The 230,686-nt window shown below is 71.0% G+C and carries 141 protein-coding genes, 2 tRNA genes and 9 pseudogenes (2 of these 152 running past the window's edge); 47 read left to right on the top strand and 105 right to left on the bottom strand.

Going from position 1 to position 230,686, the window contains the following annotated elements; all coding sequences use genetic code 11:
- Together KKZ08_RS34915 and KKZ08_RS34910 are read left to right on the top strand one after the other, a co-directional pair.
- Positions 1–595, top strand: partial view of a LacI family DNA-binding transcriptional regulator gene (locus tag KKZ08_RS34915; protein ID WP_223778234.1) — the 3' portion only. Its footprint begins 503 nt before the window's first position; only the last 595 of its 1,098 coding nucleotides appear in the window; its start codon lies off the left edge, out of view; the stop codon is at positions 593–595.
- A gap of 170 nt (positions 596–765) precedes the next feature.
- On the top strand, positions 766–1,665 hold the full coding sequence (locus tag KKZ08_RS34910; protein ID WP_223778233.1) for a hypothetical protein: 900 nt from the start codon (positions 766–768) through the stop codon (positions 1,663–1,665).
- Between the two features lie 23 nt (positions 1,666–1,688).
- On the opposite strand, the gene KKZ08_RS34905 is transcribed toward KKZ08_RS34910, so the two are convergent.
- Entirely contained in the window at positions 1,689–2,402 is a 714-nt protein-coding gene (locus tag KKZ08_RS34905; protein WP_223778232.1) for a hypothetical protein, read from the bottom strand.
- Entirely contained in the window at positions 2,392–4,521 is a 2,130-nt protein-coding gene (locus tag KKZ08_RS34900) for a serine protease (protein WP_223778231.1), read from the bottom strand. Before KKZ08_RS34900 ends, KKZ08_RS34905 begins: the two co-directional genes overlap by 11 nt.
- Before the next feature lie 285 nt (positions 4,522–4,806).
- Here KKZ08_RS34900 and KKZ08_RS34895 point away from each other — a divergent pair, with 285 nt between their 5' ends.
- Both KKZ08_RS34895 and KKZ08_RS34890 read left to right on the top strand, forming a co-directional pair.
- On the top strand, positions 4,807–6,990 hold the full coding sequence (locus KKZ08_RS34895) for an endonuclease (RefSeq protein WP_223778230.1): 2,184 nt from the start codon (positions 4,807–4,809) through the stop codon (positions 6,988–6,990).
- Positions 6,991–7,130: 140 nt separating this feature from the next.
- Positions 7,131–7,997: a leishmanolysin-related zinc metalloendopeptidase gene (locus tag KKZ08_RS34890; protein WP_223778229.1), complete on the top strand. Its 867-nt coding sequence runs from the start codon at positions 7,131–7,133 to the stop codon at positions 7,995–7,997.
- 262 nt (positions 7,998–8,259) lie between these two features.
- On the opposite strand, the gene KKZ08_RS34885 is transcribed toward KKZ08_RS34890, so the two are convergent.
- A complete protein-coding gene (locus KKZ08_RS34885) occupies positions 8,260–8,751 on the bottom strand; it encodes a hypothetical protein (RefSeq protein WP_223778228.1) in 492 nt (163 codons plus the stop codon).
- A gap of 420 nt (positions 8,752–9,171) precedes the next feature.
- Between KKZ08_RS34885 and KKZ08_RS34880 the strand changes: the two genes are divergently transcribed.
- The 5 genes and pseudogenes from KKZ08_RS34880 to KKZ08_RS34860 form a co-directional block, all read left to right on the top strand.
- A complete protein-coding gene (locus KKZ08_RS34880) occupies positions 9,172–9,906 on the top strand; it encodes a trypsin-like serine protease (RefSeq protein WP_223778227.1) in 735 nt (244 codons plus the stop codon).
- Between the two features lie 327 nt (positions 9,907–10,233).
- Positions 10,234–10,559: pseudogene (locus tag KKZ08_RS34875) on the top strand (transposase); the annotation flags it as partial.
- A 313-nt stretch (positions 10,560–10,872) separates the two neighbouring features.
- On the top strand, positions 10,873–12,375 hold the full coding sequence (locus KKZ08_RS34870) for a GAF domain-containing SpoIIE family protein phosphatase (RefSeq protein ID WP_223778226.1): 1,503 nt from the start codon (positions 10,873–10,875) through the stop codon (positions 12,373–12,375).
- Positions 12,376–12,380: 5 nt separating this feature from the next.
- Complete coding sequence (locus KKZ08_RS34865) at positions 12,381–12,746, top strand: STAS domain-containing protein (protein WP_223778225.1); 366 nt, start codon at positions 12,381–12,383, stop codon at positions 12,744–12,746.
- Between the two features lie 168 nt (positions 12,747–12,914).
- Positions 12,915–13,019: pseudogene (locus KKZ08_RS34860) on the top strand (IS5/IS1182 family transposase); the annotation flags it as partial.
- A gap of 64 nt (positions 13,020–13,083) precedes the next feature.
- Here KKZ08_RS34860 and KKZ08_RS34855 read toward each other — a convergent pair.
- The 5 genes and pseudogenes from KKZ08_RS34855 to KKZ08_RS34835 form a co-directional block, all read right to left on the bottom strand.
- Entirely contained in the window at positions 13,084–13,611 is a 528-nt protein-coding gene (locus KKZ08_RS34855) for a ferredoxin (RefSeq protein ID WP_223778224.1), read from the bottom strand.
- A gap of 43 nt (positions 13,612–13,654) precedes the next feature.
- Positions 13,655–14,164, bottom strand: coding sequence for an EF-hand domain-containing protein (locus KKZ08_RS34850; protein ID WP_223778223.1), 510 nt, complete (start codon positions 14,162–14,164; stop codon positions 13,655–13,657).
- 42 nt (positions 14,165–14,206) lie between these two features.
- The gene (locus KKZ08_RS34845) at positions 14,207–14,695 is read right to left on the bottom strand and encodes a hypothetical protein (RefSeq protein WP_223779390.1); all 489 of its coding nucleotides are present in this window, start codon (positions 14,693–14,695) and stop codon (positions 14,207–14,209) included.
- Positions 14,696–14,846: 151 nt separating this feature from the next.
- A pseudogene (locus KKZ08_RS34840) lies at positions 14,847–15,077 on the bottom strand (transposase); the annotation flags it as partial.
- Between the two features lie 854 nt (positions 15,078–15,931).
- A tRNA-Pro gene (locus KKZ08_RS34835) sits at positions 15,932–16,005 on the bottom strand.
- Between the two features lie 107 nt (positions 16,006–16,112).
- Between KKZ08_RS34835 and KKZ08_RS34830 the strand changes: the two are divergent.
- Together KKZ08_RS34830 and KKZ08_RS34825 are read left to right on the top strand one after the other, a co-directional pair.
- A pseudogene (locus KKZ08_RS34830) lies at positions 16,113–16,645 on the top strand (DUF309 domain-containing protein).
- 567 nt (positions 16,646–17,212) lie between these two features.
- Complete coding sequence (locus KKZ08_RS34825; RefSeq protein WP_223778222.1) at positions 17,213–19,279, top strand: MDR family MFS transporter; 2,067 nt, start codon at positions 17,213–17,215, stop codon at positions 19,277–19,279.
- 54 nt (positions 19,280–19,333) lie between these two features.
- Here the strand turns inward: KKZ08_RS34825 and KKZ08_RS34820 are convergent, their stop codons facing one another.
- The 3 genes from KKZ08_RS34820 to KKZ08_RS34810 all read right to left on the bottom strand — a co-directional run bounded on the left by KKZ08_RS34820 (position 19,334) and on the right by KKZ08_RS34810 (position 22,816).
- Positions 19,334–20,848: a long-chain fatty acid--CoA ligase gene (locus tag KKZ08_RS34820; protein ID WP_223778221.1), complete on the bottom strand. Its 1,515-nt coding sequence runs from the start codon at positions 20,846–20,848 to the stop codon at positions 19,334–19,336.
- Between the two features lie 80 nt (positions 20,849–20,928).
- Positions 20,929–22,116, bottom strand: coding sequence for a thiolase family protein (locus KKZ08_RS34815; RefSeq protein WP_223778220.1), 1,188 nt, complete (start codon positions 22,114–22,116; stop codon positions 20,929–20,931).
- A gap of 151 nt (positions 22,117–22,267) precedes the next feature.
- Positions 22,268–22,816, bottom strand: coding sequence for a MarR family transcriptional regulator (locus KKZ08_RS34810; RefSeq protein WP_223778219.1), 549 nt, complete (start codon positions 22,814–22,816; stop codon positions 22,268–22,270).
- 180 nt (positions 22,817–22,996) lie between these two features.
- Here KKZ08_RS34810 and KKZ08_RS34805 point away from each other — a divergent pair, with 180 nt between their 5' ends.
- Both KKZ08_RS34805 and KKZ08_RS34800 read left to right on the top strand, forming a co-directional pair.
- Complete coding sequence (locus tag KKZ08_RS34805; protein WP_223778218.1) at positions 22,997–24,064, top strand: hypothetical protein; 1,068 nt, start codon at positions 22,997–22,999, stop codon at positions 24,062–24,064.
- A 2-nt stretch (positions 24,065–24,066) separates the two neighbouring features.
- Positions 24,067–25,185: a hypothetical protein gene (locus KKZ08_RS34800; RefSeq protein ID WP_223778217.1), complete on the top strand. Its 1,119-nt coding sequence runs from the start codon at positions 24,067–24,069 to the stop codon at positions 25,183–25,185.
- A 13-nt stretch (positions 25,186–25,198) separates the two neighbouring features.
- On the opposite strand, the gene KKZ08_RS34795 is transcribed toward KKZ08_RS34800, so the two are convergent.
- The 4 genes from KKZ08_RS34795 to KKZ08_RS34780 all read right to left on the bottom strand — a co-directional run bounded on the left by KKZ08_RS34795 (position 25,199) and on the right by KKZ08_RS34780 (position 29,928).
- Positions 25,199–25,606 carry a peptidase inhibitor family I36 protein gene (locus KKZ08_RS34795; RefSeq protein WP_223779318.1) on the bottom strand — a complete coding sequence of 136 codons (408 nt, stop codon included), beginning with the start codon at positions 25,604–25,606 and terminating at the stop codon, positions 25,199–25,201.
- Between the two features lie 169 nt (positions 25,607–25,775).
- Entirely contained in the window at positions 25,776–27,017 is a 1,242-nt protein-coding gene (locus KKZ08_RS34790; RefSeq protein WP_223778216.1) for an FAD-dependent oxidoreductase, read from the bottom strand.
- A complete protein-coding gene (locus KKZ08_RS34785) occupies positions 27,014–28,468 on the bottom strand; it encodes an FAD-dependent oxidoreductase (RefSeq protein ID WP_223778215.1) in 1,455 nt (484 codons plus the stop codon). Before KKZ08_RS34785 ends, KKZ08_RS34790 begins: the two co-directional genes overlap by 4 nt.
- Entirely contained in the window at positions 28,465–29,928 is a 1,464-nt protein-coding gene (locus KKZ08_RS34780) for an FGGY family carbohydrate kinase (protein ID WP_223778214.1), read from the bottom strand. The genes KKZ08_RS34785 and KKZ08_RS34780 overlap by 4 nt, the downstream gene beginning before the upstream one ends.
- 270 nt (positions 29,929–30,198) lie before the next feature.
- Between KKZ08_RS34780 and KKZ08_RS34775 the strand changes: the two genes are divergently transcribed.
- Both KKZ08_RS34775 and KKZ08_RS34770 read left to right on the top strand, forming a co-directional pair.
- Positions 30,199–31,185 carry a hypothetical protein gene (locus tag KKZ08_RS34775; RefSeq protein ID WP_223778213.1) on the top strand — a complete coding sequence of 329 codons (987 nt, stop codon included), beginning with the start codon at positions 30,199–30,201 and terminating at the stop codon, positions 31,183–31,185.
- 91 nt (positions 31,186–31,276) lie between these two features.
- Positions 31,277–32,803: an amino acid permease gene (locus tag KKZ08_RS34770; RefSeq protein ID WP_223778212.1), complete on the top strand. Its 1,527-nt coding sequence runs from the start codon at positions 31,277–31,279 to the stop codon at positions 32,801–32,803.
- Between the two features lie 162 nt (positions 32,804–32,965).
- Here KKZ08_RS34770 and KKZ08_RS34765 read toward each other — a convergent pair whose 3' ends face one another.
- The 10 genes from KKZ08_RS34765 to KKZ08_RS34720 all read right to left on the bottom strand — a co-directional run bounded on the left by KKZ08_RS34765 (position 32,966) and on the right by KKZ08_RS34720 (position 41,928).
- On the bottom strand, positions 32,966–33,523 hold the full coding sequence (locus KKZ08_RS34765; RefSeq protein ID WP_223778211.1) for a GNAT family protein: 558 nt from the start codon (positions 33,521–33,523) through the stop codon (positions 32,966–32,968).
- A 34-nt stretch (positions 33,524–33,557) separates the two neighbouring features.
- Positions 33,558–34,292 (bottom strand): SDR family oxidoreductase, encoded by a 735-nt coding sequence (locus KKZ08_RS34760; RefSeq protein ID WP_223778210.1) that lies wholly within the window; start codon positions 34,290–34,292, stop codon positions 33,558–33,560.
- Between the two features lie 655 nt (positions 34,293–34,947).
- On the bottom strand, positions 34,948–36,306 hold the full coding sequence (locus KKZ08_RS34755; RefSeq protein ID WP_223778209.1) for a radical SAM protein: 1,359 nt from the start codon (positions 36,304–36,306) through the stop codon (positions 34,948–34,950).
- A gap of 157 nt (positions 36,307–36,463) precedes the next feature.
- Positions 36,464–37,513 carry an aldo/keto reductase gene (locus KKZ08_RS34750; protein ID WP_223778208.1) on the bottom strand — a complete coding sequence of 350 codons (1,050 nt, stop codon included), beginning with the start codon at positions 37,511–37,513 and terminating at the stop codon, positions 36,464–36,466.
- 121 nt (positions 37,514–37,634) lie between these two features.
- Positions 37,635–38,108, bottom strand: a complete 474-nt coding sequence (locus KKZ08_RS34745; protein ID WP_223778207.1) for a hypothetical protein — start codon at positions 38,106–38,108, stop codon at positions 37,635–37,637.
- Positions 38,109–38,159: 51 nt separating this feature from the next.
- Positions 38,160–38,996 carry a carbohydrate ABC transporter permease gene (locus KKZ08_RS34740; RefSeq protein WP_223778206.1) on the bottom strand — a complete coding sequence of 279 codons (837 nt, stop codon included), beginning with the start codon at positions 38,994–38,996 and terminating at the stop codon, positions 38,160–38,162.
- Entirely contained in the window at positions 38,989–39,924 is a 936-nt protein-coding gene (locus tag KKZ08_RS34735) for a sugar ABC transporter permease (RefSeq protein ID WP_223778205.1), read from the bottom strand. The genes KKZ08_RS34740 and KKZ08_RS34735 overlap by 8 nt, the downstream gene beginning before the upstream one ends.
- Positions 39,921–41,177: a sugar ABC transporter substrate-binding protein gene (locus tag KKZ08_RS34730; RefSeq protein ID WP_223778204.1), complete on the bottom strand. Its 1,257-nt coding sequence runs from the start codon at positions 41,175–41,177 to the stop codon at positions 39,921–39,923. Before KKZ08_RS34730 ends, KKZ08_RS34735 begins: the two co-directional genes overlap by 4 nt.
- Positions 41,178–41,252: 75 nt before the next feature.
- Entirely contained in the window at positions 41,253–41,444 is a 192-nt protein-coding gene (locus tag KKZ08_RS34725) for a hypothetical protein (protein ID WP_223778203.1), read from the bottom strand.
- Positions 41,445–41,616: 172 nt separating this feature from the next.
- Entirely contained in the window at positions 41,617–41,928 is a 312-nt protein-coding gene (locus tag KKZ08_RS34720; protein ID WP_223778202.1) for a hypothetical protein, read from the bottom strand.
- Between the two features lie 230 nt (positions 41,929–42,158).
- Here KKZ08_RS34720 and KKZ08_RS34715 point away from each other — a divergent pair, with 230 nt between their 5' ends.
- Positions 42,159–42,512, top strand: coding sequence for a hypothetical protein (locus KKZ08_RS34715; protein WP_223778201.1), 354 nt, complete (start codon positions 42,159–42,161; stop codon positions 42,510–42,512).
- Between the two features lie 89 nt (positions 42,513–42,601).
- On the opposite strand, the gene KKZ08_RS34710 is transcribed toward KKZ08_RS34715, so the two are convergent.
- From KKZ08_RS34710 to KKZ08_RS34675, 8 genes are all read right to left on the bottom strand, one after another.
- The gene (locus KKZ08_RS34710) at positions 42,602–43,876 is read right to left on the bottom strand and encodes a cytochrome P450 (RefSeq protein WP_223778200.1); all 1,275 of its coding nucleotides are present in this window, start codon (positions 43,874–43,876) and stop codon (positions 42,602–42,604) included.
- Positions 43,877–43,933: 57 nt separating this feature from the next.
- Positions 43,934–46,429, bottom strand: coding sequence for a lantibiotic dehydratase C-terminal domain-containing protein (locus tag KKZ08_RS34705; RefSeq protein ID WP_223778199.1), 2,496 nt, complete (start codon positions 46,427–46,429; stop codon positions 43,934–43,936).
- Positions 46,426–47,313, bottom strand: coding sequence for a lantibiotic dehydratase C-terminal domain-containing protein (locus tag KKZ08_RS34700; protein ID WP_223778198.1), 888 nt, complete (start codon positions 47,311–47,313; stop codon positions 46,426–46,428). The genes KKZ08_RS34705 and KKZ08_RS34700 overlap by 4 nt, the downstream gene beginning before the upstream one ends.
- Complete coding sequence (locus KKZ08_RS34695; RefSeq protein ID WP_223778197.1) at positions 47,306–49,843, bottom strand: lantibiotic dehydratase; 2,538 nt, start codon at positions 49,841–49,843, stop codon at positions 47,306–47,308. The genes KKZ08_RS34700 and KKZ08_RS34695 overlap by 8 nt, the downstream gene beginning before the upstream one ends.
- Before the next feature lie 29 nt (positions 49,844–49,872).
- Positions 49,873–51,339, bottom strand: a complete 1,467-nt coding sequence (locus tag KKZ08_RS34690) for a nitroreductase family protein (protein WP_223778196.1) — start codon at positions 51,337–51,339, stop codon at positions 49,873–49,875.
- A gap of 95 nt (positions 51,340–51,434) precedes the next feature.
- Entirely contained in the window at positions 51,435–53,291 is a 1,857-nt protein-coding gene (locus KKZ08_RS34685) for a TOMM precursor leader peptide-binding protein (RefSeq protein ID WP_223778195.1), read from the bottom strand.
- Positions 53,288–55,339, bottom strand: coding sequence for a hypothetical protein (locus KKZ08_RS34680; protein ID WP_223778194.1), 2,052 nt, complete (start codon positions 55,337–55,339; stop codon positions 53,288–53,290). The genes KKZ08_RS34685 and KKZ08_RS34680 overlap by 4 nt, the downstream gene beginning before the upstream one ends.
- A gap of 89 nt (positions 55,340–55,428) precedes the next feature.
- Positions 55,429–55,614 (bottom strand): thiomuracin/GE37468 family thiazolyl RiPP peptide, encoded by a 186-nt coding sequence (locus tag KKZ08_RS34675; RefSeq protein ID WP_223778193.1) that lies wholly within the window; start codon positions 55,612–55,614, stop codon positions 55,429–55,431.
- Between the two features lie 420 nt (positions 55,615–56,034).
- On the opposite strand from KKZ08_RS34675, the gene KKZ08_RS34670 reads away from it, so the two are divergent.
- Positions 56,035–56,670: a response regulator transcription factor gene (locus tag KKZ08_RS34670; RefSeq protein WP_223778192.1), complete on the top strand. Its 636-nt coding sequence runs from the start codon at positions 56,035–56,037 to the stop codon at positions 56,668–56,670.
- Positions 56,657–57,994, top strand: a complete 1,338-nt coding sequence (locus KKZ08_RS34665; RefSeq protein WP_223778191.1) for an iron-containing alcohol dehydrogenase — start codon at positions 56,657–56,659, stop codon at positions 57,992–57,994. The genes KKZ08_RS34670 and KKZ08_RS34665 overlap by 14 nt, the downstream gene beginning before the upstream one ends.
- Positions 57,995–58,004: 10 nt before the next feature.
- Here the strand turns inward: KKZ08_RS34665 and KKZ08_RS34660 are convergent, their stop codons facing one another.
- The 3 genes from KKZ08_RS34660 to KKZ08_RS34650 are packed head-to-tail and all read right to left on the bottom strand — an operon-like array spanning position 58,005 to position 60,385.
- The gene (locus tag KKZ08_RS34660) at positions 58,005–58,763 is read right to left on the bottom strand and encodes an ABC transporter permease (protein ID WP_223778190.1); all 759 of its coding nucleotides are present in this window, start codon (positions 58,761–58,763) and stop codon (positions 58,005–58,007) included.
- A gap of 45 nt (positions 58,764–58,808) precedes the next feature.
- The gene (locus KKZ08_RS34655) at positions 58,809–59,795 is read right to left on the bottom strand and encodes an ATP-binding cassette domain-containing protein (RefSeq protein WP_223778189.1); all 987 of its coding nucleotides are present in this window, start codon (positions 59,793–59,795) and stop codon (positions 58,809–58,811) included.
- Positions 59,796–59,824: 29 nt separating this feature from the next.
- Positions 59,825–60,385 carry an EXLDI protein gene (locus KKZ08_RS34650; protein WP_223778188.1) on the bottom strand — a complete coding sequence of 187 codons (561 nt, stop codon included), beginning with the start codon at positions 60,383–60,385 and terminating at the stop codon, positions 59,825–59,827.
- Between the two features lie 187 nt (positions 60,386–60,572).
- On the opposite strand from KKZ08_RS34650, the gene KKZ08_RS34645 reads away from it, so the two are divergent.
- Entirely contained in the window at positions 60,573–61,637 is a 1,065-nt protein-coding gene (locus KKZ08_RS34645; RefSeq protein ID WP_223778187.1) for an acetylserotonin O-methyltransferase, read from the top strand.
- 167 nt (positions 61,638–61,804) lie between these two features.
- On the opposite strand, the gene KKZ08_RS34640 is transcribed toward KKZ08_RS34645, so the two are convergent.
- Positions 61,805–62,938, bottom strand: a complete 1,134-nt coding sequence (locus KKZ08_RS34640) for an amidinotransferase (RefSeq protein ID WP_223779317.1) — start codon at positions 62,936–62,938, stop codon at positions 61,805–61,807.
- A gap of 357 nt (positions 62,939–63,295) precedes the next feature.
- Here KKZ08_RS34640 and KKZ08_RS34635 point away from each other — a divergent pair, with 357 nt between their 5' ends.
- The 5 genes from KKZ08_RS34635 (at position 63,296) to KKZ08_RS34615 (ending at position 68,631) form a co-directional block, all read left to right on the top strand.
- Entirely contained in the window at positions 63,296–64,387 is a 1,092-nt protein-coding gene (locus tag KKZ08_RS34635) for a mechanosensitive ion channel family protein (RefSeq protein WP_223778186.1), read from the top strand.
- Positions 64,388–64,436: 49 nt separating this feature from the next.
- Positions 64,437–65,363 carry a cation diffusion facilitator family transporter gene (locus tag KKZ08_RS34630; protein ID WP_223778185.1) on the top strand — a complete coding sequence of 309 codons (927 nt, stop codon included), beginning with the start codon at positions 64,437–64,439 and terminating at the stop codon, positions 65,361–65,363.
- 208 nt (positions 65,364–65,571) lie between these two features.
- The gene (locus tag KKZ08_RS34625) at positions 65,572–66,225 is read left to right on the top strand and encodes a YceI family protein (protein WP_223778184.1); all 654 of its coding nucleotides are present in this window, start codon (positions 65,572–65,574) and stop codon (positions 66,223–66,225) included.
- Positions 66,226–66,352: 127 nt separating this feature from the next.
- A complete protein-coding gene (locus tag KKZ08_RS34620) occupies positions 66,353–67,675 on the top strand; it encodes a hypothetical protein (protein ID WP_223778183.1) in 1,323 nt (440 codons plus the stop codon).
- Positions 67,672–68,631, top strand: coding sequence for a hypothetical protein (locus KKZ08_RS34615; RefSeq protein WP_223779389.1), 960 nt, complete (start codon positions 67,672–67,674; stop codon positions 68,629–68,631). Before KKZ08_RS34620 ends, KKZ08_RS34615 begins: the two co-directional genes overlap by 4 nt.
- Before the next feature lie 22 nt (positions 68,632–68,653).
- Here the strand turns inward: KKZ08_RS34615 and KKZ08_RS34610 are convergent, their stop codons facing one another.
- Together KKZ08_RS34610 and KKZ08_RS34605 are read right to left on the bottom strand one after the other, a co-directional pair.
- A complete protein-coding gene (locus KKZ08_RS34610; RefSeq protein WP_223778182.1) occupies positions 68,654–71,947 on the bottom strand; it encodes a S8 family peptidase in 3,294 nt (1,097 codons plus the stop codon).
- A gap of 190 nt (positions 71,948–72,137) precedes the next feature.
- Positions 72,138–72,320 (bottom strand): annotated as a pseudogene (locus tag KKZ08_RS34605) (DUF6191 domain-containing protein); the annotation flags it as partial.
- A 493-nt stretch (positions 72,321–72,813) separates the two neighbouring features.
- Here KKZ08_RS34605 and KKZ08_RS34600 point away from each other — a divergent pair.
- Positions 72,814–73,179: a hypothetical protein gene (locus KKZ08_RS34600; RefSeq protein ID WP_223778181.1), complete on the top strand. Its 366-nt coding sequence runs from the start codon at positions 72,814–72,816 to the stop codon at positions 73,177–73,179.
- 5 nt (positions 73,180–73,184) lie between these two features.
- Here KKZ08_RS34600 and KKZ08_RS34595 read toward each other — a convergent pair whose 3' ends face one another.
- Both KKZ08_RS34595 and KKZ08_RS34590 read right to left on the bottom strand, forming a co-directional pair.
- On the bottom strand, positions 73,185–73,559 hold the full coding sequence (locus tag KKZ08_RS34595; RefSeq protein WP_223778180.1) for a VOC family protein: 375 nt from the start codon (positions 73,557–73,559) through the stop codon (positions 73,185–73,187).
- Positions 73,560–73,648: 89 nt separating this feature from the next.
- Positions 73,649–74,101 carry an Lrp/AsnC family transcriptional regulator gene (locus KKZ08_RS34590; protein ID WP_223778179.1) on the bottom strand — a complete coding sequence of 151 codons (453 nt, stop codon included), beginning with the start codon at positions 74,099–74,101 and terminating at the stop codon, positions 73,649–73,651.
- Positions 74,102–74,211: 110 nt separating this feature from the next.
- Here KKZ08_RS34590 and KKZ08_RS34585 point away from each other — a divergent pair, with 110 nt between their 5' ends.
- Positions 74,212–74,829, top strand: coding sequence for a LysE family translocator (locus tag KKZ08_RS34585; protein WP_223778178.1), 618 nt, complete (start codon positions 74,212–74,214; stop codon positions 74,827–74,829).
- A gap of 59 nt (positions 74,830–74,888) precedes the next feature.
- On the opposite strand, the gene KKZ08_RS34580 is transcribed toward KKZ08_RS34585, so the two are convergent.
- From KKZ08_RS34580 to KKZ08_RS34565, 4 genes are read right to left on the bottom strand one after another with little or no spacing between them, the layout of a single operon-like run.
- Positions 74,889–75,926, bottom strand: a complete 1,038-nt coding sequence (locus KKZ08_RS34580) for an SPFH domain-containing protein (protein WP_223778177.1) — start codon at positions 75,924–75,926, stop codon at positions 74,889–74,891.
- 4 nt (positions 75,927–75,930) lie between these two features.
- The gene (locus KKZ08_RS34575) at positions 75,931–76,362 is read right to left on the bottom strand and encodes an NfeD family protein (protein ID WP_223778176.1); all 432 of its coding nucleotides are present in this window, start codon (positions 76,360–76,362) and stop codon (positions 75,931–75,933) included.
- Positions 76,363–76,408: 46 nt separating this feature from the next.
- Positions 76,409–77,509: a HAMP domain-containing sensor histidine kinase gene (locus KKZ08_RS34570; RefSeq protein ID WP_223778175.1), complete on the bottom strand. Its 1,101-nt coding sequence runs from the start codon at positions 77,507–77,509 to the stop codon at positions 76,409–76,411.
- Positions 77,502–78,197 carry a response regulator transcription factor gene (locus KKZ08_RS34565; protein ID WP_223778174.1) on the bottom strand — a complete coding sequence of 232 codons (696 nt, stop codon included), beginning with the start codon at positions 78,195–78,197 and terminating at the stop codon, positions 77,502–77,504. Before KKZ08_RS34565 ends, KKZ08_RS34570 begins: the two co-directional genes overlap by 8 nt.
- Positions 78,198–78,283: 86 nt before the next feature.
- Between KKZ08_RS34565 and KKZ08_RS34560 the strand changes: the two genes are divergently transcribed.
- From KKZ08_RS34560 to KKZ08_RS34550, 3 genes are all read left to right on the top strand, one after another.
- Positions 78,284–78,937, top strand: a complete 654-nt coding sequence (locus tag KKZ08_RS34560; protein WP_223778173.1) for a M15 family metallopeptidase — start codon at positions 78,284–78,286, stop codon at positions 78,935–78,937.
- Between the two features lie 23 nt (positions 78,938–78,960).
- A complete protein-coding gene (locus tag KKZ08_RS34555; RefSeq protein ID WP_223779316.1) occupies positions 78,961–80,037 on the top strand; it encodes an endonuclease/exonuclease/phosphatase family protein in 1,077 nt (358 codons plus the stop codon).
- Between the two features lie 133 nt (positions 80,038–80,170).
- A complete protein-coding gene (locus tag KKZ08_RS34550) occupies positions 80,171–80,536 on the top strand; it encodes a hypothetical protein (protein WP_223778172.1) in 366 nt (121 codons plus the stop codon).
- A 182-nt stretch (positions 80,537–80,718) separates the two neighbouring features.
- On the opposite strand, the gene KKZ08_RS34545 is transcribed toward KKZ08_RS34550, so the two are convergent.
- Positions 80,719–81,054, bottom strand: a complete 336-nt coding sequence (locus tag KKZ08_RS34545) for a MerR family transcriptional regulator (RefSeq protein WP_223778171.1) — start codon at positions 81,052–81,054, stop codon at positions 80,719–80,721.
- A 480-nt stretch (positions 81,055–81,534) separates the two neighbouring features.
- Here KKZ08_RS34545 and KKZ08_RS34540 point away from each other — a divergent pair, with 480 nt between their 5' ends.
- Positions 81,535–81,948: an ATP-binding protein gene (locus KKZ08_RS34540; RefSeq protein WP_223778170.1), complete on the top strand. Its 414-nt coding sequence runs from the start codon at positions 81,535–81,537 to the stop codon at positions 81,946–81,948.
- A gap of 70 nt (positions 81,949–82,018) precedes the next feature.
- On the opposite strand, the gene KKZ08_RS34535 is transcribed toward KKZ08_RS34540, so the two are convergent.
- The 4 genes from KKZ08_RS34535 to KKZ08_RS34520 all read right to left on the bottom strand — a co-directional run bounded on the left by KKZ08_RS34535 (position 82,019) and on the right by KKZ08_RS34520 (position 85,029).
- Positions 82,019–83,233: a prephenate dehydrogenase gene (locus tag KKZ08_RS34535; RefSeq protein WP_263303381.1), complete on the bottom strand. Its 1,215-nt coding sequence runs from the start codon at positions 83,231–83,233 to the stop codon at positions 82,019–82,021.
- Between the two features lie 22 nt (positions 83,234–83,255).
- A complete protein-coding gene (locus tag KKZ08_RS34530) occupies positions 83,256–84,290 on the bottom strand; it encodes a transcriptional regulator (protein ID WP_223778168.1) in 1,035 nt (344 codons plus the stop codon).
- Positions 84,291–84,333: 43 nt separating this feature from the next.
- Positions 84,334–84,546, bottom strand: a complete 213-nt coding sequence (locus KKZ08_RS34525) for a hypothetical protein (RefSeq protein ID WP_223778167.1) — start codon at positions 84,544–84,546, stop codon at positions 84,334–84,336.
- Positions 84,547–84,726: 180 nt separating this feature from the next.
- Positions 84,727–85,029 carry a hypothetical protein gene (locus KKZ08_RS34520; protein WP_223778166.1) on the bottom strand — a complete coding sequence of 101 codons (303 nt, stop codon included), beginning with the start codon at positions 85,027–85,029 and terminating at the stop codon, positions 84,727–84,729.
- A 322-nt stretch (positions 85,030–85,351) separates the two neighbouring features.
- Between KKZ08_RS34520 and KKZ08_RS34515 the strand changes: the two genes are divergently transcribed.
- Positions 85,352–86,350: a LuxR C-terminal-related transcriptional regulator gene (locus tag KKZ08_RS34515; RefSeq protein ID WP_223778165.1), complete on the top strand. Its 999-nt coding sequence runs from the start codon at positions 85,352–85,354 to the stop codon at positions 86,348–86,350.
- Between the two features lie 438 nt (positions 86,351–86,788).
- Positions 86,789–87,823: a threonine/serine dehydratase gene (locus KKZ08_RS34510; protein WP_223778164.1), complete on the top strand. Its 1,035-nt coding sequence runs from the start codon at positions 86,789–86,791 to the stop codon at positions 87,821–87,823.
- A gap of 82 nt (positions 87,824–87,905) precedes the next feature.
- Here KKZ08_RS34510 and KKZ08_RS34505 read toward each other — a convergent pair whose 3' ends face one another.
- The 13 genes and pseudogenes from KKZ08_RS34505 to KKZ08_RS34450 all read right to left on the bottom strand — a co-directional run bounded on the left by KKZ08_RS34505 (position 87,906) and on the right by KKZ08_RS34450 (position 169,600).
- Positions 87,906–88,118, bottom strand: coding sequence for an MbtH family protein (locus tag KKZ08_RS34505; protein ID WP_276573915.1), 213 nt, complete (start codon positions 88,116–88,118; stop codon positions 87,906–87,908).
- Between the two features lie 368 nt (positions 88,119–88,486).
- Positions 88,487–90,367: an ABC transporter ATP-binding protein gene (locus KKZ08_RS34500; protein WP_223778162.1), complete on the bottom strand. Its 1,881-nt coding sequence runs from the start codon at positions 90,365–90,367 to the stop codon at positions 88,487–88,489.
- Between the two features lie 478 nt (positions 90,368–90,845).
- Complete coding sequence (locus tag KKZ08_RS34495; RefSeq protein WP_223778161.1) at positions 90,846–91,208, bottom strand: hypothetical protein; 363 nt, start codon at positions 91,206–91,208, stop codon at positions 90,846–90,848.
- Between the two features lie 196 nt (positions 91,209–91,404).
- Positions 91,405–108,270, bottom strand: coding sequence for a non-ribosomal peptide synthetase (locus tag KKZ08_RS34490; protein WP_223778160.1), 16,866 nt, complete (start codon positions 108,268–108,270; stop codon positions 91,405–91,407).
- The gene (locus KKZ08_RS34485; protein ID WP_223778159.1) at positions 108,270–117,905 is read right to left on the bottom strand and encodes a non-ribosomal peptide synthetase; all 9,636 of its coding nucleotides are present in this window, start codon (positions 117,903–117,905) and stop codon (positions 108,270–108,272) included. The genes KKZ08_RS34490 and KKZ08_RS34485 overlap by 1 nt, the downstream gene beginning before the upstream one ends.
- Entirely contained in the window at positions 117,905–121,063 is a 3,159-nt protein-coding gene (locus tag KKZ08_RS34480; RefSeq protein WP_263303380.1) for an amino acid adenylation domain-containing protein, read from the bottom strand. Before KKZ08_RS34480 ends, KKZ08_RS34485 begins: the two co-directional genes overlap by 1 nt.
- Positions 121,008–128,405 carry an amino acid adenylation domain-containing protein gene (locus KKZ08_RS34475; protein ID WP_346657905.1) on the bottom strand — a complete coding sequence of 2,466 codons (7,398 nt, stop codon included), beginning with the start codon at positions 128,403–128,405 and terminating at the stop codon, positions 121,008–121,010. Before KKZ08_RS34475 ends, KKZ08_RS34480 begins: the two co-directional genes overlap by 56 nt.
- A 17-nt stretch (positions 128,406–128,422) precedes the next feature.
- Complete coding sequence (locus tag KKZ08_RS38780; protein WP_263303379.1) at positions 128,423–134,572, bottom strand: non-ribosomal peptide synthetase; 6,150 nt, start codon at positions 134,570–134,572, stop codon at positions 128,423–128,425.
- A gap of 214 nt (positions 134,573–134,786) precedes the next feature.
- Positions 134,787–137,201: a condensation domain-containing protein gene (locus KKZ08_RS38775; protein ID WP_263303378.1), complete on the bottom strand. Its 2,415-nt coding sequence runs from the start codon at positions 137,199–137,201 to the stop codon at positions 134,787–134,789.
- A 389-nt stretch (positions 137,202–137,590) separates the two neighbouring features.
- Positions 137,591–148,096, bottom strand: a complete 10,506-nt coding sequence (locus KKZ08_RS34465) for a non-ribosomal peptide synthetase (protein ID WP_263303377.1) — start codon at positions 148,094–148,096, stop codon at positions 137,591–137,593.
- 17 nt (positions 148,097–148,113) lie between these two features.
- Positions 148,114–150,315: pseudogene (locus tag KKZ08_RS34460) on the bottom strand (condensation domain-containing protein); the annotation flags it as partial.
- Positions 150,201–156,695, bottom strand: a complete 6,495-nt coding sequence (locus tag KKZ08_RS34455; RefSeq protein ID WP_223778158.1) for a non-ribosomal peptide synthetase — start codon at positions 156,693–156,695, stop codon at positions 150,201–150,203. The pseudogene KKZ08_RS34460 and the gene KKZ08_RS34455, both read right to left, overlap by 115 nt.
- A complete protein-coding gene (locus KKZ08_RS34450; RefSeq protein WP_223778157.1) occupies positions 156,695–169,600 on the bottom strand; it encodes a non-ribosomal peptide synthetase in 12,906 nt (4,301 codons plus the stop codon). The genes KKZ08_RS34455 and KKZ08_RS34450 overlap by 1 nt, the downstream gene beginning before the upstream one ends.
- A 388-nt stretch (positions 169,601–169,988) precedes the next feature.
- Between KKZ08_RS34450 and KKZ08_RS34445 the strand changes: the two genes are divergently transcribed.
- Entirely contained in the window at positions 169,989–171,149 is a 1,161-nt protein-coding gene (locus KKZ08_RS34445; protein WP_223778156.1) for a cytochrome P450, read from the top strand.
- Between the two features lie 64 nt (positions 171,150–171,213).
- On the opposite strand, the gene KKZ08_RS34440 is transcribed toward KKZ08_RS34445, so the two are convergent.
- Genes KKZ08_RS34440 through KKZ08_RS34420 form a run of 5 tightly spaced genes read right to left on the bottom strand, consistent with a single transcriptional unit; the run spans position 171,214 to position 176,278 of the window.
- On the bottom strand, positions 171,214–172,170 hold the full coding sequence (locus tag KKZ08_RS34440; RefSeq protein WP_223778155.1) for a TauD/TfdA family dioxygenase: 957 nt from the start codon (positions 172,168–172,170) through the stop codon (positions 171,214–171,216).
- Positions 172,167–173,870: a GH3 auxin-responsive promoter family protein gene (locus KKZ08_RS34435; protein ID WP_223778154.1), complete on the bottom strand. Its 1,704-nt coding sequence runs from the start codon at positions 173,868–173,870 to the stop codon at positions 172,167–172,169. The genes KKZ08_RS34440 and KKZ08_RS34435 overlap by 4 nt, the downstream gene beginning before the upstream one ends.
- Positions 173,871–173,872: 2 nt before the next feature.
- Positions 173,873–174,487 (bottom strand): hypothetical protein, encoded by a 615-nt coding sequence (locus KKZ08_RS34430; protein ID WP_223778153.1) that lies wholly within the window; start codon positions 174,485–174,487, stop codon positions 173,873–173,875.
- Entirely contained in the window at positions 174,477–175,154 is a 678-nt protein-coding gene (locus tag KKZ08_RS34425) for a DUF6182 family protein (protein ID WP_223778152.1), read from the bottom strand. The genes KKZ08_RS34430 and KKZ08_RS34425 overlap by 11 nt, the downstream gene beginning before the upstream one ends.
- Positions 175,151–176,278, bottom strand: a complete 1,128-nt coding sequence (locus tag KKZ08_RS34420; RefSeq protein ID WP_223778151.1) for a hypothetical protein — start codon at positions 176,276–176,278, stop codon at positions 175,151–175,153. The genes KKZ08_RS34425 and KKZ08_RS34420 overlap by 4 nt, the downstream gene beginning before the upstream one ends.
- A gap of 414 nt (positions 176,279–176,692) precedes the next feature.
- Here KKZ08_RS34420 and KKZ08_RS34415 point away from each other — a divergent pair, with 414 nt between their 5' ends.
- Both KKZ08_RS34415 and KKZ08_RS34410 read left to right on the top strand, forming a co-directional pair.
- On the top strand, positions 176,693–177,493 hold the full coding sequence (locus KKZ08_RS34415; protein WP_223778150.1) for an alpha/beta fold hydrolase: 801 nt from the start codon (positions 176,693–176,695) through the stop codon (positions 177,491–177,493).
- Between the two features lie 26 nt (positions 177,494–177,519).
- On the top strand, positions 177,520–178,164 hold the full coding sequence (locus KKZ08_RS34410; protein ID WP_223778149.1) for a GNAT family N-acetyltransferase: 645 nt from the start codon (positions 177,520–177,522) through the stop codon (positions 178,162–178,164).
- Positions 178,165–178,223: 59 nt separating this feature from the next.
- Here KKZ08_RS34410 and KKZ08_RS34405 read toward each other — a convergent pair whose 3' ends face one another.
- The 6 genes from KKZ08_RS34405 to KKZ08_RS34380 all read right to left on the bottom strand — a co-directional run bounded on the left by KKZ08_RS34405 (position 178,224) and on the right by KKZ08_RS34380 (position 186,235).
- Positions 178,224–180,674 carry an aminotransferase class I/II-fold pyridoxal phosphate-dependent enzyme gene (locus KKZ08_RS34405; protein ID WP_223778148.1) on the bottom strand — a complete coding sequence of 817 codons (2,451 nt, stop codon included), beginning with the start codon at positions 180,672–180,674 and terminating at the stop codon, positions 178,224–178,226.
- The gene (hppD, locus tag KKZ08_RS34400; protein WP_223778147.1) at positions 180,671–181,690 is read right to left on the bottom strand and encodes a 4-hydroxyphenylpyruvate dioxygenase; all 1,020 of its coding nucleotides are present in this window, start codon (positions 181,688–181,690) and stop codon (positions 180,671–180,673) included. Before hppD ends, KKZ08_RS34405 begins: the two co-directional genes overlap by 4 nt.
- 99 nt (positions 181,691–181,789) lie before the next feature.
- A complete protein-coding gene (locus KKZ08_RS34395; RefSeq protein WP_223778146.1) occupies positions 181,790–183,373 on the bottom strand; it encodes an MBL fold metallo-hydrolase in 1,584 nt (527 codons plus the stop codon).
- A 306-nt stretch (positions 183,374–183,679) separates the two neighbouring features.
- Positions 183,680–184,129, bottom strand: a complete 450-nt coding sequence (locus KKZ08_RS34390) for a YbaK/EbsC family protein (RefSeq protein ID WP_223779312.1) — start codon at positions 184,127–184,129, stop codon at positions 183,680–183,682.
- Positions 184,130–184,469: 340 nt separating this feature from the next.
- Positions 184,470–185,327 (bottom strand): ABC transporter permease, encoded by an 858-nt coding sequence (locus KKZ08_RS34385; RefSeq protein ID WP_223778145.1) that lies wholly within the window; start codon positions 185,325–185,327, stop codon positions 184,470–184,472.
- The gene (locus KKZ08_RS34380) at positions 185,324–186,235 is read right to left on the bottom strand and encodes an ABC transporter ATP-binding protein (protein WP_223778144.1); all 912 of its coding nucleotides are present in this window, start codon (positions 186,233–186,235) and stop codon (positions 185,324–185,326) included. The genes KKZ08_RS34385 and KKZ08_RS34380 overlap by 4 nt, the downstream gene beginning before the upstream one ends.
- 134 nt (positions 186,236–186,369) lie before the next feature.
- Here KKZ08_RS34380 and KKZ08_RS34375 point away from each other — a divergent pair, with 134 nt between their 5' ends.
- Positions 186,370–187,608 (top strand): sensor histidine kinase, encoded by a 1,239-nt coding sequence (locus tag KKZ08_RS34375; protein ID WP_223778143.1) that lies wholly within the window; start codon positions 186,370–186,372, stop codon positions 187,606–187,608.
- Positions 187,605–188,264, top strand: a complete 660-nt coding sequence (locus KKZ08_RS34370) for a response regulator transcription factor (protein ID WP_223778142.1) — start codon at positions 187,605–187,607, stop codon at positions 188,262–188,264. Before KKZ08_RS34375 ends, KKZ08_RS34370 begins: the two co-directional genes overlap by 4 nt.
- Before the next feature lie 107 nt (positions 188,265–188,371).
- On the opposite strand, the gene KKZ08_RS34365 is transcribed toward KKZ08_RS34370, so the two are convergent.
- Positions 188,372–188,445, bottom strand: a tRNA-Pro gene (locus tag KKZ08_RS34365).
- A 138-nt stretch (positions 188,446–188,583) separates the two neighbouring features.
- On the opposite strand from KKZ08_RS34365, the gene KKZ08_RS34360 reads away from it, so the two are divergent.
- Both KKZ08_RS34360 and KKZ08_RS34355 read left to right on the top strand, forming a co-directional pair.
- Positions 188,584–189,306 (top strand): transketolase, encoded by a 723-nt coding sequence (locus tag KKZ08_RS34360; RefSeq protein WP_223778141.1) that lies wholly within the window; start codon positions 188,584–188,586, stop codon positions 189,304–189,306.
- Positions 189,307–189,376: 70 nt separating this feature from the next.
- Positions 189,377–190,300 (top strand): transketolase C-terminal domain-containing protein, encoded by a 924-nt coding sequence (locus KKZ08_RS34355; protein ID WP_223778140.1) that lies wholly within the window; start codon positions 189,377–189,379, stop codon positions 190,298–190,300.
- Between the two features lie 15 nt (positions 190,301–190,315).
- On the opposite strand, the gene KKZ08_RS34350 is transcribed toward KKZ08_RS34355, so the two are convergent.
- Positions 190,316–190,696 carry an MmcQ/YjbR family DNA-binding protein gene (locus KKZ08_RS34350; protein WP_223778139.1) on the bottom strand — a complete coding sequence of 127 codons (381 nt, stop codon included), beginning with the start codon at positions 190,694–190,696 and terminating at the stop codon, positions 190,316–190,318.
- A gap of 51 nt (positions 190,697–190,747) precedes the next feature.
- On the bottom strand, positions 190,748–191,728 hold the full coding sequence (locus KKZ08_RS34345) for an alpha/beta hydrolase (RefSeq protein WP_223778138.1): 981 nt from the start codon (positions 191,726–191,728) through the stop codon (positions 190,748–190,750).
- A 174-nt stretch (positions 191,729–191,902) separates the two neighbouring features.
- Between KKZ08_RS34345 and KKZ08_RS34340 the strand changes: the two are divergent.
- A pseudogene (locus KKZ08_RS34340) lies at positions 191,903–192,199 on the top strand (sugar phosphate isomerase/epimerase); the annotation flags it as partial.
- Between the two features lie 76 nt (positions 192,200–192,275).
- Here the strand turns inward: KKZ08_RS34340 and KKZ08_RS34335 are convergent.
- The 3 genes from KKZ08_RS34335 to KKZ08_RS34325 all read right to left on the bottom strand — a co-directional run bounded on the left by KKZ08_RS34335 (position 192,276) and on the right by KKZ08_RS34325 (position 194,578).
- On the bottom strand, positions 192,276–192,758 hold the full coding sequence (locus KKZ08_RS34335) for a GNAT family N-acetyltransferase (protein WP_223779311.1): 483 nt from the start codon (positions 192,756–192,758) through the stop codon (positions 192,276–192,278).
- Positions 192,759–192,817: 59 nt separating this feature from the next.
- Positions 192,818–193,381: an XRE family transcriptional regulator gene (locus KKZ08_RS34330; protein WP_223778137.1), complete on the bottom strand. Its 564-nt coding sequence runs from the start codon at positions 193,379–193,381 to the stop codon at positions 192,818–192,820.
- A 294-nt stretch (positions 193,382–193,675) separates the two neighbouring features.
- Entirely contained in the window at positions 193,676–194,578 is a 903-nt protein-coding gene (locus KKZ08_RS34325) for a LysR family transcriptional regulator (protein WP_223778136.1), read from the bottom strand.
- Between the two features lie 291 nt (positions 194,579–194,869).
- On the opposite strand from KKZ08_RS34325, the gene KKZ08_RS34320 reads away from it, so the two are divergent.
- Entirely contained in the window at positions 194,870–195,736 is an 867-nt protein-coding gene (locus KKZ08_RS34320) for an aminoglycoside phosphotransferase family protein (protein ID WP_223779310.1), read from the top strand.
- Here KKZ08_RS34320 and KKZ08_RS34315 read toward each other — a convergent pair.
- Complete coding sequence (locus tag KKZ08_RS34315) at positions 195,714–196,121, bottom strand: luciferase family protein (RefSeq protein ID WP_223778135.1); 408 nt, start codon at positions 196,119–196,121, stop codon at positions 195,714–195,716. The genes KKZ08_RS34320 and KKZ08_RS34315 overlap by 23 nt on opposite strands.
- Before the next feature lie 94 nt (positions 196,122–196,215).
- Here KKZ08_RS34315 and KKZ08_RS34310 point away from each other — a divergent pair, with 94 nt between their 5' ends.
- Positions 196,216–196,581: a helix-turn-helix domain-containing protein gene (locus KKZ08_RS34310; protein ID WP_223778134.1), complete on the top strand. Its 366-nt coding sequence runs from the start codon at positions 196,216–196,218 to the stop codon at positions 196,579–196,581.
- Between the two features lie 53 nt (positions 196,582–196,634).
- Here KKZ08_RS34310 and KKZ08_RS34305 read toward each other — a convergent pair whose 3' ends face one another.
- Together KKZ08_RS34305 and tdh are read right to left on the bottom strand one after the other, a co-directional pair.
- Positions 196,635–197,840: a glycine C-acetyltransferase gene (locus KKZ08_RS34305; RefSeq protein WP_223778133.1), complete on the bottom strand. Its 1,206-nt coding sequence runs from the start codon at positions 197,838–197,840 to the stop codon at positions 196,635–196,637.
- Positions 197,841–197,927: 87 nt separating this feature from the next.
- Complete coding sequence (tdh, locus tag KKZ08_RS34300) at positions 197,928–198,956, bottom strand: L-threonine 3-dehydrogenase (protein ID WP_223779309.1); 1,029 nt, start codon at positions 198,954–198,956, stop codon at positions 197,928–197,930.
- Positions 198,957–199,355: 399 nt separating this feature from the next.
- Between tdh and KKZ08_RS34295 the strand changes: the two genes are divergently transcribed.
- Both KKZ08_RS34295 and KKZ08_RS34290 read left to right on the top strand, forming a co-directional pair.
- Positions 199,356–201,827 carry a polysaccharide lyase 8 family protein gene (locus KKZ08_RS34295; protein ID WP_223778132.1) on the top strand — a complete coding sequence of 824 codons (2,472 nt, stop codon included), beginning with the start codon at positions 199,356–199,358 and terminating at the stop codon, positions 201,825–201,827.
- A gap of 132 nt (positions 201,828–201,959) precedes the next feature.
- Complete coding sequence (locus tag KKZ08_RS34290; RefSeq protein ID WP_223778131.1) at positions 201,960–203,858, top strand: DUF2264 domain-containing protein; 1,899 nt, start codon at positions 201,960–201,962, stop codon at positions 203,856–203,858.
- Positions 203,859–203,875: 17 nt separating this feature from the next.
- Here the strand turns inward: KKZ08_RS34290 and KKZ08_RS34285 are convergent, their stop codons facing one another.
- The 7 genes and pseudogenes from KKZ08_RS34285 to KKZ08_RS34255 all read right to left on the bottom strand — a co-directional run bounded on the left by KKZ08_RS34285 (position 203,876) and on the right by KKZ08_RS34255 (position 210,292).
- On the bottom strand, positions 203,876–204,436 hold the full coding sequence (locus KKZ08_RS34285; protein ID WP_223778130.1) for a GAF domain-containing protein: 561 nt from the start codon (positions 204,434–204,436) through the stop codon (positions 203,876–203,878).
- Positions 204,433–205,026 (bottom strand): ATP/GTP-binding protein, encoded by a 594-nt coding sequence (locus KKZ08_RS34280; protein ID WP_223778129.1) that lies wholly within the window; start codon positions 205,024–205,026, stop codon positions 204,433–204,435. The genes KKZ08_RS34285 and KKZ08_RS34280 overlap by 4 nt, the downstream gene beginning before the upstream one ends.
- Positions 205,004–205,375, bottom strand: coding sequence for a DUF742 domain-containing protein (locus KKZ08_RS34275; protein ID WP_223778128.1), 372 nt, complete (start codon positions 205,373–205,375; stop codon positions 205,004–205,006). Before KKZ08_RS34275 ends, KKZ08_RS34280 begins: the two co-directional genes overlap by 23 nt.
- A gap of 2 nt (positions 205,376–205,377) precedes the next feature.
- The gene (locus KKZ08_RS34270; RefSeq protein WP_223778127.1) at positions 205,378–205,812 is read right to left on the bottom strand and encodes a roadblock/LC7 domain-containing protein; all 435 of its coding nucleotides are present in this window, start codon (positions 205,810–205,812) and stop codon (positions 205,378–205,380) included.
- Positions 205,813–205,895: 83 nt separating this feature from the next.
- A pseudogene (locus KKZ08_RS34265) lies at positions 205,896–207,782 on the bottom strand (ATP-binding protein).
- A 403-nt stretch (positions 207,783–208,185) separates the two neighbouring features.
- Complete coding sequence (locus KKZ08_RS34260; protein WP_223778126.1) at positions 208,186–209,445, bottom strand: hypothetical protein; 1,260 nt, start codon at positions 209,443–209,445, stop codon at positions 208,186–208,188.
- Position 209,446: 1 nt separating this feature from the next.
- Complete coding sequence (locus KKZ08_RS34255; RefSeq protein ID WP_223778125.1) at positions 209,447–210,292, bottom strand: alpha/beta hydrolase; 846 nt, start codon at positions 210,290–210,292, stop codon at positions 209,447–209,449.
- A 255-nt stretch (positions 210,293–210,547) separates the two neighbouring features.
- Between KKZ08_RS34255 and KKZ08_RS34250 the strand changes: the two genes are divergently transcribed.
- On the top strand, positions 210,548–212,341 hold the full coding sequence (locus KKZ08_RS34250) for an AMP-binding protein (RefSeq protein WP_263303376.1): 1,794 nt from the start codon (positions 210,548–210,550) through the stop codon (positions 212,339–212,341).
- A gap of 198 nt (positions 212,342–212,539) precedes the next feature.
- On the opposite strand, the gene KKZ08_RS34245 is transcribed toward KKZ08_RS34250, so the two are convergent.
- Positions 212,540–213,742: an MBL fold metallo-hydrolase gene (locus KKZ08_RS34245; protein WP_223778124.1), complete on the bottom strand. Its 1,203-nt coding sequence runs from the start codon at positions 213,740–213,742 to the stop codon at positions 212,540–212,542.
- A 142-nt stretch (positions 213,743–213,884) separates the two neighbouring features.
- Between KKZ08_RS34245 and KKZ08_RS34240 the strand changes: the two genes are divergently transcribed.
- Entirely contained in the window at positions 213,885–214,499 is a 615-nt protein-coding gene (locus tag KKZ08_RS34240; protein WP_276573914.1) for a TetR/AcrR family transcriptional regulator, read from the top strand.
- A gap of 95 nt (positions 214,500–214,594) precedes the next feature.
- Here KKZ08_RS34240 and KKZ08_RS34235 read toward each other — a convergent pair whose 3' ends face one another.
- On the bottom strand, positions 214,595–215,401 hold the full coding sequence (locus KKZ08_RS34235) for an SGNH/GDSL hydrolase family protein (RefSeq protein ID WP_223778123.1): 807 nt from the start codon (positions 215,399–215,401) through the stop codon (positions 214,595–214,597).
- Positions 215,402–215,534: 133 nt separating this feature from the next.
- A complete protein-coding gene (locus KKZ08_RS34230) occupies positions 215,535–217,634 on the bottom strand; it encodes an alpha-galactosidase (protein WP_223778122.1) in 2,100 nt (699 codons plus the stop codon).
- Positions 217,635–217,815: 181 nt separating this feature from the next.
- On the opposite strand from KKZ08_RS34230, the gene KKZ08_RS34225 reads away from it, so the two are divergent.
- Complete coding sequence (locus KKZ08_RS34225; RefSeq protein ID WP_223778121.1) at positions 217,816–218,631, top strand: tyrosine-protein phosphatase; 816 nt, start codon at positions 217,816–217,818, stop codon at positions 218,629–218,631.
- A gap of 16 nt (positions 218,632–218,647) precedes the next feature.
- On the opposite strand, the gene KKZ08_RS34220 is transcribed toward KKZ08_RS34225, so the two are convergent.
- The 12 genes and pseudogenes from KKZ08_RS34220 to hpnC form a co-directional block, all read right to left on the bottom strand.
- Positions 218,648–218,764: a DUF6126 family protein gene (locus KKZ08_RS34220; RefSeq protein ID WP_223779306.1), complete on the bottom strand. Its 117-nt coding sequence runs from the start codon at positions 218,762–218,764 to the stop codon at positions 218,648–218,650.
- Positions 218,765–218,817: 53 nt separating this feature from the next.
- Positions 218,818–219,444: an XRE family transcriptional regulator gene (locus tag KKZ08_RS34215; RefSeq protein WP_223778120.1), complete on the bottom strand. Its 627-nt coding sequence runs from the start codon at positions 219,442–219,444 to the stop codon at positions 218,818–218,820.
- Positions 219,445–219,527: 83 nt separating this feature from the next.
- A complete protein-coding gene (locus KKZ08_RS34210; RefSeq protein ID WP_223778119.1) occupies positions 219,528–220,913 on the bottom strand; it encodes an aspartate aminotransferase family protein in 1,386 nt (461 codons plus the stop codon).
- A complete protein-coding gene (gene dxs / locus KKZ08_RS34205) occupies positions 220,910–222,829 on the bottom strand; it encodes a 1-deoxy-D-xylulose-5-phosphate synthase (RefSeq protein WP_223778118.1) in 1,920 nt (639 codons plus the stop codon). The genes KKZ08_RS34210 and dxs overlap by 4 nt, the downstream gene beginning before the upstream one ends.
- Before the next feature lie 25 nt (positions 222,830–222,854).
- A pseudogene (locus KKZ08_RS34200) lies at positions 222,855–223,043 on the bottom strand (flavodoxin-dependent (E)-4-hydroxy-3-methylbut-2-enyl-diphosphate synthase); the annotation flags it as partial.
- 53 nt (positions 223,044–223,096) lie between these two features.
- Entirely contained in the window at positions 223,097–224,119 is a 1,023-nt protein-coding gene (gene hpnH / locus KKZ08_RS34195) for an adenosyl-hopene transferase HpnH (RefSeq protein ID WP_223778117.1), read from the bottom strand.
- A gap of 5 nt (positions 224,120–224,124) precedes the next feature.
- Complete coding sequence (locus KKZ08_RS34190; RefSeq protein WP_223778116.1) at positions 224,125–224,778, bottom strand: 1-hydroxy-2-methyl-2-butenyl 4-diphosphate reductase; 654 nt, start codon at positions 224,776–224,778, stop codon at positions 224,125–224,127.
- Positions 224,778–226,790 (bottom strand): squalene--hopene cyclase, encoded by a 2,013-nt coding sequence (gene shc, locus KKZ08_RS34185; protein ID WP_223778115.1) that lies wholly within the window; start codon positions 226,788–226,790, stop codon positions 224,778–224,780. Before shc ends, KKZ08_RS34190 begins: the two co-directional genes overlap by 1 nt.
- Positions 226,791–226,891: 101 nt before the next feature.
- Positions 226,892–227,950: a polyprenyl synthetase family protein gene (locus KKZ08_RS34180; RefSeq protein WP_223779305.1), complete on the bottom strand. Its 1,059-nt coding sequence runs from the start codon at positions 227,948–227,950 to the stop codon at positions 226,892–226,894.
- A gap of 86 nt (positions 227,951–228,036) precedes the next feature.
- Positions 228,037–229,446, bottom strand: a complete 1,410-nt coding sequence (gene hpnE / locus KKZ08_RS34175; RefSeq protein ID WP_223779304.1) for a hydroxysqualene dehydroxylase HpnE — start codon at positions 229,444–229,446, stop codon at positions 228,037–228,039.
- A 124-nt stretch (positions 229,447–229,570) separates the two neighbouring features.
- A complete protein-coding gene (gene hpnD / locus KKZ08_RS34170; protein WP_223778114.1) occupies positions 229,571–230,521 on the bottom strand; it encodes a presqualene diphosphate synthase HpnD in 951 nt (316 codons plus the stop codon).
- On the bottom strand, positions 230,518–230,686 hold the 3' end of the coding sequence (hpnC, locus tag KKZ08_RS34165; protein ID WP_223778113.1) for a squalene synthase HpnC. It continues 731 nt past the right edge of the window; 169 of the gene's 900 nt are visible here — the last part of the coding sequence; its start codon lies off the right edge, out of view; the stop codon is at positions 230,518–230,520. Before hpnC ends, hpnD begins: the two co-directional genes overlap by 4 nt.

The following is a 230,686-nucleotide window of genomic DNA, read 5'->3' as shown; positions in this document are numbered from 1 at the left end:
CGTCGTCATCGACAACAGGGACGTGGCACGTGAAGCCGTCGAGACGCTCATCGCCGCCGGACACCGCCGCATCGGCTTCGTCTGGGGGCCACCGGTGGCGCAGGCACCGGCCACCCGGCGCGCGCTGCTCGCCGCGGCGGCCCGCAACGTATGGACGGACGGGGAGCGACTGCGCGGCTACCTCGACGCGCTGGACGACGCGGGTATCCCCTTCGACCCGGAGCTGGTGATGGTGGGGCCCAAGACCGAGGAGCACGCGACCGAGGAGGTCGGTCGCATGCTCGCCCTGCCCCACCGCGCCACCGCGCTGTTCTGCACGGAGACCGACGCGATGACGGGGGCGCTGCGGGCCATGCGGGCACGGAAGTTGTCCTATCCCGGCGACCTGTCGCTGATCGGCTTCGACGACAGCGCGTGGGCGGCGGTCATGGACCCGCCCCTGACGATGATCGAACAGCCGGTGCGCCGACTCGGCGCGAAGGCGGCCGAAGTCCTGCTCGACTCGCTCGAAGGAGCGGAACCCCGCCGCGAGACGCACACGCTCCAGGCCCGCCTCGTCGTACGCTCCTCCGTCGCCCCGCCGCCCGCGCGCTGAATCTCCGGCGGATGGGTGTGGGCGACCCCGCTCCGGCAGATGCGCGGGGACGGCTGCTGCGAGTGGCTGCGTACGCAGCGTGTCGTGGGCCGTTCAGCGTGGAGGCTGGCGTTAGGTGACGTTAGCTCGCGTGAGCTTCCCGGCGGCCCAAGGAGTGGGAGGACAAGACGGTGGCACTGGACGCGGAGGAGAAGTCGTTCCTCGAGAAGGCCGCCTATGTGGTGACCCCCGGCTCGGTCGTCATCGGGCTGCTGTACTACATCGGGAACACATACCGCAGCGCCTACTACTCCTACTTCGGCATCTCCACCCGTGACCTCCAGCTCACCATGCAGGACTACCTGCTCGACAGCCCCACCGCGCTGTTCCTGCCCTTGTGGATCGCGCTCGTCCTCGGGCTCATCGGGGTCGTCCTGTTCCGCCGGGTGGAGCGGTGGCTGTCGCACCAGGCGACCCTGCGGCAGCGGCTGATCGGGTCCCGGGTGGTCGCCGGCCTGGGTGCCGTGCTGCTGCTGGTCAGCTTTCCCGTCCTGCTGGAGCCGACGTGGTGGCAGCGCGGAGTGCTGCGGGGCCTGCCCCGCAGCTGGCTGCGCGAGCTGATGCCGCCGATGGTGGTGGCCGTAGGGGCGCTGCTGCTGCTGTTCGCGATGTATCTGCGGCGTGGTCCCGAGCGCCGCAGGGACCGCTTCTGGAGCATCACGGAGGGGCTGCTGCTGGCCGCGGTCGCGATGATCCTGTTCTTCGACATGTCGCGCTACGCGTACGGGGCGGGTATGTCCCGCGCGGAAGACGACGCCGAGCACGGCTACCGGGGAAGCACGCCCGTACTCGTCCACTCGCGGACGCCGCTCCACCCCGCCACCGCCGGGCCCAAGCTGGTCAGCTGCGAGGACCGCGGGCCGAAGTTCCGGCCGTACCAGTACAACTGCCGGGGCTTCCGCATCCTCGCGAAGTCGGAGACCCGGTACTTCCTGGTGCCGCGGAGGCGGCCGCCCGACGGTGACATCACCTACATCCTGCGCGATGACGCCAACGTCCGTGTGGAGGTGCTCGGCAAGGAACGGGGCTGATCCGCGACCCGTACCAAGGCCGTCTACGACGTACCGGGAGAGCCCGGCAGCCTCGCCTCGGGCCCGACGGTGGGCACCGTGGGCACGTCCGTCGGCTCCGTCGGCACGTCCGTCGGCTCCGTCGGCACATCGGTCGGCTCGGTCGGCACGTCCGTCGGCTCGGTGGGCACATCCGTGGGCTCGGTCGGCACGTCCGTCGGCTCTGTCGGCACATCCGTGGGTGTGAGCGACTCGGCGGGCGTGGTCTCCGTGTCGCCGTTCTCCACCTCGCCGGTCCGCATCGCCGAGGTGACCGATCCCAGGTCGGTGGTGACCGTCAGGTGTCTGGGGGGTTCCTTCGTCCCGTCCGTCCCGTCCTCGTCCGCCGGCTTGACCACCCGGAACGTGCAGCTCTCCCCCGCGGGCACCGTCTCGCCGGAGCACTTGTCGTCGGACACCTCGACGCCGGACACCGCGACATCCTTCACCTTCATCGGTTTGTCCGTCGTGTTGCGGACCTCGACGTCCACCGCCGCGGGCTTTCCGACGGCGGCGCTCGGGAAGTCGATGTCCTCTCCCTTCTCGTCGCCGGTCCCCGGGAAGAGGGTGGAGGTGCCCACCGCCTCGATGTCGTCGAGCCTCGTGGTGTCGGACGACGTCCCCCCGCCGCCTCCCCCGCATCCGACCGCCGTACTCAACGCCGCGAGCACCACGGCCGTACTCAGCAGGGTCTTCCTGAACTCCGGCCTAGCAGACACGATCTCCTCCTCCCGCACGCCCGGCCGTGGCTTCGGGCCGGGCGTGGCCGCCGAGTGCGCCGCCGATCTCCGCCGCCACGTCGGCGTGCGTGAGGTACTCCTCGATGTCATGGGCGCAGTCGGAGCAATTGGTGACGGCCAGCTGGGTGAGCCTGCCCCAGCCGGTTTCCGCGAGCGGGCATCCGATCGCGACCGCGTCGGTGGGACACCAGACGTTGACCCAGTGGCGTACGCGTTCGGGGCGGCGCGGGCCGGCGGTGAGGAGCCGCGTGCTGACGGCGTCCATGCCGAGAGGGCCGGCCGCGGTGACGAGCAGCGTCACGTCGAGCCCGTCCGGGAGCCGCGTGACGAGGTCCATGCCGACGACGGTGCCCAGGCTGTGGGTGACGAGGACCAGTTCCCCGCTGGCCGGCAGCGTCGTGAGGACGCACTCCAGGACCGCCTCGCGGACGTCCCGGTCGCCGAGGTAGCGGTCCACGTCCCGGAAGACGGCGGCGATGGTCCACTCGTCGACGGCGGACCTGGCCGCCAGCCAGCGCAGGGGCCGACGCAAGGTGCCGACCAGCCGCTCGTCGATCCCCTCGGTGGCGGCGGGTCCGTGCCGAGGCATGCCCGCCCGACGCGCCGCCTCGTCGAGCAGCTGTTCGTAGGAGCCCGTGGGCGACTCGGCGGCGAACCTCTCGGCCGCCTCCTCGGCGGTCAGGCCCCCGAGGTCGACCGCGCCGCCGGCGCTCTCCGCGTACCCCATGAGGGCGGCGAGCCGTTCGCCGTAGTAGGGGAACCACACATCGCCGGGGTTGACGGTGGCCATGCCGGCACGGGTGAGTCCATGGTTGAGGCCTGCCGTCCAACTGCGCCGCAGTGCCTCCGGGCCCTTGCCGTGCTGCCGCCTGCCGTGCAGGAAGACCAGGTGCCGCTCCGTGCCGTCGACCGAGCCGATGTTCCGTCCGCGCCTCCCGGTGGCGCCGGTCGGAGCCGTACCGACCGGTGCCACCGCCTTCGGGGCGGCGGTCTCGGGCAGCCCCGTCCCTTGGGGGGTCGGTGGGGGTGGCGCGGTCACGGCCTGGTCGGCGGGCACGCTCTGCGTCAGGCCGGAGTCCGGGCCCAACTCCGTGAGCAGGGCGTGCTGTCGGGGGTCGAGCCGCAGGCCCGCGAGGTGCTTCAGGATGGCGCTGATACGGACGCCCTCGTTCGCGATCCAGTCGATGGCGTCGTCGCCGTCGCCACGCTGCCAGGGCCGGCCGTCCTTGCGCAGCACACGTCCCTGTTCGTCCTTGTTCGGCACACCGCTGTGGTGCAGGGCCACCACTTCCCACTGGTCGTTGAAGACCGGGGAGCCCGAATTCCCGGGTTCGGTGTCCGTCTTGTAGTGCAGGAAGTCGTCGAGGCGGAGCAGCAGCGCGTTGTCGCGCAGGGCGATCTCCTTGAGGCGGCCGTTGGGGTGCCCGATGATGTTGACGCGTTCGCCGATCACGAGTTTGCCGAGCTGGACGCTGAGCCGGTTCAGGCCGAAGATCTCCCCCGCGAGGCGGCCGTCTCCGGCCGGGGCGACCGCCACCAGCGCGAAGTCCAGGCGTTCGTCCGCGGTGAAGAAGGCGCCGGGGTCGAGTTCCATCCGGGCCACGGTGTCCGGGGCGTTGTCGATGGAGACCTGGGCGTTGAACTCCGCGAAGCAACGGCGGGTGAACTCGGCGTTCGGCAGCACATGGTGATTGGTCATCAGCAGGCGGGGCGAAACCATGAAGCCGGTGCCGTGCGGGAGTTCGCGGCCGTTGCGGCGGAGCGTGATCCGGGCGACGGTGTTTCCGGCGCGCACACCTCGCGGCAGGAAGCTCCAGGCCTGGAGTTCGTTCGACAGGTTGATGATGCGCTCGTTGGCCTCGGGCAGGTCCAGGGCCTCGGCGTGGATGCTCGACACCACGGCGGAGGGCGACAGCCCGCCCCGGTCGAGGATCCGCTCGGCCCGGGCCGCGAGCGCGCCCGGGGCATCCGGGAACCGCACACCTTCCGCCAGCTTCTCCTCGATCTCCTCCCGTTCCGCGGTCGTTTCCCGGTAGCGCTGTGCTGCCTCGGCGGCCTGCCGATGCATCTCCGCACGCGCCGCTTCCGTAGCGAGCATGACGCCTCACCTAGATGGCCGTTCCCGTGGTCCTCGCCCCGCTTCCCAGTACTCGTCCAGGCGGGCCGGTGCGCAAGGCGGGCGGGTGCAACCGGGGACGCCGCGGGGTGGTCACCGCGCCGTTGACGCCGTCCACCCGGGGACGCCGCCGCACCGCCACCGCGGGTCACCGCCACTGGGTCATCCGGGTGACGGCCCCCGACGCGCGAGATGGCGTCGTCCGTGCCCATGCTGGTGGGAGGGGGCAAGGAAGCCGCGCACGGCACGCGGCCGGGAGGAGGACCAGTGACCCCCACCTCGCACGTCCCCGGGACCAGCCTTCTTCAGCAGGTCGAGCGAGCCGAGACGCGGTATGAGGCGCGTGCCGCGGCCCGGGAGCGGACCCGCCATGTACTCGACAGCCAAGGCGTCTTGCACGCCGATACGCCCGACCGCGTCGGCAAGCGCCTGGCCCGGCTCGGCGCGGACTGGTCACAGGCCACCGCGCTGGAGCAGACCCCCGCCGAGACCGGCACCGGCCGCAGCCTGCCCGGACTGTCCCCGGATCACTTCAGCGCCTCCCTGCTGGGACTGGAACGGCTCATGGGGCGCAACGACCTGATCGACGTCGGCTTCCTTGAGGCCGGTCACCTTGCGTCACGGCCCGTGGGCCGGGTGTCGGTCCGGGGCCCCGGGGCGCACTACGGCACGGGCTTCCTGATATCCCCGTCCCTGCTGCTGACCAATAACCACGTCCTTGCCGACCGCCACGAGGCAGGCCGTGGTGTGATCGAGTTCAACTATCAGGCGGGTATCGGGGGCCGGCCGCTGGAGCCGGTGGTCTTCGACCTGGAACCGGGCCGGTTCTTCGTCACCGACCAGGATTTGGACTTCACCGTGGTCGCGGTGGCCGAGCGGAGTCGGAGCGGCGCGGGCCTCGACGGATTCTCCTGGCTGCGGCTGAGCGAGACCCAGGGCCAGGTGATCCTCGGCGAGATGGTCAACATCATCCAGCACCCCAACGGCGAGCCCAAACAGCTGGCGCTGCGCGAGAACCAGTTGGTGGACCTGCTGGACGACTTCGTGCACTACGCCACGGACACCGCGCCGGGCTCCTCCGGATCGCCGGTCTTCAACGACCAGTGGGACGTCGTCGCCCTGCACCACGCCGGTGTCCCGCTCAAGGACGCGGACGGCCGCTATCTGTCGGTGGACGGCACCGTGTGGCAGCCGCACCACGGCGAGGACCGCCTGGCCTGGAAGGCGAATGAAGGCGTTCGCATCAGCCGGGTGCTCCAGGCGGTGCGGCAGGCCCCCTTGTCCGGCGCCGCCGCCGAGCTGCGGGCGAACCTCTTCGAGGCGACGGCACCGAGCCTCACACCTCCCGGTGGCCCGCAGCGCCTCATCGACGGCGGCCCCGGGGGGACGCCGACGGCCGCCTCCGACGCGGGCTTCGGGGCCTACCCTGAGCCGGGCACCGGCACCGGCACGCTGCGGCTGACGGTGCCGCTGCACATCACCGTGGGCGTCACGGCCCGGGGGCAGGCCCCGGCCACGTCCGTCACTGCGGCGGTCGACGGCGACCTTGGTCTCCGTACGCAGCCGGCGCCCCTACCGTCGGTGAACGGGCACGTCTCGCCCGCCGAGGCAGATCTGCGGGCCGCGCTCGCAGGCCTTGAGGCCGGCCGGGCCCGCCCGTACTACGAGCCGGAAGCCGACCGCGCGGCGCGGGAGACGTACTACGCGGGGCTCGACGGTGCCCAGTTGGGCCGGCAGCTGACCGCCCTCCTGGAGCGCACGCACGAGCGTCAGCCCGCCTACAAGCCGATGCGGCTGCTGTACCCGTGGGTGGACCTGCACCCCGACGAGCAACTGCGCAGCATCTACTCCGGCCGGACCTTCGCCCCCGAGGAGTTCATCCGAGCCGACGCGGCCATGGAGGCCGCCCGGATCCAGCGCCTCCAGGAGATGGCCCTGCGCGAATCCGCCCTCGGCCCGGAGGCGATCGAGGCGGAGATCGACGCCCTGGAGGCGTCCCTCGCGTTCAACTGCGAGCACGTGGTGCCGCAGTCCTGGTTCAGCAAACGCGAACCGATGCGCGGCGACCTGCATCATCTGTTCGCCTGCGAGACCAACTGCAACAGCTTCCGCAGCAACATCCCGTACTTCGACTTCACCGACGTCGAGGAGGTCGTACGCACCGACTGCGGGCGCCGGGAGGCCCAGGGCTTCGAGCCGTCCGCGGGCAAGGGCGCCGTCGCCCGAGCGACGCTGTACTTCCTGCTGCGATACCCCGGGCAGGTAGGAGACGCGGCGCGCGAGCTTCGGCCCGAGCGCCTCGACATGCTGCTGACCTGGCACGAGGCGGAGCCCGTCGGCGCGTACGAACGACACCGCAACTTCGCCGTCGCCGAGATCCAGGGCAACCGCAATCCGTTCATAGACCACCCCGAGTGGGGACGGGAGATCGACTTCAGTCACTCCTGGTAGCTCAGATGACTCCTGGTAGCGCGGATGGCGGCTGTGGCAAACCGGTGCGGCCGGGTGCGTGGCACCGACGAGCGCCCTGCCCCCTTCCGGCCTAGGCTGATGGCAAGGGTGATCCTCATCGGGCGAGACGAGGGACAGCCATGACGGGCAAAGTCGCTGCCACCACCTTCGAGACGTACCGGTCGGTAGCCAATTTCGAGCGGGCCAGGGAAATCGCCCACACCACATCACCGTTCACCATCGAGGTCCGCTTCCTCGGCGGGCTGACCCGGAACCAGCAGGACGCCTTCGCCACGGCCGCCGATCGCTGGACCCGCGTCATCATCGGGGATCTGGACACCGCCCTTGTCGGCGACGACATCATCGACGACCTGCTGATCGAGGCAGAGGGAGTCACCATCGACGGCCGACACGGGATTCTGGGCATGGCCGGCCCCACCGACTTCCGTGACGGTTCCGCCCGGTTCGGCGCGTTCCTCCCGGCGAAGGGGGTGATGAGGTTCGACTCCGCCGACCTCGCCGCGATGGAGGCGGAGAACACCCTCGTCGACGTCATCACGCACGAGATGGGTCACGTCGTCGGCGTCGGCACGCTATGGACGCACTTCGACCTCCTCGTCGGCGCCGGAACCCAGAACCCGAACTTCGAAGGGCCGCGCGCCGAGGCCGAGTTCGCCGCGCTGATGGGCGAACAGGGCTCCGCGCCGGTGCCGGTCGCCAACTTCGGCGGTCCCGGCACCCAGGACAGCCACTGGCGGGAGGCGGTGTTCGCGCACGAACTCATGTCGCCCTTCATCTCCGAAGCCGACAACCCGCTGAGCCGGATGACGGCGGCGAGCCTCGGCGATATGGGCTACCAGGTCGACCTGGACGGCGCCGAACCGTACGCCCTCCCCAACCTGCTCGACCTGGCCAGGGAAGGCGCCCTGGTCCCGCACACGGCGCCGATAGGCGAAGGCATGATGCTGCCGGCCGTCCCCACCCGGCTGCCTGCCTCCACCCCCTGACACCTGCGTTGGCACCACCGTGGCACCCTCCTTCCAGGGCCTTGTCGCCGCGCGGGCGAACCTCCCGGACGGCAGCCAGAGGAATGTGGGTGAGGGGCCGAGGATCGACGCCCACGCAGTACGCCGAGGCCCTTTCGGGCGTAGCCGGTTCCCGCTCGGTGCGGTCGCGCGCCTTCTCGCACGCCGACGGCCCACACCGCCGTTGACGACCCCTTCACCTTCCGCAGCATGGCGAGCCGACGGACGCGGCGTGAGCGCGAACCTAGCGCGTCGGCCGCACTAGTCCGCGGAACGGGCGGAACCACAGGTCGGCACCGCCGGGTTCCTCCTCGAATCCGGCGAGCACGAGGAGCTGCCGTCCGTCCTCACCTACGTAGAAGTACTCCGCCGCCTCTGCCGAAGACGCCGGGACGGCGGGAGCACGCTCGGTCAACTCATCGGCGAGCGATCGGGCCGCCACGGCGTCCTCGGTCTCGTACCAGGTCGCGGTGAAATAGCGGGTGGCTCCATCACGCCGGTCCGCGAAGCGGTAGGGCCCGTAACGGCCTGGCGGGTCGGCCGAGTACAGCGCCTGGACGGCACTGCCGAGAGCCTGCTGGTTGCGAGGGTCGGCGGCGAAGGCCAAGTGCGCCTCCGAACTCGCCCATTGGGCGAAGTTGAGGATGGTCCGGCCGTCGGACCCTGCCAGACAGTGCCGCGCAAGGTACGCGGCCGGCAGCCGGGCCTCCTCCCAGGCGTCCATGACGCCGGACATGACCTTCTGCTGTTGTACGGGCCCCTCTGTGTGCCATAGGGACGCCAGTATGAGGCCCGCGTCCGGACGGTCAGGTTCAGGCAGTGCGACCGGCCGAAGGCCGGAAACGATGGCGGTCATGGCACCAGCCTTCGACCTCAACTGCGGTTGAGGTCAAGTCCGCGACCTGACGCTTATCCCTCAACTCACCCCGCCCTATGTGCACTTGCATCCGTGCTGCTCCCGTATGTCCCGTATGCCCCTCCCGCTCCGGCCCGCCCGACGAAGCCTTGCCACACGCTGCACATGTCGGCCGACCCGGCGAACTGCCGGGCCCCGCACGGTGACGACCAACAGTTACGTGCCCACGTGGAACGGTTTTGCTCGGCGGGGTCTCTCACTACCTGTACGGCTGTCCCCCACTGAGAGAAGTTGTTCCGCATGGTTCGTCGCTTTCGCGTACTGCTGTTGACCGCCCTGATGCTGGTCGCGGGCTCGATGATGTCGTCCGCTCCGGCCTTCGCCGTCATCGGCGGCTCAAAGAGCACTTACGGCCCTTGGGCGGTACGGATGCTCGTCGACGGCAAACCGGCGTGCACCGGGACCGCGGTCGCCCGCCAGTGGATCCTCACCGCCTCACACTGCTTCTACGAGCAGGCGCTGCCGGTCGCCGACAAGAGGATTTCCTTCCGGGTCGGCAATCTCGACATGCGCAGGGGCACCAAGGTCCTCCCCATACCGGGCAAGCGCGTGGGCAGTGCCCGCGCCGACATGATGCTCGTCAAGGTCCCGCCGATGAACGTCCCCACGGCTCGCCTGTCCACGGCAGGCGTCCGCACCGGTCAGGCCGTGCGCCAGTACGGGTGGGGCGCCACCTGCACCAGCGACGAGAGCGCCTGCCAGTCCCCCGTCCTCAAGCAGTCCGACCTGAAGGTCGTACGGCCCAATGACCCCCTGTGCGCGGGCCACACGGCACCGGGCGGCCCGGACTTCTGCCTGAAGAAGGTGAAGGGCATTCCCGCCGGGGGCGACTCCGGGGGCCCGGTCATGACGGTGGGCCCGCGCGGCACCGAAACCCTCATCGGCGTCTTCAACGGCTCCGACCGGGAGAAGAGCGCCGAGGCCGGCGAGGTCTCCCAGCAGCTCTCCTGGATCCGCTCGGTCATTCGCCGATAGGGCGCGCGCAGCACACGGCGGCGCGTCGTCGAGGCCGGCAGCAAAGGTCTTGGCGGGCGCGCCGACCGGTGGCACCCGCCCACGTCATGGAAACGGCCCCTTGAGCTGCGACTCTTTCGAGTCGGGACGACAGGACTTGAACCTGCGGCCCCTTGACCCCCAGAAGTGGGGGCCACCGGCGTTCTCTGCATAAATCATAGATTTAACGGACGGACAGCGTGCGCATCATGGACGGTGCCCTCACCGCCTACGCCCGCCAGCGCGACCACCTCACTCCCGACACCCCCGCACCGGGTACGGTCCGAGGCCCGCACCACCGACCTGCTCTCCCTGGCGGCGGCCCGCAGTGGGCGGACCACGAAGATCCATCTCGCCTGCGACGGCCGGGGTCTGCCCCTGGCCGTCGTCGTCACGCCCGGCGCCGTCAACGACTCCACCGTCTTCGACGCCGTCCTGGACTTCGCGAGGCCGGCGGGGACCGGCGCCGGGGCGCCCCCGCCGCAGACCCGACGCGGTCATCGCGGACAAGGCGTACTCCTCCCGAGCGATCCGCCAGGTCCTGCGCAGGCGAGGCACCCGAGCGGTGATCCCGGAGCCGGGCGGACCAGAAGGCCAACCGCCTGCGGCGAGGGCAGGCCGGCGGCAGGCCCCCGGGATTGCGGCCCTGGCCAGCCACCGCGTGCCGCCCGAGCACGAAGACGTCACTGCGTTTGTCCGATCGCCCGTCGGCCGACGGCGGACCCCCTTGGACGCATGGCTCGCCCCCCGGCGTACACGGTCTGCGTTGAGCGGTGCGGATCGGGTGCCGTCCGCCCCGAGGTCGTGCCGCGCCGACGTCCGACGCCTTCCCCACGCGTGACCTGGCCACCGCTCCCAGGCTGTATTGGCGATCGTGCAGGTGTTCCGTTTACGCTTCCGCGGTCCGTGTCGTGCGCCCGCCGGCCCGGGAGGAAAGGTGGAAGGCCGATGCCCCAGCAGGTTTCGGTGCCCGAGGATGATGCCGGGCAGGAGGCGCGGCCGCGGCCGTGGGTGGTGCCCGATGTGGGTGTCGAGGCCGGGCGTATAGCAGCCGTACGCCGCTACGACATCCTCGACACTCCACCGGACGGGGCGTTCGACCGGGTCGCGGCGATGGCCGCCCGTCTCTTCGACGTTCCGGTGGCGACGGTGACGATCGTGGACACCGACCGGATCTGGTTCAAGGCCACCCACGGCCTTGAGGGCGTGGCGGAGATCGGCAGGGATCCCGGCCTGTGCGGCTCGGCGGTCCTGCGGGATGACGCGCTGGTGATTCCCGACACCCTCCTGGACGACGCGGCCAGCGGCAACCCTCTGGTCACGGGGCCGATGGGGGTGCGCTTCTATGCAGCCGCCCCGATCACCACCAGCGAGGGACACCGTCTCGGCACGGTCAACATCTTGGACACCAAGCCGCGGTCGATCACCGAGGATGACATCGCCACTCTGGCAGATCTCGCGGCGATCGTGATGGACGAGCTGGAGCTGCGCCTGGCCGCGCTGGAAGCGGTGCGCTATGAGCAGGAGCGGCGGCTGGCGGAGAGCTGGCACGCGGAGATCGAGCACGAGCGGGCCGAGGCCGAGCGCCGGGCGCGCGAGCAGGCGGAGAAGGACAAGGCCGCCATCGCCGCGTTCGCCTCGACGCTTCAGCGCACGCTGCTGCCACCGGCGCTGCCGGTGGTGCCCGGCCTGGAGCTGGCCTGCCACTACCTCACCGCGTCCGTGCACGACGTGGGCGGCGACTTCTATGACGTCTTTCCGCTGGAAGGCGGTCGGTGGGCGTTCTTCCTCGGCGATGTGTGCGGCAAGGGCGCCGAAGCCGCCGCGGTCACCTCACTGACCCGCTACACCTTGCGCGCGGCCGCGCAGATCGACCCTGACCCGACGACTGTGCTCAGTGCGCTGAACAGCGCCCTGCTGGCCGATGTGTCAGCCGGCAGCCGCTTCTGCACCGCGATCTTCGGCCTGTTCACCCCCAACGCGGAGTCGGACGGGTTCTTGGTGACGATGGCCACTGGTGGCCATCCCCCGGCCTATCACCTGCGGCCCGATGAGAGCGGCGGGGTGTGGGTCAAGGCGATACGGCCCAAGGGCGGCATGCTCATCGGAGCTTTCCCCTCCGCGCCTTTTGCACAGGTCACCTTCGGCCTCGCTCCCGGGGAGGGGCTGCTGCTCTACACCGACGGCCTGACCGAGGCGCGTACCACGAGCGGCGACATGCTGGGCGAGGAGGGCCTAACGGCCTTCCTTCACCAACGCACCACACCGGTCAGCGCAACCGGACTGGTCGAAGACACCGTCGCCCTGCTCCAGTCGCTGCCCGACGGGGCCGGTGACGATGTTGCGCTGCTCGCACTGTCCGTCCCGACCTGTGACAACCTTCCGGACCAGGCCGCGAGCGCCACCGCCCGCACCGCTGCCGCACCCGAGCCGACCGGTCAGGAGAGATAACCGACGTGACCCAGGAACTACGTCTGGACCTTGAGCGCTCCGACGGCTCGCTTGCCGTAGCCACTGTGACCGGCGAGCTGAGCCTGCACACCGCCCCCGACCTGCACACCGGCGCATCGGAGTGGATCCGGCAGGGCCACCACCATCTGATCTTGGACTTGCAACACGTGGGGTTCTGTGACTCCAGCGGCCTCAGCGCCCTCATCAGGATCTGGCACAGCGCCAAGGAGGCCGACGGAACTCTGACTCTTGCCGCTGTCCCCGATCGTCTGATGCGCATGCTCAACCTGACCGGGCTGGACTCCCTGCTGATCGTCCACCCCACCGTCCACCATGCGCTGAGCACCCACCGGCCCACCGCAGACGCCTGACGCTTGATGCCGGAAGGGAGCGCCCGCCCACTTCCGACTGGGGCGGGCAAGTCGGCACCCGGGCTCTGATCGCCGCAGTGAGCAGCCCACTCCCACTGAGGTCGCCACCGCGCGGCGACGGCCTGTGCAACCGCCACAAGCACCGTTTGGTTTCGGGTTCGGCCCGGGGGCTCAGCGGGCGGCCGTCCACCAGCGTTCGATCGCGCCGCGTACAAGCGCCGCAACGAGGCCGAGCGCATGATCAACAGGCCGAAAGGCTTCCGTGCCGTGGCCGTCGCCGCGATCCGGCTCTGGCTCTGGCTCTGGCTCTGGCTCCGCGACTGATGCGTCACCGCCGTCAGAGCTGCGGCAGTCGGTCCGCGACTGTGGGAGAGCATCGCTCCTCAAGCCAGAAGAGATAGACGCGGAGGTGCGATGCCAGCTCGCCGTCGAGGTATGCGGCGTACTTCAGGGCAGCGGCGGCCACACCTTGCCCTGCCTTCGCGTCGTCGGCCTCCCAGTCGACTCGCCGGTTCGCCAGATACTCCACGATCCGCCCTCGGTCGCGCCACCATTCCCGGACCGCTGACGGTGTCCAGTGAGTGTCGCCATCGCAGCCGTAGCCGGAGAATGCCTCTGCCTCCGCCGCATCGACCAGCTGCTGTAGCTCCTCCGGCGTCCGGGGCTGTCGGTACACGTACTCGGTGAAGTAGTCGGCCTCGTAGAGCACGAGTCCGGGCGCGTGGATACGGCCGGTGCCGCAGTTGTCGGTCTCGGCCCCATAGAACGGTCCGGGCACATTGAGCCACTTCCGATCCGACCACTGTCCGAGGAATGCCCCCCGCGCGTCGCCGAGCAGAGGCACCGGATCGAAGTAGACGTCCACGGCACAAGGTTAGCCATATCCTGAACGACTCACCGGACACGGCCTAGTACAGGGCTTCGCCCATCGGTGACCCTTCGCCCGTGACGTAGGCACGGATGGCTGCCAGGTACTCGTCGCGGCCGACACGGCCGTCCTTGTCGGTGTCCAGCGCGGCGAAGGCGGCATCGGACTTGCCGACCTGATTGCCCAGTGCTTCGCGCAGCATCGTGAACTCTGACCGGTTCAGGTGGTTGTCCTGGTCTGCGTCGGCGAGGTCGAACAGTGCGCTGAGCGCGTGCTTGCAGATGGTGTCGAACTTTTCGGCGTCCACCCAGGCCGCGTACTCGTCGAACGTCATGATGCCGTCGCCGTTGGCGTCCATGGCCGCCCAGGCCCGCTCCCCCTTGGCGTAGGCGGCAAGGACGAGCGGGTCGTCGTCGGCGCGTCCGGACGCCTTAACCGCCCGTTCGATCCGGATGAAGTAGTCCTGCCGGGAGGCGACTCCGTCTCCGTCCATGTCCAGCATGGCGAAGACGCGCGCCTTTGGGGCTTCTACGACCTGCGGGTCAGGCATAGGGACACTCTTCCTGTGCGTGGTGAGTTTCCGGCCTCGAACTCAGGCGACTGGCGCGGCCGGCGTGATGGTCATGGCGGCTGGGCCCTCGACCCTGGCGGGCGGGCCACAACGGGGCATCGGGATCGTGCTGGTGACGCCGCCACCGGCGTACTTGCCCTTCACGACGGTGCCGGTCACACGGACGTCGACCGCGCCCGGCTCGATGGCCACCTCAATGGGGATCTCGATCTCGCTGGTCGTCCCGTCAGGCCAGGTCAATGTCTCGCGAGTGGTGGCGCTCAGCTTGGTGCAGCTGCTGTTGGCCGTTCCTTCGACCACCGACTCGACCGCGGTCGGAGCAAGGAGGTCACCCCCCGAGCAGACATAACTCCGTGTTCCCTTGTAAGTCTGCGGTGTCGGCTGCTCCTTGAGCCCGTCGGACTCGATCTTGGAGGTACCGGTGCATTCCACCGGCAGCACGGGGGCCGACGTAGCGACGGCAGCCGGTCCGGACGACAGCAGGGCAGCGGCAGCACAGCCGGCGGTCATGACGCGGACGAGGAGGGGGAGGCGCACTGGGAGAGTTCTTTCTACTCGAAAGGAACGAAGCGGCACGTTCGTCGATCATGGCACCGGCGAGGTCGAGACCGGGTCCCCTCGGTTGGAGAATCACTCGGACGGTGAGCGGAGCGCAGTAGAAGCGGGCCCAGGTTCCGTCCGCCTTCCACCGAGCGAACCGCTCGTAGACCGTCTGCCACGGCCCATATCGCTCCGGCAGGTCACGCCACGGAGCACCAGTCCGCAACCGCCACAACACCCCATTGGTGACCTGCTGGTGATCCCGCCACGGCCGTCCAGGTCCATCAACACCATGCAGCAGGGGAGCTGTCCGATCCCGCGCCGCGTCTGTCAGCTCACCACGACTCGGCAAGGACACCGAGGTATGAACGACCCTATACAGCATCGAATCGCCCGTTAGGGAAACCGGTGATTGCAAGGACGATTGTTCCCCTCGTCCATTCACGTCTCTGGACTCTTACGCCGATCTGTTTGGTGTACTGCCGACGGAACAGGAGACGACGGCCTCGACCTTGCGGAGGTGGCGCACCGCCCAGCCCCTCATGGAACTCGCTTGGCGCGGACTGGAGTTGAAAACGCGGGACCCCCAACCTTTCAGGGTGGCGGGTGTGAGTCGTGCCGATGCTCGGGTACCTTCCGGTGCGCATGAACACCAACGGTGCGGTCGACCGCACCGTCCAGCCTGGTGGCCGCGTCCTACGGCGAGTTCCGAGGGTGGGGAGACGTCGTCCTCTTCGCCGCATGTACGGCGGCGCGCATCGGGGAGGTCTCCGGATGCCGTGTCGGTGACATCGACACCACCAACTGGATCTGGACCGTCCGGAGTCAGACGACCCCCGCTCCAGGGGGGCTGGTCGACAAGGGACCAAGGGCAAGCGTGCCCGTCAAGTGCCCGTCGTCGAGAGATCCGCCCACTCGTCGCGCAACGCGTCCTGTGTGCCGGCCCCGACCCGATCACGCGGCTGTTCACAGGGCCTCGCGGTTCGCAGACGCCGGCGTCCCCGTGCACGTCCTCCGTAAGATCGCCGGACACGGATCGCTCGCCGCCCACCTGAGCGTGCTGCGCGCCCCTCGGTCCCTGCCGAGCCCGATCGTGGTCACCCGCTGACGCGGTCGAGCGGCTCGGCCCCCAACTGGTCCCCAGAAACGATCAAGGGGCCGTTTCAGATTCCTCTGAAACGGCCCCTGACCTGCGACTCTTTCGAGTCGGGACGACAGGATTTGAACCTGCGACCCCTTGACCCCCAGTCAAGTGCGCTACCAAGCTGCGCCACGTCCCGGTGTGTTCTGTGCGGTGTCCCGCGTGATCACAGGTAGAACTCTACCCCACGTACGAGGGTGCTCCGTTCCCCGGTGACCACCGTCAGGCACGCGCGACAATCCACGTATGAGCACTGCACCTGGACCGTACGACAGTGGCCGTGAGCGCGATCGCGACGAGGAGGGAAGGGCCCGCAACCAGCGGCCCCGCGACGGGCTCGGGCGACCCTTGCCCTATGGCACGGACGGCGTGGCCCGGCAGCCCGAGGGCGTCGTGCGCACGCCCGAGGAGTCCGTCGCCGAGGCGCAGGTCCTGCTGGACGCGGGGCGGCCCTTCCACGCGCACGAGGTCTTCGAGGACGCGTGGAAGTCGGGCCCGCCGGCGGAGCGGGACCTGTGGAAGGGACTGGCCCAGCTGGCCGTCGGGCTGACCCACGCGGCCCGCGGCAACACCAAGGGCGGGGCGCGGCTACTGCTGCGCGGCGCGGGGGCGGTCGCGGGCTGGCGGGCGGGGCCGGACGGGCTGGAGCGGCCGTACGGGATCGATCTCACGGAGCTGGCCCGCTGGGCCGAGGCGCTGGCCGACCTGCTGGAGCGCGAGGGGCGGCGGTGGACGCGGCGGCCCGTGCGCCGCGGCTGCGCGGAGGCGCGGCCGGGTAGCGGAAGCCGGCCCGGCACGCCGCCACCTGACCGGCCCCGCCCCACAAAGCCGCGGCCGCACAGGGACACGCGGCCGAGTAGCAGGAGCCGCCCAGTACGCCGCCACCTGACCGGCTCCGCCCCGGCAAAGCCGCGGCTGCACGGGAGCGCACGGCCCAGTAGCAAGAGCCACCCAGTACACCGCCACCAAATCACCAACGCCGCCCCACAAAGCCGCGGCTGCGCGGGAGCGCACGGCCGAGTAACAGGAGCCGCCCGGCACCGCCTCCGGACCGGCTCCGCCCCGCAAAGTCGCAGCTGCGCCGGGGCGCGGCCGGGTAGCGGACGCCGGCCCGGCACGCCGCCACGCGACCGGCCCCGCCCCGCCATGGCCGCAGCCGCGCCGGAACCGCACGGCCCAGTAACAGGAACCACCCAGTACGCCGCCACCAAACCGACCCCGCCCCACAAAGCCACAGGCGCAGGGAACGCACGGCCCAGCAACAGAAGCCCCCAGTACGCCGTCACCAGACCGGCCTCGCCCCGCATGCACGGGCCCGGCCCCGGTGTGAGGGTGGGCGTGTGACGATGACCGATCAGCCGGCTCCCGCCGCGGCGCAGGCGCCGCCCGTCCTCGACCGGCGCCGCCGCAATGTCGTCTTCGTGACGATCATGCTGGGGATGCTGCTGGCCGCCCTCGACCAGACCATCGTCGGCACCGCGCTGCCGACGATCGTGTCGGATCTGGGCGGGGCGGAGCACATGTCGTGGGTGGTGACGTCGTACCTCCTCGCGGAGACCGTCGCCACCGTGCTCGTCGGCAAGTTCGGTGACCTGTTCGGGCGGAAGGTCGTCTTTCAGGTCTCGGCGGTCATCTTCATCACCGGGTCGTTCCTGTGCGGCCTGGCGACGAACATGACGCTGCTCATCGCCTGGCGGGCGATGCAGGGCATCGGCGCCGGCGGCCTGATGGTCACGTCCATGGCGCTGATCGCCGACGTCATCCCGCTGCGCGAGCGCGGCAAGTACCAGGGCGCGATCGGCGCCGTCTTCGGGGTGTCCACCGTCATCGGACCGCTGCTCGGCGGCCTCTTCACGGATCACCTGAGCTGGCGCTGGGCGTTCTACGTCAACGTACCCATCGCGATCGTCGTGGTCATCGCCGCCGCCCGGACCATTCCCGTCGTGAAGTCGGCGCTGCGGCCGGTCATCGACTATCTGGGCATCGCGCTCGTCGCGATCGGGGCGAGCGCGCTGATCCTGGCGACGAGTTGGGGCGGCAACCAGTACGCGTGGGCGTCGCCCACCATCATCGGTCTCTTCGTCGGCGGCCTTGTCGCGCTGGCGCTGTTCTGTGTCGTCGAGACGCGCGCCGCCGAGCCGATGCTGCCGATGCGGCTCTTCGCCGATCCCGTCTTCACGGTCTGTTCGATCCTCAGCTTCATCGTGGGCTTCGCGATGCTCGGCGCGCTGACGTTCCTGCCGACGTATCTCCAGTACGTCGACGGGGACTCGGCCACCGTCTCGGGCGTGCGGACGCTGCCCATGGTGATCGGGCTGCTCATCGCGTCCATCTTCAGCGGCAACGTCGTCAGCAAGACGGGCACGTATCGCATCTTCCCGATCGTCGGCGCCCTGGTGATGGCGCTGGGGCTCTATCTGCTCTCCCTCATGGGCAGCGCCACGAGCGCGTGGCTGGAGTCGGTGTACATGTTCGTGCTCGGCGCCGGTATCGGTCTGTGCATGCAGGTCCTGACGATCGCCGTGCAGAACACCGTCGCGTACGGGGACCTGGGCACCGCCACGTCGGGTGTGACCTTCTTCCGGACGCTGGGCAGTTCCTTCGGTACGGCGGTGTTCGGGACCATCTACGCCAACACCCTCGCGCCGAACCTGGCGGACGGCGTCGCGGCGGCCGCGGGCACCGGCGCCGCGGACCCGGCGACGATCGCGAAGGCGGCGCAGAGTCCGCAGGGCGTGCACGGGCTGCCGGCCCCGGCGGCGGGACCGGTCGTCGAGGCGTACGCGGACACCCTGCACACCGTCTTCCTGTGGACCGTGCCCGTGGCGCTCCTCGGGTTCCTGGTGGCACTGTTCCTCAAGCAGGTGCAGCTGCGGGACAGCGCGCGGATGGGCGCGCCCGACATGGGCGAGGGCTTCGCGCAGCCGGCCCCCGCGGACTCGGGGCATGTCCTGGAGCGCAGCGTCGCCGGGATCGTCCGCAATGTCGGGATGAACACCGCGCGCGGCATCATCCGGGACTCCGACACCCGCCTGGACATCGCGGGCGCCTGGGCGGTCATGCAGGTCTCGCTCTTCACCCGGATGGTCGGGTATGCCGGCCTCGGCCTGATCGCGGCGCGGCGCCGGCTTCCGCCCGAGGTGCTCGTGCCGGTCTTCGACCGGATGGTGGACGAGGGATATATGACCCGCACGGGCACGTATTTCTCGCTGACGCCCGCGGGGGAGCGCGAGGCGGAGGTCATCGGCGCGGCGTGGTCGGCCTGGCTGGGCGAGGAGATCGAGAAGGACCTCGGGCGGCCGTCGGACGAGAAGCTGACGGCGGCGGTGGACGTCATCGCCAAGCGGCTGCTCGCGGAGGATTTGGAGCAGGGGCTGACCCCCGAGACGGCGGGCGCGTCGGCCTCGCGTTGACCTCGCCTCGTCGCCGCGCGGTCGGGCGGCCACGCCGCTACGCGGTGAATGGCGCTACGCCGTGTACTGGGCGCGCAGTTCCCGCTTGAGGACCTTCATGCTGGGGCCGAGCGGGAGCGCGTCGGTGAACTCCACGCGGCGCGGGTACTTGTGGCGGCCGAGGTGTTCCTTCGACCACGTGATGACCGCTTCGGGGTCCTTGGCCGCGCCGGGCGCCGCGACGACGACGGCGCAGACCTCCTCGCCGTGGACGGGGTGGGCCAGGCCGATCACGGCGGCCTGCGCTATGTCGGGATGGCGCATCAGGACCTCCTCGACCTCGCGCGGGTAGACGTTGAAGCCGCCGCGGATGATGACGTCCTTCTTGCGGTCGACGATGCTCAGGAAGCCGTCGGCGTCCTTGGTGCCGAGGTCGCCGCTGCGGAACCAGCCGTCGACCAGTGCCTCGGCGGTGGCCTCGGGGCGCCCCAGGTACCCGGAGAAGACGTTGTGGCCGCGGATCACGACCTCGCCGAGCTCGCCCGTGGGCAGGAGTTCGACGCGGTCGTCGACGTCGGCGCGGGCGATCTCGACATCGACGCCCCACAGCGGGTGGCCGATGGTGCCCGCCTTGGTGCCGAAGTCGGGCTGGTTGACGCAAGCCGCCGGGGACGTCTCGGAGAGCCCGTACCCCTCGTACACGGGCGTTCCGAAGGTCTCCTCGAAGCGTTCGAGTACGGCGACGGGCAGCGAGGCGCCGCCGGAGACGCACAGGCGCAGCTTCGGCAGCTCGGGGACGGACGCGGCGGCGGCCACGAGGCCGACGAACATGGTGGGCACCCCGTGGAAGGTGTTCGCGCCTTCCGCCACCATCAGTTCGATGGCCCGCGCGGCGTCGAAGCGGGGCAGCAGGACGAGCGTCGCGCCCGCCCGCCAGGTGGAGTTCATGGAGACGGTCTGGCCGAAGGCGTGGAAGAGGGGCAGCGCGCCGAGCGCGATGTCGTCGGGGCGGACGTCGTTGGCGTCGAAGGCGTTGACGGTCGCGTTCATCACGAGGTTGAAGTGGCTGAGCACGGCGCCCTTGGGGACGCCGGTGGTGCCGCTGGTGTAGAAGACGACGGCCGGGTCGTCGGCGTCGCGGGTGGCGTACGTGGCCAGGGGCTCGGTGTCGCCGGCCAGGGCCGCAAGCTCTCCCTCGGCGCCCAGTTCCAGCATGCGTACGCCGGTGGCCTCGGCGGCGGCCCGGCCGGTCGGGGCCTGCGCGGGGTGGCACAGGAGGAGGCTCGCGCCGCTGTCCCGCAGGACGTGCTCGACCTCCTCGGCGGCGAGCAGCAGGTGGACGGGGACGACCACTCCCCCGGCGGCCAGGATGGCGTAGTAGGCCTGCGGGAACTCGGCGGTGTTCGGCGCCATCAGGGCGACGCGGTCCCCCGGCCGCACGCCGAGCTCCGCGAGAGCGGCGCCCTGGGCGCGCGCTTCGTGCCACAACTCCCTGAAAGAGAGCCGCAGTTCACCCTCGACGAGGGCGGTGCGGTCCGGGTGGCGGCGGGCGGGTTCGGCGAGGATCGCGGCGAGGGACAGCGTTGCCATGAGGGGTGGTGCTCCGTTCCGTGCGGCCTTGCGGTGGTTCGGATCTGCGGACTGCTGCTGAACTGCTGCCGGATGCCGGGTCAGGCGCGCTCGACGAGGAGCGCGCTGCCCTGGCCCACGCCCACGCACATCGTGGCGAGGCCCCGCGAGGCGCCGGTGCGGCGCATGCGGTGCAGCAGCGTGGTGAGGATCCGGGCGCCCGAGCAGCCGAGGGGGTGGCCGAGCGCGATGGCGCCGCCGGAGGGGTTGACCAGCTCCGGGTCGAAGCCGAGGGCGTCGACGCAGGCGAGCGCCTGGGCGGCGAACGCCTCGTTGAACTCCGCCTCCTGGATGTCGGCGACGCTCCAGCCGACGCGGTCGAGCGCCTTGCGGGTGGCGGGGACGGGCCCGAGGCCCATGACGTCCGGGTGCACGCCCGCCGACGCGCCGGCGGCGTACCGCCCGAGGGATTCGAGGCCCAGGTCGTTCAGGGCCTCCTCGCTGACGAGGAGCAGCCCGGCGGCGCCGTCGTTCATCGGCGACGCGTTGCCCGCGGTGACGGAACCGCCCTTGCGGAAGACCGGCTTCAGGCCGCTGAGCTTCTCGTACGAGGTGTCCTCGCGCACGCATTCGTCCGCGTCGACGACCACGCCGTCGGGACGGGTGACGGGCAGCAGTTCGTCGTCGAAGTGGCCGTCCTTGCGGGCGGCGGCGGCGCGCTGGTGGCTCCGCAGGGCGAAGGTGTCCTGGCGCTCGCGGGAGACGCCGTGGCGCTCGGCGACCTCCTCGGCGGTCTCGCCCATCGCGAGGACGCCGTGCAGGTCCTTCATCCTCGGGTTGGTCAGCCGCCAGCCGAGGCGGGTGTCGGCGGTCTCCATGCGGTGCGGCAGCGCCTCGTCCGGGCGGGGCAGGACGAAGGGGGCGCGGCTCATGGACTCGGAGCCGCCCGCGAGCACGATGTCGGCCTCGCCCGCGGCGATGGTGCGCGCGGCGGTCGTGACGGCTTCGAGTCCGGAGGCGCAGAGCCGGTTGACGGTGGCGCCGGGCACGGACTCGGGGAGGCCCGCGAGGAGGGCGGCCATGCGGGCGACGTTGCGGTTGTCCTCGCCCGCCTGGTTGGCGGCGCCCCAGTAGATGTCGTCGATCCGCGCGGGGTCCAGCTGCGGCAGGTCGGCGAGGAGTCCGCGTACGACGCCCGCGGCGAGGTCGTCGGGACGGACGGTGGAGAGGGCGCCGCGGAGCTTGCCGATGGGGGTGCGGCGGGCGGCGGCGAAGTGGACGGTGCGCACGATACGGCTCCGGATCGTTTTGCGGGTCTCGCTGCGTGGGATGAGCTCTGCTACGCGTAAATTAGCGCTGCTAGTTTTGGAGTCTATGCGGGAGGTGGGGGCTGTGGGAAGGGGGGCCGCCGCCGGACCCGCGCCCCCGCCCGCGAGCCCCCTACTCCTGGCCGCGCCCCAGTTCCGCGAGGCGGGCGAGGGCGGGGAGCGCGTCCGTGATGGCCTGGCGCTGCTCGGGGGTCAGCTGCTCGACGAGCGGCCGCAGATGGCGCGAGCGGTCGGCGCGGCGGGAGCGGCCGACCGCGCGGCCCGCTTCGGTGATGTGGACCAGGACGGCACGGCCGTCGCTCGGATCGGGGCGGCGCTCCACCAGGCCGTCCCGCTCCAGGCGTGTCACCAGCTGTGTGATGCCGGGCTGGCTGACCTGCTCGGTCTTCGTCAGGTCGGTCAGCCGCCGGGGGCTGCCGCCGAACGCGAGGGTGTCGAGCACCGACAGGGTGGTGAACGGCAGCTTCTCCAGCACGGGGAGGCGGATGTAGAAGCGGTTGAAGTTCTCGATCGCCGCGGTGAAGGCCTCGACGTCGAGATCACCGTCCGGATCGTGGGCCCGGCCGCCGTCCGGAGCGTCGGCCTTGCCGCCGTCCAAGACGTCGCCCAGGACGTCGTTGAGGTCGCCTCGCAAGGCGGTGTGCAGTTCGTTGTTCGGCATGTCGTCCACTCTAAGAATGCGTCGCTTGCTTATGTAAGCTTCTTATGTTGTTCGCCCGGCTGTCGCATCGGGGCCGGGAAAGCGCCGGATCGGCGCGGGAACACCTGATCGTTTGTGTGACATCTGTTCACGGTGGGTGAACGCCCATAAGCTGAGCGGCCTTCGCGTGATGGGGGTCCCATGAACGGTCTCCGTACGGTCATCATCTGCCTCGTGATCACGTGCGCCGCGGTGCTGTCGCCGGCCGCGGGAGTGGCACCCGCCGCGGCCGTGACGCCGGGCTGGTCGGCGCTGCCGGTGCCGGCGGCGGCCCCGCCGGTGACGGTGTCCGATCTCGCCGCCCGCGGGCCTGGCGAGGCCTGGGCCACCGGGTACGAGGACGCCGCCGATGGACCGCGGCCGATGCTGTACCGGTGGGACGGCAAGGCATGGAGCCGGGACACCACCTTCCCCGATGCCGGTGAGCCGGGCCGGCTCGGCAAGGTGCGGTTCGTCGGCGAGGAGCCGTGGATCTTCCACGACCGCGCGGGAGGAGGGGAGATCCTGCGCCGGTCGGCGGGAGAGTGGAGCGCCGTCCCGCTGCCGCGGACCCTGCGGGCGTACCAGGACTTCACGGCGGTACCGGGCGCCGCGTGGGTGGTCGGTGAGGACGAGACCGGGCCGAAGGTGTGGCACTACGACGGCTCCGACTGGACCGCGCTGCCCGCCCCGGACGGTGTGCGCTACCTGATGGGGATCACCGCGCGTACCGCCACCGACGCCTGGGCCTGGGGGAACACCGATTCCGGGACCGTCATCCTGCGCTGGGACGGCACCGCCTGGCGGGACGCGAAGGTGTCACTGCCGGCGAACAGCAACGTACACACGATTCTCGTCGAACCGTCGGGCCGGGCCACCATCGGCGGCAGCCAGTACGTCGACGGCTCGGGCCGCACCTACCTGATGACCTGGAACGGACACACCTGGCGCACCGCCCACCCCCCGCTGGGCGACACCTATACCGAGGCCATGGTGCGCGGCCCGGACGGCGCGCTGTGGCTGCCGGTGCGCAGTGACCGCGCGTTCCAGTCGAAGTACGCACGGGTGAACGGCGCCCGCACCACCTTCTCCTACGGCCCCGAGCGCACGAACGCCATCGACGTCAAGCCCCGGGCGCTGGCGCGGGCCGGCTCCGCGCTGCTGTCCTTCGGCACCGTCGAGATCTACGGCTCCAAACCGAACCTGATGAGCGAGCGGCTGGGAGGCTGACCATGGCACGCCGACTTGTCACCGCGGCCCTCGCCGCCGCCCTGACCCTCAGCACCCTCATGGCCTCGGCCGCCGCGGAGACCCGGTCGTCCTGGCAGCACGTCCCGGTTCCGGCCCAGGTACGCCCCCAGGCCGGGCTGAACGAAGCCGTGGCGTTCGGCCCGGGCCGGGCGTGGGCCGTGGGCACGGACGCCGTCGGCCGCGAGGCGCCGGGCTTCCCGCTGATGCTGCGCTGGGACGGAACGGCGTGGCAGCGCCAGAGCCTGCCCGGGGACGGCAGGCAGGGCGAGCTGCTGTCCATCGCGGCGACCTCACCGACCTCGGCCTGGACGGTCGGCCGCGATACGGACGGCGGCGCCCGCCTGCTCCGCTTCGACGGCAGCGCCTGGCACGAGACCCGGCCGCCGCGCGGTGTCGCGCTGACCAAGGTCATCGCCGGCGGCGGTGAGACCTGGCTGATCGGCTCGCGGGACGGCGCGCAGGTGTTGCTGCGCCGGGACGGACGTGACTGGCAGGACGTACCGGCGCCGCCGGGAGCCGTGTACGGCTTGCACGTCAAGGCGGCTGACGACGTGTGGGCCGCGGGCGAGACCAACTCGGGGGCGGCTGTGTCGCATTGGGACGGGCAGGCCTGGGAGCAGACGATCGTGTCCGGCTTCCCGCGGTCGGCCGTCGGCAGTGTGCTCGCGGTCTCGAAGACGGAGGTGTGGGCGGGTGGCACGTCGGGATTCGTCGGCGGGCCGGTGGGCAAGCCGATTCCGCCCCTGCTGGCCCGCTGGGACGGGCAGACGTGGAGCCGGGTGACCATGCCCACCGACTTCGGCTCGGTCAGCTCACTGACGCCCTCCGCGTCCGGCGAGCTGGCCTGGGTCTCGGTGGCCCGCTCACAGAAGCGGGCCGAGCCGGGCAGCTACCCGCCGATCGTTCCCGGGCCGGACTTCCTCGCGTGGGACGGGCAGTCGTTCACCGGGCACAGCGAACCGGCGGTGGCCGGGGAGGGCGAATCATCGACGGTGCGGCTGGCACCGGTGCCGGGGACCGGCACGGGCACGGTGTGGTCGGTCGGCCGCGCCGAGGGCCCCGGGGGTACCTTCGCGCCGCGCATCCTGCGGTTCGGGTGAGACGGCCCCCGGCTCACCTCCCCTCGCCGGGCGGTGTGCCGCAGCTCGGGCCGCCCGGCCCGTCGAACTGCACCGAGCTGAAGAAGTCCTGGTACGTGGGGAAGAAGTTGTCCTTGCCCGTCGGCCCTGCGGAGGTCACAGCCGTGCAGCCGCCGTAGTGCGCGTCGGACCAGAGATAGATGGTCGAGGGCGTGCGGTTCCAGTCGGACTTGGCCCGGTCGTTCATGCCGAGCGCGGCGAGATCGGGGGTGTTCCCCCGGAGCGTGATCATGTCGCCGGTGCCGTCCAGACCCGAGAACATGCAGTAGTAGCCGTCGGGACAGCGGTCGTACCCGTCGGCCGCGTGTGCCGTGGAGACCGGCATCGTGGCGGCAGCCCCGGCGGTCGCCGCCACGAGCAGCGCGGAGAACTTGCGCCTCATGTTCCTCACAGGCCTCATGTTCCTCACAGGGCTCACACGCCTCATATCGCTCATTGCCGCTCCTTCGGTTGCGCTCGTCCGGTCCAGGGACCGTCGACTCCCTCGCCAGCCTGAGGGTGCGCTCGGCATCCCGCGATCCCTCGAAGGAGTGAGCGCGCGGCGGCGCGCGCTACCCGCCCCCCGTGCCGAGGGCGATGCGCACGGCGCCGCCGCGCGCGTCCACCCGGCCGGCCCAGCTCCCCGGGATCCGCAGCGACCGGTTCGGGATCGCCTGGCGCCGACGTCGCGCGCGGTACAGGGTCCGGCCGTCCTGGGTGATCACCAGCGTCGGACGCGCGACGAACTCCGTGATCCGCAGCGTGAAGCCGTCACCGCTGTCGCCCGGCTCGTCCGGTGTCAGACGGTTGGGCGCGATCCAGGCCAGCGGCGCCGTGACCCGCAGCGGGACCGACGCCGAGGGCCAGTCGCCGTCGAAGAGGTAGCGCCGCACCGCGGCGGATGCGGCGGCGCCCTCCCGGGCCACCACGCGTGCCGGTTCGGCGGCGTGCAGGACGTTGCCGACCGCGAAGACGCCCCGCTCGGCGGTGCGGAAGGCACTGTCGACGGCCGGGCCGCGGGTGCCGGGGTCGAGCGGCACGCCGCTGTGTCGCGCCAATTCGTGGTCGGGCACGAAGTCGCCGGTGAAGACCACCGTGTCGCAGGCGAGGTGTGCCGTCCTACCGTCGCGGTGCCGCAGCCGGACGCCCGACAGCCGGCCGTGCCCGAGGAGTTCGGTGACGGTGGCGTCCGTGAGCAGCGGGACGCCGCGCAGCAGCCGGGCCCCGGCCGCGCGGCCACGCGGTGCCTGGTGGTGGGGGTGCTCCGTGACCAGCGCCGCGACCTCGACCCCGGCGCTCCGCAGCAGGTCCAGGGCGGCGAAGCTCACCGGTTCCGCGCCGACGACGACGGCCCGGATGCCGATCCGCTGCCGGTGGCCGTGGACCGCCCGCTGCACCTCGCCCGTGGTGAACACGCCCGCGGGCCGCGTGCCCGGCACCAGGCGTGCGCCGCGCGGCCGTTCGCGCGCGCCCGTGGCGAGGACGACGGCACGGGCGGTGATCCGCTCCAGGCCGCGCGGGCCCGTGGTGTCCAGGGTGAGGGCGTCCGGGCTGCCGGTGACGGTGACGCCGGTCCGCAGCACCGCTCCGGCGCCGACGGCCGCCGCCACGCAGCGCTCCGCGTACTGCGGCCCGGTCAGCCTGAGGCGACCGAAGCCGCCGTGCGCGCAGTACCGCGCGGCGCCGCCCGCCTGCTGGTCCCGGTCGACCACTTCGACCTCGCCCGCGCCCGCCGCGGCGAGCCCCGCGGCGGTGGCGAGTCCCGCCGGGCCCGCGCCCACGACCAGCACGTCGACGATGCGCTCACGCCTCATCCGGACACCGACCCCCCACCCCGTTCGAAGTTCCCGCCGCGTTCGAAGAGTTGCCGTACCGCGTCCCCGCAGTAGAAGCCCTGGCAGCGTCCGCCGCGCGCCCGCGTGCGGCGCCGCAGACCGTCCGGCGAGGCGGGCGGGACAGTGCTCGCGAGCGCGTCACGGATCTCGCCGTGCGTCACCCGCTCGCAGTGGCAGACCACGGTGCCGTAGGCGGGGTCGGCGGCGATGAGGTCCGCGCGCTGGTACGGGCGCGGGAAGGCCTCACCGAGGTTCGGCATGCGTACGGGAGCCAGATCACCCGGTTCGGCGAGGTCCAGGCCGGTGGTGGCGAGGAGTTCGGTGACGTGGGCGGCGATGGCCAGGGACGCGGTGAGCCCGGTCGAGCGGATGCCGCCGACCGTGACGTACCGCTGCTCTTTGTGGGCGCTGATGCGGTAGTCGTCGTGCTCGGTGGCGGCGCGCAGTCCGGCGTAGACCGCGGTGACCTCCTCGTCGAGCAGTTCGGGCAGGACGCGCCGGCCCTTCTCGCGCAGCGCGGCGATGCCCTCGGCGCTCGTCCCGGTGGCCGTCTTGTCGTCCAGGTCCTCGGCGGTGGGGCCGAGGAGGACGTTGCCGTACACGGTCGGGGCGACCAGGACGCCCTTGCCGAGCGCGGTGGGGACGGGCAGCAGGATGTGGGTCAGCAGGCCACGGGCGAACTTGTCGAAGACGATGAGCTGGCCCCGGCGCGGGGTGACGGTGAAGTCGTCGTGGCCGAGCAGGCGGTCGACGGTGTCGGCGTGCAGACCCGCGGCGTTGACGAGGTACCGGGTGCGCAGGGTGCCGCGGCTCGTCGTCAGCTCATGCCGTCCGCCGCGCCGACCCGCCTGTGACACCCGGCAGTTGAGGTGCAGGTCGACGCCCGCGCGTACCGCCTGCGTGGCGTACGCGAGGGTCGTCGTCCAGGGGCAGATGATGCTCTCCCCGGGCACGTCGAGGGCGCCGCGCGCGCCGGGGCCGAGGTGCGGCTCGCGGGCCCTGACCTCCTCGGGGCCGATGATCCGCGCCTGGTCGTAGCCGTTGCGGTCGGCCTTGTCCAACAGCCCGGGCAGGGCGGCCAGTTGCTCCTCGTCCCAGGCGACGAGGAGTGCGCCGACCGGCTCCACGGGGATGCCGGACTCGGTGGCGTACGCGGTGAGGAGCCGCTGCCCCTCGCGGACGAGGCGGGACTCCAGGGAGCCGGGCACGGCGTCGAAGCCGGTGTGCAGGATCGCGGTGTTGCCCTTGGAGGTGCCTTCGCCGACGTCGTTCGAGGCATCCACGAGGGCGACGTCCAGGCCGGGCCGGCGGGCCAGTTCGCGGGCGATGGCCGCGCCCACGACGCCGGCGCCTATCACGGTGACGTCGTACGTGGTGTCCGGCACCGTCCCGTGCCTCGTGACGCGCCCGGCGCTCTTGGCGGGGGTCATGAGGGCGTACGTTCGAGCAGTGCCGTCACGGCCGACCGGAAGCCCGCGAGGCGTTCGGCCGCCTCGTCCGCGCCGATCCGTGGTGCGTAGACGGCGGCGGGCCGCCACGCGGGGATCGCGTCGGCGAGCGGCAGGCCGGGGTCCAGGCCGACGCGGGCGACGGCGGCGGCGCCGAGCGCGGTCGCGTCCGGCACCGCGGAGACCTCGACGGGGAGTTGGAGCAGGTCGGCCTGGGTCTGCATGAGCAGGGCGGAGCGCGTGAGGCCACCGTCGACCCGCAGGCTCGTCAGGGGTTCGCCCAGGTCGGCCGCGACCGCGTCGGCGAGGGAGACGACCTGCGCGGCGATGCCCTCGCACAGGGCGCGGACCAGGTGCCCGGCGGTGGTGTCGAGGCCGAGCCCGGTCAGTGAGCCGCGCAGGTCGCCGCGCCACCAGGGGGCCGCGAGGCCGGCGAGCGCGGGGACGAAGGTGACGCCGCCCGCGTCGGGGACGGCGGAGCCCACGGGGTCGAGGTCCTCGGCGCCGGTGATCACGCCGAGATCGGTGAGCCAGCGGACGGCGGAGGCGACGGTGTAGACCTGCCCGTCGAGGCAGTAGCTGCTCTTTCCGTCGAGCCGCCAGGCGACGCAGCTGACCAGTCCCGAGTCGCCGCGGCGGGGCCGCGCGCCGGTCTGGGCGAGCAGGAACGCCCCTGTGCCGTAGGTGCACTTGGCGCTGCCCGGCTCCGTCACGTCCAGGGCGAGCAGCGCGGCCTGCTGGTCGACGAGGAGCCCGGTGAGCGGGATCTCGGGGCCGAACGTGGTGGTGGTGCCGACGTGGCCCGCCGCGTCGACGACGGCGGGCAGGCGCTCCTCGGCGAGTCCGTAGATCTCCAGGGCGCGCGGTGACCATGTGACGTCGTCGAGGTCGAGGAGCTGGGTGCGGCCCGCCGTCGCGGCGTCGGTGACGTAGGCGCCGGTGAGCCGGTGGACGAGCCAGGCGTCGCTGGTGGTGACCACGCCCCGCCGGGTGAGGTGGCGGCGTATCCACGCCATCTTGGGCGCGGCGAAGTAGGGGTCGAGCGGGAGGCCGGTGAGCTGCTGCAACTCCGCCGCGTGCGCGTCGAGTTCGTCGCAGACCGTGGCGGCGCGGCGGTCCTGCCAGACGAGGGCCCGGGTGAGCGGTTCGCCGGAGTCGGGGTCCCAGGCCAGGACCGTCTCGCCCTGGTTGGCGAGGCCGACGGCGGCGACCGGTTCGCCCGCGTCGGCCAGGGCCTGCCGGCCCGCGTCGAGGACGGAGGAGAGCAGCTCGGCGGGGTCGGCCTCCACCAGGCCGCCGGGCAGGAAGCGGGGCCGGACGGCCGCCGCGCCCGAGCCGATGACGCCGCGCTCCGGGCAGACGACGAGGGCCTTCGTCCCGGAGGTGCCCTGGTCGACGGCGAGCACGGGCCGCCGCGCCGGGGGCCGCTCATAGCTGATCACCGCGGAAGCCTGCTACAGGCGGGCGGAGGGCGTCAAGGGAACGGGACGGCCGCGAGGAGATGTCCCGAATCGGCCGCGACCCGACAAGGCGGGACATCAAATGGGCGCCCGGCGCGCCGTGTTGACAAAAGCCGGTCACAAAAGATCCAAGAAGTGCCGTGAACCGGAAAGCCCGGATCTACACTGACCGCCGAGCAACATCGACAACCCCCTCTCGGACCCGGCCAGTTCACGCTCGCCGCCTCTTCCCCCAACAGAGGACTCATGCCCATGCCGTCAGGCAGCCCCGTGTATCACCCGGCGGGCCACGACGAACCGCTGCGCGCGGTGCTCCAGGACCTCAAGGCGGGTCGCTGGGTCTCCACGCGCAATCTGCTGACCGAGACGCCCGACTGGGGGCTGTGGACGCAACGTACGCAGATACTGGCGGCCGCCGTCGCCGGCTCCGACGTGGTGCGCGCCTGGCGTGCCGAGGAGCCGCACAGCACCTCGGCCGCCGTCCTGCACACCCGGGTCCTCGTGGAGCGGGCCCTGCGCGCGCACCGGGCGGGACACCGGCGGACCAACGACCTGTGGCGCGACGCGGTCACCGCGTGCGCCGCCACGTCCGCCCTGTCGCCGGAGGACCCGGTGCCGTGGGTCTGCCTGCTCGCCCTGGCCCGTCTCGACGAGGGACAGCGGTGGGACGAGCACCGCGTCGCGCCTCCGGAGCCGATGCTCTTCCCCGGCCCCTGGCAGCTGCTGGCCGAGGCCGACAAGCGCGACCCGGGCAACCGCGAGGCGTACCACCGGATGCTCCAGTTCGTGTACGGGCGCCGCTTTGGGGGCCCGCTCACCGAGGCGTACAACTTCGTGCAGTGGGCGGCGGCCTCCGCGCCCGCCGGTTCGGCGCTGCACCTGCTGCCGCTGTACGTGCGCGTCGAGCGCTACCGCAGGGAAGCGGGCAACGAACGGGCGCTGGACCTGCACTGGATCTCGGAGGACGCGACGCGGGGCGCGCTGCGCGCCCTACATCTGTGGTTCGACCACGCGTTGCCCGCGGCGACCTCGCTCCTGGACCTCAACCACCTGGCGCACGCCCTGTGGGGCGCGCATCAATTCCACGACGCGTCACGGGTGTTCGAGGCCCTCGACCCCTTCTACACGGTCGTGCCGTGGACATACCGCACCCACTCCCCCGGCGACGCGGACGCGGCCGCCGAGGTCTTCGTCCAGGCCCGCTCCCGCTGCTTCGCCGCCTCCCGCGACACGCGCTAGTCCCGGCGGGCCGCCCCTCGCCCCCCCGTTCCCCGTTCCCCGTTCCCCGTTCCCCGTTCCCCACCATCGCTCACCCTCCGGAGGTACATCCGTGTCCCGCACCACCTGGTCGTCGAGCACCGTCCCAGCGCCACGCCAGGACGAGGAGCAGAAGCTCAGAGAGCTCGGCTACCAGCCCGTCCTGGCCCGCCGCATGGGCGGGTTCGGCAACTTCGCCATCAGCTTCTCCGTGATCTCCATCCTCTCCGGCTGCATGACGCTGTACGGCTTCGGCATGAACACCGGCGGCCCCGCCGTGATGCTCTGGGGCTGGGCCGGCGTCGGCCTCTTCGTGCTCTGCGTGGGCCTCGCGCTCGCCGAGGTCACGAGCGCGTACCCCACGTCCGGGGCGCTCTACTACATGGCCGACCGGCTCGGCGGGCGCCGCTGGGGCTGGTACACGGGCTGGCTGAACCTGCTCGGTCTGCTCGGCGCGATCGCGGGCATCGACTACGGAGCGGCGCTGTTCACCGGAGCGTTCCTGAACCTGCGGTTCGGCTTCGAGCCGACCCCGGAGAAGACCTTCCTGATCTTCCTGTGCATCCTGCTCGTGCACGCCCTGCTCAACCTGTTCAACGTCCGCCTGGTGAGTCTGCTCAACTCCATCAGCGTGTGGTGGCACCTGGCCGGTGTGGCCGTGATCGTCGGGGCCCTCGCGATCGTCCCGGACCACCACCAGTCGCCGTCGTTCGTCTTCGGCGAGTTCTTCGACGGCACCGGCTGGGACAACCCGCTCTACGTGACGGCGATCGGCCTGCTCCTCGCGCAGTACACGTTCTCCGGATACGACGCGTCCGCCCACCTGTCCGAGGAGACCTCCAACGCGTCGGTGACCGCGGCGCGCGGCATCGTGCGCGCCATCTGGGCGTCGTGGATCGCCGGTTTCGTGCTGCTCGCCGGGCTCACCTTCGCGATCCAGGACTACGCGGGCACGCTGGGCACGGATACCGGGGTGCCGCCCGCCCAGATCATGATCGACGCGGTCGGCGAGTCCGGGGCGACCGCGCTGCTGCTCATCGTCATCGTGGCGCAGCTGTTCTGCGGCAACGCCGAGACGGCCGCCGCGAGCCGGATGGTCTTCGCGTTCTCCCGCGACAACGCGCTGCCCGGCTCCGCCCTGTGGCGCAAGGTCAGCTCCCGCACGCAGGTCCCGGTGCCCGCGGTGTGGCTGTCGGTGGGCCTCGCCGCCGCGATCGCCCTGCCCTCGCTGTACTCGGCGACCGCGTACACCGCCGTGACCGCCATCAACGTCATCGGCATCACGCCCGCCTACGCCATCCCGATCTTCCTGCGGCTCCGCGCGGGCGACCGCTTCCGGCCGGGCCCGTGGAACCTGGGGCGCTGGAGCAAGCCCATCGGCTGGGTCGCGGTGGTCTGGGTGGCGTTCGTGACGGTCCTGTTCTGCCTGCCGCAGGCCTCGCCGGTGACGGTCAGTTCGATGAACTACGCGGCGATCGCGCTGGCCGTGGTGCTGATCCTCGCCACCGTGTGGTGGTTCGTGGCGCGCCGCTCGTACAGCACCCCGCAGGCGTACGGCTCGGACCGTGAGCAGGCCGAGGTCGCGGAGGGCATCGTCTGATCGCCTGACGGAGCCCAGGCGCGCGCCGCCTCCTGGCTGGCGGCGCGGCGGGATCCGGCAAGGAGCAGGCCGCACGCGACGAGGAGGATCGGCCAGGAGGTGAGCGGGGGGACCACGGCGTCGATCACGGTCAGAGCGCCGAGCGTCCAGGGGCGCGGTGGTTCAGAACGCGGGGCGCTCGTTGAGGATCTTCTGGAACAGCCGGTGGTCGCGCCAGGCCCCGTTGATGTAAAGGTACTTGGGCGCGACCCCGTACTCCTGGAAGCCGCATTTGACCAGCACGCGCTGCGAGGCGGTGTTGTGCAGCAGGGTGCCCGCCTCGACGCGGTGCAGGCCTAGCCGGGTGTCGGCGACCTCGCAGGCGTGGCGGGTGGCGGCGGAGGCCAGGCCGCGGCCGGTCTGTTCCGCGTCGGTCCAGTAGCCGAGGATCGCGCTGCGGGCCGGGCCGAGCACGATGTTCGCCAGGGCGGCGTGCCCGACGATCTCGCCGCCGTCGACGAACACCCAGTGCACGGCGCGGCCCGCAGCGGCCTCCGCCAACTGCCCCTGGATCCGCTCGGCCTGGCCCTCGGTGGTGAAGAAGGCATCGGGCCGGTCGGGGTCCCAGGGGGCGAGGTGGTCGCGGTTGCGCCGATGGGCGCGGGCCAGCGCGTGCGCGTCGTCGGGCGTGACGGGCCGCATGAGGACGCCTGCCGCGAGTGTCGCCTCTCCACCGATCATGCGAACCAGCGTACGAGAGGCGGGGCGCTGCGGGTCAGCGGCCGCCCGCCACCCGCAGGACCGTGCCCGTGGCGTACGAGGCGTCGTCCGAGAGCAGCCACGAGACGGCCGCCGCGATCTCCTCGGGCCGGCCGGAGCGTCCCATCGGGATGCCGGCGGCGAGCTTCGCGGGACGCTCGGGGTCGGCGTGGAACTCGGTCCAGATGACGCCCGGAGCCACGGCGTTGACCCGGATCCCGTCCGCGGCGACCTCCTTGGCCAGGCCGACCGTCATGGTGTCGACGGCGCCCTTGGCGGCGGCGTAGTGGACGTACTCGCCGGGCGAGCCGAGGGTCGCGGCGGCGGACGAGATGTTCACGACGGCCCCGCCGCCGTTCGCCTTCAGGTCCCGCACGGCGCGCCGGGCGCAGAGCAGGTACCCGAGCACGTTCACCTCCAGCGCCCTGCGCATCCCCTCGGCGTCGGCCTCGGCGAGGGGGCCGACGGGGCCGCTCACCCCGGCGTTGTTGACGAGCCCGGTGACCGGGCCGAGCTCCGCCGCGGCGGTGTCGAAGAGGCGGTCGACGTCCGTCTCGTCGGCGGTGTCGACCCGCACGGTGACGCAGCGCCGCCCGGCGGCGCGGACCGCCGCCGCGGCCTTCTCCGCGGCGGCCTCGTCGGAGCGGTAGCCGATCGCGACGTCATGGCCGTCCTCGGCGAGACGCACGCTGACGGCGGCGCCGATACCGCGGCTGCCGCCGGTGACGACGGTGACGGGGTGGTGCTGCACGGGGTCCTCCGGTTCTGGTGGATGGTTTGCGCGGCGAGGCCTTGCGGGGGGGGGGCCGCCGGCGGCGCGATCTTGCTACGTACGTCCGGGACGACTGCCCTGGCCTGCGCGCCGCGGTCATGCTGCGGACGCCCCGGGACGGCTGTCCCGACCACGCGCCGCGATCTTGCCACGGGCGCCCCCGGACGGCTGTCCTGGTCTCCGCGCCACGGTCATGCTGCGGGCGCCCGGGACGGCTCTCCTGGTCTGCGCTCCGCGATCTCGCCACGGACGCCCGGGACGGCTGTCCTGACCTACGCGCCACGCGTCTTGCTGCGGGCGCCCAGGGACGACTGCCTCGACCTACGCGCCACGGTCCTACCGCGAACGACCGGGACGGCTGCCCCTGACTACGCGCCGCGATCTTGCCATGGACGCCGGGACCGCTGTCCTGGCCCCCACGCCGCGATCTTGCCACGGACGCCGGGACCGCTGCCCTGACCGCTGCTTCGCGGCGATGCTTTCCCGCCCGCCCGTTGCCCGACGGCAAGCCGCGGTGCGCCACGGCCTGGGGGCGTCCGAGTTCCGGTGCGGAGTACCGGGCGGGTAGGTGGGGAGGTCCGAGCGGCGGTCAGGTCAGCCCCCGGTTGCGCAGCACCGGGGCCCGGTGGCGGGCTTACCGCCCCGTCGCGGGAACCACCGCGTCCTCCGGCGCCGCCGCCTCCGCCGGCAGGCTGTCCATGAACGAGCTGACGGAGAAGACCGCGTTGCCGGGCCCGGCCGGGCCGTAGCCGGGCGGTGAGGAGAGGCCGTTGGCCTCCATCGTCGCGCGGTAGGCCTCCAGGAGCCGCACGTGGTACTCCAGCGGAGCGCCCTGCGGGTTCGCCTTGCCGAGCGGCGTCGTGGGCTCCGGGCACCACGTCGTGAAGCGGGGCGTGATGCCGCGCGACATGAAGTACTGGAGCCCCTCCACCGTCGAGCCGATGGCCTCGTCGACCGTCTTGAAGCCGAAGGGCTCCGCCATCTCCACGCCCGCCACGAAGTTCGGGATCACATTGCGCGGGCCGAACACCTCGGCGGAGTCCAGGATGCGGCGGTGCCACTCGTCCCGTCCGACGTAGCGTTCCTTGCCGGGGCAGTACCGCTCGAAGAGGTACGGGTCCCACACCTCGTAATTGGGGTGGTAGATCCGTACGCCGTAGTCGTGGAACCGCTGCACGTCCGCCTTCGGCAGGGCCTGGGCGACGACCTTGCCGATCCAGCGGCCGGGGAAACGCTCCTCGATGGCCTTCGCGTACTGCCCGTAGAAGTCGGCCTCGTCCTTGCCGCCGATCTGCGAGGTGATCGCGCCGCCGGTGAGCGTGTACGCGGTGGAGGACTTGTTGGTGTCGTACTTGTCGATGATGGCGAGGGCCTCGAGGACCTCCTCCACCGGCTTCACGCCCGTGTAGGGGCGGCCCGCCGCCTTGTGCTGGCGCCAGTTGTGGTTGATGTCGCAGTACTGGCACTCCTCCTTGGCCCCGAAGTACTGGCAGACCCGGAAGACCGTCAGGTAGATGAGGTAGCCCCACTGGATGGTGGGCGCCACCTCCATGACGGACTTGCCGTTCTCCAGCGTGTGCCGGTAGTAGTCCGGCATCGGCGGCAGGCCGACGTCGGAGATGCGTACGCCGTCCAGGTAGAGGCCGAGCACACCGTGGTCGTCGGCGGCGACGCGGTAGGGCGAGGAGGGGTTCACGCGGACCGAGACGACGGTGCGGCGCAGCTGGTAGGGGCCGCCGGTGAGGACGATCTCCTCCGGCGGGCGACGGAGGGCGGCGGCGCCCAGCTCGGGGAGCGTGCCGTGGTCGAAGGAGAAGATGAAGTACGACTTCGGCTTGACCTCGCCGCCCTCATTGTCACTGAGCGCCGACTCGTCGAAGGCGATGCCGCCGCGCAGCAGATCCTCCTTGATCACCGCTTCCCGTGGCACGTGCGGGAACCGCTCCATGAGCGATTCGATGAGCTCGGTACGGCTCTCGCTGCGGCTTGGCATGGGCCGGGCACCTCGGATCCTGTTGGTCGGTCTGTCCCGTCCACGCTAATACGCCCCCGATCCGCTCCGGATCCGGCTCCGGTCTCAGGCCGCCTCCGCCGCAGGTCTAGGCTGCGGATGGTGCGCCCTCGCAGGCGCCGCCCCCGTCGGCGGGCGGTCAGGCGGCGGACCTCTCCCCGGCCGTGCGGCGGCGCAGCGCCGGCGTGGTCAGGGCCGGGGGCGTCCACACCCCGTCCGGCGGGTAGACGTCGGTGCCGGGCGGCACGATGGCGTCGATCCGGTCGAGCGCCGCGTCGTCCAGGGCCACGGACGCACCCTTGAGCGTGGCCCGCAGCTGCTCCATCGTGCGCGGGCCGATGATCACGGACGTGACGGCGGGGTGCGCGAGCGGGAAGGCGATCGCCAGCTCGGGAAGCGTGCAGCCCACCTCATCGGCCACGGCGACGAACTGCTCGACGGCCTCCAGCTTCGCGGCGGTGAGCGGCGCCGCCGGATCGAAGCGGCCCGGGTGCAGGGTGGGGCGCCCGCTGCTGAGATCCATGGCCCGGCCCTTGCGGTAGCGTCCGGTCAGGAAACCGGAGGCCAGCGGGCTCCAGGTCAGCGTGCCCATGCCGAGGCGCCGGGTCACCGGCAGTACATGCTTCTCCACGCCTCTGGCCAGCAGCGAATAGGGCGGCTGCTCGGTGCGGAACCGCTGGAGCCCGCGCCGGTCGGCGACGCGGTACGCCTCGACGATCTCGTCCGCGGGGAACGTGGAGCAGCCGAACGCCCTGATCTTGCCCTGGCGCACCAGGTCCGTGAGGGCGGAGAGCGTCTCCTCGATGTCGGTGGTGTGGTCCGGCCGGTGCACCTGGTACAGGTCGATCCAGTCCGTCCCCAGCCGCCGCAGGCTGTCCTCCACGGCCCGCACGATCCAACGCCGGGAATTGCCGCCCCGGTTGGGGCCCTCACCCATGGGGAAGTGGAACTTGGTCGCGAGCACGACGTCGTCGCGGCGGCCCTTCAGCGCCTTGCCGACGATGGTCTCGGACTCCCCGGCGGAGTACATGTCGGCGGTGTCGACGAAGTTGATGCCCTCGTCCAGCGCGGCGTGGACGATCCGGGCGCAGTCGTCGTGGTCGGCGTTGCCGACGTGGCCGAACATCATGGTGCCCAGGCAGTAGGGGCTGACCTCCATGCCGGTCCCGCCCAGAACGCGGTGGCGCATGCGACTCTCCTTGACCATGGCGCGGTTGGGCGCGCGTGGACCTGCTCGGACCCACCTGGGACCCACTCGGATGCCGCGACCCTACGAGGTGGAGTGCGCTCCAGGGCAAGCGCGACCGGCGTCACACCGCCCTGGCACGCGCCTGCGACACCCACCCCGCGGAGACGGCGAGCACGGCGGCGGTCAGGCCGGCCCCCACCGCGGCGGGTGTGACGTATCCCGGCACGTCGTCGGTGGCATGGCTCCGGCCGTCGCCCGTCTCGCACACGAACCGCACGGGCAGGTACTCCACCCGGTAGTCGACGGCCGCGGCGCCCCACGCCTGCGCGTCCGCTTCGGCGCAGGGGCGGACGGGCGCGGAGCCCGCCCCGCCGTCCTCCGCGTCGAGGACGGTCAACGCGACGCAGAGCAGCCCCCAGGTGTAGACGGCGGCCGCGGCCGCCCCGAAAAGGGCGGCCAGGGAGCGCAGCACGACCGGGCGGTCCCAGCCCCGGACGCCACGCGCGCCGAGCCTCCCGAAGCCGTACCCCGCGAGGCCGAACGCGGTGATCGACACGACGAGCAGCAGGACCGGCAGCAGGATCGACGCAGACATCCGCCAAGTCCAGCACACGGGCGCCAGGCGCCTTTCCTCCGGGTGTCGAAGTCAGCTCTTGGAACCGGAGAGCGCGACACTCTGGACGAAGTGCCGCTGGAGGAAGACGTAGACGAGCAGCATGGGCAGGCTCGCGATGAGCGAACCGGCCATCATCACCGGGTAGTTCGTCTCGAACTGGCCCTCCAAGGAGGTCAGTCCGGCGCTGATCGGCATCGTCGACGGGTCGGTGTTGACGACCAGGGGCCACAGCAGGTCGTTCCAGGACCACATGGCGGTGATGACGGCGAGCGCGGCGAGGGCGGGCCTGATCAGCGGCAGCATGATGGACCAGAAGATCCGGAAGGAGCCCGCGCCGTCGATGCGGGCGGCCTCCTCCAGCTCCATGGGGAGCGTGAGGAAGAACTGCCGCAGCATGAAGGTGCCGAACGCGCTGAACATGCCGGGCAGGAACAGCGCGGGGGCGGAGTTCAGCAGGCCGAGCGATTGGATGATGTCGTACTGCGGGAGCACGAGCAGGGAGCTCGGCACCATCAGGACGGAGAGGAAGAGCGCGAAGAGGACGTTGCGTCCCCGGAAGCGCATGCGGGCGAAGGCATAGGCGGCGAGGGAGCAGAAGACCAGCTGGCCGAGGGTGCGGCCGACGGTGTTGAGCACGCTGTTGGTCAGCATTTCGCGGAACGGCAGCGCGGTGAAGACCTTCTCGAAGCTCTCCCGGTTCCAGTCGTCGGGCAGGAAGGTGGGCGGCACCCGCGAGGTCTCGGCGAGTGTCTTGAGGGCGGTGAGCAGTTGCCACAGGAAAGGGAAGACCATCACGAGTGCGCCGAGCGAGAGCGCGGCGTGGGTGGCGATGGATCCGGCGCGCCCGCGTGTCCGGGTGTCAGGCATAGTGCACCCACCTCTTCTGGAACCGGAACTGAAGGTATGTCAGCGCGGCGATGAGGAGCATGAGGAGGAAGGCGAGCGCGGCCGCGGCGCCCTGCGCGTTCTCGACGAAGGCCCATTTGTAGAAGAGGCCGACGACGGATTGCGTATCGCCGATCGCGGGATTCTTCTCGCCCATCATGATGTAGATCAGGTCGAAGGTCTGCAGAGAGTTGATCATGCAGATGACGGAGGCGAAGAAGATGGTCGGGCTGAGCAGCGGAAGGGTGATCGTGAAGAACCTGCGCAGCGCTCCCGCGCCGTCCAGTTCCGCGGCTTCGTAGTAGTCCCGCGGAATTCCCTTGATGCCCGCCATGAAGATGATCAAGTAGTAGCCGGTGGTCGACCAGACCATCACCGTGCCGATGGCGAAGACGGCCGTGGACGGGTCGGAGACCCAGTAGTGCCGGTCGATGCCGAACCGGGCCAGAACCTCGTTCAGGAGCCCGAAGTCGCCGTTGTAGAGCCAGTTCCAGACCAGTCCGACGGCGACGGGCAGCGTCACGAACGGCACGAAGTACAGGGCGCGGTAGAGCGCGACGCCGCGCAGGCCGCGCCGGTTCAGGAGGGCCGCGACGACGATCGCTACCGGCAGCGCGGTGAGCCCGATGAGGCTGTAGATCAGCGTGTTGCCGAGCGCCTGCCACACGGTGACGTCCCGCACGACACGCACGTAGTTGTCGGTGCCGATGAACGTGTGGCCGCCGAAGGCGCCGAATTCGGTGAAGCTGAAGTAGAAGGTCTGGAGCAGCGGCCAGAAATAGAAGACGGCGAAGCCGAGGCCGAGCGGGGCGATGAAGAGGTAGGCGGTGCGCTGCCCACGGGACTTGACGGGCGCGGCGGCACCGCGTCCTGTCGATTTCGCGGCCGCCGTGGCGGGAAAGACACTCATGAGGCGCGCTCCTCCTTCAGGGCCCGGTCCATCTGCTCGCCCAGCGTGCGCGCGGCGCTCCCGATGCCGCCCTTTCCGCTGAACGCGGCGCCGAGTAACGGGTATTGGAGGTTCTCCCAGACCGGCGTGTTCTTGGAACTCGGGTACGGAACGGCGTACTTCTGCATCTCGATGAAGTGCTTCAGGTCGAATTCGGGCATCGACTTGAGCCAGGCGTCCTGCGTCCCCTCGTAACTGGAGATGGTGGCGCCCGCCTTCGCCTGGATCTCGGCGGCCTCGCGCCCCGCCATGAAGTGCACGAACTTCCAGGCCGCTTCCTTCCTGCGGCTCTTGGCGGAGATGACGTTCGCAAGGCCGTGGATGATGGTGGCCCTGCGGCGCCCCTTGGGCAGGACGGCGATGCCGCCGTGGTCCTTGATGGCGGGGACGGCGTACATCTGCCCGGACATCGCGGAGACGTCGTAGTTCATGGCGACCTTCTCCGACCAGTAGCGCACGCGCCCCACGGACTCGACCATCGCGCTCTGCGGCGGCGACCAGCCCCGGTCGATCATGTCGGTGAGGAAGCGCAGGCCCTCGATGGACCGCTCGTCGCCGAAGCCGGAGCGGCCGTCCCTGAGGACGTAGCCGCCCGCGGCACAGATGGCCGGGTAGATCTTGAACTGCCGGTCCATCTCGGCGGCGAAGCCGTGCACGCGCTCGCGGGGGTCGGTGAGTTCGGCCGCCGCGTCCCGGACGTCGTCCCACGTCCAGGTGGCGTCCGGGTACGTGATGCCCGCCTTGTCGAAGAGCGCCTTGTTGTACCAGAGGCCGATGGTGTCGAAGTCCTTCGGCAGGCCGTACTGCGTGCCCCGGTAGGCGTACAGCTTCACGAGCGCGTCCGGGTGGCGCTCCACGGGGGTGGCGTCGGCCTCGATGTGCCCGGAGAGCGGTTCGAGGACGCCGTTCGCCGCGTACAGCTGGAAGTTGACGGCGTTCATCCAGAAGACGTCGGGCGCGGTGCCGCCGCGCATCGACGTCTTGAGGGTGGTCCAGTAGCTCGCCCAGGGTGTGAGCTCGATGCGCACCGAGATCCGCGGATGTTTCTTCTCGAACGCCGCGATGATCTTCTCCATGCCCGGCACCTGTGCCGGGTCCCACATCCCGTACGAGAGCGTGGTGCCGCCCCCGCCGTCCGCGCCGCCGCCCCCACCGGAGCAGGCGGCGAGCAACGGGGCGGCGAGCGCCCCGCCCAGCAGAGTCCTTCTGCGCATACGTGCTTCGCCTCCCAGGAAGCCGTCGGGCGCCGGCCGGCCGCCACGGGCGCGACAGCAGGCGCCCCCGAGCCGCTACGGCGCCGTGTCCGCGAGCAGTTCCTCCTCCACGTGGTCGAGCGCCTTGCGTACGGCGCCGAGGACCACGCCCCGCTCGCCGAGCGAGCTCAGCACGATACGCGGGACGTGCGGGGTCACGGGGCGCAACCGCTCTTCGAGCCGCGGCACCGGATGGCGGCCGACGGAGGTGGCCCCGCCGGTGAGCACGATGAGTTCCGGGTCGACGGCGAGCGCGGGGGCGGCGACACGGGGGCGAGCCGGCCGGCGACGGCGGCAAACACGGCCGAACCGGCGGCATCCGTGCCCCGGGCCGGCGCGGCCACCTCGGACTCCCCCACACGCCGCGCACCCGGCCGAGGTGGGGCCTTGCACGCGGTACTCACGCCGAGCCCTCCCGCGACGGCAGCCGACGCACGCCGCCGAGGACGTGCCCGGCCTCGGCGCGGAAGTGGAAGCGTCGTGCGGGGCGGCCTGGCGGGTGATCGTCGGCGGTTCCCGTCGCCGTGGACTCGTCGGCGAGGCCCCGCCCGGTCGGTTCCTCCATGGTGGCCTCGACGGTGGACTGCGGGAGGCCGGAGCCCGCGGCGGGCTCGGCGCGGGTCCGGGGGCTGCGGCGGGACGGGGCGCGCAGGGCGACCGTGTTGTTGAGCCGCCGCAGCGCTACCAGATCGTGCCTCGCCGGATTCCGCACCAGTGCTTCACCTCGGACCCGCGCCGAAACAGTCCAGTCCGCGGACCCCATGACCTGCCGGCCCGCCGCTTCAGCAGGAATTCGCCAGGAATTCGGTAGGACACTCCCATATCCGCCCCGGCCCGGGAACCCCTTCGACGGCACCTGTCGGCGGCGGGGACGACGGCGGGGACGCGCCTCCGGGCTCCACCGCCGTCCCCGCAGGGCCTTCGGCGTGAGCCTGAAGCGCCGTGATTGCCCCGCCCGCCCCCGGACAGCTCGACTATTGCCCGTACCGCCTCCCGGACCTGCACGCCGTGGTCGGCGAGCAGCACGGTCCGCTGCACGAGGAGTCGGTACGCGCCCTGCACGCCCTGCTCTTCCGGGTCGCTCACGAGGAGCCGGAGCCGGCGGGCGTACCGGATTCGCTGCTCGGTCGTGTGCAGCAGTGCCTGGAGAAGGACCCGGCGCTGCGCCCCTTGCCGCAAAAGGTCGCCGCACGCACGGTCGCGGTCACGGCGCAGGACGCGCCCTGGCTGCCGCCGCAGCCGGAGTGGAGGCCGGAGCGGTGGCGTCCGCGCGGCCCGCGTGCTGAGAACCAGTAGTGCCCGCGGCCACCAACCAGGTCCTGAGTAAACGACCTGAGCACGACGGCGGGCGCTGACTAGTCGAGCATCACCGCAGACGAGCCGCACTACTCCGCCACGGGTGTACCGAGCACCACGGGCAGACGGCGCAGGCCGTTGAGCGTGACCACGGTGCGGCGCCGCAGCGTCTCGTCGGCGGCGATGCGCAGCCGGGGGTGACGTCGGACGAGGGTGCCCACCGCCACCTCCGTCTCCAGCCTGGCCAGGGCGGCTCCGGTGCAGCGGTGGCGGCCGCGCCCGAAGGCCACATGTCCGCCGATGTCACCGCGCTCCAGGTCGAGCCGGTCGGCATCCACGAACCTGGCCGGGTCCCTGTTGGCCGCCGCGAGCGACACCATCACCAGGCTCCCGGCCGGGATGAGCTGCCCGCCCACCTCGACGTCCTGCGCGGCGAAGCGCCACACCCCCATCCGTGCCGAACCGTCGAACCGCAAGAACTCTTCGACGGCCGACGACAGCCGGGCCGGGTCCTCGCGCACCGCCGCCAGCACCTCGGGGTGATCGAGCAGACCCTGGACCATGTTGCCGATGAACGCCCCGGTGGTGTCGAAGCCCGCTACCAGCAGGTGATAGAGGACGGTCACCACGTCCTCGGCGGAGCTGCCTTCCTGCCGCAACTGCGTGGTGACCTCACCCAGCAGGTCCTTGTGCGGATCGCGCGCGCGGTCCGCCACGTAGCCGGTCAGCAGCTCGAAGGTGCGCATGGCCGATGTGCGGAGCCCGGCGATGTCCAGGTCGTCGTCGATCGACACGGTGCGGCGTACGAAATCCAGGAAGTCCGGGCGGTCGGTCTCGGGCACGCCGACGATCTCGCACATCACACCCACGGACAGCGGCACGGTGAACCGCCCCAGCAGGTCGACCGGTTCGTCCGTGGGCAGCCGGTCCAGGAGTGCGTCCACGATCTCCTGGACGCGAGGCCGCAGCTCTTGCGTGCGCCGTGCTGTGAACGTCCCCGCGACGGTCGCGTGGTAGCGGTCGTGCTCCGGCGCATCCGCGCTCGACAGGTTCCGCCCGTATGCGGAGATCATGTCTCCTGCCGGTGAGTTCCAGTCGAGACCCTGCAAGGTCTGGGGGAAGCGCCGGGTGTCGTGGATCAGGCGGGGGTCCCCGAGCGCGGCTCGCACGTCGTCGTCGCGGGTGAGCATCCAGGCTCGCAGTCCGTTGGGCAGGGCCACCTCGGCCACCGGCCGGTGCTCGCGGAACCACGCGAGGACCGCCTGCGGAGCCTGATGGAAGGTGTCGCCGAACGGCGCGCCGGGGTCCACGGGGCAGCGCGACTCGGCGGCACGGGTTGCGGTGCTGTCGTTCGTGGGGTTCATGAGCGGCTGCCTTTCGGATACGCGTGGCGGTCGGGGTGCCTTGGAGCGGAACGAGTTTCAGAACAGGGCAATCTCGTGGTGGAGTCCCGGCGGGCGGGACCGGCCGACCAGAAGCTGAATCATCGGGTCCAGGTGTTGGTCGTCGAGGTCCAGCGCGGCGAGCAGCCGGTCCGGGTCGTAGCCGCAGTGCGCCTGGCACGCCAGGGAATCGGCCGCCGCCGACAGGTGGCAGCGCTGCACCGCCACCCCCGCCTCCATGCCCTGAATCCGCAGCCACCGGTCGCCGTAGTGCGGCAGTGCGGCCTCGTAGTCGGTCAGCAGGGTCAGTACCAGGGGGATGTGCGGGACGTCGAACACTCCGTTGTCCAAGGCGTACTGGAGAGCGGGGCGCACATCACCCGCCCGAAGGAGCCCGATCCGCCTCCCCGCGTCGGCGACGAGGTACACACCGGCATCGACCCCATCGACCTCGCCGATCACAGCGATGAACGCCGTCTGGGAGAACGGGACCCCGCCGGGCAGGTCCGACTCGTACGGTGCGCAGACGCGCTGCAACAGGCGCCCGAACTCGTCCGCGTCGAGAGCACCGGGAGCGGTCAAGCCCATCGACGTACGCCGGGCCGTCCAGGCGTCGGGGCGCCGCGGTCGCGAGGGCACCTCGGTCCAGGACCGTACACCGGCCGCCAGGCGGGGCAGCAGCGGTGGGATGACGGTCGCGGGCGGCGAGTGGTGCGAGCGCGCGGCGTCCTCCACACGGTCGCCGGTCGGCCGGATCGCGCCCCCGGAGTCCGGGTGAGGGATTCCGTTCGTGGCGGGATCCAGTGCGGCATAGCTGCGCGTCCGGGTGCCGTTCACCCCGATCCGCTCGTCAAGTGCGGCGTCGGAGAACCAGTAGCGGACCCGCAGCGGACGTTGGTCGGCCTCTGCGACGGCGAGTGCCTGGCCGACCAGGACCCCGGCGTCCATGCACTGGAGACGGTAGGCGAACTCCCCGTACTTGAAACGGGTCCGCCAGGGACTCACCGCGACGATGAGCTCCGCCTGCGGAGCGCTCGTGGGCGGCTGCTCGGTGACGGGTGGCACGGCCAGGGCATGGTGAGCGGGCTCATACCTGCCGGTCGGCACCTCGGGCATCGACTTTCCCGGCAGTACGTGCAGTTCGGCGGGGTAGCGCTGGCCCGCTGATGCGATCACACGGTGAACGGGGCCGACGAAGCGCCCGCCGCCGGAGCGCGCTCCGGCCTCCCACCGTAGCCGTGACACCCCCGCGGTCCGCTGTAGTACCGACCCCAGCCGGGCGGCCTGTGGCGTGAGGGGCACCAGGTTGCGTCCGTCCCGGTCGGGGCGCTCCGCGGGGAGCAGTGACCAGTCGACGTCCTGAGGGATGCGGCTGCCGGTGCGGTGCTCCCGTATGTAGCGCAACGCGAGCGCTCCCGGGCCGCCGGCGGCCAGATCCCGGGCTCCCGCGGTGAGATACGGCCGTTCCTCGGCGTACCGGTCGACCAGTTCCGCGACGAGGTGGCAGAGCGCGAGGCGCTGGGCGGGCAGGACGCCGAGCCGGGTCATGTGCAGATAGCCCCAGTTGATCAGGACCCGGTGCAGCCGCAGGACGGGGTCCTGGGCCGCTGCCGCGAGCCACCGGGGGTCACGCTGGAGAGAGTGGTGGAACGTGCTGCGGCGCAGCAGCTTCTCGTCCCAGGTCGTTTCGCCGTTGCGGCCGGCCAGGGGCAGGTGCAACTCGTCTGCGGCGAGGAGCGCACGGACGTCCGGCACAAGTCGCTCCACGTGGTCGAGGAACGTCCGCACTCCCGGAAGGTCCTCTTCGGTGGGCGCGTCCCGCGATGTGAGCAGTTGCTCGGCGAGCGGGTGCAGGGCAGGAGTCCAGCGTTCGGCGAACTGCGCCAGTTCGCGGCGGAGTTGATCGGGGCGAGGAGATTCCATGACGGCGCCCTCGACATGCGAGCGGTACGACATCGCCCCCAGGCGCAGTGGGCCGGGGAAGCGCATCGCGCTGTGGAGCATGAGTGTGACGGCGGCGCGGGCGCGGTCGCTGCCGTGTCCGTCCCTCGTCCGTGTCCGCCAGTGGACGAGGGTGCGCAGGGCGGCGCCGGTCGACCGGTCGTGAAAGCGGTCGAACAAGTCGACGGCTGCCGGGCCGCCGAGCTGCGCCGAGCGGTCCCGGTGCTCCACGGCCAGCAGTGAGTTGTCAGGCTGCGGCGGGAGATCGTCCACGACGCCCTCCCGCGAGTCCAGGTCGCCGGGCGGGGCACGGTGGGGCGTGGATTCCTGTGCCGCCCGAGGTGACCGCGCGAGGTGGTCGAGGCAGCGGGCCCGCAGGTGTTGCGCCACGCGGTCCGCGTGTTCCTTGTCGACAAGAAGGGCGACGCGGATGTTGGGGCCGCCCTGCCACTCCCGGAAGAAGTGCTGCGCACGGCAGTACGGTGCGGCGTCCCGCAGCACCGGGGCGACAAGCTCGGTGAGCAGCCCGTCCGGGTCCGCCCGGTGATAGAGCCGGTGGTCCTGCCACACGACGGGACCGTTCGACCGGGTCATCCGTTCTCCTTCTCCGTCAGGGCCAGCGCTGTGATGGCGGCGGCTGCCTCCTCGGGCAAGTTGAGCCCCAGGCGATTGCAGTGGGTGTGCCAGGCGTGCAGCAGCGCCCGCGCGGAGCCGTCGGCGCGTGGAACGGCCAGGCAGTACCGCGCCATCGCGGCGGCGGCACGGTCAGGACCCGGCCAGGCTGCTTTCTGTGCGAGGCGGGCACGGCGCCGTACGTCCTCAGCCTCGTCGCCCGCCAGGAGGTCGGCCCATTCCGCGAAGGCGCCCCGGAGGGGCGGGCAGTCGGCCGGGAGCGGTGCGGCCAGCAGGGAGCGCAGCGTGTCGACGGCGTGCCGGGCCCGCGTCTGCCAGCCGTGACGCAGATGCAGATGGAGCGCGACCGTGCTGGACGCGGAGAGGAAGCACAGTGTCTGCGGCTGACCGGTACACGCGGGCGCCCCTGGCATCCAGGCGCCGGTGAACTCCTCGACCCGCACCGTACGGGAGGGCAGCAGCGGTGCTGCGGGGCGGCCGGTCTCCTCGCGGCTCTGGATCCAGGCCGACGACGCGGCGTACTCGGCTTCGCCTAGGGGGCTCCGCTCCGGGTTGTCCCTGGCCCACTGCTCCGCTGCCGTACGGAGCCGCTCACCGGCCCGCTCGCGCTGTCCGGCCGTGCGGCACAGCGCCCGGAGCCGTAGGTGAGGTCCGCTTTCCCAGTAGCGCAGGAAGAACCATGCCACGGCATCGGCTTCGGCCGCGGCGTTCCGGAGGAGCCCCGCCAGATGCCCGATGTGCCGATCGAGGTCGCTGTGCGCGTGGACGTGCACGGACAACCAACTCGGCGCCGGACACGCTGAAGTGCTGTTGGTGCCGGGAGCGAAGTCAGTCACATCAGCCATGTCCGTCATTTCTGGGGGTTACCTCCCACACCACCTCAGCGAGCCAACGGCTGCCGTCGTCCGCCATGGGCGCATGCACCGCGTCCGGCAGCACTTCCTGGAAGAGGAGGCGCCGCGCGTCGCGGCGCGTCATGCGCTCGATCTGGACGATGCCCAGCGGCGAGTGCAGATCGATGGGCATGGGCTTGCGGTGCTTGTCGGCGCCGGAGCCGTTGACGGCACGGAGATATGACCAGGCGGGAATGGTGCATTGGCGACGCCAGGCGTCGATGCGCTCTGCGTAGCCCAACAGGCTCTCTCCCGTGGCGCGTCGGGGTACCTGGTCCGATTCGACGATGACCGTGCGCCGCAGCAGAACGACGCCGCCGAGATCTACTCGCGGCACCACCCTGCACCCTGCGTCCGCGAGCCGTCCCTCGGGAGCGATGACGGGCTGCACGCGATGCTCGGGCGACGGACCGAACATGCGCAGGAGCAGGCGTAGTACGGGTGGATAGTGGAAGTCGGCCATGCGCCCGCGGGGCACGACACGCAGCCGCTTGTTGTGGTGGGTGAGGATCATCCGCCCTTGTCCCAGGACGACACGGCACTCCCGTGCGTCGATGCGCTCCGAGCCGGTGGAAGGGCCATGGGAGGACATCCCTTGAGAGACCGCCAGTTCCGGCAGCGCGCCGAGCACCCGGAGGTTGACGTTGCTGTCCGCGACCGCGCCGATCTCCACGTCCACGGTGTCGTGCAGGGGCGTCGGCCGACTGTCCGGCCAGGTGCGGCGCTGCTCCGTGTCCAGGCCGATGCGGTCAAGGATCCTCTGGACGTGCGCGTCGGCCCTGCCGCAGCCGTCCTCGACGGAGTTCACGACGAACAGGGGCTGTCCCTTCTGTCGGACGGGATGGCCGTAGAAGGCGAGACGCGAGGTGAGGCTGTCGGGGCGGTCGGGGGCCTTTGGGAGGCTGTCGATCCGGAGCACCCCGTCGGTTGTCGGCGTGGACGTCAGGAGCTGCCGCAGGCCTGCCAGCCCCGGATCATCGGCGGGGGGCAGCCGGAACTCGTCGCTCCACAGTTCCCGCATGCCGGGTACGCCGCTGCCCGCGGCGCGTACCAGCTCATGGAGTGCGACGGTCAGCGGAACCGGGTGGTCGGAGCCGAACACCTCGGCCAGATGCGACTCGGCACGCTTGCGCGGCGCCGACCAGGGGTCCGCGTGTCCGATCCAGCCCGCGAGGGTGCGCAGTGAGTCGTACAGGGGCGCCCAGGTCGCCGCGTCGAGGGTGAGCTGCCCGGCCGTCAGTACGGTGTCGGCGTAGGCAGGTGCGCCATAGCGCAGGGCATGGGAGGGCCAGGACAGGCGGTGGCTGACTGTGTTGAGGGTACGGGCCAGCGCCGGGACGGCCGCGTCGGCGTCCGGACCGGTCAGGGCGTCGGCGGCGTCCGCGACCTCGGTGAGGATCGCGGCGGTGTCCTCGGAGACACCGGTGCGCCGTGCCGCCGTGCGCAGCGGGGCCGGGTCGTGGAGCGGCGTTTCGTCGGCGCTGACCAGCAGGCCCACGTCGATGAGGCGTGTGAGGGCCCGCTGGGCGCGGGCCGGGTCGGCTCCGGTCGCTTCGGAGAGGGCCTGGATCGCGTCGGCAGCGCCTCGTCCCCCGGTCGGCCAGACGGCGATCAGCTCGCGGAGCGCGGAGTCGGCGCGGATACGTCGTACGGCATCGCAGTTCGGGGTGATCGCATAGAGGGAGCCGTCGGACGCGACGGTGCTCGGATTGACCACCAGGAGGGTGTTCGGGGTGAGTTGGCGCAGGAGAGTGAGGGTGATGAAGGCGTTGAGTTCGGCGTGGTGCGCGCGCGGGCGGGGGTCGCCGTCCCAGCGGTCAACGGATTGCGGTGGGCGGGGCCGGCCCGCGAGGTGCTCGTCCAGAAGTACTCCGTGCGCCCAGGCGCTGAGGCTGCCACGTGGTGTGCTCTTGAGACAGGCGCGCACCACGAAGGCGTAAGCGCTCAGAGCCGTGTCGATGTCCGGTGCCGTTCCTCGGCGGAGGCCGGTCTCCGCCCGCTCCAGAACCGCCGCCAGCGGTGAGGCGGAGCGGCACAGTTCGAGGCCGATCGCGGGCAGGCGCGCGGTGCGCACCGCGGCGGTCATGCTGCGGTCCGCTTCGCCGTCCCATATCTGCTCAGTCGTCCGCCGTATGTGCTCGGCTTCCACCATGAGCCGGTCCCACTCCCGCACGGCCTGCTCCGCCGCGGGTGGTAGCAGGGGGACCAGCTTCTCCGCCAGGCGCCGGGCACGCGCGGCGCGTCCGTTGTGCAGCGAGCGCCGCAGATCGAGGAGCGCGCTGCGGTCGCGGCCCGGAGGGAGGGCGGCCACCGCGTCGTACAGGATGTCCGAGCAGCGTGCGGCCTGGAGCCGTACCGCGTCGGCCGCGTCCCGGCACCGACGGAGTCCGTCGGCGGCGAGGGGTGAGCGCAGCGCGTCCACCGCATCGGCGGGGAACGCGGGCACGCGCACGATATAGGTCGCGCACGAGAACGTGTCCATCGCGTCCACGGTCCTTCTCACAGCGCTCGTCACACTCCTCCCTCCAAGGCGAAGCGGTACCGCGCCGAGGGGCGGCGTTCGCTCAGTAGTACGGCGAACGGCGCGACCCAGCGGCCGGGGCCGCACACGTCACGTACGGGCCCGGTGAGCAACCCGTTGTGCACGCGCGCCACCAGACCCTCCGCGCTCGCCGCCATCAGCAGGCGCAGCGCGGCCTCCCCCGTGCGCAGATGCAGTTCGGTGTAGGCCCGCACGGCGTCGTGGCGGAGCCAGTCGTCGAGATCGGCCAGGATGAACACGGTCGCCGGCGCCAGGTGCGCGTTGGTCGACGCGACCATCTGGCACTGTCGTAGGAAGGAGTTGAGGGAGCTGCCCGGCAGGAGCTGCCGTGGCGGCGGCAGGGGTGGTTTCCCCAGATGGCGGGCGGGGTGGTCATGGCGGAACAGGCCGGGTTCCGCGCCGGATACCGCGCGCCGCGCCATGAGGAGTGTGGGCTGCGGCAGTCCGTGCCACAGGCCGGGGAAGGCGGTGGTGAGGGCGGCGGTGCACAGGCGTCGCAGAGTGTGGGCGTCGATGGGGTGGGGGGCGGGGACGAATCCCGGGTCGCCGGAGTCCCGGGCGGCGCGCAGACGTTGCCAGCGGAGTCGTGAGGGGGAAGGGAAGCAGGGCTGCGCGGGCCCGACGGCAGGCTCCGAGGGTTCGGTGCCGTCTGCCGGCGTCCGGCGGGGCGGGGCACCGGCGAACGCGCGGTGCGCCGCTGAAGAGAGGACGCCCAGCTCCGCGAGTGCCGCGCAGGGTCGCCGTACGGCAGGTGCCGGAACGTCCGGTACCGGGAAGTGTGCCTCGGTGGTCATTCCGGTCAGCTCGATGAGCGTGAACGCGCACTCGTGCTGCCCGTCGAGCGACAGCAACCGCTCGATCTCGTACGGGCAGTGATCGGGATCCGGCGTCGCCCGCAGCCCCAGCGAGCGCGCGGCCAGGAGCAGTGCGCCTGTCAGGAGTCCAGCCTCTTGGCAGACCAGTCGATAGGCGTAGTCGCCGTAGTGTGCTCCGGTCGTGCCGGGCTCGGCGGTCACCGCGCAGTGGATCCTCGTCCAGCGGCGGTGCCGGAACGGAGTCCGGCTTCGGAGGTGCTGGTGCTCGGGGTAGTAGCGGGCAACGTCCGGATCCTGTCCCTCGTCTCCTCGGCCGATGACCCAGACCGAGCAGGGGAAGACGCAGCGTGCCGACGGGGCGACGCGGTGGTGGCGCCACGAGGACTGGGGTCCGAACTCCACGCAGGTGACTCCGGCGCCGAGCGACAGCAGCGCGGCGAGCGCACGGAGATCCAGCGCTTCACCGGGCCCGGGTCCGCTCGCCCTGGCGAGCGACGGTGTCCAGTCGACCAGCGGGGTGCGCACCACCGGGGGCAGCCGCCGCACCCACTCGACGGCACCGGGCACCCTGACCCACGAGGGCGGTTCGGCGGGTAATCCGCGGGGCACCGCGGAGGGCATGCGGTCGAAGGTCAGCTCCGCGTACCGCTCGGCGGCGGACGCGTCCCCGCATCCCCCGGTCGATGACGGAGGCGCGCCTGTCGCCGGCCGGGTACTCACGGGAACGGATGCGGATGAGGGTTGAGATCGGCCCGGCTCAGCGGCACCGCGGCCAGGCCCAGGGCCAGGGGGACGCGCAGCAGCCGGTCGAGTCCGTTCAGCCGCCGTGCCCAGTGACCGAAGGTCATCGGGATGGCTCCCGGGACGAGCACCTTGGCGCAGCGGAACCCCCCGAGTCGCTGGTCGGCATTGGTCTGGTCGACGACCAGGACGTCGAGTCCGGCCGCCGTGACGCGCCGTGTCACATCGGCGAGGTCCTCGCGCAGATCGGTGTGCCGGTCGGCCGGGAGGTGCCGGTCCTCCGCCTGGGCCAGGGATATCCGCTCCCGGGGGCCGAGCAGGAACTCAAGGCGGTCGAAGGCGTCCGGCGCACAGTACAACAAGCGGTGGTCCTCCATGTGCCGTACTTTGTCCGGGTCCTCCAGCATCCCGGCGATGCGGTGGCGCTGGGAGCGGTACGCGGGCGGGAACTCCGCCGTGAAGGGCGCCAGTTCGAGCAGCGCGGAGCGGAACGCCTTGCCCAGGTCCAGATGTGCTCCGCCCGCGCACAGGGCGCGTGGCTGGCCCGCCCGCTCCCGCTCGTCCACCGCGAGTACCCACACGGCGGGGATGCCGAGGTCGTTGGTGATGTCGTAGAGCCGGATGCGGTAGCCGCTCAACCACTCGATGCGTTCCACCATCAGTGCCAGCTCGGTGTCCCGGCGCGGGTCGAGGATGACCTCGACAGGGGGGATCCGGCTGTACCACGTCAGCAGGAAGGCGTCGCGCTCGGCGATCTCGAAGACTCCGTACAGCGCAGCCTCCGGCAGTGTCGTGCCCAGCGCGCAGCCGTTGGAGATCTCGTACGCGAGGGCCGGGCGCGGCGTGGGCCGGTAGAGCGGCTCGTAGTAGGCGAGACACTCCGGTACGAGCACGGCGCGGTCCTCGCCGAGGGATCGCGCCCAGACCCAGGACAGTTCGAGGTCCTCGTCGAACTCCTGGAACGGGAAGCCCTCGGTCAGGTACTGCTCGTGATCGTGCAGCCCGAAGCGCCGGGGGACGACGGCGTCCGCGCGCAACAGGGCCCAGCTGCCGTGCGTGACCGTGCGGCGCCCGCTCGGCTGCACGCCCGCCGACCGTTCGAGCCCTTCGGTCAGCGCGGTCATCTCGGCGGCCAGGTAGCTGGTCTGCCGGCCGAAGCCGATCTCCTGGGAGGAGGTCACCCGCAGTCCGGTGGGCGCGGTGGCCGATGGGAACAGCCCGTGGGCGCTGCGCCGCAGCCTGCGGACGAGACCGGCGTTCTCGTCGACGTACAGAGCACGCAGCCGGTCCGAGGACGACAGCAGGTCGCTGCCGCGGTAGTTTCCGGGGGCTTTCTTGGGCAGGGCCACGTCGTACTCCGCCGCCGTGGGCGGCGTGTCGTCGGGCAGGTCCGAGCAGACCGGGCACAGCGGGTCCGGCAGGAAGCGCCCGGGTGTCACGGTGAGGTCGCGCAGAGCGAGTGTCAGGAAGGCCCGGTGCGGGGCAAGTTCGCGGGCGTCGAGGGACAGGCACTGCTCGACGAGGGCGTGGCTCATGGAGGGCAGGAGGGCGTGGCGGTCCGCGAAGCACACGGAGCCGTCGCGGACGCGGTCCGCGATCCGCGGGTATGCCTCGGGGCGGCAGCCCGCGCGCCTCGTGACGAAGCAGCGCAGGCAGCCCCCCTGGCCCGGTGCCAGGACGGGGCCCACCACGATGCGGCCCGGCTCCCACCACAGCGGGACGACGGTGGTGCCCGCCGCCGTCCGTGCCTCGATGCGCCGGACCTCCTGATCACTGGGCGGGCCGGCCAGCTCATGGACCAACGGGCTCATCTGTTCCTGCGACGGCGTCACCGCGGCTCCTCGCCCGGGGCGGCCGCCATGACGACCGCCGCGCAGTGTGTACGCCCGACCGCACGGGACGCCGGGTGTGGCTCCGGGAACAGGGCGAGCAACCGTGTCGTGGGCCGCAACCAGCCCCGCAGCCACTGGGCGGCGCGGGACACGGCGGTCGCCGCCGCCGGTGCCGTGGGTGCCGCGAGGTGAGAGCCGTCGAGCACGGGGGCGATCGGCGCGGGACGCAGCGGCTCCCGGAAAACGTCCTCCTGGAGTGCCCGCACCGCGTCGTACAGCGCGTCGGCACCGGCGGTAGCCGTGTCGCAGGCGCTACCGACGCCCACCAGGCCATCGCCGCAGTCGGCCCGTACGACGGCCCATCCTCCGAGGTCGCACAGAGTGCTCAGGGCCGGGCGGTATCCGGCCGCCTCCAGGATGTTGAGCAGTCGTGGTACCTCGGGCCCGTCCGCGGAACACGGCGATCCCGGGTCGAGTGCCACCCCGCGCAGCAGCCGTACGGCGAGGCGGCCGAGCGCGCACGCCACGGCCTCGTCCCGGCCCACCGCCGAGGCCAGGGCGATCGGCGTGGCGCTGTCCTGCCAGGAGGCGAGGCGGTCGGCCGCCACGGTCACAGTGGCGCCGGTGAGGAGGTCGGCAGCCTGCACGGCTTCCTGCGATGCCAGTGCCGCCCACCCCGCGCCCTCCGCTGCCGCGAGGACCGCCGCGACCCGTGCGGACAGCAGATCAGGCCCGTCCCCCTCCGCCGCGACGAGGCGCCCGGCGTCCGATGTGCTGCCTCCCTCGGCGGCCGGCAGTGCGACCGTGGCTCGGCAACGGTGCAGCGGGATCTGGGTGAGCATCCCCTCGTCCACGTCCCTGATCAGCCCGTCCCTCGCATCCACCAGACGGCTCAACTCCCTGGAGGCCAAGGCGCTCTCGCTCGCCCGGGGCGGCAGCGCGGCGGTCCACCCCGCCGGCGTCGCGGGTGCATCGGCCGCGGGATCCGTCGGGAGCAGGGCCAGCGCACGCAGGTTCACCTCGTCGCTGACCAGGGTCGCCAGATCGACGCGTACCGCGCGCTCCCTGAAGTCGTCGGCCGGTATCCCGGTGAGCTCCTTGAACGCGGCGAACGCCAGCTGAGCGGCGACGATCCGTGCGGTGGGCTCCGCGAGGAACACGCTGCGACGCTTGGCCCCGGCCACGCCCGTTCTGGCCCACAAGTCGGGTGCGCGCACACCCCGGTCCGGCTCGCACAGCGGCCCGAGCCATGCGTGGTCCTGGTGGACGGCCCCCCACAGGACTTTCTTCCCGGCCCGTCGGCTCGTGGCGTCGATGCGGTGCGCCAGGTCCGGGTCGAATGCGTCGGCGAAGTGCAGGACGATCTCGTTGGCGCCCAGCAGGCCTGCCAACTCGGATTCCGCGGCGTCGTCTCCCGCCGCACCGACGGCCGGGAGCCGTGTCGTGCGGACGGTGATGCCAGGGTCCCGCTCTCGCGCTGTCGCCAGGGCGGGCTTGAGAGCCGCTTCGAGATCGGCCGTCGACGCCGAGGTACCCGAAACAAGCGTCGTCACACGACGGTTGCCGAGCTGGATCAAGGCGCATACCAGCCCCTCCAGCACCAGCCCCGATCCCACGCACAGTACGGGAATTTCGCGGAACGCCTCGTAGCGTGCCGCGGGCGAGTCGCGGAAGTACTCGATGAAGGCCAACTCGCCCGCGTAGTCGCTCAGTTCACGGTCGGTCAGGCCGTGCGGACGGTCGTGGCCCGAGTCACGTACGAATCCCGCTTCGGCAAGGCGCCTCAGCAGCCCTCGGACCTGCTCGGCGACGGCGGGTGCCAGGCCTGATACGAGCTGGCCCACGTCCGCCGTCCCATCGAGATGGGGGGCGATCCTGTTCACCAGCTCGTACGAGGACTTGCCCCGGATGGTCAGGGACGAGGCGTTGCACAGCAGGAACGCGCCGTCTTCGTGCGGGACCCACAGGGCGTCGGTGCGTAACCGGGGTCGTGAGCTGTCTCCCCACACCGGGAGAGGCGCGGATCGCGGGGCCGTAGGACTCTGCATGCTTCCCTTTCAGACGCTGCCGTGCGAACGCCGGCCGGATCATGTCGGGAACGGCCGACCCGTGGTAACGGGTCGGCCGCGTGACTCCGTCAGGTCGAGCAGCTGCACGACGAGGTCGAGCAGCAACACGATGCGCCGACTTCGGTCAGGCCGTGGCCCATGCGCAGCGACTCAAGACCGCCCTCGGAGTCCGCAGAGAATTCGAAGCTCTCCACGTCGAGGTCACTCAGGTCCAGAGTCGAACGCTCCGGCGTGCCCGGTATGCTCTTCTCCATTTTGCCCCTCCCTTCCGCATCTTCGGTGACAGAACAGCTCGACTCTGCTGTACATGCCGAGACGCGGACATCACGCGTGAAGGGTCAACTGCCCGCCCACCGGACTAGTCCGAAGTAGTTCCCCAAGGACTAGACGGGAGGGTTGCCAGAGGCCTGGAGTGCCCTGCCTGGTACCGGAAGTTGGCAAGAAGGGCTGTCGGAGCCGGCCTTCTGTGTGGATAGTGTGGTTGGAGTGGGGCTCTACCTGGCGTCGCCGTCCGACCACGGCGATCGGGAAGAGACCTAGCCGCGTGTTGAGGGAGGCGACAAGGCGACCCGCCATCTGCCCTGGCTGTCTCACGCCTCGTTCGCCTGCCACCACCGCAACACAGCTGTGAATCGGATGGTTCGGGCAGTTGAGCACGTCAACGGGGGAGTGAAATGAGTATCGTCATCCATGGTCTGTCGCCGGTCACCAGCCTCGGCGTCATCACTGCGCTGCTGGAATCCTCGGACCTCTTCGAGTTCGAGCACTTCACTGACGTACATGATCCGGCAGAAGTGCAGGCGCTGGTGAGCAAGGGGGATGTCGACCTCGTCATCACCGATCCCACCCAGCCATCGCTGAACGCCGGGCTCGCGCTGTGCCGGGAGATCAAATGCCGCGCCGTCGCCCCTCCAGTGCTCGCGTTCTGCGAGATTGCCTCACCGCGTCATGTCCTGCTCTCCCATCTCGGGGAAATCGACAGCCTCGTTCATGCCAATGAATTGCCGGACCGATTAGCCGCAGCGGTGCAATCGACGCTGTGCGGCTCCAGGGAATGGCTGATCGGCCCGCAGGAGGAAACGTCGGTGCCCTGGGCCGATTCACACACGCTGACCTCCCGCGAACAAGAAGTGCTGTGGCTGCTGTCGGAGCGATGTACCAACGGCCAAATCGCGCACACTCTTTCGATCAGTACCAATACGGTGAAGAACCATGTGGCCTCGGTGCTTCGCAAGCTCTCCGTCAAGCAGCGCTCCGAACTCTTCGCCCAGAGTGGGTCTGCCGAGCAGCGCCACAATGCGCGCGCCTGACCCCCCTCTCGTCCCCTCCCTGCTCTGGACACCGGCTCTGCTGTGGCAGTCGGCCGGTCCGCGCCGACTGCGCGTCGGAGCGGACCGGGCTCAGGCCGAACTGGACCGGCTGGCCGCGGACGGGGCGCTCGTCGTCTACGATCCCGGCGCCTGCTCCACCTCGATACACCTGGGACGTACGGCCCTGCCGCTCCCCCTCGACGAGGGCCCGGAAGCCCCCTGGCGCGTGGCACGGGAGGTCGCCCGACGGGGTGCCCGCACCGTCGCCGTGGTCGGCGGCGGTGCGGCCATGGACACCGCGAAGCTCGCCGTCGCCCTGGCAGCGGGCAGCGAGCCGCGCTACGCCGAGGGACCGCCCTCCGGGCTCGCGCTCCTGACTCGTGCGGGCCGCCCGGCTCCCGCGCTGATCGCGTTCCCCACGACCCTTGGCACCGGCTCAGAGACGAGTGGGGTGGCGCGCATGGCCGTCGGCGGCCGGCGCTCACGGCTCGTCTGCTCGGCGACGCTGCGGCCCGAGGGTGCGGTCCTCGACCCCTGCCTGACGGACACGCTGCCCGCGCCGCTGCTGGCGGCCGGCGCGATGGAGATCCTGCTGCGTCTCATCGGCCCGCTGCTGGGCCCGCATCCGATGGGCGCCTCGTCGTCCGCATGGCTGATGGAGACCGCGGTGCTGGTACGGCGCACAGCGGATGCGCTGCTGGCGTCGGATTCGCCGACCGGGTGGGAGGTGTCAGCCGGACCGCACGGCACCCCCCGCGTACCGGACACTCTGCTCGCACCGCCGCCGTCGCAGCGCGATGCCGGGCGGTCGGCGTACGAGCGGTCCGCGTACGAGCGTAGGTCCGCGTACGAGCGCAGGGCGGGGTTGCGCCTCCGCCTCGCGGCGATCAGCGCCGCCTCGCATGGAGTGTGGCCGCGCGTCGGCGCTTCCCCGTTCGCCTTCCTCCTCTGGTACTTCGCCGACACGGCCGCCGCAGTCACCGGAACGGCCAAGAACACGGCGCTCGCCCGGCTCTTCCCCGCCTACCTGGAACGGGCCCTCGGCGCGCCCGGCCGGTGCGCTTGGGCGGACGGCGACCGCGCGCGGCAGGTGGCACGGCGTCTGTTCCCCGAAGAGGCCGCCACGGGGAACTGCCCTGCGGACTTCCGTGCGGCCGCCGCACGCCTGCTGCGGCGCTGGGGCGTCGCCTTGACCACACCGTTGGCTGCCGACCCGGTCGAACTGGGCCAGGCGGTCGTCGCCTCGTGGCCCCGCGCTCTGACCGGGCTCACACCCCAGGACGCGGCGGCGCTCTACGAGGCGGCGTCAGGTTCGACACGCTGAGCGGCCGCCCTCAGACCCGACGCAGCGAACCCACCGCCCATCGAAGCGCCAGTACGGTCAGCGCGGCGCAGGTGAGGAGGGCGACGGGGAGCGAGGCGTCGCCGTAGTCTCCCGCCATGGCAGACCGGGAGGCCACGACCACGTGGTAGAAGGGGTTGGCCTGAGCGATGTAGCGCAGCCAGTCCGGGGCCAGGGTGAGCGGCAGCACCACACCCGAGAGCAGCAGCAGGGGCAGGCTGAGGAACCCCATGGTCTGCGACATGAGGTTCTCGTCGCGCAGGACGAGCGCGACCGCGTAGGAGAACGTGGACGTCATCATGATCACCACCGCCAGCAGACCGAACGCCGCCAGTAGGCCAAGCAGTTCGGCGTCGAGTCCCATCGCGAAGGCGACCAGGATCAGGATGACGCCCTGCGTACCGATCGCCAGGACGTCCCGCAGGGCTTTGCCCAGGATGAGCGCGGCGGGACGCATGGGCGACACCACCATGCGCTCGACCACCCCGGCCTTCCACTCGGATATCAACTCGAAGCCGGTGTAGAGCGATCCGTACAGGGCCAGCATCACCAGCAGGCCGGGCGCGAACAGGTCGAAGGCTTCCGAAGGGCCGTCCGGCCCGGTGAGACCGGAGGAGGCCAGCCCCTTCACGAGAGGGCCGAAGAGAAGCAGCCACAACAGCGGCTGCATGACGCCCACCACGATGACGACGGGTGAGCGCAGCAGCCGCCGGGTCTGATAGGCGAAGACAAGTCCGGTGTCACGTAGCACGAAGGTCCCTCCCTGGGGTCCACGTCGGCACTGCGCAAGGGGAGTTCATGACGCGGCCGGGGGCTCGGCCCCCTCCGCCGCACCCGCCGTCCGCAGGGAGGAGCCGGTGTGCTGGAGGAAGACGTCGTCGAGGCCGGCCGACTCCAGGCCGATGGGGACCGCGCGGACTCCGTGAGTGTCCAGCGCGCGCACCACAGCGGGGATGGCGTCGGCGCCGTTGTCGACGTACACGCGCACGGCCCCTGAGGTCTCCCGGATCTCGCGAACGAAGGGAAGCCCCGCCAGCGCGTCCTTGACGCGGTCGGCGCCATGTTCACCGACGGCGACGGTGAGGGTGTCCCCGCCGATGCCGCGCTTGAGTTCCGCCGGGGCCCCCGAGGCGACGATGCGGCCGCGGTCGATGATGCCCACCCGGTCACAGAGGGCGTCGGCTTCTTCCAGGTAGTGCGTGGTCAGGAACACCGTGGTGCCCGCCACCCGCAGTGCGCGGATCTCCTCCCAGAGGGCCGCGCGGGCCGCCGGATCGAGGCCGAGGGTCGGCTCGTCCAGGAAGAGCACCCGGGGCCGGTGCACCAGGCCCAGCGCCAGGGCCACCCGGCGGCGCTGCCCGCCGGACAGCGTGCGCGGCAGCCGGTCGGCCAGGTCGCGCAACCTCAGTGCTTCCAGGGTCTGTTCGGCCGCGCTCCGCGCCGCGACCTGGTCCAGGCGGTGCAGCCGGGCCTGGAGGATCAGGTTGTCGAGCACGGGCATCCCCTCATCGGCGCCTCCGGTCTGCCCGACGTATCCGATCAGTCGGCGCGCCTGCCTGATCTGCCCCGGCAGTTCGCATCCCGCGACGCTGACCCGACCGGAGTCAGGTGCGAGGAGAGTTGCGAGCATGCGTACCGTCGTGGTCTTGCCCGCTCCATTGGGGCCGAGAAATCCGAAGATCTCCCCGTCCGCCACATGCAGGTCGATGCCCCGCACCGCCTCCACGGCTCTGCCCCGGCGCCGGAAGCTCCGGGTCAGCCGCTCTGCCTCGATGGCTGCCATGCCTGTCCCTCCCTGGGTGACCGAGCGCGTCAGATGTCGAGGTCTTCCACGGGCTGCTGCCGGGCGTTGGCCTCCACGACGTGTGCGAGGTCGCCGGGGAGAGCGGCCTTGAGTTCGTCGAGGTGCTCGTACACGTCGAGGGTCATCTCGGTGCTGCCCGCCGGGTCCCAACCCGGCTCGCTGTCGAACTCCGTCACGTTGTTCCAGTACTCGATCGTGTACCGGGGGTCCTGAGGGTCACCCCACGGCGCGTGATCGGCACTCGGCGCCTCGTCGAAGTGCTTGCGGTGCACGGCGAACCTGTCTTTCCTCGTGTGATAGACGGCGATCCACTCGCCACGGCGGCCCTCGGAGGCGGGCCGCTTGCCCTGCGCGATCCGCCGGGCAACGAATCGCTTGCGGCGATAGATCCCCTCGCTGCCGACGCGCACTTCGACCTCTTCGAATCCTGCCTGGTGGGCGTCCTCGATCTCGACGAAGCGCTGCAGCGCCCGGCTGATCGCGGCCGAGAGGTTTCCGCCGGTCAGTTCCTGGGCGCGCTGGAAGAGCGCGACGTCGCTCTCACCGACATAGATGGTCCTGTTGGGCACGATCGCTCTCCTCTATGTACAGGTATACGTATACGCTAGCGAGGGAGTGTCTGGGGTTCAACTCCCTTTCAAAGATCACTTTTTGGGTTCCCTCGCCCCTCTTGTCACCCCTGTCGCGGGGCCCGTAGCGTGCGTCGAAATGCCCGACTTCCCAGGGCGATTCGGGCTGCGACCGATCGGGGACCCCATGACGCAGAGCACCTCAGCCACGCCCCCAGCCGCCGAGACGGCCATGCTGAACCTCCTGTACAGCGCCCCCTTCGCGGCGCAGATGATGCGCGCCTTCGCGAAGCTGCGCATCGCCGACCACCTCACAGAAGGACCCAGGAGCGCGGCGGACCTCACCCAGGCCCTCGGAGCGCACCCAGGCGCCCTGACGTCCTTCCTCAACGCTTGTACGGCGCAGTCGTTAGTGACCCGGAGCGAGGACGGACAGTACGCGCTGACCGAGCGCGGCCGCCTCCTGCGCTCCGATTCAGGGGTGGCGGCGCACGTCCTGTACGCGGCGGGCCCCGGAGTGAACCGCGCCTACGAGCAGATGGACGAGGTGGTCCTGACCGGCCGCTCCGGTGGCGACCTCACAGGGCGCCACGTCTACGACTACTACAGCGAACACCTCGAAGAAGGCGCGGCGTTCGAGAAAGTGATGTCGGAGACCACCACGAACTGCGTCAACGCGCTCGTGGAGACACATGACTTCACCGCGTACCCGCGCATCATGGATGTCGGCGGCGGCCGTGGCACCCTCCTGAGCCGTGTACTGGAAGCGGCGCCCAAGGCGCAGGGCGTCCTGTTCGACATGCCCCATGTGATCGACATGGCCAGGTCCTCGCTGCGTGAGGAGGCAGACCCCGATGTGGTGAGTCGGATCGAGTTCACCGGCGGCAGCTTTCTGGAATCCGTCCCGCCCGGCGCCGACCTCTACATGATCAAGAGCATTCTGGTCGACTGGCCGGACAGCCAGGTCGCACGCCTCCTGGCCAACCTGCACAGCGCGATGGCCCCTGGGGGCCGACTCCTGGTCGTGGACTGGTTCGGCAGGGACGCGGCGGAGGCGGGTCGGTCCGTCGAGGGCTACGAGGCCATCGTCAGCTTCTCCGCCTGGACGCTCTGGGGCGGTCGTCTCCGCGTGCGTACGGAGTTCGAATCGCTCCTCGACGCAGCGGGGTTCACCGTCGAACTGGTCGAGACCGCCTTCGCCCCCGGCCTGTTCCCCTGGAACCTGATCGTGGCTCGCCCCAAGGAGCGCTGACGCCCCTCCTCGCTCCCACCCCGTATGCCTCCCAGCAGGTCAGCGGGCCCGACATGCAGGCCCCGCAGCAGTTCGTGAACCAGTCGCCGCGGGATCCGCTGCCGGTCCGGCAGCGGATCGCCGAGGCCGGCTACGGCGTCCGCATCCCGTTTTGGGTCTCGGCACTACTAGTCGCAGTACGTCTCCAACGTGCCCCGGCGCCGCACGTCCAGCGTCGCGCAATGGAACGCACCGCCGAACGGCGCGTAGTGCAGCAGGTCGCACGGGATCGGCTCGAACCCCCAGGATTCGAGCGCCCGCAGCATGCCGGTGTGGTGCCGCTCGGCGATCACCCGCTTCTCGTCGATCATCAGCACGTTCATGCTGAGCCACTTGCCGCACATCGACGTCATCTTGAGCAGGCGCTCGTCGATCGGGTCGGGTTCGGGGGCGACCAGGACGTCCCACGAACGCAGCACGTCGGGCAGGCGGTCGACGTCGATGTACTCGGGGTTGACCAGGACCTTGCCGGGGGCGAGCAGGACGAACGTCGTGTCGATGTGCATGGGTGTGCGGCAGCGGCTCTCGATCTCGTGGATGCGATAGCCGGGCCCGAGATGGCGGCGCAGCCAGTCGATGCCCATCTGATTGGTGACGTTGCTCCGCGTCACGAACAGATCGCGGCCCGCGCGCATGAAATCGGCCGCGTCGAATACCGGCTCGAACTCGGTGAGGATGTAGCGCATCGGCTCGCCGTCCTTAGGCGGCCGGAAATCCTTGTCATACAGCTCTTCGGTGAGCTGGGGCTTCGGGGCGGCCGTCCAGCGGGCGCCGCGGCGGAAGTAGTCCTTGAGGAGCGCCCGATAGGAGTGGGTCTCGTAATACCGGCACGGCCACGCCATCGGCGTTTCGATGATCTCGTCGCCGATGACGAGCATGCCGTCGCGAGGACAGGAATTGCAGAAGCCGCGCGAGGACCAGTCGGGGGTGGCGAAGCGCTGCTTGTAGTCCACCGCGTCCGGCCGTGTGACGGTGACGCCGAGGGACTCCAGGAGAGTGACGAACTGGTCGAGTTCCTGCTGCGCGGGCTCGATGAGCCTGCGCGGGTACTCGAAACCGGCGGCCAGTCCTTGCAGCCGCGCCGCCCAGCTCGGAATGTTGCAGGCCACCACGGGGTGGCTGGAGGGAATCGTCGCGCCGTCGAGACGCCCGACGATCACTTCCTCCAGCGGGTCCCACTCATTGTGCGAATTGACGGGCGACACGAGCGTTTCACTGCCGGTCACCTCTGCCGTAATGCCAGGCCTTTGCGCTACGCCCATGTTCACCGCTTCCGCTCGCAGAAACAACGACTCACCGAACTCAACGCTTTACCACAGGTGACGCGGCCCTCGTCGCACGCCGGGCATACGCGTCGTACGCCGGGCATACGTCGAGTACCAGCCTCCGCGGTATTCATGCCACCGCCACGGCGGCCGCCACGCGTGGCCGGATCGTGAAGATCCGGGTGGGGGTACGCGCACCCGCTGTGCACAGATGCGGCAGGATGACGTCCGCGCCCGGCCGGACCTGTGGCCCGGCGCGACCGAACTCCCGGAATCGAGCAGGTATCACAAGGTGTCGACACATCACATACGCCGCGTGCAGGCGCACTCGCCCCGTACGACAGGGGTGAACCGATGACCCGTGCGCTCACACTGCACGACTGGATGATGGCCGGGATCGCGGTGGCCGCCGGCGTCGCGGCCGGACTGCTGCTGCGCGCGCTGCTGCGCTGGCTGGGCGAGCGGGCGAGCCGCACCCGGTGGAGCGGTGACGACGTCATCGTCGACGCGCTGCGGACGCTGGTGCCGTGCGCGGCCATCACCGCCGGGCTCGCCGCCGCGGCGGGCGCGCTGCCGCTCACCCCGCGCACCGGACGCAACGTCACGATGACACTGACGGCCCTGCTGATCCTCGCGGCGACGCTGACGGCGGCCCGGATCGTCACCGGCCTCGTCAGGGCCGTGGCGCAGTCGCGCTCCGGGGTGGCGGGCTCGGCCACCATCTTCGTGAACATCACGCGGGTCGTCGTGCTCGCCATGGGATTCCTCGTCGTCCTCCAGACCCTCGGCATCTCCATCGCACCGCTGCTGACCGCGCTCGGCGTCGGCGGTCTCGCGGTCGCCCTCGCGCTGCAGGACACCCTCGCCAACCTCTTCGCCGGTGTGCACATCCTCGCGGCGAAGACCGTGCAGCCCGGTGACTACATCCAGCTGAGCAGTGGTGAGGAGGGCTACGTGGTCGACATCAACTGGCGGAACACGGTGGTCCGTTCGCTCTCCAACAACCTCGTCATCATCCCGAACGCCCAGCTGGCGAGCACCAACATGACCAACTTCAGCCGTCCCGAGCAGGAGCTGTCGATCACGGTGCAGGTCGGGGTGAGCTACGACAGCGACCTGGAGCAGGTCGAGCGGGTCACGGCCGAGGTCGTGGACGAGGTGATGAAGGAGATCACCGGTGCGGTCCCCGATCACGAGGCGGCGATCCGCTTCCACACGTTCGGGGACTCGCGGATCAGCTTCACGGTGATTCTCGGCGTCGGCGAGTTCAGCGACCAGTACCGCATCAAGCACGAGTTCATCAAGCGCCTGCACCAGCGCTACCGCGCCGAGGGCATCAGGGTGCCCGCCCCGGCCCGCACGGTCACCGTGCAGCAGGGCGAGCTGCCGCCGCCGCTCGGCATCCCGCACCAGCGGGACGTCTCCACCCCGCCGCGGGTCCACTGAGCGCGACGCCGAGTGGCGGCCCGCGGTCGGCCATGATCCACTCGCGGGCATGGGGCACGACCACGGCCCGTCCTCCGCGGCGACGGGCGGCACGCTCAGCGGGACGTACCGGAACCGGCTGCTGTGGACCATCTGCATCAGCGGCGCCATCACCGCCATCCAGGTGGTCGGCGCGCTCCTGTCCGGCAGTCTCGCGCTCCTCGCCGACGCCGCGCACAGCCTCACCGACGCGGTCGGCGTCTCCCTCGCGCTCGGCGCCATCACCCTCGCGCAGCGTGCGCCGACGCCGCGGCGCACGTTCGGCTTCTACCGGGTGGAGATCTTCTCGGCGGTCCTGAACGCGCTCTTCCTCGTCGCGGTCTTCGTCTGGGTCCTGTGGTCGGCGATCGGCCGCCTCAGCGAGCCGGTGGAGGTCAAGGGCGGCCTGATGTTCGCGGTCGCGGTCGGTGGGCTCCTCGCCAACCTCGTGGGCCTGTGGCTGCTGCGGGACGCCAAGGAGAAGAGCCTCAACCTGCGCGGCGCCTACCTGGAGGTCCTCGGGGACGCGCTCGGCTCGGTCGCCGTGATCGTGGGCGGCCTGGTCATCCTGCTGACGGGGTGGCAGGCCGCCGACCCGATCGCGTCGATCGTCATCGGCCTGCTGATCGTGCCGCGTGCGTACGGCCTCCTGCGGGACTCCGTCCACGTCCTCCTGGAGGCGACCCCGCAGGACGTCGACCTCGGGGAGGTCCGGCGCCATCTCCTGGCGGAGCCGGGCGTCGTCGCCGTGCACGACCTGCACGGCTGGACCGTGACGTCGGGCATGCCAGTGCTCACCGCCCACGTGGTGGTCACGGACGCCGCCCTCGCGGCCGGATACGGCGCACTGCTCACCCGCCTCCAGCGGTGCGTCGCCGGCCACTTCGACGTGGCGCACTCGACGCTGCAACTGGAGCCCCGGGGCCATACGGAGGAGGGCGGGGCGCTGCACCTGTGACGGCCGGCGTACCTGGGACTGCCGGCCCCGGCGGCCCGTGACCATGTGTGACTCCGCGTCAGCCAAGGGTGCATCCACCCCGTGGCGATCCTGTGCATCTTTGCGGGCAGCGCCATGGAAGCCGGACGAGACCGCCCATCTCACCGGGGAGCGCACGACGGTGGCGTGATAGCACGGGGTGATCAGAACCGAAGGAGACGACGACACCATGGGCATCTTCAGCCGTCGCCAGACCGCCACCCTCGACCCGGCGCCCGCCGGGGGCCGCGGTACGCCCTTCCCGGCGGCCGGCGATGCCGGGCTCGACCCGGCGCTTCGCGCGCTGACCGGGCAGTGGACCATCGACCGCCCGCACAGCCGCATCGGGTTCTCGGTGCGGCACGCGATGGTCACGACCGTGCGGGGCGCCTTCGGTGACTACGACAGCACGCTGTACTTCGACGGTGCGCGGCCCTCCGCGTCGCGGGCCGAGATCACCATCCGGGTCGCCAGTGTCGACACGGGCGTGGAACAGCGGGACGCGCACCTCGTGGGCCGCGACTTCTTCGACGCGAACCGCTATCCGGAGATGGTGTTCCGCAGCACCTCCACGGTCCACGAGGGCGGGGAGACCTTCCGCATGGCGGGGGATCTGACCATCCGCGACGTCACCAGGCCCGTCGAGCTGCAACTCGACTACCTCGGTTCGGTCGTGGACCCGTTCGGGTACGAGCGGGCCGGTTTCGACGGCACCACCACCATCGACCGCACCGCATGGGGCCTGGTCTACAACCAGCGCCTGGAGGCGGGCGGCACGATGGTGAGCGAGAAGGTCCGGCTGCAGTTCGACATCTCCGCCATCCGGACCACACCCCTGGCCTAGGCGCCACCCCCCGAACGGCCCGCCCCAGGAGGAACACGCCTGACGTACCGCAGCCCGTCCCGCGCGAGGGCTTCCGGGAGCCGCGCCACAGGACCATGATGGGGCTGGGCGAAACGGGGGTGTCGTCATGGCTGTTCGCTTCGGTTCGGGCGCCGTTCGGGTTCCGGCCTGGGCTTTCGCCGTCGTGGGCTTCGTCCTCGTGGTGGGACTGTTCTTCGGCGTACGAGATCTCGCGTCACCCGGGGGCGGGGCGCGGAGCGGCGGCGGTGACACCGTGAGCGGTGGCTCGGGCGCCGATGGCGGCGGTACGGGCACCACGAGCGGGAGCGACGGCTCCGGCGGGAGCGACCCGACGGGCGGCGAATGGCAGACAGGCGGCTCCGACGGAAACGGAGACGGAGACGGCGGCGGTACGGGCACCACGAGCGGGAGCGACGGCTCCGGCGGGAGCGACCCGACGGGCGGCGAATGGCAGACAGGCGGCTCCGACGGAAACGGAGACGGAGACGGCGGCGGGAACGGAAACGGGAACAGCGACAGGAACGGAAGCGGCGGTAAAGGCGGGTCCGGAAACGGCGGTGGGGACGGGGGCGGGAACGGCGGACGAGCCGGAGATCCCCCCGGCTGGCTGCCCTGGGGCCCGAAGTCGCCCAACACCGACACATTGCCGGAACCGGACAGCGTCTACGACGATCTCCAGCGGGGCGAGTGCCAGGAACCGTACGAGATCGCCGTCGACCCCGCCAAGCAGACCGGCGGCCAGGGAAGTCCGGGCGCCTGGAAGGTGATCGAAGGGCTGGCCGGGATCTGCAAGGCCGCGCGGGGCGAGCGGGACGGTCTGAGCATCGCGACGAAGGCGGCGGCCAGGCTGCGCGCCACCGGCTACCGGCCCGAGAGCGCCGCCCACCTGTGCAAGGACGGGGACGCCCTCGAGGTCCTGCAACGCTTCGTCGCCTACTACCGGCAGCACCCTTCCGAACGCGTGGCGCTGCGCCCCGCTCCGTCGGGCACCAGGGCCTGCGAGAACGAACTCGACGTCAGGGGCGGCAGTGTGGCACCGGACGAGTCGTTCTCCGTGCGCGGCACCTGGCCGGACCCGCCCGTCACCGTGGAGCTGCGCGCCGCCGAGCTGACGAGGCCGGTCGTCCTGAAGCCCATCGGCGACGAGGACGACCCGAGCAGGTGCTGCAAGGACGCCTTCGTCTCCGTCGACCTGCCGGGCAGGGACGGCTTCGACGGGCGCCGACCGACGGTGGTCGACGTCACGCTCGTGACGAGGAACGGGGCCCGGCTCGTCAAGTACGCGGCGCTCACGATCGTCTGGACCGGGGTCGGCCCGTCGTCCCCGCCCCAACCCTCGGGACCGGGCACCTCGCCGTCCGGGCGCACCACGTCTTCCGGCTCATCGCCCGGCCCCTCCACCTCCTCGTCCGGCCCGAACACCACATGAGCGGTACCCCACCCCAGCCGCCGGACCCCGACCCCGCTCCCCCGGCCCCGGCCTCGCGAGCCGACCCCGCACCGCCCCCCGAGCCGGAACCAGAACCCGCTCCCCCACCTCCGCCCGCGTCCCCCGCTCCCGCTCCCACCGACCCCCACATCGGCTGGGTGGAGATCATCGGCGCCGTCGGCTCCCTCGTCACGCTCCTGACCGCCGTCCTCTTCTACTTCGGCTGGGCGAGCACCGACGCCGAGACAAAGGCACTCGGGCTGCGTGACACCGTCTTCCACCTCTCCACCAGCGACTATCTGCTGCGGAGCGTCGGTGCCCTGTACCTTCCCGCCTGGCTCGCGGCCGGCGCAGCGCTCGGTGCGCTCGGGCTGCACCGCTGGGCGACGAACGAACCGGAACGGCTCACGCGCGCCGTGCGCGTCCTGCGCTTCGCCTGGACGGTGCCCCTCGTCCTCGTACCGCTGTATCCGCTCAGCCCTTGGCTGTTCGACCTGCTGCTGCCGCTCACCACGATCGCCGGGCTGTCGCTCAACGCCTATGCCCGCACCCGCGGCCGCCGCGACCTGCGCCTGTGGGGCCTGACGCTTTTCGTGTGCGTCCTGTCGCTGTTCTGGGCCGTGTCGGCCTACGCGCAGATCGCGGGCCGGGGCCGGGCGGAGCTGACCGAGCGGACCGTCCGCGACGACTTTCCCGCCGTCACCGTGCTCAGCGAGAAGGACCTCATGATCCGCGGCGGCGGCAGCTGCTTCCGACGTGTCACCGGGAAGGGGAGCCAGTACGCGTACGAGTACGGCGGGCTGCGGCTGTTCCACGTCTCAAAGGACCGCGTCTTCCTCGTCCCCCGCGACTGGACGCCCGGCCACGGCACCCTCTACGTGCTCAAGGAGGGCAAGGAGCAGCGCGTCGACCTGCTCAGCGGCCCCGGCCACCGGGAGCGGGAGTGCCGGGGCTAGCGCGTAGGGCTCGTATGGCACGTCACGGGGCGAGCCGGTACGCGTTTGTGATCGTCTCGGTCACGGTGTTGCCGGACGTGTCCTTCAGATGCACGCGGTACGACACGGCCTTGGCCGTCGCCGGGTGCTTCACCTTCGCCGTGCGCGCTCCCTTGGTGTCGGTCGTGACAGGGGCTGTCTTCCAGGTGCTGCCGCCGTCGTAGGAGACCTTGACCGTCAGCGTGGCGATCTTGCCGGTGCCGGCTGCCGCGCCCGCCACCTTCAACGGCACCGTCAGCGTGCTGCCCGCCGGGGCCGTGCCGTTCAGCGCCAGCTTCGGGGCGAGGCGGACGGTGGACAGCGGCAGCTCGGAGGGCTCTTCCTCGGGGGTCTCGGCCGACGTGAACGTCCAGGCCGCGGCCACCTTGGTGCTGGTAGTGGTGTCCTTCGCCGAGCGGGTGGCCTCCATGGTCAGGCGGTACGGGGCGGAGGCGGCCGGGAGTTCGGCGTACACCGCGCCCGGGCCGCCCTCCGCGAGGGTGCGGCCGCCCGACTCCAGGCGGGTGAAGCCGCCGGTCGTCACGGAGTCGCCCGCGTGGCCCGCGCCGTCGCTGAAGAGCTGGACGTACGCGTCCATGGCGTTGCCCGCGCGGCGTGCGCCCTGCCGGTCGTCGGCCTTGAGGTCGGGGCCGACGACGCCGGTGTTGAAGTTCAGCGTGTAGCGCTTGCCCGCCTTGTACGCGATCTCGTTCGCGCCGTAGTCGATGCGCGACTCCCCCGCGTCGTCGAGCTGCGCCATGGACCAGGTCCAGCGGAGGTCCTTGGTGTTGAGGTAACTCGTCCCGGAGGCCGGGAGCTTCAGCGAGGTCACCGGCACGAGGGGCGGGTTGTAGCCGCTGGTGCCGATCGGTGTGGCGGAGAGCCTGCCCTTGCGGCCCGCGGCGGAGGCGCCGACGCCGTACGTCACCTCGGCGAGCTCGGCCTTGGTGGTCGCGTGCTTCAGGCCCGAGAACCAGTTGCCGGTGCGGCTGAAGGCCAGCCGGTAGTCGACCTTGTCCGACGCCGTGCCCGAGGCCTTCCAGTGGCCGTTGTACTGCGCGTTCAGGGTGGGCGAGTCCGGGCCGAGGCCGAGAGTGCGCATGACGGTGCCGCCGCCGAAGCTCCAGCTGCTCGCGATCGCGAGGGAGGTGTCGTCGTAGCTGATGTTCGACTCCGTGAGACGCGCGCCGGCGTCCGGGGTGGTGACGGCGACCGGCTTGGCCTTGCGGGAGTCCAGCGTGAGCGTCGTCTCCGCGCCGACCTTCAGCTTCGGCTGGACGAAGACCGCGAAGCTCTTGGTCGGGCCGTAGACGGAACTCTCCAGTGCGTACGTGCCCTTGGGCACCCGCACGGTCACCGGGCCCTCACGGAAGGGGACCTCGATCTTCCGCTGCGCGCGGTCGGTGAGCGTGGTGGTGTAGTTGGACGAGTCCTTGCCGTTGACGTCGAGGTGCTTCAGCGTGAGGTCGTACGACTCGACCTCACGGTCGACGACGAGGCCGGTGCGCACCTCCTGGCCGCCCCCGGTGGCCAGCAGCGTCCCGCCGTAGATGCCGTCCGCGGTGCCGGACCTGGTGTCGGCGGTGACGGTGGTCTTGGCGGTGCCGCCCGCCGGGACGGTGAGCTTCGTGTCCTTGATGGTGAACATGCCCGCCGGGCCCGGGCGGCCCCTCGGGTCCAGGGAGCCCGCGGAGAGCGTGAGGGTGACGGGCTCGGCGCCGAGGTTGCGGTAGGTGACGGTCTTGGCGACCGGCTTGTCGTCCGTGTGCGGCCAGGCCTGCGTGCCGAAGGCGACCGTGCCGGGCTCTGGGACGACGGACGCGGTGACGGCGCGCGTCAGGTCGACGCGGCCCGCGCCCTGCTGGTGGGCGTTGAGCGTCGGGTCGGGCTCGGCGGAGCCGGTCAGCGCGGCCTTGAGCTGCGGTCCTGTCCACTTCGGGTGCTGCTGGAGGAGCAGGGCGGCGGAACCGGCCACGTGCGGGGTCGCCATCGAGGTGCCCGACATGGAGACGTAGGCGTCGTTCCCGGTGTCGTCGGGCGTCAGCGTGGAGCGCGCGGCCGTGATGTCGTCGCCGGGGGCGGTGAGGTCGGGCTTGGTGACGCCATCGGCCTGCGGGCCGCGGCTGGAGGTCTCCGCGATGTTGTCCTGCTTGTCGACGGAGCCGACGGTGAGGGCGGCGGGAGCGCTGCCGGGCGAGTTCAGCGTGCCGTGCTCGGGGCCGTCGTTGCCCGCCGCGATGACGAAGAGGGCCTTGCCGGCCAGGCGTGCGACGGCCGCCTCCATCGCGTCGGTGCCCGGTGAGTCGAGGCTGCCGAGGCTCAGGTTGACGACCTTCGCGCCGTTGTCGACCGCCCACTGCATGCCGGCGGTGATGCTGGACTCGGTGCCGGTCCCCTCGACCTCGGAGATGACCTTGCCGTCCAGGAGCTGTACGTCGGGCGCCACGCCCTTGTACTTGCCGCCCGACTTGGCCCCGGAGCCCGCGAGGGTCGAGGCGACGTGCGTGCCGTGGCCCATGCGGTCCTTGGCGTCGGGCGCGGAGTCGGTGAAGTTCTTCTCGGTGACCTCGACGTTCTTCAGGTCAGGGTGCGTCTGGTCGACTCCGGTGTCCAGGACGGCGACCTTGACGCCCTTGCCGGTGTATCCGGCCTTCCACATGGTGGGGGCGCCGATCTGCGGCACGCTCTTGTCGAGGGCGGGGCGGACCTTGGCGTCCAGCCAGACGTGCGCGACGGCCCGGGCCGTGGTGGTGCGGACGTTCGTACGGCCGCCCGTCCCGGCGGTGAGCTCCGACCAGAGGTCCCGCGCACCGGACTTGGGCGCGTCGAACGCCTCGCCGCCGATGGCGGGCAGCGCACGGCGGTCGCGGGCCAGGCCCTTGAAGGTGTCGCCTGCGCCCGGGCGGCCGTTGGCGCGGACGCCCTGCCGGTACTCGACGATCAGCGGCAGCGACGTGCGGTGGGCGTCGTCGTACTTGTCCCCGACGAGCCGCGTGACGTCGAAAAGCCGCCGGTCCAGCGTGCCCGCGTTGATCAGCGGCTGGGCGTCCTGCGGTATGACGTACGTGTGCCCGTCCTCGCGCCGCACCGTGATCGCGACGTCCTCGCGGTCCTTGCCGCGGATCAGCCGGGTGACCTGCTTGCCCGCCGCCCGGACGACCACCCGGTCACCGGTGATCAACGTGACGGTCGTCGTCTTCCCGCCCCGCGCCCCCTGACCGGCCTTGGTCTCCCCGCCGGTACGCGTCCCCGCCCTGCGGTCCGGCCCCGCGCCGGAGTCGGCCGCGGCCGCCCCCACGACCAGTGCCCCTGACACCACGGCGGCTATCGCCGCCGCCCCCACCCTCGATATGACTGCCACCCGGTTTGCCTGTCTTTTGAACGTGCTTGATGTGGTCGTCCGTAACACGCGATCTTGGCGGCGTTCGGTTCTCGGGGTCCGGAAGATGTTCTTGAGATTTTCCAGGGCGTACGACGATGAACGCCGTTCCTCGGGTCAGGTCGATGCTGGAGCGGGGCGGCGCACCGTCGCTCTCGTCGTCCCGCCGCAGCGACTCCACCCGCCGCTGCTCGAGTTCCACCGTCTTGTTGCCGTTCACGACCGCCGTGAATTCGTCGAAGGCGATGTTCGACAGGGAACGCCCCGTGCGCCTGCGCAGCCAGGGGATCATGCCCAGCCCCGTGAACCATCGCCACGCGCTCTCCATCAGGGCGAAGAAGGCCAGCAGACACGCGAAGGCCGGGAACGACATGAGCCAGATCGTCACGACCGCCTCGTGGAGCTCACGGGGCCAAGGTTTCTGCCGCTCTCGGGGCTCGTCTCGCTGCTTGCCATGGGATGACTGTTCCGGGTCCGCGGGGCGCGGGGACCAGACCGGCGCATGATGCGCTTCCCCCATGCGGCGGAGGCGCCGCCATGGAGCTCCACCGCGCGGCGGAGCACAAGTGCCGGGCCGGTCCTACACCTCGCCCCTGCCGGCCAACTCCCCCTATCATGAGTGGACTTGGGGGCGCCACAGGGGCGGTTGGTGAGCATGGAGCCCGTCCTCGCGCCCGTCGTGCTGATCGCCTTGCTCTGCTGGTCGGTCTACGCACTCTTCGTGTGGATCCGAGACGTCGCCCACCGGCGGCATCTGCCGGCGAGCCGCGAACCCGGGCGTGCACGTGGCGATGACGGACTACTTCGCCGAGCGGGGATGGAACCGGGCGGACGTCCTGCGCATCCTGGCCGAGCCGCTCGAACACAAGCTGATCAAGGTCAAGGGCTGGCGGTTCGGCGGCTGCGGCAACCGGACCAACGCGCCCGACATCCCCCACCAACGGCTGACGGAGGCCCTCCGTACGGACGCGGAATCCGCGACGCCCGACGAGGCGGTACGGGCGCGGGAGTACGCCGATGACCTGGCCGCGGCCGTCGACTCCCAGGATGCCGACAGGACGGCCCGCGTCCTCGGCAGGATCAACACCCTGCTGTCCACGGCCACGGCGGCCTTCACCCTGACCCGCGAACTGCTGCCGCCGGGCTCATAGCGGACTCAGTGGAAGCAGAGGCAGAACGGATGGCCGGCCGGGTCCGCGTAGATCCGCCAGTTGGCGCCCGGTTGAAGCTGATCCGTCCGCTCCAGCACCGTCGCGCCGAGGGCGAGCGCCCGCTGCTCCTCACCGTCGAGGTCGTCCACGTCGAAGTCCAGGTGGAGCTGTTGCGGGCGGTCCTGGCCCGGCCATTCGGGCGGTCGATAGCCGTCCACCCGCTGGCAGGCCAGCGGCGTCCCCTCGAACCCGTGCACTTCGACCCAGTCGGTGTCCCCAGGATCCGCGATCACCTTGCCGCCGAGCAGATTCGCGTAGAACTCGGCGAGCTGCACCGCATCGGCGCAGTCCAGCGCGACCGCCTGTAGCTTTCGAATCACTTCGGACAACCCCTCGCTCTTCGGCCGCTTCCGCGGCACTCCGTACGGGAGGGGTCGTACCCGCCACCCCGGCCGCCATGCGCGAGCACCTACTCGGGCAGGGGGCGGTCGTGGACGACGTTCTTCATGACGAGGGTGGACGTCAGACGCTGGACGCCCGGCAGCCGGGCGAGTTGCTGGTCGTAGAGCTGCTGGAAGGCGGCCAGGTCGGTGGTGGCGACGCGCAGGAGGTAGTCGGGTTCGCCGAACAGGCGCTGCGCCTGCAGGACATGCGGGACAGCTGCCACCGCCTCTTCGAAGGTCGAGACGGTGTCGGCGTCTTCCCAGCGCAGGGTGGCGAAGACGAGCGCCTCGAAGCTCAGGCCCACGGCGCCCGGGTCCACGATCGCGCGGTAGCCGCGGATCGCGCCCTCGCGTTCCAGGTCGCGCAGGCGGCGATGGCAGGGCGACACGCTGAGCCGCACACGGGCGGCGAGTTCGGTGACGGTGAGACGGCCGTCGAGCTGCAGCTCGGTAAGAATCTTCCGGTCCAGGGCATCCATGGAGAAGATTCTCCCTCACCACGCGCGATCATGGGGTAAATGAGGGAACACCTTCTGTCGGATCCGGCCTAACCTTCCTCGCGTACACGGCACGTGAGAGGGAACGCCCCATGGACGCAACGACACTGGCAGCCTTCGTGGCAGTGGATCTTCTGCTGGTGTTCACGCCCGGCGCGGACTGGGCCTATGCGATCTCGGCGGGCCTGCGGGACCGTTCGGTCGTCCCCGCGGTCGCGGGGCTGATCACTGGACACGCGGCGTACGCGCTCCTGGCCGTCGCGGGCCTGGCGGTGATCGTGGCGAATTCGCCGGCCGTCCTCACGACGCTCACCGTCGCCGGCGCCGGATACCTGCTGTGGCTGGGTTGGGGCGTGCTGCGACAGCCGGCCGCTCCAGCGACCGCCGGGGGGACGGTGAGCGCCTCGCGCACGCAGACCGTGCTCAGGGGCGCGAGTATCAGCGGCCTGAACCCTAAGGCGCTGCTGCTGTACTTCTCGCTGTTCCCGCAGTTCCTCGACCCTGCAACGGGCTGGCCGGTCGCCGCGCAGACCGGGCTGCTGAGCACGGTGCACCTGACCGCGTGCGCCGTCGTCTACCTCGCCGTCGGCGTGCTCGCCCGCACCGTACTGAAGACCCGGCCCTCGGCGGCCCTGGCCGTCAGCCGGGCCTCCGGCGCGATGATGATGGGCATCGGCGGGCTCCTGCTGGCGGAGAGCCTGGCCGGCTGACGGAGCGGCGGATGCCGGACGCACGGACCGCCGGGGGATCACCCACGCCGGGCCGCGCGTCAGCGAGGCGGCTCGGACGGGAGCGCGCCGGTAGCCGTGCCATCGGCCTTGGCCGCGTCGGCGACGGCCTCGGCAGCCGCTTCTGCGGCCTGCGCCGTGTCGTCGGCGGCCCGGGCGGCCATGTCGTCGGCGGGCTTCTCGCGGGTGGCCGGTGACCTGGGCAGGTCCTCCTTGAAGGCCCGGGCCACGCCCTGGAAGGCGGAGGTGATCTCGCTGGGGATCACCCAGAAGTTGTTCCCCGTACCTTGCGCGAGCTGCGGCAGGGCCTGGAGGTACTGGTAGGCGAGCAGCTTCGGGTCGGGGTCATTGCGGTGCACCGCCTGGAACACCTCGTCGATGGCCCGCGACTGGCCCTCGGCCTGGAGGATGGCGGCGGTGCGGTTGCCCTCCGCGCGCAGGACGGCGGCCTGCTTGTCGCCCTCGGCGGTGAGGATCTGCGACTGGCGCTGCCCCTCGGCCCCGAGGATCGCGGCCCGCTTGTCCCGTTCGGCCCGCATCTGCTTCTGCATCGCGTCCTTGATGGTCTGCGGCGGGTCGATGGCCTTGATCTCCACCCGGTTGACGCGCAGTCCCCACTTGCCGGTGGCTTCGTCCAGGACGCCGCGGAGCTGGCTGTTGATGGTGTCCCGCGAGGTGAGCGTCTTCTCCAGGTCCATGGAGCCGACGACGTTGCGCAAGGTGGTGACGGTCAGTTGCTCGACGGCCTGGAGGAAGTTCGCGATCTCGTAGAAGGCGGCTCGCGGGTCGGTGACCTGGAAGTACAGGACGGTGTCGATCTCGACGACCAGGTTGTCCTCGGTGATCACCGGCTGCGGCTTGAAGGAGACGACCTGCTCCCGCAGGTCGATCACCGGGTGGACGCGGTCGATGTAAGGGATGACGAGGTTGAGGCCGGGATTCAGAGTGCGGTGATAACGGCCGAGGCGCTCGACGTTGCGGGCGCGAGCCTGGGGGACGATGCGCACCGCCCTTACCACGGTGAAGAGCGCGATCAACGCGATGATCAGGCCGGCGACAAGAAACGCGGAGGCTTCCATGATCTCAGTCCCGGGGGTAGACGAACGCGGTGGTCCCGCTGATCTCTACGACGTCCACGGTCTTCCCCGGAGGGATCACCAGCGTCTCGTCGTAGGCGCGGGCGGTCCACTCCTCACCGTCGATCCGCACCCTGCCGCCCAGTCCCGACACCTCGGAGACGACGTAGGCGGCCCTGCCGACCAGGGCGTCTATGCCGAAGCGCGCCGCCTGGGGCTGGAGCACGTGCCGTACCGCGAGGGGGCGTACGAAGAGCAGGGTGATGGTGGCGACAAGGGCGAACACCAGGAGCTGGAAGGGAAGCGGGAGTCCGATCGCGGCGCCCACCGCCGTGACCAGTGCGGCGACGCTCAGCATGCCGAGCGCGGCGGTGAGGGTGAAGATCTCGGCCGCGGCCAGCACGGCCGCGACGATCAGCCAGAGCAGCCATAGATCCATTGCGTACCTCTTTCGGCCGCAAAGCGCTCGCTTACGTAATTTGCCCCTATTTTACAGGCAGCTGCACTTTTGCAGGTAGTTCCACCTTTCCAGGGAGCTCCACGGTGATGTGGAGGCCGCCGGCCGGGCGCGGGGTGAGGGTGAGGGTGCCGTCGTGTGCCTCGGTGATGGTCTTGACGATGGCCAGGCCGAGGCCGACGCCCGCGTGGTCGGTGCGTACGCGTTCGGTGCCGCGCCGGAACGGTTCGGTGAGTGTCGAGGCCAGCTCCGCGGTGACCGGCTCGCCGGTGTTCTCGACGGTGAGCACCACGGTCCTGGGGCGGGCGGCGGTCTTGACCCACACGGTGCCCTGGCCGCGGAGGTTGTGGACGATCGCGTTGTGCACGAGGTTCGTGGTCAGTTGCAGCAGGAGCGTCGGCGATCCGATCGTGGGGGTGAGCTCGCCGTCGGTCTCTATGGTGACGCCATGCTTCTCTGCGAGGGCGAGGAGCGTCTCGGTGGCCTCCTCCGCGAGCAGGGACAGATCGACGGGTTCTCGGGGGAAGGACCGCTGGTCGGCACGGCTGAGCAGGAGCAGTGCCTCGGTGAGGTCGATCGCCCGGGTGTTGACGGCGTGGAGGCGGTCGATGAGTGCGCGGGTGTCGCTGTTCGGATCGGAGCGCGCCACGTCGAGAAGGGTCTTCGAGACGGCCAGCGGGGTGCGCAGCTCGTGCGAGGCGTTGGTGGCGAATCTCCGCTGTTCGGCGACGTGTGTCTCCAGCCGGGCGAGCATCGCGTCGAAGGCGTCGGCGAGTTCGCGGAACTCGTCCTGCCGGCCGGGCAGCCGGATCCGGTGGGAGAGCGATTCGCTCGTGGCCATGCGGGTGGCTTGGGTGATGCGGGTCAGGGGCGCGAGCATGCGGCCGGCGAGAAGCCACCCTCCCAGGAGGCCGAACACCAGCAGGAATCCCAGTACGGCGGCTGCGATCGGAGCGAAGGCGCGCAGGACGGGGAGACGGTAGCGGGGCTCGAAGACGAGCCCGACGTGGGTCACACGTGTCAGGAACACCCACCCGGCCGCGAGCAGCAGGACACCGGCGAGCATGACGAACGCGGCGTAGCTGAAGGTGAGTTTGAGGCGAACGCTCAGCCCGGGCACCCTATCCACGGTCCGCTCCCGCGCGTCCGGCCCGGGGTGGGGTGTCGATGCGGTAGCCGACACCTGGCACCGTGGCGATGATCCAGGGTTCGCCGAGCCGTTTGCGCAGCGCCGAGACGGTGATGCGCACGGCGTTGGTGAACGGATCGGCGTTCTCGTCCCACGCGCGTTCCAGGAGTTCCTCGGCGCTGACGACACCGCCCTCGGCGGCGGCGAGGACTTCGAGCACGGCGAACTGCTTCCTGGTCAGTGCGACATAGCGGCCGTCCCGGTACACCTCTCTGCGGAACGGATCCACCCGCAGCCCCTCGATCTCCCGTACGGGAGGCCTGTTGTGGGCGCGTCTGCGGTCGAGTGCCCTGAGCCTCATCACGAGCTCTTGGAGTTCGAAGGGCTTCGTGAGGTAGTCGTCCGCGCCGAGTTCGAAGCCGGTCGCCTTGTCGTCGAGACGGTCGGCCGCGGTGAGCATGAGGATCGGCATGCCGCTGCCTGAGGCCACGATGCGTCGGGCGATCTCGTCGCCGGACGGTCCGGGGATGTCGCGGTCGAGGACCGCGATGTCGTAGGTGTTGACGCTCAGCAGCTCCAGAGCGGTGTCGCCGCTGCCCGCGATGTCCGCCGCGATCGCTTCCAGGCGCAGGCCGTCGCGGATGGCCTCTGCCATGTAGGGCTCGTCCTCGACGATCAGCACTCGCATGCTCCGAGGCTACGAGGCCGCGCATATCGTCTGCATATCGAAAACCGCATACGCGCGGGCAACATGGCGCCGCCTTGGCTGATGGTATGCATCGAACCCGGCCATCAGCGCGCACCACGGCCCGGCGGATCCGGTGGCTCGTGGTGGCCGGCCTGATCACCGCCGCGGCGGTGATCACAGTGGTGATCGCCGCGGCCCTCGGCCACCAGCTGCCGAAGTCCTCGTCCACCTCGGCCTCCCTGGCCGCGTCACCGCATGCGTCCCCCGGCGAGCCCCGTGGGGCACCCGACGAGGCCGACGGTGTCGTCCCCGACGGCACGACGGTCTTCGACGACTCGGTTCCGGCCGTCGCCGAGCTCGATCCGGGGCTGCTCAAGGCTCTGCGCCGGGCGGCGAAGGCCGCCGCGGGCGACGGGGTCGAGTTCTCCGTCAACAGCGGCTGGCGTTCCCCCGCGTACCAGGACCGGCTTCTTCGCGAGGCCGTGGCCAGGTACGGGTCCAAGGACGAGGCCGCCCGATGGGTGGCCACCGCGGCGACGTCTCCTCACGTGTCGGGGGACGCGGTCGACATCGGGCGCTCGCAGGCGACGGCTTGGCTGTCCCGGCACGGCGCCGACTACGGCCTGTGCCAGATCTACGAGAACGAACCCTGGCACTACGAACTGCGCTCCGAGGCGATCGGCCACGGCTGCCCGCGGATCTATGCCGACCCCACCGAGGACCCGAGGATGCAGCAGTGACCGGCGATGGGCGAGAACAGACGATGGTGCGGGTGGACACGGCGGAGACCGGCCCGCGTGAGCCGGACCGCCGGGAAACCCGCTCCGGTGCCTGGCGCGCGGGCCTACGCCGCGCGTGCGCGTCCGGCCTCCGGCCGGGGCCGTGGACGCGCGGACCGCTGCTCGCGGTACTGGCGCTGTCGCTGGGCCTGGTCATGCTGCTGCACGCGCGGATCACCGACCGGGGCGGCCTCGGCAGCCTGGCGGAGACGTTCCTGCCGTGGTTCGGCCTGTTCGTCCCGGTGCTGCTGGCCGGGGGGCTGTGGCGCCGCTCCGCCTCGGCGGTGGTCGCGCTGCTGCTGCCGGCCGTGGTGTGGCTGAGCCTTTTCGGCGGGCTGCTCGGCGACAAGTCCCGCTCGGCCGGTGACCTCACCGTGGTCGGTCACAACGTCGGCGCCGACAACCCCGACCCGGTCGGCACCGCCCGCGACCTGGCCGCCTCCGGGGCGGACGTACTGGCCCTGGAGGAGATCACCGCGCAGGCGAAGCCGCTGTACGAGAAGGCCCTGGCGAAGGCGTACCCGCACCACACGGTGCTGGGCACGGTCGGGCTCTGGAGCAAGCTGCCGCTGTCGGACACCGAGCCGGTCGACATCAGGCAGGACGTCGGGCCTCTGGCGGCCACCAAGCCGGCCGACGCCGTACTGGCGGACGTCCGGGCCCTGCGCACCACGGTGGCCACGGACCGGGGTCCGCTCGCGGTGTATGTGGCCCACCTGGGGTCCGTGCGCGTGCTTCCCGGGAGCGGCTTCGGGACGGGGACCCGGGACCGCAACGCCAAGGCGCTCGCGCAGGCGGTCGCCGCCGAGGCGAACGAGCGGGTGGTGCTGCTCGGCGACCTGAACGGCACCACGGACGACCGTGCGCTCGACGGCCTCACCTCGCGGTTGGTCTCGGTCCAGGAGGAGGCCGGGGACGGCTTCGGCTTCAGCTGGCCGGCGAAGTTCCCGGTGGCGCGGATCGACCAGATCCTGGTCCGCGGCGTGGAACCGGAGAGTTCGTGGGTGCTCCCGGCCACGGGCAGCGACCACCTGCCGGTGGCGGCCGGGATCAGCTGGTGAATATGTGCTTCGGCATGCGACGACCCCACGTCGCGCCTCGTGCTCTCCGGGTCCAGGCTGGAGAGGAGGGAGTCTTCCCAGTGTTTTCGGGTGATCCCTCCGTATTCCCTCCCTAGGTGATCGTGGAGGAGCCATGACAGCGATCAAGCGGAACGACACTCCTGTCGCCATCAAGGACGGCGAGGTGGAGTTGCGTGTCCAAGACGTCGGCGGAGACATGTCCGTCGCCTTCGTGAAGTTTCCCGCAGGCACCGACATGGGGCCGGCTCTCAAGGGCCTGGCCGGTGACCTCTGCCCGTGCCCGCACTGGGGCTATCTCTTCAAGGGACGCCTGAAGATGCGTACGCCGGACGGCGAGGAGACGTATGAAGCGGGCGAGGCCTTTTACTGGCCGCCCGGCCACGCCCCCCTGGCTCTCGAGGACTGCGAGTACATCGACTTCTCGCCGGCCAAGGAATTCGACGCGGTCGTCGAGCACATCAAGGCGCAAGGAGGATGACGGGCGGCAGCCTGCCGAGGCCGCGGTAGCTGCGTGTCGCCCGTGCTTGTGCGTGCGTCGATGCGCGGGCCTTGCGACGACCGGACAGTGCCGCGCCCTGGCGATGCGCGGTGGACGCGCCTACGGTCTGCAGCACAGAGCCGGTCACCGCCCGATCGCCGGCCACCGGCGGTGGCCGCGCCTCATGCCGAGCTGTCCTGCTGCTGGTGGTCGCGGTGCCGTTCGTTGATGCGGCGGGCCTCTTCGAGTTGGTCTTCGAGGATGATGATGCGGCACGCGGCTTCGATGGGGGTGCCCTGGTCGACGAGTTCCCGGGCCCGGGCGGCGATGCGCAGCTGGTACCGGGAGTAGCGGCGGTGACCGCCTTTGGAGCGCAGCGGGGTGATCAGGCGGTGTTCGCCCAGCGCCCGGAGGAAGGCGGGCGTGATGCCGAGCATGTCGGCGGCCCGGCCCATGGTGTACGCCGGGTAGTCGTCGTCATCGAGATGGTCGACGGGGCGGGGACTGGCAGGGTCCACGGAACCTCCTTATGGCACGCGCCGAGGGGCCCGGGCGCCGCACTGGCACCCGGGCCCCGACTGTCCGACACCACCTGCCGACTCTTCTCAGTCGGCCTTTGTTTTCGCTGCCCTTCGCCCGGGGGAAGACGAAGCGCGGCGGGGGATCGCGGATGCGTGACCGGAGACCACCTGCCTACCGGGGCCTTCGGTACCCGGGCGGGATGTTCCTTCCGCCCGGGCGATCCTGATGGCGTCTGCTCCTTATCTCTTTCGTTCAACCGTTCGTACTGCTTGCTGCATGTCTTCGACTTCTTGGCTACGGAGGAAACACTAGCCCTGACAAGTCACCATGTCTACTCCCGCCAGTATAGTTTTCCTTCGGTGCGGGGGCCTGGTAATCTACTCCCGGCTCTCGACACCCGCCTGCCTGGTTGAAGTCGAGATCAGCGGGCACAAGGCAGACCCAGCGGTCCAGCCGACCAGGTGGGTGTTCGACGCATGAGCGAGACGCAGACACACTTCGATTCCCTCACGCGCCCTGTCCTACTGGCAGCCGACAGCCCCTGCGGCATCCCGCTCGCCCGCGACGCGGCCCGCGCCTTCGCCCGGAGCCTCGATCCGGCCCCGAGCGCGAAGGCGGAGGAGACCCTCGCCCTGGTGGTCTCGGAACTCGCCACCAACGCACTGCGTCACGGCGGAGGCCGCTTCACCCTGGAGCTCCGCGCCGACGCCGACACCGTGCACGTCGCCATCAGCGACCCCGCGCCGGCCCCACCGCGCGAGCGCACCCCGGACCTCAACGGCGGTACGGGCGGCTTCGGATGGCCCATGATCCGCCGCCTCACCCGCAGCGTGGACATCACCCAAGGCCCCGGGCCGGGCAAGACCATCCACGTACGTCTCGCGCGGTAGAGGCCCTGAGGGGGGGCGGATACCGCACGCCTCGGTCACATCCTGGTCAAGCCGCCCCCGCCGATGTCGTTCAGTGGGCCATGACGGTGCTGGGGACTCTGAGACTGTTCCTGAGACGGTCGGCGGCGTCGGTGGTGACCAGGAGCTCCACCAGGCCGGTGATCTGGCCCGGAGCGTGGTCGATGAAGATGTCCTCGATGTTGACCCCCGCCGCGCCCACGTCGGTGAAGAGACGGGCCAGCTCACCGGGCTGGTCGCCGATCAGGACGGAGACGGTGGCGTAGGTCCCCTGGGGTGCGCCGCGCTTCTGGGGCAGTCGGCCGTGGCCGGCGCAGCCGCGGCTCAGCAGGCCGGTCAGTGTCGTGGCGCCGGTGGTGCGGACGGGATCGCCATCGGGGGCGGTCAGGGCGCGCAGTGCTCCGATGGCGTCGTCCAGGTCGCCGGCCAGTTCGGCCAGGATGTCGGCGACGGTACCGGCGTTGGCGGAGAGGATCTCCAGCCAGAGCTTCGGGTCACCTCCCGCGACGCGTGTGACATCCCGTACGCCCTGACCGGACAGGCCCACCTCGGCGTCGGTGGCGTGTTGCAGGCGGGCCGCCATCAGGCTGGCGACCAGGTGCGGGGTGTGGGAGACGAGGGCGACGGCCCGGTCGTGTCCGTGCGGATCCATCACCAGCGGGGTCGCGCCGCACATGTCGAGCAGGCTCCGTACCGTCCGCCAGGTCTCGGCGGAGGTCGTCGGGGTCGGTACGAGCGCCCACACGCGTCCCTCGAAGAGGTCGGCGCGGGCGGCCAGCGGGCCGGAGCGTTCCCCGCCCGCCATGGGGTGCCCGCCCAGGTAGGTGCGGGTATCGCAGCCCGCGGCTTCGATCGCGTCGAGTGCCTGGGCCTTGACGCTGGCCACGTCGGTGTAGGCGCGGGCGAGGCCCCGACTCTGGGCGTCGGCGAGGGTGGCCGCGATGTCCGCGGGCGGGACGGCGAGGACCGCCAGGTCGACGGGGCCGGGGGGCTCCTCGGCGCGGCCCGCCCCGAGTGCGGCGGCGGTCAGCGCCGCCATGGGTTCCTTGTCGCTCAGGTAGACGGTGACGCCTTTGGCCGACAGGGACAGGGCGATGGACGTGCCGATCAGACCGGCGCCAACGACGACGGCGGTGCGCAACATGGTGTGCCTCATCTGTTCATCGACAGCACGGACTCGACCGGCCGGGCGCGAAGGGATACCCGGGGAGGACAGAGGATGGGAACAGCCGCTCAGGTCTGGGCGCTCGGCGGCGGAAAGCTGCACGCCGCATCGAGGCAGGGGCCGGTCAGGTACCGTCGGGCCCGCTCGTCAGATCGTGCGCGAACATCTCCCAGATCTCGGCGTAGCCTTGGACGAGCTCGGACATCTGGGTCTTGCAGTGGGCGGGGACACTCTCGACGTACCGCTGGCGGTCGCGGGCCACCAAGGCGGCGGCGTCCAGCATCCGCAGGATGTGACGGCCCGTCTCGTTGAGCCTCATCGATGGGTCGCGGCGCAGGGTGTCGAAGATCGAGCCGAGTTCGGCTGTCGACCTGGTGTGGGCCGGGCGGTTCTGCGGCGGCCGGTAGGCCGGCTGCTGCGGGGAGTCCCCGGTGGCCGCGTGGCCGCGCTGGCGAGAGGGTACGGGGTCTTCTCCGCGCATGACCCGGCTGCGCACGTCCGCGACGGTGGCGGGCGATATGCCTGCCTGGCGGGCGATGGTGCGCAGTGAGGCGGTGGGGTTCTGCTTGACCAGCTCGCCGGCGAGCCTTCTGCCGTGTGTGGAGTCGACGGGCCGGGAGCGGCCGTCGAGCCCGATCCGGCGGTCGGGCTGCAGGAGCGTGTCGGCCGCGTTGTGGCGTATCTCGGAGACTTTACGGGCGGACAGTCCGGCGACGGCGGCGACGGCCCGGTCGGACCATTCGGGGTGTGAGGCGAAGATGCGTTCGGCGGCGGCGGTCCGGTCCTCCAGGGACAGCGGGCGGCCGTGGGAGACGTTGAGGGCTACCGCGAGGAGGTCTGCATCGGTCGTGTCGCCGTCGAAGTAGCGGACCTTGATGAAGATCTGTCCGTTGACCTGGGCGGCGCGCAGGCGGTGGACGCCGTCGACGACCCGCATGGTCGGACGGTGCACGAGGATCGGGGGGAGTTCCGATTCGGTCTCGGCGAGGGCCCGGGTGTATTCGGTGTCCAGGCCGCCCACGCGGGGGGTGTGGGTGACGTGCAGTTCGTCGAGGTGGGCGAGTTCGACGGTTGCGTCGTTGAGGCTCTTGTCCCGCAGCGCGAGCAGGTATTCGGAGCTGCTGCGGGTGCACGGTCTGTCAAGCTGTCCGGCAGTCATGGAGACACTTCCTGGTCGGCACGTCCGATGAGGGGCGGGTGTCCTACTGCCATCCGGAATCCCCCAGCTCGCCACCGGCGGCCGGGGTGGGGATCTGCCAGCCGGAGTCGATGTTGCCGTCGTCGGCCTCGCCGGTGGTCCCGGCGGGCTGCACTCTCAGCGTATCGGCGGCGGTGGCATCGGCGGCCCAGGCGGTCTGTGCGCCCAGGAGGAGCGCACAGGCGGCCACGCTGCTGAGAATGACCTGACGAATCATGAGTTTCCCTGTTCTCCTCGGGGGCTTGCTGCGATGAACATGAGTGTTCTCCGCGTCCCATGGGGAGCAGAAGAGGCTTAGGGGCGGGCAAAGCGGCCTTGGCACATTCAGTCCAGGGCGGTCGCCTTTGGAGGCGTTAATTCCGCCCTATTTGCAGGGAAGTCAGAGAGGCCGGCGAAGCTATTCGTCCATGTCGGGGCGGAGCAGCGGCACCTCGGCGGACAGCAACTCCCACCGCGCGAGGGGCGGATGGGTCACGACGGCGCGCGCCCAGGCCAGTTGAGCGGTCGCTTCCGCTTCTTCCAGGGTGGACGTCTGCACGTAGACACCGACGACGGGGCAGGGCTGGGCCTCGGCGTGGACGCTGACGTGCTCGACGCGGTCCGCGTCGGCGCCACGGCCCTGCATCAGCAGAGCCGCCGTGGCGACGGGCAGCCGTTCGCCCCCTGGGGGCGGGAGGAGGCGGAGGTGGACGAGATACACAGGAAGCACCTTCCCGGGGGAAGTGAAACATCAGGCACAAAAAGACAGGAACGGTGCTGGCACTGCCGAATCGGGTGTACCAGATGGATCGAGGACACATTTCGGTCCCTGGCCGTGCGGGTCTCCGGTTTGCGACAGAGCGGGAACCGAACGGCCGAGCGCACCACGGGAAAGCGGAATGGAAGCGCCCGGATAAATTCTGATGTTTCGAACTCGCCCCTCGGTTAGGCTGGCCAAGTACGCCCTCGAACGCATGGACACGGATTCGGCGTGCTCGGTTGCGTCTGCCAGGACGGGAGTGCCCAACGGAGATGGAAGCCAGATGCTGATCAACCTCGGACTCGACGCCGTCGCAGAGACTGTCTACCGGGGCATGCTGGCACACCCCGGCAGCTCCCTGGCCGAGTTGGGCAGCCGGCTGCACATCCTCGAGGAGGATCTACGCGGAGCGCTGGACAGGCTCAGCGAACTCGCCCTGGTGCGGGCTTCCTTGGACAACCCCAGCCAGGTGCACGCGGTCGACCCCCACCTCGGCATGGAGATCCTCCTCGCACGCCAGCAGGCCGAGCTGGCCGCACAGCAGCAACGCGTCGAAGCGAGTCGCGCGGCGGCCGCCCGGCTCATCTCCGAGTTTGCGCACGAACAGTCCTCCCATTCCAATGCGTCGGTCCGATACCTCGAGGGCGTCGATGCCATTCGGGACTACCTCGCAGCCCTGAACAGTCAAGTAGTGAAGGAATTCCTGACCTTTGCCCCCGGGGGCGCTCAGACACCGGCGAACATGCAGGCCTCGCGTCCACTCAACAGACGGTTGCTTGAGCGGGGAATCAGTATGCGCACGATATACCTGGACAGCATTCGCCGCGACCCGCCCAGTGTTGAACACGCAGAATGGCTCACATCCCACGGTGCTCATGTCCGAACAGCGCCTTCATTGCCCAACCGGATGATCATCCGCGACCGCCGGGAAGCCATCATCGCCATCGACAGCGACAACACCGAAGTGGGCGCGGTCGCCATCAGTTCACCCGGCCTGATCTCCTCCCTCTGCGCCCTGTTCGAGAGCGAGTGGCGCTCCGCCCAGCCGCTGGGCTCCGCGCCCGCGCAACAGCCGGGCGAACTGACCCCGCAGCAGGTCACGGCCCTGCATCTGCTGGCCCAGGGCGCCACGGACGAGTCCATCGCGAAGAAGCTGGGCGTCTCCCCCCGTACGGCACGGCGTATCGCCACGGGCCTGCTCACGCACCTCAACGCGCGCAGCCGCTTCCAGGCCGGCGTCCACGCCGTGCAGGAGGGCTACCTCCCTTCCTCCCCGGAATGACCCGATCGCGGCCTGACGCGGCTTCGCGTCACTTCTGTCACATATCGCCCGCTCTGCACCTGCTACGGATCCTGGCCAGACGTCGGCGCATGCGTGGCTGACGCCCGACGGCGGCGGCCACTGATCAACCCGGGCCAGGAGGGTCGGTCACCCGAAGCGGACCCGTTCCGGCCCGGGCCTGTCCGAGGCCCCCGCCGCGCCGGCGCACGGCGAACGCATTCTGTGCCTTTGGGCTTCCGTCGAATATGGACACGTGCGCGTTCCGGAATGAACGCAGTACTTTGACGGCCCGGGGCGGGCACCTGGCCCGCTATTCACCGGCGCGGACGGCGGACGTATCCGCCGCTGTACGGCGCTCTCGCGCAGCCCGGCCGACACACTGCGCTGCCCGGTGGCCATTCCGCAATGACCCGGTGACATATTCACGAGGGGACACCCATGTCCGATCACAGGAGCGGTCTCACCGTCGGCACCACTCTGCCGGGGCTCTCCCGCGCCGACGTCGACCGTGCCGAACTACGCCTGGCCCCACGGATTCTGCGCACGCCCGTCATCCGATCCGACCAGCTGGACGCCCAATGCGGCGCGCGGCTGTGGCTGAAGGCCGAGAACCTCCAGCGCGGTGGGTCCTTCAAGGTCCGCGGCGCGCTGCTCGCCGTCGAGGAGCTGGCCGCCGCCGGCAGTCGGGGTGTCGTCGCCCAGAGCACCGGCAACCACGCGATCGCGGTGGCCCTCGCGGCCCGCGCGCACGCGCTGCCCACCCTGATCGTGCTGCCGTCCGACGCGCCCCCCGCCAAGGTCGGGCGCATCCGGGAGGCCGGCGCGCGGGTGGTGTTCGCCGGGACAACGCTCGCCGAGCGCGTCGCCGCCGTCGAGGAGTTCCGGGAGCTGCACGGCTACGACGTCGTCGACCCCTACGAGAACCCGCACGTCGTCGCCGGCCAGGGAACCGCCACGGCCGAACTGCTGAAGCAGGCCGCCGCGCAGGGCGTGCGCCTGGACACCGTCGTCGTCCCCGTCGGCGGGGGCAGCGCACTCGCGGGCGCCTGCCTGGCCGCGTCCGGCCACGGGGCGGCCGTCGTCGGCGCGGAGCCGGAGGCCGTGCCCGCCTTCACCGCGGCGCTGGGCGCCGGGCCGGTGACGGTGGGCGTCGGGCCCACCATCGCCGACGGGCTGCGCCCCGACCGCATCGGCGCGCTCCCCTTCGCCCTCGCCGCCCTGGTCGCCGAGCAGGTGCTGACCATCTCCGAGGAGGCGATCGCCGACGGCATGCGGGCCGCGCTGCTGGTGGCCCGGCTGCTCGTCGAACCGGCGGCCGCGACCGCGCTGGCCGGCGCGCTCGAGTACGCGTCCGGACCGGGCCGGGGCACCGACATCGGCGTCCTGCTCTCGGGCGGGAACGTCGAGCCGGCCCTGGTCGCCGCCGTGCTCGCGGGCCCGGCAGACCTCGCCCACAGAGCCGTGGCGAGCTGAGCCCCGCGGCACCACAACGCCTCGGCCCGAAATACGGTGGTCGCCGTACTTCGGGCCGAGGCGTGTATGCCGTGATGCCGGACTACTTTCCGGCCATGGCCTCGATCAGGCTCTTGGGCCGCATGTCGGTCCAGGACTTCTCGATATAGGCGAGGCAGTCCTCTCGGCCCGCCGCGCCGTACACGGAACTCCAACCCTCGGGCACATCGACGAAGATGGGCCAGAGGGAGTGCTGCCCCTCGTCGTTGACGAGGACCAGGTAGCTGGCATTGGGGTCGTCGAACGGATTCGTCACCACACTGTCCTTTCTCAGGCGAACAACTCTGATCACGTCGGTGACCACACCAGTGGGCCGGGTGCGGCAATTCCACACGTACGCGATCCACAATTCCCATCTCGCGGAGCGCCACGGGCCCGCGGCGATCCACTATGACTCGCTTCTCATCGCTGCGACAACACCCGACGGGCTGTGCGCCGCAACGGCTCCGGCATACGGGCCACACCTGGTGGGTGAGGGTGTTCAACCGCGACCACGCGTCAGTTGAACACCCCCGGATCCTTCTTGCCGAAAGGCTCATTGCCGTGTAAATGGGCCGGCCACATTGCTCGTTCGCGGCGCCCGATGCCGCTGTGGAAACACCACGGAATTGGTTGGGCGCGGTGTCAGGCCGAGCGCTGCACACCGGTTTCCGTATCGTCTTCCTTGAACTGTGTGTGGTAGAGCGACGCGTACTGTCCCCCCTGTGCCAACAACTGCTCGTGCGTACCGCGTTCACGGATGCGGCCCGCGTCGACGACCAGGATCTGGTCGGCGTCCCGAACGGTCGAGAGGCGGTGAGCGATCACGAGAGACGTACGGCCCGCCAGCGCGCCCTTGAGGGCCCGCTGGATGGCGGCCTCCGACTCCGAGTCCAGATGGGCGGTGGCCTCGTCGAGGACCACGATCGGAGGCGACTTGAGCAGCAGCCTGCCCAGGGCGATCCGCTGCTTCTCACCACCGGAGAGCCGGTGGCCGCGGTCACCGACGACGGTGTCCAGACCGTTCGGCAGGGCCGAGATCGCGTCCCAGATCAGCGCCGCCCTGCATGCCTCGATCAACTCCTTTTCGGTCGCCTCGGGGCGCGCGTAGAGCAGATTGGCGCGGATCGTGTCGTGGAACATGTGCGTCTCCTGGCTGACCACACCGACCGTGTCGCTCAGGGACTGCAGCGTCACGTCCCGCACGTCGTGGCCACCGATCCGGACGGTGCCGGAGGTCGCCTCGTACAGCCGGGGCACGAGCTGGGTGATCGTGGTCTTTCCGGCGCCGGAGGGGCCGACCAGGGCCGTCAGCTGCCCGGACGGAGCGGTGAAGCTCAGCTCCTTGAGGATCCAGGCGTTGTCACCCCGGTCCTTCTCGCGCAGCGCCATCGGTTCCAGGGAGGCCAGCGAGACCTCCTCGGCGGTCGGGTAGCGGAACGAGACGTGGTCGAACTCCACGTCCAGACCACCACGGGCCCGGACTCCCCCGCCCCCGCTCTCGTCGATGGAGACGAGCGTATGCGCGCCGGGCTTCTCGGCGACCAGCGGCTTCAGGTCGAGGATCTCGAAGATCCGGTCGAAGCTGACGAGCACCGTGAGTACCTGGATCTGCAGTCCCGAGAGCTGGTTGATCGGCCCGTACATCCGGAACAGCAGCGTCACCATCGCGACGAGCGTGCCGATCTGGAGCGTTCCGCTGATCACCAGGTTCCCGCCGAAGCCGTAAACGATCGCCGTCGTCATCGAGGTGAGGACCGTGATCACGATGAAGAACATCCGGCCGTACACCACGTTCAGCGCGGTGATGTCACGGACGCGGCCCGCCTTCTCCTCGAAGAGCGCCGCCTCCGAGGCCGGCCGGCCGTACAGCTTGGCAAGCTCCGCTCCGGAGATGTTGAAGCGCTCGCTCATCATCGAGCCCATCTCGCCGTCGAGGTTCATCCGCTCCCGGGTCAGCCGCTGGAGCTTGCGGCCGATGATGCGGGCCGGGAAGAGGAACAGAGGCACCATCGCCAGGGCGACGAGGGTGATCTCCCACGACAGGTAGATCATCGTGCTGATGACGATGGCCAGGGTCAGGAGCGCCGAGACCGCCTGGGTCAGCAGTGAGGTGATCGCCTGCCGGGTTCCGGCGATGTCCGTGTTGAGCCTGCTGACGAGCGCTCCCGTCTGCACCCTGGAGAAGAAGGCGAGCGGTTGTCTCTGTACGTGCTCGAAGACCTCGGTCCGCAGGTCGTAGACCAGTCCCTCGCCGATCCTGCCCGAACACCGGGCCTCGATGTAGAGGACGAACGACTCCAGCAGGGCCAGCAGTACGATGCCGAAGGCCAGCATCACGACGATCTCGAACTTCTTCGGCACGATGCCGTCGTCGATCATGAACTTCAGCATCAGCGGGCTGGCAGCGGTGATCGCACCGCAGGCGATGCTCGCCAGGACCAGGACCGCCAGTTGCTTCCGGTAGCGAACTGCGTACGGGAGTATGCGCCGCAGCGTGCCCGGCTTGATCTTCTGGCGGCTCATCCTGCCTTTGTCGACATTGTTTCCAGAGGTGAGATTCGGGCCGCCTATGAGGGCCATGGAGAACACTCCTCGCTTGTGGGTGAAAGAGCCCTTTCCGTCCGATCGGAAGGCGGCGCGGCGGCCTGGAGGACAGCCGGTGCGGACGCATTGCGGTGGCGTAGGGCGCCGGTACCGGCCTCCGTGCAGAGGCGGGGGCGGCATGCGGGGCGGGAACGCCCCCGGGTGGGTGGAGCCGGGGCACCGCATGGGTACGGGCGGGGGTGCGGGTCCGCATGCGGGTTTCGCGTCCTGTGGGTGATGCGCTCGGGGCCGCCCCCGATGAGGCAGACGGCCGGCGTGGAATGCGGCTCGAAGGCCTTCGGAATCGCTGCGGTTTTCGCCATGGGCATGGGGGTCCGCCCTTTCTGTCGCCCAGGGAAGTCGGGGAAGCCCCTTGTCGGGAGACTTCACCGATCGGGTCGGCGCAAGACCCGTCCGTTCAGCCGTTGTTCTCCGGATTCCGGGTGTCGTGGGTGAGCTCCTGCGCGTAGAACGCCTTGATGCGGGAGAGGAATCCGCGCCGACTCGGCTTGGCGGCCGAGTCGGGGCGCGGGCCCGGGTCGAGGGCGTCGAGCATCGCCTTGCGCCGGATCTCGGCGACGGCGATGACGTCGACGCCCGGGTTGGTGATCGGAAGCGAGGTGGCCGCGACGGACGCCGCGGACGGCGCTTGGACGACGGCTTCGGCAGCCGGCGCCTCGGTCTGCGGGGCAGCGCCCCTCAGCGACGTGGTGGGACCGGCGCTGCCCCCTGCTCGGGGGTCGGAGGCGGAAGCGGCCGAGGAGGGCGTCACGATGGACATGAGGAATACGCTTTCTGTCGCCAGGAATGAATCAGGAATGAATGGGGGGGCGCGCGCTGAAGCGCCCAGGGGCCGAACCGAGCGGTCGCCCCGTCGTCGTGCCATGTCGTGCCTTGCCTTGCCTGCGCGGAGGGAGACCGCGCGTTCCGCGGGCGCCGGACGGTGGTGGCACCGGCCGGCACCCGCTCAGGTCGTGCTACCGCTCGGCCAGCCAGGCGGCCACCGCGGTCCACACGTCGGCCAGCGTCTCGGGATCGGCCATCTCGTAGTGGGTGCACGGGACACCGGTCTGCGTGATCTCGCCCGTGATGTAGGGCTTCCAGAGCTCCTCGGTGGCCATGCCCTCCGGCTTGCTCTGCTCGGCCACGACCAGCAGGGCGTCTCCGTCGAAGCGCCCGTGCACGTGGCCGGCCCGGATCGTGCGGTGGTTCTGCAGGATCCTGGCGAACGTCCGGTACTCCTCCTCGGTGGCCGACCCGAGGGCGCCTCCCGCCTCCCGGCGTACGACCTCGATGAGTCGGTCGACCTTGGCGTCCAGGTCGACCTCGCTCTCGTCGGCGTGGTCGACGGCACCGCCGTCCCGACGCTGCCACGGGTACTGGTCGAGGATGACCAGCGCCGAGACCTCGTCACCCGCCGCCTGCAACTGGACGGCCATCTCGTGGGCAACCGCCCCTCCGTAGGACCAGCCGAGCAGCCGGTAGGGGCCGCTGGCCTGCACCGAGCGGATCCGCTCGATGTAGTCCCTAGCCATCTCCGGTACGGAGGAGGCGAATTCGGAGGTGCCGTCCAGGCCACGGGACTGCAGACCGTACAGCGGGATCTCCGCCGGTACATGCCGTGCCATCGGCATGTAGCACCAGCTCAGGCCGCCCGCGGGGTGGATGAAGAAGAACGGCGGCTCGCTGCCCTGCTCCCGGATCGGCAGCAGCACCCCGAGCGCGTCGCGGATCGATGACAGGCTCATCCGCTTCATCAGCTCGCCGACGCTCGGAGCAGCGAACAGGTCACGCACGGCGATCGTCACGCCCCGCTCCCGCAGCGCCTCCACCAGCCTCACCGCGAGCAGCGAGTGGCCGCCGAGCGCGAAGAAGTCGTCGTCGACGCCCACGTCGGGGCGGCCGAGCACCTGCGCGAACGCCTCGCACATGTGATCCTCGAACGAGGTCACCGCCCAGTTGGCCGCCTCGTCCACCACGCCGCCCTGCGGGACGGGAAGCGCCTTGCGGTCCAACTTGCCGTTCGGCATCAGCGGCAGCCGGTCGATGGCGACCACCGCCGAAGGCACCATGTAGCCGGGCAGCCGGTCCTGGGCCAGGCCCCGCGCCTCGCGGGCGATCCGGTCCGCCGCCGACTCGGGCTCCTCCCCCTCGGCAGCCGCCCGGTTCGGCACCACGTACACCACCAGGCGCTGGTCGCCCGGGGTGTCCTCGCGGACCAGGGCGACGGCCTGGCCGACCGAGGGGTGCGACGCCAACGCGGCCTCGATCTCCCCCAGTTCGACCCGGAAGCCCCGGATCTTGACCTGGTCGTCGGAGCGCCCCACGTAGTGGAGGTCCCCGTCGGCGGTCCACCGCACCACGTCACCGGTGCGGTACATCCGCGCCCCCGGCTCCCCGAACGGGCCGGCCACGAAGCGGCCTGCCGTGAGGTCCGGGCGCCCCAGGTAGCCGCGGGCGACGCTCTTGCCACCGATGTACAGCTCACCCGCCACGCCCGGCGGAACCGGGGCGAGGGCCTCGTCGAGCACGTACACCTGTGTGTTGCCGATCGGACCGCCGATCGACATCGCGTCGGCACCCTCCCCCGCCAACTCCGCGGCGGTCGACCAGACGGTGGTCTCGGTCGGACCGTACAGGTTGGTCAGCGTGGGCGTCCTGGCGAGGAGCGTGCGGGCCAGGTCACTCGGCAGCGCCTCCGCGCCGATCATGGCGCGCACCCCCGTCCAGTCGACCGGGTCGTCGGCGTCGGCGATCAGGCCGCGCCACAGGCTCGGCGTCGCGTGGACGATATTGGCACCGGTGGTACGGATCAGGGAGCGCAGCGCCCACGGGTCGAGCACCTGCTCCTGCGAGGCGAGCACCATGGACGCCCCGTTGAGGAACGGCAGGTAGAACTCGAAGCCCGCCATGTCGCAGCCGTGGGTGCTGACCGCCATGAGCCGGTCGTCCGCGCCGAGCGCGAACCGGTCCTGCATCGCGCTCAGGAAGTTCACGATCGCGCGGTGCTCGACGATGACTCCCTTGGGACGCCCGGTGGATCCCGAGGTGTAGATGACCCACATCGGGTGCTCCGGCCGCAGCGCCGCCGTGCGCTCGCCGTCGGTCAGCGGCCCGTCCGCGAGGCCCGCGAGCACCTCGGTGACCTCCGCGCTGTCCAGCAGGATCACGGGAGCCTGCGGGCGCTGCCCGGCCTCCGCCGGGCGGGCGTCCAGCTCCTCGCTGGTGAGCACGCTCACCGCGCCGGAGTCGGCGATGACGTAGGCGATCCGGTCGGCGGGATAGGCCGGGTCGATCGGCAAGTACGCCGCACCCGACTTGATCACGCCGAGCAGGGCGACCACCAGGTCCACCGTGCGTTCGAAGACCGCAGCGACGACCGTCTCCGGACCGATGCCCCGGCCGGCGAGGTGGCGCGCGAGCCGGTTGGCCCGGGCGTCCAGCTCGGCGTAGGTCAGCTCCATGCCGCCGTGGACGAGGGCGACCGCGTCGGGCGTGCGGGCGGCCTGCGCCTCGAACAGCTCGACGACCGTCGCGTCCGGCACCTCGGCCTCGGTCGCGTTCCATTCGGTGAGCATCCGCGTCCGCTCGCCCTCGCCGAGGACGTCCACCTCGCCGAGGCGGACCCCCGGGTCGGCGGCGAGCGCCGCGAGTACCCGGCTCAGCCGCTCGGCGATCCGCTCGACCGACTCCGGGTCGAACAGGTCGGCCGCGGCGACGAGCGAGCCGCGCATGCCGGCCGGGGCGCCCTCGGCGTCGTACAGCTCGGTGACGCTGACGTCCAGGTCGAACTTCACGACCGCCTCGGCGGGGGCCCCGGCGGACCGGGCCGCGGGGGCCCCTCGCCGTGCGTCCACGCCCTCCAGGTCGAGCACGGCCTGCTCGTTGTTCTGCAGGAGCAGCATGACCTGGAACAGCGGGTGGCGGGCCATCGAACGGGCCGGGGCCAGCTCCTCGACCAGCCGCTCGAAGGGCACGTCCGGGTGGGCGAACGCGCCGAGTCCCGCTTCCCGTACGCGTTCGAGGACCTCCCTGAACGTCGGGTCCCCGGCGAGGTCGGTACGGAGGACGAACGTGTTGACGAAGTAGCCGATCAGGTCGTCGAGGGCCTCGTCCGTGCGGCCCGCGATCGCGGAGCCGATCGGGATGTCGGTGCCCGCGCCGATGCGGGAGAGCAGGACGGACAGAGCGCCGTGCAGCACCATGAACATCGTCACGCCCTCGGCTCGCGCCACCTGCGCCAGCCTGGCGTGGACGTCCGCGGGGACGTCCAGCGGCACCCGGTGGCCCCGGTGCGAAGCGATCGCCGGACGCGTCCGGTCGAACGGCAGTCCCAGCTCCTCGGGCACCCCCGCCAGCGTCCCGCGCCAGTAGGCGACCTGCTGGGAGAGCAGGCTCTCGGGATCCTGGCTGTCGCCGAGCACCTCGCGCTGCCACAGCGCGTAGTCCGCGTACTGGACCGGCAGCGGCTCCCACTGCGGCGCGCGGCCCGCTCTGCGGGCCTCGTAGGCGGTGGAAACATCGCGGGCGAGCGGCGCCCACGACCAGCCGTCGCCGGCGATGTGGTGGACCACGACGACCAGTACGTGCTCTTCGGGTCCGGCCCTGAACAGCCAGGCGCGGACGGGGGGTTCGGCGGCGAGGTCGAAGGTGTACGCCTTCGCCCCGGCGACCGCCTCGGCCAGGCCTTCCGGCTCGACATCGGCGACCGTCAGCTCCCAGTCCAGCGTGTCGCTGTCGAGGATCCGCTGGTACGGCTCGCCGTCGGCGACGCCGAAGACAGTGCGCAGCACCTCGTGGCGCGCGAGCAGGTCGCGGAGGGCCGCTCCCATCGCGTCGACGTCCACCGCTCCGGCGAGCCGGGCGGCCACCGGGATGTTGTAGGTGGGGCTCGGCCCGTCCATCTGGTTGATGATCCAGAGCCGCCGCTGTCCGTAGGAGAGCGGGAGCCGCTCGGGCCGTTCCATGGCCGTCAACGCGATCCGTGCCGCACGGGCACCCGCCAGCCGCTCCACCAGACCCGCGACGGTCGGGGACTCGAAGAGCGCCCGTATCTCGATCTCGACGCCGAGGACGGAGCGGATCCGGCTGACCAGGCGCACCGCCAGGAGCGAGTGACCGCCCAGCTCGAAGAAGTCGTCATCGACGCCGACCTCGGCAAGACCGAGGACCTCGGCGAAGGCCAGACACAGGATCTCCTCCTGCAACGTGACCGCCCGGCGCCCGCCGGAGGCCAGTGCCGACGAGTAGTCCGGCGCGGGCAGGGCCTTGCGGTCCAGCTTGCCGTTGCCGGTCAGCGGCAGCGCGTCCAGGACGACGACCGCCGACGGCACCATGTGCTCCGGCAGCCGCTGCCCCGCGAATTCTCGTAGGGCCGGCCCCAGTTGGGCCTTCTCCTGCGGCTCCAGGTCGTCGGCAACGACGTAGGCCACGAGTCGCCGGTCGCCAGGGGTGTCTTCGCGGGCGATCACGGCGGCCTGGTCGACCAGCGGGTGGCCGGTCAGGACACCCTGGACCTCGCCGGGCTCGATGCGGAAGCCACGGATCTTGACCTGGTCGTCGGCTCGGCCCAGGAACACCACCTGGCCGTCCGCCGTCCACCTGGCCCGGTCACCGGTCCGGTACATCCGCCCGCCCGGCTCGAAGGGGCTGGCCACGAACCGCTCGGCCGTCAGGCCGGCCCGGCGCACATATCCGCGCGCCAGCCCCGCACCCGCGACGTACAGTTCCCCGGCGACACCGGGCGCCACCGGCCGCAGAGAGGCGTCCAGGACGTAGAAGCGGGTGTTGGCTATCGGGGACCCCACTGGGGCGACGTGCCCGGAAACACGCTCGATGGTGAGCCGTGTGGTGGCGACACCGATCGTGGTCTCGGTCGGCCCGTAATGGTTGTGCACCTCGCGCTCACCGGCAGCGGCGAGCAGCTCCCGCAACCAGGCCGGGGAGGCGGCCTCACCACCCAGCACGAGGGACTTCCTCGGCAGGACGCCTTCCACGCCACCGGCCGTGGACAGCGCGGCCAGATGGGAAGGGACAGCCTTGAAGTGGTCGATCCGGTGCTCGGCCAGGTACGCGGACACCGCGGCAGGGTCCGTGACGGCACCCTCGTCCAGGATGTGCAGCTCACCGCCGGACGCGAGGCTGGTGAAGACCACCGTGTTGCCCAGGTCCGTCGCCTGCGCCTGGAGCAGCGCGAACCGCGCACCCTGGCCACCGAAACCGACCCGTCCGGGAACAGAGGCCACATAGTTCGCGACTCCGCCGTGCGTCACGGCCACACCCTTGGGCTGACCGGTCGAACCCGACGTATAGATCACATACGCGAGCGACCGCCCGTCAACACCCCTGCCAGGCCGCTCCGTTGAAGCCGCCGCAAGCTGCATCTCGACAAACGTGTCATCGATCGCCACCAGACGCGAACGGCCCGCCGGCAGCTCGTCCAGGATCTCCTCCGTCGTCAGCGCCAACGCCGCACGACTGTCACGCAGCATGAACGCGATCCGGTCCGTCGGCTGCACAGGATCGATCGGCAGATAAGCCGCGCCCGCCTTCCACACACCCAGGATCGCCGCGATCATGTCGGTGCCGCGCGGCAGGCACAGACCCACCACGGTCTCGGGGCCGATTCCCTGGCCGATCAGGTAATGCGCGATCCGGTTCGCCCGCGCATCCAACTCCCCGTAGGAAGTCTTCGTGCCTTCGCTGATGAGCGCGGTGGCCTCGGGGGCGCGGGTCACCTGCCGTTCGAACAGTTCGTGCACGACGGCCGCCTCATCGTGGGTGGCCGTGTCGTTCCAGCCGATCAGCACCCGGTGGCGCTCCACCTCGTCGAGCGCAGGGACGCCGCTGAGGCGGGTCTGCGGGTTGTCACCGAGCAGGTCGAGCACGCGCACCCAGGACCGGGCCATCCGCTCGGCCCACTCCGGGTCGAACAGGTCGGCGGCGACCGTGACCGAGCCGCGCAGGCCCGCCGGGGCCCCCTCGGCGTCGTACGTCTCCCCGACCATCACGTCGAGGTCGAACTTCGCCGCCCGGGTGCCGGTGGACATGCCCCCGGTCCACACGACGGGCGTCGCCAGCGCGTCGAGACCGGCGCTCACGGTGTTCTGCTTCGTCAGGACGACCTGGAAGAGCGGGTGGCGAGCCATGGAGCGAGTCGGGGCCAGCTCCTCGACGAGCCGCTCGAACGGCACGTCCTGGTGGGCGAAGCCGGACAGACCCGCTTCCCGCACCCTGGCGAGCAGTTCGGTGAAGGCCGGGTCACCCGAGAGGTCCGCCCGCAGCACCTGCGTGTTGACGAAGCAGCCGACCAGATCGTCCAGCGCCTCGTCGCCTCGGCCCGCATGCGCCGAGCCGATCGGGACGTCGGTGCCCGCACCCAGCTTCGAGAGCAGGATGGCCAGGGCGGCCTGGAGAACCATGAACATGGTCACGCCCTCGGCCCGCGCCAGCCCCGCGAGGCGTGCGTGCACTTCGGCGGGAACGTCGAGCGCGACGCTGTGCCCCAGGTGCGAGGCAACGGCCGGGCGGGACCGGTCGATGGGCAGTTCCAGCTCCTCCGGCGCCCCCTCCAACGCCTGCTTCCAGTAAGCGAGTTGCTGGGCGATGACGCTGTGGGGGTCGGTCTCGTCGCCGAGCAGCTCGCGCTGCCAGAGCGCGTAGTCGGCGTACTGGACCGGCAGCGGCTCCCACGCGGGAGCCCGGCCCTCGACACGAGCCGCGTAGGCCGCGGAGAAGTCCCGGGCCAGGGGCGCCCGCGACCAGCCGTCACTGGCGATGTGGTGGACGAGGACGACAAGGACACGCTCGCCCTCGGGGGTCTCGAAAAGGGTGGCCCGGATCGGCACCTCGACGGAGAGGTCAAAGGCGTACCGCGCGGCCCCGGTGACCGCTTCCTCCAGCTCGGCCGCGTCGACCAGGGCGAAGTTCAGTTCCCAGTCGAGCTCGTCGAGTTCGCGGACGCTCTGGTACGGCTCGCCGTCCGCGACCCCGAAAACGGTCCGCAGGACCTCATGCCGCCCGATGACGTCTCGCAGGGCCGCATTGAGAGCCTCCCTGTCGACCTCCCCGGACAGCCGCAGGGCGATCGGGCTGTTGTAGGTGGCGTTGGCGCCTTCCAACTGGCTGATGAACCAGAGGCGTTGTTGGGCGAAGGAGAGGGGGATGCGTTCCGGGCGTTCGCCGGCCGTCAGGGCGAGCCGGGCCTGACCGGCGCCGGCCAGGCCGGCGGCGAGACCGGCGACCGTGGGAGTTTCGAACAGGGCCCGCAGCGGGACCTCGACGCCCAGGACGGTACGGACCCGGCTGATCAGACGCACCGCGAGGAGGGAGTGACCGCCCAGCGCGAAGAAGTCGTCATCCACGCCGATGCTGTCCAGGCCAAGGACCTGCGCGAAGACCCCGCACAGCAGTTCCTCCTGGAGCGTGACAGGACCCCGCGCACTGGTTCCGGTCGCGTACTCCGGAGCGGGCAAGGCGTTGCGGTCCAGCTTGCCGTTCACGTTCAGCGGCAGCGCGTCCAGGACCACGACCGCCGACGGGACCATGTACGACGGCAGCCGATCACTCACGAACTCGTGCACCTCGTACGGCAGTTCACCATCCGGTGCACCGTCGACCGGGACGACGTAGGCGACCAGGCGCTTGTCCCCCGGCACATCCTCACGGGCGATGACAACCGCCTGCGTGACCTCCGGGTGCGCTGCGACCGCCGACTGGACCTCGCCCAGCTCGATCCGGAAACCACGGACCTTCACCTGCTCGTCCACACGGCCCAGGTATTCGACCTGACCGTCCTGCGACCAGCGCACCACATCACCCGTGCGATACAAACGACCACCAGCGGTCGAGAACGGGTCGGCGACGAAACGCTCACCCGTCAGCTCCGGACGACCCAGATAACCACGGGCCAGACCAGCACCCGCGATATACAACTCACCAGCAACACCCGCCGGCACCGGAGAAAGAGTCCCGTCCAGGACATAGACACGGGCGTTGGAAATAGGGCGGCCGATCGGGACGATTCCGTCTACCTGCGCGTCCGCGAACCAGGCCGTGGAATACACCGTGGCCTCGGTCGGACCGTAAATGTTCGCGACCCGCGCACCCGGAATCGCCGTACGAATACCAGCCACCGCATCCGCCGTCAGAGCCTCACCGGCCAGGACCACCATCCGGGGACGAGCCTGAATCTCACCCGAAGCCACCACTTGCGCGAACGCCGACGGCACACCACTCACCAGACTCACATCACCGATGGACGCGTCCGCATCGGCCAGAGCCAGGAGATCACCCACGACCTCGACACTGCCACCCGACACCAACGGGCCGAACAACTCGAAGACCGACACATCGAAGTTGAAGGACGTCGACGCCAGAACCCGCCGGAAATTCTCACCGCCGAACTCCGCGGCAGCCCAGCCCAGCAGCGCCGCCACCGACCGGTGCTCGACCACCACACCCTTCGGACGCCCCGTCGAACCCGACGTATAAATCACATACGCCGGATGCTCCGGCCGAACCCCCACACCCAACGGACCGCTCTCAAAACCGGCCAGATCCAGGTCATCCAGGACCACGACCGCCGCATCCGACGACGGCACCGCCCCAACCGTGTCCGTCGAAGCGAGAACCACCACCGGCCCCGCGTCACCAAGCATGTAACCGACCCGCTCAGCCGGATACCCCGCATCGATCGGCAGATACGCGCCCCCGGCTTTCAGCACCGCCAGCAGCGCCACCACCACATCGACACCACGCTCCAAACACACACCCACCAACGACTCCGCACCCACACCCTGAGCAACCAAATAGCGAGCCAACTGACTGGATCGGCGGTCCAGTTCGGCATAGGAGATCTCAACGCCCCCGGAACCCACAGCCACCGCATCCGGAGTGCGGGCCACCTGCGCCTCGAACAGCCCCGCCACCGTGGCATCGGCCGGAAGCGCGGCCGCCGAGTCGTTCCACTCGGTCAACACCCGCCGACGCTCGGTCTCGTCCAAGACCTGAACCGTGCTCAGCGGCACGTCCAAGCCGTCCGCCAGGGCGGATTCGAGGGCGGTGACCAAGTTCTGCGCGGCCGTGCGCAGGAAGATGCCCACCGTCTCGGGGTCGATCGGCGCGACTGCGTGGACGGCCAGCGAGATCCGGTCGCTGTTGTCGTCGACAGAGACCATGAGCGGGTAGTTGGTGCGCTCCTCGAAGTAGACCCTCCGGATCCCGTCCAGCCGCTCGTCTCGGACCTGGGGCGCCTCGGTCGTAGCGCCGCCGCCGTTGTGGCGGTAGTTGAACAGCGCGGTGAACAGGGGCGCGTCACCCGTCACCCCGCTGGCCTGCTGCGCCACCGTCAGCGGCGCGTGCTCGTGTTCCAGGAGTTCTGCCAGCTGACCGCGCATCGCCGACACGGCGGTGAGGACACCGAGCGCGTCGGTCCGCACGCGGACGGGAAGCGTGTTGAGGAAGGGACCCGGCACCCGGTCGGAGCCCGTGCCGGCGTTCATGCGGCCGAACAGGACAGTGCCGAAGACGACGTCCTCGCGCCCGCTGACCGCGGCCAGGACCCGGGCCCAGGCCAGGTGCAGCAGGGTCGCCGGGCTCGCGCCCAGGCGGCGGGAGACGTCGAGCAGGCGCGTGTGCAACTCGTCGGCGAAGACGATTCGTGCGCGGGTCGTGGCCGTGCCGTCGCCGTGGACGTCGACGATTCCGAAGGGGGCCGTGGGCTCGGTGACGTCGCCGAGCAGCTCGGCGAAGTACCGCTCGTGCTCACCGGTGGTCACTCCGGCGCGGGCCTGCGCGACGAAGTTCCGGAAGGGCAGCGGCTCCGCGAGGGTGCCGTCGCGTCCGGTGAGGAACGCGTTGACCTCGGCGAGCATGACCTCCAAGGCGGTGTGGTCCTGCACCATGTGATGGATCCGCACCAGCGCCAGCCACTCTTCCCCGCCGGGGACGCGGGCCGCGTGGACCCGGATCAGCGGGGCCCGGCCCAGGTCCATCGACCCGCCGCCGGCCTCGAGGAGCTGCTCCACCGGGTCGCCGCCCTCGGCGTCCAGGGTGACGAACTCGACGGGCAGTGTCACCTGCCGCCGCACCACCTGGACCGGCTCGCGCAGGCCGTCCCACACGATGGACGTGCGGTAGATGTCGTGGCGGTCGACGACGCTCTGGAGCGCCTGGGTGAAGGCGTCGAGCCGCTCGCGGGCGTCGAACTCGACGACCGTCGGCATGACGTACGTGTCCTCGCCACCGTCGGCGAGGAGGTGGTGGAAGAGCAGGCCTTCCTGGAGGGGGGCCAGCGGGTAGACGTCCGCGATGTTGGACGCGCCACCGTCGACGGTGGCGACGACCGCCGCGGTCTCGGCAGCCGTGAGGTCGACAAGCGGCAGCATCTCGGGAGTGAGGGAGGTCGCGGCGGCCGGGATCAGGTTCGCCGGGACAATCACCTGTTCGGCGCCCGCCGAGGCGGCGAGACCGGCCGGGGTCGGCGCGTCGAAGAGCGCTCTGATCGAGACGGAGACACCGCGCGTACGGAGGAGGGCGACCAGGCGGATCGCGAGGAGGGAGTGGCCACCGAGCCGGAAGAAGTCGTCGTCCACGCCGACCCCGTCGAGACCCAGCACCTCGGCGAAGGCCGCGCACAGGATCTCCTCGCGGGCGTCGGAGGGGCCACGGCCGCTACCGGCCGCGTACTCGGGGGCGGGCAGGGCCTTGCGGTCCAGCTTGCCGTTCACGTTCAGCGGCAGCGCGTCCAGGACCACGACCGCCGACGGGACCATGTACGACGGCAGCCGATCACTCACGAACTCGTGCACCTGGTACGGCAGTTCACCAGCCGACACACCGTTGACCGGGACGACGTAGGCAACCAGGCGCTTGTCCCCCGGCATGTCCTCACGGGCGACCACGACGGCCTGGGCCACCAGGGGATGCCCGGCCAGCACCGACTGGACCTCGCCCAGCTCGATCCGGAAACCACGGACCTTCACCTGCTCGTCCGCACGCCCGAGGTATTCGACCTGACCGTCCTGCGACCAGCGCACCACATCACCCGTGCGATACAAACGACCACCAGCGGTCGAGAACGGGTCGGCGACGAAACGCTCACCCGTCAGCTCCGGACGGCCCAGATAACCACGGGCCAGACCAGCACCCGCGATATACAACTCACCAGCAACACCCGCCGGCACCGGAGAAAGAGTCCCGTCCAGGACATAAACGCGGGCGTTGGAAATAGGACGGCCGATCGGGACGATTCCGTCTACCTGCGCGTCCGCGAACCAGGCCGTGGAATACACCGTGGCCTCGGTCGGACCGTAAATGTTCGCGACCCGAGCCCCCGGAATCGCCGTACGAATACCAGCCACCGCATCCGCCGTCAGAGCCTCACCGGCCAGGACCACCATCCGGGGACGAGCCTGAATCTCACCCGAAGCCACCATCTGCGCGAACGCCGACGGCACACCACTCACCAGACTCACATCACCGATGGACGCGTCCGCATCGGCCAGAGCCAGGAGATCACCCACGACCTCGACACTGCCACCCGACACCAACGGGCCGAACAACTCGAAGACCGACACATCGAAGTTGAAAGAGGTGGAGACCAGCACACGGGAGAAGTCCGCACCGCCGAACTCCGCAGCGGCCCAGCCCAGCAGCGCCGCCACCGACCGGTGCTCGACCACCACACCCTTCGGACGCCCCGTCGAACCCGACGTATAAATCACATACGCCGGATGCTCCGGCCGAACCCCCACACCCAACGGACCGCTCTCAAAACCGGCCAGATCCAGGTCATCCAGGACCACTACCTTGGCATCCGACGACGGCACCGCCCCAACCGTGTCCGTCGAAGCGAGAACCACCACCGGCCCGGCATCCGCAAGCATGTAACCGACCCGCTCAGCCGGATACCCCGCATCGATCGGCAAATAGGCACCACCCGACTTCAGCACCGCCAGCAGCGCCACCACCACATCGACACCACGCTCCAGACACACACCCACCAACGACTCCGGGCCCACACCCTGAGCGACCAAATAGCGAGCCAACTGACTGGATCGGCGGTCCAGTTCGGCATAGGAAATCTCAACGCCCCCGGAACCCACAGCCACCGCATCCGGAGTGCGGGCAGCCTGCGCCTCGAACAGCCCCGCCACCGTGGCGTCGCCCGGAAGCGCGGCTGCCGAGTCGTTCCACTCGGTCAACACCTGGCGCAGCCCCGCCTCGTCCAGGACCTGGACCGAGCTGAGCGGCACGTCATCGTCATGGTCGCCGTCCAGGGCCGATTCGAGCGCGGAGACCAGGTTCAGCGCCGCCGTGCGCACGAACTCGCCCACCATGCGCGGGTCGATCGGCGCCACCGCGTCCACGGCCAACGTGAACAGGTCACCATTGTCGTTGACCGAGACCATCAGTGGGAAGTTGGTGCGCTCCCGGGTGAAGACGGCCCGCATCCCGTCCATACCCTCGTGGCGCCGCGTGTCCGCGCGCTCCTCGGCACTGCGGCCCGGGTTGTGTCGGAAGTTGAACAGGGCGGTGAACAGCGGGGTGTCACCGACGACGCCGCTGGCACGCTGGGCCACCACGAGCGGGGCGTGCTCGTGTTCCAGGAGCTGCGCCAGCTGACCGCGCATCTCGGACACGGCGGCGCGGACCCCGGAGGAGTCCGTGCGAACGCGGACGGGCAGGGTGTTCATGTACGGGCCGGGGACCTGGTCGGCGCCCTCGCCCGCGTTCATGCGGCCGAAGAGAATGGTGCCGAAGACCACGTCCTCACGCCCGCTGACCGCCGCGAGGACCCGGGACCACGCGACGTGCATGACTGTCGCCGGGCTGGCGCCCAGACGCCGGGAGACCTCCCGGAGCCGTACGGTCAACTCCGTGTCGAACGGAACCACTTCGCGTACGGCTCCGGCGCCGTCGCCGCGCACGTCCGCGACCCCGAACGGCGCGGTGGGCTCGGTGACGTCGCCGAGCAGGTCGGCGAAGTAGCGCTCGTGCTCGGAGCGTTCGACGGCGCCGCGCGTCTGGGCGACGAAGGTGCGGAACGGCAGCGGCTGCGTAAGCTCCCGTCCACGGCCCGCGAGGATCGCCTGCACTTCGTTGAAAACGATCTCCAGGGCGGTGTGGTCGCGCACCACGTGGTGTGCCCGAAGCAGGGCCAGCCAGCGGCCGGTGCCGGGGACCCGCGCGGCGTGCAGCCGGATCAGCGGGGCCTCGCCAAGGTCCATGCGCAGGCCGCCGGCCGCGAGGAGCTGCTCCACCGGGTCGCCGCCCTCGGGGTCGAGGGTGACGTCGGTGACGGGCAGGGTGACGTCGCGCCACACCACTTGGACCGGCTCGCGCAGGCCCTCCCACACGATGGACGTGCGGTAGATGTCGTGGCGATCAACGACCTGCTGGAGCGCGTCCGTGAAGGCGTCCAGGCGGTCGCGGGCGTCGAACTCGAGCACAGTCGGCATGACGTACGCGTCGTCGCCGCCGTCGGCGAGGAGGTGGTGGAAGAGCAGGCCTTCCTGAAGAGGGGCCAACGGGTAGACGTCCGCGACATTGGACGCGCCACCGTCGACAGTGGCGACGACGGTCGCGATCTCATCACCGGTCAGATCGACCAGAGGCAGCATCTCCGGCGTGATGGCCGTGGCACCCACCGGAATCAGATTCGCCGGCACCTCGACCCGGACAGCGTCCACCGAAGCCGCGAGACCAGCCGGCGTCGGCGCCTGGAAAAACGTCCGCACGGAGACAGAAACCCCGCGCTTGTGAAGAAGAGCGACAAGCCGGATGGCAAGAAGCGACTGCCCCCCCAGCTCGAAGAAATCATCATCCACACCAACGCTCTCCACCCCCAAAACCTCGGCGAAGGCCGCACACACGATCTCCTCACGTGCGTTGGACGGACCCCGCACCCCCGCCGCCGCCTCGAACCCGGGGACGGGCAACGCCTTGCGGTCCAGCTTGCCGTTGGCAGTCAACGGCAGAGCATCAAGGACAACGACAGCCGACGGCACCATGTACTCAGGCAGACTCCCGGCCACGAACCCGGCAACCGGACAGGCCAGTTCACCGGTAGTGACCACATACGCGACAAGACGACGGTCACCAGGAATGTCCTCCCGCACGACCACGGCGGCCTGCGCGACCTGCGGATGCGCGGCCACCGCCGCCTGGACCTCACCCAGCTCGACACGGAACCCACGCACCTTCACCTGATCATCCGCACGGCCCAGAAAGACCAGCTGGCCGTCCGCCGTCCACTTCACCCGGTCACCCGAGCGGTACATCCGCTCACCACAGGCGGAGAACGGCGAGGCGACGAACCGCTCAGCGGTCAGCGCCGGACGGTTGACATACCCACGCGCCACACCCGCACCCGACACATACAACTCACCCGCCACACCAACCGGCACAGGCCGCAACGCCTCGTCCAGCACATAGACACGTGCGTTGGGCACAGGCCGGCCCACCACGACATCAGACGACGAGGAAAGCCGGGCGATCGCGGTGTCAACAGTCGCCTCGGTCGGACCGTAGAAGTTGAAACCCTCCACACCCTCCAACGACCGCAGCCGCTCCCACAGACCGGCCGGGACCGCCTCACCACCCACACCAATACGCGACGGACCCCCAGAACCCCCGAACAGACCCTCCTCCACCAGAATCTGAAGATAAGAAGGAGTGACCTCCGCGAAATCGATCCGCGACGCACGCATCCACGCCACCAGACGCCCCGCGTCCAGCCACGTCTCCCCGTCCACCACATGCAGCTCATGACCCGTGAACACAGCCGCCAGCTGATTCCACGACGCGTCGAACGACACCGAGGTCGTCAACGCGACCCGCAACACCTCACCATCCGCCGCGAACACCCACCGGCCATGACCCTCACACAAGCTCACCGCACCCCGATGAGTGACCACCACACCCTTCGGCCGACCCGTCGAACCCGACGTATAAATCACATACGCCGGAGACTCAGACCGCACCACCACACCCAGCGGACCACCGTCCAACACCGCCAACGCCGAAACCGTCTCCACGTCATCCAGCAGGACCACGGCCACGTCCGCCACGGGGAGCACATCAGCCGTCCCGGCAGAGGCGAGCACCACCGCGGGCTCGGCGTCGCCGATCATGTACGCGATCCGCTCCAGCGGGTACTCCGGGTCCACCGGCACATACGCGCCACCGGACTTGAGCACCGCAAGCAACGCGACGACCAGATCCGCCCCCCGCTCCAGACACACCCCCACCAACGACTCAGGACCCACACCCTGCGCCTGAAGATGACGGGCCAGACGGTTCGCCCGCGCGTCCAGCTCCGCATACGAGAGCGACACCTCACCCGCGACCACGGCGACCGCATCCGGCCGACGAGCCACCTGCACCGCGAACAGCTCCGGCAGCGAACCCGCCACCACCGGGACAGCGGTCTCGTTCCACTCCGCCAGGAGCCGCCGCTCCCCCTCGTCCAGAACCTCGACCGCGCTCAGCCGGGACTGCGGGTCCAGGACCAGCAGCTCGATCGCCCGCTCCCAGCGGGCCACGATGCGCTCGGCCGTCTCGACGTCGAAGAGGTCCGCGGAAGCGACGACCGAACCGCGCAGGCCCGCCGGAGCGCCGGCCTCGTCGAAGACCTCCGACACCGACGCGTCCAGGTCGAACTTGGCCGCGGACTCGCTGGTCGCCGGACCGTTGGGCGTGACGGTCCTCCTGGCTGTCGGCGCCGAGGTGTTCCGGTCGCTGGTGCCGGGCAGGTCGAGGACGGCCTCGCCGGTGTTCTGCACCTTCAGCATGACCTGGAACAGCGGATGCCGCGCCAGCGAACGCGCCGGCGCCAGCTCCTCCACGAGCTTCTCGAACGGCACCTCCTGGTGCTCGAACGCCGCCCAGTCGGCCTGCCTCACGCGCGAGAGCAGCTCGGTGAAGGTCGGGTCACCCGACACGTCCGTACGCAGGACGAGGGAGTTGATGAAGAAGCCGACGAGGTCGTCGAGAGCGACGTCCGTACGTCCGGCGACGGTCGTGCCGATGGGGATGTCGGTTCCCGCGCCGAGACGCGAGAGCACCGCCGCGAGGGCGGCCTGGAGGACCATGAAAGGGGTCACGCCCTCGGCCTTGGCCAACTCGGCGAGACGCGTGTGCACGTCGGCGGACACGGCCAGCGCCACCTTGTGCCCGCGGTGGGAGGCAACGGCAGGCCGAGGCCGGTCCGCGGGAAGCTCCAGCTCCTCCGGAACATCGGCCAGCACCTCCCGCCAGTAGGCCATCTGCGTGCACATCACGCTCTCGGGGTCCGACTCGTCACCGAGCATCTGGCGCTGCCAGAGCGTGTAGTCGGCGTACTGGACGGGCAGTGGCTCCCATTCGGGGGCCTTGCCCTCGCTGCGTGCCGCGTAGGCCGTCGAAAGGTCGCGGGCCAGCGGACGCTTCGACCAGCCGTCGCTCGCGATGTGATGCGTCACCAGGACGAGCACCTGCTCGTCGCCGCCCGTGGAGAACAGCGACGCGCGGATCGGTATCTCGGTCGAGAGGTCGAAGGCGTGTCCGAGGACGTCCGCGATCGCGCCGTCGAGGTCGGCCGGGGCGACCTCGGCCGCTGCCAACGTCCACTGAAGGCCGGCCGTCGGCAGGATGCACTGGTACGGCTCGCCGTCCGCGACCGGGTAGATCGTGCGCAGCACCTCGTGGCGGCCGATCACGTCGCGCAGGGCAGCGTCGAGCGCGGCACCATCCGTCTCGCTTGAAAGACGCAGTACGACCGGGATGTTGTAAGTGGAGCTCGGGCCCTCGGACTGGCTGAGGAACCACAACCGGCGCTGCGCGAATGACAACGGAATCATCAGGACTCCTCCTGGTTACGCATCGGCCGCAACGCCGGCCTTGCTGTCTTCTGGTGGGCAAGTTGTCGTGCGAGTGCTGCCACGGTCGAGGCAGCAAGGAGCACCCGAAGCGGGACCTCGACACCGAGTTCGGCCCGGATCCGGCTGGTCAGGCGGACGGCGAGCAGCGAGTGGCCGCCGAGTGCGAAGAAGTCGTCGTCCACGCCGACTTCGGGCAGACCCAGGAGTTCGGCGAAGGCCGCGCAGAGGATCTCCTCCTGGCGGTTGGTCGGGCCACGCCCCTTGCTGTGGGTCTGCTCGGGGGCCGGCAGGGCCTTGCGGTCGAGCTTGCCGTTGGCGGTCAGCGGGAGCGTATCGAGGACGACGACCGCCGACGGAACCATGTGCTCCGGCAGTCGCGTCGCCGCGAACTGCATTATCTGAGTAGGCAGTTCAGGCTCGGTGTCGTCGAGGTCGGTGGGGACGATGTAGGCGACGAGGCGGGTGTCCCCCGGGACGTCCTCACGGGCCACCACGGCCACCTGGGCGACCTGCGGGTGCGCCGCCACGACGGCTTGGACCTCGCCGGGTTCGATCCGGTAGCCACGGACCTTGACCTGCTCATCCGCACGGCCCAGGTATTCGAGAATCCCGTCGGTGGTCCAGCGGGCCACATCCCCCGTGCGATACATCCGCCCGCCCGGCTCGAACGGGTTCGCCGCGAAACGCTCGGCCGTCAGGCCAGGACGCCTCACATAACCACGCGCCAGCTGAACACCCGCGACATACAACTCACCCGCAACACCCGGAGCGACCGGCTGCAGGAACTCATCCAGCACATACAGACGCGTGTTGGCGATCGGCCGCCCGATCGGCACCGACTCCCCCACCACCTGACCGGCCGAAATCTCAAAGACACAGCACCCGACCACCGTCTCGGTCGGCCCGTACTCATTCACGACCACCGACCCCGGAGCCCGCGACAACCAGTCCCGAACCACACCGCCCGGCAGGGCCTCACCACCGACCACCCACGTACGAGCCGAAGAGGCGATCTGAGCGTCGTCGAGCATCTCCGTCAGGAGGGGCAGGTGGGCGGGGACTGCCTTGACCAGACCGAAGTCTCCAGGGCTTTTGAGTAGTTCGGCCAGCCCTTCAGCGCCGCCGGCCTCACTGACCACGACCGCGCTGCCGGACACCAGCGGCACCAGAACACTCGTCACCGTCAGATCGAACGCAAGGGACGAATGCAACGGAGCGCCACCGGCCGTGTCCTGCATGCGATACGTGTCCGCGGCCCACATCACATAGTTCGCCAGACCGCCATGGGTGACGCCCACCCCCTTCGGCCGGCCGGTCGAACCCGAGGTGTAGATGACATACGCGAGCGCCTGCGGCTCAACCGTCACCTCGGGCGCCTCGCCAGAAGCCGCCGCCAGCTGCATCTCCACCAGCGTGCTGTCCAACGCCACGAACCGGTTCCGCCCGGCCGGGAGATCGTCCAGGACCTCCTCGGTCGTCAACGTCAAAGCCACGCCACTGTCGGCCAGCATGAAACCGATCCGCTCAGCCGGATACCCCGGATCGATCGGCACATAAGCCGCCCCCGCCTTCCACACCGCCAGGACCGCCACCACCGCCTCGATCCCACGCGGCAGACACAACCCCACCAACGACTCGACACCGACACCCTGACCAGCCAGATAGCGGGCCAACCGATTCGCCCGCGCATCCAACTCCGCGAACGAAACCGACACACCCTCCCCGACAACAGCCACCGCCCCCGGCACCCGCGCCACCTGCCCGGCAAACAACTCCGGCACCAGCGCAGCGCCCAGGTCAGCAGCCGTGTCGTTCCACTCCTCCAGCACCCGACACCGCTCCACCTCCCCCAGCACGTCCACCGTGCTCAAGCGGGTAAGGGGGTCGGCGACCAGCGACCCGATCACCCGGACCAGACGCTCGCCCAGCCCCTCGACCGTCTCCCGGTCGAAGAGGTCGGCCGCTGCGACCACCGAGCCCCACACCCCGGCCGGGGCGCCCTGCTCGTCGAATGCCTCGGAGACCCGGACCTCCAGGTCGAACTTCGCCGTCGTCTTCGCGACCGCGACGTTCCCGGTCCGCGCACCCGGCAGGTCGAGGACGGCTTCGGCGTTGTTCTGGAGGTCCAACTGGACCTGGAACAACGGGTGCCGGGCCATCGACCGCGAAGGCGCCAACTCCTCCACCAGCCGCTCGAACGGCACCTCCTGATGCGCCAGAGCCGCCAGGCTCGCCTCTCTCACTCGACCGAGGACCTCGCGGAACTCAGGGTCACCGGAAAGGTCGGTGCGTACGACCAGTGTGTTGATGAAGAAGCCGACCAGGTCGTCCAGTGCCTCGTCCGTACGGCCCGCGTTCGCCGAACCGATCGGGATGTCCGTGCCCGCGCCAAGCTTTGAGAGAAGCGTGGCCAGAGCGGCCTGAAGGACCATGAACGTGGTCACACCTTCGACGCGCGCCACCTCCACCAGTCGGGCATGTACCGTCGCCGGCACGACCAAGGGGATTCGATGGCCAACATGCGAGGCGACAGCGGGGCGGGACCGGTCGAATGGCAGCTCCAGCTCCTCTGGAGCGCCTGCCAAGGCGTCTCGCCAGTGGGACAGTTGACGGGCGGTGAGGCTGTCGGGGTCGGTCTCGTCGCCGAGCAGTTCGCGCTGCCAGAGCGCGTAGTCGGCGTACTGGACCGGCAGCGGCTCCCACTCGGGAGCCCGGCCCTTGCTTCGTGCCGCGTAGGCCGTGGACAGGTCCCGTGCCAGTGGGGCCGTGGACCAGCCGTCGCCCGCGATGTGGTGCATCACGATCACGAGGACCTGCTCGTCGGCATCGGCCTCGAAGAGAGTGGCCTGGATCGGCACCTCGGAGGTGAGGTCGAACGCGTGGGCCACGGCCGTCGCCATGGCGTCATCCAGCTCGCCGGACGAGACGTCGGCGTACTCCAACTGCCAATCGAGGTCGGCGATCTCGATGACGTGCTGGTACGGCTCGCCGCCCTCGGTCGTCGGGAATACGGTGCGCAGGACCTCGTGACGGCCGATGACGTCCCGCAGGGCCGCATTGAGGGCCTGCCTGTGGACCTCGCCGAACAGCCGCAGGGCGAACGGGATGTTGTACGTCGAGCTCGGGCCCTCCAACTGGCTGATGAACCAGAGGCGTTGTTGGGCGAAGGAGAGGGGGATGCGTTCCGGGCGTTCACCGGCCGTCAGGGCGAGCCGGGCCTGACCGGCGCCGGCCAGGCCGGCGGCGAGACCGGCGACCGTGGGAGTTTCGAACAGGGCCCGCAGCGGGACCTCGACACCCAGGACGGTACGGACCCGGCTGATCAGACGCACCGCGAGGAGGGAGTGACCGCCCAGCGCGAAGAAGTCGTCATCCACGCCGATGCTGTCCAGGCCAAGGACCTGCGCGAAGACCCCGCACAGCAGTTCCTCCTGGAGCGTGACAGGACCCCGCGCACTGGTTCCGGTCGCGTACTCCGGAGCGGGCAAGGCGTTGCGGTCCAGCTTGCCGTTCACGTTCAGCGGCAGCACGTCCAGGACCACGACCGCCGACGGGACCATGTACGACGGCAGCCGATCACTGGCCAGGGCGGTCAGGATGCGCGGCAGCTCCTCGGCAAGCCCGTCCTCGGCCGGTACGACGTAGGAGACCAGGCGCTTGTCCCCCGGCACATCCTCACGGGCGACCACGACGGCCTGGGCCACCAGGGGATGCCCGGCCAGCACCGACTGGACCTCGCCCAGCTCGATCCGGAAACCACGGACCTTCACCTGCTCGTCCACACGGCCCAGGTATTCGACCTGACCGTCCTGCGACCAGCGCACCACATCACCCGTGCGATACAAACGACCACCAGCGGTCGAGAACGGGTCGGCGACGAAACGCTCACCCGTCAGCTCCGGACGACCCAGATAACCACGGGCCAGACCAGCACCCGCGATATACAACTCACCAGCAACACCCGCCGGCACCGGAGAAAGAGTCCCGTCCAGGACATAGACGCGGGCGTTGGAAATAGGGCGGCCGATCGGGACGATTCCGTCTACCTGCGCGTCCGCGAACCAGGCCGTGGAATACACCGTGGCCTCGGTCGGACCGTAAATGTTCGCGACCCGCGCACCCGGAATCGCCGTACGAATACCAGCCACCGCATCCGCCGTCAGAGCCTCACCGGCCAGGACCACCGTCCGGGGACGAGCCTGAATCTCACCCGAAGCCACCATCTGCGCGAACGCCGACGGCACACCACTCACCAGACTCACATCACCGATGGACGTGTCCGCATCGGCCAGAGCCAGGAGATCACCCACGACCTCGACACTGCCGCCCGACACCAACGGGCCGAACAACTCGAAGACCGACACATCGAAGTTGAAGGACGTCGACGCCAGAACCCGCCGGAAATTCTCACCGCCGAACTCCGCGGCAGCCCAGCCCAGCAGCGCCGCCACCGACCGGTGCTCGACCACCACACCCTTCGGACGCCCCGTCGAACCCGACGTATAAATCACATATGCCGGATGCTCCGGCCGAACCCCCACACCCAACGGACCGCTCTCAAAACCGGCCAGATCCAGGTCATCCAGGACCACGACCGCCGCATCCGATGACGGCACCGCCCCAACCGTGTCCGTCGAAGCGAGAACCACCACCGGCCCCGCGTCACCAAGCATGTAACCGACCCGCTCAGCCGGATACCCCGCATCGATCGGCAGATACGCGCCCCCGGCTTTCAGCACCGCCAGCAGCGCCACCACCACATCGACACCACGCTCCAAACACACACCCACCAACGACTCCGCACCCACACCCTGAGCAACCAAATAGCGAGCCAGCCGATTCGCGCGGCGGTCCAGCTCCCCGTACGAAACCTCCACACCACCCGAGACAACAGCCACCGCCTCAGGCACCCGCGCCACCTGCGCCTCGAACAGCCCCGCCACCGTGGCGTCGCCCGGAAGCGCGGCTGCCGAGTCGTTCCACTCGGTGAGCACCTGGCGCAGCCCCGCCTCGTCCAGGACCTGGACCGAGCTGAGCGGCACGTCATCGTCATGGTCGCCGTCCAGGGCCGATTCGAGCGCGGAGACCAGATTCAGCGCGGCCGTGCGCACGAACTCGCCCACCATGCGCGGGTCGATCGGCGCCACCGCGTCCACGGCGACCCAGAGGCCGTCACCGTTGTCGTCCACGGATACGAGCAGCGGGTAGTTCGTGCGCTCGTGGGAGAAGACGGTCCTGATGCCGTCGAGGCGTTCGGGGCGCGCATCTGTGGGATCGGTCTTGCCTCCCCCGCCGTTGTGGCGGTAGTTGAACAGTGCCGTGAAGAGCGGTGCACTGCCGGGCATCCCGCTGACCTGCTGCGCCACCGATAGCGGTGCGTGCTCGTGTTCCAGGAGTTCTGCCAGCTGACCGCGCATCGCGGCAACCGCCGCAAGGACTCCGAACCGGTCCGTGCGGACACGGACGGGAAGCGTGTTGAGGAAGGGACCCGGCACCCGGTCGGAGCCCGTGCCGGCGTTCATGCGGCCGAACAGGACAGTGCCGAAGACGACGTCCTCGCGCCCGCTGACCGCGGCCAGGACCCGGGCCCAGGCCAGGTGCAGCAGGGTTGCCGGGCTCGCGCCCAGGCGGCGGGAGACCTGCCGGAGCCGTACGGTCAACTCGGGCTCGAAGGCGACGACTTGGCGCACCGGGTCCGCGCCGTCACCGCGTACGTCCGTGACGCCGAAGGCGGCGGTCGGCTCGGTGACGTCACCGAGGAGGTCGGCGAAGTAGCGCTCATGCTCCGACCGGTGGGTTCCGCCGCGCACTTGGGCGACGAAGGCACGGAACGGCAGCGGCTCCGGCAGCTCTGCGCCCCGTCCGTCCAGGAAGGCCCGCACCTCCGCCATGAGCACTTCGAGTGCTGTGTGGTCGCGCACCATGTGGTGGACCCGCACCAGTGCCAGCCACTGGTTGCTCCCTGGGACGCGGGCTGTGTGGACCCGGATCAGCGGTGCCTCGCCAAGGTCCATGGTCGAGCCGCCGGCCGCGACCAGGTCTGCGATCGCGTTCGTGTGGGCGCCTTCGAGTGTGATGTCGGTGACGGGAAGGGTGGCGTGGCGCCACACCACCTGAACCGGCTCGCGCAGCCCCTCCCACACGATGGACGTACGGAAGATGTCATGACGGTCAAGGACGTTCTGCAGGGCGCCGAGGAAGGCGTCGAGCCGCTCGCGGGCGTCGAACTCGACGACCGTCGGCAGGACGTACGCATCGTCGCCACCGTCGGCGAGGAGGTGGTGGAAGAGCAGGCCTTCCTGGAGGGGGGCCAGCGGGTAGACGTCCGCGATGTTGGACGCGCCACCGTCGACGGTGGCGACGACCGCCGCGATCTCGGCAGCCGTGAGGTCGACAAGCGGCAGCATCTCGGGGGTGAGGGAGGTCGCGGCGGCCGGGATCAGGTTCGCCGGGACGGCCACCTGTTCGGCGCCCGCCGAGGCGGCGAGACCGGCCGGGGTCGGCGTCTGGAACAGCGCTCGCACGGACACCGTGACGCCGTGACCCCGCAGGGTCTCGACGAGGCGGATCGCGAGGAGCGAGTGGCCGCCGAGCCGGAAGAAGTCGTCGTCCACGCCGACCCCGTCGAGACCCAGCACCTCGGCGAAGGCCGCGCACAGGATCTCCTCGCGGGCGTCGGAGGGGCCACGGCCGCTACCGGCCGCGTACTCGGGGGCGGGCAGGGCCTTGCGGTCCAGCTTGCCGTTGCTGGTCAGCGGCAGCCCGGGCAGGACCACGACCGCCGACGGCACCATGTGGCCGGGCAGCCGCTGGGCGGCGAACTGGATGACGTTCCGTGGGAGTTCGGTGTCGACCGCGTCGGCGTCCGCCGGGACGACGTACGCGACCAGGCGCCTGTCCCCTGGGGTGTCCTCGCGGGCGACCACGGCGGCCTGGTCGACCAGCGGGTGGCCGGTCAGGACACCCTGGACCTCGCCGGGCTCGATGCGGAAGCCACGGATCTTGACCTGGTCGTCGGCACGGCCCAGGAACACCACCTGGCCGTCCGCCGTCCACTTGGCCCGGTCACCGGTCCGGTACATCCGCCCGCCCGGCTCGAAGGGGTTCGCCGTGAACCGCTCGGCCGTCAGGCTCTCGCGCCCGACGTAACCGCGCGCCAGCTGCGCACCGGAAACATACAGATCCGCGACCACCCCGACCGGGACCGGCTGCAGGTACGCGTCGAGCAAGTAAAAGCGGGTGTTGGCCACCGGGCTGCCGACCGGAACCCTCTCCCCGGCAACCATGTCGACGGTCAGACGAGTAGTCGCGACACCGATCGTCGTCTCGGTCGGCCCGTAATGGTTGTGCACCCCGCGCTCACCGGCAGCGGCGAGCAGCTCCCGCAACCAGGCCGGGGAGGCGGCCTCACCACCCAGCACGAGGGACTTCCTCGGCAGCACGCCTTCCACGCCACCGGCCGCGGACAGCGCGGCCAGATGGGAAGGGACAGCCTTGAAGTGGTCGATCCGGTGCTCGGCCAGGTACGCGGACACCGCCTGCGGGTCGGTGACCGCACCCTCGTCCAGGATGTGCAGCTCACCGCCGGACGCGAGGCTGGCGAAGACCACCGTGTTGCCCAGGTCCGTCGCCTGCGCCTGGAGCAGCGCGAACCGCGCACCCTGGCCACCGAAGCCGACCCGTCCGGGAACAGAGGCCACATAGTTCGCGACTCCGCCGTGCGTCACAGCCACACCCTTGGGCTGACCGGTCGAACCCGACGTATAGATCACATACGCGAGCGAACGCCCGTCAACACCCCGGCCAGGCCGCTCCGTTGAAGCCGCCGCAAGCTGCATCTCCACAAACGTGTCATCGATCGCCACCAGACGCGAACGGCCCGCCGGCAGCTCGTCGAAGAGGTCTGCGGTGGTGAGGACGAGTGCCGCCCGGCTGTCACGCAGCATGAACGCGATCCGGTCCGTCGGCTGCACTGGATCGATCGGCAGATAGGCCGCGCCCGCCTTCCACACACCCAGGATCGCCGCGATCATGTCGGTGCCACGCGGCAGGCACAGACCCACCACCGACTCCGCACCGACCCCCTGGCCGATCAGGTAATGCGCGATCCGGTTCGCCCGCGCCTCCAACTCCCCGTAGGGGACCTCCTTGCCCTCGGCGACGAGTGCCGCAGCATCAGGAATGCGGTCAGCCCACTGCTCGAACAGCGCCCGGACCGGACCGAGTTGCTGATCCGTCGCGGTGTCGTTCCACTCGATCAACACCCGGTGGCGTTCGACCTCGTCGAGGACCCCTATCGAGCTGAGCGCGCGGCCGGGGTCGACGGTCGCCTGGTCGAGTACCCGGGTGAAGCGTGCGACGAGGCGCTCGACGGACGCCACGTCGAACAGGTCGGCGGCCGCCGTCACCGAACCGCGCAGGCCGGCGGGGGCACCCGACGCGTCGAAGAGTTCACGGACGGAGACGTCGAGGTCGAACTTGGCGTCCCGGGAGCCGACCTCCCGGCCCTCGGCCGGGGCCTCGGGGGAGTCGACGACGGTCCGCTGGTTGTTCTGAACGGTCAGCATGACCTGGAAGAGCGGGTGCCGGGCCAGGGAGCGGGCCGGGGCCAGCTCCTCGACGAGCTTCTCGAACGGCACCTCCTGGTGCTTGAACGCCGCCAGGCCCGTACGACGCACCTGGGCGAGCAGTTCGCGGAAGGTGGGGTCGCCGGTCAGGTCGGTACGCATCACCAGCGTGTTGACGAAGAAGCCGACCAGGTCGTCCAGGGCCTCGTCCGTACGTCCCGCCACGGACGTGCCGACGGGGATGTCGATGCCCGCTCCGAGCCGGGACAACAGGGCGGCGAGAGCGGCCTGGAGGACCATGAAGGGGGTCACGCCCTCGGCGCGCGCCACCGCCGCCAGGCGGGCGTGCACCTCGGCGGGGACGCTCAGCGGGACGACATGTCCGCGGTGCGAGGCCACCGGCGGCCGGGGCCGGTCGGTGGGGAGCTCCAGCTCCTCCGGTGCGCCGGCCAGCGTCTCGCGCCAGTAGGTGATCTGGCGCGACATCATGCTGTCCGGGTCGTTCACATCGCCGAGCAGTCGGCGCTGCCAGAGCGTGTAGTCGGCGTACTGGACGGGCAGTGGCTCCCATTCAGGGGCCTTGCCTCGTACGCGCGCCTCGTAGGCGGTGGTGAGGTCCCGGGTCAGCGGGCCCTCCGACCAGCCGTCGCTCGCGATGTGGTGCATGACCACGACGAGGACAAGCTCTTCGTGACCCGCATCGAGCAGACATGCCCTGATGGGGATCTCGGCGGCGAGGTCGAACGCGTATCGCCCGGCCTCGTCGACCGCTCCATCGAGCTCCGCCGGGGCGACCTCGACGACCGCCAGCTCCCAGTCGATGTCGTCGAGCCCGAGGATCCGCTGGTACGGCTCGCCGTCCGCGACCTCGAAGACGGTACGCAGGACTTCGTGCCGCCCGATCACGTCCCTCAGGGCCGCGCCGAGCGCGTCGCGCTCCACGTCGCCCGGCAGCCGCAGCACGACGGGAACGTTGTACGTCGAACTCGGTCCCTCCAAGCGGCTGATGAACCACAGCCGTCGCTGCGCGAATGACAACGGAATCATCAGGACTCCTCCTGGTTACGCATCGGCCGCAACGCCGGCCTGGTTGACTTCACGTTCCCGAGCTGCCCGGCGAGGCCCGCCACCGTCGGCGCGTCGAACAGCGCCGCGATCTCCAACTCGGCGCCGAGCACCGTCCTGATGCGGTTGACCAGGCGGACCGCGAGCAGTGAGTGGCCTCCGAGAGCGAAGAAGTCGTCGTGGACCCCCACCTCCGGAACGCCAAGGACCTGGGCGAAGGCCTCACACAGGACCTCTTCCTCGTGGCTCTCGGGGCCCCGCCCGAAACTTGCCGCCTCGGCGTATTCCGGGGCCGGCAGGGCCTTGCGGTCGAGCTTCCCGTTGGCGGTCAGCGGCAGGGCTTCAAGCACCACCACCGCCGACGGAACCATGTACTCCGGCAGCCGCTGTGCCGCCGATTCCCGCACCGCGCGCGGTAGTCCTTCGTCGGTGTCGTCGAGGTCGGTGGGGACGATGTAGGCGACGAGGCGGGTGTCCCCCGGGACGTCCTCACGGGCCACCACGGCCACCTGGGCGACCTGCGGGTGCGCCGCCACGACGGCTTGGACCTCACCCGGCTCGATCCGGTAGCCACGGACCTTGACCTGCTCATCCGCACGGCCCAGGTATTCGAGAAGCCCGTCGGTGGTCCAGCGGGCCACATCCCCCGTGCGATACATCCGCCCGCCCGGCTCGAACGGGTTCGCCGCGAAACGCTCGGCCGTCAGACCCGGACGCCTCACATAACCACGCGCCAGCTGAACACCCGCGACATACAACTCACCCGCAACACCCGGAGCGACCGGCTGCAGGAACTCATCCAGCACATACAGACGCGTGTTGGCGATCGGCCGCCCGATGGGCACCGACTCCCCCACCACCTGACCGGCCGAGATCTCAAAGACACAGCACCCGACCACCGTCTCGGTCGGCCCGTACTCATTCACGACCACCGACCCCGGAGCCCGTGACAGCCAGTCCCGAACCACACCGCCCGGCAGGGCTTCACCACCGACCACCCACGTACGAGCCGAAGAGGCGATCTGAGCGTCATCCAGCATCTCCGTCAGGAGGGGCAGATGGGCGGGAACGGCCTTGACCAGGCCGAAACCACCAGGCTCGCGAAGCAGATCCGCCAGTCCCTCAGCGCCACCGGCCTCACTCACTACCACCGCGGACCCGGACACCAGCGGCACCAGAACACTCGTCACCGTCAGATCGAACGCAAGGGACGAATGCAACGGAGCACCACCGCCACCACTCATGCGATACGTGTCCGCGGCCCACATCACATAGTTCGCCAGACCACCATGGGTGACGCCCACCCCCTTCGGCCGGCCGGTCGAACCCGAGGTGTAGATGACATACGCGAGCCCCTCAGCCGCAACCGCCACCTCGGGCGCCTCGGCAGAAGCCGCCGCCAGCTGCATCTCCACCAGCGTGCTGTCCAACGCCACGAACCGGTTCCGCCCGGCCGGAAGATCGTCCAGAACCTCCTCGGTCGTCAACGTCAAAGCCACGCCACTGTCGGCCAGCATGAAACCGATCCGCTCAGCCGGATACCCCGGATCGATCGGCACATAAGCCGCCCCCGCCTTCCACACCGCCAGGACCGCCACCACCGCCTCGATCCCACGCGGCAGACACAACCCCACCAACGACTCGACACCGACACCCTGACCAGCCAGATAGCGGGCCAACCGATTCGCCCGCGCATCCAACTCCCCATACGTGATCCCGGAACCGTCCCAGGCGACCGCCACCACCTCCGGAGACCGCACCACCTGCGCAGCGAACAGACCCGGCACCAGCGCAGTGCCCAAGTCCACAGCCGTGTCGTTCCACTCCTCCAGCACCCGACAGCGCTCCACCTCCCCCAGCACGGAGAGCGAGCTCAACCGGATCTGCGGGTCGGCGACCAGTAGACCCAGAACTCGGACGAAGCGCTCGCGCAGTCCGATGACCGTCTCCCGGTCGAACAGGTCCGCCGCCGCGACCACCTGTCCGCGGACGCCGGCCGGCGCGCCCTGCTCGTCGTAGGTCTCGGTGAGCCGGACCTCGACATCGAACTTCGCCACAGCGCTGTCCGAAGAGGTGCCGGCGCCTTCTGCGCCGGGGAGGTCGAGGACCGCGTCTGCGTTGTTCTGGAGGTCCAACTGGACCTGGAACAACGGGTGCCGGGCCATCGACCGCGAAGGCGCCAACTCCTCCACCAGCCGCTCGAACGGCACCTCCTGATGGGCCAAGGCCGCCAGACTCGTCTCTCGCACCCGGCCCAAGACCTCGCGGAAGGTCGGGTCGCCGGACAGGTCGGTGCGTACGACCAGCGTGTTGATGAAGAAGCCGACCAGGTCGTCCAGTGCCTCGTCCGTACGGCCCGCGTTCGCCGAACCGATCGGGATGTCGGTCCCCGCACCCAGCCGCGACAGCAGCATCGCCAGTGCGGCCTGCAGAGCCATGAAGGGGGTCACGCCCTCTGTGCGGGCCATCTCCACGAGCCGTGCGTGCACCGCAGCCGGAATCTCCATCGGGACGCGGTGCCCCACGTGGGACGCGACGGCCGGACGTGACCGGTCGGCGGGCAGTACCAACTCCTCCGGAGAGTCCGCCAGCGCATCTCGCCAGTACGCCGTTTGGCGTGCGATCACGCTGTCGGGGTCGGTCTCGTCGCCGAGCAGCTCACGCTGCCAGAGCGCGTAGTCGGCGTACTGGACCGGCAGCGGCTCCCACTCGGGAGCCCGGCCCTTGCTTCGTGCCGCGTAGGCCGTGGACAGGTCCCGTGCCAGTGGGGCCGTCGACCAGCCGTCGCATGCGATGTGGTGGAGCACCACGACCAGCACCCGCTCGTCGGGCCCTGCCTCGAACAGCGTGGCCCTGATGGGCGCCTCGGCCGAGAGGTCGAAGGCGTACGCCTCCGCCTCCGCCACGGCGGCGTCGAGCCTTGCGGGCGCCACCTCGACGCCTTGCACCTTCCAGTCGATGTGCGCGAGTTCGATGACGCGCTGATACGGCTCGCCGTCCTCGGCCGTCGGGAAGACGGTGCGCAGGACCTCGTGCCGCCCGATCACGTCGCGGAAGGCGGTATCGAGCACGTCCCGGTCGGCGTCACCTGCCATCCGCAGGGCGAACGGGATGTTGTACGTCGAGCTCGGCCCCTCCAACTGCGAGATGAACCAGAGGCGTTGTTGGGCGAAGGAGAGGGGGATGCGTTCCGGGCGTTCGCCGGCCGTCAGGGCGAGCTGGCCTGGCTACGCTTACCAGGCTTACCGCGAGACCGGCGACCGTGGGAGTTTCGAACAGGGCCCGCAGCGGGACCTCGACACCCAGGACGGTACGGACCCGGCTGATCAAACGCACCGCGAGCAGGGAGTGACCGCCCAGCGCGAAGAAGTCGTCATCCACCCCCACCTCGGGAAGACCCAGCACCTGTGCGAAGACCCCGCACAGCAGCTCTTCCCGCAGGCTCGACGGCCCGCGACCGGCTGAGGTGCCCGGCGAGTAGTCGGGGGCGGGCAGGGCCTTGCGGTCCAGCTTGCCGTTCACGTTCAGCGGCAGCGCGTCCAGGACCACGACCGCCGACGGGACCATGTACGACGGCAGCCGATCACTCACGAACTCGTGCACCTGGTACGGCAGTTCACCAGCCGACACACCGTTGACCGGGACGACGTAGGCAACCAGGCGCTTGTCCCCCGGCATGTCCTCACGGGCGACCACGACGGCCTGGGCCACCAGGGGATGCCCGGCCAGCACCGACTGGACCTCGCCCAGCTCGATCCGGAAACCACGGACCTTCACCTGCTCGTCCACACGGCCCAGGTATTCGACCTGACCGTCCTGCGACCAGCGCACCACATCACCCGTGCGATACAAACGGCCGCCGTCTGACGCAAACGGGTCGGCGACGAAACGCTCACCCGTCAGCTCCGGACGACCCAGATAACCACGGGCCAGACCAGCACCCGCGATATACAACTCACCAGCAACACCCGCCGGCACCGGAGAAAGAGTCCCGTCCAGGACATAAACGCGGGCGTTGGAAATAGGGCGGCCGATCGGGACGATTCCGTCTACCTGCGCGTCCGCGAACCAGGCCGTGGAATACACCGTGGCCTCGGTCGGACCGTAAATGTTCGCGACCCGCGCACCCGGAATCGCCGTACGAATACCAGCCACCGCATCCGCCGTCAGAGCCTCACCGGCCAGGACCACCATCCGGGGACGAGCCTGAATCTCACCCGAAGCCACCATCTGCGCGAACGCCGACGGCACACCACTCACCAGACTCACATCACCGATCGCTGCCTCAGAGTCAGCCAGAGACAGCAGATCCGGCACCACCTCGACACTGCCGCCCGACACCAACGGGCCGAACAACTCGAAGACCGACACATCGAAGTTGAAAGAGGTGGAGACCAGCACACGGGAGAAGTCCGCACCGCCGAACTCCGCCACAGCCCAGCCCAGCAGCGCAGCCACCGACCGGTGCTCGACCACCACACCCTTCGGACGCCCCGTCGAACCCGACGTATAAATCACATACGCCGGATGCTCCGGCCGAACCCCCACACCCAACGGACCGCTCTCAAAACCGGCCAGATCCAGGTCATCCAGGACCACGACCGCCGCATCCGACGACGGCACCGTCCCAACCGTGTCCGTCGACGCCAAAACCACCACCGGCCCGGCATCCGCAAGCATGTAACCGACCCGCTCAGCCGGATACCCCGCATCGATCGGCAGATACGCGCCCCCGGCTTTCAGCACCGCCAGCAGCGCCACCACCACATCGACACCACGCTCCAAACACACACCCACCAACGACTCCGGGCCCACACCCTGAGCAACCAGGTAACGAGCCAGCCGATTCGCGCGGCGGTCCAGCTCCCCGTACGAAACCTCCACACCACCCGAGACAACAGCCACCGCCTCAGGCACCCGCGCCACCTGCGCCTCGAACAGCCCCGGAAGCAATCCACCCGCCACCTCGGCAGCAGTGTCGTTCCACTCGCCGATCAGCAGTCCGCGCTCGGCATCGTCCAGCACGTCCAACGTGCTCAGCCGCAGCTCCGGATCTGCCGCGAGGCGCTCCAGGACCTGCGCCCAGCGGGCCACGAGGCGTCCGGCGGTCTCCGCGTCGAACAGGTCGGCCGAGGCTACGACCGAACCGCGCAGGCCCGCCGGGGCGCCCGTCTCGGTGACGCTCTCCGCCACCGACGCGTCCAGGTCGAACTTCGCCACCGACATGCCGGCACCGACGCCCTCAGCCTGGACGCCTTGCAGGTCGAGGACCGCGTCGGCGTTGTTCTGCACCTGGAGCATCACCTGGAACAGGGGGTGCCGGGCCATGGAGCGGTTCGGGGCCAGTTCTTCGACGAGCCGCTCGAAGGGCACGTCCTGGTGCGCGAAGGCCGACAGGCTCGCTTCCCTTACGCGGCCGAGGACGTCACGGAAGGTCGGGTCACCGCTCACGTCGGTCCGCAGGACGAGGGTGTTGACGAAGAAGCCGACCAGGTCGTCCAGCGCCTCGTCAGTACGGCCCGCGTTCGCCGAACCGATCGGGATGTCGGTCCCCGCACCCAGCTTCGAGAGCAGCATCGCCAGCGCGGCCTGAAGGACCATGAACATGGTCACTCCCTCGGCCCGCGCCATTTCCGCGAGGCGGGCGTGCACCTCCGCCGGCACGGTCAGTGGGATGTCGTGCCCCCGGTGCGAGGGCACCGTCGGACGCACCCGGTCCGTCGGCAGCTGAAGCTCCTCGGGGACGCCTGCCAGCGCCTCCCGCCAGTAGGCGACCTGGCGGGTGAGCAGGCCGTCCGAATCGGGCTCCTCGCCGAGCAGCTTCCGCTGCCACAGCGCGTAGTCCGCGTACTGGACCGGCAGCGGCTTCCACTCGGGAGCCCGGCCCTCGGCCCGCGCCGCGTACGCGGCCGACAGGTCACGCGCGAGCGGGCGCTTCGACCAGCCGTCACTCGCGATGTGGTGCATTGTCACGACGAGCACCCGCTCGTCGGTCCCGGCGCTGAAGAGCCAGGCGCGGAAGGGGATGTCGACCGCGAGGTCGAAGGCGTGACCGGCCGCCGCGGTGATCGCCCCCGGCAGCTCCTCGGGCGCCACCTCGGTCAGAGGCAGGTCCCAATCGAGCGCGGCTAGGTCGATGATCCGCTGGTACGGCTCTCCGTCAGCGACCTCGAAGACGGTTCTCAGCACCTCGTGCCGCCCGATCACGTCCCGCAGGGCCGCTTCCAGCGCCTCCCGGTCCACGTCGCCGCCGAGGCGTAGGACCACCGGGACGTTGTAGGCCGCGTTCGGCCCCTCCAGCTGGCCGACGAACCACAGGCGACGCTGGGCGAACGACAGCGGGAGGCGCTCCGGGCGTTCACCGGCCGTCAGGGCGAGCCGCGCCTCCGCGGCGTCGGCCAGTCCGGCGGCGAGCCCTGCCACCGTCGGGGCGTCGAACAGTTCACGGATCTCGATCTCGACGCCGAGGACGGAGCGGATCCGGCTGACCAGGCGCACCGCCAGGAGCGAGTGACCGCCCAGCTCGAAGAAGTCGTCATCGACGCCGACCTCGGCAAGACCGAGGACCTCGGCGAAGGCCAGACACAGGATCTCCTCCTGCAACGTGACCGCCCGGCGCCCGCCGGAGGCCAGTGCCGACGAGTAGTCCGGCGCGGGCAGGGCCTTGCGGTCCAGCTTGCCGTTGCCGGTCAGCGGCAGCGCGTCCAGGACGACGACCGCCGACGGCACCATGTGCTCCGGCAGCCGCTGCCCCGCGAACTGGCGGACGGAATGCGGGAGGTCATCGTGTGACTCGTCGATGTCCGTCGGAACGACGTAGGCGACGAGCCGCCGGTCGCCAGGGTTGTCTTCACGGGCGATCGCGACCGCCTGGTCGACCAGCGGGTGCCCCGCCAGTACGCCCGCCACTTCGCCGGGCTCGATGCGGTAACCACGGATCTTCACTTGGTCGTCGGCACGGCCCAGGAACACCACCTGGCCGTCCGCCGTCCACTTGGCCCGGTCACCGGTCCGGTACATCCGCCCGCCCGGCTCGAAGGGGCTGGCCACGAACCGCTCGGCCGTCAGGCCGGCCCGGCGCACATATCCGCGCGCCAGCCCCGCACCCGCGACGTACAGTTCCCCGGCGACACCGGGCGCCACCGGCCGCAGAGAGGCGTCCAGGACGTAGAAGCGGGTGTTGGCTATCGGGGACCCCACTGGGGCGACGTGCCCGGAAACACGCTCGATGGTGAGCCGTGTGGTGGCGACACCGATCGTGGTCTCGGTCGGCCCGTAATGGTTGTGCACCTCGCGCTCACCGGCAGCGACGAGCAGCTCCCGCAACCAGGCCGGGGAGGCGGCCTCACCACCCAGGACCAGGGATTTCTTCGGCAGCACGCCTTCCACGCCACCGGCCGCGGACAGCGCGGCAAGGTGGGAAGGGACAGCCTTGAAGTGGTCGATCCGGTGCTCGGCCAGGTACGCGGACACCGCGGCAGGGTCCGTGACCGCACCCTCGTCCAGGATGTGCAGCTCACCGCCGGACGCGAGGCTCGCGAAGACCACCGTGTTGCCCAGGTCCGTCGCCTGCGCCTGGAGCAGCGCGAACCGCGCACCCACGCCACCGAAACCGACCCGCCCGGGAACAGAGGCCACATAGTTCGCGACTCCGCCGTGCGTCACAGCCACACCCTTGGGCTGACCGGTCGAACCCGACGTATAGATCACATACGCGAGCGACCGCCCGTCAACACCCCTGCCAGGACGCTCCGTTGAAGCCGCCGCAAGCTGCATCTCCACAAACGTGTCATCGATCGCCACCAGACGCGAACGGCCCGCCGGCAGCTCGTCCAGGATCTCCTCCGTCGTCAGCGCCAACGCCGCACGACTGTCACGCAGCATGAACGCGATCCGGTCCGTCGGCTGCACAGGATCGATCGGCAGATAAGCCGCGCCCGCCTTCCACACACCCAAGATCGCCGCGATCATGTCGGTGCCACGCGGCAGGCACAGACCCACCACCGACTCCGCACCCACCCCCTGGCCGATCAGGTAATGCGCGATCCGGTTCGCCCGCGCATCCAACTCCCCGTACGACGTCCCGGAGCCGTCCGAGACGATCGCCGACGCGTCGGGCGCCGCAGCCGCCCTCGCCTCGAACAACTCGTGCACCAGCTCTGCCGAAGCATCGGACGCCGTGTCGTTCCAGCCGGCCAGCACCCGGTGGCGCTCGTCATCGGCCAGCACCTCCAGGGTGCTCAGGCGGCGGCTCGGGTCCTGCGACAGGAGCCCCAGGAGTCCGGCCCACGCATCGGCGATCCTGCCTGCCCACGGGGCATCGAACAGGTCGGCGGCGACGGTGACCGAGCCGCCGAGGCCGGCCGGGACGCCGTCCGCGTCGAAGGCCTCGGCGACCATGACGTCCAGGTCGAACTTGACCGCCGTACGGCCCGAGACCGCCTCGCCGTCCTCGCCCTTCTCGGCGGCCGTCCCGGCCGCCGAGGACGTCCGTACGCCGGGCAGCTCGAGCACGGCATCGATGGTGTTCTGCAGGGTGAGGACGGTCTGGAAGAGCGGGTGCCGGGCCATCGAGCGGGCGGGCGCCAGCTCTTCCACCAGCTTCTCGAACGGCACGTCCTGGTGGGCCATCGCCGCCAGGCTCTTCTCCCGTACCCGGTCCAGGACCTCGCGGAAGGTCGGGTCGCCGGAGAGATCCGCGCGGACGACCAGGGTGTTGATGAAGAAGCCGATCAGGTCGTCCAGTGCCTCGTCCGTACGGCCCGCGTTCGCCGAGCCGATCGGGATGTCGGTCCCGGCACCCAACTTCGAGAGCAGAGCAGCCAGGGCGGCCTGGAGGACCATGAATGTGGTGACGCCTTCCGCCCGCGCCATCTCGACGATCCGCCCGTGCACCTCGGCGGGGACGCTCAGCGGAACGCTGTGGCCCAGATGGGACGCCACGGCGGGGCGGGGTCGGTCGAACGGCAGGTCGAGCTCGACCGGGGCCTCTGCCAACGCCTCACGCCAGTAGGCGACCTGGCTGGAGATGAGGCTCCCCGCGTCCCGCTCGTCGCCGAGCAGCTCACGCTGCCACAGGGCGTAGTCCGCGTACTGGACCGGCAGCGGCTCCCACTCGGGGGCCCGGCCCTCGCTGCGCGCCTCGTAGGCGACCGAGACGTCACGGGCGAGCGGGCCCATGGACCAGCCGTCACCGGCGATGTGGTGGACGACGACCACCAGCACCTGCTCGTCCGGGCCGGCGTCGAACAGCCAGGCGCGGATCGGCGCTTCGGCCGAGAGGTCGAACGCGTACTTCTCGGCCTCTTCCATCGCGGCGCCCAGACCTGCCGGGCCCACCTCGGCCACCGACAGCTCCCAGGCCAGGTCCTCCAGGTCAACGATCCGCTGGTACGGCTCGCCGTCCGCGATGTCGAAGACCGTACGCAGTACCTCGTGCCGCCCGATCACGTCACGCAGGGCCGCACCCAGCGCGTCACGATCGACACCGCCCGACAGGCGCAGGCAGACAGGGACGTTGTAGGTGGCGCTCGGGCCCTCCAGCTGGCCGATGAACCACAGGCGGCGCTGGGCGAACGAGAGCGGGATCCGCACCGGGCGCTCACCCGCCGTCAGCGCGGGGCGCGCAGGCCCGGAGCCTGCGAGGCGGCCGGCCAGGGTGGCGACGGTCGGCGCCTCGAACAGGGTCCGCAGGGGGACCTCGACCCCGAGGACCGTACGGATGCGGCTGATCAGGCGGACGGCGAGCAGGGAGTGCCCGCCGAGGGCGAAGAAGTCATGGTCGACGCCCACTTCCTCCACTCCGAGGACCTGGGCGAACACGCCGCACAGCAGCTCCTCCTGAAGCGTGGCGGGGCCTCGGCCGCCGTCTGTGGCGTGCCGGGGTGCGGGAAGCGCCCGATGATCCAGCTTCCCGTTCACGGTCAGCGGCAGCTCGTCCAGAACCACGACCGCCGAGGGAACCATGTACCCCGGAAGACGCCCTGCCACGAACTCACCCACACCCGCAGCAAGTTCGGCGCCGCCCCCGGCACCGCCATCCCCGGCACCGCCATCCGCGACGACATACGCGACCAGACGCGGATCCCCCGCGACATCCTCACGCACCACCACCGCGGCCTGCGCCACCAGCGGATGCGCCGCCACAGCCGCCCGCACCTCACCCGGCTCAATACGGAACCCACGGATCTTCACCTGCTCATCCGCACGCCCCACAAAAACCAGCTCACCCCCCACCGACCACCGCACCACATCACCCGTGCGATACAACCGCCCACCAGCCACACCAAACGGATCAGCAACAAACCGCTCAGCCGTCAACCCCGCACGCCCCACATATCCACGCGCCAACTGCACCCCACCCACATACAACTCACCAGCAACCCCCGGCGCCACCGGCCGCAAAAACTCATCCAGCACAAACATCCGCGTATTGGCCACCGGACCACCAAAAGACACCACCCCCGACCCATCCGGATCCACCTCACCCACCGCCGCGATCACCGTCGCCTCAGTCGGCCCATACGCATGCACCAACCTCCGCCCCCGCGCCCACCCCTCGCCAACGACGGATCGATCCCCTCCGAACCCACCACCAGCGACGAAACCCCCGCCAGATCCCCCAACTCCAACACCGCCAACAACGACGGCACCACACTCGCCGACACCACACCCGCCGACACCACCAACTCCCGCAACAGCCCCGGCTCACCCCGCTCCACCGCCGACGCCACCACCAACGCACCACCCCACCCCAGCGCCACACCCACATCCAGCACCGACGCATCAAAACTGAACGACGCGAACTGCAACACACGAACCCCCGGACCCACCCCCATCAACGGCCCGAACACCGACACCAGATTCGCCAACCCACCATGACCGACAGCCACACCCTTCGGCCGCCCCGTCGAACCCGACGTATAAATCACATAGGCCAAGTCGGCGCTGTGTGCGGTGCCTTCGGGCGCCCTGGCCGACGCGGACGCCAGCTCGGCCCGCAGTTCCGGACCGTCAATGACCACGACGGGCAGCTGGCCCGTCGGGAGCCCGCCGAGCAGTTCCTCCGTGGTCAGCGCGAGTGCGGCGCCGCTGTCGGCGAGCATGTACGCGATCCGGTCGGCCGGGTGCTCGGGGTCGATGGGCAGGTAGCCGGCCCCGGCCTTCCAGGTGGCCAGGATCGCCACGATCATCTCGGCGTCCCGGTCCAGGCACAGGCCGACGACCGACTCTGCACCGATGCCCCGGGCGATGAGCCGATGGGCGAGGCGGTTGGCCCGTGCGTCCAGCTCCGCGTACGTGACCTCATGGCCGCCCGCGATCACCGCGACCGCGGACGGGGTCGACACCACGTGCGCCTCGAACAGCTCAGGCACCGTGGCGGGAACGATCTGCGCGGCCGTGTCATTCCACTCGGCCAGCACCTGGTGACGCTCAGCAGCGTCCAGGACGTCGACAGCACTCAGGCGGGTCTGTGGTTCGACGACGAGAAGTTCGAGGACCCGGAGCCAGCGTTCGGCGAGGCGCGCGGCCGTCGCCGACTCGAAGAGGTCCGCCGACGCGACCACAGAGCCGCGCAGCCCGGCGGGGGCGCCCTCGGTGTCGAAAGCTTCGGCGACCTCGACAGCCAGGTCGAACTTGGCGGCGGCCTGGCCAGGGGCATCGGCCTTGACCGCACCCGGAGTCCCGGTACGCAGGCCCGGCAGGTCGACGACGGCGTCGGCGTTGTTCTCCAGGGTCACCATGACCTGGAAGAGCGGGTGCCGGGCCAGCGAACGCGTCGGCGCGAGCTCCTCCACCAACTTCTCGAACGGCACATCCTGATGCGCGAAAGCCGACAGACCCGTCTCCCGCACACGGCCCAGGACCTCCCGGAACGTCGGATCACCCGACAGATCCGTACGCAGCACCAGCGTGTTCACGAAGAAACCGACCACGTCGTCCAGCGCCACGTCCGTACGACCGGCGTTCGCCGTACCGATCGGAATGTCCGTGCCCGCGCCCAGCTTCGACAGGAGGACGGCGGAGGCGGCCTGGAGCAGCATGAACACCGTCACGCCCTCGGCCTGAGCGAGCTCCCGCAGCCGTGCGTGCACGGCGGCCGGGATCTGTACGGGAACGCGGTGTCCACGATGGGACGCGAGCGCCGGGCGGCGGTGGTCGGCCGGGAACTCCAGCTCCTCCGGCGCTCCGGCGAGTGCCGCGCGCCAGTAGGAGATCTGCTGGGCCATGACGCTGTCGGGGTCGGCCGCGTCACCGAGCAGCTCACGCTGCCACAGCGCGTAGTCCGCGTACTGGACCGGCAGCGGCTCCCACTCAGGACCCCGGCCCTCGCATCGGGCCGCGTAGGCGACCGACACGTCGCGGGCCAGCGGGCGCTTGGACCAGCCGTCGCTCGCGATGTGGTGCATGACTACGACGAGCACTTGGTCGTCGGGTGCCGCGGAGAACAGCCAGGCGCGGAAGGGGACCTCGGCGGAGAGGTCGAAGGCGGAGTCGGCCGCCGCGGCGACCGCGCCGTCCAGATCCTCCGGCGCGACCTCGACCAGCGGCAGTTCCCAGGCCAGGTCCTCGACCGGGATGACCCGCTGGTACGGCTCACCGTCCGCGGCGGGGAAGACGGTGCGCAGGACCTCGTGGCGGGCGATCACGTCGCGCAGGGCCGCGCCGAGCGCGTCGCGGTCCACGCCGCCCGACAGGCGGAGCGCCATCGGGACGTTGTAGGCCGAGCTCGGTCCGTCCAACTGGCCGACGAACCACAGACGCTGTTGCGCGAACGAGAGGGGAGTCCGCTCCGGGCGCTCCATCGGCGCCAGGGCCTTCCGCGCCGTGACGGCCCCGGTGATCCGAGCCGCTAGGCCCGCGACAGTCGGCGCCTCGAACAGCGCCGCCATCTCCAGCTCGACGCCGAGGGCGGCGCGGATGCGGCTGACCAGGCGGACGGCGAGCAGCGAGTGGCCGCCGAGGGCGAAGAAGCTCTCGTCCACGCCGACCTGGTCCAGGCCGAGGACCTGGGCGAAAGCCGCGCAGAGGATCTCTTCCTGGAGCGTGGCGGGTCCGCGCCCGGACCCTGCCGATACAGAGGCGTCCGGGGCCGGCAGGGCCTTGCGGTCGAGCTTGCCGTTGGCGGTCAGCGGCAGAGCATCGAGGACGACGACAGCCGACGGAACCATGTGCTCCGGCAGTCGCGTCGCCGCGAACTGCATTATCTGAGTAGGCAGTTCAGGCTCGGTGTCGTCGAGGTCGGTGGGGACGATGTAGGCGACGAGGCGGGTGTCCCCCGGGACGTCCTCACGGGCCACCACGGCCACCTGGGCGACCTGCGGGTGCGCCGCCACGACGGCTTGGACCTCACCCGGCTCGATCCGGTAGCCACGGACCTTGACCTGCTCATCCGCACGGCCCAGGTATTCGAGAAGCCCGTCGGTGGTCCAGCGGGCCACATCCCCCGTGCGATACATCCGCCCGCCCGGCTCGAACGGGTTCGCCGCGAAACGCTCGGCCGTCAGACCCGGACGCCTCACATAACCACGAGCCAGCTGAACACCCGCGACATACAACTCACCCGCAACACCCGGAGCGACCGGCTGCAGGAACTCATCCAGCACATACAGACGCGTGTTGGCGATCGGCCGCCCGATCGGCACCGACTCCCCCACCACCTGACCGGCCGAAATCTCAAAGACACAGCACCCGACCACCGTCTCGGTCGGCCCGTACTCATTCACGACCACCGACCCCGGAGCCCGCGACAACCAGTCCCGAACCACACCGCCCGGCAGAGCCTCACCACCGACCACCCACGTACAAGCCGAAGAGGCGACCTGAGCGTCATCCAGCATCTCCGTCAGCAACGGCAGATGCGCAGGAACCGCCTTGACCAGGCCGAAACCACCAGGCTCGCGAATCAGCTCCGCCAGTCCCTCAGCGCCACCGGCCTCACTCACTACCACCGCGGACCCGGACACCAGCGGCACCAGAACACTCGTCACCGTCAGATCGAACGCAAGGGACGAATGCAACGGAGCACCACCGCCACCACTCATGTGATACGTGTCCGCGGCCCACATCACATAGTTCGCCAGACCACCATGGGTGACGCCCACCCCCTTCGGCCGGCCGGTCGAACCCGAGGTGTAGATGACATACGCGAGCGACTGCGGCTCGACCATCACCTCGGGCGCCTCGCCAGAAGCCGCCGCCAGCTGCATCTCCACCAGCGTGCTGTCCAACGCCACGAACCGGTTCCGCCCGGCCGGAAGATCGTCCAGAACCTCCTCGGTCGTCAACGTCAAAGCCACGCCACTGTCGGCCAGCATGAAACCGATCCGCTCAGCCGGATACCCCGGATCGATCGGCACATAAGCCGCCCCCGCCTTCCACACCGCCAGGACCGCCACCACCGCCTCGATCCCACGCGGCAGACACAACCCCACCAACGACTCGACACCGACACCCTGACCAGCCAGATAGCGGGCCAACCGATTCGCCCGCGCATCCAACTCCGCGAACGAAACCGACACACCCTCCCCGACAACAGCCACCGCCCCCGGCACCCGCGCCACCTGCCCGGCAAACAACTCCGGCACCAGCGCAGCGCCCAAGTCCGCAGCCGTGTCGTTCCACTCCTCCAGCACCCGACACCGCTCCACCTCCCCCAGCACGGAGAGCGAGCTCAGGGGCACGTCCGTGCCGCCGTCCAGCGTCTTCTCCAGTGCGGAGACGAGGTTCTCGGTGGCCGTGCGCACCAGGGTGCTCACCGCCTCCGGGTCCGCTGGGGCGATCGCGTCCACCGCGAGCGCGACGGTGTCGCCGTCGTCGTTGACCGCCACTGACAGCGGGTAGTTCGTGCGGTCGTGTGTCCAGACGGTGCGGATGCCCGTGATCTCGGCGTTCCGGCTCTGGTCCGCTCGCTGGCCGGCGTTGTGCCGGTAGTTGAAGAAGGAGGTGAACACCGGCGTGTCGCCTGCGACCCCGCTGGCCCGCTGGGCCACGGCGAGGGGTGCGTGCTCGTGCTCCAGAAGGCGGGCCAGCTGGCCGCGCATGGCCTCGACGGACTCCAACGCGCCGAGCTCACCGGTGCGTACGCGGACCGGCAGCGTGTTCATGAACGGTCCTGTCACCCGGTCCGAGCCGGTTCCCGCGTTCATGCGGCCGGAGAGGACGGTGCCGAAGACCACGTCCGCGCGGCCGGAGACGGCAGCGAGCACCCGGGCCCATGCCACGTGCAGCACGGGCGCCGGGCTGACGCCGAGGCGGCGCGCGACGTCCCGCAGGCGAGCGGTGAGGGCGGGGGCGAGTTCCAGCTCGCCCCGGACGACGCCGGCGCCGTCGCCGTGCACGTCGACCATGCCGTACGGAGCGGTGGGCTCGGTGACGTCGCCGAGCAGGTCGGTGAAGTAGCGCTCGTGCTCGGACTCGTCGGCTCCGCCGCGTGCCTGGGCGACGAAGTCGCGGAACGGCAACGGCTCGGCCAGCTCGTCGCCGCGTCCCGTGAGGAACGCTCGCACCTCTTCGAGGAGGACTTCCTTCGCCGTGTGGTCCTGCACCATGTGGTGCATCCGCAGCAGGGCGAGCAGTCGCCCGCTCTCCGGTACGGCGGTGATGTGCAAGCTGATCAGCGGGGCCAGGCCGAGGTCCATCGCGGAGCCGCCGGCGGCGACCAGGTCGGCGACCGGGTCGGTGCTGTCCGCGTCGACGGTGATCTCGGTGACGGGCAGGGTGGCGTTGCGCCACACGACCTGAACCGGCTCGCGCAGGCCGTCCCACACGATGGAGGTGCGGTAGATGTCGTGGCGGTCCACCACTTGCTGGAGCGCGGCGAGAAACGTGTCGAAGCGCTCGCGCGAGTCGAACTCGACGACCGTCGGCAGCGCGTAGGCGTCGTCGCCTCCCTCGTTGAGGAGGTGGTGGAAGAGCAGGCCCTCCTGGAGGGGGGCCAGCGGGTAGACGTCGGCGACGTTCGCCGCGCCGCCGTCCACGCAGGAGACGACCACGGCGACCTCGTCGGCCGTGAGGTCGACGAGCGGCAGCATCTCGGGAGTGATGGCGGTCGCGTCGGCCGGTATCAGGTTGTCCGGCACGGCGGACCGGACCGTGCCCGTCGACAGCGCGAGGCCTGCCACGGTCGGAGTCTCGAACAGGGCCCGTACGGACACCGTGACACCGCGCTCGCGCAGCCGCTCGACGAGGCGGACAGCGAGCAGGGAGTGGCCGCCGAGGGCGAAGAAGTTGTCCTCGACGCCGACGCTGTCGAGCCCCAGGGACTCGGCAAAGGCCTCGCACAGGATCTCTTCGCGACGGTTGGCGGGGCCTCGGCCATCGCCTGTGGCGTACCGGGGTGCGGGAAGCGCCCGATGATCCAGCTTCCCGTTCACGGTCAGCGGCAGCTCGTCCAGAACCACGACCGCCGAGGGAACCATGTACCCCGGAAGACGCCCTGCCACGAACTCACCCACACCCGCAGCAAGTTCGGCGCCGCCCCCGGCACCGCCATCCCCGGCACCGCCATCCGCGACGACATACGCGACCAGACGCGGATCCCCCGCGACATCCTCACGCACCACCACCGCGGCCTGCGCCACCAGCGGATGCGCCGCCACAGCCGCCCGCACCTCACCCGGCTCAATACGGAACCCACGGATCTTCACCTGCTCATCCGCACGCCCCACAAAAACCAGCTCACCCCCCACCGACCACCGCACCACATCACCCGTGCGATACAACCGCCCACCAGCCACACCAAACGGATCAGCAACAAACCGCTCAGCCGTCAACCCCGCACGCCCCACATACCCACGCGCCAACTGCACCCCACCCACATACAACTCACCAGCAACCCCCGGCGCCACCGGCCGCAAAAACTCATCCAGCACAAACATCCGCGTATTGGCCACCGGACCACCAAAGACACCACCCCGACCCATCCGGATCCACCTCACCCACCGCCGCGATCACCGTCGCCTCAGTCGGCCCATACGCATGCACCAACCTCCGCCCCCGCGCCCACACCCTCGCCAACGACGGATCGATCCCCTCCGAACCCACCACCAGCGACGAAACCCCCGCCAGATCCCCCAACTCCAACACCGCCAACAACGACGGCACCACACTCGCCGACACCACACCCGCCGACACCACCAACTCCCGCAACAGCCCCGGCTCACCCCGCTCCACCGCCGACGCCACCACCAACGCACCACCCCACCCCAGCGCCACACCCACATCCAGCACCGACGCATCAAAACTGAACGACGCGAACTGCAACACACGAACCCCCGGACCCACCCCCATCAACGGCCCGAACACCGACACCAGATTCGCCAACCCACCATGACCGACAGCCACACCCTTCGGCCGCCCCGTCGAACCCGACGTATAAATCACATAGGCGAGGCAGTCCCGGGCTTCCGGCCGTCGCGGAGCGCTGACCGGCTGGCGTTGCAGGGCCGCTCCCGTCGCCGGATCGTCCAACCACAGCACATGATCGACGCCGAGCCGTTCGGCGACGCCGTCGGCGGCGTCGTAGCTGCTCACGACCACACGGGCACCACTGTCGGCCAGGATGTAGGAGAGCCGCTCCTCAGGGTGCTCGGGGTCCAGCGGCATGTACGCACCGCCGGCCTTCCACACGCCGAGAACCGCCGCCACCATGTCGATGCCGCGCGGCAGGCACAGGCCCACCACCGACTCGGCGTGGACACCGAGGCCGAGGAGGTGATGCGCGAGGCGGTTGGCCCGTGCGTCCAGCTCCGCGTACGTGATCTCGTGGCCGTCCGCGATCACCGCGACCGCGGACGGGGTCGACGCCACGTGCGCCTCGAACAGCTCCGGTACGAGAGCGGCGTCGACGCCGGCGTCGGTGTCGTTCCACTGGGTCAGCACCTGGTGACGCTCGGCAGCGTCCAGGACGTCGACAGCACTCAGCCTGGTCCGCGGGTCGGCGACGAGCTGGCGCAGGACGCGCGTGAGCCGCCCGGCAAGTCGGGCGGCGGAGTCGGCGTCGAACAAGTCGGCGGCGACGATCACCGAGGCGCGCAGGCCGGCGGGGGCGCCCACGGCGTCGAAGGCCTCCTCGACACCGATCTCGATGTCGAACTTGGCGACGGTCCTGGCGGCAAGCTGCTCCGACACGTCCGCCGTGGCCACGGCGGCCAGCGAACCCGTCTGCGCACCCGGCAGTCGGACCTCCGCTTGGGCGACGTTCTCGACGGTGAGCATGACCTGGAAGAGCGGGTGGCGGGCCAGCGAACGCGTCGGCGCGAGCTCCTCCACCAACTTCTCGAACGGCACATCCTGATGCGCGAAAGCCGACAGACCCGTCTCCCGCACACGGCCCAGGACCTCCCGGAACGTCGGATCACCCGACAGATCCGTACGCAGCACCAGCGTGTTCACGAAGAAACCGACCAGGTCGCTCAGCGCCACGTCGGTGCGACCGGCCACGGCGGCGCCGACCGGGATGTCCGTGCCCGCGCCCAGCTTCGACAGGGTCATCGCGAGGACGGCCTGGAAGACCATGAAGGTAGTGACGCCCTCGGCGCGCGCCAGCTCTTGCAGCTGCGCGTGCACGTCGGCCGGGACCTCGAAGGGCACGCTGTGGCCCTGGTGCGAGGCAACAAGCGGACGCGTGTGGTCGAAGGGGAGCTCCAGCTCCTCGGGCACGCCGGCCAGCGTCTCGCGCCAGTAGGCGACCTGGCGCGTCATGACGCTGTCGGGGTCGGCCGCGTCACCGAGCAGCTCGCGCTGCCACAGCGCGTAGTCCGCGTACTGGACCGGCAGCGGCTCCCACTCAGGAGCCCGGCCCTCGCACCGGGCCGCATAGGCGGCGGAGACGTCGCGGGCGAGTGGGCGCATCGAGTAGCCGTCGCCCGCGATGTGGTGAACGACCACGGCGAGCGCGTGCTCGTCCGGGCCGGCCGAAAACAGCCAGGCACGGATGGGCAGTTCAGCCGCCAGGTCGAACTCGTACCCGAACACGTCGGCGACCGCGCCGGCCAGGTCGGCCGGCGTCGCGGAGTCGGGCAGGTCCACGGTCCGCAGGTCCCAGTCGAGTTCCTCGAGACCGAGGATGCGCTGGTACGGCTCGCCGTCGTGCGTGCCGAAGGTCGTGCGCAGCACTTCGTGCCGCTCCAGGACGTCCCGCAGGGCCGCGGCCAGCGCGGCGCGGTCGACCGATCCCGAAAGACGCAGCGACACCGGGATGTTGTAGGTCGCGCTGGGGCCCTCGAGCTGCTGAATGAACCACAACCGACGCTGCGCGAAAGACAACGGAATCATCAGGAACCTTCCTGGTTTCGTCCCGGCCGCAACGTCGGCGCGGATCGGTCAAGGCTTTCCGGAGCCTTGTACACCCGAACAAGAATCAAATGGATAAAAGCCGGTGGGGGATGTCACCGGGAAGACGGGGAATTGGTTCACCGGTCCCGAGCTCCGTCCTTCTTCGGCGGATCCCGGGTTTGGCGCGACTCACTATGACCCAGGCCGTACCGACGATCAATCTGCTCACCTGCAGGCTGTTCAACCGCTCCCTCACGGCAGTTGAACGGCCCGGACCGCCCCGGGAACGCGCTTCGGCCGCCGCATCCGCATTCACGGGACACGGCGGCCGAAGCGCGCTTTCTCTTGGTTCAGTCGTTCAGCAGTAACCGCCTTGACTTATGCGCTTCCTACTCAACGCGCATTCGACGAAGAGCCGGACGGGTTGACTTTTCGGTACCGAGCTGCTGTGCGAGACCAGCCACGGTCGGCGCATTGAAGAGGGCCCTGATCTCGACGTCGATGCCGAGGGCGGCGCGGATGCGGATGACGAGTTCGGTCGCGAGCAGCGAGTGACCGCCGAGCGCGAAGAAGTCGTCGTCCACGCCGACCTTCTCCAGTCGAAGGACCTGGGCGAAGGCCTCACACAGGACCTCTTCCTCGCGGGTGGCCGGTCCGCGCCCGGACCCTGCCGATACAGAGGCGTCCGGGGCCGGCAGGGCCTCGCGGTCGAGCTTGCCGTTGGCGGTCAGCGGCAGAGCATCGAGGACGACGACAGCCGAGGGAACCATGTGCTCCGGCAGTCGCGTCGCCGCGAACTGCACTACCTGAGACGGCAGTTCAGGCTCGGTGTCGTCGAGGTCGGTGGGGACGATGTAGGCGACGAGGCGGGTGTCCCCCGGGACGTCCTCACGGGCCACCACGGCCACCTGGGCGACCTGCGGGTGCGCCGCCACGACGGCTTGGACCTCGCCGGGTTCGATCCGGTAGCCACGGACCTTGACCTGCTCATCCGCACGGCCCAGGTATTCGAGAAGCCCGTCGGTGGTCCAGCGGGCCACATCCCCGGTCCGATACATCCGCCCGCCCGGCTCGAACGGGTTCGCCGCGAAACGCTCGGCCGTCAGACCCGGACGCCTCACATAACCACGAGCCAGCTGAACACCCGCGACATACAACTCACCCGCAACACCCGGAGCGACCGGCTGCAGGAACTCATCCAGCACATACAGACGCGTGTTGGCGATCGGCCGCCCGATCGGCACCGACTCCCCCACCACCTGACCGGCCGAAATCTCAAAGACACAGCACCCGACCACCGTCTCGGTCGGCCCGTACTCATTCACGACCACCGACCCCGGAGCCCGCGACAACCAGTCCCGAACCACACCGCCCGGCAGAGCCTCACCACCGACCACCCACGTACGAGCCGAAGAGGCGACCTGAGCGTCGTCGAGCATCTCCGTCAGGAGGGGCAGATGGGCGGGAACGGCCTTGACCAGGCCGAAACCACCAGGCTCGCGAATCAGCTCCGCCAGTCCCTCAGCGCCACCGGCCTCACTGACCACGACCGCGCTGCCGGACACCAGCGGCACCAGAACACTCGTCACCGTCAGATCGAACGCAAGGGACGAATGCAACGGAGCACCACCGGCCGTGTCCTTCATGTGATACGTGTCCGCGGCCCACATCACATAGTTCGCCAGACCACCATGGGTGACGCCCACCCCCTTCGGCCGGCCGGTCGAACCCGAGGTGTAGATGACATACGCGAGCCCCTCAGCCGCAACCGCCACCTCGGGCGCCTCGCCAGAAGCCGCCGCCAGCTGCATCTCCACCAGCGTGCTGTCCAACGCCACGAACCGGTTCCGCCCGGCCGGAAGATCGTCCAGGACCTCCTCGGTCGTCAACGTCAAAGCCACGCCACTGTCGGCCAGCATGAAACCGATCCGCTCAGCCGGATACCCCGGATCGATCGGCACATAAGCCGCCCCCGCCTTCCACACCGCCAGGACCGCCACCACCGCCTCGATCCCACGCGGCAGACACAACCCCACCAACGACTCGACACCGACACCCTGACCAGCCAGATAGCGGGCCAACCGATTCGCCCGCGCATCCAACTCCGCGAACGAAACCGACACACCCTCCCCGACAACAGCCACCGCCCCCGGCACCCGCGCCACCTGCCCGGCAAACAACTCCGGCACCAGCGCAGCGCCCAGGTCAGCAGCCGTGTCGTTCCACTCCTCCAGCACCCGACACCGCTCCACCTCCCCCAGCACCTGAAGCGCACTGAGCCGGGTACGGGGTGCGGCGACCAGCAGTGCGAGCACCCGGACCAGGCGCTCGCCCAGCCCCTCGACCGTCTCCCGGTCGAAGAGGTCGGCCGCTGCCGTGACGGTCCCGCGCAGGCCGGCCGGGGCGCCGTCCTCGTCGAAGATCTCGCCGAGGCCGACCTCCAGGTCGAACTTGGCCATCGAGGTGCCGGCCGACATCCCACCGGCCCGTACACCCGGCAGGTCCAAGACGGCCTCGGCGTTGTTCTGGAGGTCCAACTGGACCTGGAACAACGGGTGCCGGGCCATCGACCGCGAAGGCGCCAACTCCTCCACCAGCCGCTCGAACGGCACCTCCTGATGCGCCAAGGCCGCCAGACTCGTCTTGCGAACCCGGCCGAGGACGTCGCGGAACGTGGGGTCGCCGGACACGTCGGTGCGCAGGACCAGGGTGTTGATGAAGAAGCCGACGAGGTCGTCCAGTGCGACGTCGGTGCGGCCCGCGTTCGCCGAACCGATCGGGATGTCGGTCCCCGCACCCAGCCGCGACAGCAGCATCGCCAGTGCGGCCTGAAGGACCATGAACGTGGTCACGCCCTCGGCGCGGGCCACCTTCACCAGTTGCGCGTGCACCTCGGCCGGAACGACGACGGGGACGGCGTGGCCCTCGTGGGACGCGACCGCCGGCCGCGTCCGGTCGACGGGGAGCATCAGTTCCTCGGGTGATCCGGCCAAAGCCTCTCGCCAATAGTCCATCTGCCGGCTCAGCAGGCTGTCCGGTTCGGATTCCTCGCCGAGCAGTTCGCGCTGCCAGAGCGCGTAGTCCGCGTACTGGACCGGCAGCGGCTCCCACGTCGGCACGCGGCCCGCGCTGCGCGCCGCGTAGGCCGTGGAGAGGTCGTCCGCCATGGGCCCCCAGGACCAGCCGTCGCCCGCGATGTGGTGGACGACGACGAGCAGCACCCGCTCGTCCTGAGAGCCTGGCTCGAACAGCCAGGCGCGGATCGGGAGGTCGGCCTCCAGGTCGAACTCGTACTCCGCGGCCTTCTTCACCGCGTCGGGCAGATCCTCCGGGGCGATCGGGGCGAGCGCGAGCTGCCAGTCCACCTCGTCGAGGGGCAGGACGCACTGGTGGGGCCGGCCGTCCGCTGTCGGGTAGACGGTGCGCAGCACCTCGTGGCGTCCGATGACGTCGTGCAGGGCGAGTCCGAGGGCTCGGGCGTCGACATCTCCGGTCATGCGCAGGGCGACCGGGATGTTGTAGGTGGCGCTCGGTCCCTCCATCTGGCGGATGAACCAGAGGCGTTGCTGGGCGAAGGAGAGCGGCACCCGCGTCGGCCGCTCCGTGGCCGTGAGCGCCGGCCGTGCCTGCCCGGCGCCGTCGAGCTCGGCGGCGAGTCCGGCGACGGTCGGGGCGTCGAACAGGACCCGGATGTCGAGGTCCACGCCGAGGACCGCCCGTACCCGGCTGGCCAGGCGCACCGCGAGGAGCGAATGGCCGCCGAGGGCGAAGAAGTCGTCGTCGACCTCGACCTTGGGCACGCCGAGGACCTGGGCGAACACCCCGCAGAGCAGTTCCTCGCGGAGGTCGGACGGGCCGCGGGCACCGTCGCGTCCGGCCGCCGCCGTGCCCGTCGAGTAGTCGGGGGCGGGCAGGGCCTCGCGGTCGAGCTTGCGGTTGACCGTCAGCGGCAGGGCGTCGAGGGCGACCACGGCGGACGGGACCATGTACTCGGGCAGGCGGTCGGCCGCGTGGGCGAGGACCGACGCCGTGGTGGACGACGACCAGGAGGAGGCGCCGTCGGCGGGCACGACGTAGGCGACGAGCCTCTTGTCGCCGGGGGTGTCCTCCCGGGCGATGACGGCAGCCTGGGCCACCAGCGGATGTCCGGTCAGGACGCCCTGGACCTCGCCCGGCTCGATACGGAAGCCGCGGATCTTGACCTGGTCGTCGGTGCGGCCGGCGAAGACGAGCTGTCCGTCAGCCGTCCACTTGGCCCGGTCGCCGGTGCGGTACATCCGTTCGCCCGGTGCGAAGGGCGAGGCGACGAAGCGTTCGGCGGTCAGTTCGGGGCGCCCCAGGTAGCCGCGGGCGAGGCCCACGCCGGAGACGTACATCTCGCCCGCGACGCCGACGGGGACGGGTGCCAGGTACTCGTCGAGGACGTACACCTCGGTGTCGAGCACGGGTCTGCCGATGGCGACCTCGGCGGATCGCGGGTCGCACCGCCACAGGGTGGCGTCGACGGTGGTCTCGGTGGGCCCGTAGGAGTTGAAGAGGCTGCGGCCGCGCGCCCAGCGGGCCATCACGTCGGGCGGGCACGCCTCGCCCGCGACGACGAGGACGGTGTCCGGGTCGACGCTGTTCTCGTCGAGGGTGGCGAGGACGGCGGGCGGCAGGGTGGCGTGGGTGACGCGCTGCTCGGTCAGGAAGGCCGGCAGGGCCTCGCCCAGGCGCTTCTCGCGCGGGACGACCACGAGGGCCGCCCCGGACAGGAGGGCCATGAGCCACTCCCAGCCGAAGGTGTCGAAGCTCGCGGAGGCGAACTGGGCGACCCGGGCGCCGGGGCCGACGCCGAGGTCGCGGACGTGGCCCGCGACCAGGCCGGCGATACCGGCGTGGGAGACGAGGACGCCCTTGGGGCGGCCGGTCGAGCCCGAGGTGTAGATGACGTACGCGGGGTGGGTCACCGCGAGGTCGACGGGCGGGGGTCCGTCCGCCTCGTCGTGGTCCGCCTCGTCGTGGTCCGCCTCGTCGACGAGCAGGGTCTCGACGGGGATCCTGTCCGCCGTGCGGGCGGAGGCGAGGACCAGGGCCGGTGCCGCGTCGCCCAGCATGTACGCGATCCGGTCGGCCGGGTATTCCGGGTCGATCGGCATGTACGCGCCCCCGGCTTTCAGGACGGCGAGCAGCGCCACCATGAGGTCGGTGCCGCGCTCCAGGCAGACCGCGACGACGGACTCGGGTGCGACGCCCCGCCTCACCAGCTGGTGCGCCAGTCGGTTCGCGCGGGCGTCCAGGTGGGCGTACGTCACCTCGGTACCGTCGGCCATGACGGCGGCGGCGTCCGGCGAGCGGGTCACGTGCGCGGCGAACAGCTGCGGCACCGTGGCGGGCGTGATGCCGGCGGCGGTGCCGTTCCACTCGACCAGGAGCCGGTGGCGCTCGCTGTCGTCGAGGACCGGGACCCCGCTGAGACGGGTGTCCGGCTCGGCGGTCAGCGCGTCGAGGACCTGGGTCAGGCAGGCGACGAGCCGCTCGGCGGTGGCGGGGTCGAACAGGTCGGCGGCGGCGGTGACGAAGCCGCGCACCCCGGCAGGACGCCCGTTGTCGTCGAAGGCCTCGCCCACGATGACGTCGAGGTCGAACTTGGCCCGCGAGGCCCCGGTGGTCAGGGCCCGTGCTCCGAGGCCGGGCAGTTCGAGCACCGCCTCGGAGGTGTTCTGCAGGGTGAGCATGACCTGGAAGAGGGCGTGGCGGGCCATGGAGCGGCTCGGCGCGAGTTCCTCGACGAGCCGCTCGAAGGGCACGTCCTGGTGGGCGAAGGCCGCCAGGCTCCGCTCCCGTACGCGTGCGAGGACCTCCCGGAACGTGGGGTCCCCGCTCAGGTCCGTGCGCAGCACGAGGGTGTTGACGAAGGATCCGATCAGGTCGTCGAGCGCTTCGTCGGTGCGGCCGGCGTTGGGCGAGCCGATCGGGATGTCGGTGCCCGCGCCCAGGCGGGACAGCAGCATGGTCAGTGCCGCTTGGAGAACCATGAACGTGGTGACGCCCTCGGCGCGGGCGATGTGCACGAGCCGGGTGTGCACGGCGGCCGGGATGTCGACCGGGACACTGTGGCCCCGGTGGGAGGCGACGGCCGGACGGATGTGGTCGAACGGCAGCTCCAGCTCCTCCGGGGCACCCGCCAACGCCTCCCGCCAGTAGGCGACCTGGAGTTCCATCATGCTCGTGGAGTCGTCGCGCTGGTCGCCGAGCAGCTCGCGCTGCCACAGCGCGTAGTCCGCGTACTGGACCGGCAGCGGCTCCCAGGCCGGCGCCCGGCCCTCGCGGCGGGCCGCGTAGGCGACCGACACGTCGCGGGCCAGGGGGCCGGTGGACCATCCGTCGGTGGCGATGTGGTGCACGACAACGACGAGGACGTGTTCCTCGGGCGTCAGCTCGAACAGCGTGGCGCTTACCGGCACTTCGGATGCGAGGTCGAAGACGTGCTCCGCCGCCGCGGCGACCGCGGCCGTCAGGTCCTTCTCGGCGACCCGTGTCACCTCCGGCGCCCACGTCAGCTCGTCGATGTCGACGACTTGCTGGTACGGCTCGCCGTCGGCGACCGGGAACAGCGTGCGGAGCACCTCGTGCCGCCCGATGACGTCTCGCAAGGCCGTGGTGAGCGCCGAGCGGTCCAGGGCGCCGGTCAGCCGCAGGCCCATCGGGATGTTGTAGGTGGAGCTGGGGCCCTCCAGCTGGCCGATGAACCACAGGCGGCGCTGGGCGAAGGAGAGCGAGGTGCGGGCCGGCCGCCGCATGGGCGTCAAGGGGGTCCGGGCCGCTCCCGCGCCGGTGAGCCGGGCGGCGAGCGCGGCGGCTGTCGGGGCCTCGAACAGCGTGCGCAGCGGCACCTCGACGCCGAGCACGGTGCGGACGCGGCTGATGAGCCGGACGGCGAGCAGGGAGTGGCCGCCGTACGCGAAGAAGTCGTCGTCGACGCCGATCGAGGGCACGCCGAGGACCTGCGCGAACACTCCGCAGAGGATTTCCTCCTGGAGGGTCGACGGGCCGCGCGCGGCGCTCGTGCCGTCGGCGTGGGCCGGGGCGGGCAGGTCCCTCCGGTCCAGCTTGCCGTTGGCCGTCAGGGGCAGCGCGTCGAGGACGACGACGGCGGCCGGGACCATGTACGCGGGCAGCCGGTCGGCCGCGAAGTCGAGGATGGCGGCGGCCGGTACGCGGGAGGCCCCTGCCGGGACGACGTACGCGACCAGGCGCTTGTCGCCGGGGGTGTCCTCGCGGACGACGACGGCGGCCCGGTCGACGCCCGGGTGGGCGACGACGACGGACTGGACCTCGCCCAGCTCGATGCGGAAGCCGCGGATCTTGACCTGCTCGTCGACGCGGCCCAGGTACCGCAGCCGCCCGTCGGGGCTCCAGCGCACCAGGTCGCCGGTGCGGTAGAGACGGTCCCCGGTGGTGGAGAACGGGTCGGCGACGAACCGTTCTCCGGTGAGGGCCGGGCGGCCCAGATAGCCGCGGGCCAGGCCGTCGCCGGCGACGTACAGCTCCCCTGCGACGCCGACCGGGACGGGCGAGAGCGAGCCGTCGAGGACGTAGGTGCGGGTGTTGCCGATGGGCGTGCCGATCGGGACGTCGGTGACGCCCGGCTCGCAGCGCCACACGGTGGCGTCGACGGTCGTCTCGGTCGGGCCGTAGGTGTTGTACATGGTCCGGCCGCGCGCCCAGCGCTCGATCAGCTCGGGCGAGGACGCCTCGCCGCCGACCTCCAGGACGACGTCCGTTCCGATCGATCCTTCTTCCAGGCCCGCCAGGACGGCGGGCGGCAGCGTCGCGTGGGTCACGGCCTGCTCGGCGAGGAACGCCGCCAGGTCCGCGCCGAGGCGGCGGTGGGCCGGCACGACCACGAGGGTGGCACCACAGGTGAGGGCCAGCGACCACTCCAGGCAGAAGATGTCGAAGCTCACCGAGGCGAACTGCGCGACCCGCGAGCCCGGACCGGCCGCGAAGCGGGTGAGGCCGGCGATCGTGTTGGCGAACCCGGCGTGGGTGAGGACGACGCCCTTGGGGCGGCCGGTCGAGCCGGAGGTGTAGATGACGTACGCGGGGTGTTCGGGCCGGATCGGTGTGCCCAGCGGACCGTCCGCCAGGCCTTCGAGGTCCGTGTCGCCCAGGACGACGAGCCGCGCGTCCGACGGGGGGACGGCCGCGACCGTGGCCGTGGTGGCGACGACCGCCACCGGTGCGGCGTCGGCGAACATGTACGCGATGCGTTCCGCCGGGTAGTCCAGATCGACGGGCAGATAGGCGCCGCCCGCCTTCAGGACGGCGAGCACCGCCGTGACCAGGTCGGCGCCGCGCTCCAGGCAGAGCGCGACGACCGACTCGGGACCGACCCCCTGGCCCGCGAGGTGGCGCGCCATCCGGTTGGCGCGCGCGTCCAGTTGGGCGTACGTCACCTCGTCTCCGTCGGCGACGAGGGCGACCGCGTCCGGCGTGCGGGCCGCATGGGCTTCGAAGAGGGCGACGGCGGTGGCGTCGGGGACCTCGGCCGCCGTGTCGTTCCAGGCGCCGAGCACCTGGCGCAGCCCGGCCTCGTCCAGGACCTGGACGGAGCTGAGCGGCACGTCCTGACCGTGGTCGAGCGCGGCTTCCAGAGCGTCCACCAGGTTGTGGGCGGCGGTGCGCATCAGGCCGCCGACCATGCGCGAGTCGATCGGGGCGACCGCGTCGACGGCCAGCTTGATGCCGTCGCCGTGGTCGTCGACGGAGAGCGCGAGGGGGAAGTTGTCGCGTTCCTCGGCGAACCGCAGCGTGATGCCCGGAAGCTCGCCGCGCGGCGCGCTGCCGTCGGACCGGTCCGTGTGGTGGCGGTAGTTGAACAGGGCGGTGAACAGCGGGGTGTCACCGGTGACGCCGCTGGCGCGCTGGGCGACGGCGAGCGGGGCGTGCTCGTGCTCGAGGAGCCGGGCGAGCTGGTCACGCATGGCGGAGACCGAGCTCAGAGCCCCGTAGGAGTCCGTGCGGACGCGGACGGGCAGGGTGTTCATGTACGGGCCGGGCACCCGGTCGGCGCCCTCGCCCGCGTTCATGCGGCCGAACAGGACCGTGCCGAACACCACGTCCGTACGGCCGGACACGGCCGCCAGGACCCGGGCCCACGCGACGTGCAGCAAGGTCGCGGGGCTGGCGCCCAGGCGCCGGGAGACCTCACGCAGGCGCCGGGTCGACTCGTCCGCGAACGGAATCACTTCGCGTACCGAGGAGCCGCCGTCGCCCCGGATCTCCGCGACGCCGAACGGGGTGGTGGGCTCGGTGACGTCGCCGAGCAGGTCGGCGAAGTAGCGCTCGTGCTCGGAACGCTCGACGGCGCCGCGCGTCTGGGCGACGAAGGTGCGGAACGGCAGCGGTTCGGGCAGCTCCCGGCCGCGCCCGGCGAGGATCGCCTGCACCTCGCCGAAGACGATCTCCAGAGCGGTGTGGTCGCGCACCACGTGGTGCGCCCGCAGCAGCCCCAGCCAACGGCCGGTGCCACCGGGTACGGCCGCGACATGCAGGCCGAGCAGCGGTGCCCGGTCCAGGGCCATCGACAGGCCGCCGGCCGCGAGCAGCCGCCGCACCGGGTCGCCGCTCTCGTCGCCCTCGGCGAGCGTGACCTCGACGACGGGCAGGATGGCGTCGCGCCACACCACTTGGACCGGCTCGCGCAGGCCCTCCCACACGATGGACGTGCGGTAGATGTCGTGCCGCTCCACCACCTGGCGCAGGGCGTCCGTGAACGCGTCGAGCCGCTCGCGCGAGTCGAACTCCAGGACCGTGGGGAGCACATAGGCGTCGTCGCCGCCGTCGGCGAGGAGGTGGTGGAAGAGCAGGCCTTCCTGAAGAGGGGCCAACGGGTAGACGTCCGTGACATTGGACGCGCCACCGTCGACAGTGGCGACGACGGTCGCGATCTCATCACCGGTCAGATCGACCAGCGGCAGCATCTCCGGCGTGATGGCCGTGGCACCCACCGGAATCAGATTCGCCGGCACCTCGACCCGGACAGCGTCCACCGAAGCCGCGAGACCAGCCGGCGTCGGCGCCTGGAAAAACGTCCGCACGGAGACAGAAACCCCGCGCTTGTGAAGAAGAGCGACAAGCCGGATGGCAAGAAGCGACTGACCCCCCAACTCGAAGAAATCATCATCCACACCAACGCTCTCCGCCCCCAAAACCTCGGCGAAGGCCGCACACACGATCTCCTCACGTGCGTTGGACGGACCCCGCACCCCCGCCGCCGCCTCGAACCCGGGGACGGGCAACGCCTTGCGGTCCAGCTTGCCGTTGGCAGTCAACGGCAGAGCATCAAGGACAACGACAGCCGACGGCACCATGTACTCAGGCAGACTCCCGGCCACGAACTCCGCCACGGGCACCGCCAGCACACCGGTAGTGACCACATACGCGACAAGGCGACGGTCACCAGGAATGTCCTCCCGCACGACCACGGCGGCCTGCGCGACCTGCGGATGCGCGGCCACCGCCGCCCGGACCTCACCCAGCTCGATACGGAACCCACGCACCTTCACCTGATCATCCGCACGACCCAGAAAGACCAGCTGGCCGTCCGCCGTCCACTTCACCCGGTCACCCGAGCGGTACATCCGCTCACCACAGGCGGAGAACGGCGAGGCGACGAACCGCTCAGCGGTCAGCGCCGGACGGTTGACATACCCACGCGCCACACCCGCACCCGACACATACAACTCACCCGCCACACCAACCGGCACAGGCCGCAACGCCTCGTCCAGCACATAGACACGTGCGTTGGGCACAGGCCGGCCCACCACGACATCAGACGACGAGGAAAGCCGGGCGATCGCGGTGTCAACAGTCGCCTCGGTCGGACCGTAGAAGTTGAAACCCTCCACACCTCCAACGACCGCAGCCGCTCCCACAGACCGGCCGGGACCGCCTCACCACCCACACCAATACGCGACGGACCCCCAGACCCCCCGAACAGACCCTCCTCCACCAGAATCTGAAGATAAGAAGGAGTGACCTCCGCGAAATCGATCCGCGACGCACGCATCCACGCCACCAGACGCCCCGCGTCCAGCCACGTCTCCCCGTCCACCACATGCAGCTCATGACCCGTGAACACAGCCGCCAGCTGATTCCACGACGCGTCGAACGACACCGAGGTCGTCAACGCGACCCGCAACACCTCACCATCCGCCGCGAACACCCACCGGCCATGACCCTCACACAAGCTCACCGCACCCCGATGAGTGACCACCACACCCTTCGGCCGACCCGTCGAACCCGACGTATAGATCACATACGCCGGAGACTCAGACCGCACCACCACACCCAGCGGACCACCGTCCAACACCGCCAACGCCGAAACCGTCTCCACGTCATCCAGCAGGACCACGGCCACGTCCGCCACGGGGAGCACATCAGCCGTCCCGGCAGAGGCGAGCACCACCGCGGGCTCGGCGTCGCCGATCATGTACGCGATCCGCTCCAGCGGGTACTCCGGGTCCACCGGCACATACGCGCCACCGGACTTGAGCACCGCAAGCAGCGCGACGACCAGATCCGCCCCCCGCTCCAGACACACCCCCACCAACGACTCAGGACCCACACCCTGCGCCTGAAGATGACGGGCCAGACGGTTCGCCCGCGCGTCCAGCTCCGCATACGAGAGCGACACCTCACCCGCGACCACGGCGACCGCGTCCGGCCGACGAGCCACCTGCACCGCGAACAGCTCCGGCAGCGAACCCGCCACCACCGGGACAGCCATGTCCTGCCACCCCGTGGAGAGCGACCGCTCACGCTCGTCCAGAACATCCAGCGCGCTCAGCGACAGCTCCGGATCCGCGGTCAACCGCTCCAGGGCCCGCACCCAGCGGGCCACGAGCCGGTCGGCGGTCTCCTCGTCGAACAGATCCGCGGCGGCCACCACCGAACCGCGCAGGCCCGCCGGGGCGCCGGTCTCGTCGAAGACCTCCGACACCGACGCGTCCAGATCGAACTTGGCGGTCGAGGCACCTGCCGGGTACCCGGCGGCGCGCACACCCGGCAGGTCGAGGACGGCCTCGCCGGTGTTCTGCACCTTCAGCATGACCTGGAACAGCGGATGCCGCGCCAGCGAACGCGTCGGCGCGAGCTCCTCCACGAGTTTCTCGAACGGCACGTCCTGGTGCGTGAACGCCGACAGACTCGTCTCGCGTACGCGGCTGAGCACGTCCCTGAAGGTCGGGTCGCCGCTCAGGTCGGTGCGTATGACGAGGGTGTTGATGAAGAAGCCGACCAGGTCGTCCAGGGCCTCGTCCGTGCGGCCGGCGTTCGCGGCGCCGATCGGGATGTCCGTGCCCGCGCCCAGCTTCGAAAGGAGCATCGCCAGCGCGGCCTGCAGGACCATGAACGGTGTCACGCCCTCGGCGCGCGCCACCTCGGCGAGGCGGGCGTGTACGTGTGCCGGGACGGCCAGGGGGATGGTGTGCCCCCGGTGCGAGGGGACGGCGGGGCGCCCGCGGTCGGTCGGCAGCTCCAACTCCTCCGGTGCGCCCTCCAGCGCGGCGCTCCAGTGGGCGACCTGCCGGGAGATCATGCTGTCGGCGTCGTGCTCCTCGCCCAGGAGGGCCCGCTGCCACAGCGCGTAGTCCGCGTACTGGACGGGCAGTGGCTCCCATGCGGGGACCTCACCCTGTCGCCGGGCCGTGTAAGCGACGGACAGGTCGCGCGCCAGCGGCTCCATCGACCAGCCGTCGCCCGCGATGTGGTGGAGGGCGAGGACGAGGACGTGCTCGTCGGTACCGGTCCCGAACAGCGTGGCCCGGAGGGGGACTTCGGCCGAGAGATCGAAGGGCCGGCCGAGGGCTTCGACGACCGCGCGGTCCAGGTCGTGCGGGGGCACGTCGACCACCGTCAGCGCCCGGTCCAGGTCGGCCGGGCCCAGGATCCGCTGGTACGGCTCCCCGTCGGCGGCCTCGAAGACGGTCCGCAGCACCTCGTGCCGCCCGATCACGTCGCGCAGGGCCGCGTCGAGCGCGTCCCGGTCGAGCGGACCCGTGAGCCGCACGGCGACCGGGATGGTGTAGGTGGCGCCGGGGCCGTCGAGCTGGCCGACGAACCACAGGCGGCGCTGAGCGTAGGAGAGCGGGACGCGCGAAGGGCGCGCGGCGGGGCGAGCGCGGTGCGCGAGGCGGTGGCGCTGCCGAGGCGGGCCGCGAGCGCGGCGGCGGTGGGCGCCTCGAAGAGGGTCCGCAGCGGCACCTCGACGCCGAGGACGGCGCGTACGCGGCTGATCAGCCGGGTGGCGAGCAGAGAGTGGCCGCCGAGGGCGAAGAAGTCGTCGTCGACGCCCACCGCGGGTACACCGAGGGTCTGGGCGAACACTCCGCACAGCAGCTCCTCGTGGAGCGTGGCGGGGCCGCGGTCCGCGTCGGCCGTGTGCACAGGTGCGGGCAGGACGGCGCGGTCGAGCTTGCCGTTGACGGACTGGGGCAGGGCGTCCAGGGCGACGACGGCGGCGGGCACCATGTGTTCGGGCAGTCGAGCGGCGAGGAACTCCCTCACGGACGCGGTGATGTCGGCGTCGGGCGCGATGGCGGACGGCACGACGTAGGCGACCAGTCGCCGGTCTCCCGGGGTGTCCTCGCGGGCGACGACCGCCACGTGGGCGACGTCGGGGTGCGCGGCGGCGGCGGTCTCGACCTCGCCGGGCTCGATGCGGTAACCGCGGATCTTGACCTGGTCGTCGGCGCGGCCCAGATACTCGACACGGCCCTCGGCATCCTGGCGCACCAGGTCGCCGGTGCGATACATCCGCCGCCCCGGGTCGAAGGGGGAGGCGACGAAGCGTTCGGCGGTCAGGTCCGCGCGTCGCACGTAGCCGCGGGCGAGGCCCGCGCCCGACACGTACAGTTCGCCGGCGACGCCCACCGGGACGGGCCTGAGCGAGGCATCGAGGACGTAGGCGCGCGTGTTGGGCAGGGGGCGGCCGATCAGCGGGCGGCCGCTCTGCTCGGTGTCGTGGTACAGGACGTGCACGGTGGCCTCGGTCGGGCCATAGAAGTTGAGGCCGAGCGTTCCTTCGGCGGCCCGCAGTCGCTGCCACAGGTCGCTGCCGACGGCGTCACCGCCGAGGAGCAGCGCGCGGGGCCGGTGCACGCGGGCACCGAGGAGGCCTTCGTCGAGGAGCTGTTCGGCCTGGACGGGGGTGACGGCCATCAGGTCGATGCGGGCGGTGTCGACGTAGCGGGCCAGGGCTGTGGTGTCGCGGCGCACGTCCTCGGGGACGATGTGCAGTTCGTGGCCCGCGACCATCCACAGGAGCGGCTCCCAGGAGGCGTCGAAGGACAGGGAGTACGTCAGGGCGACGCGCATGCGCGGTCCGGAGCGCGTGATGACGCCGGCGCGTTGGAAGGCGGCGAGGTTGGCGAGGCCCTCGTGGGGCACGGCGACGCCCTTGGGGCGGCCGGTCGAGCCCGAGGTGTAGATGACGTACGCGCAGTGGTCGGGACGGATCGCGACGCCGAGGGGGCCTTCGCCGACGCCGTCGAGGGCCGCCTCGTCCAGGACGAGCACGGGGGCGTCGCCGTCCGGCAGGGCGCCGGCCGTGGCGGCGGTGGCGAGGATGACGGCGGGGGCCGCGTCCTCGACCGTGTACGCGATGCGGTCGGCCGGGTAGCCGGGGTCGAGGGGCAGGTGGGTGCCGCCTGCCTTGAGCACGGCGAGGAGGGCGACGACCGGTTCGGCGCCGCGTTCCAGGCACACGCCGACGACGGACTCGGGTCCGACTCCCCGCTTGACGAGCAGGCGCGCCACCTGGTTGGCGCGCGCGTCGAGTTCGGCGAAGGTGAGGGAGTGGCCGTCGGCGGCGGCGGCGACGGCGACCGCGTCGGGGGTGTGCGCGGCCTGGGCCTCGAACAGTTCGGGGACGGTGGCGGGCGGCACCTCGGTGGCGGTGTCGTTCCATGCGGTGAGGAGCTGGTGGCGCCGGTCCTCGTCCAGGACGTCGATCGCGGCGAGCGGCCGGGCGGTGTCCTCGGTGAGGGCGTCGAGGAGCCGGGCGAGGGCGGTGCACAGCAGGGAGCCGACCTCGTGCGGGTCGACGGGGTCGCGCGCGTCCACGGCGAGCGTGAGCTCCTCGCCGTCGTCGTCGACGGAGACGGCGAGGGGGTAGTTCGAGCGCTCCTGGGCGAGGAGGACGCGGATGCCGTCGAGCTGCCGGCCTCCGGTGGCGCCGCGCCGGTAGTTGAACAGGGAGGTGAACAGGGGTGTGTCGCCGGTGACGTCGGCGGCCCTCTGCGCGGTGGCGAGCGGCGCGTGCTCGTGTTCGATGAGGCCGGCGAGCTGCTCGCGGAGCGCGGACAGGGCGGCGCGGGTGTCGAGTTCGCCGGTGCGCACGCGCACGGGCAGCATGTTGATGTACGGGCCGGGGGCCTGCCCGTCGCCGGTGGCGGCGCTCATGCGGCCGGACAGCACGGTGCCGAAGACCACGTCGTCGCGGCCGCTGACGGCGGCGAGGACACGCGCCCAGGCGAGGTGCAGGACGGTGGCGGGGCTCGCGCCGAGGCGGCGGGAGACGTCGCGCAGGCGTCGGGTGAGCGCGGGTGCGAAGGGGAGCCGGGCCCGGGACGACCGGGCGCCGTCGCCGCGTGTGTCCACCAGGCCGTAGGGCGCGGTGGGTTCGGTGACGTCGCCGAGCAGTTCGGTGAAGTACGTTTCGTGATCGGCGCCGTGGAGGCTCGCGCGGGACCGGGCCACGAAGTCGCGGAAGCGCGCGGGCTCGGGCAGTTCGGCGCCGCGCCCGTCGAGGAACGCCCGCACTTCGTCGAGGACGACCGCGAGGGCGGTGTGGTCCTGCACCGTGTGGTGGGCCCGGACCAGGGCGAGCCACCGGCCGCCGGCGGGGTCCGCCGCGATGCGCAGGGTGAGCAGCGGGGCCCGGGTCAGGTCCATGGGGGCGTCGCCGAGGGCGAGAAGCTGCTCGGCGGGGTCGCCGTCCTCGTCGAGGGTGATCTCGGTGACGGGCAGGGGGGCGTCGCGCCACACGACCTGGACCGGCTCGCGCAGGCCTTCCCACACGAGGGAGGTGCGCAGGATGTCGTGGCGCTCCATGACGCGGCGCAGGGCGTCGGTGAACGCCTCCAGCCGCTCGCGCGTGTCGAAGGCGAGGACGGTGGGCTGCACGTAGGCGTCCTGGCCGCCGTCGGCGAGCAAGTGGTGGAAGAGCAGGCCCTCCTGGAGGGGGGCGAGCGGGTAGATGTCGGCGATGTTCGGCGCCCCGCCGTCGACGGTCGCGGCGATCGTGGCGATCTCGGCGGTGGTCAGATCGACGAGCGGCAGCATGCCGGGGGTGATCGCGGTCGCGTCGGCGGGGATCGGGTTGGGCGGGACGGCGAGCCGGACGGCGTGCGCCGAGGCGGCGAGGCCGGCCGGGGTCGGGGTCTGGAACAGGGCGCGTACGGGTATGTCGGCGCCCAGGACGGCCCGGACCCGGCGCACGAGTTCGACGGCGAGCAGCGAGTGGCCGCCCAGGGCGAAGAAGTCGTCGTCGACGCCGACGCTCTCCAGGCCGAGGACGTGGGCGAAGACGCCGCACAGCAGCTCTTCGCGCAAGTCGGCCGGCCCGCGGCCCGCCCCGCTCGCGTAGTCGGGCGCGGGCAGGGCCTTGCGGTCGAGTTTTCCGTTGGCGGTCAGCGGCAGCGCGTCCAGCACCAGCACCGCGGACGGCACCATGTGACCCGGCAGGCTGGCGCCCACGTGAGCTCGTAGCTCCGCGGCATCGGCTTCTCCCCGCTCTCCGTTCGCGGGCGTGGTGTAGGCGACGAGCCGGGCGTCGCCCGGAGTGTCCTCGCGGACGACGACCGCGGCGCGGGCGACCCGGGCATGGCGTTCGAGAACGGCCTCGATCTCACCCGGCTCGATGCGGAAGCCGCGGATCTTGACCTGGCCGTCGGTGCGGCCCAGGCATTCCAGGGCGCCGCCGGGGCGGCTGCGGGCGACGTCGCCGGTGCGGTAGAGCCGCTCGCCGGGGACGAAGGGGGAGGCGACGAACCGTTCGGCGGTCAGGGCCGCGCGGCCCAGGTAGCCGCGGGCCAGCTGGGCGCCCGCCAGGTAGAGCTCTCCCGTGGCACCGGGGGCCACGGGTCGCAGCCGGTCGTCGAGGACGTAGGCGCGGGTGTTGGCGAAGGGCCGGCCGATGAGGACGGTACCGTCGGTGACTTCGGCGGAGGTGGCCCAGATGGTGGCTTCGGTGGGCCCGTACAGGTTCACGGCGCGGGCGCCGAGGGCATGCAGCTCGGCGGCCAGTTCCCGGGGCAGGGCCTCTCCGCCGACGAGGGCGCGCACGGAGGCGGGCCAGTCGCCGGCGTCCAGGAGCGCGCGCCACAGGGAGGGCACGGCCTGCAGGGCGGTCGCGGCGCTGGTGCGGACCAGGTCGAGGAGGGCGTGGGGGTCACGGACGGTGTCGCGGTCGGCGAGGACGACGGTGGCTCCGCTCACGAGCGGCAGGAACAGTTCCAGGGCCGCGATGTCGAAGGAGACCGTGGTGACGGCGACCAGCCTGTCCCCCGCGCCCAGCGGGACGCGCTCGGCGACCGCGTGCAGGTGGTTGACGAGGGCCTGGTGGCTGACGACGACGCCCTTGGGGCGGCCGGTCGAGCCGGAGGTGTGGATGACGTACGCGGGGTGCTGCGGCAGCAGGGTCGCCCGGCCGGGCGGGGTGGCCGTGTCGCACGGGGTGCGCCCTCCGTCGAGGACGAGGACTGTTTCGGTGTCGGGTATCACGGAGGCACAGGTGAGGTCGGTCAGCACGCAGACCGGGCGCGCGTCGGCGAGCATGTACGCGATGCGCTCCTGGGGGTACTCCGGGTCGACGGGCAGGTAGGCGCCGCCGGCCTTGAGCACGGCGAGCAGCGCGGCGACCAGGTCCGCTCCCCGCTCCATCACCACGGCGACGATCGACTCGGGGCCGACGCCCCGCTCGGCGAGCAGGTGCGCCAGCTGGTTCGCGCGGGCCGCGAGCCGGGCATACGTGTACGGGTCCTGGCCGTCGACGAGGGCGATCGCGTCGGGGGTGCGGGCCACCTGGGCCTCGAAGAGGTCCGGCAGTGTGGCGGCCGGTACCTCCGTGTCGGTGTCGTTCCACCCGTGGAGCGCCTGGTGCAGCTCGGCGTCGTCCAGGAGTCGTACGTCGCCGACGCGGGTGGCGGGGTCGTCGGCGAGGGCCTCGACGACGCGGGCGAGCCGGTCGGCGATCGCCCGTACGGAGTCGGCGTCGAACAGGTCGGCGGCCGCGATGACGGAGCCCCGCAGCCCGGCCGGGGCACCGTTCTCGTGGAACGTCTCGCCGACGCCGACCTCCAGGTCGAACTTGGCGGCGGAGTCGCCGGTGGGCACCGGTTCGGCGTGGACGCCCGGCAGTCGGAGCGCCGCGTCGCCGGTGTTCTGGAGCATCAGCATGACCTGGAACAGCGGGTGGCGGGCCAGGGAGCGGGTCGGGGCGAGCTCCTCGACCAGCTTCTCGAAGGGGACGTCCTGGTGCTCGAAGGCCGCCAGGCTCGCTTCCTGGACGCGGGCGAGGAGTTCCCGGAACGTCGGGTCGCCCGACAGGTCGGTGCGCACCACGAGGGTGCTGACGAAAAAGCCCACCAGGTCGTCGAGGGCCTCGTCGCCGCGGCCCGCGTTGACGGAGCCGATCGGGATGTCGGTGCCCGCGCCGAGTCGGGACAGGGTCACGGCGAGGGCTGCCTGGAGCACGGTGAACAGCGTGACGCCCTCGGTGAGCGCGACCTCGGCGAGGCGCGCGTGGACCGCGGCGGGCACCTCGAAGGGGATGGTGTGGCTGGCGTGGCCGAGGACGGCCGGGCGCGTCCGGTCGTACGGCAGCTCCAGTTCCTCCGGCACGTCGGCGAGCGCCTCGCGCCAGTGCGCGGTCTGCCGGGAGAACAGGCTGTCGGGGTCGCTCTCGTCGCCGAGGAGTTCGCGCTGCCACAGCGTGTAGTCCGCGTACTGCACGGCCAGCGGCTCCCAGGCCGGGGGCGTGCCCCGGGTGCGGGAGGCGTAGGCGGTGGACAGGTCGCGGGCGAGCGGGCCCATGGACCAGCCGTCGCCCGCGATGTGGTGGACGACCATGACGAGCACGTGCTCGTCGGGTGCCGTGGTGAACAGCCAGGCCTTGACGGGTATCTCGGCCGTGAGGTCGAAGGCGTACCCGACAGCGGCGGCGATCTTCCTGTCCAGGTCGGCCGGGGCGATGTCGGCGGCCGTGAGGTGCCAGGCCAGGTCGGTGGCCTTCAGGACGCGCTGGTAGGGCTCGCCCGCCGCGACTCCGTACACGGTGCGCAGGATCTCGTGGCGGCCGATGACGTCCCGCAGGGCGGCGTCGAGTGTTGCCGGGTCGACCGCGCCGGTCAGGCGCTGTGCGACGCGGATGTTGTAGGCCGCGCCCGGTCCCTCCAACTGGGAGATGAACCACAGCCGACGCTGCGCGTATGACAACGGAATCATCAGGACTCCTCCTGGTTACGCATCGGCCGCAGCGCGGGCCTAGCAGAGCTCACATTTCCAAGCTGACGTACGAGCCCGGACACCGTCCGCGCTCGGAAAAGCACCCGCAGGGACACCTCGACCCCGAGCACCGTCCGCAGACGGCTCGTGAGGCGGGCGGCGAGCAGGGAGTGCCCGCCGAGGGCGAAGAAGTCGTCGTCGACGCCCACGTCGGGCAGGCCGAGCACCTCGGCGAACGCCACGCACAAAGCTTTCTCCCGCGCGGTGGTGGGCGCCCGGCCGGTGCGCGCGGCAGGTCCCGCGGCGGGCAGGGCTCCGTGGTCCACCTTGCCGTTGGCCGTCAGCGGGAGGGCGTCGAGGACGACGAGGGAGGACGGCACCATGTACTCGGGCAGCCGCGCCTCGGCGAACCGCCGTACGTCCGGGACCAGTTCTTCCCCCACGGATGCGGCGGGCACCACGTAGCCGATCAGGCGTCTGCCGCCCGCGCCGTCCTCGCGGACGACGACGGCGGCCTGCGTGACGCCGGGGTGGGCGGCCAGGACGGCCCGGACCTCGCCCGGTTCGACGCGGAAGCCGCGGATCTTCACCTGGTCGTCGACGCGGCTGGCGAACTCCAGCCGGCCGTCGGCCGTCCAGCGCACCCGGTCGCCCGTGCGGTAGAGCCGCTCGCCCGCCCCGTCGAAGGGCGAGGCCACGAACCGCTCGGCGGTCAGAGCCGGGCGGCCCACGTAGGCGCGGGCGAGCCCGGCGCCCGCGACGTACAGCTCGCCGTCGACACCGGCCGGGACGGGGTTGAGGCCCTCGTCGAGCACGTACACCCGCGAGTTGGTGATCGGCGTGCCGATGCCGGGCCGGTCGTCGTCCTCGGCGAGCGTGTCCGACATGGTCGCGCACACGGTCGTCTCGGTCGGGCCGTACGCGTTGACGAAGCGTCGGCCGGGCGAGAAGCGGGCGACCAGTTCGCCGCCGAGCGCCTCACCGGCCGACACCAGGGTGGTGACCGGGGCGAGGTCCTCGGGTTCCAGCACGGACAGGACGGCGGGCGGCAGCGTGGCGTGGGTGACCCCGTGGCGTGCCACGAGTTCGGCGAGCCCGCCGCCCGGCAGCAGCGTCTCGGCGGGTGCCACCACCAGGCGAGCACCCGAGCACAGCGCCATGACCAGCTCCCAGGTCGCCGCGTCGAAGCCCGGCGAGGCGAACTGGAGGACCCGACTGTCGGCGCCGACCTCGAACCGCTCGATCTGTGCGGTCACCAGGCTGGCGACGCCGGTGTGGGTGACGACCACCCCCTTGGGCCGGCCTGTCGAACCCGAGGTGAAGATCATGTACGCGGGGTGGGCGGGCCGCAGCCGTGCGCTCCGCTCCTCGTCGCTGAGGACTCCCCCGTCGTACGCCTCGATCTCCGTCGCCAGCGGCGGCTCGTCGAGGACGAGGACCGGTGCCGCGGTGCCGCCCGGCACGACGGGCGCGCACAGCGCCGACGCGAGGACCGTCGTCGCACCCGACTCCTCGAGCATGAACGCGATGCGCTCCGCCGGGTACTCCGGGTCGACCGGCAGATAGGCGCCGCCCGCCTTGAGGACACCGAGCAGGGTGACGATCAGGTCGATGCCGCGCTCGCGCACCACCGCGACCACCGACTCCGGGCCGACGCCCCGGCCGGTCAGGAATCGTGCGAGCCGGTTGGCCCGCGCGTCCAGCTCCGCGTACGTCAGCTCCGCGCCGTCGGAGGCGACGGCGACGGCGTCCGGACACTGGCGGACCCGGGCGGCGAACAGCTCGGGCACTGTCACGGGTGGCACGTCGGCGGCCGTGTCGTTCCACTCGGCGAGCACCCGGTGGCGCTCGTCGTCGGCCAGCACGCCGACCGTGCTCAGCGGCGGGTCGGCCGCGCCGTCGAGGGCCTGCTCGGCGGCGCTCACCAGTTCCTCGACGGCGGTGCGTGCCAGGACGGCCACCGTCTCCGGGTCGATCGGGGCGACGGAGTCGACGATCAGCTCCAGGCCGTCGCCGTCGTCGTCGACGAGCAGGGCGAGCGGGTAGTTGGTGCGCTCGCGGGTGAACAGCAGCCGAGTGCCCGGCAGGGACGCGTTCCAGCGCTCGTCCAGGTCCTCGCCGACGCTGCGCCGGTAGTTGAGGCAGGCGGTGAACAAGGGGGCATCGCCTTCCAGTCCGGCCGCCCGCTGCGCCACGACCAGCGGCGCGTGCTCGTGTTCCAGGAGCCGGGCGAGCTGGCCGCGCATGGCGGTGATCGCCCCGAGCGCGCCGGTCCGGGCCGTGGGGACGCGTACGGGAAGGGTGTTGATGAACGGACCCGGCACCCGGTCGGCCCCGGCGCCCGCGTTCATGCGGCCGAACAGGACCGTGCCGAACACCACGTCCTGCCGGCCGCTGACCGCGGCCAGGACCCGCGCCCAGGCCACGTGCAGCACGGTCGCCGCGCTGACGCCCGCGCGCCGCGCCACCTCTCGCAGCCGCCCTGCCAGTTCGGGGCCGGCCGCGACGCGGGCCCGGGCCAGCGAGGCGCCGTCGCCGCGCACGTCCACCAGGCCGAAGGGTGCTGTGGGCTCGGTGACGTCGCCCAGCAGCTCGGCGAAGTACCGCTCGTGCTCGGCGCGGGGGACGCCGCCGCGCGCCTGGGCGACGAAGGTGCGGAACGGCAGCGGTTCGGGCAGTTGGTCGCCGCGCCCGTCGAGGAACGCGGTCACCTCGTCCAGGAGCACTTCCAGGGCGGTGCCGTCGCGGACCATGTGGTGGGCGCGGAGGAGCGCGATCCAGTGCTCGGGTTCGGTCCCCGCGGGTACGGCCGCGACGTGCAGGTCGAGCAGCGGGCCCCGGCGCAGGTCCATGCGGGCGCCACCGGCGGCGACGAGCTCGGCGACCGGGTCGGTGCCGCGCGGGTCCAGGACGACCTCCGTGACGGGCAGGGGCGCCTCGCGCCACACCACCTGCACGGGCTCGCGCAGCCCCTCCCACACATAGGAGGTCCGGTAGATGTCGTGCCGCTCCACCACGCGCCGCAGCGCGTCGGTGAAGGCGTCGAGCCGGGCCCGCGAGTCGAACTCCAGGACCGCCGGCATGACGTACGCGTCGTCGCCGCCGTCCGCGAGCAGGTGGTGGAAGAGCAGGCCTTCCTGGAGCGGGGCGAGCGGGTAGACGTCCTTGACGTTGCCCGCCCCGCCCTCGACGGAGGCCACCACGACGGCCACCTCGTCGGCGGTCAGGTCGACCAGCGGCAGCATCGCGGGCGTGATCTCGGTGGCACCGGCCGGGATCAGGTTGTCCGGGACGACGACCTGCTCCGCGCCGGCGGACGCCGCGAGGGAGGCCACGGTCGGGTGGTCGAACAGGGCACGCACGGAGACGGACACGCCGCGCCCCCGCAGTATCTCGATCAGGCGCACGGCCACCAGGGAGTGACCGCCCAGCTCGAAGAAGTCGTCATCGACGCCGACGCTCTCCAGGTCCAGGACCTCGGCGAAGGCGGCGCAGAGGATCTCCTCGCGCACGTCGGCCGGTGCCCGGCCCGCCCCCGCTGCCGCCGCGAAGTCGGGGGCGGGCAGGGCCTTGCGGTCCAGCTTGCCGTTGCCGGTCAGCGGCAGCGCGTCCAGGACGACGACCGCCGACGGCACCATGTGCTCCGGCAGCCGCTGAACCGCGAAGTGCCGGACGGACTGGGTGAGTTCGGCGCTTGCCTCGGTCCGGTCGTGCAGGACGACGTAGGCGACGAGCCGCCGGTCGCCAGGGTTGTCTTCGCGGGCGATCACGGCGGCCTGGTCGACCAGCGGGTGGCCGGTCAGGACACCCTGGACCTCGCCGGGCTCGATGCGGAAGCCACGGATCTTGACCTGGTCGTCGGCGCGACCGAGGAAGACCACCTGGCCGTCCGCCGTCCACTTGGCCCGGTCACCGGTCCGGTACATCCGCCCGCCCGGCTCGAAGGGGTTCGCCGTGAACCGCTCGGCCGTCAGGCTCTCGCGCCCGACGTAACCGCGCGCCAGCTGCGCACCGGAGACGTACAACTCGCCGACGACGCCCTGCGCGACCGGCCTGAGCCGCTCGTCCAGGACATAGAAGCGGGTGTTGACCATCGGGCTGCCGACCGGAACCCTCTCCCCGGCGACCATGTCGACGGTCAGACGCGTAGTCGCGACACCGATCGTCGTCTCGGTCGGCCCGTAATGGTTGTGCACCTCGCGCTCACCGGCAGCGGCGAGCAGCTCCCGCAGCCAGGCCGGGGAGGCGGCCTCACCACCCAGGACCAGGGATTTCTTCGGCAGGACGCCTTCCACGCCACCGGCCGTGGACAGCGCGGCCAGGTGGGAAGGGACGGCCTTGAAGTGGTCGATCCGGTGCTCGGCCAGGTACGCGGACACCGCCTGCGGGTCGGTGACCGCGCCCTCGTCCAGGATGTGCAGCTCACCGCCGGACGCGAGGCTGGTGAAGACCACCGTGTTGCCCAGGTCCGTCGCCTGCGCCTGGAGCAGCGCGAACCGCGCACCCTGGCCACCGAAACCGACCCGTCCGGGAACAGAGGCCACATAGTTCGCGACTCCGCCGTGCGTCACGGCCACACCCTTGGGTTGACCGGTCGAACCCGACGTATAGATCACATACGCGAGCGACCGCCCGTCAACATCCCTGCCAGGACGCTCCGTTGAAGCCGCCGCAAGCTGCATCTCCACAAACGTGTCATCGATCGCCACCAGACGCGAACGGCCCGCCGGCAGCTCGTCCAGGATCTCCTCCGTCGTCAGCGCCAACGCCGCACGACTGTCACGCAGCATGAACGCGATCCGGTCCGTCGGCTGCACAGGATCGATCGGCAGATAAGCCGCGCCCGCCTTCCACACACCCAAGATCGCCGCGATCATGTCGGTGCCACGCGGCAGGCACAGACCCACCACCGACTCCGCACCCACCCCCTGGCCGATCAGGTAATGCGCGATCCGGTTCGCCCGCGCATCCAACTCCCCGTACGACGTCCCGGAGCCGTCCGAGACGATCGCCGACGCGTCGGGTGCCACAGCCGCCCTCGCCTCGAACAACTCGTGCACCAGCTCTGCCGAGACATCGGACGCCGTGTCGTTCCAGCCGGCCAGCACCCGGTGGCGCTCGTCATCGGCCAGCACCTCGACGGCGCCGAGCGGGACGTCCGGGCCGCCGTCGAGCGCGGACTCCAGGGCGGATACCAGGTTTCCGGCGGCGGTGCGTACGAGGACGCCGACCGCGTGGGAGTCGATGGGCGCGACGGAGTCGACGGCGACCTCGGTGCGGTCGCCGTAGTCATCGAGCAGTACGACCAGCGGGTAGTTGGTGCGCTCGCGCACAGACAGAAGCCGCGCCCCTTCCATGCCCTCGTCGACGGCACGGCCAGGGTTGCGCCGGTAGTTGAGGAAGGAGGTGAACAGCGGGGTGTCGCCGGTGACCCCGCTGGCGCGCTGGGCGACGACCAGCGGCGCGTGCTCGTGCTCCAGGAGCTCGGCGAGCTGACCACGCATCGCTGACACCGCCGCGAGCGCGCCCGGTTCCTCCGTCCGTACCCGCACGGGGAGGGTGTTCATGAACGGTCCCGCCACCCGGTCGGCCCCGGCGCCCGCGTTCAGGCGGCCGTACAGGACGGTGCCGAAGACGACGTCCTCCCGGCCGCTGACGGCGGCGAGGACCCGGGCCCAGGCGACGTGCAGGACGGTCGCCGTACTGGTGCCGACCCGGCGCGCGACGGCCCGCAGACGCCGGTCCAACTCGGCAGGGAACGGCACCACCGCGTGGACCGTGTCCGCGCCGTCGCCGCGTACGTCCGCCATCCCGTACGGGGCTGTCGGCTCGGTGACGTCGCCGAGGAGGTCGGCGAAGTAGCGCTCGTGCCCGGCCCGGTCGGCTCCGCCGCGCACCTGGGCGACGAAGTCGCGGAACGGCAGTGGCTCGGGAAGCTCGTCGCCACGCCCGGCCAGCAGTGCCTCGACCTCGTCGAGGACGACCTGGAGCGCGGTGTGGTCGCGGACCGTGTGGTGCATGCGCAGCAGCACGAGCCAGCGGCCGCCGGCCGGGTCGGCCGCGACATGGGCGCCCAGGAGGGGGGCCCGGCCCAGGTCCATGGAGGCGCCGCCGGCCTCGACGAGCTCGGCGGCCGGGTCGGTGCCCTTCGGGTCGAGGGCGACCTCCTCGACGGGCAGCGCGGCGTGGCGCCATACGACCTGGACGGGCTCGCGCTGGCCCTCCCACACGAACGAGGTCCGGTAGATGTCGTGCCGGTCCACCACACGCTGGAGGGCGTCGGTGAAGGCGTCCGCCCGGTCCCGGGAGTCGAAGTCGAGGACCGCGCGCATGACGTAGGCGTCCTCGCCGCCGTCCGCGAGCAGGTGGTGGAAGAGCAGGCCTTCCTGGAGCGGGGCGAGCGGGTAGACGTCCTTGACGTTGGCCGCCCCGCCCTCGACGGAGGCCACCACGACGGCCACCTCGTCGGCGGTCAGGTCGACCAGCGGCAGCATCGCGGGCGTGATCTCGGCGGCACCGGCCGGGATCAGGTTGTCCGGGACGACGACCTGCTCCGCGCCGGCGGACGCCGCGAGGGAGGCCACGGTCGGGTGGTCGAACAGGGTGCGCACAGAGATGGAGACACTCTGGGCGCGCAGGATCTCGACGAGGCGTACGGCCATCAGCGAGTGGCCGCCGAGCCGGAAGAAGTCGTCGTCGACGCCCACGTTCTCCAGACCCAGGACCTCGGCGAACGCCGCGCACAGGATCTCCTCGCGGACAGTCTCCGGGCCACGCCCCGCGCCCGCGAGGCCGGCGTAGTCCGGGGCGGGCAGGGCCTTGCGGTCCAGCTTGCCGTTCACGTTCAGCGGCAGCGCGTCCAGGACCACGACCGCCGAGGGGACCATGTACTCCGGGAGCCGCCCGGCCGCGAACTCGCGTACGGCTGCGGCCAGTTCATCCCCCTCTTCCCTCTCGTCCATCCCGTCCGCCTGGCCGGTCGGGACGACGTAGGCGACGAGGTGGATGTCCCCGGGCATGTCCTCACGGGCGACCACGGCGGCCTGAGCGACCTGCGGGTGCGCCGCCACCACCGCCCGCACCTCACCCGGCTCGATACGAAAACCACGGATCTTGACCTGCTCATCCGCACGCCCGAGATACTCCAGCTGCCCACCCGCATCCCACCGCACCACATCACCCGTGCGATACATACGCCGCCCCGCGGCGAAGGGATCCGCCACGAAACGCTCAGCGGTCAGCCCCGGCCGCCCCACATACCCACGAGCAAGCTGAACACCCGCCAGATACAGCTCTCCCCCCACACCCACCGGCACCGGCTGAAGACCCGCATCAAGAACAAACACACGAGTATTCGCAACCGGAGCACCGATCGGCACCGACAACGCACCCGGCACACACCGCCACGCCGTCACATCCACAGACGCCTCGGTCGGACCATACAAATTGTGCAGCTCCACCCCCGGAAACACCTCGAAGAACCGCTCCTGCGCCGCCACCGACAACGCCTCACCCGAGCAGAACACCCGCCGCAAACCACCACACTCCCCCACCGACACCTCGGCAAGGAACACCTCCAGCATCGACGGCACGAAATGCACCGTCGTCACACCCTGCTCCCGGATCAGCGAAGCCACATAACCCGGCTCCCGATGCCCACCCGGCCTCGCCACCACCAGCGCCGCACCCTCCAGCAACGGCCAGAAGAACTCCCACACCGACACATCGAAACCGAACGGCGTCTTCTGCAACACCCGATCACCAGCATCCAGCCCATACCGGTCCTGCATCCACACAAGACGATTCACGACCCCCGCATGCGGCACCACCACACCCTTCGGCCGCCCCGTCGACCCCGACGTAAAAATCACATACGCGGGATCCTGTGGCTTCGAACTGCGCTCGCCGGGGCGCAGTCGCCCGCCCCGGACGCCCGTGAAGTCGGCCTCGTCCAGGACCACGCGGGCCGTGCCCTCGGGCAGCAGCCCCACCAGCCCGGCGAGGGTCACCACCGAAGCGGCTCCGGCGGCCTCAAGGACGTACGCGATCCGCTCCGCCGGATACTCCGGATCCACCGGCAGATACGCCGCACCCGCCTTCACCACACCAAGCAGCGCCACCACCAACTCGACACCACGCTCCAGACACACCCCCACCACCGACTCGGCACCCACACCCCGAGCCATCAGCAACCGCGCCAACTGGTTGGCCCGGAAGTCCAGTTCCGCATACGAAACCGACTCGCCCTCAAAGACCACCGCCACCGCATCCGGCGTCCGCGCCACCTGCGCCTCGAACAACTCCGGAAGAGTCGCAGGCACCACGTCCGCATCGGTGTCGTTCCACTCGACGAGCACCCGACGACGCTCGTCCCCCCCGAGTACCGGGATCGCGCTCAGTGGCAGGTCGGGCCCGCCGTCCAGCGCGGACTCCAGGGCGGCGACGAGGGACGCGACGGCCGTGCGGGCCAGCGCGGCCACGGCGGCGGAGTCGATGGGGGCGGTCGCGTCCACGGAGAGACCGATCTTGTCCCCGTTGTCGTCGACGAGGAGCGCGAGCGGGTAGTTGGAGAGCTCGCGCGCGAAGAGCAGGCGCGTCCCCTCCATCGCCGCGTCCCAGCTCGTCTCGGCGTCCTGGCCGGCGTTGTGCCGGTAGTTGAGGAAGGAGGTGAACAGCGGGGTGTCACCGGTGACCCCGCTGGCGCGCTGGGCGACGGCCAGCGGCGCGTGCTCGTGCTCCAGGAGCTCGGCGAGCTGACCACGCATCGCTGACACCGCCGCGAGGGAGCCGACTTCGGCGGTGCGGGTGCGCACCGGCAGCATGTTCATGAACGGGCCGGGCACGCGGTCCGCGCCCGAGCCGGCGTTCATGCGGCCGAGCAGGACGGTGCCGAAGACGACGTCGTCGCGGCCGCTGACGGCGGCGAGGACCCGGGCCCAGGCGACGTGCAGGACGGTCGCCGTACTGACGCCCGCGCGGCGCGCGGCCGTGCGGAGCCGTACGGTCAGCTCCTGCTCCAGCGGGAGCGGTTCGAGGACGGCGTCCGAGCCGTCGCCGCGTACGTCCGCCATTCCGTACGGGGCTGTGGGCTCGGTGACGTCGCCGAGGAGGTCGGCGAAGTAGCGCTCGTGTTCGGCGCGGTCCACGGTGGAGCGGGTCTGGGCGACGAAGTCGCGGAAGGGCAGCGGGTCCGGCAGCTCGTCGCCCCGGCCCGCCAGGAACGCCCGTACCTCGTCGAGGACGACCTGGAGCGCGGTGTGATCGCGGACCGTGTGGTGCATGCGCAGCAGCACGAGCCAATGGCCACTGCCCGGCTCGGCCGCGACGTGCAGGTCGAGCAGCGGGGCCCGGCGCAGGTCCATGCGGGCGCCCCCGGTGGCGACGAGGTCGGCCACCGGGTCGGCGGCGTCCTGGTCCAGGGTCACGTCCACGACGGGCAGCGCGGCGCGGCGCCACACGACCTGGACCGGCTCGCGCAGGCCCTCCCAGGCCAGGGACGTGCGGAAGATGTCGTGCCGGTCGACCACCTGCTGAAGGGCGTCGGTGAACGCGTCGACGCGCTCTCGGGCGTCGAACTCGAAGACAGCCGGCATGACGTAGGCGTCGTTCCCGCCGTCCGCGAGCAGGTGGTGGAAGAGCAGGCCTTCCTGGAGCGGGGCGAGCGGGTAGACGTCCTTGACGTTGCCCGCCCCGCCCTCGACGGAGGCCACCACGACGGCCACCTCGTCGGCGGTCAGGTCGACCAGCGGCAGCATCGCGGGCGTGATCTCGGCGGCACCGGCCGGGATCAGGTTGTCCGGGACGACGACCCGCTCGGCGCCCATGGAGCGTGCGACGCCGGCCGGTGTGGGGGCGTCGAAGAGGGCTCTCATGGATACCGAGACGTTCTGGGTGCGCAGGATTTCGACGAGGCGCACCGCGAGGAGGGAGTGGCCGCCGAGCCGGAAGAAGTCGTCGTCGACGCCCACGTTCTCCAGACCCAGGACCTCGGCGAACGCCGCGCACAGGATCTCCTCGCGGACAGTCTCCGGGCCACGCCCCGCGCCCGCGAGGCCGGCGTAGTCCGGGGCGGGCAGGGCCTTGCGGTCCAGCTTGCCGTTCACGTTCAGCGGCAGCGCGTCCAGGACCACGACCGCCGAGGGGACCATGTACTCCGGGAGCCGCCCGGCCACGAACCGCACGACGGATTCAGGGAGCCGACTGCCGTACTCCTCGCGGGGGACGACGTAGGCGACGAGGTGGATGTCCCCGGGCATGTCCTCACGGGCGACCACGGCGGCCTGAGCGACCTGCGGGTGCGCCGCCACCACCGCCCGCACCTCACCCGGCTCGATACGAAAACCACGGATCTTGACCTGCTCATCCGCACGCCCGAGATACTCCAGCTGCCCACCCGCATCCCACCGCACCACATCACCCGTGCGATACATACGCCGCCCCGCGGCGAAGGGATCCGCCACGAAACGCTCAGCGGTCAGCCCCGGCCGCCCCACATACCCACGAGCAAGCTGAACACCCGCCAGATACAGCTCTCCCCCCACACCCACCGGCACCGGCTGAAGACCCGCATCAAGAACAAACACACGAGTATTCGCAACCGGAGCACCGATCGGCACCGACAACGCACCCGGCACACACCGCCACGCCGTCACATCCACAGACGCCTCGGTCGGACCATACAAATTGTGCAGCTCCACCCCCGGAAACACCTCGAAGAACCGCTCCTGCGCCGCCACCGACAACGCCTCACCCGAGCAGAACACCCGCCGCAAACCACCACACTCCCCCACCGACACCTCGGCAAGGAACACCTCCAGCATCGACGGCACGAAATGCACCGTCGTCACACCCTGCTCCCGGATCAGCGAAGCCACATAACCCGGCTCCCGATGCCCACCCGGCCTCGCCACCACCAGCGCCGCACCCTCCAGCAACGGCCAGAAGAACTCCCACACCGACACATCGAAACCGAACGGCGTCTTCTGCAACACCCGATCACCAGCATCCAGCCCATACCGGTCCTGCATCCACACAAGACGATTCACGACCCCCGCATGCGGCACCACCACACCCTTCGGCCGCCCCGTCGACCCCGACGTAAAAATCACATACGCGGGGTTCTCGGGCCGCACCTCGACGCCCAGGGGCCCGGCGTCCAGGCCTGCCTGCTCCGGGTCGTCCACGTGCACCCGCATGACGTCCGCGGGCAGCAGGGACTCCAGCGCCCCGGTCGTGACCACCGAAGCGGCTCCGGCGGCCTCAAGGACGTACGCGATCCGCTCCGCCGGATACTCCGGATCCACCGGCAGATACGCCGCACCCGCCTTCACCACACCAAGCAGCGCCACCACCAACTCGACACCACGCTCCAGACACACCCCCACCACCGACTCGGCACCCACACCCCGAGCCATCAGCAACCGCGCCAACTGGTTGGCCCGGAAGTCCAGTTCCGCATACGAAACCGACTCGCCCTCAAAGACCACCGCCACCGCATCCGGCGTCCGCGCCACCTGCGCCTCGAACAACTCCGGAAGAGTCGCAGGCACCACGTCCGCATCGGTGTCGTTCCACTCGACGAGCACCCGACGACGCTCGTCCTCGTCCATGAGTTCGGCGCACGCGACGAGGTCGTCGGGTGCGGCGTCCGCGAGCCAGTGGGCGACGTTCAGATAGCGACGGGAGAGGTCGGCGGCGCCGGTGAGGTCATGGCGGTCAGGGTTCGCGTCGACGTTGATCTGCATGCCCGCGCGGTCATAGATGTCGATGCGGACGTCGTCGACGGGGCCGGTGGACAGGTTGTGGGTGACGGTGGGGCAGTCGCCGAAGCGCAGGTCGTAGTCGAAGGCCATGACGTTGATGTGCAGCCCGCACAGGTCGCCGTCGGCGATGTTCAGGTCGTGCAGCATGTCCTTGTAGCGGTACTGCTGGTGCCGCAGCCCGTCGCGGACCGCACGGGAGGTGCGTCGTACGACGTCCTCGACGGTGGAGTCCGGGCCGATGGTGAGCCGGAGCGGCAGGATGTTGGAGGTCATACCGGGCACGCCGAGGGTCCGCTTGTCGTAACGGGCGCGCACGGGCAGCCCGACGGTGACCTCGCGTTCGCCGGTGACCCGGTGCTGGTGAAGGGCGGCGGCCGCGATCATCAGGCCGGCGAAGCTGGTACCGAGGCGGCGTGCGCCGGCCTTGAGGACGTCGACGGCGTCCGTGTCGATGCCGTCGGTGTGGCGCAGGGGGGCGCGCTGGGCGCGGCGGGACTTGTACGCGTCGCCGCCGTGGACGGCGGGGTGGTCGGCGAGGAGCTCGCGCCAGTAGCGCCGGTCCTCCTCGAACTGCTCGGACTCGCGGTAGGCGCGGTCGGCGTCGAGGAGTACGGAGACGGGGTCGGCGGCGCCCTCGGAGGGGTCGCGGCCTTCCAGGAGCGCGGTGTAGATCTCGGCGGCACGCCGGGCCATGACGACGCCGCCCTGGCCGTCGAGGACGAGGTGGTGCGGGCGTACGTACCAGTAGTGGAGCTCGTCCGCCACCTTGATGAGGGCGTTGCCGAACAGCGGGCCGCCGTCGAGTTCGGCGGGGCGCGCGAGGTCGGCGTCCATCCAGGCGCGGGCGGCGGCGGACGGGTCGGGTTCGCCGCTGACGTCGACGATCTGGACGGGGTAGTCGGCGGCGTCGTGCAGGTACTGCATCGGTGTTCCGTCGACGGTGCGCACGCGCAGGCGCAGCGTCTCGATCTCGCGCACGCGCAGGTCGGCGGCGCGCACGAGGAGCTCGTGGTCCACGGGGCCGTGGATCTCGATGTACTCCGAGATGAAGAAGGCCCGGTTGCGGGGGGCGAGTTGCTGTGCGTACCAGATACCGAGCTGTCCGCCCATCAATTCGCGGAGCTCACCCTCGATCTTGGCCATTCCCGCGCTCTCCAATCGTTCGACTCATCGACTGGAACAGCACGGGCCGCCTCAACCGGGGCATGCGCATGACCGCCCAGCTCCTCTTGCAAAAAGCTGTGACCTTTTATTTCGGACTTTCTTCAGCGCCTGGCGCGGCGACTCACTATGACTCAGGGTCCAGCGCTGATCAATGTGCTCCCGGTGGGCGTTCAACTGCGTGAGCACGGCAGTTGAACGCGGGATCGGGGCTGGTCCGGACGGCTTGACGTACGCGTGCGCGCCCTGCGACGGTGACTGCCGCCTCTATCCGAACGCGCGCGTCGGAAGAATTTCGTGAATCATTTCCCGGCCATCCCACTATCTGCGAGGCACCCGTATGCCCGATTCAGCGCCGCACATAAATCTGGTGGATCCCGCACTGTATTCCCACGGTGATCCCTTCGCGCAATGGAGCTGGCTGCGCGCCAACGATCCGGTGCACTGGCACCAGCCGGGCGAGCTGCCCGGTTTCTGGTCGCTGACCCGGTATCACGACATCCGCACGGCCTACCGTGACGCGGAGACGTTCAGTTCGGCGCAGGGGATCCTGCTGCGGCCCGCCGGCCACGGGGCGGACCCGGGCGGCGGGCGCACACTGGCCCTGACGGACGCGCCCCGGCACCGGCAGCTGCGGGGGCTGGTCGACGGTTGGTTCGCCGTGCGGTCGGTCCGCGCCCTGGAGGCGGAGATGAAGGACATCACCCGGGGAGTCGTCGACCGGGCGCTGGAGAGCGGCAGCTGTGACTTCGTGGCCGATGTCGCGGCTCGTGTCCCGCTGTACGTGATCTGCAAGATGATGGGCGTGCCGGAGTCCGACTGGGAGTACCTGTACGAGCTGACGAGCCAGGCCTTCGCGGCGGGCGACCCGGCGGCGCGCAGGTTCGCGCACCTCAACATCCTGGGCTACTTCGAGACGCTGCAGGCCGACAAGGCGGAGGACCCGGGCGACGACCTGGTGAGCATCCTGGCGACGGCGGAGATCGACGGGGAGCGTCTGAGCCCGGACGACGTGATCCTCAACTGCGACAACCTGTTGGTCGGTGGCACGGAGAACACGCGCATCGCGGCGGCCGGCGGGATGCTGACCTTCCTGGAGCGGCCGGACCAGTGGCAGGCGGTGCGCGACGAGCCGGGCCTGCTGCCGTCCGCCGTGGAGGAGGTGCTGCGCTGGACGTCGACGGCGACGCACATCATGCGTACGGCCGTGCGGCCCGCGGAGATCCGCGGGCAGCGTGTGGAGGAGGGCGACAAGGTCGTCTTCTGGCTGCCGTCGGCCAACCGCGACGAGTCCGTCTTCGACGACCCGGACGTGTTCGACGTGCGCCGCACCCCCAACCGGCACCTGTCGCTGGGCTTCGGTGAGCACTTCTGCCTGGGGAGCATGCTCGCCAAGGTGGAACTGCGCCTGCTGTACGGCGAGTTGTCGCAGCGGGGAGTGCACGTCGAGCCGGACGGCGAGCCGAAGCTCCTCGACTCGATCGTGGTGAACGGTCCCGAGACGCTGCCGGTGCGGATGAAGGCGGCCTGAGAGCCGGCGCATGGTGAAGGGGCCCGCCTCGGGGAGGCGGGCCCCTTCACCTGTGGCGTACCGGTCAGCCGGACATGGCGACCAGGACCCGGCGGTCCCCGCCGAAGGGGCGCCGGCCATGACCGACCGCGACGTTGTCGATGACCATCAGGTCGCCCTGGCGCCAGTCGACGTCGACGGCGACCTCCAGGCCCCGGTCATGCACGTGCCGGACGTAGGCGTCGGGGATGGGGCCGCCGTCGGCGAAGGTGACGGACTGGGGCAGCTCCTCGGCCGGGAGGATCTGTGCGAGTTCGCGGGCGGTCTCGTCGCCGAGCGCGGCCGGATGGAAGTGGTCGGCCTGGTTGAACCAGACCTCGGTGCCGGAGTGGGGGTGCTTGAGGGTGGCCGGGCGGACCGGGCTGATCACGCGCAGGCCGCCGTCCGGCATCCACTTCCAGTCGAACTCGCCCTGGTCGAGGAATGCTTCGACGACCGCGCGGTCGTCGGTCTCGAAGGTCTGGCGCCAGCCGCGGCCGAGCCCGAAGCCGTCGTGGAGGTTCTGGGTGTAGCGGATGCCCGCCGCGAACGCGTCGCGCACCTCCTCGTCGAGGGAGTCCAGCCACAGCCCGCCGTCGACGACGGGCGTCGCGCCGCCGGAGCCCGGGGTGGTGGCGCAGTAGAAGAAGAGCCGCTCGGGCCAGTGGTGGCTGTAGGACAGTTCGTTGTGCATGGCGATGGTCATGTGCTGGGGGTACTCGGTGGACGTGTAGAGGTTCCCGCCGAGCTTGGTGCGGGGCGAGGTGCCGTGCGTGTACGCGAGCCGGTTGGGCAGCAGCAGGTCCATCGCGGTCTCGATGTCCTGCTCGGCCACGTCGAAGTCGCGGAACACGACGGCCTTCTCGCGGGCGAGCAGCTGCCCGAAGTCGCCGATGCCGGTGAGGACTTCGCGTATTCCCGCGGCGCCGGTGCGGCCGCTCCCGGGGCGCAGCTCCAGTGGCTTCCAGTTCTCGGGGTCGGTGGTTCCCCTGGTGTCGGTCATTCCGGCCTCTTCTCGGTGTGCGTGCTGTGTCGTCCGTGGTCCCGCAGCCGTGCCCAGGCCGCGGGGTCGTGCTGGAACACCTGGTCCTTGATCTCGGGGGGTCTCATCCCGGCCGCCAGGCGGTGGTGCCAGTGCTCGGTGAAGGCCGAGGCGGCCACGGGGACCACGCGGGCGGCGCCGAGCGTGCCCGTCGACCGCACGTGCCGGTAGTCGTGGCTCACCCGGCACAGCTCCTTGTCCACCAGGTCCTGGAAGGCCGGGAGCCGGGTCGGGGGCAGCGGCTGGTCCGGGGCGACGACCAGAGTGTGGTGGGGGCGGCCGGGCCCGTTCTCGGGGCGGCAGGTGACGTTGGCGACGCCGATGCCGGCGATGCGGCTCGCCTCGCGCAGGGCGCGTACGACGTGCGGTTCGCGCAGCCGCTCGCCCACCGTGTCCGAGAGCGTGGCGCGTCCGGCGTACTCGACGCGGGGGACGCCGTCGACGTGGTCGACGACGTGCGCGAGGTCGCCGAGCACATAGCGGTAGAGGCCGCCGAGGTGGGAGAGGACGACGTGGTAGTCGCGGCCTTCCTCCAGCTCGTCGTGGAGAAGCGTGGGGCTGTCGGGCGCGACGTCCCGGGACGCGTCGACGAACTCGTACAGGACGCAGGAGACGGCGAGCGGGCCCGCGCTCGGGTGCTGGTCGACGGGCACACCGACGGGCCCCTCGGAGGCGGCGGGAGGCGTGGGCAGGACCGTGACGGAGGGGCCGTACGCGTCCTTGAGGCGGGGCAGGTAGAGGGAGGCGACTCCGCTGGTCCAGCAGTACAGGAGACTCAGGTGCGGCCAGATCGCCGCCGGTGTGGGGCGGCCCCCGGCGCGGCGCTCCAGTTCGGCGGCGCGGGCGGGGGTGGGGGTGCCGCCGGGCACGCCGAGGCAGGTGCCGTCGCGGATGTCCTCGATCAGCCGTGGCCACCACTGGGCGAGCAGCTCGGGCAGCATCGCGATCATGGTTGGGTTGTGGCCGATGACGGAGCGCACGTCGTGCTCCGCGGCCGTACGCACGCGGACGTACAGCTTGTCGAGATACGCCTGGTCGTCGAGGGCCACGGGCAGCTCGGCCCACGGGGCGCGGCTGCCGGGCTCCTCAAGGTCCACGCCGAAGCCACCGCGCAGGTCGGCCTGGCTGGGGCCGAGGCTGGGGCGGCCGGAGTTGCTGAGGGCAGGACGCGCGAGCCGGTCGTGGCGCAGGTTCAGGGTGACGGCGCCGCGCCCGAAGGCGTCGGGGTGGTACTGCGCGGGCACACCCATCGCGGCCTGGAAGAAGGGCAGGTAGACGCGTCTGACGAAGCTCTCGGTGACGGGAACGCGTTTACGGTCGCCGGTGGAGCCGCTGGTGGTGAAGAACAACCTGGGCGCCTCGGCGGTGAGCACGCGGGCCTCACCGGCGGCGGAGCGGGTCAGCCAGGGCCGGTACTCCTGGTGGGTGCGCAGCGGGACGGCGGCGCGGTAGTCGTCGATCGTGCGGAGGCGGGCGAAGCCGTGTTCCCGGCCGAAGGCGGTGTCGGCGTTGTCGGTGAGGATCTCGGCGAGGATGCGCCGCTGCCGTGCGGCCGCGTCCGGGAGAGCCGCCGCGAACCGGTCTTTGGCGGCGACCAGTCGGGCCCGCCAGGCGGCGTCCTGGTCGCTCCGGACCCGCGGTGCGGTGTCGGTGGGTCTCATGCTCACTCCTTGATGGCCCACAGCACGTGGTCGGCGGTGGCTTCGGCGTCCTGGCCGGCGGGGATGTGTTCGACGCGCAACCCCTGCGTCTCGGCGAGGAGTTCGGCACGCAGGTCCCTCTGGAAACGGGTGAAGGCGTCGAGGTGAGGGGCGGTCCCGTAGTACTCCAGCGGGTTGAGCCGGGCGCCGTCGCCGGCGCGCCGCCAGGCGGTCGCGGGATCGACGTCCAGGAGGACGACTCCGCGCGGGCGGGGCATGGACCGCCAGTACCGCGGCCACGGGCCGCCGGCCAGGCCGAGCAGCCGGCTCTTGGCGAGGATTTTGTAGTAGTAGGAGTCGATCAGGAGGGTGCGGCCGGGGGGCGCGCGGAGGATCCGGTCGCGGAAGTAGGCGACGGCGAGATGGAGGAGGGCCTGGACGTACTCCGCCGAGTGCCCGCCCGCGACGGCCCGGCCGAGCGTCCCGGGCAGGGGGGCGAGGTCGCGGTACTCCTCGGGGAGGAGCGCCGCGTCGTAGGAGACGGGCAGCACGGAGCCGCCGCGCGCGGCGATCCGGTCCAGGGCGGTGGACTTGCCGCAGTGGTCGGTGCCGAGCAGAACCCAGAAGTCACTGTTCATCGCGGGCCGTCGTCTTCTCCAGGCAGGTGTACGCGCGCAGCCGCGCGGTGTCCGTGACGTCCTCGTGGACCCGTAGGTACGCCGGGTGCCGGGGCTGTGCCCCCAGGTGCGGTACGTGGGTGACGGCGATCCGCTCGCCGGGTGCCAGGACGCCGGTGAGCAGGGCTTCGGCGAGGGTGTGGCCGAGGTGGACCAGGTAGCGCTGGAGCGTGAGCCCGTCGGTCGCGAGGGTGAGCCGCCACCGCCCTGGGGCGTGGCCGTGCGGAACGCGCAGGGTGTAGGGGGCCGGGGGCGCCCCGTTGGGCAGGGTGCCGCTCACCGGGCGCAGCAGGAGCCGCAGTGCGCGTCGGTGGTGCCCCGTCGCGGGGGCGTACCAGGCGACCTCTCCGTCGGCGCTCGTGAAGGCGGGCGGCAGGCGTACGGCGAGGTTGCGCGGGTCACCCGCGAGGTACACGGTGCGGGTGAAGTCCGCGAGCCAGGCGTGCGCGGCGGCGGGGTCGAGCGTCGCCGTGAAGTCCAGGACGGACTGCGCGAAACGGGGCGGCTCGCAGCTGCGGAGCACGGCTACGGCGGCGGCCCCGGGGCCGGGTGGGCCGGCGGCCCGTACGCGGGCGTCGAGCACGTCCCGGAGCTCGCGCTGGGTGCGGGGCGGCAGGGCGGGCGTCACAGGTACACCTCGTCCAGGAGGTTGCTGTCGGCTCCGGCCTTGCGGTGCTGGGCGAGCAGCGCGGTGGTGAGGCGATAGGGGTCGACGTAGGCGTGGGGGCGGGCGTGCGCGCGCAGCGCGTCGGCGGTGTCCGCGCGGGGGCCCTGCTCCTTGAGGACGCGCGCGGCCCGGCCCATGCAGCGGTCCAGGAGGTCGGGGCGGTGCGGCCGGCCGTCGCCGTGGCCGAGGGTCCCGGTGAAGTACAGGCGCAGCCCGAGCCGGTACACAGCGGGTCCGACGCGGTCGAGGTAGCGCTCGGCCAGGTCGGCGGCGGTCAGCCCCTGCCAGCCGCCGTGCCGCGAGGAGGGGATGCGGCCCCGCGTGCCAGCGGTGCGCACGCGGCCCAGGCCGATGAGTCCGACCCGGGCGCCGAGCCGCCGCAGGACGTGGCGTACGAGGATGTAGTCGGGGAGGGAGTCGCGGTCGCAGGCGAGGACGACGTCGTCGTAGGCGCGGACGCGCGGGACCAGTTCACGCAGGACCGAGGCGAGGTAGTTGGCGGTGCCGTCGGCGGCCACGAGCAGCCTCAGCGGCATGCCGGCCCGGGTCGCGTCGAGGTGCACCGGTCCGCCCCAGCGCCGGTGATCCACGGCCAGGCGCAGGTCCACGAGCATCGCCACGAGGCCGTCGAGGCCGATCGGCGGCTCGGTCGGAGTCCGCAACCCCCCTTCGGCGATGCCCATGTCGCGCAGCCGCGTCACCCACAGTTCCAGGATGCGCGCGCCCGCGGGGTGGAGGGCGCCGTCGGAGGCGGAGACGTCACCGGTGGTGCGGGTGCGCTGGTACTCCACGTACAGGGTGCCGATCTCCTCCTCGTCGCACGTGCTGTAGTCCGCGCCGGGGCGGGTGCGGTCGAGGTGGTTCCAGAAGCCGAGTGTCTGGGTGTTGCGGACGCCGACGGTCCAGCTGTGGAGGAGGTCGACGTGGTGCAGCTGGCCGGTGGCCCGGTACACGAGGTCGCTCCACAGGAGCCCTTTGACGTGGCTGAGGGTGAGCGGCTTGGTGGGGGCGACGGGTACGGGCGCGAAGAGCACGCGGCGGGCGTGCCCCGCCGCGTGCGGCGGCTTCGGCTGGCGCAGGGGCACGTCGTCCTCCGTGGGATGCGGGGTGGCGAGGGGGCCGGGCTTCCGGCTCCGCCGGGACGGGGGATTCCTCGGGCGGGGCCGGAAGCGTGCGGGGACGGGGTCCCCGGGGCCGGCGGTCCGCGCCGGGGCTTCCGACGGGCACGGCCGCGGACCCACTATGCGCCCGGCCGGACGTCCCGGGTCAACAGCCGCCGGCTGTTCGTTCAACTGCGTGCGCGGGCCGGTTGAACAGCGCGTATGTGTCTGGTCGTGGCCTCGGCAGACAGGCTTGATGGCGGAGTCGGGGCGGTGTCATGGTGGTGCGCCCGGCAGCGCCGGGCGACCCCCGGCGCCCATCGACGCCCCTGGTCCACGAGTTCTCCCCCGACGACTGGAGACCCTCTTGCACACCACGACCGCGACCGAGGGCCCGCCATGCCCTATGTGACCTCCAACGGCATCCGGCTCTCCTACCGGCGTTCGGGCCAGGGTGAGCCGGTACTCCTCATCATGGGCTCGGGTGCCGCCGGCCATGTCTGGACCACGCACCAGACGCCGGCGCTCAACGAGGCGGGCTACGAGACGATCATCTTCGACAACCGGGGCATCGGCGCCTCCGACGCACCTCCCGGGATGTACACGCTCGCCGAGATGACGGCCGACACCAGGGGCCTGATCGAGGCCCTGGGCCTCGGCCCGTGCCGGATCGTCGGCACGTCCATGGGCGCGATGATCGCTCAGGAGCTGGCCGGCCAGGCACCGCATCTGGTCCGTTCTGCCGTCCTGATCGCCACGCGTGCGCGTGCCGACGCGACGCGGCGGGCTCTGACGGAGGCGGACCGGGCGCTGCGGGAGAGCGGTGTGCGGCTGCCGCCGAGGTACGAGGCGATGCGCACGGTCCTGGAGATGCTGTCCCCGGCGACCTTGAACGACGACACCGCGGCCTCCGGCTGGCTGGAGATCTTCGAGCTGGCCGGCGGGATCACCGGCGATGGCGGTCAGGCCGGGGTGGACCGGGCGGGCGACCGCCGGGAGGCGCTGCGCACGATCACCGTGCCGTGCCGCACCATCGCGTTCACCGACGACCTGATCTGCCCGCCGCATCTGGTGGCCGAGGTCGCCGACGCCATTCCCGGCTGCGACCACGTGGAGATCCCCGACTGCGGCCACCTCGGCAACCTGGAGCGCCCTGACGCGGTGAACGCCGCGATCATCGAGTTTCTCGCCAAGTACTGAGGCTCCGGCACACGGGAGGATTCGCTGTGACACAGACAGAGATGCCGGATGCGGGATTCGCGGCGAAGACCGTGAGCCGCGGAGTGACCACGTGGACGCTACGGATGTCCTCGCCCGAGCGGCTGCGGCCGGTGCGCGCGGGCGTGCCCATGAGGGTGGAGCGGTCCCAGGTGCCGTCGGTCGACCTGAGCCGTGCCCTGTACGCGGCGGTGGGCTCCCGGGTGTGCTGGACCGACCGGTTCGAGTGGGACCACGGGACGTGGGAGGCATGGGTCGGCCGCGACACCGTGGCGACGTGGATCGCCACGGTCCGGGGCACCGTCGCCGGCTTCTTCGAGCTGGAGACGCAGCCGGGCGGGGCGGTGGAGATCGTGCTGTTCGGCCTGCTCCCGCAGTTCTACGGGCAGGGTCTGGGCGGTGCGCTGCTGACCGCGTGCGTGGAGAACGCCTGGCGCGGCGGCGTGGACTGGAGCCCTGGTGCCGGGCCGACGTCACACGTCTTCCTGCGGACCAGCACGCTCGACCATCGCCACGCCGTGCGCAACTACCTGGCGCGGGGCTTCGAGACGGCCGAGGCGGAGACGGCCGACAAGCCGATCCCCGACCTGCGGCTCGCTCCCTGGCCGCTGCCGCGCGACCCGCGGTCGCTGCCTGCGAGCGGCGATCTGTAGGCGGCGCCGCGGCGTGGCGGTTGCCGCGGAGCAAGAGCTCCGCGGCAACCGCCGCACGTTCATGTCCGGGTGCGGGCCGCCTCCTGGCTGACGAAGCGCGCCAGGCGCGCGATGCCGTCCTCGATCTGATCATGCGTGAGGTAGCTGACGGACAGCCGGAGACTGTTCTCGCCACCTCCCTCGGGATAGAAGTACGACATCGGGGTCCAGATGACCCCGAACTCCTCCGCCGCACGCGTGAGCGCGACGTTGTCCGCGCGGAACGGGACGGTGACGGAGAGGAAGAAGCCTCCGCTCGGCTCGTTCCAGCTCACGCCGAGCGCGGCGCGCCGGCTGTGGGGGAAGGCCGACTCCAGTGCCTGGAGGGTGACCCGCATCGCGTCGCCGTAGTACGCGGCGGTGGCCTTGGTGAGGTCCGAGGCGCGGCCGTCCACGGTGAGCAGCATGCCGGCCACGACAGCCTGGCTGAGCGGCGAGGTGTTCACCGTCACCATGGATTTGATCTTGGTGAGTTCCTCGGCGAGCAGGCCTGTTCGGCCCGACGCGTCGGTGACGGGCTGGTCCGCGACCGCGAAGCCCACCCGGGCCCCGGGGAAGAGCGTCTTGGACAGGGAACCCACGTGCAGGACCCGGTGCGCCCGGTCGAGGGACTTGAGGGTCGGCAGCTGCCGACCGGGGCTGACCAGCCGGTAGGGGCTGTCCTCGATGAGGAGGATGCCCTCGTGAGCGGCCAGTTCGAGCAGTTCGCGCCGGGTCTCCAGCGGCATCGTCGTGCCGGAGGGGTTGGAGTGGTCGGGGATGACGTAGAAGGCGCGGGGGCGGCGCCCCCGGGCCCGCTCGGCGCGGATCGCGGCGGCCAGGTCGGCGCAGCGGAACCCGCCCTCGGCCTCGGCGACCGCGGTCGGGTGGATGTCGAGCAGCCGGGCCGCGCCGGTGATCCCGACGTAACAGGGGCTGGAGACGAGCAGGACGTCCTCGGGGCCCCGGATCAGCGCCCGGACGGCAAGGAGCATGGCCTCCTGAGCGCCGACGGTGACCACGACCGCCTCCGGAGGGACGTCGATGTCCTCGTCCTTGCGCAGTGAGTCGGTGATCAGCTCGCGGATCTGGCCGGCGGCCGGTCCGTACTGGAACAGCGCGGAGCGTACCCGCGCGGGTGTGGTGCCCTGCGCTTCCAGGTGGTCGACGTAGCGGCGCAGGTACGTGAAGATCTGCTCGGTGTCGAAGAAGCCGTCGTAGGGACGCCCCGGCGCGAAGGAGACCGCGTCGGGGTAGCGGGTGGTGATCTCGTTGAGGAAGTTCATCGTGTCCAGCACCGGGTCCGAGACGCTGCCGTGCAGGTCCTCCCGGCGCAGGACCGAGGGGCCGGGGCCGTGGACCGTGCGGGCAGGCACGGCGTGTCCGCCGACGAGTTCCGGTCCGCCGACGACTTCGGATCGGCCGACGAGTTCGGGTCCGGCCTCGCGGACCGAGCCGGTGCCGGTGAGCGCCATCGCCTCCGTCAGCTCCTCGGTGACGAGGGCCAGGACGTCCTCGACGCCGCGGTCCCCGGCCACGGCAAGGCCGTGCAGGACGGGCCGACCGATGAGCACGGCGTCGGCGCCGAGCGCGAGGGCCGCGAGCACGTCCGTGCCGCGCCGGACGCCGCCGTCGACGAGGAGCGGGCACGCTCCGGCGACGGCGGCCGCGATCTCCGGCAGGACGTCGAGGGTGGCCGGGGCGCCGTCGAGCTGGCGGCCGCCGTGGTTGGACACCACGATGCCGTCGACACCCGCCGCCAGCGCGCGCCGGGCGTCGTCCGGGGCGAGGATCCCCTTGACCAGGACCGGCAGCGAACTGACCGACCGCAGCCAGGAGATCACCGACCAGTCGAGCGCCGGGTCGAACTCGGTGGCGGCGTGCGCGCTCGGCGAGGCGAAGTCGGAGCCGGTCCCGTCCAGGTTGGCGGGTCCGATGCCCTCGGGCAGCCGGAAGCCGTTGCGTACGTCACGCGGCCGCCGGCCCAGGCGTGGGGTGTCCACGGTGAGCACGAGGGCCTCGAAGCCCGCCCGTTCGGCCCGTTCGACCAGCCGCCGCGTGACGGCCCGGTCGCGGAAGCAGTACACCTGGAGCCACAGCGGGCCCCGGGCTTCGGCCGCGATGTCCTCGAAGGTGCGGCTCGCGAAGGTGCTCACGACGAGCGGCACCCCGGCCGCGCCCGCGCCGCGCGCGGTGGCGTTCTCGCCGTCGGGGTGGGCCAGGGTGTGGTAGGCCATCGGCGCGACCGCGAGCGGGGCGGCCCAACCACGGCCGAGGATCTCGGTCTTGGTGTCGGGCGTACCGCGTCCGGCCAGCACCCGGGGCCGCAGCGGCACCCGGTCGAAGGCCGCGAGGTTGGCGGCGAGGGTGCGTTCATCGCCCGCGCCGCCCTCCAGGAAGTCCCACACGTGGGGCTCGAAGGCCGGGCGCGCCCTGGCCGCGTAGTCGGCCAGGCCGTGCGGGCCTACGGCTGCGGGGTCCGTGGCGCTCATCCGGCGGTCAGCCGCTCGCGCTCCACCGCTTCGTAGAGCGCACGGATGTTGGAGCTGCCGAAGCCGCGCGAGCCCTGACGCTGGATCAGCTCGAAGAAGAGCGTGTTGCGCTCGTACGGGGAGCGGCTGAAGAGCTGGAGCAGGTGCCCCCACTCGTCGCGGTCGGCGAGCACCTGGGTCTCCCGCAGCTCGTCGACGATGCCGCGCAGCTGCTCGAACCGCTCGACGAGCAGGTCGTAGTACGTGTCCGGGGTGGTCAGGAAGTCGATGCCGCGGTCCTTGAACTCCCGTACGGCGGGGATGATGTCGTCGACGAGGAACGCCAGGTGCTGGACCCCGGGGCCGCCGTTGCGCTCGAGGAACGCGTCGAGCTGGCCGGGTGCCTTGCCCGGGTCCGGCGCGACGAGGGTGAAGGTGACCCCGCCCGTCGCGCTGCGTACGACCACGGAGTCCATGGCCTGGCCGCCGACGGAGACGTACTCGGAGTAGAAGCGCGAGAAACCGAACGCCTCACGGTAGCGGTCCGCGTACCCGTCGAGCGAGCCGCCCTGGAGACAGACCGCGATGTGGTCGAGGAGCCGGATCCGTCCCTGCGGGCGGGCGGCGCGCCCAACGGGTCTCCAGGTGCGGCCGGGGGGCATGCGGTCGGCGGGGCCGCCGGCGGCGGGGACGAGCGTGTGCACCACGTCGCCGAAGCCGGACACGACGGTGCTGCCATGCGGGGAGGCGACCGGCTCGGCGCCCGCGAGGAGGGCCGCCTCTCGCGTCGCGGCTACATCGTCGCAGGTCATGGCGATGTCGGCGATGCCGTCACCGTGTTCGTCCAGGAACTTCCACAGGCCCCGTCCTGAGGTGACGACGATCTGGGCGTCGCCCTGTCTGAGCAGGATGGAGCTACGGTCGACCTCCACGGAGTCGGCGACGCGCGTGAAGCCCATGGCGGACTCGAAGTAGTCGACGGCAGCGAGCTTGTCCCTGGTGAACAGCTCCACGTAAGCCATGTCGTGCGCAACCACGGGGGAACCTCCTGTTTGCCGGGGGCGGGGCACCCGCGCCGCGCGGTGCGGCGTTCGGGTCCCCGCCCGGGGGTTGTCACTTGCGCGGTCAGGCAGCGGCTACCAGCGCCACTCCTGCTGCTTGAAGAGGTGGCCGGCCTTGATGTCGCGGTCCTTGCACCAGGTCAGGAACTCCTCGATCTGCTTGATCTGGTAGGTGTCCTCCGTGTACGTCGTGGCCATGACGTGGCCCAGCCAGTCCTCCTCGCCCATCGCGTAGACGTACGCCTCACCGGCGCCCAGCTCGGTCATGATCGCGGCGGCCTGCTCTGCGTTGGAGCCGGACAGCTTGCGGGAGTTGCTCATCTTCTTGGTGACCGGGATGGTGAGCAGGGCCTGGTAGAGCCAGGTCAGCGGGGCGCCGTCGCACTCCATGCCGAGGAAGGCCATGTCGGCGCGGCCCAGGTGGTTCTTGACGTAGCGGTAGAGGTTCGGCTCGATGCCGGAGGAGTCGGCTCCGATGAAGATCTTCCTTCCGGCCAGCTCCGCCCAGTACGTCGACTTCGCGCGGATGTCCAGGTCGCAGTGCTCGCCGAGGAACGGCGTCGCGGTGATCTTGCCGCCGGGGAACTCCACTTCGTCGAAGTCGTCGACCTCGATGACGTTGAAGCCCTGGTTCCGCAGCATCAGGGCCATCGACGGGTCGGCCAGGTTGCCGCGCGAGGAGCGCGGGACGACGATCGCGCCGAGGCGGCCGCGCAGCTGGAGCAGCGTCTCGAGGACGATGTGGTCCTGGTGGCCGTGCGTGATCAGGACGAGATCGATGTAGTCGGGCAGGTCGTCCAGCGTGTACCGGTCGGTCTTGTCGCTGTCCGCGCTGATGAACGGGTCGGTGACGATGGCGGCTTCGGGTGTCTGCAGGACGAGGCAGGCGTGGCCGAAGTAGCGGATGCGGCCGCCGCTGTCGATGTGGCGGTCCTCGGAGAGGCTCGGCTTGTCGGTGAGCAGGGTGCGCAGCTGCTTCGCCTGGGCATCGTCGAGGCCGAGCGCGTCGCGCAGGTGCGCCAGCGTCGTCGGGTGCACGCGGGCCTTGAAGAGCTCCGCGAGGCCCTCGTGGCGGAAGGGGATGTCCAGCTCCAGGACGTCGGGCGAGGGAAGACGCGGGGTGCTGAGGATGAACGGACGCTCGATGCCCGTCTCCATCGACAGCTGCACCGACTGGCGGGCCTCCTGGTAGACGGCGCTCTTGTAGACGACCGGCTCCATGAAGCGCATCTGAGCCTGGTTGTCGGTGTCGTACGCGAGCTCGACCAGGCCGCCGAGTTCCGCGGGGAGCTTGGGGTAGAGCGGGGTGAGGTCGAAGCCGGTGGCGTTGGCGCGCAGGATCTCCTGGCCCGCGGCGATCGCCTCGGCGAACCTGAGCATGTCGGCCCGGTCGCGCTTGATCGCGGCGAGCAGGTCGCGGACCTCGTCGGCGCGCTCCTCCGGGATGTTGATGAAGTAACCGCCGCGCAGTTCCGGGTTGTTGCTGGCCGCGACGTGTACCTGCGGCGACTGCAGGTAGGACTCGAGCAGCGGTACCTGGAGAAAGGCCAGGTTCATCGCCGCCTGTACGGGCGCGATCGTGTAGGGCCAGGCGAAGAACCTGTCCACGAGCGGCTCGATGATTGCTTTCGACCGCAGATACAGCTGCTCGTCAGCCATGTGCGCGTTCCCTCCAGGAAAACCGAAGAAATTAGACCGCCCGGGGCGCACGCGCCAATTACCCATGACGCAACCGCGGACCGTGAAAGTGACAAGGGGAAAAACACAGGGCGGGGAATGCCCCGGTTCACGGCACGCCCTGCCGCAGCAGAATGCCCCGGGGGCGTCCCATGGCTCAATACCGGTCGGTCTGAACACGTACGAAAGGCGATGGCCCGCTCGTACCGGCGTTCAACCGCTGACTCGGTGCGGTTGAACGGCCGGCCACGGCGGGCCGTCGCCTTTCTCGCTGGTTCGACCGCGTCGTCACACGGCTATCGGCGCGACGGTCGGTTCCGCGAGGTCGAGGTAGTCGGACACGGACAGGGCGAAGGACAGGTCGAGCCGACCGGCGTTGAAGTAGATCTCCTCGTGGACGAGCAGGTTCTCGTCGACGAGGAGATCCAGTTCGGACGAGAAGGCGAACGGGGTGATGGACCCGCTGACGCTGCCGGCCAGCCGCTCGGCGACCGCCCGGTCGGCGAACGACGCCTCCCGCCCGCCGTAGCGTTCGGCCAGCGCCGCCAGGTCGACGCGGCGGTCGCCGGGGACCACCGCGAGCACGTAGCGGCGTGAGCGCTTGCCCGTGGCCACCCGGACGACGATGGATTTCGCGGCCTGTTGCAGGGGATGCCTTCGCAGTCTGCTGGCGGCCTCTGTGGAGCCCTCGGGCTCGTGGGGAATCATCCGGTACGAGACCGAGCCGGACGAGAACATGTCGGTGAGCCGTCGGAAGACGTCGGGTTCGTCTGTTTCATCAGGGCAGCGGTGCACGATGCCTCCGCGAGGCAGAAGAAGGGAGAAGAGGGAACGTGCCCAGCGGGATCTGACCGCCCGTCGCGCATGCGCGTACGACTCGTGGTGTACGCGATGATCTTGAGTGTCGCCCATCCTAGGAACGCCTGCCGAAATAGGCACCTGTTCAACTGTTGTTGCACAGCCTCTTGAAAAGAAGAGGGCGCGAGAAAGGGCCCGGAAAGAGGCGCGGGAGGAGTGCGCGGAAAACGACGAAGCCGCCGTCGGATCTCCGACGGCGGCTTTCCGTGTGACGCGTGGGCTACTGGTCCCGGCGCTCTACCGCGACCACGGTGATCACGGCGGAGACGAGGCCCCACGCCGCGTACACGGCCCATGCCCCGCCCTCCGACCACGGGAAGTGCACGGGCTTCTCGACGACCTGGGCGAGCCGTGCCCAGGCGCTGTAGGGCAGCAGGTGGTCGACGACGGCCGTACCGTGGTGGTCGTCGCTCACGGCCATCGGGACGAGCAGCAGCACGGCGAAGCTCACGCCCATGGTGGCGGCGCTGGCCCGTACGAGCGCGCCGATCGCCATGCCGACGAGCGCGGCGACCGGGGCGATCAGGGCGGAGGCGAGGAGGGCGGGCACGACGCCCGCGTCGCCGATCGAGAGGCCGGTGTCGCGCCCGGACAGGATGGCCTGGGTCAGCCAGAAGGAGCCGCCGGCGGCGAGGAGGCCGAGCGCGGTCGTCACCAGCGTGACGACGATGACCTTCGCGGCCATCACCGAGCGGCGGGCGGGGACGGCGGTGAACGTCGTACGGATCAGTCCGGTGCTGTACTCACCGACGACGGTGAGGGCGCCCATCGCGCTGGCGGTGAGCATCAGGCACAGCACGGCGGCGTCGGTGAACGCGTCGAGCATCGCCCAGTTGGGCATGAACTCGGCCTTCTGCTGGGCGCTCCAGCCGGGCCAGTTGCTGTAGTCGTTGTACGCGGTGAACACGTTGAAGCCGATGATGGCCAGCGTGCCGCCCAGGAACGACCAGAGGGTCGAACGCAGCGACCAGAGTTTGATCCACTCGGCGGCGACGAGGTCGACGAAGCGGGCACGGGGCTCGGTCGTGTCGAGGGGCCGCACGGACGACGCGGTGGGGGGAGTGGCGGTCACGCTCATCGGGTGTCTCCTGCGGCGTATTCGACGCTGTCGGCGGTGAGTTCCATGAAGGCCGCTTCCAGCGAAGCGGCGTGCGGGGTCAGTTCGTGTACCGGGACCATGTTCTGGAAGGCCAGGTCGCCGATGCGTGAGGCGCTCAGGCCGGTCACCGTCAGCGAGTTGTCGGTATGGGGCTCGACGTGGGCGCCCTCGTCGGTGAGGACGGTGTGCAGCACCGCGACGTCGGGCGTGCGCACGCTGACGCTCTGGCGGGTACCGCGCGCGGCGAAGTCCTTCAGGCTCTCGGCCGCGATGAGCCGGCCCCTGCCGATGACGACGAGGAAGTCGGCGGTGTTCTCCATCTCCGACATCAGGTGGCTGGAGACGAACACGGTGCGCCCCTCGGCGGCGAGCCGGTGGAACAGGCCGCGCACCCACTTCACGCCTTCTGGGTCGAGCCCGTTGAGCGGCTCGTCGAAGAGCAGCACCGGCGGGTCGCCGAGCAGGGCGGTGGCGATGCCGAGGCGCTGCTTCATACCGAGGGAGAAGCCGCCGATACGGCGCCCGCCCGCGTCACCGAGGCCGACCTCGTCGAGCACCTCGCCGACACGGCGGCGCGGGAGGCGGTTGCTGACGGTGAGGGCCGTCAGGTGCGCCCGGGCGGTGCGGCCGCCGTGCACATCGTGCGCGTCGAGCAGTGCCCCGACGTGGCGCATGCCGCGGGGGCGGTCCGCGAAGGGGCGGCCGTCGATGGTGACGCTGCCGCTGGTGGGGCGGTGCAGCCCGAGCATCATGCGCAGGGTCGTGCTCTTGCCGGCGCCGTTGGGCCCCAGGAATCCGGTGACATGGCCCGGGCGCACGGTGAAACTCAGGTCACTGACGGCGGCCTTCGGACCGTAGCGCTTCGTGAGTTCGTTGACTTCGATCATGTGGTTCATCGTGGCCCCGGGCCACCCCGGGCGTCATCGGACCACCGTGGACACTCTGCGGGCGCTCCTGTCGACCTGGGTTGTACAACCGTGGTCCGATCCCCGCCCCACAGCGCCCGGTTACCATCGGCGGCATGCTGGCCACTCCCCGTCTCTCGCCGCTGAAGCGGATCCCGCCGGGTGTCTGGACGGGCGCCGCCTGGTGCGCGGCGGCGCTGTACCCGCTGTTCCTGTCGCCGTCCATCGCGGCCGGTGCGACGGCCGCGCCGAGCGGTGCCCTGGCGTCCCTGTGGGGGCAGCTGTTCCTGGCCCTGGCCGCGGTCCTCGCCCTGTCCGGCTGCGCACTGCTCGTACACCGCCCCTGGCCCGGGTTCGCGCTGCTGCTCGCCGGGGCGGGCGCCTTCACGGCGGCGTGGCGGCAGTGGGAGATCCCTCCCCCGCAGTTCCTCTCCGTCGACGTGGCCCTCGCCTACGTCGCCGCCGGGCGCCCGCGCCGCTCCTCGCTCCCGTTCGCCGGAGCCGCACTCGCCGTCCTCGCGCTCTGCCTGACCGGGCGGCTGCTGTACGGAGAGGAGGGCGGGACGCCGTCGGAGCCGTATGTGGCGCTGGCCGTCGTCATCGCGTGGCTCGTGGGCAACTCCGTGCACCAGTCCCGTGATTACGCCGAGAAGCTGCGCGCGCAACTCGCGGCGCAGGCGGCCGGACGCGCGGTGGCCGCCGAACGGCTGCGGATCGCGCGGGAGTTGCACGACATCGTGGCCCACAGTATCGGCATCATCGCCTTCCAGGCCGGTGCGGCGGCCCGGGTGGTCGACTCCCGGCCGCAGAGCGCGCGCGAGGCGATGCTCGCCGTGGAGAGCGCGGGCCGGGAGACCCTGTCGGGGCTGCGGCGGATGCTCGGCAGCCTGCGCGAGGCGGACCTGGCGGACGGCGAAGGGGACGCCGCCGGGGCACCGCTCGCTCCCGTGGCGGGGCTCGCTGACCTGGACCGGCTCGCCGAGACCACGACGGCGGCGGCCGGGGTGCGCGTGGAGGTGCGCCGACTCGGTGAACACAGACCGCTGCCACCGGAGATCGACCTCTCCGCGTTCCGGATCATCCAGGAGTCGGTGACCAACGTCGTACGCCACGCGCGCGGCGCGGACGTGTGCCGGGTGACCGTCGACTACCGCGCCGGTGACCTCGCCATCGAGGTCGCCGACCGTGGCCGGGGAGACGGCTCGACATCCGGTATGGGATACGGTCTCGCGGGGATGCGCGAGCGAGTCGCCCTGCTGCACGGGGAGTTCAGCGCGGCGCCGCGCCCCGGCGGCGGCTTCCTGGTCACCGCCCGACTTCCCCTGCCGAGCACCGCGACCTCAGGAGCCCGATGACCGTCCGTGTCGTACTCGTCGACGACCAGCCCCTGGTGCGCACCGCCCTGGAGATGGTGATCGCCCAAGCGCCCGACCTGGAGGTCGTCGGCCAGGCAGGGACGGGCGAGGAGGCGGTCCGGCTGGTCGCGGCCGAGCGGCCCGACGTCGTGGTGATGGACATCCGGATGCCCGGTATGGACGGCATCGAGGCGACGCGGCGCATCACGGAGGGAGCCGACGGCCCGCAGGTGATCGTGCTGACGACGTTCGACGAGGACGACTACGTGTACGGGGCGCTGCGCGCCGGGGCGTCGGGCTTCCTCGTGAAGGACATGGCGCTGGACGACATCCTGGCCGCGATCCGGGTCGTGGCGGCGGGCGACGGCCTGATCGCGCCGGCCGTGACGCGGCGGCTGATCAAGGAGTTCGCGCTCCGCCCGGCGGCGACGGCCACGCCCGCGCGCGTACTGGGCAGCATCACCGACCGCGAGCACCAGGTTCTGACGCTGGTGGGCAGCGGGCTTTCCAACACGGAGATCGCCACCGAGCTGAGCATCAGCGTGGCCACGGCGAAGACCTATGTGACCCGGCTGCTGGCCAAGCTCGACGCGCGCGACCGGGTCCAGCTGGTCATCACCGCCTACGAGACGGGGCTGGTGGGCCGCCCGAGGTAGGCACCGCCGGGCGGTTCGTTCCGTACTCGGCGGTGGTCCCCCCAAGAACGATCGAAGGGCCGTTTCAGATTGCTCTGAAACGGCCCCTGACCTGCGACTCTTTCGAGTCGGGACGACAGGATTTGAACCTGCGACCCCTTGACCCCCAGTCAAGTGCGCTACCAAGCTGCGCCACGTCCCGTTGCCCGTGTGACCTGGGGTTTCCCCTGGCCGAACGCGCACGGAAACAATACCGCACTCTGACCGGTGATCGCTCACCCCTTTCCTTCCGCGGCCACCCCTTGACCTCAAGTGCGGTTGAGGTCGCACGCTTCTCCGCATGACGACGACCACGGAACACACGTACGGATACGCGGACCTGCCCGGCCTCATGGGGCTCATGACCGGGGACGAGAAGCACGGGCCCGCCGCGACCTCGACGCTGGACGCCCTCTGGGTGCTCTACGACCGCGTGCTCCGCGTCACGCCGGAGCGGGCCGACGACCCGGCCCGTGACCGGTTCCTGCTGTCCAAGGGGCACGGACCCATGGCCTACTACGCCGTCCTCGCCGCCAAGGGGTTCCTGCCCGTCGAGTGGCTGGAGGGCTTCGGGGCGTACGACTCGCCGCTCGGCCACCATCCGGACCGGGTGCTGGTGCCCGGGGCCGAGATCGGCAGCGGGTCCCTCGGGCACGGGCTGCCGATCGCCGTGGGAACGGCGCTCGGCCTGAAGGCGCAGGGCCTCACCGAGCCGCGCGTATGGGTGCTCGTCGGCGACGCGGAGATGGACGAGGGCAGCAATCACGAAGCCGTCGCCTACGCGGGACCGGCCGGCCTCGAACAGCTGCACGCCCTGGTGATCGACAACGCCTCGGCGAGCTACGCCAGGCCCGGCGGGATCGCCGCCCGCTTCGAGGCCGCCGGATGGTCCACCGAGACGGTCGACGGGCGGGACCACGACGCGCTGTACACGGCCTTCACCGCGCCGCATCCGGGACGGCCGCGCGTGGTGGTCGCCCGGGTCGAGCCCAAGGAGTTCTCGGGCGAACCCAAGAGCAAGTGAGGCGACCGGCGTCCCCTTACTCACCCACTCCCCTTACCCACTCCCCGTACTCCGGAAGGACCGTTCTGTCATGGACACCATGCGTGACCGCTTCGCCCCCGTCGTCTCGCGGCTGCTGGACGAGGATCCGCGCGTCGCCGTCGTTCTCGCCGAGATCGGCAAGGATGCCTTCGAAGAGGCGATGCGCAGGCACCCGGACCGGGTGATCAACGTCGGGATCAGGGAACAGCTGCTCGTCGGGGCGGGTGCCGGGCTCGCGCTCGCCGGGCTGCGGCCCGTGGTGCACACCTTCGCGAGCTTCCTGGTGGAGCGGCCCTTCGAGCAGATCAAGCTCGACTTCGGACACCAGGGCCTCGGCGGCGTCCTCGTGAGCGCCGCCGCGTCCTTCGACTGGCCCGCCGGGGGCTTCACGCACATGTCGCCCGGCGACGTCGCGCTGCTCGACACCCTCGACGGCTGGACCGTGCACGTGCCGGGCCACCCCGACGAGGCCGAGACGCTGCTGCGGCACGCCGCCGCGGCGGGCGACGACAAGGTGTACGTACGCCTGTCCGTGCAGTCCAACGCGCGGGCGCTGCCCGTGGACGGTGAGCGGTTCCTCACCGTGCGCGAAGGGCGCGGGGGCGTGGTGGTCGCCGTCGGACCGCTCCTGGACCAGGTCCTCGCCGCGACGGAGGGGCTCGATGCGAGTGTGCTCTACGCCACCACCGTGCGGCCCTTCGACGAGCAGGCGCTGCGCCGGGCCGCCGGAGCCGCTCACTCCGCCGACGTCGTGGTCGTCGAGCCGTACCTCGCCGGCACGTCGACCGGCGCGGTGAACGACGCGCTCGCCGACCTGCCGCACCGCGTGCTCGGCCTGGGCGTGGGCCGCCGCGAGCTGCGCCGTTACGGTCAGGTCGAGGAGCATCTGGCCGCCCATGGCCTCGACGCGAGGTCGCTGCGCGAGCGGATCAGCGGCTTCCTGGGCGAGGGGGCACTCACCCGTACGCCGTGAGGTGCCGGCGCGGCCTCACTCCGGGGCAGGGAGCCCCAACTCGGGGTGCTCTTCGAGGAGTCGGGGCGGTGCGGCCTGGCGCCAGGAGTCGGCCAGGATGTCGGTGAGCTCCTCCTTGTCCAGCGCCGCGAGGCGCACCCGGACCCAGGCAGAGCTCGCCTCGTGCGCCGCGACCCAGAACTTGTCCGGCTCGGCGAGGACCAGTTCGTCCCGCTCGACCTTCGGGCAGCGCACCGCGATCGACGTCTCGTCGTCCGGAACCGTCACGAACATCTTTCCGGAGACACGGAACGTGGGCATGCTCCACGCGATCTTCTCCACCGTGTCCGGCAGGGCGAGGGCGATGCGGCGCACGTCATCGGAGGTGACGCGGGCCCGGGATCTGGACTTCGACATGGCATGAACCGTAGCCAACGCCACTGACAGGCGCGGACTCACCGGCCGGGCTCACAGCACCCGCTTGTCCAGCCACGCCGTGAGATCCTCCTGGACCTCGTCCCGGTTGGTCTCGTTGAGGATCTCGTGGCGCGCGTCGGGGTAGCCCTTCCACGTCAGGTCCTCCACGCCCACGTACCGGAAGTCCTCCAGGAGTTCGTGGACCAGCGTCATCCGCTGGTTGCAGGGGTCCTGCTCGCCGACCGCGACGTGGATCGGCAGATCCGCGGGCACGCGCGCGAGGTTGCGCGGGTCGTTGATCTTGCGCACGGCGCGCACCCAGTCCAGGCAGAGGCCCGCGGAGAAGGCGAAGCCGCAGCGTTCGTCGGCGACGTACGCGTCCACCTCGGCCTCGTCCCTGGAGAGCCACTCGAAGCCGGTGCGGCGGGGGTACGGGTCGTTGAACGAGGCGAAGAGGTCGGGGACGTACGAGGAGATCGCGGCGCGCCCCCGCTCGGCGACCTCGCGCTCCAGGCGGGCGATCGCTCCGTCGAGCTCGGCTCCGGGCAGCGAGCGGAACGTGCCCGAGAGGATCACGCCCGCGAGGCCGTCCGCGTACTCCTGGGCGTAGTCCCGCGCCAGCATCGAGCCGAGGCTGTGCCCCAGGAGGAAGAACGGCACCCCGGGATGCAGGGTGCGGACCTGGTCGCCGATGGCCTTGAGGTCGTCGACGATCGCCCGCCAGCTGTCGGCGTCCGAGGCGCCGTCGGCTCCGGAGGTCACCCCGTGGCCGCCGGTGGCCTGCGCGGTCGCGCCGTGGCCCCGGTGGTCGGAGGCCACCACCCCGTAGCCGTGGGCGGTCAGGTGGCGGGCGAAGCGGTCGTAGCGCAGGGCGTGTTCGGCGGCGCCGTGCGCGATCTGGACGTAGGCGCGCGGCCTGCCGTCGGCGGGCAGCCAGGTGTACGTGGCGACGGGCACGCCGTCCGCCGCGTTGAGCAGCCCCGCGGTGTAGGTGGCGCTGGGGGTGGTGGTGTCGTCGGTCCGGTCGGGCATCGCGCGGGCTCCCTGGGGTGGTTTCCTGCGGGCGGGCTTGCTTCGAGAGTCTTCCGGGGTCGTTCAGGGTTCTTCGGGTCGTTCGGCTCCTTCGGGTGGTGGTTCCTGCGGCTCAGCCTCCCCCACGTGCGGCGCCTCATGCGGATCACTCGCCGAACCGGCTCCGCGTCCGCCACAGATCCGGAGCTGGTCGGCTTCGAACTGGACGTGTACTGGGCGGTGAGGGGCGGCGCGGATCCCGGCACGTACTTCCGGCGCCACCCGCGGCGTTTCCCCGCGCTGCACGTGAAGGACATGGCGGCCGACGGGGGCTTCGCCGACGTGGGTTCGGGGACGCTCGACTTCGCCGCGATGTTCGCCCACGCGCGCGTGGGCGGCGTCCGGCAGTGGCTGGTCGAGCACGACAGCCCGGCGGATCCGTTCGCGACGGCGCGCGACAGCTACGGCTTCTTGGCGGCGCTGCGGTACTGAGGCGCGGCCCTCGCGGCGACTGCGGGGCCGGGGGCCGCCGGGCGGCGGATGCCGGGCGGCTTGCCGGGCCGGGCGTTCACGTGAGCCGCTTGTAGAAGAGCGTCGTCGGGTGCAGGGTCCCGGCCGGGTCCGTCGCGTAGTCGGGGATGGTCCCCGCCCGGGTCCAGCCCGCCCCGCCGTAGAGGGACTCGGCCGGGCTGCCGGTCTCCGTGTCGAGGACGAGCAGGGTCACGCCCGCGTCCGCCGCCGCCTCCTCGGCGGTGGCCAGGAGGGCGCGGGCGAGGCCCCGGCCGCGCGCGGACGGGTGCACCATCAGCTTGGTGATCTCCGCGCGGTGGCGGCCGTTCGGCTTGTCGACGAAGGCGACGCCGACGGTACCGGTGACCCTCGTGCCGTCATGGGCGGCCCAGACCGCGAGGCCGCCGGACTCGACCGCTCCGGCGAGCCCGCGCCACCAGGCGGCCGCCTCGGCGCGCTCCAGACCGGCGAGGAAACCGAGCGAGGCGCCGCCCCGCACGGTGTCGACGAGCAGGTCGGCCAGGCCGTCCGCGCGGTCCAGGAGCCGGGCGGCGTCGAGGCGGGTGACGACGTCCTGACCGGTGGGGGCCGAGCCCGCCCTCACGGCTTCACCACCACGAGTGCGTACCGCACGGCCTGCTCCCCCAGGCAGCGGAAGCGCGACGCGCCCCACAGACGGAACCGCAGGCAGTCGCCGGTGCGCAGAGCGTGCGCCTCCCCCTGCACCGTCACCTCCAGGCCGCCTTCGAGCACCCAGATGTGCTGCTCCAGGCCGGGCACGGGCGGCCGGTCGTAGGCGATGTCGGCGCCCGGCTGAAGTCGGCCCTCGACCAGCTCGGCGCGCATCCCGATGTGCGGCGGAGACACCGCCCAGCGCATGAACCCCGCGTCGTCGTCCGCCCAGACCGCCTGGTCGACGGCGCGCACCAGCTGTGCGGGCTCGGCCTCGACCTCGCTCAGGAGCTGCGACATGGTCCGTTCGTAGACGGCACAGAGGCGGTTGAGGAGGGCGGCGGTGGGGCTGATCTCCGCGCGCTCGGCGCGGGACAGGGTGGAGCGGCTGATCCCGCTCAGCTCGGCCAACTCGCCCAGGGACCAGCCGCGTTCGGCGCGCAGTTCGGACAGCCGGGCGGCCAGGCGCGCATCGACTCCTTCGTGTTCCATATCTGGCACGCTATCCCGGATACGAGATGACGGGCAAGCGTGATCCAGCTCTCAGTCGTGGGCCGGTACCGCCCCCAGAAGTGTCCTGAAAATTACGTTCAGAAAGCCCTTACTGATGACCAGTCAGTCACGCTGATGACTGGTTGAGCACAGGGTCAATAGGTCGGAGCTGGGTTTCGTGTGCGTTGGGGGGGACGGGAGCGGCGGAGGAGCGTCCCGTGGTGGGAGCGGCCGGAGCGCCGGAAGACACCCCGCCGACGACCGGAAGGCGCACCGTCGGTGGCGCCGGGCGTCTCAGCCCGCCGCGGCTTCTCCGAGCGCCGCCAGGACCGGGCGGATCAGGGGATGGCCTTCCGCCCCGCACCGCACGGCCGCGAACACCCTGCGCGTCGGGGCCGCGCCCTCCACCGGACGCACCACCGCGCCCGACACGTCCATGCCGCGCAGCGCCGAACGCGGTACGAGGGCGACGCCCGCGCCGGCCGAGGCGAGCGCCACCACCGCACGGAAGTCGTCCGACCAGTGCTCAAGCACCGGCTGGAAGCCGGCCTGCTCGCAGGCGAGGACGACGACGTCGTGGCAGGGGTTGCCGGCGAAGGGGCCGATCCAGGCGTCCTTGGCCAGCTCGGCCAGCGGGACCCGGTCGGCCTCGGCGAGCCGGTGGCCGAGGGGGAGCACCGCGTCGAAGGGCTCCGCGTAGAGGGGGACGCGGGTCAGCCTGGGGTCGTCCGCGCCCGGCGCGCCGCGGTACTCCACGGCGACCGCGACGTCGACCTGCCGGTCAAGCACCATCGGGAGGCTGGCATCGCCCTCCGCGTCCTGGACGCGCACCCTGATGCCGGGCGCGGTGTCGGCGAGGCGGGCCAGGGCCGGGCCGACGACCAGGCCGATCCCGGTGGCGAAGGACGCGACGGTGACCGTCCCCGCCTCACCGGAGCTGTACGCGGCGAGTTCGGCCTCGGCCCGCTCCAGCTGGGCGAGGACCGCGTTGGTGTGCGTGAGCAGGATCTCTCCGGCGGCCGTCAGGCGTACGCCGCGCGCCGAGCGGTCGACCAGGCGGTGGCCGGTCTCCTGCTCCAGGGCCGTGAGCTGCTGGGACACGGCGGACGGGGTGAGGTACAGCGCGGCGGCAGCGGCCGTGACCGTGCGGTGGTCGGCCACCGCACGGAGGATGTGCAGCCGCCGCGCTTCGATCATGCGGCCGATTCTCCCAAACCGCCGGGCTCCCCCGCACCACCGGTCTCGCCGGGCTTCCGGCACCCCGGTGAAAAACGGTCGACAGGCGGCTCAGCGGTCGCTGTGATGGTTCCATCCATCCCAGCGACCAACCGACCGACAGGCCGGCAGCCCGACCGTCCGGCCCGCCCCGGCGCCTCGACGCCTAGACGCCCGCCCGACGCCCCGACGCCCCGCACGAGCGGGTGACCACGATGAGGAGCCCGCTTGCCGACCGAGAGCACCGCATCCGCAGGAAACGACCGCCATCCGATGATCGACGCGGCTCCGGCCGGGCGACTGGTCGAAGCACAGTTCCCGCAGTGGGCCGGACTGCCGCTCGTGCGGCTCGACCCGGCCGGCTCGGATCACGTGATCTACCGTCTCGGCGATGAGCTGTCCGTCCGGCTGCCCCGGCACTCGGGGGCCATCAGGCAGGCCGAGAAGGAGTTCACGTGGCTCCCCCGGCTCGCCCCGCATCTGCCGCTGGCCGTCCCCGAACCGGTGGGGGTGGGAAAGCCCGGCTTCGGTTACCCCTGGCCGTGGGCGGTGACCCGCTGGCTGGACGGCGAGGTCGCGACCACGGAGACGCTGGGCGGCTCGCCGAGCGCCGCCGCTCAACTGGCGCAGTTTCTCAGGGCCCTTCAGGGGTGCGGGACCGAGGGCTCGGGGAGCGTAGGTGCCCGTGAGGCGCTCACCGTCAACCGCCTCGCCGACCGCGATCACGACACACGGGCCGCCATCGCGGAGGTCGACGGCGTGTTCGACGGCGCGGCGATGACCGGGCTGTGGGACGCGGCCCTCGCCGCCCCCGCGTGGGACCGACACCCGGTCTGGTTCCACGGTGACTTCCACACCGGCAATCTGCTGACCGTCGACGGACGCCTCAGCGCGGTCATCGACTTCGGCGAGCTCGGCGTCGGCGACCCGGCCTGCGACCTGACCATCGCCTTCACCCTGATGTCGGCCGAAAGCCGGGCCGTGTTCCGCGCCGCGCTCGGCGTGGACGACGCCACATGGCTCCGGGGCCGCGGCTGGGCACTGGCCACCGGCCTCAACGCCTACACCTCCTACGCCGCCACCGACCCCCGGGTCGCCGCGCAGACCACCCGCCAGATCACCGGGGCGCTGACCGGCTGAACCGCGGCGCGAGCTCGTGACCGGAGGCGTAGCGACAGGACGCCGCGACGACCGCCTGGGCGCTCGCCAGTTCCTCGTCGGTGCGGGGGCCGTAGGGCATCATCACATTGACGGTGGGCGAGTAGAGGGGATGGCGCCCGCCCCAGCCCTTTTCGATGACTTCCCGCTGGTCCTCGCTCGACAGCGCCAAGTGGAGGCTGCCGTCGGTGTGGACGTGGGCGAACTCGGCGTCGAGACGGGGCGGCAGCAGCACCGCGCCGGGCGAGGGGGGCGTGGTGTCGCCGAGGAAGAAGGCCGGCGATCCCGGCTCCGAGATCTCGCTGGGCCGGATGACGGCGCCGTGAGCTGGACGTGGGGGCCGGAAGGGCCGGTGGGGGGCGTTCACCGGCGCGGCGGGGGGAAAGCGTGCTTATGGCGTGCGTGTTCCTCCTTGTGCCGGTTGGCCCGGCGCAGGCAGGTACTGGCTCTATGGAGGCCGTATGACGTCGCGCCCCGATCCCGTCCAGGCGTGCCCGATCAGCCCGGTGGTGGACCTGGTCTTCAGCCGGTGGTCGACGCCGATCCTGTGGGTGCTCAAGGGACACGGCCGGCAACGGTTCGTCGAGGTCCAGCGGCGGCTGCCCGAGATCACCCCGAAGGTGCTCACCCAGCGGCTGCGCCAGCTGGAACGGGACGGGCTCGTCACGCGCACCTACCACGCGGAGATCCCGCCCCGGGTGGAGTACGAGATCACCGCGCTCGGGCGGTCGCTCGGCCCGGTGTTCGCGGCGCTCACCGATTGGTCGGACGTCCACTTGGCGAGCGTGGAAGCGGCCCGCCACGCCTACGACGCGGCGCAGGCGTAGGCGTGGCGTAGGCGTAGGCCTGGCGTAGGGGTAGAGGCAGGCCACCGACGCCGTCAGGCCCCGCCCGGCTCCCCCAGCTCCGCGCGCGCCGCCACGAAGGCGTCCACCGCGCGGTTCACGTCCTCCGTGGAGTGCGCCGCGGACAGCTGTACGCGGATGCGGGCCGCGCCCTGCGGCACCACCGGGTACGAGAAGCCGATCACGTACACGCCCCGCTCCAGGAGCAGTTCGGCCATGCGCCCCGCGACGGCCGCGTCGCCGATCATGACCGGGGCGATGGCGTGGTCGCCCGGGAGGATGTCGAAGCCCTCCTCGGTCATCCGCGAGCGGAAGAGCGCCGTGTTCGCGGCGAGCCGCTCGCGCAGGTCGCCCGCGGACTCCAGGAGGTCGAGGACCTTCAGGGAGGCCGCCGCGATCACCGGGGCGAGCGTGTTCGAGAAGAGGTACGGGCGCGAGCGCTGGCGCAGCAGCGCGACGATCTCCGCGCGGGCCGCGACGTAGCCGCCCGAGGCGCCGCCGAGCGCCTTGCCCAACGTACCCGTGATGATGTCGACGCGGTCCATGACGCCGTGCAGTTCGGGAGTGCCGCGGCCGCCGGGGCCGACGAAGCCGACGGCGTGCGAGTCGTCGACCATGACCATGGCGTCGTACCGGTCGGCGAGGTCGCAGATCTCCGCGAGCGGGGCGACGTACCCGTCCATGGAGAAGACGCCGTCGGTGACGATGAGCCGCCGCCGCGCACCGGACGCCTCCTTCAACTGCTGCTCCAGGTCCGCGAGGTCACGGTTCGCGTACCGGAAGCGGCGCGCCTTGGACAGGCGGATGCCGTCGATGATCGAGGCGTGGTTGAGGGCGTCGGAGATCACCGCGTCCTCGGGGCCGAGGAGCGTCTCGAAGACACCGCCGTTGGCGTCGAAGCATGAGGAGTAGAGGATCGTGTCCTCTTGGCCGAGGAAGGCGGACAGCCGCGCCTCCAGCTCCTTGTGCACCTCCTGCGTACCGCAGATGAAGCGGACGGAGGCCATGCCGTAGCCCCAGCGGTCCAGGGCCTCGTGCGCGGCGGCGACGACCTCGGGGTGGTCGGCGAGGCCGAGGTAGTTGTTGGCGCAGAAGTTGAGTACCTCGCCGGGGCGGCCCCCGGAGGTGACGGCGACCGTGGCGGACTGCGGGGTGCCGATGACGCGCTCGGGCTTGTGCAGCCCCGCGGCGGTGATCTCGTCGAGCGTGGCCTGGAGGTCTTCGCGTACGGAGTCGAACATGCGGGATTCCTTCAGAGGTGGGCCGGTGGTGGGCCGGTGAGGGGCCGGTAGTGGGCCGTCAGTCGGCCTTCGGTGAGCCGGGGAGGGTCAGGAGGTCCAGTCGAGGATGACCTTGCCGCCGCGGCCGCTCGCCGCGTCGTCGAAGGCCGCCTCGAAGTCGCGGTGGCCGTAGCGGCCCGTGATGACGGGGGCCAGGTCGAGGCCGCCTTCGAGCAGCACGGACATCGCGTACCAGGTCTCGAACATCTCGCGGCCGTAGATGCCCTTGATCGTGATCATCGAGGTGACGATCCGCGACCAGTCGACGGGGAACTCCTCGGCCGGCAGGCCGAGCATGGCGATCTTGCCGCCGTGGGTCATGTTGGCGACCATGTCGCGCATCGCGCGCGGGTTGCCGGACATCTCCAGGCCGACGTCGAACCCTTCGCGCAGCCCCATTTCGCGCTGGCCGTCGGCGATCGTCGAGTCCGCCACGTTCAGGGCGAGGCTGACACCCACCTTGCGGGCCAGCTCCAGGCGCTCCTCGCTGACGTCGGTGATCACGACGTTGCGGGCCCCGGCGTGCCGGGCCACTGCCGCCGCCATCAGGCCGATCGGTCCGGCGCCGGTGATCAGTACGTCCTCGCCGACCAGCGGGAAGGACAGGGCGGTGTGCACGGCGTTGCCGAAGGGGTCGAAGATCGCGGCCACGTCGAGGTCGACGGGGACGCGGTGCACCCATACGTTGCTCGCGGGCAGCGCGACGTACTCCGCGAAGGCCCCGTTCCGCCCGACGCCGAGACCCACCGTGGCGCGGCACAGGTGGCGGCGCCCGGCCAGGCAGTTGCGGCACTTGCCGCAGACCAGGTGGCCCTCGCCGCTGACCTGGTCACCGGCCTTGATGTCCACGACGTCACGGCCGGTCTCCACGACCTCGCCGACGAACTCGTGCCCGACCACCAGCGGCGCGGCGACCGCCTGCTGCGCCCAGCCGTCCCAGTCCCGGATGTGCAGATCCGTTCCGCAGATCCCGGTGCGGAGCACCTTGATCAGGACGTCGCCGTGGCCGATGACCGGCTCCGGCACGTCCATCAGCCGGAGTCCCGGCTCTGCCTTCTCCTTGACCAGCGCCTTCAAGGCCACGGCTCCTGTCGTACGTCGCGTATGTCGCTGCTTGCTTCGACGAGAGAGGAATCTTCCCTACGGCGGCGCCCCGGTCCATCGAGGATTTCTTAAGCGCCGCCGCAGGTTTCCTTACAACCTCGTGGGTCGGCGGCTCCGATCGCGTTCGAAATAGGCGGTCAGTCGGCCACCACCAGCCGGGCGGCGGCTTAGTAATCGCTTACTGCCGCGTCTACGGCTGCGCCGCCGTGAACGGTTACCCCTCAACCACGGCTCACCCTGCCCACCCCTGGGGCAGAAAGCCATAGAAAGATTCCCCTGCCTCTTGCGCGATATAGCAACCGCTTACATGCTGACGCGGAATCGTCTCGTGGGCGCCCCCGACCATGTCCCCCGACACCTCTGGGAGTTCGCATGCCCCTGCCTCTTCCCGGCTCCACCGGCCCCAGCCGTCGCGCACTGCTCACCGCCGGGGCGGCCTCCGCCGTCGTGTCGGCGGCGGGCGGCGCGGCCCGGGCCGCCGACCACGAGAACGCCCGGGGCGCCAGGGGCGCCGAGAACACCGACGCCTACGACACCCTCCTCGCCCGCGCCGCGACACAGCTGACCGGCGGCGCGTTCGACGCCACGGACCCCGACTTCGCCGCGGCGTTGAAGACCCTCGACACCCAGGCGGCCTCCTGGTGGCGGCAGTTGGACCGCTCCGCGGGCAGAACCGCCCTGTGGCCCGACCTCTCCCCCGCCTCGGACCCCGGCAACTTCGGCCAGAGCTACACCCGCCTGCGCACCCTCGCCACGGCCTGGGCCACGCCGGGCACCTCGCTCACCGACCGCACGGACGTCGCCGACGCCCTGCTCGAAGCGCTGCGCCTGCTCCACTCCACCGGGTACCACCCGGGCCGCCCGGAGTCCGGCAACTGGTGGTTCTGGGAGATCGGGGCGCCCCGCGCGCTGATGGACACCTGCGTCCTGCTGCGGGCTCGGATGCCCGCCGCCGACCTGGCCGCGTACACGGCGACGGTCGCGAAGTTCTGCCCGGACCCGGACCGCCGCACCAACGCCCCCTCGCTCTCGGAGAGCGGCGCCAACCGCGCCGACAAGGCCGTGATCGTGGCCCTGCGCGGCCTGCTCGCCGGGGACGCGGCGACGGTGGCGCTCGCCCGCGACGGTCTGTCCGACGTCCGGGACGGCGGCAGGAACAGCCTTTTCCGGTACGTCACTTCGGGCGACGGCTTCTACGAGGACGGGTCGTTCGTCCAGCACGGCTCCGTCGCGTACACGGGTACGTACGGCAGCGTCCTGCTCGGCAGCACGGGCCAGCTGATCGCGCTGCTCGCGGATTCTCCGTGGGCGGTCACCGATCCGAGGACGTCCGTGCTGTACGACGCGGTGGAGCGGACCTTCGCGCCGGTGGTCTTCGACGGGCTGATGATGGACGCCGTGCGGGGCCGGGCGATATCCCGGGAGCGGGCGCGGGACCACAACGACGGCGCGGCGACGGTCTCCCACATCCTCCATCTCGCCGCCGGCGCTCCGGACGCGTACGCGCGGCGCTGGCGGGCGCTCGCCAAGGGCTGGATCCGCCGCAACACGTCCACCCCCTATCTGGACCTGGTCGGCATCCCGGCGCTGGCGCGCGCCAAGGCCGTCCTCGACGATCCGTCGGTCCCGGCCACGGAGCGGCTCACCGGGCATTTCGTCTTCGCCGACATGGACCGCGTGGTGCACCGGCGGCCGGGCTGGGCGCTGACGCTGTCGCTCTCCTCGAAGCGGATCGCCGCGTACGAGGCGGGCAACGGCGAGAACCTGCACGGCTGGTACACCGGTGACGGCATGACGTATCTGTACGACGGCGACGACCTCGGGCAGTTCGGCGACGGCTTCTGGGCCACCGTGGATCCGTACCGCCTGCCGGGCACGACCGTGGACACCCGTACGCGTGCCGACATCGGCTCCGGCGCCGGCACGGGGACGTACCGCCCGAAGAACGCCGTGGCGGGCGGCGCGGTCCTGGACGGACGCCACGGCGCGGCGGCCATGGAGCTCATCGCCGACGGCAGCTCCCTGCGCGCCCAGAAGGCGTGGTTCTGCCTGGACGACGTGGTCGTCGCGCTCGGCGCGGGCATCAGCGCGCACGACGGCCGCACCATCGAGACGGTGGTCGAGAACCGGAATCTGTACGCCGGCGGGCCCGCCCGGACGCTGACCGTGGACGGCCGCGGGCAGCCGGGCCACGACGGCTGGTCGGCGCGGCTCGACGAGCCACGGTGGGCTCATCTCCAGGGCACCGGCGGGTACGTCTTCCCCGACTACCCCGGCCGGGCGGACGGCCCTGGCACGAACGTCCTGCGCGCCCTGCGCGAGCAGCGCAGCGGAAGATGGCGGGACATCAACACGGGGGCGGACACGGCGGGCAGTACGACTCCGCTCAGCCGCCGCTATCTGACGCTGTGGCTGGACCATGGTGCCTCCCCGGACGTGGCGTCGTACGCCTATGTCCTGCTGCCCGGTGCGAGCGCGTCCGCGACCGCCGCGTGGGCGCGGGCCCGGCCCGTGCGGGTCGTGGCCAATGACGCGGTCGCGCAGGCGGTCGAGGCGCGCCGGTCCGGGGTGCTCGCCGTGCATTTCTGGCGGGCCGGTGTGGTGGCGGGGCTGGCGGCGTCGGGCCCGTGCACGGTCCTGGTGCGGCGGGGGCGTGGGGGTGCGTCGGTGGCTGTGGCGGATCCGGGGCGTACGGGGGTCACGGTGCGGGTGGAACTGCCCTTTGCTGTGCGGGGGGTTCGGCGGGCGGATGAATCGGTGTCCGTCGTGGTGGGGCGGCGGGGTGTGGTGACCGTGCGGGTGGGGGGTTCTCGGGGGCGGACGCATGCGGTGGAGGTGGTGTGAGTTGTCCGCCGCCGTCCGTCGGTTGTCGTGTGCGGGTTCATCGTGGCTTGTCGCGCAGTTCCCCGCGCCCCTTAAGGGGCGGCCCCTTAGGGGCTTGTCCATCCCATCACTGACCAGGAGTGGCGGACGTCCATGGCCGTAGCACCTCATCTGTTTCTGCCGCCCGGCGACCGTGTTCTGTCGCCGTTCACCGGGTGGAGCCGCGCGCACTGGGAGGCGCTTGCTGATCGGCAGTTGGAGGCGTTGGTTCCGCACGCTACGCCGAGGTTCGCGCAGTACCGGCTGCCGGGGCGGGCGAGCTGGTCCGGGGTGGTGTCGGACGGGCTTGAGGGATATGCGCGCTCCTTCCTGCTGGCCTCCTTCCGGATCGCGGGGGCGGGCGGCGAGGTGGACCCCCGCCTCGTGGAACGCTACGCGCGAGGGCTGGCGGCGGGCACCGACCGTGGCAGTGGCGAGGCGTGGCCCGAACTCACCGACCGGTCCCAGCAGATGGTCGAGGCCGCCTCGATCGCGATCGGCCTGCACGAGACCCGACCCTGGATCTGGGACACGCTCGACGCCCGGGTCCAGGAGCGGGTGGTCGACTGGTTCTCCCGGTTCGTCGGCGCGCAGACCTGGGACAACAACTGGCGTCTCTTCCAAGTGGTGTCCGAGCAGTTCCTCGCCTCGGTCGGCGCCCCGTACCGCAAGGCCGACATCGAGGGCGGCCTGGACCGCATCGAGGACTGGTACCGCGGCGACGGCTGGTACAGCGACGGCGACGGGCGCAACTACGACTACTACAACGGCTGGGCGATGCACCTCTATCCGCTGCTGTGGGCGCGGATGGCGGGCCCTGGTGGCGACGGAGGACGCGCCGAGGTCTACCGCGAGCGCCTCGGCCGGTTCCTCACGACCTACCCCCACTTCTTCGGCGGCGACGGTGCCCCCGTCCACCAGGGGCGCTCACTCACCTACCGCTTCGCCGCCGCCGCACCCGTGTGGATGGGCGCCCTCGCGAACTGCACGCCGCTCGCCCCGGGCCTGACCCGGCGCCTCGCCTCCGGCACGGCCCGGCACTTCGTGGAGCGCGGCGTGCCCGACGAGCGGGGCCTGCTGCCGCTCGGCTGGTACGGGACGTTCCTGCCCGCCACCCAGGCCTACTCGGGTCCGGCATCACCGTACTGGGCGAGCAAGGGCTTCCTCGGCCTGCTGCTGCCCGCCGACCACCCGGTGTGGACGGAACGCGAACTCCCGCTGCCCGTCGAGGAGTCCGACCAGTACACCGCGCTCCCCGCACCCGGCTGGCTCCTGCACGGCACCCGGCACGACGGCATCGTGCGGCTGGTCAACCACGGCAGCGACCACAACCCCCTCGAAGGCCCGGCCCAGGACGACCCGCACTACGCCAAGTTCGGCTACTCGACGGCGACGGCCCCCGAGACCGCCCCGCGCGCGTGGGAGCGTACCGTCGACGGCCACCTCGCCCTCATCGCCGCCGACGGCACGCCCTCGCGCCGCCTGCGCATCCACCCTCTGACGTGCGAGGGACGCCTCGCCTCGTCCCGCCACGACGCCCGGCTGCCGGGCCACGACGACCCGTTCCCCGTCGTGACGACGAGCGCCCTGCACGGCCCCTGGGAGATCCGCGCGCACCGGCTGCGGGCCCCCGAGGGCGCGGCGGTCCGCGAGGGCGGCCACGCGGTGGCGGACGGAACACCTCCGCACGCCGAACGCGGTCCCGGCTGGGCGCTCGCCCGTACCTCGGCGGGGCTCATCAGCGCCGTGGTCGCGCTGCACGGCTGGCACGAGGAGACGGGCATCGCCCGCGAGGTCGCCGCCAACGCCTACGGACCGCACTCCGCGACACCGTTCCTGACCCTCCCTCAGCACCCGGGCGGGCCCGGCGTCCACGTCACGCTGGTCGCCCTCTCGCGGGACACGGTCGACCCGCGGGCGCTGCGCGCGTCCGTCACCTGTGCCGTGGACGACGACGGCGTACGGGTCCGCGTCCGCGTCCGCTTCCCCGACGGGACGGAACTGGAGCTGTGACCGGCGTTGGACGGGCGTCAGATGCCGCCGTCCTCCCGCCGGTGGATCTGCTCGACCAGCTCCGCGGCCAGCATCTTGATCGTGTCGAGCCCCGCCCGCCCCCAGCGGCGCGGCTCGACGTCGACGACGCAGACCGTGCCGAGCGCGATGCCCGTACGGTCGATGAGGGGCGCGCCCAGGTAGGAGCGGATGCCGATCTCGTCCACGACGGGGTTGCCCGCGAACCGCGGATAGTCGCAGACGTCCTCCAGGACGAGTGCCTTGCGGCGCACCACCACATGTGGGCAGTACCCGTGGTCGCGGGCCATGTAGCGGCCGAGGCCACCGGCCGCCGCGGCGGCCAGGTCCGTGCCGGGGCGCGTGCCCTCCGGGGTGTGCAGCCCGGCGAAGAACTGCCGGTTCTCGTCGATGAAGTTGACCATCGCGTACGGCGCGCCGGTCAGCTCCGCGAGCCGGTCCGCGAAGAGGTCGAGGGCCGCATCGGGCCGGTCTCCGATGCCCAGCCCGCGCAGCCGCCGCACGCGCGCGGGCGCCTCCTTGTCGACGGGGGTGAGCAGCAGGTGCCGGTCGGGCATCATGTGTAGGCTCCGTAGCTGGGCGCCGGGGCGTGGTTGATGAGGTGCTTGACGAGGACGAGGAGCGTCTGGATGCCCGAGCTGGAGATGCGCGCGTCGCAGCGCACGACGGGCACCTCGGGGTCGAGGTCGATCGCGGAACGCACCTCTTCGGGTTCGTAGCGGTAGGCACCGTCGAATTCGTTGATCGCGACGATGAAGCCCATGCCGCGCTGTTCGAAGAAGTCCACGGCGGCGAAGCAGTCCTCCAGGCGGCGGGTGTCGGCGAGCACCACCGCGCCGAGCGCGCCTTCGGAGAGCTCGTCCCACATGAACCAGAACCGCTCCTGGCCGGGTGTGCCGAAGAGGTACAGCACGTGTTCGGGGTCGAGCGTGATGCGTCCGAAGTCCATGGCCACCGTCGTCGTGGTCTTGTCCTCCACGCCCGACAGGTCGTCGGTGGCCTCGCTGACCGTGGTGAGCAGTTCCTCGGTGCTCAGCGGCGCGATCTCGCTGACCGCGCCCACGAAGGTCGTCTTGCCGACCCCGAAACCACCGGCGACCAGGATCTTCAGGGCGGTGGGGAAGGGGTCAGAGCTGTCGTCGTAATCCATCGAGCACTGCCTCCAACAGGGACCGGTCAGTGGGGTTGTGGTAGAAGTCCGGGGTTTTCATGGTGAGAGCCCCGGAGTCGAGGAGATCGCAGAGGATCACTTTGGTCACGACCGCGGGCAGCTTCAGCTGGGCCGCGATCTCGGCGACGGAGGCCGGGGCTCCACAGAGACCGAGGGCCGCGGAGTGCTCGGGCCCGAGGTAACCGAGCGGGGTCGAGCCGGTGGCCATCACCTGGGAGAGCAGGTCGAGTTGCGTGGTCGGTCTGGTCCGTCCGTCGCTGACGGTGTAGGGACGGACGAGCCGTCCCGCGGCGTCGTCGAGCCAGGGCCCGTCGTGCGGGGCCGCCATGGTCAGCGCCTCATCGGCGCGGGTTCCCCGGCCGGCTGCCGGGGCGCGGTGATCAGGTACGGACGCACGCTCTTGACCAGCATCGCCATCTCGTAGCCGAGGACGGCCGCGTCCGCGTCGCGGCCCGCGAGCACCGCGAGGCAGGTACCGGAGCCCGCCGTGGAGACGAACAGCAGCGTGGAGTCGAGCTCCACGACGACCTGCCGGACGTCTCCGCCGTCCCCGAACCGGATGCCGGCGCTGCGCCCGAGCGAGTAGAGGCCCGAGGCGAGGGCCGCCATGTGGTCGGCGCTGTCCGGGTCGAGGCCGTGCACCGACTTCACGAGCCCGTCGGAGGAGAGCAGGACGGCGCTGCGGGTGTGCGGCACGCGCTGCACGAGTCCGCTCATCAGCCAGTCGAGATCGGATACATGGCCGGTCGGCGCATCGCTCGCCATGGTGGATCGACTCCTTGAGATACGACGTACGAGGGTCTGCGTGTGCAGAGGTGGTGGAGGGTGCTGGGGCGTCATCGTGCTGCTCAGCCGCCTTGGCCGCTGCCGTCGCCGTCCCGGGGGAGGCCGCCGTCGCCGGGTGCGCTTCCGTCGCGGGGGCGGCCGGTGCCGTTCTCCCAGGGGGTGGGGTCGCGCGCGTCCTGCGCCTGGGCCAGCCCGATGCCGCGCTGGAACGCGGCCATCAGCCCCGGGTCGTGGCCCACGAGGTGGTCGCTGTCGGGGCGCGGCGCCGGGGAGTCCCGCAGCTGGGGCGCGATGTGTTCCTGCGCGCGCCGTTTGGGGAGCCGGGGCCTGCCGACCCGCCCCGCACGGCCCCGCCGAGGGCGTCAGCGGCGCGGCGGCGTGCTCGGCCGCGGCCTGCCGGTCCTCGGGCGGATGCCGGGGACGGCGTCGGCGGGCGTCGGCCGGTCCTGGCGGGCGCCGCGCACGGGCAGGGGGCGGGGCCGGGTTCCGGCCTGGTCGGTCGCCGTGTCGTGCCGCGGCTGGAGCGGCTGGAGCGGCACGGACACGGACTCCTGGCGGAGCTCCGGCCGGGCGGACGCCGGCGGCTCCGGCTCACAGTCACCGCGTACGTCCCGCGAGTCCTGCTCGTCACGACGCCCGGCGGGCAGAGCGGGTCCTGCGGGCGCGTCCAATACGCCGTCGGGGGCGCCCGGGGCCACCGCCTCCGCGGCCGGACTCGGGCGGGCGGCGGGCTCGTCCAGCGGTTCGGCGCCCAGCAGTTCCTGCGGCAGGATCAGTACGGCCTGCACCCCGCCGTAGATGTTGGCCTGGAGCCGGACCGCGACACCGTGCCGGCGGGCGAGCGCGGAGACCACGAAGAGGCCGATACGCCCGTCCTGCAACAGACTCGCCACGTTCACCTGGTCGGGGTCGGCGAGCAGCCGGTTCATCTTGTTCTGCTCGGCGAGGGGCATGCCGAGGCCCCGGTCCTCGACCTCGACGGCGAGCCCGGCGGTCACGAGGTTGGCGCGCAGCAGGACCTGGGTGTGCGGCGCGGAGAACACCGTGGCGTTCTCGACGAGTTCGGCGAGCAGGTGGATGACGTCGGCCACCACGTGCCCGCGCAGGGTGCCGTCGATGGGCGGCACGAGCTTGACGCGGGAGTACTGCTCGACCTCGGCGATGGCGGAGCGCATCACCTCGGTCATCGAGACGGGGCTGCTCCACTGGCGGCGTGAGACGGCGCCGCCGAGCACGGCGAGGTTCTCGGCGTGCCTGCGGATGCGGGTCGCGAGATGGTCGACGTGGAAGAGCCCCTTGAGCAGCTCGGGGTCCTCGACCTCGTTCTCCAACTCGTCGAGCAGGGAGATCTCGCGGTGCACCAGCGACTGGAGGCGCCGGGCGAGATTGACGAAGACCTCGACCTTCTGTTCGCTGCCCGCGTGGCTGGAGAGTTGCGCGGCCTGGAGGACGGCGTCGACGGCGACGTCCTGGGCGCGGGTCAGCTCGTCGGCGAGCCGGTCGAACTCGTCGCCGTCCGGCCGGGTCCGCGGCGGCGTCCCGCGCGCGGGCGGTCCGTCGCCGCGGCGCAGCCGCTCGACGACATCGCACAGCTCGGACTGGCCGCGCGCGGTGGCGCGGCGCAGGGCGCCGACCCGGTCGCGCACGGATCTGGCGGCACGGTCGGCCGCCACGGCGGCGACCACGATGCCGGTGAGCCCGACGAGCGCCGCGGCGGTGAGGACGGCGAGCAGGGCGGGGCCGGGGCGCGCTCCGGTCGTCCGCAGCGTGAACAGCACGGCCGCGCAGGCGCTCAGACCTACGGCGACTGCGGGCAGCACGGCGATACGCAGGAGCTGCGGCCGTATGTGGGTCTCGGGCAGGGCGGTGGCGGTGCGGCTCCCGGGCCTGCCGTGCCGGCCGCCCTCACGGCGGTCTGCGCGGGCGGCCGGTGCGCGTAGGTGAGACATCTGCGTCCTAGGTACGTGGCGACGGGGCTCCAGCGGGCGGCCCGACTCCCTTTTGCGGCATGGTTTTCGGCAGGTTCGGCATGGTTTCGGCATCGCCGTGCCGGCCGACAGGTCGCGATGGCATGCCTGCGCCGTGATCGCTGTGTCGCCCGACGGACACTCACGGTAGTCGGCGGCGCATCATGTGCGGTGGGCAGTTGACAAAGTCAGCGGGGGTGCGTCCCGCTCTGGTATGACGCCTCGCACCACTGTGCGATTCGACTCCGCCGTCCAGTGTTCCGGGATCGGGCGAAAACCACGGAGGAGCGCAACGCGTTCCCTTGCCAGCCGCCTGCAATAGGGATTGCCGGGGACGTACTGAACCTGCTCAACGCGGCTCGAGGTCGCTGAAGTTCATTTCACATCACGTAGCACGCGGCGTGTCCAGGATCTCGGTCATCACCGAGTGGGTCGGGGTGCCGTTCAGCAGTTTCCCGAGTTCCTCGATGCCGTGTCGCCGTTGCGGTGGAGTGAGAGTGAGGTATTGCTCGATGCGTTCGTTGAATGTTTTGCGGTACTTCGCGTAAAGCTCCTGGTTCTGCCGGATACGGCCGGCCAGCTCGACGAGGGCGACGGTCCCGGCGAAGTCGTCCTCCGGCAGCGGGTGAGACGGAACCACGTCTGTGAACCGGCCCCCCAAACGGCCGAACAGCGTGCCGTCCAGTGCGCGCATGGTGAAGACATGGGCGTAGTGCTGCTCGTGGATGGCCAGGGGCAGCCGCCCCAGGGTGATCGATTCGTGGAGTGTGGTGAGCCCGGGTGCCATCAGGTAGTCCGCGGTGGTCGCGGCCACCTGGAGCAGTTCACGGTGGCGCACGAGACGGCATTCGGCGCGACCGCCCGCGGCCCGGATGGTCTGGTCCCGGCCCTCGCCGAACGGACCGCCGCAGACGAGTACGCGACGGAACCGGGGCCAGTCACGCAGCAGGTCCGGAATCCACCGGTGGAGCAGGCGTACGTAGTCGTTGTTGACGTCGAAGTCCAGGAGGAAGTTCTTGAACCCTCCGATGTTGATCAGCAGATCGTATTCCGGCTCCACCGTGCGCACGACGTCCCGCAGGCCTTCGGTGTCGACGATCGAGCCGGTCACATGCATTCGCGGCCCCTCACCCAGGGCCGCGAAGTCGGCTGCGCGCTCGGGGACGCCGGGAAAGTTCTGCACGACACTGTGGGTGGCGAGCAGATGAGCCGCGACGATCCGCTCGTGCGGGGAAAGGCCTGACAGGTGCAGGTCCGCGGCGGCGAAACCGGAACGTGGCATGGCCGTACACAAGCCGAGGATCTCGGTCAGTGGTTGTGTCAGCTGCCAGAAGCTGAAAAGACTGTCCACCATGGTCACGGGCCTGTCCGCCACGACGGACCGGAGCACCAACTCGGCGTCCATGACCGAGACCACGTGGTCGCTGCCCTGCAGCAAGTCCTCGATGATTGCGGACCTGGCGCGCTCCGACAGCCCACTGGTGTCGTACGTGGCGTCGAAGGCGTCAGGGTTGCGCCGGGCGAAGACAGCGGCGACGCCGTCCCCGACGAACACCCTCTCGTGCTCATGGAGCGGCCGAGAGACCGCGACGAGTTCGGAGACCGGACCGAAGCCGCAGTTCTGCGCCCCCATCACGATGCGCACGTCACTGCCTTCCGCCGGTACTCCTTGCCCGCCGGGTGTCCACCGCGTCGACCACGGGGGTGAGCACCTCGACGAGCCGTTCGGCGAAGTCGGCGGGGTACCGCGCGTAGCCGACGTGCCCGCCGGGAAACAGTTGCACCTCGCGGCCGAGCCGGCCGGCAAGGACCAGCGTCGGGCGGTGCACGAGGTCCTCGCGTGAGGCGTGGCCGCCGGCCCACACCACTTTGTCCGCCACTTCCTCCAGCGCGGTGAGGTCGGGCACGAAGCGGGCGAACGGCCGGAGGAAGTGGGTCAGGAAGAAGTCGGTGTTGTTGTGCACTTCGGGGAGAGCCGGCGCGGGCCGACCGCCGTGGAGGGCTTGCAGTTTGGTGAGGGCCGGCAGCATCCCCGCACGGAGATGGGTCCCGCAGATGTCGTCGAGGAGTGCCAAGTGCTGCTCGGCGTCCGGAAGGATGCTCAGAACAGGCGGTTCGTGGGCGACGACCGAGCGGACACGGTCCGGGTGGCGGATGGCGAGTTCCAGCGCCGTGAGCCCGCCCGAGCAGCTCCCGAAGACGTACACGGATTCGCCGGGGTCGGCGAGATGTTCGATCAGGTGGTAGGCATCGTCGGCGTGCTCCTCGACTTTCTGGTCCACCGGGGGGCCGTCGAGCACGCTGCGTGAGTTCCCGCGCGGATCGTAGGTAACGACGCGGTGACTCCCGGCCAGGACGTCGGCCAGGCGTTTGAACACCGCCGCGTCGGAGTTTCCTCCTCCGATGAGGAGCAGGAGAGGCCCTTCACCCCGTACCTCGAAATAGATCCTCGCGCCCGGTACGCCGAGCGTCTCGCTGTTCAATGGGCTCACCGCACTCCAGAGGCTCAGCCGGTGTGATGTCACAGCGTCGCACGGGAAATACGGACAGTGCAGGGCGCGCGGGAGTGCGGTTGCTGACTTCGCGGGTGCGCCGTGGCCGCACGCACTTCCCACTGCCTCCGTGCGCCGGTCTCACGGCCAGCCGCACTGGGCATACCGGTCGCATCGGTCAGTTCCCGCCAGGTGATCTCAGGCAAGGAGGCCCGGTTGACGGGCATCGAAGAAGTGCGAAAGATCCTTCGTGACTTGGGAATCGAGAAAGAGCTGCTGCGCCCGGACGCGCAGCTGCGCGCGCACCTCGGGCTCGATTCCGTCGACCTCACGCAGATCCAGCTGGCCCTGACCGAGCGCTTCGACACCCGCGTCGATCTCTGGACGCGGCACGATTTCACCGTGCGGCAACTCGCCGACGTCATCGGCGACCGCAGGCCCGGCGCGGGGGTCTGCCGAGAGTACCGGGACCGCGGCTGGTGGCGTCCGGAGTTCCTGGACGCCGTGGTGCTGAGCACCCACGTGCACGCGGGGCACCGGCCGGCGCTGGTCGACGCCGAGCAGACCTTCACCAGGGCCGGGCTCGACGCGGCGGTGTCCGGCTGCGCCACCCGGCTGGCGCGCACCGGCATCCGGCCCGGCGACGCCGTACTCGTGCAACTGCCCAACACGGCCCGGCTCCTGATCCTCACACTCGCGCTGGTCAGGCTCGGCACGCGCCCGGTTCTCGCCCTCCCCGCCCTGCGTGAGCACGAACTGGAGACGGTGATCAGCACCTTGGCGCCGACCGCGCTGGCCGTACCGGCCCGGCATCAGCGTTTCGACCATCTGCGGCTCGCCGAGAAGCTTCGCGAACGGCACCCCTCGGTGCGTACCCTGCTCGTCTCGGATGCCGGTGACCGGGCCGTCGGCCACGTGGACATGGACCGTCTCATCGAGCCCGGTGACCCACCTCCCGTACCTGCGGTCCGGCACCCCTCGGACACCTCCCTCTTCCTGCTGTCGAGCGGAACCACGGGCGCTCCCAAGGCCATTGCCCGCACCCATGAGGCGATCGGCCACATGACCCGCTGCGCGGCAGCGGTCTCTGGTCTGACACCCCAATCCGTGTTCCTCGCCGTCCTGCCGGTGACGCACGGCTTCGCACTCGCCTCCCCCGGAGTGCTCGGCACACTCGCCTGCGGCGGAAAGGTCGTACTCTGCGACCCGAACGACGCGGCCACCGCCATGTCGCTGATCGAGCGGGAACGCGTCACCCACTGCGCGCTCACCCCCGCGCTCGCGCGTCAGTGGCTCCTGGCACGCGCCGCCTCCAGCGGCGCCGACCTGTCGAGCCTGCAAGTCCTCCAGGTCGGCGGGGCGCGCCTGGACGAGTCCACGGCCGTCCAACTGAGTCGCGCCTTCGACTGCCGAATCCAACAGGTCTACGGCATGAGTGAGGGACTGCTGAACTTCACCCGGCTCGACGATCCGCCCGAGGTGGCGTTCAGCACGCAGGGGCGCCCCTCGTCGCCCGGTGACGAGATCCTCGTGGTGGACGGTGCGGGCCGGCCCGTCGCCGACGGCGAGATGGGCGAACTCCTCGCCAGGGGGCCGGGTGTCATCACGGAGTACCACGGGGGTGCGGCAGCCGCGTCCTTCACCCCCGACGGCTACTACCGCACCGGTGACCTCGTCCGGCGCCACGCGTCCGGGAACCTTGTGGTCACCGGACGCGTCAAGGACGTGATCAACCGGGGAGGGGAGAAGATCCCGGCGGACGAACTGGAGGCATCGGTACTGGCGCACCCCGGGGTGCGGGCCGCCGCAGCCGTCGCCATGCCCCATCGCGTGATGGGCGAGGCCGTGTGCCTGTACGTCGTGGGCGGTGACGAAGGAGCGCCGACCCTGCCGGAACTCCGCGGGTATTTGGAGGACAGCGGACTGGCCCGGTTCAAGCTTCCCGAACGGCTCGTTGAGGTTGCGGCACTCCCCCTGACCGCCGTCGGCAAGACGGACAAGGTACAGCTGCGCCAGGACATCGCGACCCGGCTCCAGACCGAGGGGTGACGTGGGCGCCCCTCTTTGACATCCAGGGTCACGTCCATGCGAACCAACGCATTTGGCCGGCCTTGCGGGTCTGCCGGGTGTCGTCGGCCCCGGGGGCGCCCGCCGCAGGGGCCGACGGTGTTTCGCGGGCCAGGCAGTCCGACCGGGCCGCGACCGCCTCAAGCAGTGGCGCGGCACCGCCACCCGCGACGACAGGACCTAGGCCACGGGCGCGGCTTCCTGGTCGCCGCTGTCCGTCGTCGTGGCCTGCGGCCCGCTGCTGCCCATCGGCGTCTCGGGCCAGCCCCCGTCCGGCACGATCGCGACGCCGCGCCACCAGGGGGCGCCGGGCACGGCCTTGGCCCCGGGCTCGAAGGGCTCGCCGGGGCAGGGCAGCGCGATGCTGGCACCCGTGCCGCGCGCCGCGGCGAGGGTGCCCTCCCCCGGCTCCGACCACGGGTGCGGGGCGAGGTTGAACGTGCCCCAGTGGATCGGCAGCATCAGCCCCTGGGCGTGCCCGCCCTGGAGGTCGAGGTGGGCCCGCATGCCCTCCTCGGGCGTCATGTGGATGTCGGGCCAGAAATCGCTGTAGGCACCGATCTGGATCATCGTGACGTCGAACGGTCCGTGCGCGGCGCCGATCTCGCGGAAGCCGGGGAAGTAGCCCGTGTCCCCGCTGTGGTAGACGCGGTGCTCGGGCCCGGCGACCACCCAGGAGGCCCACAGCGTGTGCTGCTGGTTGCGCAGGCCGCGGCCGCAGAAGTGCCGTGCGGGCGTCGCCGTGAGCGTCAGGCCCGCCACCTGAGCCGACTCGTGCCAGTCGAGCTCGCGGAGCCGGTCGGCGGGCACGCCCCAGCGCTCCAGGTGGGCGCCGACGCCGAGCGGCACGGCGAACACCGTGTCCGTACCGGCCAGCGCCTTGATCGTCGGCATGTCAAGGTGGTCGTAGTGGTCGTGCGAGATGACCACGGCGTCGACCGGGCCGAGGGCCGCCAGCGGCACCGGCACGGGATGCAGCCGCTTGGGCCCGGCGAAGGAGAACGGCGAGCACCGCTCGCCCCACACCGGGTCGAAGAGCACGCGCCGCCCGTCGATCTCGGCGAGCACGCTGGAGTGCCCCATCCAGGTGATCCGCAGCCCGTCGGCCGGGGGCTTGGCGAGGTCGGCGAGGGTCGTGGCGTGCACGGGGACCGTGCCGGCGGGGCCACGGCGTACGCGCTCCTCCTTGCGGAAGTAGATCTTGGCGAACTCCATGGTGGACCCCGAGGGTCTGGTCCGCGCCCCCACGGGGTTCTGGAAGGAGCCATCGGCCACGGAGAAGTTCGGCGAGCTGCGGATCCGCGCCAGCCGCGCACCGGCCGGATCCGCTCCGAAGGCGGGGGTCCGCAGCGAGCGGAGCCCGGGAATCAGGGACCGGGACACGGGACCTCCTGAGGGGGGGTGGATAGGCCTAACCATTATGTCCACGCCCCGCGACGCCACATTCCCGGAGGCCCGATCCGACCGATTCCGGAGGGCGGGCCTTCGGCTTCCGGGAGTCGCGGGCCTGGGTAGGGTGCACGGCGTGACTGGGGTGCGGTTGAGCGTGGCGGAGCGGCGGGCGGAGATGCTCGTCGCGACCGTCGAACAGATCGAGCTGCGGGGCGTGGCGGCCGTGCGGATCGCGGACGTCGCGGCCGCCCTCGGGGTGAGCAACGCGCTGGTGCTGTACCACTTCTCCTCCAAGGAGAAGCTCGTCGCCGCGGCCTTCGAGCACGCCGCGCGGCGCGATCTGACCCGGCTGCGCAAGCTGCTGGGCCGCCGCACCTCGGCGCTGCGCCGGTTGCGCGCGGCCGTGCGGTGGTACGCGCCGACGGGCCAGGCCAAGGGCTGGCGGCTGTGGATAGAGGGCTGGTCCGCGGCCCTGCGGGAGCCGGCGCTACGCGCGGTGACCCGTGACCTCGACCAGCAGTGGAAGGCGGCGCTGGCGGCGGTCATCGCGGAGGGCTCGGCCGCGGGCGAGTTCCACTGCCCGGACCCCGAGGGGGCGGCCCTGCGCCTCACCGCACTCCTCGACGGCCTGGCGGTCCAGATGACGGCCTACGACGCGGCACTCCCCCGAGCCAAGGCCCGCAGATGGACGGACGAGGCCCTGGCCCAAGAACTGGGCCTGAACCCCACCCGACTGACAACCCCCTAGCCCCACTTCCCCACCCCGGCCCCGCAAGGGGCGCGAGGAACTGCGCGAGCAACCACAAGAAACCCGCACCCAAAAGCGCCCCACCCAGCGGAGCGCTAAAGCGGCAACAAATCCGGCCGCTTGGCCGCCACGTGATCCCCCGAGCTCTCCCCCCGAATACGCCGCCCGATCCACGGCACCAAATACTCCCGCGCCCAGTGGATGTCGTCCCGCCGCAGGTCAAGCGTCCCGCGAGGCGGCAGCGGCGGCCACGCCTGGTCGGGATCGGCCGGCACCTCCAGGCCGATCACCTGCGCGGCACGCAACGCCACCCGCGTGTGCCCCTCGGCGGACAGATGCAGCCGGTCACCGTCCCAGGCCCGGCGGTCCTGCACGGTCTTGAGGGACCACAGGTCGAGCACGGGGCAGCCGTAGCGATCGGCGACCGCACGCACATGCATGTTGTAGGTGGCGATCTTGCCGCGCAGATGCTTGAGGACGGCGACGCCCCGGGTGTCGAACCCGGTGGTCACCATGACCGTGCCGACCGCAGACGACAGATCGACGACGGCCCGCTCGAAGCGCTCCGCCAGCTCGTCGGGGTCGGTGCCGGGCCGGATGATGTCGTTGCCGCCGGCGCAGAACGTCACGAGGTCGGGGGCCAGCTCCTTGGCGCGCGGCACCTGGTCCGCGACGATCTGGTCGAGGAGCTTGCCGCGCACGGCGAGGTTGGCGTACCGGAAGGTGTGCTCGGGTACCCGGTCGTCCAGCAGGACGGCGAAGCGATCGGCCCACCCGACGAACGTGCCGTCGGGGCCCGGGTCACCCACGCCTTCGGTGAAGCTGTCGCCGACCGCTGCGTAGGAGTTGAATACGCCGTTGTTGATGGGGTGATTGATGAAGGTTGTCGACTCTGCGCTCACGACGTCACATCCTTCACCTCCCTAAGTGACCTACGCCACCGTAGGGAGGGGTTGACGGTGCGTGAGATAAGCCACCGGTCAAGATTCATTCAAAGGCGGAATAAGCACCGCCCCCCACCGGCGTTCCTGACCGTCACACCCGCCGGAGCCGGAACACCCCCGCGTCCAGATCTCCCTCGAGCCCGGTCCGCAGCCCCCGCCGCATCAGCACCGCGCCCCGGTACGTCTTCCCCGTGTCCGGACAGGCATACGCCGCCGCCGGGTCGAGCCCGCGCAACCGTACCGGCGCCGGCTCCTCCCCGTACGACTGCGCCCGGAGCCAGGCCAGGACCACCGCCTCGCCACCACGGACGTACTGCACGGCGCTGAGGCCACCCTCCGGCGGCCGCAGCCGGTAGAGGTCGCCGAGCTGTACGACGGGCCGGATCTCCTTGTAGAGATCCACCCAGTCGCGCGCTTCGGCGAGCTCGCTCTCGCTCCACCGGGCGAGGTCTCCGCCGATCCCGAGCACCCCGGCCATGGCGCTCACGAACCGGAAGCGCAGCGAGCTGACACGGCCGTTGAGCTGGGTGTTGGGGCTGTCGGTGACCCAGGCGGCCATCACGCGCGCCGGGTGCAGCTGGCTGAAGCCGTGCTGGATGGCGAGCCGGTCCAGCGGGTCGGTGTTGTCGGAGGTCCACACCTGGTCGGTGCGGGAGAGGATGCCGAGGTCGACCCGGCCGCCACCGCCCGAGCAGGACTCGAAGGACACGCCGGGGTGCGCCGCGCGCAGCCGGTCCAGCAGGCCGTACAGATGCCGTCCATGGGCCCACCACAGCTCGCGTCCCACCGCGCCCGGTCGCCCCGCGTCCGTGAAGCTCCGGTTGAAGTCCCACTTGACGAAGTCGATGGGCGCGCTGGACAGAAGCGCGTCGAGCCGGTCCCACAGGTACGCGCGCACGTCCTCACGCGAGAGGTCGAGCACCAGCTGGTTGCGGAACTCCGCCCGGGCGCGGCCCGGTTGGTGCTGTACCCAGTCGGGGTGGGCGCGGTAGAGGTCGCTGTCGGGGTTGACCATCTCGGGCTCCACCCAGATCCCGAACCGCATGCCGAGGCCGTGCACCTCGTCGGCGAGCGGCTTGAGCCCGTCGGGGAAGCGGTCCGGGTTGGGCGTCCAGTCGCCGAGCCCGGACCGGTCGCTGACCCGGCCGCCGAACCACGCGTCGTCGACGACGAAGAGCTCGACGCCGAGCCCCGCGGCCTTGCGGGCCAGCGCCCGCTGCTGCTCCTCTGAGATGTCGAAGCCGGTGGCCTCCCAGGAGTTGTAGAGGACCGGCCGTACCGTGTCCGCGTCCGGGATGACGTGCTCGCGGTGGTAGGCGTGCCAGGCCCGGCTCGCGCCACCGAAGCCGTCCCCGCTCCACAGCCCGGCGAAGACGGGCGTGGTGAGCGCCGCGCCGGGCTCCAGGACGGTGACGCCGGCGTCGTCGTGCCCCATCCCGCCGCTGATCTGCACGGTGCCGTCGGGCAGTTGGTGCACGGCGATGCGCCAGGACCCCGACCAGGCGAGCGCGCAGCTGTACACCTCCCCGTGCTCCTCCGTGGCCCCCTCCGCGTCGAGCGCGACCCAGGGCAGATGCTGGTGCCCGGTGTGCCCGCGCCTGTTGCCGATGACCTTTTCGCCGTACGTGATGTCGGACCGCACCAGCCGCGACTCCGCCGCCCAGCGGCCGTGCAGCTGCGACAGGCGCCAGCGATCGCGCCGTGGCAGCGTCCAGGTCGCGGAGTCGGCACGCAGCACCTCCAGCGTCCGCGCCCCGTCGCCCTCCCCGTGCCCGCCCTCGTGAGCGAGGCGTACGGACCGTTCGACGACGTCACCGCGGAGCCGGTAGGTGAGGGTGATCCGCAGGTGGTGCAGCGGGTCACGGAAGTGGACCTGGAGCGCGTCACCGTCCACCGCCGATCCGGTGTGGCGCCACTCGGTGCCCCGGACCGTGTCGTCGCGAACGGACAGCGCGGGCCGCACGAAGCGGGGGCCGCCCTCCACGGGGTATTCCTCGCGTCCGTCGAGCGGCGACTCGAAGCCCCGCTCCGGGGGCGGCGGCTCGGCAGCCAGTGCCTCGGCGTCGGCCAGCGCGATCCGCGCCCCCCAGTACAGGTGCAGCAGCTCGTCCCGGTCCGTGAGCCCAAGGGCGTAACTGCTGGTGGGGCCCGACAGCAGCCACGTACGACCGTCGGCGCCGACCTCGATCATCAAACCCCCACAGAACCGGTCCCGGGATACGCACAAGCACGCGCGTGCACGCACATCTTCGCGGTCGCTCCGTCGATCGGGCAACGTCTGCGAAGGGGTGATCGCCCCGGAAACCCGTGTCGTATCGTCGAAGGCGCATTCACCGGCGAGCCGCGCCGGCAGCAGAGCCCGAGGAGAGCCCGTGACGCAGCAGGTCCCGCCCACAGAGCAGTCAGAGCTGTCAGAGCCCGAGCTGACCGGAGTGCGCAACTTCCGTGACGTGGGCGGACTGCCGACCGTGGACGGCCGCCGCGTCCGCCCGGGGCGGCTCTTCCGCAGCGGCCACCTGGCGCACGCCACCGCCGAGGACACGGCGTTCCTGACGTCGCTGGGTCTGCACACGATCTTCGACTTCCGCAACGCCGCCGACCAGCGCCTCGAGGGCCCGGACGTCGCGCTGCCCGGCGTGCGCAACGTGAACCTGCCGCTGACCGACCCCGCCGACGGCGCCGAGTTCTGGAAGATGGTCCGCGACGGCGATCTCGACCAGCTGCGCGCGATCCTGTCCGACGGCAAGGCCGCCGGCCGGATGTCCGCCTCGTACCGCACGATCATCAAGGAGCGCACGGCCGAGCACAGCCAGGTGCTGCACGCGCTCGCCGAGGACAGCGTGCCGGCGCTGATGCACTGTGCGGCGGGCAAGGACCGCGCGGGCCTGTCCATAGCGGTCACGCTGCTCGCCGTGGGCGTCGAGCGCGACGCCATCGAGGCGGACTACCTGGAATCGAACGCGGCACACCGCCGCTACAAGGTGCACCGCACGAGCGACTCCCCGAACGCGATGTCCCCCGAGGTCATGGAGCTGCTCAACCCGCTCTTCGACGCCCGCGCCGAGTACCTGGCGGCGGCCTTCGAGACGATCGAGCAGACCTGGGGCGACACGGACACCTACCTCTCGGAGGGCCTCAAGGTGGGCCCGCAGACGCGTGAGCGGCTGCGCGAGCGCCTCCTCGACTGACGCCGCAAGGGTTCCGTCACTTGTTCTGAGCGCCCAGTTCGAACAGCAGGTAGATGAAGGCCGCGAAGACGTGGCCGACCGCCACATAGATGATCAGCCGGACCCAGAGCGCCCGCGGGAACTTCTCCTCCATCGTGTTCTTGGCGGGCCGCTCCGGTCGGACGGGTCCCTGCGGCTCGGATTCGGTCATGTCGGTTCTCCCTGACTGGGGCCGCCGAGGCACAGCGCGGTGGCGGGGCTCTGCAGCAACGTATGGACGAAGAGGAGGTCGGCGCCGCCCCGCTCGGCGGCGGCGATGCGGTGCGGGGTCAGCGAGTCGAAGTGCGCGCTGTCCCCGGGCGCGAGGGTGTGCGTGGTGTCCCCGAGGGACAGCCGCAGCCGCCCCTCGATGACGTACAGCCACTCCTCGCCGGGATGGACGCGCACGATGTCGCCCTGCGCCCCGTAGGGGACGTGCACGCGCAGCGCCTGCATGCCGCGTCCTTGGGCGCCCGCCTGCCAGTACGTCCAGCCGCCCGCGCGGGTCGGCTCCATGTCCGCGGCGCGGACGATCGAGTCCCGGTCGGCGACCGTCTCCCCGAGCAGCTCGGAGACCGTCGTACCGTAGACGCGTGCGAGGGCGAGCAGCATCGGCAGCGACGGCTGGCGCTGCCCGGTCTCCAGGCGGGACAGATGGGCGGGCGAGAGCCCCGCGGTGCGTGCGGCGGCCTCCAGCGTGAGTGACGCGCGGCGGCGCAGCTCACGCAGCTGGGGCGCGACGGCGGGCAGCGCTTCGGCCGCCTCCGGCGGCTCGACGGGCTCGGCAGGGCTCATACACCGCATTGAGCCAGAGCCTTGCCCCTCGGGCAACTTTCTTGCCTAGGAGGCAAAAGCCCCCGGCTTTCCGATGCGCGGCCTCAGCGGTTGGCGACCGCCTGCTTCACCAGCGTCCTGCCGAAGTCCCACATCAGCCCGCCACCGCTGTGCGCCTCGTCCATGACGGCGGTGAAGGCCTCGACGAAGCGGTCCACCTCCCGCTCCCCCACGGTCAGCGGCGGAATGAGCTTGATGACCTCCAGATGGTCACCGGAGACCTGCGTGAGGATGCGGTGCTTCTGGAGCAGCGGTACGACGACCATCTGCGCGAAGAGCCCCTTGCGGGCTGCTTGCAGCATCGACCAACGCCCGCGCAGCTTCAGTGACTTCGGCCGCCCGAACTCGATGCCGACCATCAGGCCGCGGCCGCGCACCTCGCTCAGCAGCTCGTAGCGGTCGACCAGCGCGGCGAGCCGGGACTTGAGCAGCTCACCCGTCGTCCGGGCGTTCTCGACGACCTTCTCGTCCTCCATGACGGCGAGGACCGCGAGGCCGGCCGCCATGGCCTGCGCGTTGGCCCCGAAGCTCGCCGAGTGGACGAGGACGCGGTCCATCGACGAGTAGACCTTCTTGAAGATCCAGTCCTTGCCGAGGGTGGCGCCGACCGGCACATAGCCGCCCGACAGCGCCTTGGCGACGCAGACGAGGTCCGGCTCCACGCCTTCCTCGTGCTGGTAGGCGTAGAAGTCGCCGGTCCTGCCGAGGCCCGTCTGCACCTCGTCGGCGATCAGCAGCGCCTTGTGCCGGTGCAGCAACTCCTGGGCGGCGCGCAGGTATCCGGGCGGCGGCTCGTGGACGCCCTTGCCCTGGATGGGTTCGACGATCAGCCCGGCGACGTCTCCCTTGCGCAACTCCTCGCGCAACGCGTCCAGATCACCGAGCGGTACCGCCGTGTCGGGCAGCAGCGGCGCGAAGCCGTCCCGGAACCCGCTCTCGCCGTTGACGGAGAGCGACCCCGTGGTCAGCCCGTGGAAGGCGTGCGCGCAGTACAGCACCCTCGGCTTGCCCGTCGCGTACCGGGCGAACTTGAGCGCGGTCTCGACGGCCTCCGTACCGCTGTTGCCGAAGAACACCCGGTCCAAGTGCTGGCTGTGCCGCAGCAGTTGCTCCGCGAGCAGACCGGGCAGCGGCTGGCAGTCGAAGCGGGTGAGGTCGGCGAGCGAGGCGTCCAGGACGTCGTGCAGCGCCTTGCGGACGACCGGGTGGTGCCTGCCGAGACCCATCACGCCGAAGCCCGCCAGCATGTCGAGGTAGTCGTTGCCGTCCGCGTCCCAGAAGTACGCGCCCTCGGCCCGCTCGTAGACCTTGTCGAAGCCGATGGTGTGCAGCATGCGCGGCAGTTGGTGGTTGAGGTGCCGGGCGTGCAGCTCGTACCGCTCGGCGCCCCGCTCGGCGAGGAGGCGGCCGAGGTCGAACTCCTTGGTCATGCGCTGTGCTCCTTGCCTTCGCCCTGCTCCCCCGCGCTCTCCTTGACCGCCAGTGTGGCGCTGATCCGCCCCGCGATCTCGACCGGCGTGAGCCCGAGATCCGCGAGGACCTCGCCCCGCTTGGCGTGCGCGAGGAACTGCTCGGGGATGCCGAAACGCCGTACGGGTACGTCCACCTCCGCGTCCCCGAGCGCCAGCTCGACGGCGGCGCCCACCCCGGCGGCCCGGCTGTTGTCCTCGATGACCGCCACGACGCGGTGCCGTGCGGCGAGGCCGGGCAGTTCGCCGTCGACCGGCTTGACCCAGCGCGGGTCGACGACGGTGCAGCGCAGGCCGCGCGCCCGGAGCAGCTCGGCGGCCTGGAGGCAGACCGGAGCCATCACCCCGACCGCGACGAGCAGCACGTCGGCGTCGGGGGCGTCGGCGTCCCGCAGCAGCACGTCCATGCCGCCGATCCGGCCGAGCGCGGGGATCGCGGGGCCCACGGACTCCTTGGGGAACCGGAGCAGCGTCGGCGCGTCGTCGACCGCGACGGCCTCCCGCAGCTGCGCCCGCAGCTGGTCTGCGTCGCGCGGCGCGGCGATCCGCAGGCCGGGCACGACCTGGAGGATCGACAGGTCCCACATGCCGTTGTGCGAGGCCCCGTCCACGCCGGTGACGCCGGCCCGGTCGAGGACGAACGTGACCCCGCCGCGGTGCAGCGCGATGTCCATCAGGAGCTGGTCGAAGGCGCGGTTGAGGAAGGTGGCGTACACGGCAACGACCGGGTGGAGGCCGCCGGTGGCGAGCCCCGCCGCCGACACCGCCGCGTGCTGCTCGGCGATGCCGACGTCCCACACCCGGTCGGGGTAGGCCTCGGCGAACTTCTTCAGGCCGACCGGCTCCAGCATGGCGGCGGTGATGGCGACGATGTCCTCGCGCTCGGCGCCGATGCGGACGATCTCGTCGCCGAACACGGAGGTCCAGGAGGGGCCGTTGGCGGGCGCGAGGGGTGCGCAGGTGAGGGGGTCCATGACGCCGACCGTGTGGAAGCGGTCGGCTTCGTCCGCGAGCGCGGGCTCGTAACCACGCCCCTTCTCGGTGAGGCAGTGGATCAGGACGGGCCCGTGAAAGCGTTTGGCACGCCGCAGCGCCGACTCGACGGCGCCTATGTCGTGCCCGTCGATGGGCCCCACGTACTTGAGCCCGAGGTCCTCGAACATGCCCTGCGGCGCGAAGGCATCCTTGAAGCCCTTCTTGGCGCCGTGCAGGGACTCGAAGAGCGGCTGCCCGACGACGGGGGTGCGCTGGAGCACGTCCTTGCCCCAGGCGAGGACCCGCTCGTAGCCGTCGGTCGTGCGCAGCGTCGCGAGGTGGTTGGCGAGGCCGCCGATGGTCGGGGCGTAGGAGCGTTCGTTGTCGTTCACGACGATGATCAGCGGCCGGTTCTTCGCGGCGGCGATGTTGTTCAGCGCCTCCCAGGCCATACCGCCGGTGAGCGCGCCGTCCCCGATGACGGCGACCACGTGGCCCTGCTCACCGCGTACCTGGTGGGCCTTGGCGAGACCGTCCGCCCAGCCGAGCGCGGTCGAGGCGTGGCTGTTCTCGACGATGTCGTGCTCGGACTCCTCCCGCGAGGGGTAGCCCGAGAGCCCGCCCTTGCCGCGCAGCTTGGAGAAGTCCTGACGCCCGGTCAGCAGCTTGTGTACGTAGGTCTGATGGCCGGTGTCCCACACGAGCCGGTCGACGGGCGACTCGAAGACCCGGTGGAGGGCGATGGAAAGCTCCACCACTCCCAGGTTGGGCCCGAGGTGACCGCCCGTCCTGGCGACGGCGTGCACCAGGAACTCCCGGATGTCCTGGGCAAGTTCGTCGAGTTCGGCCTCGGTCAGCGCCTTCAGGTCGCGCGGCCCCCGAATGGTGTCGAGAATGGTCATGCTCGGGCCCCCTCTCTGGTTCGTCTCAGCTCACGGTGACGTCGGGCACCCCTGACGGGATGCCGTCGTTCTCCCTCTGGGCAGCGATCTTCATCACCTCTTCGATGAGGGCCTCCACGGCCACGCCGAGGTCGGCCTCACGCGCCCCACCGGGCCCGTTGACGACGCAGCCCGTCACCGCCACCTCCATGCCCTCCAGACCGGCGGTGACCTCTGACCGGCAGTTCGGGGACGTCCAAGGAGACGGGCCCACCTGGAGTCATGACGTCACCCGCGGTTTCCCGAGACCGTCTCGCGGGCGGCGCGCAGGGACTCCTTGAGCGACCCCATCGTCGCGAGGACGGCGGTCGGTTCGTAGCCGCAGTGCGCCATGCAGTTGGCGCAGCGCGGGTCCTTGCCGCGGCCGTACTTGCTCCAGTCGGTGTCCTCGATGAGCTCCCGGTACGTCGGGACGTAACCGTCGCTCATCAGATAGCAGGGGCGCTGCCAGCCGAAGAGCGAGTAGTTCGGGATCGCCCACGCGGTGCACGGGAAGTCCGCCTTGCCCTCCAGGAAGTCCAGGAAGAGCGGCGAGTGGTTCAGCCGCCAGCGGCGCCGGTTGCCGCCCGCGAAGGCCTTCCTGAAGAGCTCCCGGGTCTGCTCGACCCCCAGGAAGTGCTCCTGGTCGGGCGCCTTCTCGTAGGCGTAGGCGGGCGAGAGCATCATCTCGTCGACCTGGAGCTCGTCGTTGAGGAAGTTCAGCACCTCGATGATGGTCTGCGGGGTGTCCGTGTTGAAGAACGTCGAGTTGGTGGTGACACGGAAGCCACGCTTCTTGGCCTCCTTGATGGCCTCCACCGCCTCGTCGAACACCCCCTCCTTGGCGACCGACTCGTCATGCCGCTCCCGCATGCCGTCGATGTGCACGGCGAACGCGAAATACGGCGAAGGGCTGAACTTGTCCATCTTCTTGCGCAGCAGCATGGCGTTGGTGCAAAGGAACACGTACTTCTTCTTCGCCACCAACTGCCGCACGATCTCGTCGATCTGAGGGTGCATCAGTGGTTCGCCACCGGCGATGGACACCATCGGCGCACCGGATTCCAGCACGGCGCCCACGGCCTGTGCGACCGGCATGCGCTGCTTGAGCACACCGGCCGGATGCTGGATCTTTCCGCAGCCCTCGCATTTGAGATTGCACGCGAAGAGCGGTTCCAACTCGACGATCAGCGGGAACTTGTCGCGCTTGCGGAGCTTCTGTTCAAAGAGATACGTAGCGACCTTGACGGTCTGGCGCAGCGGCATGGCCATCTGGCTCACCTCCGGGGGAGCAAAGAAGAACGGTGCCATTCGAAGAAAGCGGGGAGCACGGCACGGAGAACGCGGAACGCTGATATTCCACCGCGCACCGTGCCGATGCGGACCAGTTCGTGCTGCGGGGCGTCCACGACCACCCGGACGGCGGCAACGGGCCGCCGCCCGGCGCGCGCCGCGCTGTGCAGCGTCGCTGCGGACTCCATGTCCACGGCGATGGCGCCGGTGGCCAGGAGCGCGCCGCGCTCGGGGCCGCGGACGACGTGGTCGGAGCCGGTGAGCGGCCCGGTGTGCACGGTGCGTCCGGGCAGGGCCCGCACCAGCTCCTCGACCAGCAGTCCGGTTCCGGTGCAAGGGGTGCTGCCGCGCCCGTCCCTGGTCTCCTCGGCGACGACGAGGTCGCCGGGGTGCATGCCGGGGGCGAGCCCGGCGCAGAACCCGGTCGCGAGGACGGCCGCGTCCCGCAGCGGCTCGGTGCCGAGCGCCCCTCTGACGGCGCGCTCGGCGTTGAGGGGGCCCATTCCGGTGCGCAGCACCGTCATGGCTCCCGGGGCGCCGCTGCGGTCGCCGGTGCGCAGGGCGAGGCGCTCGATGCCGAGCGCGCAGGCGATCAGCAGCGGTGCGGGGCCCGGCCTGCGAGCCGGGGCTCTGCCCATCAGCCCCCCTTGGCGAAGTGACCGGAGCCGTCCGCGAACGGTTCTCCGTTGACGTATCTGCCGAGCGCGGTGAGGGGGAACACCTGCCGGTAGAGGTGGTAGTTGATGGAGAAGTCCCAGGGGAAGCCGGTGCCGGTGAAGTACGGCTCGTCCCAGGAGCCGTCCTCGGCCTGCGTCCGGGCCAGCCATTCCACGCCCCGCCGCACCGACGCGGCCTCGCGCTCCCCCGCCGAGAGGAGGGCGAGCAGCGCCCACGCGGTCTGCGAGGCCGTCGAGGTGCCGTGGCCGACCCAGCCCCGGTCGCGGTAGGAGCGCAGGTCCTCGCCCCAGCCGCCGTCGTCGTTCTGTACGGACTCCAGCCAGCGCACGGCGCGGCGGATCGCGGGGTGCGCGGCGGGCAGCCCGGCCGTGATCAGCGCGGGCACCACCGACCCTGTTCCGTACAGGTAGTTGACGCCCCAGCGCCCGAACCAGGCGCCGCTGGGCTCCTGTTCGGCGAGCAGCCACGCGATGCCGCGCCGGGTGCGCGGGTCGTGGGATCTGCCCTCGACGGCGAGCATCTCCACGACGTGCCCGGTGACGTCGGCGGAGGGCGGGTCGATGACCTCGCCGAAGTCGCAGAACGGCAGCCGGTTGGGGAACGGGCTGGTGTTGTCGACGTCGAAGGCTCCCCAGGCGCCGTTCTTGGACTGCATGCCGAGGTTCCAGCGCACTCCGCGCTCGATCGCCTTCTCCACGCGCTCCTGGTCCGGGTGCGCGACCCGGCGCAGCGCGAGGGCGACCTCGGCGGTGTCGTCGATGTCGGGGTAGTTGTCGTTGTGGAACTCGAACGCCCAGCCGCCCGGGGTCAGTTCGGGCCTGCGCACCGACCAGTCGCCGGGCCGTACGACCTGCTCGCCCAGCATCCAGTCGGCGGCCTTGACCAACTGCGGGTGATCGGCGGGCAGTCCGGCGTCCGCGAGGGCGATGGTGGCCAGGCAGGTGTCCCAGACGGGCGACTGGCAGGCCTCGATCATCCGGGCGCCGTCCTCGCGCCAGACGGCGAACCGGTCCAAGGAGGCGAGCCCGGCCTTCAGGATCGGATGCCCGAGGTCGTAGCCGAGCAGGTGCAGCGCGATGATCGAGTAGACGGCGGGCGGCTGGATGCCGCCCCAGCAGCCGTCGTTCTCCTGCCGCTCGATGATCCAGCGGGCGGCGCTGTCCATCGCGGCCTTGCGCAGCCGGCGGGGCGCGACCTTGTGGTAGGCGTGCAGCGCCTTGTCGAGCCGCTGGAAGACGCCGTCCCAACTCGTCACCGGGGCAGCCGGCTTGACCGGGTTCGGATCGCATGCGTCCCGGTGCAGCTCGTCCAGTGCGAAGGGCGCGGGGCGCACGGGCCGCTTGGCGGAGACGATGGTGAGAGGCACTATGGTCTGCCGGGCCCAGCAGCCGAAGTCGTAGATGTTGAGCGGGACCCACTTCGGGAAGTAGATGAGCTCCGGCGGGAGTTCGGGCAGGTCGTCCCACTTCCACCAGCCGAACAGGGCGAGCCAGATGCGGGTGAAGACCCGGCTCGCGGCGATGCCGCCCTGCTCCCGGATCCAGGCGGCGGCCTTGGCCATGTGCGCCTCGTCGGGCCGGTCCCCGGCCAGGCGCAGCGCGACGTACGCCTCGATGGTGGTGGAGAGTTCGCCGGGGCCGCCGAAGAAGGTGGCCCAGGTGCCGTCCTCGCGCTGTTCGCCGCGGATGAAGAGCGCGGCGGCGCGGGTGGTCTCCTCGTCCCTGATGCCGAGGAACTGCCGCAGGAGGAGGTCCTCGGCGTCCATCGTCACATTGGTCTCGAGGTCGCCTTTCCACCATCCTTCGGCGTCCTGCCGGGAGAGCAGGAATTCGGTGGAACGTTGTATGGCGCGCGCGGCGATGTCACGGGTGTCTGTCGCCGTGGTGGTCGTGGCGGTCGTGTGGGCGGGCTGGCTGGCCGAGGCTGCGCGGGGCGTCACCGCTCCGGTGCTTCCGTCGGTCGTCGCTGTCATGGCTTCCCCTTCGTGCAGTCGGTTCCTCTGCTCTGGGTCCGCCGTCGGCCGACGCGCTGGGCGCCGGCCGGCGACTGCGAGTCATATACGGGCGATAGTGATCATCTCTTTCGTACGACGACGAAGTCGGCGAGCGCGACGAGCTGCGCCCGGACCCGGTCCGGCATCTGGACGGTGTCCAGCGCCCCGATGGCGATGGCGTGCTGGCGCCGGGCCTCCTCGGCGGTCCACGCGCGTCCCCCGGCCTCCTCGATCAGGGCGGCGCGCGCGGCGAACTCCTCCTCGGAGAAGCTGTCGAAGTCGTTGCTCTTGGCGTCGGCGGCGAGCAGGTCGCCGAGGCGCTCGGAGGCGGGGCCGCCCGCGGCGAGCGCGGCGACGACGGGCAGGGACTTCTTGCGCTGACGCAGATCGCTCCACGTCTGCTTCCCGGTGGCGTCCGGGTCGCCCCAGATGCCGAGCAGGTCGTCGACGGCCTGGAAGGCGAGGCCGAGGTGGTAGCCGTACTTCTCCAGGGTGTCGGCGGTGCGGTCGTCCGCGCCGCCGAGTACGGCGCCGATGGAGACGGCGCAGGCGAGCAGGGCGCCGGTCTTGTTGCCCTCCATCTCCAGGCACTCCTCGACGGTGACCCGCTCGCGGTGCTCGTAGGAGATGTCCTGCGCCTGGCCGTCGATCAGGGCGCGCGTGGCGGTGGTGAGGCGGCGCGTGGCGCGGCCCGCCTCGACGGTGCCGATCTCCAGGAGCACCTCGTTGGCGAGCGCGAAGAGGGCGTCGCCGACGAGGATGGCCTGTGCGGGGCCGTGCACCTTCCACACGGTGTCGCGGTGGCGGCGCTGCTCGTCACCATCCATCAGGTCGTCGTGCAGCAGCGAGAAGTTGTGCACGAGCTCGACGGCGACGGCCCCGGGGACGCCGACCTCGGGGGCCGCGCCCGCGGCCTCGGCGGAGAGCAGGGCGAGCGCGGGGCGCACGGCCTTGCCGCCGTCGCCGTCGGACGGGTTACCGGCGGCGTCGATCCATCCGAAGTGGTAGGCGGCGACGGTGTCCATGGGAGGCGCGAGGCGGTCCACCGCGGCCCGCAGCACCGGGGTGGCCAGGGTCCTTCCGCGTTCGAGCAGTGAGGTCACGTCCACCGTGTCGGCAGCCGTTTCGGCCGAGGGCACAGTCGGCACAGTTTCTCCTCTTGTTCCGGTTGTCCCGGTTGTTCCGGTGCGGGTTCGCTGGGGACCTGACCCCAGGAAGTCGAGCTTCACGCCGCCGCCTCCTCGAATGCGAAGAGGTGATCACGGGGGCGGTCGAGGGCGGAGAGGGCGGCTTCGGCCGCGCTGATGCCGCTGCGTACGGCGCTTTCCATGGTCGCGGGCCAGCCGGTGGCGGTCCACGCGCCCGCGAGGTAGAGGCCGCGCGCCTTGGTGCGGGCGCCGGGCCGCAGCCGGCCGACGCCGGGGGTGGGTGCGAAGGTGGCCGTGCGCTCGCGGGTCACGAAGAAGTCCCGCACCTCGGCGCCGTGCGCGGCGGGCAGCAGCCGCTCGAGCTCGGGGAGGTAGCGTTCGCGCAGCGCGGCGACGGGCGCGTCGATCTCGTCGTGCGCGGCGGACTGGGAGAGGGCGAGGTACTGCCCCTCGGTGAGGCCGGACGCCTCGGTCCGGTCGAAGACCCACTGGACGGGCGTGCCGAGGGCGGCGAAGAACGGCCGCTTCAGCACCTTTCTGTCGTAGACGACGTGGACGTTGAGGATCGGCGCGTTGTCGATGTCGAGGAGCCGGTCGGGCTGGTCGAGCGCGCCGTCCGGGAGCAGGTCGTGCGCCTCGTGCTGCGGCACGGCGAGGACGACGGTGTCGGCGTCGATGGCCTCGCCGGGCACGTCCACGCGCCAACCGCCGTTCCCCGTACGGGAGATGGAGGTGACCCGCGCCCTCAGTTCGGTGCGCACGCCCGCGGCGTCGAGCGCCTTGCGGGCCAGCGTGTCGTGCAGTTCGCCGAGGGGCACCCGGGACCAGCCGATGTCGGCGGCGCCCGGGTCGGAGAGCAGCCCGGTCTTGAACACCATCGCCGCGAGTCCGAGCGAGGCGTCGCCCGCGACGGCGTTGAGCGTGGCGACTCCCACGAGGTCCCACAGTGCCTCGATGGCGCGCGGCGACTGGCCGTGCGCGGCCAGCCAGCTGCCGAAGTCCTGGCCGTCGAGCACGGGATCGGCCGGATCGAGCCCCTTGAGGGCGAGCGCCGCGCGCCCCACCTGGGCGCGTTCGGCGACCGACAGATGGGGATAGGTGGCGAGGCTCGCCGCCAGGTGCAGCGGCACGGGCAGCGCGGTGCGCCGCAGCCGTCCGAGCCGGCCCCGGTCGGCGTCGAGCACGGGCACGTCGAGACGTTCCTGCAAGGGGGCGAGGTGCGCGCCTCCCACGCGGTCGAGGAACCACCGGTAGGCGTTGCAGCAGCGCAGGTAGACGTGCTGGCCGTTGTCGACGGTCAGCTCGCCGCGCCGGAAGGAGAACGCGAGTCCGCCAAGGCGCGGCCGCCCTTCGAGCAGCGTCACGCGCAGCCCGGCGTCGGCCAGCGAGAGCGCGGCGGTGACACCGGCGAGTCCGCCGCCGATCACCACGGCGGCCGCCCCACCAGGGCGGCCTTCGGCGTCCGCGGTCAGCCCCTCGGGCCGCATGTCGTCGCTCTTCACGCACCCTCCTTTTCGGCCGTTGCAGTCAGGGACGCGACCTTGGAGCGGAGGGTTGCCCATCGGTTCGCGAGGGTCGTCCCTGCTCCCCCACGACCACTCCGGTCGCGCGTCACGCACGCCTCCTGACGGTCTGCCGTGAGACGTTCCGCGCGTCGAGACCGGACAGGCCGCGCACGGCGACGTACGCCTTCTCGTGGCCCGGCAGTGAGACGCGGCCGCGCAGGACGGCCTCCGGTTCCCGCTCGATGCGGTCGAGGAGGCGGCGGTAGATGCCGGCCATGGCGGCGACGCAGGCACCGCTGCGCCGGTCCAGCATGGGAAGCAGCCGGTAGCCCTCGGCGAACAGGGCGCGGGCGCGGCGGACCTCGAAGTGGACGAGGCCCGCGAAGTCGGATCCGGCGGGCGGCTCGGAGCCGGAGAACCCGGCGGAGCAGCCGAATTTCGCGAGGTCCTCGGCGGGCAGATAGGTCCGCCCGCCCTCGGCGTCCTCGCGAACGTCCCTGAGAATGTTGGTGAGTTGGAGCGCGAGGCCGAGCGTGTTGGCATACTCCGGCGCGCGCTCGGCATGGAGCGCCCCCCGTTCCGTACCGAACACGCCGAGGGAGAGCCGCCCGATCGCCCCGGCGACGCAGCGGCAGTACGCCTGCAGGTCCTCCCAGGTCTCGTACGTCTCGCCGCGTACGTCCATCAGAACGCCGTCGATGAGTTCGTCGAGGCCGCCCATCGGGATGGGGAAGTGCGTGGCGGCGTGCGCGAGGGCGACCGCCACCGGGTCGGTGTCGTCCTCGCCCACGGCGTCCTCGCGGATCCGGGCGAGGAGTCGGCGCGTTTCGTCGAGCCGCTCCGCCTTGACCTGCGGCGCGAGCGCTCCGTCGCCGATGTCGTCGACGCGGCGGGAGAGGGCGTACAGCGCGGACATGGCGCGCCGCTTGGGCGCCGGCAGCAGCCTGATGCCGTACGCGAAGTTCCGCGCCTGCTGTCCGGTGACGGTCTCGCAGTAGCTGTACGCGGCGAGTACCGGCGCGGACACGTGCTGGTCCGGCTCCACCTCCCGGCTCACCCCTCTCCTCGCAGAACCGCCCCCGCCTCGCGCAACAGGCGGGGCCTGGTGGGCTTGGGCGGACCGGGAAGTACGTCGTGTCCGGCGGCGGAGATCGCCTGGACGGCCGCCCTCCCCCCTGCCACGAAACCGGCCAGCAGCAGCTTCAGCCTGCCGTGGACGCTA

The sequence above is a fragment of the Streptomyces sp. 135 genome (assembly GCF_020026305.1).
Taxonomy (GTDB): domain Bacteria; phylum Actinomycetota; class Actinomycetes; order Streptomycetales; family Streptomycetaceae; genus Streptomyces.
The sequence above is the reverse complement of the archived record's forward strand: the minus strand, read 5'-3'. Positions and strand labels throughout refer to the sequence as shown.

Bases quoted from the DNA above. Each gene is read 5' to 3' on its own strand.
- KKZ08_RS34900 (WP_223778231.1), bottom strand. From the start codon at position 4,521: ATGCTCGCTACGGAAGCGGCGCGTGCGGAGATGCATCGGCAGGCCGCC.
- KKZ08_RS34890 (WP_223778229.1), top strand. From the start codon at position 7,131: ATGACGGGCAAAGTCGCTGCCACCACCTTCGAGACGTACCGGTCGGTA.
- KKZ08_RS34885 (WP_223778228.1), bottom strand. From the start codon at position 8,751: ATGTCCGGCGTCATGGACGCCTGGGAGGAGGCCCGGCTGCCGGCCGCG.
- KKZ08_RS34880 (WP_223778227.1), top strand. From the start codon at position 9,172: ATGGTTCGTCGCTTTCGCGTACTGCTGTTGACCGCCCTGATGCTGGTC.
- KKZ08_RS34870 (WP_223778226.1), top strand. From the start codon at position 10,873: ATGCCCCAGCAGGTTTCGGTGCCCGAGGATGATGCCGGGCAGGAGGCG.
- KKZ08_RS34850 (WP_223778223.1), bottom strand. From the start codon at position 14,164: ATGCCTGACCCGCAGGTCGTAGAAGCCCCAAAGGCGCGCGTCTTCGCC.
- KKZ08_RS34845 (WP_223779390.1), bottom strand. From the start codon at position 14,695: ATGACCGCCGGCTGTGCTGCCGCTGCCCTGCTGTCGTCCGGACCGGCT.
- KKZ08_RS34825 (WP_223778222.1), top strand. From the start codon at position 17,213: ATGACCGATCAGCCGGCTCCCGCCGCGGCGCAGGCGCCGCCCGTCCTC.
- KKZ08_RS34820 (WP_223778221.1), bottom strand. From the start codon at position 20,848: ATGGCAACGCTGTCCCTCGCCGCGATCCTCGCCGAACCCGCCCGCCGC.
- KKZ08_RS34810 (WP_223778219.1), bottom strand. From the start codon at position 22,816: ATGCCGAACAACGAACTGCACACCGCCTTGCGAGGCGACCTCAACGAC.
- KKZ08_RS34805 (WP_223778218.1), top strand. From the start codon at position 22,997: ATGAACGGTCTCCGTACGGTCATCATCTGCCTCGTGATCACGTGCGCC.
- KKZ08_RS34800 (WP_223778217.1), top strand. From the start codon at position 24,067: ATGGCACGCCGACTTGTCACCGCGGCCCTCGCCGCCGCCCTGACCCTC.
- KKZ08_RS34795 (WP_223779318.1), bottom strand. From the start codon at position 25,606: ATGAGGCGCAAGTTCTCCGCGCTGCTCGTGGCGGCGACCGCCGGGGCT.
- KKZ08_RS34790 (WP_223778216.1), bottom strand. From the start codon at position 27,017: ATGAGGCGTGAGCGCATCGTCGACGTGCTGGTCGTGGGCGCGGGCCCG.
- KKZ08_RS34785 (WP_223778215.1), bottom strand. From the start codon at position 28,468: ATGACCCCCGCCAAGAGCGCCGGGCGCGTCACGAGGCACGGGACGGTG.
- KKZ08_RS34775 (WP_223778213.1), top strand. From the start codon at position 30,199: ATGCCGTCAGGCAGCCCCGTGTATCACCCGGCGGGCCACGACGAACCG.
- KKZ08_RS34765 (WP_223778211.1), bottom strand. From the start codon at position 33,523: ATGATCGGTGGAGAGGCGACACTCGCGGCAGGCGTCCTCATGCGGCCC.
- KKZ08_RS34755 (WP_223778209.1), bottom strand. From the start codon at position 36,306: ATGCCAAGCCGCAGCGAGAGCCGTACCGAGCTCATCGAATCGCTCATG.
- KKZ08_RS34750 (WP_223778208.1), bottom strand. From the start codon at position 37,513: ATGCGCCACCGCGTTCTGGGCGGGACCGGCATGGAGGTCAGCCCCTAC.
- KKZ08_RS34745 (WP_223778207.1), bottom strand. From the start codon at position 38,108: ATGTCTGCGTCGATCCTGCTGCCGGTCCTGCTGCTCGTCGTGTCGATC.
- KKZ08_RS34740 (WP_223778206.1), bottom strand. From the start codon at position 38,996: ATGCCTGACACCCGGACACGCGGGCGCGCCGGATCCATCGCCACCCAC.
- KKZ08_RS34735 (WP_223778205.1), bottom strand. From the start codon at position 39,924: ATGAGTGTCTTTCCCGCCACGGCGGCCGCGAAATCGACAGGACGCGGT.
- KKZ08_RS34730 (WP_223778204.1), bottom strand. From the start codon at position 41,177: ATGCGCAGAAGGACTCTGCTGGGCGGGGCGCTCGCCGCCCCGTTGCTC.
- KKZ08_RS34710 (WP_223778200.1), bottom strand. From the start codon at position 43,876: ATGAACCCCACGAACGACAGCACCGCAACCCGTGCCGCCGAGTCGCGC.
- KKZ08_RS34705 (WP_223778199.1), bottom strand. From the start codon at position 46,429: ATGACCCGGTCGAACGGTCCCGTCGTGTGGCAGGACCACCGGCTCTAT.
- KKZ08_RS34700 (WP_223778198.1), bottom strand. From the start codon at position 47,313: ATGGCTGATGTGACTGACTTCGCTCCCGGCACCAACAGCACTTCAGCG.
- KKZ08_RS34695 (WP_223778197.1), bottom strand. From the start codon at position 49,843: ATGGACACGTTCTCGTGCGCGACCTATATCGTGCGCGTGCCCGCGTTC.
- KKZ08_RS34690 (WP_223778196.1), bottom strand. From the start codon at position 51,339: ATGCCCTCCGCGGTGCCCCGCGGATTACCCGCCGAACCGCCCTCGTGG.
- KKZ08_RS34680 (WP_223778194.1), bottom strand. From the start codon at position 55,339: ATGCAGAGTCCTACGGCCCCGCGATCCGCGCCTCTCCCGGTGTGGGGA.
- KKZ08_RS34675 (WP_223778193.1), bottom strand. From the start codon at position 55,614: ATGGAGAAGAGCATACCGGGCACGCCGGAGCGTTCGACTCTGGACCTG.
- KKZ08_RS34670 (WP_223778192.1), top strand. From the start codon at position 56,035: ATGAGTATCGTCATCCATGGTCTGTCGCCGGTCACCAGCCTCGGCGTC.
- KKZ08_RS34665 (WP_223778191.1), top strand. From the start codon at position 56,657: ATGCGCGCGCCTGACCCCCCTCTCGTCCCCTCCCTGCTCTGGACACCG.
- KKZ08_RS34655 (WP_223778189.1), bottom strand. From the start codon at position 59,795: ATGGCAGCCATCGAGGCAGAGCGGCTGACCCGGAGCTTCCGGCGCCGG.
- KKZ08_RS34645 (WP_223778187.1), top strand. From the start codon at position 60,573: ATGACGCAGAGCACCTCAGCCACGCCCCCAGCCGCCGAGACGGCCATG.
- KKZ08_RS34640 (WP_223779317.1), bottom strand. From the start codon at position 62,938: ATGGGCGTAGCGCAAAGGCCTGGCATTACGGCAGAGGTGACCGGCAGT.
- KKZ08_RS34635 (WP_223778186.1), top strand. From the start codon at position 63,296: ATGACCCGTGCGCTCACACTGCACGACTGGATGATGGCCGGGATCGCG.
- KKZ08_RS34630 (WP_223778185.1), top strand. From the start codon at position 64,437: ATGGGGCACGACCACGGCCCGTCCTCCGCGGCGACGGGCGGCACGCTC.
- KKZ08_RS34625 (WP_223778184.1), top strand. From the start codon at position 65,572: ATGGGCATCTTCAGCCGTCGCCAGACCGCCACCCTCGACCCGGCGCCC.
- KKZ08_RS34620 (WP_223778183.1), top strand. From the start codon at position 66,353: ATGGCTGTTCGCTTCGGTTCGGGCGCCGTTCGGGTTCCGGCCTGGGCT.
- KKZ08_RS34615 (WP_223779389.1), top strand. From the start codon at position 67,672: ATGAGCGGTACCCCACCCCAGCCGCCGGACCCCGACCCCGCTCCCCCG.
- KKZ08_RS34590 (WP_223778179.1), bottom strand. From the start codon at position 74,101: ATGGATGCCCTGGACCGGAAGATTCTTACCGAGCTGCAGCTCGACGGC.
- KKZ08_RS34585 (WP_223778178.1), top strand. From the start codon at position 74,212: ATGGACGCAACGACACTGGCAGCCTTCGTGGCAGTGGATCTTCTGCTG.
- KKZ08_RS34580 (WP_223778177.1), bottom strand. From the start codon at position 75,926: ATGGAAGCCTCCGCGTTTCTTGTCGCCGGCCTGATCATCGCGTTGATC.
- KKZ08_RS34575 (WP_223778176.1), bottom strand. From the start codon at position 76,362: ATGGATCTATGGCTGCTCTGGCTGATCGTCGCGGCCGTGCTGGCCGCG.
- KKZ08_RS34565 (WP_223778174.1), bottom strand. From the start codon at position 78,197: ATGCGAGTGCTGATCGTCGAGGACGAGCCCTACATGGCAGAGGCCATC.
- KKZ08_RS34560 (WP_223778173.1), top strand. From the start codon at position 78,284: ATGCATCGAACCCGGCCATCAGCGCGCACCACGGCCCGGCGGATCCGG.
- KKZ08_RS34555 (WP_223779316.1), top strand. From the start codon at position 78,961: ATGGTGCGGGTGGACACGGCGGAGACCGGCCCGCGTGAGCCGGACCGC.
- KKZ08_RS34550 (WP_223778172.1), top strand. From the start codon at position 80,171: ATGACAGCGATCAAGCGGAACGACACTCCTGTCGCCATCAAGGACGGC.
- KKZ08_RS34540 (WP_223778170.1), top strand. From the start codon at position 81,535: ATGAGCGAGACGCAGACACACTTCGATTCCCTCACGCGCCCTGTCCTA.
- KKZ08_RS34530 (WP_223778168.1), bottom strand. From the start codon at position 84,290: ATGACTGCCGGACAGCTTGACAGACCGTGCACCCGCAGCAGCTCCGAA.
- KKZ08_RS34525 (WP_223778167.1), bottom strand. From the start codon at position 84,546: ATGATTCGTCAGGTCATTCTCAGCAGCGTGGCCGCCTGTGCGCTCCTC.
- KKZ08_RS34515 (WP_223778165.1), top strand. From the start codon at position 85,352: ATGCTGATCAACCTCGGACTCGACGCCGTCGCAGAGACTGTCTACCGG.
- KKZ08_RS34510 (WP_223778164.1), top strand. From the start codon at position 86,789: ATGTCCGATCACAGGAGCGGTCTCACCGTCGGCACCACTCTGCCGGGG.
- KKZ08_RS34500 (WP_223778162.1), bottom strand. From the start codon at position 90,367: ATGAGCCGCCAGAAGATCAAGCCGGGCACGCTGCGGCGCATACTCCCG.
- KKZ08_RS34495 (WP_223778161.1), bottom strand. From the start codon at position 91,208: ATGTCCATCGTGACGCCCTCCTCGGCCGCTTCCGCCTCCGACCCCCGA.
- KKZ08_RS34490 (WP_223778160.1), bottom strand. From the start codon at position 108,270: ATGATTCCGTTGTCATTCGCGCAGCGCCGGTTGTGGTTCCTCAGCCAG.
- KKZ08_RS34485 (WP_223778159.1), bottom strand. From the start codon at position 117,905: ATGATTCCGTTGTCATTCGCGCAGCGACGGCTGTGGTTCATCAGCCGC.
- KKZ08_RS38775 (WP_263303378.1), bottom strand. From the start codon at position 137,201: ATGATTCCGTTGTCTTTCGCGCAGCGTCGGTTGTGGTTCATTCAGCAG.
- KKZ08_RS34455 (WP_223778158.1), bottom strand. From the start codon at position 156,695: ATGATTCCGTTGTCATACGCGCAGCGTCGGCTGTGGTTCATCTCCCAG.
- KKZ08_RS34450 (WP_223778157.1), bottom strand. From the start codon at position 169,600: ATGGCCAAGATCGAGGGTGAGCTCCGCGAATTGATGGGCGGACAGCTC.
- KKZ08_RS34440 (WP_223778155.1), bottom strand. From the start codon at position 172,170: ATGACCGACACCAGGGGAACCACCGACCCCGAGAACTGGAAGCCACTG.
- KKZ08_RS34435 (WP_223778154.1), bottom strand. From the start codon at position 173,870: ATGAGACCCACCGACACCGCACCGCGGGTCCGGAGCGACCAGGACGCC.
- KKZ08_RS34430 (WP_223778153.1), bottom strand. From the start codon at position 174,487: ATGAACAGTGACTTCTGGGTTCTGCTCGGCACCGACCACTGCGGCAAG.
- KKZ08_RS34415 (WP_223778150.1), top strand. From the start codon at position 176,693: ATGCCCTATGTGACCTCCAACGGCATCCGGCTCTCCTACCGGCGTTCG.
- KKZ08_RS34405 (WP_223778148.1), bottom strand. From the start codon at position 180,674: ATGAGCGCCACGGACCCCGCAGCCGTAGGCCCGCACGGCCTGGCCGAC.
- KKZ08_RS34395 (WP_223778146.1), bottom strand. From the start codon at position 183,373: ATGGCTGACGAGCAGCTGTATCTGCGGTCGAAAGCAATCATCGAGCCG.
- KKZ08_RS34390 (WP_223779312.1), bottom strand. From the start codon at position 184,129: ATGTTCTCGTCCGGCTCGGTCTCGTACCGGATGATTCCCCACGAGCCC.
- KKZ08_RS34385 (WP_223778145.1), bottom strand. From the start codon at position 185,327: ATGAGCGTGACCGCCACTCCCCCCACCGCGTCGTCCGTGCGGCCCCTC.
- KKZ08_RS34380 (WP_223778144.1), bottom strand. From the start codon at position 186,235: ATGATCGAAGTCAACGAACTCACGAAGCGCTACGGTCCGAAGGCCGCC.
- KKZ08_RS34375 (WP_223778143.1), top strand. From the start codon at position 186,370: ATGCTGGCCACTCCCCGTCTCTCGCCGCTGAAGCGGATCCCGCCGGGT.
- KKZ08_RS34370 (WP_223778142.1), top strand. From the start codon at position 187,605: ATGACCGTCCGTGTCGTACTCGTCGACGACCAGCCCCTGGTGCGCACC.
- KKZ08_RS34360 (WP_223778141.1), top strand. From the start codon at position 188,584: ATGACGACGACCACGGAACACACGTACGGATACGCGGACCTGCCCGGC.
- KKZ08_RS34355 (WP_223778140.1), top strand. From the start codon at position 189,377: ATGGACACCATGCGTGACCGCTTCGCCCCCGTCGTCTCGCGGCTGCTG.
- KKZ08_RS34350 (WP_223778139.1), bottom strand. From the start codon at position 190,696: ATGTCGAAGTCCAGATCCCGGGCCCGCGTCACCTCCGATGACGTGCGC.
- KKZ08_RS34345 (WP_223778138.1), bottom strand. From the start codon at position 191,728: ATGCCCGACCGGACCGACGACACCACCACCCCCAGCGCCACCTACACC.
- KKZ08_RS34330 (WP_223778137.1), bottom strand. From the start codon at position 193,381: ATGGAACACGAAGGAGTCGATGCGCGCCTGGCCGCCCGGCTGTCCGAA.
- KKZ08_RS34325 (WP_223778136.1), bottom strand. From the start codon at position 194,578: ATGATCGAAGCGCGGCGGCTGCACATCCTCCGTGCGGTGGCCGACCAC.
- KKZ08_RS34320 (WP_223779310.1), top strand. From the start codon at position 194,870: ATGATCGACGCGGCTCCGGCCGGGCGACTGGTCGAAGCACAGTTCCCG.
- KKZ08_RS34310 (WP_223778134.1), top strand. From the start codon at position 196,216: ATGACGTCGCGCCCCGATCCCGTCCAGGCGTGCCCGATCAGCCCGGTG.
- KKZ08_RS34305 (WP_223778133.1), bottom strand. From the start codon at position 197,840: ATGTTCGACTCCGTACGCGAAGACCTCCAGGCCACGCTCGACGAGATC.
- KKZ08_RS34295 (WP_223778132.1), top strand. From the start codon at position 199,356: ATGCCCCTGCCTCTTCCCGGCTCCACCGGCCCCAGCCGTCGCGCACTG.
- KKZ08_RS34290 (WP_223778131.1), top strand. From the start codon at position 201,960: ATGGCCGTAGCACCTCATCTGTTTCTGCCGCCCGGCGACCGTGTTCTG.
- KKZ08_RS34285 (WP_223778130.1), bottom strand. From the start codon at position 204,436: ATGATGCCCGACCGGCACCTGCTGCTCACCCCCGTCGACAAGGAGGCG.
- KKZ08_RS34280 (WP_223778129.1), bottom strand. From the start codon at position 205,026: ATGGATTACGACGACAGCTCTGACCCCTTCCCCACCGCCCTGAAGATC.
- KKZ08_RS34275 (WP_223778128.1), bottom strand. From the start codon at position 205,375: ATGGCGGCCCCGCACGACGGGCCCTGGCTCGACGACGCCGCGGGACGG.
- KKZ08_RS34270 (WP_223778127.1), bottom strand. From the start codon at position 205,812: ATGGCGAGCGATGCGCCGACCGGCCATGTATCCGATCTCGACTGGCTG.
- KKZ08_RS34230 (WP_223778122.1), bottom strand. From the start codon at position 217,634: ATGATCGAGGTCGGCGCCGACGGTCGTACGTGGCTGCTGTCGGGCCCC.
- KKZ08_RS34220 (WP_223779306.1), bottom strand. From the start codon at position 218,764: ATGGAGGAGAAGTTCCCGCGGGCGCTCTGGGTCCGGCTGATCATCTAT.
- KKZ08_RS34215 (WP_223778120.1), bottom strand. From the start codon at position 219,444: ATGAGCCCTGCCGAGCCCGTCGAGCCGCCGGAGGCGGCCGAAGCGCTG.
- KKZ08_RS34210 (WP_223778119.1), bottom strand. From the start codon at position 220,913: ATGACCAAGGAGTTCGACCTCGGCCGCCTCCTCGCCGAGCGGGGCGCC.
- dxs (WP_223778118.1), bottom strand. From the start codon at position 222,829: ATGACCATTCTCGACACCATTCGGGGGCCGCGCGACCTGAAGGCGCTG.
- hpnH (WP_223778117.1), bottom strand. From the start codon at position 224,119: ATGGCCATGCCGCTGCGCCAGACCGTCAAGGTCGCTACGTATCTCTTT.
- KKZ08_RS34190 (WP_223778116.1), bottom strand. From the start codon at position 224,778: ATGGGCAGAGCCCCGGCTCGCAGGCCGGGCCCCGCACCGCTGCTGATC.
- shc (WP_223778115.1), bottom strand. From the start codon at position 226,790: ATGACAGCGACGACCGACGGAAGCACCGGAGCGGTGACGCCCCGCGCA.
- hpnE (WP_223779304.1), bottom strand. From the start codon at position 229,446: ATGCGGCCCGAGGGGCTGACCGCGGACGCCGAAGGCCGCCCTGGTGGG.